The organism is Ruegeria alba (genome assembly GCF_022321465.1).
GTDB classification, from domain to species: Bacteria; Pseudomonadota; Alphaproteobacteria; order Rhodobacterales; family Rhodobacteraceae; genus Ruegeria_B; species Ruegeria_B alba.
Genome location: NZ_JAKOEM010000001.1, coordinates 111,149 through 335,905, shown reverse-complemented (window position 1 = coordinate 335,905; position 224,757 = coordinate 111,149). Strand labels below are relative to the sequence as shown.

Genomic DNA, 224,757 nt, shown 5'->3' with positions numbered 1-224,757 from the left:
CCGAGACCGACAGTTTTGGCCCGCTGGAGGTGCCAGTTGACAGGTACTGGGGGGCCCAGACCCAGCGCTCGATCCAAAACTTCCCCATCGGGTGGGAACGTCAACCCCTCGCCATCATCCACGCGCTGGGCGTGGTGAAAAAGGCCTGCGCCCTGCGCAACCGTGAAAACGGTGCGCTGGCCCCGGATCTGGCTGATGCGATTGTCGCCGCCGCCGACGAGGTGATTGCGGGCAAGCTGGACGACCATTTCCCGCTGGTGGTCTGGCAGACCGGTTCGGGCACCCAGTCGAACATGAATGCCAACGAGGTTATCGCTAACCGCGCCATCGAACTCTTGGGCGGGACGCTGGGCAGCAAGGACCCGGTACACCCGAACGACCATGTGAACATGGGGCAATCCTCGAACGACACCTTTCCCACCGCGATGCATGTGGCGGTGGCAATGACCGCGCGCGACGTACTGCTGCCGGGGCTGCGCGCCCTGCTGGCCGGGCTCGAGCAGAAGGCCGAGGAATTCAAGGGTATCATCAAGATCGGCCGCACCCATACGCAGGATGCGACGCCGCTGACCCTGGGACAGGAATTTTCGGGCTATGCCCACCAGATCTGCATGGGGCTGGCCCGGATCGAGAGCGCCTTGCCCGGCATCCATGAACTGGCCCAGGGCGGCACCGCCGTGGGCACCGGCCTGAATACAAGCGCGGGCTGGGCCGAGGCGGTGGCCGCCAACATGGCCGAGATCACCGGCCTGCCGCTGGTCACCGCGCCCAACAAGTTCGAGGCGCTGGCCGCCCATGACGCGATGGTCTTTCTATCCGGCGCGCTGGCGACGGTGGCGGGCAGTTGCTACAAGATCGCAAACGACATCCGCTTTCTGGGCTCCGGCCCCCGCTCGGGCCTGGGGGAATTGATCCTGCCCGAAAACGAACCGGGCAGCTCGATCATGCCGGGCAAGGTCAACCCGACCCAGGCCGAGGCGCTGACCCAGGTCGCCGCCCATGTGATGGGCAATGACGCGGCGATCAAGTTCGCAGGCTCGCAGGGGCATTTCGAACTGAATGTCTATAACCCAATGATGGCATATAACCTGTTGCAATCCATGCAACTTCTGGGGGATGCGGCGGACAGCTTCACACAGCGGATGCTGCTGGGCATCCGCGCCAACACCGCCCGGATCGACCAATTGATGCGCGAAAGCCTGATGCTGGTCACCGCGCTGGCCCCCACCATCGGCTATGACAACGCCACCACGGTCGCCAAGACCGCGCACAAGAACGGCACCACCCTGCGCGAAGAGGCGGTGCGGCTGGGCTTTGTCGACGGCGAGACCTTTGACCGGGTGGTGCGCCCCGACCAGATGATCGGGCCGCGCGACTGATGAGCAAGCCGGTCAACCTCAACCAGTTCCGCAAACAGAAGGCGCGCGCCGAGAAAAAGGCGCGTGCGGACGAGAATGCAGTGAAATTCGGCCGCAGCAAGGCCGACAAACAGCTGGACCGCGCCCGCGCCGACAAGGCCCGGCGCGATCACGACGGCCACGAGGTCGAGGAATGAGCGGCCGCCCCGTCAAACGCTCGCTGACGCTGCGGGGGCACCGCACCTCGGTCTCGCTCGAGGATGCGTTCTGGCGAGCCTTTCGCGAGATTGCAAAGGAAAAGGATATACCAATCAATGTTCTGGCGGGCGACATTGATGCGGCGCGCGACCCCAAGACCGGCCTTGCCTCGGCCATCCGCGTCTATGTGCTGACATGGTATCGCCGCAAGGGGTAAGGCGCACTCCACCACAGCAAAGGAGACAATATGAGCACCATCCCCGGCCCCGACGGACAGCCGCGCTGTCGCTGGTGCAATGCGGCGCCGGAATTCTTCGACTATCACGACCGCGAATGGGGCTATCCGGTAGGTGACGACCGCCGCCTGTTCGAAAAGCTCTGCCTTGAAAGCTTTCAGTCCGGCCTCAGCTGGCGCACCATCCTGGCCAAGCGCGAGAATTTCCGCACCGCGTTCGACGGGTTCGACTGGACCCGCATCGCCACCTATGACGACACGGATATCACCCGGCTGCTGGGCGATGCCGGCATCATCCGCCATCGCGGCAAGATCGAAGCGGTGATCAACAATGCCCGCCGGATGGGCGATCTGCTGGCTGAACATGGCAGTCTGGCGGCCTATGTCTGGTCCTATGAACCTGCGCCCTCCGACCTGCCCGAGCCGCAGACGGCCAGCATCATCCCCGCCTCGACCGCGATGTCGAAGGATTTGAAGAAACGCGGCTGGAAATATGTCGGCCCCACCACCGTGTTTGCCTTCATGCAGGCGATGGGGCTGGTCAACGATCACGCGCGCGGCTGCGTCATGCGGGACAAGGCGGCGCGGATGCGGGCCGAATTCACGCCGCCCAAATGAAAACGGGCCGCGATATCGCGGCCCGGTCTCTAAACAGCGCCGGATTTACAGCGAAGCGCGATAGATCTTGTCGATATTGCCGCCCAGGGCCGCGTTGAACTCGGCATCCGACTGCTGTTTCGACAGGCCTTCGGTCAGCGCGCGCGAGAAGGAGGCGATCATCTTGCCGTTCCGGCTCAGCAGGTCGCAGGCCTGATCGGTGGAATAGCCACCCGACAGCGCCACCACCCGCACCACGCGGGGGTGATCGGCCAACGCGTCATACAGGTTGGCCGTGCTGGGAATGGTCAGTTTCAGCATCACGTCCTGCCCCTCATCCAGGGTGTCGAGATGTTTCAGGATTTCCTCCTTCAGCATCTCTTCGGCTTGCGCCTTGGTGGTCGAGTGGATGTTCACCTCGGGCTCGACAATCGGCACCATTCCGGCGGCGATGACTTCGCGTGCCACGTCGAACTGCTGTGCCACCACCGCGGCGATGCCTTCGGCATTGGCCTCGTGAATGACCGAGCGTTCCTTGGTGCCGAATACGCCTGTCGCCCTGGCCAGGGTCGCGGCCAGACCCGGGATCGGCTTCATCATCTGCACGCCATTTGCCTCGTCTTCGAGACCCTTGTCGATCTTGAGGAAGGGCACGACACCTTTGACGTTCCACAGGTAATCGGCCACGCCGCGGCCCTCGATGCTCTCGCCCAGGGTGCGTTCGAACAGGATCGCGCCGATCACCTTCTTGCTGGTGAAATCGTCGGCCAGGATGATCCGGGCGCGCATGCGCTGGATCTCGGCGAACATCTCTTCCTCGGAGCCGTATTGCGCCGCGTCCACACCATAAAGCGCCAGCGCCTTGGGGGTCGAGCCGCCGCTCTGATCCAGGGCCGCAATAAAGCCCGCGCCATTTGCCATCTGTTCGCGCATTTGTGCCTTGGACATAAGTCTTTCCCGTCTAAATGATTCCGCTTGGCACCGCATACAGTATGGCAAACGCGGATGGTAGGATGTTAGCGCTCAACCACGCGCAGCCAGATGCCATCTGCCGCCCGGACGGTCAAATGCGCCACCGGAACCGGGTCGCGCCCCGCAACCCGCTCGAACCGGAACCGGCTGAGCAGCATCGACAGGATCAGCGGCCCCTCGACCATGGCAAACCCGGCCCCGGTGCAAACACGCGACCCGGCCGAAAACGGCATATAGGCAGTGCGCTGGCAGGTCTTGCCATTCTCGGTCTGCCAGCGAGTGGGGTCGAAGTCATCCGGCCGCTCCCACAGGCGCTCATGCCGGTGCAGGTGCCAGGGGCTGAGAACGATCTGCGCGCCCTTCGGTACATCCCGGTCGCGAAAGTGTTCGGGGCAGGTCGTCTCGCGCACCATCATCGGCACCGGGGGATACAGGCGCAGCGCCTCGCGGAACACATCGCGGCTGAGGCGCAGTTTCGACATCACGCTGAAATCCGGGGCACCGTCCAGCGCCCGCGCCTCCTCGGCCAGCTTGTCCTGCCAATCGGGGTAAAGCGCCATCAGGTACAGCGTCCAGGCGAGCGCCGAGGCGCTGGTTTCGTGCCCGGCCAGGAAAAAGATCGCCACCTGATCGACCATCTCGTCAGTGTCGAACCGGTCGCCCGTCTGCGGATCGGTGGTGGTCATGATCTTGGTGGCCAGGTCGTCGGGCGCGGTGCCGGCGCGGATTTCCTCCATCCGGGTGTCTGTCAGCTGCCGGATCAGCCCCCGGATCACCGCCGCATTGCGCCGCGTCTCGCGCGAATGGAACCGGGGCACCCAGCGCGGCACCGGCACGAATGCCGCAAGGTTCAACAGCGGCTGCGCCCGCTGATAGGCCCTGAACCGGGTGAACACCTGCGCCGCCACCTCATGCTCGATCGGGATCGAGAACAGGGTGCGGAAGATCACATCCGCTGCCGCGTGGCTGGTGACCTCTTCGATCTCGGTCTCCTGCCCGGCCTGTGCCGCCAGCCGGTTCACCGCCGCCTCGGACGCCGCCCACATGGCAGGAAAGGTATCGCGCAGGCGCCCGCCTTCGAAGGCTGGGTCGATGATGCGCCGCTGGCGTTTCCAGGTCGCGCCATTGGTCAGAAAGACCGAATTGCCCAACAGCGGCCGCAACCCCTCGCTGATGCGGTTCGACTTGGGGAAATCGTCGGGCCGTCCCTTCAGCACCGTGTCCACCAGGTCAGGCTGGTTCACCAGATACGAGCGAAAGAAGGGCGTGCGGAACTCGGCCATCCAGGCGCGGTACAGCCGCGCGGGCTGCGCCGACAACAGATCCTGGCGGAACAGCTTGAGATAGCGCCAGAGCGAGACCTTGTCCGGGCGCGCGGGGGGTTTGGGCGGGATCATGCGGCGCCCATGTCGGTATATTTGCTTACCGCCCGGTCGATCCGCGATTTCGACGGCGCCCGGTCGCGATAGCGCGCGGCCAGCGTCTGCGGCCCGGCAGTGATGCGGAAATAGTCGTAATCCCCCACCCGGTCAAAGGCGCAGAGATACTGAAAATGCAGACGGAAAAAGCGCCAGCGCAACTCGGCCCAGCGGGCCGCGCTCAGCGTCTGGGTAAAGGCCGCCGACAGCACCAGCGGCCAGCGCTTACCCGTCGCCGGGGCAACGCCGCTGACCGACACCGGATCGCACAGCGCAAAGGCACAGCCATCGCCCGGGGCCGAGACATCGACCCAGGCCAGCTCGTCCCGTGTGCAGAGAAAGTGCAGATCGGCGCGCAGCCGCTGCGCCTCGGGCAGGAACGACACCATCGGCACCACCTGCCCCAGGGTCAGAAACCCCAGCGCCGGACCGTCCGCGGGCACCCTGCCCGCGCGGATCAGATCGGCCAGCACCGATACGCCCACATGCGCGCCCGAGGAATGACCCACCACCAGCACCTCGTCAGCCTCCCCCGACAGGGCCTCGGCGATACGGTCGGCGAATTCACCGATCCGCGCCTCCAGCTCGGGCGGATTGGCGCCGCGCCAGCGCGCCGAATAGGCATAATCATGCATCAGGTAATAGGCAAAGAAGGTGCCATCCTTGGCGCGGAACCACCGCAGCAGATAGACCGCCGCGCCCGCGCCCGCTGCCATCCCGGCCAGCGCGACAAGCGGCCATCCGGTCAACCCGCCCAGCCGCCAACCCAGCCAGACCAGCAAGAGCGCCGCCAACAGCTGCGCCAACAGCATCCCCACCGGGTAAAGCGCGGCGATCACCGGCCCTTTCCTGAGCCGCATCAGCCGCCACAGCACACCCGAGGCGATATAGGTCCAGGCGGTGCGCGCCAGCTGCGCATAGGTGGCCGGGATCGTGTTCGACATGCTGCCGCGCACGATATCGGACCAGACCAGCACCTCCACATCCGCCGCGACCGCCTCCCCCTCCTGTTCGGAACTGACATGCCAGCCATAAGGGCCCTTGGTGGTCTTGGGCTTCAGCGTGACGGAATAGCCCGAGATCCGCGCCTGCTCGGCGCTTTCCTTGCGATAGAGCTCGCGATACCGGCGGGGATGAATCGGGTCGTAACCGGGGATATAGAACACCCGGCGTCGGCGCACCTGACCTGCGGATGGAACACTGCTCATGGCTCGACCTCTTTGACCCGAGCCTAGCCGATCACTGGGGCAAGATTAAGCCCAAGCAATGGCACCGCCTGCTTCTTTCTGGTTCGAAATACTCTCGGGGGGCGGCGGGCCAAGGGCCCGGCGGCGGGGGGCAGACAGCCCCCCGGCCCCGCTCAGCCCAGCACCGCCAGCGCCGGAAAGGTTTCCAGCAGCCACCAGCTGAACTGGGTGAAGAGGCCCGTGACCAGCATGATTCCGACAAACAGCAACAGCCCGCCCATCACCTTTTCGATCAGCCCCATATGCGGCTTGATCCGGTTCATCACCGCCATCGAGCGGCTGAGGAACATCGCCGCCAGCAGAAACGGCACCCCCAGCCCCGCCGCGTAGACACCCAGCAACAGCGTGCCGCGCGCCACCGAGGCCTCGGACGCCGCCAGCGACAGGATTGCACCCAGCTGCGGCCCGATACAGGGGGTCCAGCCAAAGGCAAAGGCCAGACCCAGCACATAGGCGCCAAAAACCGAACCGCCTGCATCGCCGGTCTGCATCCGCGCCTCGCGATCCAGCAGCGGAATGCGAAAGACACTCAGAAAGTGCAGGCCAAAGACGATGACCACCACGCCCGAGACCTTGGCGAAGAGTTCCTGATTCGACAGGACAAAGGCGCCAAAGGCCGAGGCGGTGAAGCCCAACAGCAGAAAGACGGTCGACAGGCCAAGCACAAAGAACAGTGCCGCCAGCGTCGCCTTGCGCCGGGCGGCGGCCTGGTCCTGGATCTCGCCCAGGCTGACCCCGCTCATATAGGCCAGATAGGGCGGCACGATGGGCAGCACACAGGGGCTGAGAAAACTGACGATCCCGCCAAGGAGCGCCACGAACATGGCGGGTAAAAGCCCCGCGTCGATGATCTCGATTCCAAACATGACCTGCACATAGGTGATCGCTGCGGCCGCGTCACGGGGCCATGCGGTCACATCCTCGTGGCCGTGTTGTAGCAATGTCGCGCCGGGCGCTGGACAGGCGCGCGGCCCGGGCGTATCTGCGAGGCATGACCGACGATTTCGAGACCCTCGACGCGCTGGGGCTGCTCTGCCCCCTGCCCGTGCTCAAGGCCCGCAAGCGGCTGAAATCCATGGCGCCCGGGGCGGTGCTGCGGCTGTTGGCCGACGATCCGGCGGCGGTGGTGGATGTGCCCCATTTCTGCGCCGAGGCCGGTCACGCGCTGATCGGCCAGGACGAGGCGCCGGGCCACCAGATTTACCTGATCCGCCGCGCGGAATGAAAAAGGCGGGTCCCTGAGGGGCCCGCCTTTTTGGTTACTGTCCCAGCGACCACCAGCCGCGCCGTTTCGGCTTTGGCGGGCTGTCGGGTTCTGCCTCGGCCTCGGCCACCGCCAGTTCGGGCGCCGCCTCTGCCTGCGCCACTTCCGGTTCGAGCGCCGCTTCCGGATCTGCCGGGGCCGCTACGGTATCCTCGGCAGGCTGCGCGACCGTCTCGGCCACGGCCTCGGGCGCTGCTGCCTCGACGACAGGAGCAGGCTCGGGTTCGGCCACAGGGGCCTCCGCCTCGGATGCGGCTGGCTCGGCTTCGACGCTTTCCGCTGCCGGGGCCTCGGCCTTTTTGCTGCGACTGCGCGGTTTGCGCGGCTTGGGCGTTTTCTTGACCGGCGCCGCCTCAGCCTCGGCATCCGCCTCGGCCGGGGTATCGCCAGCGTCGCTTTCAGCTGCGAGGACATCCGCGCTTGCCACCGCGTCGGTGGGCGCCTCGGCAGCCGCTTCGGCCTTGACCGGTTTCTTGCGCGTGCGCGTGCGCTTTCTCGGGGTCTTGGCCGGAGTCTCAGCCTCAGCCACGGCTTCAACCTCGGCTTCGCCGCCCTCGACCGCTGCAGGTTCCGCCTCGGCCTCGGTCACCGCTGCGGCTTTGGCTGCCTCGGGCGCGGCATCCGCCGCATCCTCGACCGCCTCGTCACCACTGTCGCCATTGTCGCCGTCGGCCGTGCTGTCCTCGCCACTATTGCCGCCGTTCTTGCGCCGACGCCGCCGACGCCGTTTCCGCTTGGGCTTGCCGTCGCCGTCCCCTTCGCCAGCTGTTTCGCTGCGGGGTTCGGTCCGGGCCTCTTCGGCCTCGTCCTCGTCCTCGGCGGCCTCGTCGGCGTCGATCTGGTCCATCAGCCGCGAGTCGACCGAGACCACGGGCGCCTGGGCCTGCGGCACCGCGCGGGTAGCGGTTTTGAACTTCTCAAGGCTGAAATCGGGGCTGACCAGATGCGCGTCGCCCTCGATCCGCACACTCAGACCATAGCGCGCCTCGATCTGCGCGATATGCTCTCGTTTCTGGTTCATCAGATAGTTGGCAATGCCCACCGGGCAGCGCACCAGCACCTCGCGCGAGCGGCGGCGGGTGCCTTCCTCCTCGATCTGGCGCAGGATGCTCAGCGCCATGTTGTCGTCCGAGCGGATCAGGCCAGTGCCGTGGCACGAGGGGCACGGCTGGGTCGTGGCCTCGATCATGCCGGGGCGCAGGCGCTGGCGGCTCATCTCGAGCAGGCCAAAACCCGAGATCCGGCCCACCTGGATGCGGGCACGGTCGGATTTCAGCTTGTCCTTCAGGCGCTTTTCGACGGCGGCGTTGTTCTTGCGCTCGTCCATGTCGATGAAGTCGATCACGATCAGACCGGCCAGGTCGCGCAGGCGCAACTGGCGGGCCACCTCTTCGGCGGCCTCGAGATTGGTCTTGAGCGCGGTTTCCTCGATCGAGCCTTCCTTGGTGGCGCGGCCAGAGTTCACGTCGATCGCCACCAGCGCCTCGGTCACGCCGATCACGATATAGCCGCCGGATTTCAACTGCACTGTCGGGTTGAACATCGAGTTCAGATAGCTTTCCACCTGGAAACGCGCGAACAGCGGCAACTGATCCTCGTACCGCTGCACGTTCTTGGCGTGGCTGGGCATGATCATCTTCATGAAGTCCTTGGCGATGCGGTAGCCGCCTTCGCCCTCGACCAGAACTTCGTCGATATCGCGGTTGTAGAGGTCGCGGATCGAGCGTTTGATCAGGTCGCCTTCTTCATAGATCTTGGCAGGCGCGATGGATTTCAGCGTCAGTTCGCGGATCTGCTCCCACATGCGCTGAAGGTATTCATAGTCGCGCTTGATCTCGGCCTTGGTGCGCTTGGCACCGGCGGTGCGCACGATCAGGCCCGCGCCCTGGGGCACGTCCATCTCGGCGGCGATCTCTTTCAGCTTCTTGCGGTCGACCGCGTTGGTGATCTTGCGGCTGATCCCTCCGCCACGCGCGGTGTTCGGCATCAGGACGCAATAGCGGCCCGCAAGGCTCAGATAGGTGGTAAGCGCCGCGCCCTTGTTGCCGCGCTCTTCCTTGACGACCTGCACCAGCATGACCTGGCGCACCTTGATCACTTCCTGGATCTTGTATTTGCGCGCGCGCGGCTTGCGGACCGGGCGCAGATCCTCGGTATCGTCCTCTTCGGCGATGGATTCGATGCTGTCATCCTTAGAGGCGGCATCGGCCTTGCCACGACGGGGGCGCGGCGTATCCTCGCCATCATCCGCGTCCTCATCCTCGTCATCGGCATCGTCAGCGCGATCCTCGGCATTGTCCTGCGTGGTGTCACCGTCGGCCTTGGCCGTATCGGTGTCATCGGTCGTATCAGCAGCCTCGCCCTCGGCCTGATCCGTGGCCTCATCGGCCCGGTCCTCGGGCTCTTCCACCGGGGTTTCGGCCACGCGTTCCATCGGCGAGCTGCCCTCGATCAGGTCGAGCTCGTCGCGATCATCACCCTCGTCGAGGTCGATCGTCTCCATGCCGCTGATCTCAGTCGCGCTCACGTCCTTGGTTTCGACCGGATCCGAGCTGCGCAGGCTTTCGGCCTTGCTGCGCGACCGGCTGCGGCTGCGCTTGGGCTTCGGGCGCGACTTGCCGCCCTCTTCATCCTCGTCGCGCGCCTTCTGCGCCTCGGCATAGGCGCGCTCTTCCTCCATCAGCGCCTGGCGGTCGGCGACGGGGATCTGGTAGTAATCGGGATGAATTTCCGAAAAGGCGAGGAACCCGTGACGGTTGCCGCCGTAATCGACAAACGCCGCCTGAAGCGAGGGTTCGACCCGCGTGACCTTTGCCAGATAGATATTGCCAGCTAGCTGGCGTTTGTTTTCGGACTCAAAATCGAATTCCTCGACCTTGTTGCCGTCGACCACCACGACGCGGGTTTCTTCCGCGTGGGTGGCATCAATGAGCATCTTCTTTGCCATGTTTCCTTGGTGCACCGCGCAATGCGCGCCCTCCCAGGCGGCAGAACCGTCCTAAGGGGGTTACGATTTGGCGGGTGTCTTGTCAGGGCGATATGAGACGCCGCGCGGCAGAGATCGGCGCTTGGCCCCTCTGCTCGTCCACTCAAAAGTTGCGCGCGCGTCATCGCGGTTCTTCTCCGACAGGTCGGGCGTTTCCCGGGCCTGCCCATTTATTCCTGTCACCCGGCAAGCGGGCGAAGGCATTGTATTGCCCCGGTCAGGGGCCAATCGGTCTGCTTTGTCTCCGGGATCTGTGCCAGCGGGGGCAGAGCAGCGAAACTCTATTGGGTGCGGGAGCAAGGAACCCTTGGGTCCGGCCCGTTCTGTCACAATAAAAGCAGAGCTGTGGAAAAGACAATGGGCAAAGTGCATGTTCACGAGGGTCAAGGGTTCGACAGGCCCGCGAACGCGCCAAAGTCCGTCCGGACGGCGGCGCGGCCAACGCCTTCCGGTCGCAGGCGGTGGCCCAGGTTCGGCCAGCCATGCCTCGGCCGCACCGGTCGCGCTTGCAAGAGCCGGTGCCGCCGGGCTGGATCAGAGGTAATCCGAGCGCTGAAGCCCATATTTCGCCATCTTCTCGTTCAGGGTCCGGCGCGGCAGGCACAGTTCGTCCATCACCGCTGCGATCGAGCCCTTGTGGCGCCGCATCGTGTTGTCGATCAGCATCCGCTCGAACGCCTCGACATATTCCTTGAGCGGCTTGCCCTCGGTGGTCATCACCGGCTGCATGTCCTCGTGATCAGACATCAGGAGAGAGGCGATGGTGCCCGAGCCGCGCCGCGCCTGCAAGACCGCGCGCTCGGCGATGTTGATCAGCTGGCGCACGTTGCCCGGCCAGGGCGCCTGCAACAGCTGCGCGGCCTCTTGCGCGCTGACCTGCGGCGCGTCACAGCCGTATTCCTCGGCGAACTGCTCGCTAAGACGGGTAAAGAGCGTCAGGATATCCTCGCCCCGCTGGCGCAGCGGCGGCATGGTCAGGCGCAGCGCGGCCAGACGATAGAACAGGTCCGGGCGCAACACGTCCTCGCTGGTCTTGCCTGCCTCTTGCAGGTTCGAAATGGCCACGATCCGGGTTTCGGCCGGCGTGCCCTGCTGGTTCATCACCGACAACAGCTTGGCCTGAAGCGCATCGCTGAGCGACTCGATATCCTCCAGCACCAAAGTGCCGCCGCGCGCTTCCTCGACTGCGGGCAATTGCGCATCCTCTGGGATCATCGGACCAAAGAGCCGCTTGGCCAGCGCCTCTTCCTCCAGCGCCGAACACGAGACCAGCACGAATTTCTTGCCCGCCCGGCTGCCCACCGCATGCAGCGCATGCGCCACCAGGGTCTTGCCGGTACCGGTCTCGCCGTCGATCAGCACATGGCCGTCGGCCTGGCCCAGGTCCAGAATGTCCTCGCGCAGCCGCTCCATGACCGGGCTGGTACCGATCAGCTTTTTCATAATCTGGCTGCCATCGCTCAGCTCACGCCGAAGCGCCCGGTTGTCCAGCGTCAGCCGGCGCGCATTGCTGGCGCGCTTGGCCAGATCGGACATCCGGTCGGGGTTGAACGGCTTTTCCAGAAAATCGAAGGCACCGACCCGCATCGCCTCGACCGCCATCGGCACATCGCCGTGACCGGTGATCATGATCACCGGCAGCGAGCTGTCGGCCCCCATCAACTTCTTGAGGAACTGCATGCCGTCCATGCCCGGCATCTTGATATCCGAAATGACGATGCCGGGATAATCCGAGCCCAGAACCTTCAGCGCCTCTTCGGCGCTGGCAAAGGTCTCGGTGTCATAGCCCGACAGGGCCAGCCACTGGCTGATCGACTGGCGCATGTCCTGTTCGTCATCGACAATCGCAATCTTCATCGCCTGTGCCATAGGGTATTCCCTCTTTATTCTGCGGCTTCCAGACCGTCTTCGAGGATCGGTAACTGCATCTCGAAAACGGCACCGCCATGTTGCCCATTGCGCGCCGTCAGGCGCCCTCCAAGGTCGTTGACGATCCCCGAAGAGATTGCAAGACCCAGACCCACCCCGTCGCCGGGCTGTTTGGTGGTGTAGAACGGCTCAAAGATATTATCGAAATCACTGATTCCATGGCCATTGTCGCGCACCGTCAATGTTGCGGTCTCGCCGGCAGCGAGGATGATCTCGACCTCGGGGTCACGTACCGATTTGGTGGCGTCCAGTGCATTGCGCAAGAGGTTGACCATGACCTGTTCGATCCGCATCCGGTCGCCCATCACCAGCACCGGGCGGTCGGGGAGGATCTGTGTTATCTGCACTTGCCGCTGTCGCAGCTGCGGCTCCATCATCGAAAGAGAGGCCGCAAGCGCATCGCCCATGTTTATTGGCGAAAGCGCCTCTTGCCCCTTGCGGGCATAGGATTTCAACTGCCGCGTGATCGCCCCCATCCGCTCGATCAGATCGTCGATGCGGCCAAAGCTCGACAACGCCTCTTCGGACCGGTTGCGGCGCAGCAGCAGGCGGGCACCAGCCAGATAGGTCTTCATCGCCGCCAGCGGCTGGTTCAACTCGTGGCTGACAGCGGCCGACATCTCGCCAAGCGCCGCCAGTTTCGAACTCTGCGCCAAGGTCTGCTCGGCTACTTCCAGCGTTTTTTGCACCCGTTCGCGTTCGGCGATTTCCCGCTGCAGCCGAGCGTTCAGCGCGCGAAGCTCCGCCGACTCGCGCTGAAACAGGGCCATGCGGAACGCCGTGCGCCGACTGAGCGCATAGAAGCTGAGCGCCAGAAGAATCGCGAATCCCATGATTTCCAGCGCCAGAACCCCGTTCACCCGCTCGCGGATCGAGGCATAGGTGGTGAATGAGGTCATCTGCCAACCCCGGAACGGAATGCGGCTGTCCATCCGCATCACCGCCTCGCCCCGCAGATAGGCATCGGCGGGCAGCGCGGTCCAATCGGCGGTTACCCGGATCGCCCGCTCGATCGCGTTCTCGGGTGTTTGGTGGCGCAACGCCTCAGCCTGGTTCATCCCGCGCCAGCGCGGTTCGGTGGCCAAGATGATGGTCCCCGCTGAATTGGTCACGTACACCGCGTCCGAAATTCCTGACCAGGCGCGTTCGAACTTTTGCAGATCGACCTCGACCACGATCACGCCCAGTACACCAGAACTGTCCTCCAGCCTGCGCGAATAGGTAAAGCTGTAGCCGCCAGCCTCGCGCTGGATGGTTGAGAACACGGTGGAATTGGATCGCACCGGATCAACGAAATAGGCGGCCGAGCGGTGCTGTTCGCCCAACCGGTTGCGGTCGGTCGCGGCGACGGTGCGCCCGTCGCGGTCGAGCAACATAAGCGAGGCCGCACCGATCTCTTCGACAAAGGAAATCAGCCGCTGGGTCGATTGTGAGAAATCGCTCGATTGCAACGCCGCGATAAGAGTCGGGTCGCGCGACAACAGCTGCGGTACAATGGCGTTGCGCCTGAGTTCGCTCAGCAGGTTGCCCGAGTAAAGCGCCAGCCGCAACTCGGCCCGATTGCGAGTGCTTTCAGTGAAGCGATCGGTCAGGAGCCTGTTGGTAACCCAGACAGTTGCTGTAGCGATCAACAACAGCGACACCAGCGCCACCCGCACCCGCCAGCTGAGCTGGCCGGAGCGGATCCAGTTCTGCGCCATAGGGTCCTTGCGAGCGGTACTCATGACACCACGCTACGCGCGCAGGGCGCGTTGCTCAAGTCACGCCGGGGTCAGCGCCCCCGCCAATGCGCGGAAGAGCGCCGCCCCGTCAGTACCGCCATGGCCCGCATCGGCGGCCCGTTCGGGATGCGGCATCATCCCCAGCACCCGCCGGTTGGCGCTGAGAATGCCGGCGATATCGTCGCGCGCGCCATTGGGGTTGTCAGTATAGGTAAAGGCGATCCGGTCCTCGGCCTTGAGCGCGGCCAGCGTCTCGTCATCGGCATAATAGTTGCCGTCGTGATGGGCGATCGGAATGCCGATCACGTCACCGGCATTATAGCCCTCGGTAAAGACGCTATTCGAGGTCTCGACCTTCAGCTCAACGGTCTTGCAGATGTATTTCAGACCGGCATTGCGCAGCAGGGCGCCGGGCAGGATGCCGGTTTCGGTCAGCACCTGGAACCCGTTGCACACGCCCAGGGCATAGCCGCCACGCTCGGTATGCTCGACCACTGCCTTGCAGATCGGCGATTGTGCGGCGATGGCACCACAGCGCAGATAGTCGCCATAGCTGAAGCCGCCGGGAATGCCGACAATGTCGATCCCCTTCGGCAGGCTGGCATCCTTGTGCCAGACCATCGAGACATCGAAGCCGGCCTGTTCAAAGGCCACGGCCAGGTCCCGGTCGCAATTCGATCCGGGGAAGACGACAACGGCTGCACGCATGGGCGAGACCTCCTAGCTAGCAAAATCGGTGATCACCGCCACGCCCGGCGGGGCGGGACGGTCAAAAGCGGCAAGCTCGTCGCTTGCCTGGGACAGGGCGATGGTGCGGGTCACCAGCGGCGACAGGTCCACATGGCCGCCGTCGATGAGAGAGAGAAGCGAAGGATAGCGCCAGGCGGGCATGCCGCGGGTGCCTTGCAGGGTCAGTTGCCCGGAATAGAGCACATCCATCGGCAGAGTCATGGCCGTATGCTCGCCCGCCGGCATGCCGATCATCACCAGCCGGCCCAGCTTGCGCAGGGCCCGCATGGCGCCGGTCATGGTGGCGGCGATCCCCAGCGCCTCGATGGCGACATGGGCGCCACCGCCGGTCAGCGCGCGCACCGCCTCGGCCGCGTCGGTTTCGGCGGCGTTGACCACCGCGTCGGCGCCAAGGCTTTTGGCATGGGTCAGTTTGTCTTCGACCACATCGACCACGACGACGCGTGCGCCAAGCGCGCGGCCCAGAAGCAGCGCCGACAATCCGACGCCGCCGCCGCCAAACACCGCCAGCCATTCGCCCGGTCGCAGCACGGCCCGTCCGACCAGCGCCTGCCAGGCGGTGGTGACCCGGCAGCCAAGGCCGGCGGCCACATGCGGCGGCAGGCTCTCGGGCAGCGCGGTCAGGTTGGTATCGGCAAAGGGCACCGCGATCAGCTCGGCAAAGGCGCCATCGCGGGTAAAGCCCGGCACCTGCTGGTTGGCGCAGATGGTCTGATGTCCGGCCGCGCAATCGCCGCAGCGCCCGCAGGCCAGGATAAAGGGCGCGATCACCCGATCGCCCGGCCGCCAGCGGCTGACACCGGTCCCCAGCGCCACCACCTCGCCGCAGAATTCGTGGCCCGGCACCATGGGCAAGACCACATCCGGGTCGGCCCCGGTCCAGGCATGCCAGTCAGACCGACACACCCCGCAGGCCAGCACGCGCAGCACCACCTCTCCCGGCCCCGGTGTCGGGTCCGGCAGGGTCGCCAGCGTCAGGGGCTGGCGCCAGGCGGTCAGCTGCGCGGCGCGCATGGCTCAGACCAGCTCGATCTCGTAGCGTTCGATGACCGTGTTGGCGAGCAGCTTTTCGCACATCTCGGCAACATCGGCCTCGGTGGCGCCTTCGACCAGATCGAGGTCGATCACCTTGCCCTGGCGGACACCGGTCACCTTGTCAAAGCCCATGGCGCCAAGCGCGTGGCGCACCGCCTCACCCTGCGGATCGAGTACCCCGTTCTTGAGCATCACATGCACGCGTGCCTTCATCTTTCCTTGTCCTTCATCCTGCTCCTGCCGGACCGCGCAGCGCCACCCCTCACAGGGCCGGTCGCGCGCCCGCATAGCTGTTTCGATCTGTTGCGCGCGGCGGTCGCCATCCGCCGACGCAATGTCCCGATTTCCTGCGCCGTCCCGACCTCAGTTGATCAGCGTCGGTTTCGTCACCTGGCTTTTCGGGATCACGCCCAGGCGGCGGGCCACCTCGGAATAGGCATCGGTCAGGCTGCCCAGGTCGCGGCGGAACACGTCCTTGTCCAGCTTCTGCCCGGTGGCGATATCCCACAGACGGCAGCTGTCGGGGCTGATCTCGTCGGCGATGATCAGGCGCGGATAGTCGTTCTCGTAGACCCGGCCGATCTCGATCTTGAAGTCGATCAGCTTGATGCCGACGCCATACATCAGCCCCGAGAGGTAATCGTTCACCCGCAGCGCCAGGCTCAGGATATCGTCCATGTCCTGCTGGCTGGCCCAGCCGAAGGCCGCGATATGCTCCTCGGTCACCAGCGGGTCGCCCAGCTCGTCATTCTTGAGGCAATATTCCACGATCGGGCGCGGCAGTTGCGTGCCCTCTTCGATGCCCAGCCGTTTCGACATGGTGCCGGCGGCAAAGTTGCGAACGATCACTTCCAGCGGCACGATCTCGCAGGCGCGCACCAGTTGTTCGCGCATGTTGAGACGGCGGATGAAATGGGTCGGCACGCCGATCTGGGCCAGACCGGTCATGAAATACTCGCTCAGGCGGTTGTTCAGCACCCCCTTGCCTTCGATCACGTCCTTTTTCTGGGCGTTGAAGGCAGTGGCGTCATCCTTGAAATACTGCACGATGGTGCCCGGTTCCGGGCCTTCGTACAGGATCTTGGCCTTGCCTTCGTAAATCTTGGTGCGACGCGCCATCTGCGACCTTTCCGACTGGGGCGGGGAAATGAGTCCCCCGTCATGGCGCTCTCATACGGCAAGCGCCGCAGTGTCGCAAGGTTACCGCTGCCTCTTGCGGTCCGCCCCCGCGAACGGCATATCAGAAGCAGAGCATAATTCACTGAGGGGACGCAACCCATGACCACCTTCGACGATCGCGAACACGCATTTGAAGCCAAGTTCGCCCATGACGAGGAAATGCAGTTCAAGGCGCAGGCCCGCTGCAACAAGATGCTGGGCCTGTGGGCTGCCGGCCTGATGGGCAAGACCGGAGACGAGGCCGCCGCCTATGCCAAGACCGTCGTGATCGCCGATTTCGAAGAGGCCGGCCACGAGGACGTGGTGCGCAAGGTCACCGCCGATCTGGACGGGCTGGCCGATGCCGACACGGTGCGCGCCAAGATGGCCGAACTGCTGCCCGAGGCCAAGGCGCAGATCATGGGCGAAGCGGGCTGAACCGCGCAATTTCTGATGCGCTTTCAATCGCATGGAGAACCCGCAAGCACCTGCTTGCGGGTTTACTTTTGGGAAAGGGATGCGCGGCTAGTCTTTGGCCAATTGCCAAAGGACCCCGCATGCATCGACCCGTCCCTTCGTTCCCCCGCCTGACCGGTCTGCTGCTGCGTCTTGGCGGCACGCTTGCGCTCACCCTTTGGCTGTTGTGGATGCTGGTCGAGCGTCTGGCGGCGATCGAGCCGGGCGCGGTGACCCAGGCCCTGTCCGGCCTGCCCGTCTGGCGGCTGGCGGTGGCGTTGCTGGCCGCTGCGGTCAGTTTCTGGGCGGTGGGCCGCTATGACGGGGTGGCACATCGGCATTTCCGCACCGGTCTGGCGCAGAAACAGGCCCGGCTCTGCGGTATGGCGGCAATCGGGTTTTCTCAGTTCTGCGGCTGCGGCGTACTGAGCGGCGCATTCGCCCGGTGGCGCCTGATCGGTGATCTGACCCCGGCGCTGGCGTTGCGCCTGACCGCCTTTGTCGCGGTCACCTTTCTGCTGGCGCTGGCCTTCTGGGCCTCGATCCTGTGCCTGATCGCGCCCCCGCTGCCGGGGTTGCGGCAAACCGGGTTTGCGGGGCTGGCGCTGCTGCTGCCGATCGGGGTGGTCCTGTTCCTGCTGCCACGGCTGCGGCTGGGTCGGCTTGAGCTACGCCTGCCCAGCCTGCGGGCGCTGGGGGCGATCCTGGGCTGGGCGGCGCTGGACCTGGCGGCGGCGGCGCTGGTGCTGGCGGTGCTGCTGCCCGGCCTGCCCTGGGCCGATCTGCCCTTGCTGCTCACGGCCTATGTGCTGGCACTGGCGGCGGGGCTTCTATCCGGGGCACCGGGCGGGCTGGGCGCGTTCGAACTGACGCTGCTGTCGCTGCTGACCGCTCTGCCCGAGGCCGAGTTGATGGCGGCGGTGCTGGCCTATCGGCTGATCTATGTGGCCCTGCCGGCGCTGGTGGCGGTACCGCTGCTGCTGTCACCGCCCGACCTTCGGCTGGGGCGGCAGAGCCGTCTGTCACGGTTGGGGCATTACCACCCGCCCGCACGCCCCCGCGCCGAAACCGCCGTGGTGACGCAATCGCACGGCTATGTGCTGAGCGGCGGGTTTGCCGACATGGCCGTGGTCGAGACCGATCAGAGCCTGATCATGCTGTTCGATCCGGTCTGTGGCGGTCGTCATCCCGACCTGTCCCTGCTGTCGCACCGGGCGGCGCAGCGTAATCTCTGCGCGCTGGTCTACAAATGCTCGGCCCGCGTCGCCGTCTCGGCCCGGCGCGCGGGCTGGCGCGTGCGGCATGTCTCGGACGAGGCGACGCTGGTGCCCGCGACCTTTACCACCGAAGGCGCGGGGCGGCGCCAGATCCGGCGCAAGCTGCGCCATGCGCTGCGCGCGGGCCTGCGAACCGATCGGGCCATTACTCTCCCGCTGGCCCAGATGGCCGAGGTCGACAGCCTGTGGCAAAGCGCGAACGGACGGGCATGGGGGCTGACCATGGGCCGCTTCGCGCCCGGTTACCTGGCCCGGCAGGCGGTATTCCTGGCCTGGCGCGGCCCCCGGCTCGAAGGGTTCGTCAGCTTTCACCGCAGCCGGGACGAATGGTGCCTGGACCTGATGCGGGTCCGCCCCGACGCACCCGAGGGCACCATGCATGCGCTGGTGGTCGAGGCGCTGACCGTCGCCGCCGCGGCACGGGTGCCCCGGCTGTCGCTGGCGGCGGTGCCATGCGGGCTATTGGGTCGCCGCTTTGACGGTCTGCGCCGGTTCAAGGACAGTTTCGCCCCCCGCTGGCAACCGCTTTACATGGCGGCCCCAGGCTGGACCGTGATGGCGGTGGCGGCGCTCGACCTGGCCCGCCATGTCCAGGCGCCACCACCGCTGGCCGGGCGCTACCCACAGTCGGCTCATGATCATGATGAAGAGTTTGAATTTGCCTCTCTCACGGGAACGTGACACATCTGCCGGTCAAGGCGGGCCCGCGCGGGCGCCGCGCAATCGGGGAGTCGCAAGACCATGACCAACGCTTTTGCCGAGATGCTGGCCAGCCATGACGTGCTGCTGGCCGATGGCGCCACCGGCACCAACCTGTTCGCCATGGGCCTGCAATCGGGCGATGCGCCCGAGCTGTGGAACACGGATGAGCCCGACAAGATCCGCGCGCTGTACCAAGGCTCGGTCGATGCGGGCAGCGACCTGTTCCTGACCAACACTTTTGGCGGCACCGCCGCGCGGCTGAAACTGCACGACGCCCAGGGCCGCGTACGCGAGCTGAACCGCGTCGGCGCCGAGCTGGGCCGCGAGGTCGCCGACCGCGCCGGGCGCAAGGTGATCGTCGCGGGCTCGGTCGGCCCCACCGGTGAGATCATGGAACCGGTGGGCGCGCTCAGCCATGCCGCCGCGGTCGAGATGTTCCACGAACAGGCCGAGGGCCTGAAAGAGGGTGGCGTCGACGTGTTGTGGCTGGAAACGATCAGCGCCCCCGAGGAGTTTCGCGCCGCCGCCGAGGCCTTTGCGCTGGCCGGCATGCCCTGGTGCGGCACCATGAGTTTCGACACCGCCGGGCGCACCATGATGGGCGTCACCTCGGCCGATATGGCGCAGCTGGTCGAGACGCTGCCCAACCCGCCGCTGGCCTTTGGCGCCAATTGCGGCACCGGCGCCTCGGACATCCTTCGCACGGTGCTGGGCTTTGTCGCCCAGGGCACCGAACGCCCGATCATCTCCAAGGGCAATGCCGGCATCCCGAAATATGTCGATGGTCACATCCATTACGACGGCACGCCCGAACTGATGGGCGTCTATGCCACCATGGCCCGCGACGCCGGCGCCAAGATCATCGGCGGCTGCTGCGGCACCATGCCCGCGCATCTGACCGCGATGCGGGCGGCGCTGGACAGCACCCCGCGTGGCGACCGCCCGACGCTGGAGGAGATCGTGGACAAGATCGGCCCCTTCACCTCGGCCTCGGACGGCACCGGCGACGATGCGGGGCCCGAGCGCCGCGCGCGCGGTGGCCGCCGCCGCCGCGCCTGAGCCTGACGCCTAGTCTGCGGGCGTGCTCAACAGCGCCCGCAGACGCGCCACCGGCACACCAAGGTTCGAGCCGCCGAAATCCGGCAGGATGGCGGTATTGACCGCCACCACCTGACCGCGCAGGTTCAGCACCGGCCCACCGCTGCCGCCATGGGTGGTTTCGGCATCATAGGTCACCAGCGCCGGGGTCACCTGCCCTACGATGCCCCGGCTGGCCAGCGGCCAGATCAGCCCCTCACCCGCCAGCCGCGCCGCCACCTCCCAGAACCCGGTGACACCGGCGCTGCGCAAGTCCTCGACGAATCCGGTGCCCGAACGCGCCAGCATCGACATCAACCCGGTCGGATAGCCCATCACCAGCACCTCGAGCCCCGGCGGCGGAGACACGTCTGCCAGCGGCAGACCCGGCGGCAAATCGACCGGCGCGACGGGCGCCACCAGCGCCAGATCGGCACTGTCGCTCAGGCCCCGCACCTCCAGGTCGATCGGATCGGACCGCGTGGGGAAATAGGCGATGAAGCGGGTAAAGACCGGCTCCATCGTGTCGCCGCCAAAGCCCATGGCGGCGGATTTCTCCCATGGGACGGCAACATGACGGTTGGTGGCGATCAGCCCCGTATTCGCCAGCACGAAACCGGTGCCGGTATATTGCACCTCGGCCACCGGTCCATCGCCCTCGAGCGAGAGCATCGGTTGCCCGTTCGGCAGCATCAGCCGGTTGCCGCCCGCATCCAGCACGTGGCGCAGCATCCGGCCACTGTCGCGGTGACGCAGCCCATAGCCGCCCTGGATGAAGGCCACCGATCCGGCGGCGGTCGAAATCACCCGGGTGCCGGCGCCCGAGCGCTCCTCGAGCGTGTCGAGCCGCTCGGCATTCAGTTGCAGGCGGAGGCCGATCTCGTCCTGAAGCGCGTCCAGATCGCCGGGCCGGATCGCCTCGCGCCGCGCCTCGGCCAGGGCCGAGGCCAGCGCCTCGACCTGAAAGCGACCGCTTTCATATTGCGCGCGCAGAGCACGGTCGGCACGGATCTGCCAGATCGCCAGCACCGCCAGGGCAACAAGGCCAAGCAGGACCAGCCCGCGAAACAGCAAGGCCCCGTTGCCCAGGAGCCGGGCCAGGAACATCCCCACCGCGCGCGGCAGACGCGCCAGCAGCGGGCGTCGGCTGGTACGCAGATAACTGAGCGCGTCCCCCAACATCTCGGCCAGGGTCGGATGCGGGCGGCGGCGCTCGTCATAGATGCGCAGGCGCGACAGCGGCCCCTGCTCGCCGAACTCGATCACATCGCCATGGGACAGGTCAGCGGCCTCGACCGGCTGACGATTGACCCAGACCCGTGCGCCCGGCGCGGTGATAAGATGATAGACCCCCTCTTGCCGTCGCACCCGCGCGATCAGCTCTCCGGGGATACCGACGTCTCCCGGTGCCAGCACCCGCAGCCACCCGTCGCGGTCAAGCAGCAGCTCGACCCGATCCGAAGTGATCCAGGAATAGAGCCCCCGGTTGCGCCCGGTCAGGTGTTCCAGGACGGCCGCGTCGGGGGTATGGCTGGGCACGCTCATGTCGCCATGATGCCCAGCCTACATGGTCGGTTGTCAATCCGGCCTTCGTTCACCGACCTTCAAACTTGGCGGCGCGCTTTTCCATGAAGGCGACGACGCCTTCCTGAAAATCGCGGCTGCGGCCGCATTCGCCCTGCAAATGCGCCTCGGTCGCCAGCTGGTCGGGCAGCGCGGTGCCGTAAGTACCCCGGATCGCCTTCTTGATATTGGCGAAAGCTGCGGTGGGACCATTGGCCAGATAGGCAGCGCGCTTGCGCCAATGGGCGTCGAATTCGGCGTCGGGGACCGCCTCCCAGATCATGCCCCAGGCCTCGGCCTGGCGGGCGTCGATCTTGTCGGCGAACAGGGCCGCGCCCATCGCCTTGGCCAGGCCCATCTGGCGCGGCAGGAACCAGGTGCCGCCGGCATCGGGCATCAGGCCGATGCGGGCAAAGGCCTGCAGGAAATAGGCGCTTTCGGTTGCGATCACCACATCGGCACAGAGTGCCAGATTGGCCCCTGCCCCCGCCGCCGGGCCATTGACCGCCGCAATGGTGGGCACCGGACAATCATAGATCGCCTCGAGCATGGGGTTGTATTCGTCGCGCAGGGTGCGTTCCAGGTCGATCTTGCCGGAACTGCCCGCATCGCCCAGATCCTGACCGGTGCAAAAGGCCCGCCCCGCACCGGTCAGCACGATGGCGCGCGCCTCGCGGGCGGCGGCCTTCATGGCATGGGTGATCTCGGCCCGCATCCGGCTGGTCAGCGCGTTCATCTTGTCGGGGCGGTTCAGGGTCAGAACCGCCAGACCGTCGGCGATGTCCAGAGAGATGGTGTCGTATTGCATGCGAGAGGCCCCCGGTTGGATGCTGTTGCGCCGCAAACTGGCGCAAGTTGACGTGCTGGGAAAGCGAAACCGCGCGTCACTCTTCCAGAATACGGCGCAGACGCTCCTGCTCGTCGGCACTCAGAGCGGCCTCTGTGGCGGGGGCCGCCGCCGCCCGCCCGCGCACAAAACCCCAGCCCATGCCCGCCGCCGCCAGCAGCATCAGGGGACCGGCCAGCCACAACAGCCAGTTGGCCCCGCTCGCGGTAGGTTTCAGCAGCACATATTCGCCGTAGCGGTCGACGATATAGGCCACCGCCTGTTCGTCGCTGTCCCCCGCCACCAGCCGTTCGCGCAACAGCAGGCGCAAATCGCGGGCCAGCTCGGCATTGGATTCGTCGATGCTCTCGTTGCGGCAGACAAGGCAGCGCAGCCCCTCGCTCAGGTCCCGCGCGCGGGATTCGAGCACGGGATCATCCAGCACCTCGTCAGGCTGCACCGCCCAGAGCGGCGCCGCGATCAGCGACAGGATCAGGATCAGGATCAGGCGTTTCATTCCGCAGGCACCCCGCTGGCCGGCGCCTTGCGCGCGCCTGCCGCCACCCGGAAGCGCCGGTCGCTGAGGCTGAGCGCGCCGCCAAGCGCCATCAGGATACAGCCGCCCCATATCCAGTTGGCAAAGGGCTTGATATAGGTCCGCATGGTCCAGCCGCCGTCATCCTGACGGTCGCCGATCACCACATAGACATCGCGCAGAATGCGATAGTCAATCGCCGCCTCGGTGGTGGGCATGCGCGCGACCGGATAGTCGCGCTTTTCAGGGTGCAGCGTGTCGATGGCGCGGCCCGCCTTTTCCAGCCGGACATTGCCCATGGTCGAGATATAGTTGGGTCCCTGTACCCGCTCGACCCCGTCGAGCGTCAGGGTAAACCCGCCCACCTCGAACGGTTCGCCAATACGCGCAACACGGATATCCTCGACCTCCCAAGCCATCAGCCCGGCAATGGCGAACATGGTGACACCCAGACCGGAATGAGCCACCGCCTTGCCCCAGTCGGCGCGCGGCAGACGGAACAGCCGCGCCACGCTGCCGCCGCGCCCGGTGCGGCTCCACAGATCGACGATGGCGCCGAAGGTGATCCACGCCCCCAGGAAAAGGCCCACCGGTCCCAGCGCGCTGCGCCCGGTCTGCATCACCCAGACCAGGATCGCCAGCGCCAGCGCCAGCACAAAGGCATAGCGCAGGCTGTGCGCCACCCGGCCCAGCTTGCCGCGTTTCCAGGGCAGCATGGCACCCAGCGGCAACACCACACCCAATGCCACCATGAACGGGGTGAAGGCGGCGTTGAAGAACGGCGCCCCGACCGAGAGTTTGCGGTCAAAGAACATCTCGGCCAGGATCGGCCAGAGCGTGCCAAAGAACACCACAAAGGCCGACACAGCCAGCAGGATATTGTTGAGCACCAGCGCGCTTTCGCGACTGACCATGGAAAAGACACCCTTGGCCTCCATCGCCTGGGCGCGCGCGGCAAAGAGCGTCAGCGCGCCACCGGTAAAGAGGCCCAGAATGATCAGGATGAACACGCCGCGCTCGGGGTCGTTGGCAAAGGCATGCACGCTGGTCAACAGGCCCGAACGCACGATGAAGGTGCCAATGAGCGAGAAGCCGAAGGCAAGGATCGCCAGCAGGATGGTCCAGCTTTTCAGCGCCTCGCGCTTTTCCACCACGATGGCCGAATGCAGCAAAGCGGCGGCAAGCAGCCAGGGCATGAAGCTGGCGTTTTCAACCGGGTCCCAGAACCAGAACCCGCCCCAGCCCAGCTCGTAATAGGCCCACCACGATCCCAGCGCGATCCCGATGGTCAGGAAAATCCACGCCGCCAGCGTCCAGGGACGCACCCAGCGGCCCCACGCGGCATCGACGCGCCCCTCGATCAGGGCGGCAACGGCAAAGGAAAACGCCATGCTCAGGCCGACATAGCCGAGATACAGGAACGGCGGATGGAACGCGAGGCCCGGATCCTGCAACAGCGGGTTCAGGTCCTGCCCGTCAAAGGGCGGCACCGCAAGGCGCAGAAACGGGTTCGAGGTGAACAGGATGAAGGCAAAAAACGCCACCGCGATCGCCGATTGCACCGCCAGCACGCGGGCCTTGAGCGTCGGCGGCAGCCCGCCGCCAAACCAGGCCGCCATGGCGCCAAACAGGGTGACGATCAGCACCCAGAGCAGCATGGATCCCTCGTGATTGCCCCATGTGCCGCTGATCTTGTACAGCATCGGTTTGGCCGAATGGCTGTTCAGCACCACCAGCCGCAGCGAGAAATCCGAGGTCACAAAGGCCCAGACCAGCGCGGCAAACGCAAAGGCGGTGAGCAGGAACTGCGCCCCCGCCGCCGGTTCGGCCAGGGCCATCCAGCCGGGCCAGCGTTTATGGGCTCCGATCATGGGCACGACCATCTGCACGATGGCGACCATGAAGGCGAGGATGAGGGCGAAGTGACCGAGTTCCGTAATCATGACCCGAGATATAGACCCCGGCCCCGGCACCGCCAATCCCTTTCGCCGGGATCGGCGGCGCATAGTGTCGCGCCGTCAGGCCCGTTTCAGGCGGCGCCACTCCTCCAGCGCGGGGTTGGCCTCGGGGGTTGCCGCCGCCAGCGCAAGGCGCGCATCGGGCCCGGCATCGGCCACGCCGGGGCTGTCATGGCGCAGGGCGCGCAGCGCGCGGATATTCTCGACCGCCTGCGGCACGCGCGCCATGGTGGCGGCCAGATCGCGCTGGAAATCCTGCGTCTTGGCCTGGTGGCGAGCACCGAAATAGAACGACACGATGACGCCCAACAGCCACCACAGCGGTTCGGGCACCAGCGCCAGGCCCTGCATCCGCTCGCCGAACCAGATCGGATCGGCCATCGCCGCAATGAACAGGCCCAGTGTCCCCAGCGCCAGCGCCGGGCGCGGCAGCCGATTCAGCCCGTCCATGAACCGGTCGAACGCGCCACGCCGGGGCACGGTGAATTCCGCCGCGAACTGGTCCAGCGCGCCCATCTGCACCTGGGTTGCGCGTGCCGCCCCGGCCTCGGCATTCTCGCGGAACACCTCGACCGTTTCGCGCACCGCGTTGCGGTCGCCGCCAAACAGCATTCCCAGCAGATCGCCGATCAGCCCCATGCCGAAACCCTCCGCTGAAACTCCGCCTCGCTCAGATGGTATTCGGGCGCCATGAATTCCTCGGCCCGCTTGATCCAGCCGCCTTTGCCGCCGGCGCGGGTGCGGGCGTATTTGCGGCTGGCCGGGCGCCGGTCGGCCAGACGGAAATAGTAGTTCCGCCGCGCCACCCCATAGGCATCGCGCAACGCCTCGGGGCGCGGCACCGCCGCATCCCGCGCCGCGCGCAGGGTCTGCGGCCCGATCGCCCCATCCACCGCCACCTCATAGCCCATGTCACGCAGCAGGTGTTGCAGGATTTTCACCGCGTTCCCGCCCGCATTCACATACATGTCAAAGAGCGAAGCCTGTACCGCCTCGGGCATCTCGCCGATGCGCGGGCGGGCAAAATAATGGGTCAGGAATATCTCGACCGCCTGCTCCCGGCTCAGCGCCCGCACATCGGCCACATCCACGGCGCCATCGCCGGTCACATCCAGCCCCAGCCGCCGCATCGTGTGGATCGTCACCCCGAAATTGGTCGCCCCGCCCGGATCGTCGGGATCGTTCACGAACCCGCCCTCTCGGGCCACGATCTCCAGGGCGATCTGTCGTACCGTCTGCATTGGTCTCGACCTCCATCAGAACCGCCCAGATGAGGCCGAAAAACAGTTAAACCCCGGCAAGTGCAAAGGGCGCTGCTTGCGCAACGCCCCTATCTTCAGTCCGCTTCAAATACTCCCGCCCAAGGCGCCTTTTCAGTTTTTGGTGTCAGCTCTCGGGCGCCTGATAGACGCCCTGCTCCTTGAGCGCGTCCATGACCTCTTTCGGCATATAGGTCTCGTCATGTTTGGCAAGGATTTCAGAAGCTTCAAAGACGCCATTCACGTAACGCCCGGTTCCGATCATGCCCTGGTTCTCGGCAAAGAGATCAGGCAGCACGCCGGTAAACACAACCGGCACGCTGGCGCCGCCATCTGTCACCGAAAAGCGCACGGTCTCGCCCTGACCCCGCACGAGGGTGCCGTCCTCGACCAGCCCGCCGATGCGAAAGGTCTCGCTGGGCTGCGGCGGTTCGGCGATGATGTCGCTGGGTGCCCGGAAGAAGTTGATGCCGTCGCGCATGGCATAGCCGATCAGCCCCGTCGCCAGAACCAGAGCGACAGTTGCCAGTATGATCACCTGGATACGTCGTTGTTTCTTCAGCGATTTCATCTCGTCCTCACGGGAATAGCGGGGCCATGGTCAGCCCGGTGGTCTCTGTTTCACCTAACATCAGGTTGGCGTTCTGCAAGGCCTGGCCACTGCTACCTTTTGTCAGGTTATCCAGCGCCGCGATCACGATGGCCCGGCCCGCGAGACGGTCGCCCGTCACCCCGATATGGCAATGGTTCGAGCCGCGCACATGATGGGTCGAGGGTGTCTCGCCAAAGGGCAGCACATGCAGGAACGGTTCGTCCGCATAGGCCGCGGCCAGCGTCTCAAACACGGTTTGCGCATCGCCGCGCACATAGGCGGTGGCCAGGATGCCCCGGTTGGCGGGGATCAGATGCGGGGTGAACTGCACCTGCACCGGACGCCCGGCCAGCGCCGAGAATTCCTGATCGAACTCGCCCAGATGCCGGTGGGTGCCGCCCACCGCATAGGCGTTATAGCCCTCGCTCAGCTCGGCATGCAGCAGGTTTTCCTTCAGGCTGCGCCCGGCGCCGGATACCGCGCATTTCAGGTCAAGGATGATCTCGTCCAGGTCGATGACACCGGCGGCGATCAGCGGTCGCAGCACATATTGTCCGGTGGCCGCGTTGCAGCCGGTTCCCGCCACCAGCCGTGCGGTGCGGATCTGGTCGCGGTAGAACTCGGTCAGGCCGTAAACCGCCTCGGCCTGCTGCTCCAGCGCCACATGGTCGTTGCCATACCATTTACGATAGGCCTCGGGATCGCGCAGCCGGAAATCGGCGCTCAGATCGACGATCCTGAGCGTTGAAGGCAGGGCGCGGATCACCTCCTGGCTGGTCTTGTGCGGCAGCGCGCAAAAGCACAGGTCGATCCCGGCAAAGTCGATCTCGTCGATCTTGCACAGCACCGGCAGGTCCAGATGGCGCAGATGCGGGAACACTTCGGCCATGCTCTGCCCGGCCTTGCGCTCGCCCGACAGGGCGACGATTTCCATGTTCGGGTGTTCGGCGATCAGCCGGATCAGTTCGGCCCCGGTGTAACCGCTGGCACCCAGAATAGCGATCTTGTGGGTCATGTCCGACCTCTTCTCAACTGTGGTTTCGTCGCATCGCGACCGCCCCGCATGGGGCATAAGACGGTGAGGCAGCGCGCGCCTTGACCGAAGTCAGGCGGCGGCAAAGGTGATCTGTCGTCGCAGGAACTGGGTCGCGCGATTGCTGACGGTGGCGGGCTTGCCGGTGGTGAGATACCCCGCCGCGCCGCTGCCGCGCATGTTCGGGTGACGCTCCAGGTAATCGGCCAGGCTGTCGGCCACCAGATTGCCCTGGCTGAACACCCGGACATCGGGGCCCAGTGCGTCCTGAAAGATCGGCTCCATCAGCGGGTAGTGCGTACAGCCCAGAATGGCCGCCTGCGGATAGGGCATCTTGCGTTTCAGCGCGTCCACATGGCTGCGCACCAATGCCTCGGCCAGGATCAGGTCGCCCTCTTCGATGGCATCGACCACACCACCGCAAGCCTGCGCCTCGACATCCACACCGATGGCGCGAAAGGCCAGTTCGCGCTGGAACGCGCGGCTGGCCACGGTGGCGGGCGTGGCGAACAGGGCGACGTTCTTGACCTCGACCTCGCGCGGGGGGCTGTTATCACCCCATTGCCGCTCGGTCAGCGCCTCGATCAACGGCACAAAGACGCCCAGCACCCGCTTGCCCGGCGGCACGCCCTCTTCCTGCATCCGGCGCAGCGCGGCGGCGCTGGCGGTGTTGCAGGCCAGGATCACCAGGTCACAGCCCCGGTTCCACAAATCATGAACCGCCGCGCGGGTCAGTTGAAAGATATCCTCGGGCGTGCGCACCCCATAAGGCGCATGGGCGCTGTCGGCGTAGTAGAGGAACTCTACCTCCGGCAACCGTTTCTGCGCGGCTTCCAGTACGGTCAGACCACCCAGGCCCGAATCGAATATCCCTACTGCCATCTTTCCCTTCAGGCGCGATGCCGTTCCTCGAATTCATAGCCGTAGTCATAGGACTTGAGCGGCGTCGGAGACAGCTCATACGTTGCCTTGCGCAGAAAATCCATCATCTTGCGCGTGTCCCGCGCCAAGGGGTCCAGAATGTCGCGCCCGATGGGCTGGCCCACCACCACCCGCACGGGCGTATCCACCCGTTTGCGGAATTCCTTGATCAACAGGCCCATGCGCAGGGTCGAATGCAGGTGGCTGGCGATCTGAAACAACCGGCTGGTATGGCCGTCAAAGAAGACCGGTACCACCACCGCGTTGGATTTCGCCACCATTCGCGCGGTAAAACCGCGCCAGCCCGGATCCATCGGATGCGAGAACGGATGCAGCCCGGTCGAGACGGTGCCGCCGGGAAAGATGCCGATCGCGCCACCCTGCCCCAGATAGTTCAACGCCTGTCGGCGGGTGTCGATGTTCAGCTGCATGGCCTCACGGGTGTCGTCGAACGAGATCGGCAGGATGATCCGGTTGATATCCTCGGCCTTGCGGAACACGCGGTTTGCAATGATGCGGAAATCTCCCCGTGTGTGAGACAGGATATGCCCCATCATCAGCCCGTCGAGGATGCCGTAGGGGTGATTGGCGATCAGGATCAGCGGGCCGTCCTGTGGAATATTCGCCAACTCTCCGCCCACCACATCCAGTGTCAGGCCATATCGCTCGGCCATCACCGCCCAGAAATCGCGGCCCCGCGCCACTTCGCGTTCGTATCCCTGCGCCCGGCGGATCAGGCCCAGACGACCGGTGGTGTTCTCCATCAGGCGGATCACCGCCCGTCCTCCCCTGGTCGCGGCGGAATGGGCATAGCTGATATCGCGGGCGATATGGCGCTGTGCGGTCATGAATAGCTCCGAAAAAAACTGCCCCTGAAATAGGGGCAGTCCTGGATTTTGCATAGAGCCTGTAACAGTCAAATGACGCGTTATTCCGCCGCTTTTGCCAGTTCCGGCCCGCCATGACGGATCACCGACAGCAACTCCTCGCGCCGCTTGGCGGCCTTGGCCTCGTTTGCCATCTTCACCGGACCAAAGCCGCGGATGTCCAACGGCAGCCGTGCCAGCGCCACGATGGCATCGCGGGTGCGGCTGTCGAGTTTCGGCAGCACCTCGCGCATGTCCTTTTCATATTGCCGGATCAGCGCCCTCTCCATCTTGCGCTCGGCGGTATAGCCGAACAGGTCGAGCGGCGTGCCGCGCAGTCCCTTCATCCGCGCCAGCAGCTTGAAGAGCCCCAGCCAGCGCTCGGAAAACTCGCGCTTTTTCGGGCGCCCATCCGCATCTTTACCGCCCAGGATCGGCGGCGACAGGTGCAGGGTCAGCTTCAGATCGCCATCAAACTCGGCCGCGGCCTTGTCGCGGCTGTCGAGCAGCAGGCGCGCCACCTCGTATTCATCCTTGTAGGACAACAGCTTGTGATAGCCCTCGGCCACCGCCGCGCGCAGATCGCCGTCCTCGATCCCGTCCACCAGCTTGCGATAGCGCTTGGCCAGTCGCGCGCCCTGATAGGCAGTCAGATGTTCGGCGCGATAGGCGATCTTGTCCTCGGGCGATTTCGGCAGCTCGACCACACCGGGCCGGATCAGGCGCGCGGCCTCGTCCGGGTGCAGAACCGCCCAGCGGCCGATGTCAAAGGCGCGCTTGTTGCGTTCGACCGCGGCGCCGTTCAGCTCGATCGCCTGCATGATGGCTTCGTGGGTGACCGGCAGCAGCCCGCGCTGCCAGGCGGCGCCGAACACCATCATGTTGGAATAGATCGAATCGCCCATCACCGCGCGCGCCAGCTCGGACGCATCGAACAGATCCAGCCGCTCTTTCAATCGCGCCTCAAGCGCCAGGCTCAGCCGGTCGGCGGGGATGGTGAAATCGGTGTTGCGGGTGAAATCACCGGTGATGATCTCGTGGCTGTTGACCACCGCGCCTGTGGTTCCGGTTCGGGTCAGGCCCAGCGTCTTGGCCCCAGCGCTTACCACAAGGTCGCCGCCGATCAGCGCATGCGCCTCGCCGGTGGCGACGCGGATGGCGCTGATATCCTCGGGCCGGTTGGCAATGCGGCAATGGATATGCACGGCGCCACCCTTTTGCGCCAGCCCCGCCATCTCCATCATGCCTGCGCCCTTGCCGTCGATCTGGGCGGCCTGCGCCAGTACCGCGCCGATGGTCACGACCCCGGTGCCACCGACGCCGGTGATCACCACGTTATGGGTGCCGGTGATAGCAGGCAGGTCCGGCATCGGCAGATGCGGCAGGTCGATCTCGGCGGTGGCCTCCTTACGGATCTTGGCGCCCTGCACCGTCACGAAGGACGGGCAGAACCCTTTGACGCAAGAGAAATCCTTGTTGCACGAGGATTGGTCGATCGCCCGCTTGCGGCCCAGTTCGGTTTCCTTGGGCACGATCGAGACACAGTTCGACTGCACCCCGCAATCGCCGCAGCCCTCGCAGATATCGGTGTTGATGAACACCCGCTTGTCCGGGTCGGGGAAGGTGCCGCGCTTGCGCCGGCGGCGCTTCTCGGCGGCGCACGTCTGGATATAGACGATGGCGCTGACGCCCTCGATCTCGCGGAAGCGCTTTTGCACCTGCATCAGCTCCGCCCGCTCGTGGAACGGCACCCCCGAGGGGAACTGCGACCGGTCCACATCTTCCTTCTCGTCATAGACAACGGCAAGTTCCTTGATCCCCATCGCCTTCAGCTCGGCCACGATGCGGGGCGCGGTCAGATCGCCTTCGTTCTCCTGTCCGCCGGTCATTGCGACCGCGTCGTTGAACAGGATCTTGTAGGTGATGTTGGTGCCAGCCGCCAAGGCGGCGCGAATCGCTTGCACGCCCGAATGGTTGTAAGTGCCATCGCCCAGGTTCTGGAACACGTGCTTGGTCTTGGAGAACGGCGCCTCGCCGATCCAGTTCGCCCCTTCACCGCCCATATGGGTGAACCCTTGGGTGTTCCGGTCCATCCACTGCACCATATAGTGACAGCCGATCCCGGCATAGGCGCGGCTGCCATCGGGCACCTTGGTCGAGCTGTTATGCGGGCAACCCGAGCAGAAATACGGCAGGCGCGACGCGATTTCCTGCGCGTTGTCGTTGCGCCGCGCATCGGCCAGCGCGTTCAGGCCGGCGCGGATCCCATCGGTCTCGCGCCCCTCTTCGATAAAGATCGCGCCCAGCTTCTCGGCGATCAGGATCGGGTCCAGCGCGCCCCGGGTCGGGAACAGTTCCTCTCGGTGCAGCGCCCCGGCACCGCCCTTGTACCAGCCATAGACGCGGCGGCCCTGACGGTCATCAAAGATCGCCTCCTTGACCTGCACCTCGATCAGCTTGCGTTTCTCTTCAACGATCACCACCAGGTCGAGTTCCTCGGCCCAGTCGTGAAAACTCTGCATGTCCAGCGGAAAGGTCTGGCCGACCTTGTAGGTGGTGATGCCCAGCCGCTCGGCCTCAGCCTCGTCGATGTTCAAGAGCGACATCGCATGCACCAAGTCGAGCCAGTTCTTGCCCGCCGCGACAATGCCGATCTTGGCGCCCGGCTTGCCCCAGACCCGCTTGTCCATCCGGTTGGCGCGGCTGAACGCCTCGGCGGCAAAGCGTTTGTAATCGATGATCCGCCCCTCTTGCAGGTGCGGCGTGTCACCCAGTCGGATGTTCAACCCGCCCTCGGGCATGTCGAATTCCGGGGTCACCAGTTGCATCCGGTCGGGACGGCCATCCACGACCGAGGTCACCTCGATCGTGTCCTTCATGGTCTTGAGACCCACCCAAAGGCCCGAGAACCGGCTGAGCGCATAGCCGTAGATACCGTAATCAAGGATTTCCTGCACACCTGCGGGGCTGACCACCGGCATATAGGCATCGACCAGCGCCCATTCCGACTGGTGCAGCACGGTCGAGCTTTCGCCGGTGTGGTCGTCGCCCATCGCCATCAGGACGCCACCATGTTTGGCGGTGCCGGCCATGTTGGCGTGGCGCATCACGTCGCCCGAACGGTCCACCCCCGGCCCCTTGCCGTACCACAGGCCAAATACGCCGTCATATTTGCCGTCACCGCGCAGCCCCGCCTGTTGACTGCCCCACAGCGCGGTGGCCGCCAGATCCTCGTTCAGCCCGAACTGAAACGTGACATCGGCCGCGTTCAGCTGCTTTTGCGCCCGGCTCATCTGCAAATCGACCGCGCCCAGCGGCGAACCACGATAGCCGGTGACCAGACCGGCGGTGTTCAAACCGGCGGCAGTATCGCGCGCCTTCTGCATCAACATCAGGCGAACCAGGGCCTGGGTGCCATTCAGCAGCACCGGGCTCTTCTCCAGATCGAACTTGTCGTTTAGCGTGAGTTTGGGTTGGCTCATCAGACGTCTCCCCTGCGCCGGATCGGCTTGTCAGTGATGCCCGAATATAGGTCACAATTGCTGACCTGCATAGGTGGTTTTTTCGCCTTCACGCGCAGTTATACATCGTTCCTTGTGGAATTTGTCATGTGTTTCATATAGGTCGTCGGGCGCATAAAGAAAGTTGCGGATATGGACTGGGACAAGCTTCGGATATTTCACGCGGTTGCCGATGCGGGCAGCCTGACCCACGCGGGCGACCGTCTGAACCTGTCGCAATCGGCGGTCAGCCGTCAGATCCGGGCGCTCGAGGAATCGTTGAACGCGACGCTCTTTCACCGCCATGCGCGCGGCCTGATTCTGACCGAGCAGGGTGAGCTGCTGTTTGACGCCACGAAATCCATGGCCAAGCGTCTGGATGCCGCCGCCGCCCGCATCCGCGACAGCGAGGAAGAGGTGTTCGGCGAATTGCGCGTCACCACCACCTTTGGCTTTGGCACGTTGTGGCTGGCGCCGCGCCTGACCGCGCTCTACCAGAAATATCCCGATCTCAAGGTCGACTTGATGCTCGAGGAACGGGTGCTGGACCTACCCATGCGCGAGGCCGACGTGGCCATCCGCATGAAAGAGCCCAGCCAGGCCGATCTGATCCGCAAACGGCTGATGACCGTCGAGATGAAGCTCTATGCCACCCGCGCCTATCTCGACTCGGCGGGCACGCCGCAGGATATCAGCGACATCAGCGAACACCGGCTGATCTGCCAGAACACCAACGCCGCCCAGGTGGGTGCCAGCGTGGTGCTGGCTCAGCACCTGCTGGCCTACAACCCCTCGTCGCTGCTGACGGTGAACAACTATTTCGGCGTGCTTCAGGGCGTGCTGCACAATCTGGGCATCGGCGTCCTGCCCGACTATGTGACACAGGATTTCCCCGACCTCATCCATGTCCTGCCCGATATCAAATCGGCGCAGGTCCCGGTTTATCTGGCCTATCCAGAGGAACTGCGCCATTCCCAGCGCGTCGCGGCATTCCGCGACTTCGTTCAGGAAGAGATCATCGCCCATCGCAAACAGCTGAAGGAGCTGGGGATTCTCTGATTTTGACCAGCCATGCAACAATTGCATAGCGGGAATGCTGCACCTGCGACATCAAAGTTCTTGAAGAAACGCCCCATGCCTCCTAAATCAGCACTCGAAGGCGATGATGCTTAGACGCTCGTCACCTTCATACCTCCCTGTTGGACTATGGCCGAGCTTAGTGCTCGGCCTTTTTTTTTCGTCTTTGGCCCGGAACCGCTCTCTTTCCGGTGAAACTGTTTGAGTTCACGCCAACGCGCGGTAGAAACGGAACATATAAAGAATACACGAGGGCAATTCATGAAACCGCTATTCAAGGTGCTGGCCCTGCTGGCCGCCCTGTTCTGTATATCCGTCCCGTTGGCGGCCCAGGTTCCGTTGCCCTCGGGCAGCGCGGCGGAAACCACACCCACAGTTCCCGATGACCTGACCCCCGACCAGGTCGACGATCTGGTCGCGCGCCTGTCCGACGATCAGGTCCGCGCCCTGCTCCTGGAGCGGCTGGATGCCGTAGCGCAGGCCAGCCAGGAACAACCCGAACCGCGCAAGGGGCCCATCGCCCGGGTCGGTGACGCCGCCAAGGCGCTGGTCGCCTCGTGGCTGGATGCCGTTCGCAAGGTGCCGCTGCTGGTGACAAAACAGGGCGAGGCGCTGTCGAATTTCGCAAACTCGCTGGGCAGCGCGGGCATGGCCACCCTGTTCGGCTACACCCTGTTGGCCCTTGCAATCGGCTTCGCCGCCGAAAAGCTGGCGGTCTATGTGACCCGCTCGTGGATCAAGGCCGACCCCGCTGCTGCTTCGGACGACTTGCGCGGCGCGGTCAGTTATCTGTTCCGGCGGTTCTGCCGCGAGGTTCTGGGGCTGGTCGTGTTCTACTATACCCTGGTCTTTGTCGGACGCCGCCTGCTGGAGCCCGAACAGATCGCCTATGCGGCGCCCTTCGTGCTCTACCTGATCTGGTTGCCGCGTCTGGGGGCGGCGATCTCGCGCTTTATCCTCGCGCCGAACCGGCCCGATCTGCGGCTGGTCAATGCCGATGACCGCTGGGCGCAGTATCTGCACCGCAACCAGATCGGCCTGTTCCTGCTGATCGGCTTTACCCTGTTCATCGTCACCTTCAATAATCTGAACGGCGTGGCGATGGGGGATATGCGGCTGGGATTCTGGCTGAACAGCTCGATCCATATCTATATCGCGCTGATCGCCTGGACCGCGCGCAGTGGCCTGACCGAGATGATGCGTGGCGATGATCCCGACCGTACCGCATTCGACGAGAAGGTCGCCAGCTACTACCCCTATTTTGCCATCGCGGTCTCGGCCGTTGTCTGGCTGATCGTCGAATATTTCGTGGCGATCCGCGACATGGCGGTTCTGGCCAATGTGGGCGCGGGCGCTCATTACGTGACCATGTTCTGGCTGCTGATGGCCCCGGCCATCGACACCCTGATCCGGGGGCTGGTACGGCATCTGCAACCGCCGATCATCGGCACCGGCGCCATTGCCGAACAGGCCTATCGCGCCACCAAACGCAGCTATATCCGCATTGGCCGGGTTCTGGCCGGGGTCTTTGTCGTTCTGATGATCGCCAATGCCTGGCAGATCGACCTGCGCAACGTGGCGGGTGCCGGGTCCGATGTTGGCGGGGCGGTCATCCAGTTCCTGATCATCATTGCCGTAGGTTACATTCTGGACGAGGTCATTTCGCTCTGGATCAACCGTCGCCTGGCAAAGGAGCAGACGGCGGTCGATCAAAGCCCGGACGAGGAAGCGGGCGAAGGCGGTGGCGCCGGAGGCTCGCGCCTGGTGACCGTTCTGCCCCTGATGCGAGTCACGGCGCAGGTTGCCATCGCGGTGATCTTCGGACTCTTGGCCCTGGGGGCGCTGGGGCTGGACATCACGCCGCTGCTGGCCGGTGCCGGGATCCTCGGCCTGGCCATCGGTTTCGGTGCCCAGAAACTGGTCGCCGACATCGTGGGCGGGGTGTTCTTCCTGATCGACGACGCGTTCCGCGTGGGTGAATATGTCGATGTAGGCGGCACCACCGGCACGGTCGAAAAGATCTCTATCCGCTCGATGCAGCTGCGCCACCATCGCGGCCCGGTGCACACGATCCCCTATGGCGAGATCGCCAAACTGACCAATTTCAGCCGCGACTGGGTAATCATGAAGCTGAAGTTCACCGTGCCTTTCGACACCGATCCGAACAAGGTCAAGAAGATCTTCAAGAAGATCGGCGCCGAGATGATGGCCGACCCGACCCATGCCGAAGGCTTCCTGCAACCCTTCAAATCGCAGGGCGTGTTCGATTTCGACGATGTCGGCATGATCATCCGGGGCAAGTTCATGGCCAAGCCCGGCAAGCAGTTCACCCTGCGCAAGGAGATCTTCAACAAGGTCAAAGCCGAGTTCAAGGCCAACGGCATCGACTTCGCCCGCCGCGAGGTGCGCGTGGCCATCCCCGGCCTCGACGACGCCGAACATATGACGCCCGAGCAGAAATCGGCGGTTGCCGCCGCCGCCAGCCAGGCCGTCAACGAACAGACCCAGGGCGAATAGGCCCATGAAACGGCCCGACGACAGGCGCGGCAAAGTGGGGCTTTGGCACCCGCTTTGCGCGCTTGTCGCCGGGCTGTTGCTGTGTCTCTGGTCGGCGCCGCAAGCGGCCGCCCAGGCGGGTAAGTCCACGCTGGAAACCGAAGTCGGCCGCTTCACCTCGGTCGAGAAGGAAGAGCTGCCCGGATTTCGTCGGGGCTCGTTTGTGGTGGCGCCGATCCCTTTTTCCAACCCGACCATTGGATCGGGGCTGGTGCTGGGGGCGGGATATCTCTTTACGCTGGACCCGGCCTCCAAACCCTCGATGATCGGCATCGGGGCGCTGAGATCGGACAATGGCAGCGAGGGCGTGGGGCTTGCGGGCAATTTCGCCTTTGACAACAATCGCTGGCAGATCGAAAGCCTCTATGCCCGCGCCAACCTGAACTATGACCTGCATACAGGGATCGGCCTGCTTCCGATCCACCAAAAAGGGGAACTGGCCCGGGTGAGCCTGTCCTACGGGTTCACCCCACAGTTTTCGGCGGGCCTGTCGCTGCGCTATCTCGACACCACGATCGACCTTGCCCGCACCGGCCTCCCACCGCTGCCGCCGCCGTTCAACCGGTTCACCTCGATGCGCATCGTCAGTCCCGGCCTCGTCGCCAGCCTCGATACACGCGACGACACCATCTATCCGACCCAGGGCGCGCTGATCGATTTCGAAGCCACGCGCGGTCTCACGCTCGAAGGAGTGACGGGCGACTATTCCCGCGCCTATCTGAACCTTGCGGTCTATCACAAGCCCTGGAAAGGGGCGGTGCTTGCCGCCGCCGCCTCGGTCTGCGGGGCCAGTTCCGACACGCCCTTTTTCGATCTCTGCTCGCTGGGCGGCACGGACGGGTTCCGGGGCTATTCCGTCACCGAATTTCTTGACCAGCGCTCGGCCTCGCTTCAGGTCGAGTTGCGCCAGCGCCTGGGAAACAGGCTGGGCGTCGTGGCCTTTGGCGGGGTCGGCACCACCGGGCGACGCTTTGCGGATTTCTCTCTCGACACCGTGCGCTCGGCCTGGGGGGTCGGCGCGCGCTACCGCCTATCGCGAAAGTTCCCGCTGGATTTCTCAGTCGATCTCAGCCGCAACAGCGTAGGCGAGGACCTGCTCTACATCTATGTCGGGCAACGTTTCTAGGCGCATCCTCCTTCGCGCCGTTTGCCTGACGGAGCCGACCGACTTCGCTCGATGTCCGAACTCGGTCCGCCGGAAAAGTATAATGACAAATCCGTGGGAAATCCGGGCCAACCCAGCGAGGCCCTTACACCGGCGCGGTCTTGGGAAAGCAGAGACTGATGGTACAGTTCGGCATCTCCACGATCTCGCTGATGTTCAGGCCGCCTCAGACCGAACGGAGCATATACGCTTTCTGTGCGCTTACCCTCCAGTGGCAGCGGAATCCAGGTCGGTCATGCTCCACACCGCGTCACGCGCCCACTGCATCAGGTCGGGGCCCGTTACCGGGTTCACACCTTGTCGAACGAGAGAGCGCCCGGAAGAAACCCGACCAAAACCGCTCCGGGCAGGCTGCCAAGGCAGTCTAAACGCAGGCACAAGGGTCTGAGCGCCGGACCACGCCCCAGATGCGGATCGACCGGTCCACGCCGCGTCATGGTGAAGACACAGACGATCCCCGCTGACGGCCCGGAAATCGTGAGCGCCATGGCAAAGGCCTGGTTTCGCGGATACCGCTCAGCCGCACCATCTCGAAATTCAGCGACGTCCGTATAGCCAGCCGCAGCACGGTGCGGTGTAAGGACTGCATCATGCAACGATCACTACAGTCGTGGTCAGCGCCTTCGAAAAGCTGCAGCGAGCAGGCCCGGATCGCGCCCAGACCGACAGGCCAGTCTACGAAAGAGAGAGGTCACCGTGGTCGGCCGGGGCGCGACGAGCAGCAGGATGCGCGGCTCAGACATCAGCGCGCGGCTAATCGCAAGCATCTGCGTTCACCGCCCGACGGAGTGCCCGCCTGCTGGTCGCACCGCGCCCCCAGGATCGGGAAGGTTTCAAACCAATGCGCGAGATCCGCTCGGCCTGCCCCTCGGGCCGCATGGCGGCGCCTAGCCGTAGGCTCTGGCTAACCGTCAAGTTGGCAATGAGACGCCACCTCTCGGGCGAGATTGCCAGCCCACGCCGCATCCGCGCTTCGGCCGGAAATCAGTCTTTGCCCGACCTCAAGGAGTCCGACCTGTTGCATGGCGCGTCGATTACCCGGCACAGCATCGGAGGATTGGGCTAAACCGCTGGCGGCAAAGTGACGTTCATCCGTCCGGTCATAATTGGGAACTCAGGATGAAGCTCCATCCGGTATCTCGTATTGTTCTCATCGCTTACGAGCGTCGATCAGTCTGGCTTCGAGAGAGCCTGCTGGCCGGCACATTTGCGCCGCGTTTCACCGGTTCAGGACCCTGGCCAAGACCGGTGCCCCGACAACTTCGGGCCGCCCTCCTATCGGATCGTGGATCTGGACACCAACTGTGTCACCAGGTTAATGCACGCGCGCACTGATCGGCTCGAGTGGCTCCCGCTTTGAGGGGCTAGCTGCCGAGCGCGCGCCAGATCAGGTTTGCGCCCAGCACCACGAAGAGCAGGATTAGAGCGCGGCGGAACAGGGCCGGGTCGGCACGGTGGCGCAGGCGCTCGCCCAAGGCAAAGCCCGCGAAGGTGGGCGCCAGTAGCACAGCGGAGAGACCCAGCCCGCGTGAATCGGCGTGTCCGGCTGCGAGATAGGAGAGCATCAGCGGCAGACTGCCAGCGGCGATGAGCAGACCGCTGGCCTGCACGAACTCGTCCCTCGGCGCGCGGCGGGCGCTGAGATACATCGCCATCGGCCCGCCCCAACCCGCGGTCAATCCGCCGATCACGCCTGTGAGTGCAGCCCAGATCACCTCGATCAAACCAACGTGGCGTTCGGGCAGCGGCGGCACCCGGCGCAGGCTGTCGAGCAGTGCGTAAAGCAGCAGGATCGCCCCCAGCGCCCCCATCAGCAGCCGGTCGCCCGCCGCGCGACTGAACCAGGCGGTCAGCCCCACCGACAGGCCCAGCACCAGCGCGAACCGGCCATACCGGTGCAGCAATATGCCTAACGGCCCGCCCCGCGCCATCTGCCAGAGATTGCTGAGCAGCATCGGCATCAGGATCAGCGTGATCGCCATGCGCGGATCGGTGCCAAGCGTCAGCAGCGCCAGCGACACGGTGGGCAGGCCCAAGCCGATGAAGCCCTTGATCGTCCCCGCCAGCAACAGCACCGCGCTGGCAAAGAGCATCAGGTCGAGCGTGGTCATGACGCCTCTCCGCCTGACCCCGGACAGGCGCGCGCCCGACCAGAGCCGCGCGCGTCGGGTCTGTCAAGGCGACAGCGTTCACGGTTGCCTGTGCGAGCGCCGCTCACCCTGCCAGCACCTCGCGCATCAGCATTCCCAGCCCCAGGCAGAGGCAGAGCAGCACCAGGAGGCGCTGGAACTGCGCGTCGGTGATGCGACGGAAGGCGAAGATCCCAGCCTGCGCCGCCAATACGCCGGCCGGCAGCACCACGGCGAAAGCGGTCCAGACCTGCGCCTCGTAGGCGCCGCGCAGGGCCAGCCCGGCAACGGTGATGAGCAGGATCGAAAAGTTGTAGCTTTGCAGCACCGCGCGTGTCTCGGCCCGGGGCCAGGCCCGCATCGACAGCCAGATGGTCGGCAGCACGCCCGACAGCGAGGCAAAGCCACCCAGAATGCCGCCGACGAACCCCAGGGCACGGTCGACCCAGCGATACTGTCCCTCTAGCCGGGGCAAGGACCGGCGCAGGCCGAAGTAACCACCGTATAGGACCAGCCCCGCCGCGATGATCCGGCGCAGCACCGCCGGATCGACCCAGTCGAGCAGCATCAGCCCAAGCGGAACGCCCAGAATACCCGGCAGGGTGAAGCGCAGCCAACGACGCGGATCCTCCCAAAGCACCGAACGCGAGATCCAGAGGCCCTGCACCCCCGCCAGAACCGCCAGAAGCGCGGTCAGCGCCACCGCCGAAACCGGGTCGAGCACCACCAGAAAGAACCCCAGCGCAAAAAGCGAGGTGCCCATGCCCGCAAGCCCGTTGACGAAACCGCCCGCCAGACCGCCAAGCAGCACATAGATGACGGTCTCGATCTGCATCCGGTCTGTCCCCCTGCCCTGCCCGTTGCCGTATCGTGGCATTGGGCAGGGGTCAACGACGCTCTACCCGGCCAATGTCGGCAGCCAGAGAACGATCTGGGGAAAGGCGACCAGCAGGCCGATGGTCACGGCATCGGCGACAAAGAACGGCATGACACCGCGGAACACGTCCTGCACGCTCAGGTCCGGGCGCACACCGGCCACCACGAAACAGTTGAGGCCGATGGGCGGGGTGATCAGGCAGAACTCGGCCATTTTCACCACCAGGATACCGAACCAGATCGCGCACATCGGACCCGACATGCCAAAGGCGCTGTCCGCCGCGCTGACCGCCTCGCCCCCGTTCAGCGCCATCACCGCCGGATAGACCACCGGCAGGGTCAAGAGCAGCATGCCGATCGCGTCCATGAACATGCCCAGCACCGCATAGGCCAACAGGATACAGATCAGGATCAGCATCGGCGACATCGCAAGCGAGGTGATCCAGTCGGAAAACGCCCCCGGCAGATCGGCAAAGCCCAGGAAGCGCACATAGATCAGCACCCCCCAGATGATGGTAAAGATCATCACCGTGAGCTTGGCGGTCTCCAACAGCGCGCTCTTGAACTCGGCCCATTTCATGCCGCGCAGCACGGCCATGCAGAACACCACAAAGGCCCCCAACGCGCCGCCCTCGGTGGGCGTGCCCCAGGCATCGCCGCCAAAGGGGTTGTAGACAAAGAAGATGATGATCACGACGACGAACACGATGGGCAGCGCGCCCGGAAGCGACGCGAACCGCTGGCGCCAGGTAAAGCCGGTCACCGGCGGGCCCACCGATTTGAACACCACCGCGATGCCCACGATCAGCGCCACATAGATCACCGCGCTGAACGCACCAGGCACGAAGCCCGCCAGCAACAGCTTGCCCACGTCCTGCTCGACGATGATGGCATAGATCACCAGGATCGCCGAGGGCGGGATCAGCGAGGCCAATGTCCCCGCCGCCGCCACCACGCCCGCCGCAAAACGCTTGTTATAGCCGATTGCCAGCATCTCGGGGATGGCGATGCGGGCGAACACGGCAGAGGTCGCGACCGACGCCCCGGACACCGCCGCAAAGCCCGCGGTGGCGAACACGGTCGATACCGCCAGCCCGCCCGGCACCCAGGCCATCCAGCGCTTGGCCGCCTCGAACAGCGCCCGCGTCAGCCCCGCATAATAGGCGAGGTAACCGATCAGGATGAAGGTCGGGATCAGGCTCAGCGCCTGGCTGGCCACCTTGGAATGGGGCACCTGCCCCGCCGTCTTGACCGCCACCGTCAGCGCCCAGCCGAAATCCTCGGGGTCATAGCCCTTCTTCGACCAGAAGATCCAGATGAGCCCCACCAGCCCCGCCAGCGCGGCGGCAAAGGCCACGCGCATGCCGACCAGAACCAGAACCAGCAGCCCGCCGGTGACCCAGAGGCCGATCTCGATACTATCCATTGTCATGCCCCGCCAGTTGCTCGGCCTCGGCCGCCGCCTGGGCGGCCACATCCTGGATCAGCGGCACCGCTACCGGCGCATCAAGCCCCAGCAGAAAGGCCCGGCCATACCCCCAGACCTGCAAAACCAACCGCAGGCACAGAACCGAAAACGCCACCGGCGCCAGCAATTTGGCGGGCCAGAGCGGAATGCCGATATCGATAGAGCTGTCGCGGCTCCAGAGCGGCGCGTTCATGTCGAAGGCGCGCAGGAAATGCGCCCAGCTGCCCCAGACCAGAAGTATCATCAAGCCCAGGATCAGCAGCACCGAGATCAGCTCGAACAGCCACAGCGCCCGGCCCTGAAGCCGCCCGATGAACAGGTCCATCCGGATATGGCCGCCCTCGCGCTGGACAAAGGCGATGCCCATGAAGGCGATCAGCGGCATCGCCTGTTCGATCCAGTCGACATAGCCCGGCAAGGGCGCGTTCATCGTGTTGCGCCCGCCGACCGAAACCACCGCCAGCAGCATCAGCGCAAACACCGCCAGCCCGCTGATCAGCGCCAGGACCCGCTCCAGCCGCAAGAGCGCCCGGTCCAGACGGCTCAGCGCGCTGCCGTCCTCCAATACTGATGCATGCCCTGCCATGGCAAAGCCCCCTTACGTCCGGTATTCTGAAAAGAGCGGACCGGGCACATATGCGCCCGGCCCCCGTTGCGGCCTCAGCTGCCGCGTGCCGATTTCAGCGTCGCATGGACCAGATCCAGCAGTTCCTGCCCCGGCAGGCCCTGCGCGGTCATGTCCTCGACCCATTTGGCGCTGATCGGTCCGGCAACCTTGGCGCGGAACTCTTCCAGCACCTCGTCCGAGATCATCACCTTTTCAACGCCCTTTTCGGCCAGCACGTCATCCCATTTCTTCAGCAGAGTGCCGTAGTTGGTCAGATAGTGGTCGATGGCCTCGTCGATCGAGCTGTCGAGCGCCGCGCGCTCGTCATCGCTCAGCGCCTCGTAGGCGTCGATATTCACCACCACGGGGCAGTTCACGGTGCCCGGGTTCAGGTTGGCGGTCCACCAGTCGGCCTTGTTGATGGTGCCAAAGCTCAGATGCGCGTGCTGGGCAAAGGCCACGGTATCCACAACGCCCGATTCCATCGCGTTATAGGCCTCGGTCGCAGGCACCGAGGTCGGCACCCCGCCCACCGCCGCGAATGCCGCGCCCAGACCGCCCGTCGCGCGCACCCGCATGCCCTCGAACTCGGCCAGCTCGTCACGCGGCGAACCGGTGCCCACCAGGTTGTATTGCGGCATCGGTGAGGTCATCAGCAGCTTGGCGTTCCACTGCGCCATTTCCTTTTGCGCCGCGGGATGGGCATAGACCGCGTTCGACACGGCAACCTCTTCGGCCAGCGTATTCACGCCCAGGAACGGCAGTTCCAGCACCGTGATCGCCCGGTTCTTGTCGGCATGATAGCCGGCACAGAACTGCGCCATCTCGAACGCGCCGATCGAGATCCCGTCCAGGTTCTCGCGGGGCTTGGACAGGCCGCCATAGCTGACATTCAGGGTGAACGACCCACCCGTCTTCTCGCTGACCAGTTCTGCCAGCTTCTCGACATGCTCGGTAAAGGCGCGGCGCTTGCCCCAGACCGACACGTTCCATTCGGTAGCACCTGCCTCGACGGCAAAAGACACGGTCAGGGCGGCCGCAACCGCGCCGCTCAACATCTTGTTCATGAAGTCTCTCCCTATGCCGCGGTCCTTCCGTCCGGACCGCTTGCGGTCAAGCTAGCGCCAACATGGCAGCATGCCAAGCCCGCAACCTGGCGAGTCGGCCATGCCGCTGCGCAGCATGATTGCCCGGACGAGACCGGCACCGAAACATTATGTCACACCCGAAATGCGGCTTTCGCGCCTTCCGGGAAACCCGGATGGGCCACGACCGCCTCCCGGTCGGGGAAAAATCCTTGACAGGAATAGAGATTGATTTTCATCGGTATTTCCCAGTTCGAGTTCACGTAATTTACAAATCACCCCTGAAATCATCAACAAATTTACAGTCAATCCCTTGTTTTACAGGTATTTATTTTCTTCTTTTCAGTTTTCGCTATGATTTGCGCAGGGTTGGAACGCAGATCGACAACACCCATGGGGATGGGTGAAAACGGTCGCAATGAAATCAGTGAGAGGGAGGAGCCTCATCCATGTCACCAGCAGCTCAGACCGAGACCAAGCTCTATGCACCGTCCGCCGACACCGTGGCGCGCGCGCATGTGAACGCGGAAACCTATGACCGGATGTATGCCGCCTCGATGGCCGATCCCGAAGGGTTCTGGGCCGAGCAAGGCAAGCGGGTCGACTGGATCAAGCCCTTTACCCAGGTCAAGGACGTCAACTACAATTTCGGCGAGGTTTCGATCAACTGGTATGCCGACGGCACGCTGAACGTCGCGGCCAACTGTATCGACCGCCACCTGGCGACCCGTGGCGACCAGACCGCGATCATCTGGGAGCCGGACTCGCCCACGGAACCCGCCAAGCACATCACCTACAAGGAGCTGCACGGCTCGGTCTGCCGGATGGCCAACATCCTCGAGAGCCTGGGCGTGCGCAAGGGCGACCGCGTGGTGATCTATCTGCCGATGATCCCCGAGGCCGCCTATGCCATGTTGGCCTGCGCCCGCATCGGCGCCATTCATTCCATCGTCTTTGCCGGTTTCTCGCCCGACGCGCTGGCAGCCCGCATCAACGGCTGCGACGCCAAGGTGGTGATCACCGCCGACGAAGCGCCGCGCGGTGGCCGCAAGACGCCGCTGAAATCCAATGCCGACGCGGCCCTGCTGCATTGCAAGGACAGCGTCAAATGCCTGGTGGTCAAGCGCACCGGTGGCCAGACCACCTGGATCGCCGACCGCGACTTTGACTATAACGAGATGGCGCTCGAGGCATCGGATTACTGCGCGCCTGCCGAGATGGGTGCCGAGGATCCGCTCTTCATCCTCTACACCTCCGGCTCGACCGGCCAGCCCAAGGGCGTGGTGCATACCACCGGCGGCTACCTGGTCTATGCGGCGATGACGCATGAGATCACCTTCGACTACCATGACGGCGACATCTACTGGTGCACCGCCGATGTGGGCTGGGTCACCGGCCACAGCTATATCGTCTATGGCCCGCTGGCCAATGGCGCCACCACGCTGATGTTCGAGGGCGTGCCGACCTATCCCGACGCGGGCCGCTTCTGGGAGGTCTGCGCCAAGCACAAGGTCAACCAATTCTACACCGCCCCCACCGCCATCCGCGCGCTGATGGGTCAGGGCACCAGCTTTGTGGAAAAGCACGACCTGAGCGACCTGCGCCTGTTGGGCACCGTGGGCGAGCCGATCAACCCCGAGGCCTGGAACTGGTACAATGACGTGGTGGGCAAGGGCAAATGCCCGATCGTCGACACCTGGTGGCAAACCGAAACCGGCGGCCACCTGATGACGCCGCTGCCGGGCGCCCATGCGACCAAGCCGGGGGCCGCGATGAAGCCCTTCTTTGGCGTGCAGCCGGTGGTGCTCGACCCGCAATCGGGCGTCGAGATCAGCGGCAATGGCGTCGAGGGCGTGCTCTGCATCAAGGACAGCTGGCCGGGCCAGATGCGCACCGTCTGGGGCGATCACGAGCGTTTCCAGAAGACCTATTTCGCCGATTACAAGGGTTACTACTTCACCGGCGACGGCTGCCGCCGCGATGCCGACGGCGACTATTGGATCACCGGCCGCGTCGATGACGTGATCAACGTCTCGGGCCACCGCATGGGCACCGCCGAGGTGGAAAGCGCGCTGGTGGCGCATGCCGCCGTGGCCGAGGCCGCCGTGGTCGGCTATCCGCACGAGATCAAGGGCCAGGGCATCTATTGCTATGTCACCCTGATGAACGACCGCGAGCCGTCGGACGAGCTGATGAAGGAGCTGCGCACCTGGGTGCGCACCGAGATCGGCCCGATTGCCAGCCCGGACGTGATCCAGTGGGCGCCGGGCCTGCCGAAGACCCGCTCGGGCAAGATCATGCGCCGCATCCTGCGCAAGATCGCCGAGAACGACTTTGGCTCGCTGGGCGATACCTCGACGCTGGCCGATCCCTCGGTGGTCGACGACCTGATCGCCAATCGCGCCGGCAAATAAGGGGATGACCATGGACGCTGCCACTCTGACCACCCCCGCCGTTCTGATCCTTCTCGGCCCTCCAGGCGCCGGGAAGGGCACCCAGGCCCGCATGCTGGAAGACAAGTTCGGGCTGGTGCAACTGTCGACCGGCGACCTGCTGCGCGCCGCCGTGGCCGCCGGCACCCCCGCCGGCAAGCAGGCCAAGGCGGTGATGGAGGCGGGCGACCTGGTCAGCGACGAGATCGTCATTGCCATCCTGCGCGACCGGCTGGCCGAGCCCGATTGCGCCAAGGGCGTGATCCTCGACGGCTTTCCCCGCACCACCGTGCAGGCCGAGGCGCTGGACACGCTGCTGTCCGAGAGCGGCCAGCGTATCAACGCCGCCATCAGCCTCGAGGTCGAGGATGCCGAGATGGTCACCCGCATCTCGGGCCGCTACACCTGTGGCGGCTGCGGCGAGGGGTATCACGACACGTTCAAGCAGCCGGCCGAGGCGGGCAAATGCGACAAGTGCGGCGGCACCGATATGAAGCGGCGCGCCGATGACAATGCCGCGACCGTCGCCAGCCGGCTCGAGGCCTATCACGCACAGACCGCGCCGCTGATCGCCTATTACGACGGGCACGGCGTGCTGCAACGGATCGACGCCATGGGCGGGATCGAAGAGATCGCTCAGGGCCTCGCCACCATCGTCAAGGGGGCGATGGCCTAGGCGGGAAAGACCGGGGCGCGGCACGCGCCGCCCCCACCCCCCGCAAGACAGTTCCGAAGGACCGCCCTGGCGGACCGGAGGAGTCATGCCCGCCGCCAACCGGCGGGATTCAGGAGTGAGACCGTCCGGGCCGCAGCCGGGCGCCTCAGGAGGAAGCAAGGAGGACCCGCGACATGGCGGACCATACCACCACCTCCGCACAGGTCAGCGATGCCCAAAAGGGCTATTGGCAGGCCAATGTGCGGATCATTCTCATCAGCCTCGTCATCTGGGCGCTGGTGTCTTTCGGGTTCGGCATCGTGCTGCGCCCCATGCTCAGCGGCATCGCCGTGGGCGGTACCGATCTGGGCTTCTGGTTTGCCCAGCAAGGCTCGATCCTGGTGTTCCTGGCGCTGATCTTTTTCTACGCCTGGCGCATGAACAAGCTCGACGCCGAATTCGGCGTGGACGAGGAGTAATCAGCCATGGATCAGTTTACCATCAACCTGCTGTTCGTGGGCGCCTCGTTTGCGCTCTATATCGGCATCGCGATCTGGGCCCGCGCGGGTTCCACGTCGGAATTCTACGCCGCCGGGCGCGGCGTGCACCCGGTCATGAACGGCATGGCCACCGCGGCCGACTGGATGTCGGCGGCCTCGTTCATCTCGATGGCCGGTCTCATCGCCTTTGTGGGCTATGACAACTCGACCTTCCTGATGGGCTGGACCGGCGGTTACGTGCTGCTCGCCCTGCTTCTGGCGCCCTATCTGCGCAAGTTCGGCAAGTTCACCGTGTCCGAGTTCATCGGCGACCGTTTCTACAGCTCGACCGCGCGCCTTGTGGCCGTGATCTGCCTGATCGTCGCATCGGTGACCTATGTGATCGGCCAGATGACAGGTGTGGGCGTGGCCTTCGGCCGCTTCCTCGAAGTGTCCAACACCGCCGGCCTGTTGATCGGCGCCTGCGTGGTGTTCGCCTATGCGGTGTTCGGCGGCATGAAGGGCGTGACCTATACCCAGGTTGCCCAATATGTCGTGCTGATCATGGCCTATACCATCCCGGCCGTGTTCATCTCGCTGCAACTGACCGGCAACCCGATCCCGGGCCTGGGCCTGTTCGGCGACCATGCCGCAAGCGGCGAGCCGCTGCTGGCCAAGCTGGACGCGATCCTGAAAGAGCTGGGTTTCGCCGAATACACCACCCATAACGGCGACACGTTCAACATGGTGCTGTTCACCCTGTCGCTGATGATCGGCACCGCCGGTCTGCCCCACGTCATCATGCGCTTCTTCACCGTTCCCAAGGTGTCGGACGCACGCTGGTCGGCGGGCTGGGCGCTGGTGTTCATCGCGCTGCTGTACCTGACCGCCCCCGCCGTGGGCGCCATGGCCCGCCTGAACATCACCGACATGTTCTGGCCCAACGGCACCAATGGCGAGGCCGTCTCGATCGAGCAGATCGAAACCGACCCGCGCTATGACTGGATGGCCAACTGGCAGAAAACCGGTCTGTTGGGCTGGGAAGACAAGAACGGCGACGGCAAGATCCAGTACTACAACGACAAGTCCGAGGCCATGCAGGCCAAGGCAGCGGAAAAGGGCTGGGCCGGCAACGAGCTGACCAACTTCAACCGCGACATCCTGGTTCTGGCCAACCCCGAGATTGCCAACCTGCCCGGTTGGGTGATCGGTCTGGTCGCTGCCGGTGGTCTGGCCGCCGCGCTGTCCACCGCCGCCGGTCTGCTGCTGGCGATCTCCTCGGCGGTCAGCCATGACCTGATCAAGGGCTCGATCAATCCGGGCATCTCGGAAAAGGGAGAGCTGTTGTCGGCGCGGATCGCGATGGCCGTGGCCATCGGGGTGGCGACCTATCTGGGTCTGAACCCGCCGGGCTTTGCCGCACAGACCGTGGCGCTGGCCTTTGGTCTCGCAGCGGCCTCGATCTTCCCGGCGCTGATGATGGGGATCTTCTCGAAGAAGATCAACAACAGCGGCGCGGTGGCCGGCATGCTGGCCGGTCTGATCGTGACCCTCCTCTACATCTTCCTGCACAAGGGCTGGTTCTTCATCCCCGGCACCAACTCCTTCACCGATGCCGACCCGCTTCTGGGCACGGTCAAGTCGACCTCGTTCGGCGCCATCGGTGCGGCGGTCAACTTCGGCGTCGCCTATCTGGTCGCCGGCATGACCAAGGAAACTCCGCAGGAAATCAAGGACCTGGTCGAAAGCGTGCGCATCCCCCGAGGCGCAGGCGCAGCTCAGGACCACTGAGATGCAGGGCGGCCCGCACTCCCTCCCGATTGTGGGCCGCCCTTACTGACCATGTCCCGCCTGGCCCTGTCCCGGCGGGACTTTTTCATTCAAGACCCGGTGTTGAGCCATGCCCCTTACCCCTGACCAGATCACCCGTTTCCTGAAATCGGTGCACCCCTATGATGCGCTGCCGCTGGAAGAACTGGAGCGGATCGCCACCCGGCTGGACGCCTGGGAGGTCGAGCGCGATTTCGCCGTCTATGATCTGGGCGAGAAGCTCCCGGGCCTGTTCATCGTCTACGAGGGCCAGATCGAGATCCGCGACGAGAACGGCGCGGTGGTCTCGCATCTTGGCCTGCGCAATTCTTTTGGCGAACGTGGCCTGTTGCGAGACGGGCACGCCGTCACCTCGGCCCGGGCCGATGCCCATTCGGTGCTGCTGGTGCTGCCGCCCGATCTGTTCTCGGACCTGATGGCCGCCCATCCGGTGGTGGCAAAGTTCTTCAACCGTGCCCGCGCACCGCGCCCGCAGGTGCAGAGCCTTGCGACCAGCCGGGTCGAAACCCTGATGGCCCGCGATCCGGCCACCTGCGCGCCCGGCGCCACGGTGCAGGCGGCGGCACAGGAGATGCGCGCGCGCGGCATCTCCTCGCTCTGCGTCTGCGAAGGTGACGCACTGGTCGGCATCCTCACCCAGCGCGATCTCTCGGGCAAGGTGGTGGCCGAGGCGCGCAGCCCCGACACACCCGTGGCCCAGGTGATGACCCCTGCCCCTCTGACCCTCGCCCCCTCGGCCATCGGATCGGACGTGCTGCACGCGATGATGGAGCGCCATATCGGCCATATCCCGATTGTCGAGGCCGGGCGGCTGGTGGGCATGGTCACCCAGACCGACCTGACCCGGTTCCAGGCGGTCAGTTCCGCCGAACTGGTCAGCCGCCTCGCCCGTGCCACAAGCGCCGGTGAGATGGCCGAGGTCACCGCCGAGATCCCGCGCCTGCTGGTGCAGCTGGTGGCTGGCGGCAACCGGCACGAGGTGGTCACCCGCCTGATCACCGATATCGCCGACACCGCGACCCGCCGCCTGCTGGCACTGGCCGAGGACAAGCTGGGACCGCCGCCGGTGCCCTATCTCTGGCTTGCCTGCGGCAGCCAGGGCCGCCAGGAACAGACCGGCGTGTCCGATCAGGACAATTGCCTGATGCTGGACGACGCGGTGACCGAGGCCCAGATGCCCTATTTCCGGGAACTGGCGCAGTTCGTCTGCGACGGGCTCAACACCTGCGGCTATGTCTATTGCCCGGGCGACATGATGGCCACCAACCCGCGCTGGTGCCAGCCGGTGCGGGTCTGGCGCGACTATTTCCGCGGTTGGATCGCCAAGCCGAACCCCGAGGCGCAGATGCTGGCCAGCGTGATGTTCGACCTGCGCCCGATTGGCGGGTATCAGGCGCTGTTCACCGATCTTCAGGCCGAAACCCTGCGGGCGGCGCGGGCCAATTCGATCTTTGTCGCGCATATGATCTCGAACTCGCTGAAACACACGCCGCCGCTCGGCCTGTTGCGCGGTTTCGCCACCATCCGCTCGGGCGAGCATCGCAACACGCTCGACCTGAAACACAATGGCGTGGTGCCGGTGGTCGACTTGGGCCGCATCTATGCGCTGCAAGGCGAGTTGACCGAGGTCGGCACCCGCGCCCGGCTCGAGGCCGCCGAGGCGGCGGGCGTGCTCAGCCCGTCCGGCGCGCGCGACCTCAAAGACGCCTATGACCTGATCGCCGAAACCCGGCTGGAGCATCAGGCCGCGCTGGTGCGGCGCGGCGAGGCGCCGGACAACTATCTGGCCCCCACATCTCTGTCGGACTTTGAGCGAAGTCATCTGCGCGACGCTTTTGTGGTGGTAAAGACGATGCAATCGGCCGTGGGCCATGGCAAAGGCATGCTGAGCTGACCGGCGCGCGGGGCAGAGATTTTTCGACGAAAAATCTTGCCCCTGCCGAACGGTTGGCGGCCTGGAAGGCTGGAGGAGAAAGGCGATGTTTCTGGAACTGATCGGAACGCTGGTGGCAGGTCTGGCCATGGCTGGCGTGGTCATGGCGCTGAACCGGCTGTTGGGCGGGCGCCTGCCGCGCTGGCTGGCACCGGTGGCCGCTGGCTGTGGCATGATCGGCGTGACCATCGCCAGCGAATATGGCTGGTACGGGCGCACCCGTGCCGCCCTGCCCGAGGGCATGGTGGTCGTCGAAACGGTGGAAAGTCGCGCCCTCTACCGCCCCTGGACTTATCTGGTGCCGTTTGTCGACCGTTTCGCCGCGCTGGATGCCACCAGCATCAAGACCCATCCGGGCCAGCCCGGTCAGCGCCTGATCGATCTCTATTTCTTTGGTCGCTGGGCCGCGGTGAACCGCGTGCCGGTGCTGATCGACTGCGACGGCCAGCGCCGCGCCAGCCTGGCCGATGGCGCCGAGTTTGCCGCCGATGGCAGTGTCGCTGGCGCCGACTGGCGCCGCCCGCCGCAGGGCGATCCGATCATCCAGGCCGCCTGCGAGGTGTGAGATGCTGACCGGATTGAGCCTGCGCCTGCGCATCTTTCTCTTTTTCTGCCTGCTGGCGGCGGGCGGGCTGGCGGTGGTGCTGGGCGCGCTTTGGCTGGCCTATTCCCGCGCCGGCAGCCCCGAATTGCTCGACGCCTTTATGCTGGCGGCACTGGCAGCCGGCTTTGGCATTCTGGCGCTGGTGGCGGGGGTCTGGCTGCTGTTCGACGAGAATGTCGCCAAGCCGATCGAGCGCCTGTCGGCCAGCATGCGCGCCCGCGCTCATGCGGGTGTGGCGGGCGAGCTGGACCTGCACGCGGCACGCTACCTGGGCGATCTGGCGCCTGCCGCCGCCGGGCTGGCGGGCCAACTCAGCAGCAACGCCATGGATACCGCCGCAGCCGTCGCGTCAGAGACCGCGCATCTGGCCGCCGAGACAGCCCGGCTGACCGCGCTGTTGACCGAGATCCCGGTGGCCATGCTGCTCGCCAACCCTGCCCATCAAATCGTGCTTTACGACGGTCAGGCGGCGGGCGTGCTGGCGCAAATCGCCCATCCCCGGCTCAACGCCTCGCTGTTCGACTATTTCCAGCGCAGCGGGCTGGAGCGTGCCTATGCGCGGCTGGTCAAGTCCGGGCTGGAACAAAACTGTACCCTGACCGGCACCGACGGCGCGCAAAGCTATCAGGCGCGGATGAAGCCCTTGGGGGACGCGCCGGGTTACATGCTGATCCTTGACGAGGCCAGCAGCCGCATCGCCCCCGAAGCGGCGCGGCCGCTGGTCTATGATTTCGACCTTCTCAGCCAGCCCGCCGAGGCGGCGCTGGAGGCGCGCGGTCTCGACAGCCTTGTCTTTGCCGTCTTCGACACCGAGACCACCGGGCTCCTTCCGCACAAGGACGAGATCGTGCAGATCGGCGCAGTCCGCGTGGTCAAGGGCCGCATCGTGCCGGGAGAGCGCATCGACCAGCTGGTCAACCCCGGTCGCCCGATCCCGCCCGCCTCGACCAAGGTGCATGGCGTGTCCGACGCGATGGTGGCCGATGCGCCCGATATCGTGACCGCTGCGCGGCAGTTCCACCACTTTGCCCGCGACGCGGTGATCGTTGCCCATAACGCGCCTTTCGACATGGCGTTTCTGCGTCGTCACGGTAAACGTTGCGGGTTGGAGTGGGATCACCCGATTCTCGACACGGTGCTGCTTTCGGCGGTGCTGTTCGGCGCCAGCGAGACCCACACTCTCGACGCGCTCTGCGACCGGCTGGGCGTCACCATCCCCGCACCGCTGCGTCACACCGCGCTGGGCGATGCCCAGGCCACCGCCGAGGTGCTGTGCCGGATGCTGCCGATGCTGCGGGCGCGCGGGCTTGAAACCTTTGGCGCGGTGATTGGCGAAACCCGCAAACACGGGCGATTGCTTGAGGATCTGAACTGAGCCGGTCGCGACCCGACCTTCATGTGGCACAATTCAAACATCAAAAACGCATATTTTGGTGTTTGGCTGCGGGAATGAACCGCAAACCCGATCTCTCGACCGCCGAAAGTCATGCGATCCCCGGCATGGACAATCCCGCCCCGCCATGGCACGTGGGGGCGCGATCCCGACCCGAGGCTGAGATGACCGAGACCACATTCACCCCCGGCCCCGACAGCGCCCGCGCCTTTCGCGACGCGCTGGGCTGTTACGGGACCGGTGTGACCGTGATCACCGCGCAATCCGCGCGGGGGCCCGCCGGGATCACCGCCAATTCCTTTGCCTCGGTCTCGCTGGAACCGGCGCTGGTGCTTTGGAGCCTGGCCAATGACTCGGCCCGTTTCAGAACTTTCGCCAATACCCGCCACTATGCGATCCATGTGATGGCCGAAGGTCAGCACGCTATCGCAAAGCGCTTTGCGCAGGACGGTCTCAACTTCGATGGCGTCGACTGGGAGCCGGGCCTGAACGGGGTGCCGACACTGGTTGGCGCATTGGCCCGGTTCGATTGCGAGATCCAGGCCCGCCACCCGGCGGGCGACCACCTGATCCTGGTCGGCCAGGTGCTGCGTGCCACCCAACGCCCCGGCAAGGGTCTGATGTTCAAGCGCGGTCAATATGGCGGCTTCACCGACCTGCTCTGAAAATCACTCCCCGCCGCCCCTTTCCTCTTGCCCCAAATATCCCGGAGCGCGAGGCAGCGCCTCGCATCCCGCGCCGCAAGGCGCGGCACCAAAGGCGTGCGCCGCAGGCGCTCCTTTTGACAACAAAGGGCGCTGCGCTCTATTCGTCGGGCGTGACATGCACCGCCAGCAGGTCCAGCTCGGCCTCTTGAGGCTGGATGGTGCGATAGGCCTCGCGCACACCGGCCTCGGACAGGTCCCGCGCCACCGTCAGCAGCGTATTGGGATCGTGATCCTCGCACAGATCGGCCATCTGCGCGATCTCGCCCCGCGCCACCTCTAGCGCCGCCTCGATCGAGGGGGCGCCGTAATGGCTGACGAAATGGCGCGCCAGGTTCTCGGCCAGCGCCGCGACCTCACCCTCCTCGATCCGGGTCACCGCCACAAAGGTCACCCGCCCGAAGGTCTCCAGCCCCAACCAGCCATTGGCAAAGGCCTGCCGCGCCTTGCCCTCCAGATCGGCCTCGGACCAGTTCGAAAACTCGAACCCGCCCGAGACGCACCATTCGCCGGTGCGCGCCGGGCTGTGAAAGACCCTCAGGTCGCTTTCGTCGAAATGAATGGCACGGGCCAGGTTCATGCGGGGTCCTCCAACAGATCGGTCAGCGGGATCAGGCGGGTTTCGGCATCGGTACGGATCAGCATGCCGAACCGCTCGTCGACACCCAGAAAGGTTCCCGTGTAGTCCGCGCGCGTGATCTCTTCGCCGACGCCGCGCGCCAGGCCCAGCCATTCGGCATGCAGCGGCGCGTTGCCCTCGTCCTCCCACCGGTGGATCCAGGTCATCACATGGCGGGCCCAGCTTTCCAACAGGGTGGTGGCGGCGACATCGGCGCAGCCTTCCTCGTACAGCGCGGTCTCGTCGGGCTGCGCGCCGGGCATGTCCGAGGTGGGCAGCAGCGCCAGATCGAGCCCGATCACCAGCCAATCGGGCTGCGCCTGCGGGTCGCGGGTCGAGGCCGCCACGCAAAGCCGTCCGCAGCGACCGCCATTGACATGGATGTCGCCCGCCCAGCCCAGATGAACCGCCACCTCGGGCGGGGCCAGCGCCCCCAGCGCGTTCTGGAACCCCACCGCACATAGCGGCAGCATCGCCATCGCCTCGGCCAGCGCCACCTCGGGCGCCAGCACCAGCGCCGCGCGCAGCCGGTCGGCCTGTACACTGTGCACCACCGTCCCGCCGTCACAGCCAAGCGCCGCCATGGCCTGCGCCCGCTCGAACGGGTCGTCGCCCCCCTGGGCGGCGACGCCCTGCATCAGCGGCGGAAAGGTGGGCGCAGTCATGCCTGGCCCTTGGCGATCAGGTCGCGGGCGATCCTGCGGAACGCCTCGGCCTGCGGGCTGTCGGGCTTGCTGACCACGATCGGCGCACCACCATCGGCGGCGACCCGGATATCCAGATGCAGCGGAATCTCACCCAAAAGCGGCACGCCCAGTTTCTCGGCCTCGGCCGCAACGCCGCCATGGCCGAACACATGTTCCTCATGCCCGCAATTGGAACAGATATGGGTCGACATGTTCTCGATCATGCCCAGGATCGGGGTCTTGAGCTGGCGGAACATGTCGATCCCCTTACGGGCATCGATCAGCGCCACGTCCTGCGGGGTCGAGACCACGATGGCGCCGTCAACCGCGAATTTCTGGCTCAGCGTCAGTTGCACGTCACCTGTGCCCGGCGGCAGGTCGACGATCAGCACATCCAGCCCGCCCCATTGCACCTGGTTCATCATCTGTTGCAGCGCGCCCATCAGCATCGGACCGCGCCAGACCACCGCCTGACCCTCGTTGGTCATCAGTCCCATCGACATCATGGTCACGCCATGATTGCGGAGCGGCAGGATGGTCTTGCCATCCGGGCTGGCCGGTCGGCCCGACACGCCCAACATGCGCGGCTGCGAGGGGCCATAGACATCGGCATCCAAGAGGCCCACGCGCCGCCCCTCGGCGGCCAGCGCACAGGCGAGGTTGGCCGAGACGGTGGACTTGCCCACGCCACCCTTGCCCGAGGCGACCGCCACGATGCGGTCGACACCGGCGACCGGCTGCGGCCCCTGCGGTGCCGCCTTGGGGCGCGGCTTCAGATCGGGCGGCGCCTTGTCGGAATGCGCCGTCATCATGGCCGAGACCTTGGCCACACCCTCGACCATCTGGGCGGCCTTCTCGGCGGCGGCGCGCACCGGCTCCATCCGCTCGGCCAGCTTGGGGTCGATCTCGATGACAAAGCGCACGGTGTCGCCCTCGACATTCAACGCGCGCACGATGCCGGCGCTTACGATGTCCTGTCCGGACACCGGGTCGGTGATCTTCTTGAGATTGGCCAGAACGGCCTCGCGCAGGCTCATGCGTCACCATCCTTGATCAGGCCGGTGACCTCGTGGCTGACATCCAGCCCCTCGATCGTCAGCACCACACGGGCGCGAAAGCTGCCGCCCTCGGGGCTGCCCGCCTTGCGCAACCCCTCTTCGATTGCCTGCTGGCCGGTAACGCCCACCTGCTTGAGGAACTTGCGCATCGACATGTTGTAATCGCCGCTCATGGCCCGGTCTCTCCTGTATCCCACGCGTCATTTGACGCAATGCCCGCGCCGCCGTTAGGCTGCGGGACATGCGACATGCCCTCTTGTGCCTCAGCCTGCTCGCCTTCGCCACCCCCTGCATCGCGCAGGAGGAGATTGGTCTGGCCAGCCCCGAGGCCGTGACACGGTCGGGTCTTCTGCAACATATTCTGCCGCGCTTCTCGCTCAAGACCGGAATCCGCGTTGTCGCGGATCCGGCAGGACCCATGCGGCTGGTTGTCGAAGGTGACGGCACCCGGGTGTTCCGACAGGGCGATACGGTCTATCTGCTCCAGATCGGCGCCGAGCCACGACAGGAGCGGTTCCGCGACTGGATGCAATCGGAGATCGGTCAGCGCACGATCGAGAGTTTTACCCCCGCCGACGGACCCGCATTCGTTGCGCTGCGGGACGAAACGGCGTCGGAAGAGACCGTCGACTTCGAGGGCGACGCTGCGCTTGGGGCCAAGCTTGCCCAGGGTAAATGCGGTCGCTGCCACGTGACAGGCGCCGAGAACCGGATGAAGGGGATCGGGTCGACCCCGTCCTTCGCGGTGTTGCGCAGCCTGCCTGACTGGGACGCGCGGTTTCAGCAATTCTATGTGTTGCGCCCGCATCCGGCCTTTACCCAGATTCCGGGCGTCACCGCGCCCTTTGACGCTGAACGTCCGCCGCCGATCCACCCGGTGACGGTGACGATCGAGGAGCTGGAGGCGATCCTGGCCTTCGTCGCGGCCACCGGTGCCGCCGATCTGGGTGCACCGCTGATCGTGAAGTGACAGGCGACAAGCGCCGCGGTCGCGACCGGGCGCCCAGCAGATTTTTCGCCGAAAAATCTGCGCCTCCGGCGGGAGTATTTTGGGCGAAATGAAGACAAGGGCGCCTATCAGTGATCCTTGCGTTTGGTGAAATAGTCCTCGGTCGTGACGGTTCTTGGTTTGGGCTTGGATGCGAAGGGATTGTTTTCCTGCTCGAAATGCGCGCCCACCCGACAATTGTCGCACATCTGGATCATGCGGGCCTGGGCGCTTTCAGCAAACATCGGATGCGTACCCGCCAGCTTCTCCATGATCCGCTCGACGGTGGAGCGTACCCCGAAGAGCGTCCCGCATTCGATACAGGCAAAGGGTTCTTCCTCGTTCAGCACCTTCTGCCCCAGCGCCGCATCCGACAGGTCGAGCCGGGGCACCAGCGTGATCGCCTGCTCCGGGCAGATGGTCCGGCAGATGCCGCATTGCAGGCAGGCGTCCTCCTGAAAGTTCAGCTGTGGCAGGTCAGGATTGTCGATCAGCGCCCCCGACGGGCAAAGTGACACGCAGCTGAGGCAGAGCGTGCAGGCATCTGTATCAACGGCCACCGCGCCATAGGGGGCGCCTTGCGGCAGATCCAGCACCGGCCCGCCGGGATTGAGGGCCTGCGCCGCCAGCCGGGTGATCTGGCGCCGGTTGCCAAGCGGCAGGACCGGGTCCGCAAGCGGTTCCGGCACCGGCGCGGCGTAAAGGTGATCCGAGAGCGCATCGGGATCGGCAATATCGAGCAGTTCCAGCCGGCCCGCCCCGGCAATCGCATCTGCCAGCGTGCGCTCGCGGGTCAGCGCGTCCTGCTCGGTGCGTGGACCCATCAGCACGGACAGGCTGGCAAACCCATGTGCCAGCGCCGCCAGCATCTCGGCATGGCCCAGGCCCGAGACGGTGGCCAGCTCCAGCGGGATCACATCGGCGGGCAAGCCGCGCCCGAACCGGGCCGCGAGGCGGATCATCTCGGCCCCATGGGCATCATGCACCAGCAAGCGCGGCGCCACCCCGCCTGCCCCGCGATAGGCCCGTGCCAGCCGCTGCATCCGCGCCAAGAGCGCCGCCACGGTCGGTGCCTCGTAGGTGATCGCGGTCGAGGGGCACAGCGCCGCGCAGGCGCCGCAGCCGGCACAGACCATCGGATCGATCGCCACATGGTCCCCCGCCGGGGTGATCGCACCGGTCGGGCAGATATCGAGGCAATTGGAACACCCCCGCTGTCCGGCCCGCGAATGGGCGCAGAGACTGTCATCGAGCCGCACATAAAGCGGTTTCTCGAATGTGCCGGTCAGTTGCACCGCCTCGAGCGCCAGCCGCGCCACTGCCAGCGGATCGCGCGGGTCGGCGCGCAGATAGCCCTCGCGCTTGTCGGGGGCCGGGACAAGGGGCATTCCTCCGGTCAGGTCGATCACGATATCGCAGGCCGACTGCGCGCCATCGCGCGCCGGGCCAAAGGCAAATCCGCCCCGCCCGCCCGGCATCAACTGACGGAACCCGTCGATCCGGACGCGAAAACCACCCAGCGCCCCCTCGATCCGCGTCAGCCGTCCCGCCACGACGTCATAGGCCCGGCTGAGTGGCGGTTCTTCGTCACTCAGCAGCACCGTGACCGCCAGCGTTCCGGTCAGCCGCTCTGCCAGATCGCAGGCCACACCCGCCGGTCCGGCAATCAGGCAGGTGCCCTCGCTGATCACGTCGACCGCGGGTGGGGCTGCAACGGGCATCAGCGCCTCGGCGGCCAGCGCTGCCATCTTGGGCGTGGCCTGTGCGCCCTGATCCGACCAGCCCGCGCGGTCGCGCAGATCGACAAAGCCGGGCGTTTCGACCCCAAGTTCAGCCGCCAGATCGGTGAACACCGCCTGTTCCTGGCCACAGGCGATCACCACATCGCCCGCCTGCATCAGCTCTGCCGCCTTGCCGATCTCGTCGGTGCAGAGCGCGCGAAAGACGCGCGAACAGGCAGCCCCGCAACCGCTGGCGATCCGTTCGCGGTCCAGGCTCTGGCTGCCGCCGCAATCGCACAAAATCAACGTCTCGGTCATGTCGCTCCCCTTTCGCCCGGGGCCGAGCTTGGCCCAGCCCGGCCCGCCGGTAAAGCCCCCGATCGCGCCATCCAACCGGCATCGCCTGTGCGGCACGAGCCATACTAAAGTCCTATTGCGCCTTGGCCCGATTTCACTCTGCGCATGAAACTGGTCAACTCTTCAGGCCAATCCGGGAAAAAGACTTGGCAGACCGGATATTCCGTCCCATAGTTTCCGGTACGGAAAGAAGGGGAGAGCTTTCCGGGGAGGAGCATGTGGCCCAGGCCGCCGGAATTCACATCGAGATGCCGCTGGGCGTTGTCGTCCGCAAAACACCGGGGGTGACCCGCTGGGCCCGGTGGTCGTGGCGCGCGGTTGCGGTGCTGCCCGGCGCGGGGCCCGCCGATTGGGCCGAGCTCCGGCGCGAGGGCGAGGCGGTCGAATATCACGCCGCCACCCTGCCGCTGACCCTCTGGGCCGCCGATGCCGAGGCCTACCGGATCAATCTGGCCGATGGCGTGCCCTCGATCTATCTGGTCCTGCGCGAAACCGACCAGGACGACCGTCCGCTCGACGCGGTGCTGGTCACCGCCTCGCCCTATGAGGGGCAGGACTATGCCGATACGGCGGACGATATCGTGGAAAAGATCCCGATGACGCCGGGCCTGGTGGCCTGGGTGCGCGATTTCACCTTGCAGCACCATCATGCCGAACCCTTTGTCAAACGGCGGCGCGACCGCAAGCGGGTGGACTTGGTCGAGGATGGACGCGGCGACGCGCGTATCCGGCAACAGGCCGATGTCTATCGCGCGCCAAGGCGGAAGGCGGTGCAATGAGCGCAAGGGGCGATTTCTGGAGCCGTCGCCGCGCCGGTGTCGCGGCCGAGGAGCGCGCCGAGGCGGCGGCGCTCGAACTGCGCGCCCGGGCCGAGGCGCAGGCCGCGCTGGAACAACAGGAAGATGCCGAGATCCTGGAGCGCCTCGACCTGCCCGATCCCGACCTGCTGCAACCGGGCGACGATGTCAGCCGCTTCATGAGCGAACTGGTGCCCGACCGTCTGCGCCGTCGGGCGCTGCGCCGTCTTTGGCGGCTGAACCCGGTGCTGGCCAATGTGGACGGGCTGGTGGATTACGGTGAGGACTTCACCGATGCGACCCGGGTGATCGAGGGGTTGCAGACCGCCTATCAGGTCGGCCGGGGCATGCTGCACCATGTCGAGGCGCTGGCGGCACAGGCCGAGGCCGAGACCGCCACGGATGCCAAAAAAGATACTTCGGACCCGCCCGCAGACGAGCCGCTGGCCATGGCCGCGACCGAGGCTGCGCCCGCAGCCGAGGCGGGCAACGAGGCGGTCCCCTTGCGGGACCCCGAGGCGCCCGCGCCCCCTGCCCCGGTCCTTGACGATGCCGCCGACACCGCCCCACCCGCGCCCCGGCGCATGCGCTTCACCTTCGAAGGATAAGGAATGACCCGGACCGAGACAGCCCCATCACCGATCAGCGACGAGGACCGCCTGCGCGCGGATTTCTACAACTTCCTCGGCTTGCTTCTGTCGGCCCCGCCCGACCAGCTGCTGCTCGACCAGATCGCGGGCCTCTCGGGGGACGAGACCGATCTGGGTCAGGCCATCGGCGCGCTGGCCCGGGTGGCGCGGGTGACCAAGCCCGCCGCGGCCGAACGCGAGTTCAACGCGCTCTTCATCGGGCTTGGGCGGGGCGAGCTTCTGCCCTATGCCAGCTATTACCTGACCGGCTTCCTGAACGAAAAGCCGCTGGCCCAGCTGCGCCAGGACATGGCCGCCCGCGCCATCACCCGCGCCCCGAACGTCTTCGAACCCGAGGACAATATCGCCTCGCTGATGGAGATGATGGCGGGCATGATCGTGGGCCGGTTCTCGGCCCCCGCCCCGCTGGCCGACCAGCGCCTGTTCTGGTCGCGCCATATCGGCCCATGGGCAGGGCATTTCTATTCGGATTTGGAAGGCGCCGAAGCGTCGGTCCTCTATGCCTCGGTCGGCTCCGCCGGCCGGGTGTTCATGGAGATCGAGCGCGAAGCCTTCCGGATGACGGCGGCCTGAGCCGCCTTTCGCCGGCATCCCCCGCCGGGGGTGCCAGACCCGCAAATGGAACAGGAGGTTTCCATGAGCAAGACCACCAGCGAAGACGGCGCCAGCCGCCGGGACTTCCTGAAACTGGCCGGAACGGCGGCTCCTGCGGCGGTGGCCGCGGCGGCCCTGGGGAGCGAGGCCGAGGCAGCGGCGCTGCCCACCGACGAGACCCGCCTTCAGGACACCGCGCATACCCGCGCCTATCTGGACAGCGCCCGTTTTTGACGAATGGACGCCGTCATCCCCCGGCAGACGGTTGCGTGAGGCCCTGACGCCGGTTCCAACAGGTACCAAGCCAGCCACATGATGTGGCCAGCACGGGAGGTAGAAGATGCTAAGGAAAAAGACCAACGGGGTTGCGCGACGCCCCCAGCGGAACTCGATCCTGTCCCAGGTCGGCGATAGCCATGTCGACCGCCGCGCGTTCCTGCGCGGTTCGGGTCTGGCGATCGGCGGCCTGGCCGCGATCAGCGCCACGGGCGGAACCGTGACGCAGGCCAGCGCCCAGACAGCCGCCGGATCGGCGGTTGAGACCGTGAAATCCGTCTGCACCCATTGTTCGGTGGGCTGCACCGTCGTCGCCGAAGTCAAGAACGGCGTCTGGATCGGGCAGGAGCCAGGCTGGGACAGCCCGTTCAACCTGGGCGCCCATTGCGCCAAGGGGGCCTCGGTCCGCGAGCACGCCCATGGCGAACGCCGCCTGAAATACCCGATGAAGAAAGAGGGCGGCGAGTGGAAGCAGATCAGCTGGGAACAGGCCATCGACGAGATCGGCGACGGCATGATGAAAATCCGCGCCGAAAGCGGCCCGGACAGCGTCTATTGGCTGGGTTCGGCCAAGCACAATAACGAACAGGCCTATCTGTTCCGCAAGTTCGCCGCCTATTGGGGCACGAACAACGTGGATCACCAGGCCCGTATCTGTCACTCGACGACCGTCGCAGGTGTTGCCAACACCTGGGGCTATGGCGCGATGACGAACAGCTATAACGACATCCACAATTCCAAGGCCATCTTCATCATCGGCGGCAACCCGGCCGAGGCGCATCCCGTCTCGCTGCTGCATGTGCTGAAGGCCAAGGAACAGAACAACGCGCCGCTCATCGTCTGCGATCCGCGCTTCACCCGCACGGCGGCCCATGCCGATGAATATGTGCGCTTCCGTCCCGGCACGGACGTGGCCCTGATCTGGGGTATCCTGTGGCACATCTTCGAGAACGGCTGGGAGGACAAGGAGTTCATCCGCACCCGTGTCTGGGGCATGGACCAGATCAAGGCCGAAGTGGCCAACTGGACACCCGAAGAGACCGAGCGCGTGACCGGCGTGCCCGGCAGCCAGTTGAAACGCGTCGCCCGTACCATGGCCAACAACCGTCCCGGCACCGTGATCTGGTGCATGGGCGGCACCCAGCACACCAATGGCAACAACAACACCCGCGCCTATTGCGTGCTCCAGCTGGCGCTGGGCAACATGGGTACCTCGGGTGGCGGCACCAACATCTTCCGCGGCCATGACAACGTGCAGGGTGCAACCGATCTGGGCGTGCTCAGCCACACCCTGCCCGGCTATTACGGCCTGACCGCAGGCGCCTGGGCCCATTGGGCGCGTGTCTGGGGCGAGGATCTGGACTGGCTCAAGGGACAGTTCGCATCGATCAAGGACAAGGATGGCAAGGACAAGCCGCTGATGAACGAAAGCGGCATCCCGGTCAGCCGCTGGATCGACGGCGTGCTGGAAGACCCCGCCAACATGGATCAGGACAACAATGTCCGTGCCATGGTGCTGTGGGGCCACGCGCCCAACAGCCAGACGCGCGGGCCGGAAATGAAGACGGCAATGGAAAAGCTCGACATGCTTGTCGTGATCGACCCCTATCCCACCGTCTCGGCCGTGATGCATGACCGCACCGACGGGGTCTATCTGCTGCCCGCGTGCACGCAGTTCGAAACCCGTGGCTCGGTCACCGCGTCCAACCGCTCGCTGCAATGGCGCGACAAGGTGGTCGATCCGCTGTTCGAAAGCCTGCCGGACGAGGTCATCATGGCCAAGTTCGCCAACAAGTTCGGCTGGGCCGACCGGCTGTTCCGCAATATCGAGATGGACGACCCGGAAACGCCCAATGTCGAGAGCATCACCCGCGAGTTCAACGCGGGGCTTTGGACGATCGGCTATACCGGCCAGTCGCCCGAGCGGATCAAGAGCCACATGGCCAATCAGCACACCTTCGACCGCACGACATTGCAGGCGGTGGGCGGACCCAACGATGGCGAATACTATGGTCTGCCATGGCCCTGCTGGGGCACGGCGGAGATGGGCCATCCCGGTACGCCGAACCTCTATGACATGTCCAAACCGGTGGCCGAGGGCGGGCTGTGCTTCCGCGCCCGGTTCGGGGTGGAACGCGACGGCGACAACCTGCTGGCCGAGGGCGTGTCGAACCCGGGCGCCGAAATTCAGGACGGATACCCTGAATTCACCATGCAGATGCTGATGGATCTGGGATGGGACGGCGATCTGACCGCCGAGGAACGTGCCGCCATCGACGCGGTGGCCGGACCCAAGACCAACTGGAAGACCGACCTTTCGGGCGGTATCCAGCGGGTGGCGATCAAGCATGGCTGCGCGCCCTTCGGCAATGCCAAGGCCCGCGCCGTGGTCTGGACCTTCCCCGACCCGATCCCGCTGCATCGCGAGCCGCTCTATACCAACCGGCGCGACCTTGTGGCGGATTATCCCACCTATGAGGACCGGCATGCCTATCGCCTGCCCACCCTCTATGCGTCGATCCAGAAGAACGACTTTTCAAAGGATTATCCGATAATCCTCACGTCGGGGCGTCTGGTCGAATACGAGGGCGGCGGGGAAGAGACCCGGTCGAACCCCTGGCTGGCCGAATTGCAGCAGGACATGTTCGTCGAGATCAACCCGCGCGATGCCAACAATCTGGGCATTCGTGACGGGCAACAGGTCTGGGTCGAAGGCCCCGAGGGCGGCAAGGTCAAGGTGATGGCGATGCTGACCGAACGGGTCGGCGCCGGCGTGGCCTTCATGCCGTTCCATTTCGGCGGTCACTTCCAGGGTGCCGATCTGCGCGAGAAATATCCAAAGGGCGCCGATCCCTATGTGTTGGGCGAGGCCTCGAACACCGCGCAGACCTATGGCTATGACTCTGTGACCCAGATGCAGGAGACCAAGGCCACTCTCTGCAAGATCTCGGCAGCGTAAGGAGGACTGAAAATGGCAAGAGCAAAGTTTCTCTGTGACGCCGAGCGCTGCATCGAGTGCAACGCCTGCGTGACCGCCTGCAAGAACGAGCACGAAGTGCCCTGGGGCATCAACCGCCGCAGGGTGGTGACGATCAATGACGGCAAACCGGGCGAACGCTCGATCTCGGTGGCCTGCATGCATTGTTCGGATGCCCCCTGTATGGCGGTCTGCCCGGTGGACTGCTTCTATCAGACCGAAGACGGTGTGGTGCTGCATTCCAAGGATCTGTGCATCGGCTGCGGCTATTGCTTCTACGCGTGCCCGTTTGGCGCGCCGCAATATCCGCAGGCGGGCAATTTCGGATCGCGCGGCAAGATGGACAAGTGCACTTTCTGCGCCGGTGGCCCGGAAGAGACCCATTCGACGGCCGAATTCGCCAAATACGGGCGCAATCGGATCGCCGAGGGCAAGCTGCCCATCTGCGCCGAGATGTGTTCCACCAAGGCGCTTCTGGCCGGTGACGGCGACGTGGTCTCGGCCATCTACCGCGAACGCGTTGTGGCGCGCGGTTTCGGCACCGGCGCCTGGGGCTGGGGCACGGCCTATGACCAGAAAGGCGGCTGACACCGTCAGACCCTGCGGCGCATGAACTTTGCGCCGCAGGACCAAGAATTTTCTGCGAAAATTCTCGCGCCGCCGCACTGTTTCGCGGTTTTCCGGCGGTGCGGATTGCACATGAGGTTCCGATGCCGGTTCTGCGACTTCTGATCTGTCTGCTCTGTCTTGCCCTGCCCGCCGTGGCGCAGGAGGCCACGCCGGATCGCTCCGCCACCGGCGGCGCCACCACGCTTGAGGACATTCTGGCCCGGCAACGTGGCGAGGTGGTTGATGATGCCTATCGCTCCACCAATACCGGCAGCCAGACAGCACCGCTCGAGGCGCAGTTGGGCGTACGCGGCGGCGCCTCGGACAGCGAGATTTACCGCGCCCTGCGCTATGGCGCGGCGGATGTCACCGTCTCGGCGCGCGGTCCCGCCGCCGATGTGATCATCCAGGACGATGGCATGTGGTGGCTGACCCTGCGCGAGGGCGCGCTGCGCGATTATGGCACCTATGCGCTGGGGGGCATGATCGTCGTGCTGGCCCTGTTCTATCTGCTGCGTGGCCGCATCCGCATCGACGGCGCCAAGACCGGGCGCAGCGTGACCCGCTTTGCCGCCTTTGAACGGTTCGGGCACTGGCTGTTTGCCGGGTCGTTCCTGGTGTTGGCAGCGTCGGGCCTGATCACGCTTTATGGCCGCGACGTACTGATCCCGCTCTTGGGCAAAGAGGCCTTTGCCACCCTCGCGCTGGCCTGCAAATGGGTGCATAACAACATCGCCTGGGCCTTCATGCTGGGACTGGCCATCGTGACGGTGAACTGGATCGCCCATAACATTCCCAACCGGCATGATCTGAAATGGCTGGCTGTGGGCGGTGGCCTGTTCAGCAAGGGGATGCATCCGCCCGCGAAGAAATTCAACGCGGGACAAAAGATCATCTTCTGGCTTTGCATCCTGCTGGGCCTGTCGATCTCTCTCTCGGGCCTTTCGCTGCTGTTTCCCTTTGAAATGCCGATGTTTGCCAAGACCTTTGCGCTGGCCAATGCCACCGGCCTGCCACAGGCCATGGGGCTGGCCCTGCCCGAGGTGATGACCCCGCATCAGGAAATGCAGTACGCTCAGCTCTGGCACCTGATCGTGGCCTTTGCGTTCATCACCATCATCATCGCCCATATCTATCTGGGCTCGCTGGGGATGGAGGGCGCGTTCGATGCCATGGGCTCGGGCGAGGTCGAGGAGCAATGGGCCCGCGAGCACCATTCGCTGTGGCTGGACGAGGTGAAATCGGCCGAGGCCAGCAAGGCCAGGCCCAGCCCGGCGGAATGATGCGGGCGCTGGCGCTCGTGCTGCTGCTCTGGCCCGCCTGCGCGGCGGCAGAGTTCTTTACCCTGAAGGGTCACGGTGGGCCGATCATGGGCATCGCCGTCGGCCCGGACGGGCAGATCGCCACCGCCAGTTTCGACAATTCCGTGGGGCTATGGACCGGGCGGGCGCCGCATTGGTTCGAAGGGCACGAGGCCGCCGTCAACACGGTAGCGTTTCAGGGCGGCGTGCTCTACTCGGCGGGCGACGATTTCACCCTGCGCCGCTGGCCCGAGGGCACCGTGCTGGGCCGCCACAAGGGCAAGATCACCGGTCTTGCCCTGTCGGACACCCATGCCGCCACCGCCAGCTGGGACGGCACCATCGGCCTCTGGCCGCTGGACGGCGCGGCGCCGCGCAGCCTCGATGCCGGCAGCGGCGTGAATGCGGTCGTCTTCTCTCCCGATGGCGCGCAGCTTTATTCCGCTGGCATGGATGGCGTGCTGCGGCTTTGGGATGTTGCGAGCGGCAGCGAGCTGCGCCAGATCACCCGCCACGGGTTCGGCATCAACGAGATCGTTCTGAATGCACCCGATGGCTGGCTGGCCTATGGCGCGGTCGATGGGGTGACGCGGGTCATCGACCTTGCCACCGGGGCCGAGCGCGACTTCACCCTCGACCGTCGCCCGGTTCTGGCGCTGGCACTCAGCCCTGACCGCAGCCAGCTCGCTGTGGGCGATGGCGAGGGCTATATCATGGTGATCGACACGGACAGCTGGCGCATCGCCCGCGATTTCCGCGCCACCCTGCGCGGCCCGGTCTGGGCGCTGGCCTTTTCGCCCGATGGCGCGAATATCCACGCCGGTGGGATCGACGATACGATGTACAGCTGGCCGGTGGCCTCGCTCTCGGAACATGGCAAGATGGCAAGCGGCGAGCGCAGCTTTCTGAAATCCCCCGAGGACATGGACAACGGCGAGCGGCAGTTTGCCCGCAAATGCTCGATCTGCCACGCGCTGACAGCGGATGGCGGACGCCGGGCCGGTCCCACTCTCTACCAGATATTCGGCCGCCGTGCGGGCACCCTGCCCGGCTATCTCTATTCCGACACTCTGGCGGGGTCGGAGATCGTCTGGACCGAAGACAGCATCAATTCGCTTTTCGATCTGGGCCCGGACCATTACATTCCGGGATCGAAGATGCCCATGCAACGGATCACCGGCGCCCAGGACCGCGCCGACCTGATCGCCTATCTGCGCCGGGCCACCCTGGCAAAGGAGCAGCCATGAAAGCCTTTCTCAGCGCCGTTGTCCTGATGGCCATCATCACCGTCGCCGCGCCGCAGATTCTGAACCGTGCGGGCTTTTCCGCCGCTGAACGCGGCACCGGCGCGGATGTGCGTCTCGACTGAATGGCCGAGTTCCTGACCACCCGCGAGCTGGCCGACCTGCTCAGGATCGGCGAGCGCAAGGCCTATGACCTCGCCGCCTCGGGCGAGGTGCCGCATGTGCGCGCCATGGGCAAGCTGCTGTTTCCCCGGGCCGAGGTACTGGCCTGGCTCAACGCCTCGCGCGCGGGGCCGCAGGTGGCCGAGCCGCCCCTGCCCCCGATCCTGGCGGGCAGCCATGACCCGCTGCTCGACTGGGCGCTAAGGGAAAGCGGCGCCGGGCTGGCCACCTATTACGACGGCTCCTTCGACGGCCTGATCCGGCTGAAAGAGCGCAGCGCTCAGGCCGCTGCGCTGCATATCCGCGAGGCAGACGGGTTCAACACCACATCCCTGAGGGACGCCGTCGGAGAGGCGCCGGTGGTGCTGATCGAGATCGCGCGGCGCCAGCGCGGATTGCTGCTGGCACCCGGGATCACCGGCATCAGAGGGATCGCCGATCTGCGCGGACGCAAGGTTGCAATGCGCCAGGCCAGCGCCGCCAGCCAGCACCTTTTCCTTGCCGAGCTGGAGAAACTGGGCCTCTCCCCCGCCGATCTCGCGCCAGACCCCACCTGCGCCCGCACCGAAGAGGACCTCGCCCAGCTGCTGCAATCGGGCAAGGCCGAGGCGGGATTTGGTCTGGGGGCCCTTGCGTCGCCCCACGGTCTTGGCTTCATCCCCACCCATGAAGAGCGGTTCGACCTGGCGATCTGGCGCCGCGCCGTATTCGATCCACCGATGACCCGGCTGATGGCCTTCCTGCGAAGCCCCGCCTTTGCCGCCCGCGCAGCCGAGATGGGGGGCTATGACCTCAGCGGCCTTGGCACCGTCCATCACAACGGCGCCAGCGGCTGACTGCATAATCCCCCTTCATTCCGCCCAAAATACTCCCGCCGGAGGCGAGATTTTTCGTCGAAAAATCTCTCCCTGCCGCAGCCGTGCCGGACTATTTCGCGTTGGGAAAGAACAGCTGCTGGCCGTCCAGCGTATAGCCCGCGATCGCCGCCTGCCCGTCCGCGCCGGTCAGCCAGTCGACGAACCGCTGCCCGGCTTCGGCCTTGACGCCGGGATGCTTCTCGGGGTTGACCAGGATCACCCCATACTGGTTGAACAGCCGCGCGTCGCCCTCGACCGCGATCACAAGGTCACCCTTGTTGGCAAAGGCGATCCAGGTGGCGCGATCGGTCAGCGCATAGGCGCCCATGCCGGCCGCCAGGTTCAGCGTCGCCCCCATGCCCGAACCGGTCTCTCGATACCAGCCGCCCGAGGCAGCAGACACGTCGATACCCGCGCTCTGCCAGTGGCGCAGCTCGGCCTTATGGGTGCCGCTGTCATCCCCGCGCGAGGCAAAGGGCGCCTCAACCTCTGCAATCGCGCTCAGCGCCGCCACGATATCGCTGCCACCGCGCACGCCCGCCGGGTCCGAGGCCGGGCCGACCAGCACGAAATCGTTGTACATCACATCGAGGCGTTCGACACCCCAGCCCTCGGCCACGAATTTCTCCTCGGCCGCCCTGGCATGCACCAGCAGCACATCGCCATCACCATTGGCGGCGTTCTTGATCGCCTGGCCGGTGCCCACCGCGACCACCCGCACCTCGATCCCGGTCTCGGCCTCGAACGCGGGCAGAATATGGTCCAGCAGGCCCGAATTCTGGGTAGAGGTAGTGGATTGCACCACGATGAACTCTCCCGCCTGCGCCAGAGTGCCTGCCATCAGGCCAAGCGCAAGCGCGCTCGCGCGGAAAACACTTCCGATCATGTCCAGTCTCCGTAAAGGTTCAGAAAATCAGCTCTCCGGCCAGGAACCGACGCACCGCGCCGCTGGCCGGGTCATCCAGCACCTGAGCGGCAGGTCCGTGTTCCACCACCTCCCCGCCCATCATCACCACCACATCCGCCGCCAGCCGCCGGGCCTGGCCGATGTCATGGGTTACCATCACGATCCGCACGCCACGGGCGCTGGCGCGCAGCACCAGCGATTCGACCGCCTGGGTCGCGCCCGGGTCCAGCGCGCTGGTGGGTTCGTCGAGGAACAGCACCTCGGGTTCGGTGGCCAGCGCACGCAGGATCGCCAACCGCTGCGCCTCGCCCACAGACAGCGAGCGGGCCCCCTGGCGTGCGCGCGACGGCAATCCGCCCTCGGCCAGCAACGCCGCGATCCGGGCCTGACGCTGCGCCCGGTTCAGACCCCGGCGGCGCAGGACGAAATCGAGATTGCCCGCCACCGAGCGGCGCAGCATCACGGGCCGCTGGAAGACCATGGCCTGGCTGGCCCGCTCCTCGGCGTCAAGCGCGCGCCCATTCTGCCGCACCGTCCCGGCATCGGCCTGGATCAACCCATGCAGGCAGCGCAACAGCAGGCTCTTGCCCGCCCCGTTCGGTCCCAGGATCACCGTAGGCCCCGGCCCGCCCAGCCTCAGATACGGCACATCCAGCAGGCTCTGGCCACGACGCGAAATGCGCAAGCCCTGCGTCTCGATCACCAGTCCGCTTTCCTCGACCAGATCACGCATGGGCCAGCGCCTCGGCACGGCTGCGCGCGCCCAGCAGGCTGACCAGCGCATTGACCGCGACGGCAATCCCGATCAGGACCGCCCCAAGCGCCAACGCCAGCGCCAGATTGCCCTTGGAGGTCTCAAGCGCGATCGCGGTGGTCATCACTCGGGTCACATGGTTGATATTGCCGCCAACGATGATCACCGCGCCCACCTCGGCAATGGCACGGCCAAAACCAGCCAGCAGCGCGGTCAGCAACGCCACCCGCCCGTCCCACAACAGCACCGGCACCGTGGCCAGCCGCGAGAGGCCCAGGCTGCGCATCTGTTCGGCATATTCGGCATCCAGCATCTCGACCACCTGACGGGTCAAGGCGGCGATGATCGGGGTAACCAGAACCACCTGCGCGATGATCATGGCTGTTGGCGTATAAAGCAGTTGCAGCACGCCAAGCGGGCCCGAGCGCGACAGCATGAGATAGACAATCAGCCCGACCACAACCGGTGGCAGCCCCATCAGCGCATTGACCAGCACCACCATCGCGCGGCGACCGGGAAACCGCCCGACGGCCAGCGCAGCCCCCAGCGGCATCCCGATCAGAGCCGCGCAGAGGACCGCAAAAAGCGACACGCGCAGCGACAGGCCCACGATCCCGAGCAACTCGGAATCACCAGCCAGGACTAGGGTAAACGCAGCCTGCATTTCTTGCGCAAAATTTTGCATTTTATTCCAACTTGGATGGACCTGCGATCATTGAGGTGCATTTTGCAACTCAATGCATATCACGCCCTCGTATCCCGTCCCAACCAAAACCGACATCCGCGCACGAAAAAGCGCGGCCCCAAACGGGACCGCGCCTGCCGAGGTCGCCCCGGCGTAGCTTTCCAGACGTTACTTCAGTGCCGCGTCGGTGATCTCGTGGGTCCAGGCGCCCTCGGGCGTCTTGGTGATCACAGGGTCCGAGCCGCCTGCCAGCAGCGTGGCAACCGTGCGGTCGAAGTCGGCCGGATCCAGCGCGCCGTTCGACCCGGCGGTCAGCTTGGCGATCTCACCCATCATGCGAACCTGATGCGCCTCGGTCTGGGCACCGGTGGCGTCATTGTCCAGAACGATGCCCGCGGCCTCGTCCGGGTTGGCCTCGGCATATTTCCAGCCTTTCATCGAGGCACGCACAAAGCGGGTCATCTTGTCCTTGAACGCGTCGTCCTTGAGGTTGTCCTCGAGCACATAGATGCCGTCCTCCAGCGTGGCGACACCCATGTCCTCGTATTTGAAGGTCACCAGTTCGTCCTCGCTGACACCGGCATCCAGCACCTGACCATATTCGTTATAGGTCATGGTCGAGATGCAATCGGCCTGACGTTGCAGCAGCGGATCGACGTTGAAACCCTGCTTCAGCACGGTCACACCGTCGGCACCGCCATCGGTGCTGATCCCCTCCTGGCTCATCCAGCTCAGGAACGGGTATTCATTGCCAAAGAACCAGACACCGATGGTCTTGCCCTTGAAATCCTGCGGTCCGGTGATGCCGGTATCCTTCCAGCAGGTCAGCATCAGGCCCGAGGATTTGAAGGGCTGCGCGATATTCACCACCGGCAGGCCCTTTTCCCGCGCCGCCAGTGCCGAGGGCATCCAGTTCAGCATCGCATCGGCGCCGCCACCGGCCAGCACCTGCGGCGGGGCGATGTCGGGGCCGCCGGGCAGGATGGTGACATCCAGACCCTCTTCGTCGTAATAGCCCTTGTCCAACGCCACGTAATAGCCGGCGAACTGCGCCTGGGTGACCCATTGCAGTTGCAGCTTGACCTCGTCCGCCGCCAGGGCCGGACCAGCCGCCAGGGCCAGGGCAAGCGCCGCGCCATTCAACAGTTTCTTCATGATTTCACTCCTTGTTGGTTGTTCAATTCTGTGCCCCGGTTCGGTCCGGGATCTTGTCGCATATCTGTCAGCCTAGCGTCTCTGCGAGGGGTGCCAAAAGGTGACATGATGTTCGATCAGCGCCACCAGCCCATAGAACAGCGTTCCCGCCAGCGCCGCCACCACGATTTCGGCCCAGACCATGTCCAGCGCCAGTTGTCCGACACTGGTCGAGATACGGAACCCCATGCCCAATGTCGGCGAGCCGAAGAACTCGGCCACGATCGCCCCGATCAGGGCCAGCGTGGTCGAGATTTTCAAACCGTTGAAGATGAAGGGCATTGCCGCCGGCAGCCGCAGCTTGAAGAAGCTCTGCCAATAGCTCGCCGCATAGGTCTCCATCAGGTCGCGCTGCATCGACGTGGTCTCGCGCAGGCCCGCCACGGTGTTGACCAGCATGGGAAAGAATACCATCACCACGACCACGGCGGCCTTCGACTGCCAGTCGAAGCCGAACCACATCACCAGGATCGGTGCAGTGCCAACGATGGGCAGGGCCGCCACGAAATTGCCCACCGGCAACAGGCCCAGCCGCAGGAACTCGGACCGGTCCACCGCAACCGCCATCAGGAACGCGGCACCGCAGCCGATCAGATAGCCGCTCAGTGCCCCCTTGACGAAGGTCTGTACGAAATCCGCCCAGAGGATCGGCAGGCTACCCGCGAACCGCGCCGCGATCAGCGAGGGCGCGGGCAGGATCACCAGCGGCACCTCCAGGCCCCGTACCACCAGTTCCCACACGATCAGGATCGTCGCGCCAAAAATCAGCGGCACCGCCAGTTGCACCGAACGGGTCTCGGCCTGCGGACCCTCGGCCAGCCGCGTGTTCAGCCACCAGGCCGCGCCCCAGACGAGCAAGGCCACCAGAACCAGCATCATCCGCGCATCCCCCCAATCTTCTTCTGTTCCAAAATACCTCGGGGGAGTCGCGCCTGCGCGACGGGGGCAGCGCCCCCCCTATGCCGTGCCATCCTCATGCCATCCCCATCCGCTTCAGAACCAGCCGCTCTATCACCCCCAGCAGCCCCACCAGACAGGCCGCCAGGATCGCCGCCCCGAACAGGGCCGACCAAATCTGTACGGTCTGACCATAATAGCTGCCCGCCAGCAGCCGCGCGCCCAGACCTGAAACCGCTCCGGTCGGCAACTCACCCACGATGGCCCCGACCAGCGAGGCCGCGATCCCGATCTTGAGCGAGGCAAAGAGATAAGGCATCGAGGCCGGCAGGCGCAGTTTCCAAAAGGTCTCGCCCTTCGAGGCATTGTAGGTTCTCAGCAAGTCAAGCTGCATCGCATCGGGGCTGCGCAACCCCTTGACCATACCGACCACGACCGGGAAAAAGCTCAGATAGGCCGAGATCACCGCCTTGGGGATGATCCCCTGAACACCCACCGAATAGAGCACCACGATGATCATCGGCGCCAGCGCGATGATCGGAATGGTCTGGCTGACGATGGCCCAGGGCATCACCGACATGTCCATGACACGCGAATGCACGATCCCCACCGCCAGCAACACACCCAGAACGGTGCCGATGCCGAACCCCAGCAATGTAGCGCTCAGCGTTACCCAGCCATGATAGACAAGGCTGCGTTTCGAGGTGATCTTCTTCATCACCGTGGTGTCCCACAGTTCGATCGCCACCTGATGGGGCGCCGGCAAGCGCGGACGCTCCTGCGCCCAGGTCTCGGGCACGGCAAACCCGTTCCTCAGCGCCAGCGAAACACCGCTCATCTCGCGCCGGGCGGCAGCATCGGACGGCTCCACCACCGCCCCGCCGCGTTCCGCCGTCACCAGCACACCGTGAATGTTCATCGGCACGCAGGCCGCATACCAGAGCCCAACGATCGCAGCGAGGACGGTCAGAACCGCAAGCAGAGATTTCATGCCGTCCCTCCCCACGCGCGCAACTCCGATTTCCTGCAAGGAAATCGGGCCGGAATTCGTGCCGAATTCCGGTTCCGCCCGGCCTCGTCGCCGCGCATCCAGAAACCCAGCTCAGTCATCGGCATGCCCCGCCCTGAGACCCTCGCGCACGCGATGCGCGACCTCTATGAACTCCTTGCTGTCCCGAATATCCAGCGGCCGCTCCCTGGGCAGCGGGCTTTCGATCACATCGGTGATCCGGCCCGGGCGCGGGCTCATCACCACGATCTTGGTCGACAGATAGACCGCCTCGGGAATCGAATGGGTGACGAACCCGATGGTCTTGCCGGTCCGCGCCCAAAGCGCCAGCAACTGCTCGTTCAGGTGATCGCGCACGATCTCGTCCAGCGCCCCGAACGGCTCGTCCATCAGCAGGATATCGGCGTCGAAGGCCAGTGCGCGGGCGATGCTGGCGCGCTGCTGCATTCCGCCCGACAGCTGCCAGGGAAACTTGCCGCCAAACCCAGCCAGATCAACGAGTTCCAGGACTTTTCTCACCCGTTCTTCCTGCTCTTGCCGGGAAAACCCCATGATCTCGAGCGGCAGCTTGATATTCTTGGCGATGGTCCGCCACGGGTACAGACCCGCCGCCTGAAACACATAGCCATAGGCGCGCTTGCGCCGCGCCTCGTCGGGCGTCATCCCGTTCACCGTCAGGCTGCCACCGGTCGGCGTTTCCAGCGCCGCGATACAGCGCAGGAAGGTGGTCTTGCCACAACCCGACGGCCCGATGAAACTGACGAAATCGCCCTTGTTGATTTCCAGGTTCACGTCCTTGAGCGCGTGAACCGGGCCGTCATTTGTCTGAAACGTCAGATCCAGCCCCTTGGCCGAAACCACGCTTGACAACGCCGGCTGCTGCCCTGTCCCATTCATAGTGTCATTGTCCTGTTGGAGACCCCCGAGCGATGCCCGATCAGATGCCAGAAACCTGCCAAAAACTCCGCCTTGGCGAAACCTATGCCGGCAAGCAGGGGTTCAATTATTTTCAAGGGATCGCACGCGAGACGACCGGAGCCCGATCCATTTGCATGCACATGTTGCGCATTCCGCCGGGTGGCAGGGCCAAGGCCCATCTGCACGCCGACCACGAGACCGCGATCTACGTGATCGAGGGCTCGGCGGTCATGTACTGGGGCCCTGCGCTGGAACACCGGATGGAGACCAATGCGGGCGATCTGATCTATATCCCCGCCGGTGTCCCGCACCTGCCGATCAACACCGGCCAGACCGAGGCCGTCGCAATCCTGGCCCGCACCGATCCGCACGAGCAGGAGAGTGTCGTTCTCCTGCCCGAACTGGATGCGCTTGTGCCCGAATAGGCGCATCAGACCCCCGTCGCCGGAATGCCCGACCGTTCCACCGGACGCGGTGCGGTCAGTTCTTTCCAGCTGCTCAGCGCCCGGTTCACGGGCGTGTTCGCCTCGCGCGCCACGAACTTGCCATGGCCCTCCTGGGTGCGGATCTCGCCATCATGCACCGCCACCTGGCCGCGCGTCAGGGTAAAGCGCGGCAGGCCTTTGACCTCCTTGCCTTCGAACACGTTATAGTCGATGGCCGATTGCTGGCTGCCTGCGCTGATCGTCTTGGATTTCTCCGGATCCCAGACCACCAGATCGGCGTCGGCACCGACCAGAACCGCACCTTTTTTCGGATAACAATTCAATATCTTGGCGATATTTGTTGATGTAACCGCCACAAATTCGTTCGGCGTCAGGCGACCGGTCGCCACCCCATGAGTCCACAGCATCGGCATCCGGTCCTCCAGCCCGCCGGTGCCATTGGGGATCTTGGAAAAATCACCCACGCCATAGCGTTTCTGCTCGGTGGTAAAGGCGCAGTGATCGGTAGCCACCACGCTCAGCGAACCCGATTGCAGCCCCGCCCACAGGCTGTCCTGATGCTGCTTGTTGCGGAAGGGCGGTGACATCACGCGCCGTGCCGCATGATCCCAGTCGGGGTGGAAATACTCGCTCTCGTCCAATGTCAGATGCTGGATCAGCGGCTCGCCCCAAACCCGCTTGCCTTGCATGCGGGCGCGCCGGATCGCCTCGTGGGATTCCTCGCACGAGGTATGCACCACATAAAGCGGCACACCGGCCATATCGGCGATCATGATGGCGCGGTTGGTCGCCTCGCCCTCGACCTGAGAGGGGCGCGAATAGGCATGCGCTTCGGGCCCGGTATTGCCCTCGGCCAAGAGGCGCGCGGTCATCTCGGCCACCACATCGCCGTTCTCGGCATGGACCATGGCAATGCCACCCAGTTCGGCCAGGCGGTTGAACGAGGCGAACAGCTCGTCATCGTTCACCATCAGCGCGCCCTTGTAGGCGAGGAAATGCTTGAACGTGTTGATCCCGCGCGTCTCGATCACGGTCTTCATGTCGTTGAAGACCTGCTCGCCCCACCAGGTCACCGCCATGTGGAAGGAATAATCGCAATTGGCCCGGGTCGATTTGTTGTCCCAGCGCTTGATCGCGTCCAGCAGGCTCTCGCCCTGATTGGGCAGGCAGAAATCCACCACCATCGTGGTTCCGCCCGCCAGCCCGGCGCGGGTGCCGCTCTCGAAATCGTCGCTGGAATAGGTGCCCATAAAGGGCATCTCCAGATGCACATGGGGATCGATGCCGCCGGGCATCACGTAACAGCCGGTGGCGTCCAACTCCTTGTCACCGCTCAGCCCCGGGCCGATTTCGGTGATCACGCCGTTCTCGATCCGCACATCCGCCTTATAGGTCAGATCGGCGGTGACAACGGTACCGTTCCTGATGACTGTGCTCATTTGCTTGAACTCCCTGTTTTCTTGTCAGACCGACCCGAAACAGCCGATCGCATTGCCATGCACCCCGATATCCAGCGGCCCGAACGGCCCCTCGACACAGAGCGAGAAACATCCCGCCTGCGGCAGGTAGACGACCAGGTAGGGGCCATTCGGCCGCGTGACCGCCCAACCCTGCCCCATCACGCCGCCGCTGAACTGCACTTCCACAACCTCCGGCTCTTGCCGCAAAGCCGCGAAATCGCGCAGCGTGGCCCGACCCACCGCATCCAATGGCGCGTTCGAAAGATCGGCCTCAACTGCCGCCCTCACCCGTTTGCGCATTATGGCCGTGTCCGGCACCATCCCCTGTCCTTCATTTCGCCGAAAATACTCCGGGGGGTTCGGGGGGCAGCGCCCCCCGCTGGTCCGGGGGCATCGCCCCCGGATCACTCCACGATTTCCGCCGTCTCCACCACCGCATGGAACAGCACATCCGTACCAGCAGCGGCCCAGTCCTTCGATATCTCCTCGGCCTCGTTATGGCTCAGCCCGTCGACGCAGGGACACATCACCATAGCCGTCGGCGCCACCCGGTTGATCCAGCAGGCATCGTGGCCAGCGCCCGAGATGATGTTCATATGGCTGTATCCCAGCCGCTCGGCCGCATTGCGGATGGCCGAGACACAGCCCTCGTCAAAGGCCACCGGGTCAAAGCCGCCCACCTTCTCAAAGGCGATCTCCAGCCCCATCGCATCGGCGATCCTCTGGCCCTCGACGCGCAGCCGCGCCTCCATATCCTCGATCACCGACAATTCGGGACTGCGGAAATCCACCGTGAACACCACCTTGCCCGGGATCACGTTGCGCGAGTTCGGGTAAACGTCGATGTGACCCGCCGCCCCCACCGCATGGGGCGCGTGGCTCAGCGCAATCTCGTCCACCTTTTCCAGCACCCGCGCCATGCCCAGCCCGGCATTGCGCCGCATCGGCATCGGGGTCGAGCCGGTATGGGCGTCCTTGCCGGTGATCGTGACCTGTGTCCAGCTAAGCCCCTGGCCATGGGTGACAACGCCGATATCCTTGCCCTCGGCCTCCAGGATCGGCCCCTGTTCGATATGCAGTTCGAAAAACGCGTGCATCTTGCGCGCGCCCACCTCTTCCTCGCCACACCATCCGATCCGCGACAGCTCGTCGCCAAAGCTCTTTCCTTCGGCATCGGTGCGCGCATAGGCCCAGTCCTGCGTATGCATACCGGCAAACACCCCCGAACTCAGCATCGCGGGGGCAAAGCGCGTACCCTCCTCGTTGGTCCAGTTGGTGGCGACGATGGGGTGTTTGGTGCGGATGCCCAGGTCGTTCAGGGTGCGGATCACCTCCAGCCCGGCCAGAACCCCCAGCACCCCGTCATATTTGCCGCCCGTCGGCTGGGTATCCAGATGCGAGCCCACATAGACCGGCAGCGCATCCGGGTCGGTTCCCGCCCGCATGGCGAACATGTTGCCCATCTGGTCAAGCCCCATGGAACATCCCGCCGCCTCGCACCATTGCTGAAACAGCGCGCGGCCTTCGCCATCTTCGTCCGTCAGGGTCTGGCGGTTGTTGCCGCCCGCCACGCCAGGGCCGATCTTGGCCATCTCCATCAGACTGTCCCACAACCTGTCGCCGTTGATTCTGAGATTCTGTGCCGGAGCCGCCATACCTGTTCCCCTGTTGCTTGCTTTGCGTTCTTGCTGGCCTAGCTATTTGACCAACTGGTCAAACTCACGCTATCACGGGTTTGACACCAGTCAAGAAATAGCCGAGTTCCCCTGCAAGATTCCGTCACTTCGACGGGCAAGCGAAGGAAAAATCAGCAGATCATGCCTCAGGACCGCGCGCCGACCCGTATCCAGAAGAAAAACCGTGCCGCCATCCTGGACGCCGCGCTGAACGTATTCTCGGCGCATGGGTTCCGGGGCGCGACGGTGGATCAGATCGCCGCCGAGGCAGGGTTGAGCAAGCCCAACCTGCTCTACTATTTCCCGTCGAAAGAAGCGATGCACGAGGCCCTGCTGGCCGAGTTGCTCGATACCTGGCTGGATCCGCTGCGCGCGCTCGACGATCAGGGCGAGCCCCTGACCGAGCTTTTGGCCTATGTCCACCGCAAACTGGAGATGAGCCGCGATTACCCCCGCGAAAGCCGCCTGTTCGCCAACGAGATCGTACAAGGCGCCCCGCGCATTTATCAGGCCCTGAGCGAAGACCTGAAGGCGCTGGTCGATGACAAGGTGGCGTTGCTCGAAGCCTGGATGGCGGCGGGCCGGATCGCCCGCGTTCATCCCTATCACCTGCTGTTCTCGATCTGGTCGCTGACCCAGCATTACGCGGATTTCGACGTGCAGGTGCGTGCGGTTCTGGGCAACGAGGATCCCTTCGATGGCGCCGATGTGTTTCTCGATACACTCTACCGGCGACTGCTCAGCCCGCGTCCGGAGTAATCTCTGTTTTCTCAGTCTCGACCTCATCGGACTCACCGCTTGCCAGCGCCGCGGTTTCAGGCGTGGTGGCGCGGGCGGCGGGCGCGGGCACAAAGCTCGATTTGTCGGCCTCGTCCACCGGGGCGCGCAACAGGATCCGCAGGCCCGAGAACAGGATCAGCAGCACATGCGCCGCCGCCGAGGTCATGAACAGACCGGTTCCGCCCAGGGTCTCCATTCCGACCCCTGCCAGCAAGGGCCCCAGGATCGATCCAACCCCGTAAAGCATCAACAGTCCGCCGCTGACCTGAATCGCCTGATCCGCGGCGGCGTGATCGTTGGCATGGGCAATGATGATCGGATACATGGCATAGATCGCGGCGCCGAACAGCGAGGCCAGCACCAGGTTCAGCATCCGGGTTTCCGGCGACAGAGCGATAAAGACCATATCGACCGCCAGTGCCAGGGCCGCGACAGCGATCAGCACCGCGCGCCGGTCCAGCCGGTCCGACAACCAGCCGATCGGGATTTGGGACACCGCGCCCGCCAGCACCGGCAGGCTGGCAAACAGCGCCACCGTCGTAAGCGCCAGCCCGATCCCATCGGCATAGACCGCCGACAGGGTGCCAAAGGCGCTGTTCGACACGCCGACACACAGCACCCCGATCACCGCCACGGGAGAGTTGCGCCAGAGCGCCATCAGGTCAAGCCGGACACTGACCAGCGGTTTTGGCACCGCCTTGGAGGACATCGCCGTCGGCATCAGCGCCAGGCAGTAAAAGATCGCGGGCAGGACAAAGAACAGAAAGCCCGACGTATCACCCATCGTCAGCACCAGTTGCCCGGCGGTCGAGGCACCGAGGTTCACCATCGTATAGAGTCCGAAGATGCGACCGCGCGTGCTCGGCTCGGCCCGTTCGCTCAGCCAGCTTTCGACGATCATCGCCGCCCCGGCAAAGCAGAAACCAGACATGGCGCGCAGCGGAATCCAGGTCCAGGGCGTCAGCAGCAACAAAGACATCAGCACGGCGACCGCGGCAAATCCGGACATTACGCTGAAGGCGCGCACATGGCCGACCTTCCCCACCAGCCGCGGCGTATAGAAACATCCCGCGACATAGCCAAAAGCCCACCCCGTCCCCAGAAGACCAAGCGCCGAAGCACTGAACCCTTCCTGCGCGCCCCGGATCGGCAGAATCAGGCTGTTCATGCCCCCCGCGAAAAGCAGCAAGGCAGAGCCAAGCAACAAGGCACTTACGGGAAGAAGCTGACGTACCATGGGGACCTGCAGACTGAACACACCCTTGTCCCGAAGTACCCGCGCGGCGGCCTGGAGACAAGGCAAGGCCTTGGGGTGAATTCAGCCTTTCTTTACCATAACCTGCTGAGATGAGGCATGCAGACCCTGCCTCACCCCGATCAGGCCCGCCGCTGGCTGGAACAGATTTTTGCCACACGCGCCGTTCAACGCGGCGCGGTCGTCCGCAGATCCATCGCCTGGGTTGACCGCGAAGTCGGCAAGGAGCGCTTCCTGACTGAAATGCGCCGCAGGAACTTCCACGTGATCGAAACGGCGGATCAGTTCGTCGTGGTCTGCCACAACGGACCGATCCGCCTTCTTTTCTGAGAAAATTCGACGAATTTTCTCAAGCAGAGATTTTTCGTCGAAAAATCTCGGTCCTCACTCTGCCGCGCGTGCCATCGGGTTGTTGGGATGCGTGGTCCAGTTGGCATAATCGGCCTGCACCACCTTGCCGGTGCGCGGGTCTGTTTCGCCCGGCTGCATCGGCACCATCGAGATGCACCCCTCGATCGGGCAAACATCGACGCAGAGGTTGCAGGCGACGCATTCGTCATCCATCACCTCGAACACCCGCTCCTCGGACATGGAAATCGCCTGATGCGAGGTATCCTCGCAGGCGGCATAGCAGCGGCCACATTTGATGCACTGATCCTGATCGATCTTGGCCTTGGCGATGTAGTTCAGGTTCAGATACTGCCAATCGGTCACATTGGGCACCGCGCGCCCGACGAAATCGCTGACGCTGGTGTATCCCTTCTCATCCATCCACTGGCTGAGGCCGGATTTCATCTCTTCCACCACGCGGAAGCCATAGGTCATCGCCGCGGTGCAGACCTGCACTGTTCCACAGCCGAGGCTCATGAACTCGGCCGCGTCACGCCAGGTGGTCACCCCGCCGATGCCGCTGATCGGCAGTCCCTGCGTTTCCGGGTCGCGCGAGATCTCTGCCACCATGTTCATCGCAATCGGTTTCACCGCCGGACCACAATAACCGCCATGGCTGCCCTTGCCGTCGATCGAGGGTTCGGGGCTGAAGTTATCCAGGTTGACCGACGTGATGGAACTGATTGTATTGATGAGAGAAACCGCATCCGCACCGCCGTTTTTCGCGGCCCGTGCCGGATAGCGTATATCGGTGATATTGGGTGTCAGCTTCACGATCACCGGCTTGTCGTAATGGGTCTTGCACCAGCGCGTTACCATCTCGATATATTCGGGAACCTGGCCCACCGCAGCACCCATGCCACGCTCGCTCATCCCATGCGGGCAGCCGAAATTGAGCTCGATTCCATCGGCCCCGGTTTCAGCCACCCGCGGGAGGATCGCTTTCCACGCCGCTTCCTCGCAGGGCACCATGATCGACACGATCACCGCCCGGTCGGGGTAATCCGCCTTGACCCGCGCGATCTCTTCCAGGTTGGTTTCCAGCGGGCGGTCGGTGATCAGCTCGATGTTGTTGAGGCCCAACAGCCGCCGGTCGGCACCATAAATGGCGCCGTAGCGCGGGCCGTTGACGTTCACCACCGGCGGCCCTTCGGAGCCGAGCGTCTTCCACACGACGCCACCCCATCCGGCCTCAAAGGCGCGGCGAACGTTATACTCCTTGTCAGTCGGCGGCGCCGAGGCCAGCCAGAACGGGTTCGGGCTTTCGATGCCCAGAAAGTTTGTCTTCAAATCAGCCATTTATACGGCCTCCCTGATGTGCTTTCGCATCCTTTTTCGGTGTCACGCGCTTAGTTGTGCGTGGATGTCCATGGCGGCATCGCGGCCTTCGGCCACGGCGGTCACGGTCAGGTCCTCGCCGCCGCTGGCACAGTCGCCGCCGGCCCAGACCCCGGGCACCGAGGTGCGGCCCGACCCGTCGACCTTGATCTTGCGCCCGTCCAGTTCCAGCCCCTCTGGCGCGCCTTGCAGCGTCTGACCGATGGCCTTGAACACCTGATCGGCAGCCAAACGGATGGTCTCGCCCGTTCCGGTCACCGAACCGCCCGCGCTGGTGGTGTATTCCAGTTCGATCTCGACCGCCGCGCCATTTCCATGCACCGCCACCGGCATCACGTTGAACATCAGCCTGACGCCCTTGGAAGCGGCCAGATCCTGTTCGAAGCCGCTCGCCCCCATCTCGGCCCGCGAACGGCGATAGGCGACGGTCACGTTCTCGGCGCCCAGCAGTTTCGACTGCACGGCGGCGTCGATCGCAGTCATGCCGCCGCCAATCACCACCACGTTGCGCCCCACCGGCAGTGCAGACAGGTCGCCCGCCTGGCGCAGTTCGGCGATGAAATCGACCGCGTCGCGGACGCCCTCCTTGTCCTCGCCCGCCGCGCGCAGGGCGTTCACCCCGGCAAGGCCAATGGACAGGAATACCGCGTCATAGTCGGCGCGCAGCGCATCGAGCGTGAGGCCCTGCCCCAGGGCCGAGCCCTGCTCAACCGTGATGCCGCCGATTTGCAGCAGCCAGTCCACCTCGGCCCCGGCAAAGCCACCGGTCGCCTTGTAGGCCGCGATACCGAATTCGTTCAGCCCGCCTGCCTTGGGCCGCGCCTCGTGGATGACCACGTCATGGCCCAGCATCGCCAGACGATGCGCGCAGGCCAGGCCCGCAGGCCCTGCTCCAACAACCGCCACGCGCTTGCCAGTGGACGCCGCGCGGGTAAAAGGATGCACGCCGCGCGCCATCAGCGTATCGGTGGCATAGCGTTGCAGCCGCCCGATCTCGACCGGCTTGCCCTCGGCCGCCTCGCGCACGCAGGCCTCTTCGCAGAGCGTCTCGGTGGGGCAGACGCGGGCACACATGCCGCCCAGGATATTCTGCTCCAGAATGGTGCGTGCCGCTGCCTCGGGGTGGCCGGTCTGGATCTGCCGGATGAACAGCGGAATGTCGATCTCGGTCGGACAGGCCGTCTGACACGGCGCGTCGTAGCAGAAATAGCAGCGATCCGCAGCCACCGCCGCCTCATGCGGCGCATAGGCCGGATGCAGATCGTCGAAATTCGCGGCAAGTTCGTCGCTGGAAAGCCGCCCGGCGACAATGCCGGGAGCCATCTGGCCCTGTGCCATCGTTCTTCTCCCTGAAGATATGTTCGTTATTGGGGTCAGCTTGCCACATCCAGAAATTTTATCAACTGGTAAAATTTATCTTTCGGTCAAAAATGAAGAACCCGGACGAATTCGCCCGGGTCCGCAAGGCTGGGTGCAAGAATTTTCGGCGAAAATTCTTGCCGCCTGCCGCAAGGATGTCAGACCATTCCGGCGAGGTGGCCGGATTTCACCCAGACACGCGCCCCCTCGGCGCCCACGGTCAGCTCCAGCCGCGCGCCCGGTGGCAGGCGCAGCCAGTCCCAGCGCGAAAAGGAGTCCCCACCCTCCTGAAACCCGCCCTCCAGCACGAAGACCTCGATCCCGCCGTGCAGATCGCGCATCACCTGCGCACCCGCCGCCCAGCTTTCCAGCCGCACCTCTTCATGCGCATCGGCAAAGAGCGTCTCGTCGCTCTTTCCGGTGATCGAACGGCGCACCTCGGTGCGGTCGGCTGGGTCGAACTGATGCAGCTTGACCAGGATGGTCGCCCCCGGTTCGGTCGCGGGCGTATGGGACGAGGTCGGCGGGTTGCGCACATAAGAGCCGGTCGGAAAGTCGCCCAGCTCATCCTGAAACACACCGTCCAGAACCAGGTATTCCTCGCCTCCGTCATGTGTATGGGCGGCAAAGGCGCTGCCCGGCGCAAAGCGGACGATGGTGGTGGCCCGTGCCACCTCGGCCCCGATCCGGTCCAGCATCTTGCGTTCGACCCCGGGCGCGGGCGACGGCACCCAGTCCGTCTGGTCGAAATGCACCGCCGCGCGCTGGCTGAAATCCGCATTGATCCGCATGGGTTGTCTCCTGCTTGCTCTGTCGCCCTTCGATCTGGCGCGCTGCGGGGGCCAAGAAAGCACGTTCACGCAGAGGTGATCAACCGCCCTGACCCTCGACCGCGGCCAAGACACTTGACAGGAGCCATTCCTTTAACCTTAAAATTTCATGCATGAAGGAAGTTCGTCAGCACCCCACGGTTCGCAAGGCCGGTTCCCGCGCTGCTATCGCGATTTTCGATAGCGGCATTCGGACAAATTCCTTGTCTTGCAACCCCGCCCGGCCCGACGCTGAAACAAGCCCGCAATGGCAAGCACCGGTAAGGAGAAACACGTGATGGCACGGCTGAGCGCCTTCAATTTCCAGAAATGGATCGACGAACACAAGCATCTGCTGAAACCGCCCGTCGGCAACCAGCAGGTCTGGGAGGATGCGGATCTGATGGTGACCGTGGTCGGCGGTCCCAACAAGCGCACCGATTATCATGACGACCCGGTCGAGGAGTTCTTCTACCAGCTCAAGGGCGACATGGTGCTGAAACTTTACGATGGCGGCGAGTTCTATGACGTGCCGATCCGCGAGGGCGACATCTTTCTGTTGCCGCCGCATGTGCGCCACTCGCCGCAGCGCCCGCAAGAGGGCTCGATCGGTCTCGTGATCGAACCCAAACGCCCCGAAGGCGCCCATGACGCCATCGAATGGTATTGTTTCGGCTGCGGCAGCCTGGTGCACCGGGCCGAGCTGTTGCTGGAAAGCATCGTGCGCGATCTGCCACCCGTCTATCAGGCCTTTTATGCCGACGAACAGGCGCGCACCTGCCCCAATTGCGGCGAGGTACATCCGGGCAAGGAACCACCAGAGGGTTGGGTGAAACTGTAAACCGCGTTTAGACTGACAAAAAACAACGAATCCAACAGGGAGAGAACCACATGACAATCAGCTTCAAGGGACTGGCCCGGGGGGTTGCCTGTGCCGCGCTGGTACTGGCGGCGCTGCCGGCGGCGGCCAAGGAATTTCGCCTGGGCCTGATCACCCCGCCACCGCATACCTGGACCAAGGCCGCCGAGGCCTTTGGCGCCGAACTGTCCGAGAAATCGGGCGGTGCGCATTCGGTCTCGGTCTTCCCCGCGCGGCAGCTGGGCAACGAGGCGCAGATGCTGCAACAGTTGCAGACCGGGGCGCTGGACATGGCCTTCATGACCGTGGCCGAAGTGTCGAACCGGGTGCCCAACATGGGGGCGTTCTATGCGCCCTATCTGGCCAAGGACATCAACCACGCCTCGGCCATCCTGCGCTCGGACACCGCGCGCGGCATGCTGGCGGTGCTGCCGCAAGAGGCGGGCGTGGTCGGTGTCGGCTATGGCAGCGCAGGCATGCGCCAGATCCTGAGCCGGGGCGCGGTGAATTCCGCCGCCGACCTGTCCGGTCTCAAGCTGCGGATCACGCCGTTCGATCCGATCCTCGATTTCTACAACGCGCTGGGGGCCGCACCCACGCCGATGCCGCTGCCGGCGGTCTATGACGCGCTGGCCAATGGCCAGGTGGATGCGATCGACATGGATGTCGAGCTGATCAACGTGTTGAAATATCATGAACATGCCGACACGCTCCTGATCTCGAACCACATGATGTTCCCGATGGTCGGGCTGATCTCGGCCCGCGTTTATGCCGGGCTGAGCGATGCGGACAAGGCGATGATTTCCGAGCTGATGGCCAAGCATGTGGACAGCACATTGGACGTTTACATGGCCAAAGAGCCGGAATGGACCGATGCGCTGACCAAGGTGGGCAAGACCTTCAAGCGGGTCGATCAGGACTTCTTCGGCGATGCCATCGCACAATGGGAGACGATCTGGGCGGACAAGGCCCCGTCCCTGCCCGAGCTGCGCAAGACCGCGGCGGACCTGCAATAACCCCGGAAAACCCCGCGTCGGGCCGGCCCTGTGCCGGCCCGTTTCGCGACATTTGAAGGCAGGCACATGCTGTATCGGGCATCGCATCTCTGGGCCAGGGTCGAACTGGTCTGCGCCGCTGCGCTGGCGGCCTCGGTCACCGGGCTCATACTTCTCAACGTGGTGACCCGCGCGGCGGGCAACGCCATCTATTGGGTGGACGAGGCGGCAATCTATGCCATGGTCTGGATGACCTTTCTGGCCGCATCCGCCGCGATCCATTTCCGCAGCGCCATTGCCGTCACCCTGGTGAACGAGATGCTGGACGGGCACGGCGCGCGCATGCTTGAACGGGTGGTCGATCTGGTTCTTTTCATCTTTGCCTGCCTGATGGTCTGGATCTGCCTGCGCTGGTTCATGCCGCTGGAACTGATGCGGGCGGGCTGGGACGTGAAGGCGTTTCAGGGCCAGACCTTCAACTTCATCTATGCCGAACCCACCAACACGCTGGGCCTGCCCAAGGTCTGGGTCTGGCTGGTGATGCCACTCTTTACCCTTGGGGCGCTGCTGCATTCGGCGGCCAATCTGTTCTATCCGGGCCGACACCCCGAGGCGGAGACCGCGCAATGACCCCGATCCTGTTCCTTGTGCTGCTCTTTGCCTCGGTCCCCATAGCGCTGGTGCTGGCGCTGACCGCGCTTTGGTACATCTATGACAGCGGTAATCTGGTGCTGTATGACAGTTTCGCGCAGCAGATGTTCGCCGGGGTCGAAAACTACGGGCTGCTTGCCATTCCCCTGTTCATCCTGACCGGAGAGCTGATGAACGAGGGCGGCATGACCCAGCGCCTGGTGCGCGCCGCGCGGGTCTTTGTCGGCGGGTTCCGGGGCGGGCTGGCCTATATCAACCTGCTTGCCAACATGTTCATGGCTGCGATCATCGGCTCGGCCGCCAGCCAGATCGCGGTGATGAGCCGGGCCATGGTGCCCGCGATGAAGGAAGAGGGTTACGACCCCGGTTTCGCCGCCGCCACCACCGCTGCTGGCGGGTTGCTGGCGCCGGTCATTCCGCCTTCGATGCTGTTCGTGATCTATGGCGTGCTGGCGCAATTGCCCATCGGCGATCTGTTCATCGCGGGCATCATCCCCGGCCTGATCATGGCGGGTTCGTTCTTTATCGTCGTGGCGCTGATCGGGCTCAGCCAGCAGTTTCCCAAGGGCGACTGGATGACCATGCCGCAGGCGCTGCGCGCCCTGCGCGACGCCCTGCCCGCCTTTCTGATCCCGCTGGCCATTGTCGGCGGCATCCTTTTCGGCATCGCCACCCCCACCGAAAGTGCCGCCGTCGCCTCGCTGATCGCCTTTGGCGTGGGCTGGCTGGTGTATCGCGAGATCCATATCCGCGATCTGGGCGCCATGTTCGCGCGCACCGCCACCAATTCCTCGCTGGTGATCTTCATGATCGCGGCGGCCAATGTGTTCGGCTGGGTGGTGATCTACGAGGAACTGCCGCAAAAACTGGCGGCGTTTCTGTCCACCGTCACCTCGGATCCGTTCACCTTTCTGCTGATCGTCAACCTGTGCCTGCTCTTTGTGGGCATGCTGATCGACGGCATCGCGGCGCTAATCCTGATCACGCCGATCCTGCTGCCGATCGCGATGAACAGCTATGGCATCAGCCCCTATCAGTTCGGCGTGGTGATCAGCCTGAACCTGGTGCTGGGCCTGCTGACGCCGCCGGTGGGGGTGGGCCTGTACATCGCCTCGGCCATGTCCGGGGTGCGCCCCTTTACCATCTTCACCGCCCTCTGGCCGTTCCTGCTGGCGGTGGCGGTGGTGCTGGTGATGCTGAGCTATTTCCCGATCCTGAGCACCGCGTTGATCTGACCCTCCCCGATAGCGGCAGCACCCGTCAGGGCATCAGCACCTGCGCGCGCGCGAAACTGGCATTGTCGGCGCTCAGATCGTCATAGATCAGTTCGACATCAATCTGCGCCACCGAGCCCGAAGGGAAACTGCGGAATGGCAGCCCGTCGCTGTCGATGATCGCATTGGGCGCGGCGGTTTCGGCATGGCAGGGCGGCAGGGGCCAGATCTCGGGCGCGGCCCCGTTGATCGAGACCGACATCTGCGCCAGCCCACAGCGCCAGGACCACAGATGCGTGACATAGAGCAGGTCCTGCCCGTTATAGTCGCGCAGCGCCACCCAGTTGCCGCGCGTGGCATTCAGGATCGGCTTCACCTCGGTCGCGGTGGTGAACTTGCCGCTGGGCACCTGCGGCTCGGCGACCAGTTGGGGCGCGGGCGTCAGAAAGGCCGGGGTCGCGGGAGCCTCGGCCTTGGGTTCGGGCGTCAGGAAGGCAGGGGCCGCCGGCGCCTCGGCCGGGGCCGTGACAGCGGCGCTTTCGGTTGGCGTCGGCGCCTTGCCCTCGCCCTGGGACGACTGCGCCGCGCCGGCGATGAGGAACAGCAGAATATCGAGCATCTGGAACGGGCCTTTCAAAATCAGTTGGCGGGAAATCCGGGCTTTTGGCGCCCGGCCCCTGCCCCTATACTACGTCAAAACAGGGGCGCCGCATCACCAAATCCGGCGGCGGGCAGAGATGGCAAAACAACAGGTCGCGAAAACGACGGGGCGCAGACCCTTCAATATCGTGGTGGTGGGTCAGAACAACCGCCTGCAATACGAGGCGGTGCTGTTTGCCGCCTCGCTGCGCCATTCGACACCCGATTTTGACGGCCGCCTGTTCGTCGCACACCCGCAGCCCGGCCCCAAATGGGACGAGGACCCAAGCATCCAGAGCGACGAGCTGCGCGCCGCGCTCGACATGCTGGGGGCCGAGCTTTTGCCGTTTGACAACAAGGTGTTCGGCCAGACCTATCCGCATGGCAACAAGATCGAGGCGCTGCTGGCCCTGCCCGAGGGCGAACCCTTTGTGTTTTTCGACACCGATACGCTGATCACCGGCGACCTGATGTCGGTGCCCTTCGATTTCAGCCGCCCGACCGCCTCTCTGAAACGCGAGGGCACCTGGCCCCAGCCCACTCTCTATGGTCCCGGCTATACCGAGATCTGGCGGGCGCTCTACACCCGGTTCGGGCTGGATTTCGAAAGCTCGCTGGATTTCGATCAGCCAGACGAATACTGGCGGCGCTATCTCTATTTCAACGCCGGTTTCTTCTATTACGAATGCCCCCACAAGTTCGGGCACCGGTTTCTGACCTATGCCCGCTCGATCCGCGATACCCCCCTGCCCGAACTGGTGTGCCAAAGCCTCAATCCCTGGCTCGACCAGGTGGCGCTGCCGCTGGTGATCCACTCGTTTGGCGGCGGGCGCGACAGCCTGCCCGAGGGGCTGTTGGACGGAACCGTCAGCTGCCACTATCGCCTGTTCCCGCTGCTCTACGCCCGTGAGGCGGACCACGTGGTCAAGGTGCTGGAAGAGGTCTGCGCACCCAACAAGATCAAGAAAGTGCTGAAGAATTACGAACCGCTGAAGAAGATGGTCTATCAGGGCAAGGGGGAGAAGATCCGCGAGATGTTCGACCGTGAGAACCTGCCGCACAAGGAACAGGCGATCCGCAACCGGATCAAATCCAAGGGACTGTGGCTGCGCTAGAATGCGGCCCCTGGCGGCGGATGGCGCGATGTCATGGTGCCGGGGAACCTGTTATGGTACCGCCTCCCTGGCTTGAACAGGGGACCTCTGGATCCACAATCCAGCGCTCTAACCAACTGAGCTAAGGCGGCACCGTGAGGGGCGATGTACCCAACCGGGTTGCGGATTGCAAGAGGGTCAGAGCGTAATTTTCCAGCTTTGTTCGACCAGGTCGACGCCAAAGGAATGGACCGGTTTGCTGTCGACCAACTGCCAGCCGGTGGCCGCGTAAAGGGCACAGGCGGCACGGTGGCTTTCATGTGTCCAGAGTTGCATTTCCAGATAGCCCTTGTCGCGCGCAAAGCCCATGCAGGTGTCGATCAGACGCCGGCCAAGGCCCCGCCCCCGTGCCTCGGGTACCAGCAGGAACAGTCGCAGCTTGGCGGTGGTCTCGTCCAGCCCGACGCAGAAGATGCTGCCCAGCCGCCGACCATCCGCCTCGGCGACCCAGCCTTGATCGCGATCGGGGTCGTGATTGGCGATGAAATCGTCGACGATACGCGCCACCAGCGGCGCGAAACTGTCGTCAAACCCCTCGTCCTGCGCATAGAGCGTGCCATGCCGCTCGACCAGCCAAGGGGCGTCTTCGGGACGAAAGGGGCGCAGGGTGATCGTGTCCATGGGGTATCAGACCCCGGAACCGGCTTGATTCTCAACCCGGCCCGGTCTAGTCCGGCAGCAGTTTTCCCGGAGGACGAGATGGGCATCAATACCGAACGCGATATCGAGGCGAATCTTCAGATCGGCCCGACCGATGCCGGGATGGTGCGGCTCTTTGTCGAGGCGCACGGGGTCGAGGTGCCTATGGATTTCGATCCCGAAGAGGCCGAGGAAATCGCGGACGAAATCCGCGCCGCCGCGCAGGCCGCCCGGCTGATGTCCAAACGCTGAGGCGGCGCCGGAAAACGACACGTTTTCCGGACCGTTTTCCGGTGCGGAAAACGGTGCTGGCCGCGCTCGACGCGCTTTATTCGAAAATGCCGTGGCCCTCGGGGTCGCGCAGCGCCTGCAGGCGCCGCGCCGCGTGGGTGGCGAATTTCTGGATCAGTACCTTGCGTCGGGCCGGGGCCAACTTTTGCTCCGGCGCCATGCGCACGATCTCGGCGTCATAGGCATCGGCGATCAGCAATCCGCTTTCTGACGGCAGCAATTCGGCCGGAAACTCCACATCCACCGCCCAGAAATAGCGGTCACACCACTCCAGATACCCCTGCCATTTCGAATCCGCCTGAAAATCGGCGCGGCTCGACTTGCATTCGACCACCCAGATCTCGCCCTTGGGGCCCAGCCCCATCACATCGACACGCAGCCCGCGGGCGGGCACGAACTCTTCGACCGAGACGAATCCATGCGCCCTGAGGTGTCGTGAAACGCCGCGCGCCAGCCGCTGTCCGGGTTGCAAATCCAGTGTCATGGCAACATGGTGAACAATAGGTGAACAAAATTCAAGCCCGTTCCCGTCATCTGCCCCCTTGCGGGCGGTAGCGGTGCGCCCTACCTATGGGAGCGGCGGGTTCTGCCCTTCTCGTGACAGGTAGCATTCCGGTGGCCTTAAACATTTCCGAGGGGGCTGGCTCTGTTCAGGTCCTGGCCTGATTACCTGGCGCCCACCTGTATATACAGGTCCTCGGGAATCGAACCGCACGGTCGACACTTGGTGGTTCCCGCCGCATACCACCCGATGACCCGGGATCAGCCCCGCTGTGCGGGCGCTTCCTGCCGGGCCGGCACCGGGCGCAGGTCGGACACCTTGCTGCCACCGCGCGGCGGCGCGTCGTCCTCGGCCAGGCTCATGATCTTCCAGGCGAATTGCACCCCGGCAAAGACGATCCCGTTCATGAACCACAACATGAACACGGCAAGCAGCGCCGAATCGGACCGGGCGATCAACCCCCGGAGCCCGGCGATATCGAGCCACAGAAGACCCGCGATGAACACCGCCGATATCGCGAAACCAACCAGAACCTGGGTGACGTAGAGACGGATCAGACGGGGCATGGTCTTACTCCTTGTTGTTTCTTCTCATCTTAGCGCAGAATGATCTGAAAGGCAGGGTATCCCAGCGGATCTGCGACAATATATGCCGGAGACGGAATGCGAAATCTCACCGAGTTTGCGCTCGATCTTTTGGAAAGCCTCTCGCACATCTTCGACGACGACGCCCGCTGGGAGCACACGGTCGCCCGTCTGAACGAGTTTGGCTTCAAGGCGCTGAACATGGGGCAGTTCACCCCCAAATCCGGAATCCTGCACTGGGCGCGCAGCTCGATGGCGCCAAACTGGCTCAAGATCTATTCCGAAGGGGGCTATTCGGATGCCGATCTGGTGCTGGCACAAGCCGTTCAGGGGCCCGAAAGTCTCTATATCGATTCGAACCGCCGTTTGCAGGAAAGCAACTCGGACACCGCCATGGCGCTCTATTCCGGGCTGCTCGAACATGGCTATCGCCATGTCTTCAGCCTGATCGTGCCCTGCCCCGGCAATCTGGCGACGCTGGTGGCTCTGTTCACCGATCACCCCGAAGCCGAGGCCTGGATGACCGAACAATCGGCCGGAATGCGTATTTTGGCAACAGTCATCGGCACCAATCTGGGGCCCGGAACCGAACATGGCCTGTCGCCGGGCCAGGATCTGGCCCCAATCCTGGGCACAACCACCCCCCTGTCGCGCCGCGAGCGCGAGGCGCTGCATCTGCTGGCAGACGGATTGCGCAATGAACAGATCGCCACTGCGATGGAGATCAGCGAAATCACCGTGCGGATGCACCTGAAATCGGCCCGCGACAAGCTGCGTGCGCCGACGCGCGAAGCAGCGCTGGTAAGAGCCGTCAAGATGGGGTTGCTCAGTGGCCAGACCTATCGGAACAGATAGGTTTCTTTGTTGATCGGCTTGCGCTAGCGTCCCGGAGCCGGGCTCCTGTCGTGAGTGGTGGCCCCGGTGAATTTCATCCAGATATTTCACTATGCGGCGGCGGTTTCGTCCCATGGACGGCCGCCGCCGGTTTCCCTATTTCGACCCAGACAGAAGCGGGGCTGCGAGAGCCTCAGAACGCGTCCGGGCGTGCCTCTCGGGCCATGTGATCCAGCACCGCGTTCACGAAACTGGTCTCACGCCCCTCGGGAAAAAACGCGCGCGCGATATCGACGAATTCGGTGATCACCACCTTGGGCGGGGTGTCGTTCTGGCTCAACTCGGCCCCAGCGGCGCGAAACAATGCACGCAGCGTCGGGTCGATCCGCGCGATCGGCCATTTCGCCACCAGCGCGCGGTCTGTCATCTGGTCGATCAGCGCCTGATTGTTGACCGCATCCCCCACCAGCGCGCGGAACAGTTTCGTATCCCCCTCGGCCAGTTCGTCGCCTTCGTAGACGGCGCCGAAACGGTGGTCGACAAACTCGGACACGACGGATTCGACCGTCTGCCCCGAATGCTCCATCTGGAACAGCGCCTGCACGGCATATAGCCGCGCGGCGGATTTCATCTGGCGTTTCCGGTTGACCGGTTTGGGGGTGTCGCTCTGGCTCATGCGGTGCGGGATCCGTTCTTGTCCTCGGCGAGAAGAATGTCCTCCGCATTGGGGCGGAAACCCACATCCTTTCTCGAAGCGCCCCACTTACGTCCGAGCGCGATCAGATGCAAGGCCGCAGCAGCCGCGCCGCCACCCTTGTTCATCGCGGCCGGATCGGCACGCACCTCGGCCTGGGGGCGGTTCTCGACCGTGAGGATGCCGTTGCCGATGCACAGGCCCTGAAGCCCCATCAGCTGGATCGCGCGGCTACTGTCGTTGCAGACGGTGTCGTAATGGGTGGTCTCGCCCCGGATCACGCAGCCAAGCGCCACGTAGCCGTCGAAACTGCTCTGCCGGTCGGCCATGGCGATGGCGGTGGGCACCTCAAGCGCGCCGGGCACCTCGACAAGGTCCCAGCTGCCGCCGACGGCCTCGATCTCGGCCCTGGCGCCGGCAACCAGGTTGTCGGCAATGTCCTTGTAATAGGGCGCCACCACGATCAGCAGTTTCACCGGCTTGTCGAATTCGGCGCGCGGCAGGGTGTAATGGGTCTCGTGTCCGGCCATGTCAGACGTCCTTCATGATGGGGCGGGTGCCGACGATGGAGAGGCCATAGGCATCAAGCCCGAGATACTTGGTTTGCGGCGAGTCGGTGAGCAGGATCAGCTCGTGCAGGCCCATCTTGGACAGGATCTGGGCGCCGAGACCGGTCTGCTTGATAGTGCGCACGCCGTCCTCGTCGCTGGCATAAAGCGCGTTGCGCGGCTGGCGGAACAGGCAGACGACGCCGCGCCCTTCGGCGGCGATCTTCTCCATCGCGCGGGGCAGTTCCTGCGTCGGCTTGGGGCCAAGGCCCAGCACATCGGACGCCTCGTGCAGCGCATGGGTGCGGGTCAGCACCGGCTCGGGGGTCGAGATGTCGCCCTTGACCAGCACCACATGTTCGATGCCGTGGGTCTGGTCGGTAAAGATGCGCATCTCCCACGCGCCACCATATTCCGAGGTGACGGTGCTGCGGGATGTTTCGTCCACCAGATTGTCGTTGCGGGCACGATAGGAGATCAGGTCGCTGATGGTGCCGATCTTCATCCCGTGATGCTCGGCGAAATCGACCAGGTCCGGCAGGCGGGCCATGGTCCCGTCTTCCTTCATGATCTCGCAGATCACGCCAGAGGGGTTCAGCCCGGCCAGACGCGAGATATCGACCGCCGCCTCGGTATGACCGGCGCGCACCAGCACCCCGCCCCGTTTGGCGCGCAGCGGAAAGATATGGCCGGGTGTGGCCAGGCTTGCCATGGTGTTCTGTTCGTTGATCGCGGTGGCGACCGTCAGCGCCCGGTCGGCGGCGGAAATGCCGGTCGACACCCCCTCGCGCGCCTCGATCGAGACGGTGAAGGCGGTTTCGTGGCGAGAAGAGTTGTTGACTGCCATCATCGGCAGGCCCAACCGGTCGATCCGGTCGGCGGTCATCGGCAAGCAGATCAGCCCGCGCCCGTGGGTGGCCATGAAATTGATCGCGGCGGCATCGGCAAACTCGGCGGCGATGCACAGGTCGCCCTCGTTCTCGCGGTCCTCGTGATCGACCAGGATATACATCCGGCCTTTGCGCGCCTCGTCGATGATCTCCTCGATCGGACTGATCGCGTCGCGCAGGCGGGCCTCGACGGGTCCGGGCGTCTCAAAGCTCATGGGGCGGCCTTTCAGCTGTCTTGTCTGCCTGCGCAGATAGACCACCGCGCGCGCGAATGCCAGTGCACAAACGGCAGGCAAGGTGCGGGACGCGGCGTTCAGGCCCGGCTGCGGGGGGTGGATTGGGGGCGCTGCCCCCGGCGCCTGTGGCGCCTCCCCCGGAGTATTTTGGGCGAAATGAAGGGGCGAAGGTCGGCGCTAACCCGCCTGATGGGCGAAATACTCGGCCGAGGGCAGGTATCCGGCCGCGCGCCCGGCGGCGGCCCAGTCGGCCTCGAGCGGGGCGTCACCGATGATCAGCACGCCCGAGGCGGGCAGGCGCTGACTGTGGATCAGACCCTGCACCCGGTCGCGCATCTGCGCCCAGCTGTCGGAAAGATGCGGTGCGCGGTCGGCGGCGGCCAGTACGTGGTTGACCGCCAGCACCGCCTGTGGCGTGGCGGGCGGATGCACCAGGGTCAGACGCGTGGCGCTTTTCACCTGTTCGATCTGACGCGCTTCGGGCGCGGCAATCTCGCCGCCCGAGCCAAAGATGCGCAGCGCGTTGGACGAGAACAGCAGGCCCAGGATATCCTGTCCCGAATACTGCCGCACCTTTGCATAGCTGCGGTAGGTCATGCCTAGCTCGGCGGCTCGGCGCATGCGCATCCGCAAAACCAGCATCGGGATTGCCTCAGGCATCAGCGCCTTTTGCGCCTGCCGCCAGGCATGGGTGCGCCAGAGACGTCCACTCTCCATCGACGGACCCCCATTATGCCCGATTCCGGCCATGGCTCAGAGCGCCTCGGCCAGCCGCGCCACGTAGCGCGCCAACATGTCGATTTCCAGGTTGACCCGGTCACCTACCGCCACGCTGCCCCAGGTGGTCGCCTCTTTGGTATGAGGGATGAAGTTGATGCCGAATTCGGCCCCCTCGACCGCATTCACGGTCAGCGAGGTTCCGTTCAGCGCCACAGACCCTTTGGGTGCGATGAAACGGGCCAGTTCAGCGGGTGCACGCAGGGTGACGCGGGTGCTGTCGCCCTCGTCGGCGATGGCCACAACCTCGGCCACACCGTCCACATGGCCCGACACGATATGGCCGCCCAGCTCGTCGCCCACCTTGAGCGCGCGTTCGAGGTTCAGCCGCTTGCCGACCGTCCAGCGGCCCAGATTGGTCTTGGACACGGTCTCGGCGCTGATCTCGACATCGTACCAGTCCTCTCCCAACGCGATCACGGTCAGGCAGACCCCGTCGCTGGCGATAGAGGCGCCGATGTCGATGCCCGAGGTGTCGTACCCGGTGCGAATGCGCGCGCGAAGATCGCCGCGCTGTTCCAGCTCGACCACGGTGCCGATATCTGTGACGATGCCCGTAAACATGGTTCTTACCTTTGCTGTGCCATTCCTGCACCGAGGTAACGCCCTGCCACGCGCGCGGCAAGCCCCCCGCTTGCCCGCCTGCCCCACCCGGGTCATAGTTTCGCCCGATTGGCCGGTCAGGATGGCGGTCACGCCCGAAAACCGGGCAGCGTTAACTAGGAAAGGCACAAGTATGCCAGAGCCGACCCAAACCAGGCGGGTCTTTCTGTTCCTCCAAGGGCCACATGGGCCCTTTTTCCATGCGCTCGGCCGTATGCTGCGCGCGGCGGGGGCCGAGGTCTGGCGGGTCGGGTTCAACGCAGGCGACCGGGCATTCTGGTTCCATCCGCCAAGCTTCATCCCCTACAAGGGCGCGCATGAGGACTGGCCTCAAGCGTTTGAGAACCTGCTTGAGCGCAAGGGCGTCACCGATATTGTCCTTTACGGTGATACAAGGCCCATACATGCCAGCGCAGTTGCGGCGGCCAAGGCGCGCGGACTGGGTGTGCATGTGTTCGAGGAAGGCTATCTGCGCCCCTATTGGGTTACTTACGAGCGCGAGGGCTCGAATGGCAACTCGCGCCTGATGGACATGACGCTGGAGGACATGCGCGCGGCACTGGCGCTGTCGGATCTGGAAACGCCGCTGCCGCCGTCCCATTGGGGCGACATGCGCCAGCATATCTTCTATGGCGCGCTGTATCACTGGTTCGTCATGTTCACCAATCAGGGCTATCGCCGGTTCAAGCCGCATCGCGATCTGCCGGTGACCAAGGAATTCCAGCTATATCTGCAACGGCTGCTGCTGATGCCTGTGCAGGCGGTCGAGCGGATGCTGGCCACCGCGCGTATCCGCAACGGCGGCTTCCCCTATCACCTGGCCCTGTTACAGCTGGAACATGACAGCTCGTTCCAGCAGCATTCGCCCTTTTCCACGATAACCGATTTCCTTGAGGAGATCTTTGTCGGCTTCGCCCGGGGGGCGCCGCAGCATCATCACCTTGTGGTCAAGGCGCATCCGCTGGAAAACGGCCGTGTGCCGCTCAGGCGCGAGTTGCGCCGGTTGGCCCGCCAGCACGGGCTGGAGGGGCGAGTGCACTATGTGCGCGGCGGCAAGCTGGCGCAGCTGTTGAACGATGCGCGCAGCGCGGTCACGGTGAATTCCACCGCCGGCCAGCAGGTGCTCTGGCGCGGCATTCCGCTCAAGGTGTTTGGCCGCGCGGTCTATGACAAGCCTGAATTTGTCTCGACCCAACCTGCGTCAGAGTTCTTTTCCGCCGCCAACCGACCCGATGCCCGCGCCTACAAGGAATACCGCCGGTATCTGCTAGAGACCAGCCAGCTGCCCGGCGGGTTCTATTCGCGCAAGGGACGCCGCCAGTTGCTGCGCCAAGTGGTCGACATGATGCTGTCGCCGGACGATCCCTATGATGCGCTGAAATCAGGCAAAGCGGCACCACGGCAACAGTTGCGTCTGGTGAACTGACAATGGGTACTGCCGGGACTGGATTTTTCATCCGGATTCCGATAGTTTGACAAAAAAACCGAGGCAGAAACATATAAGGTCGAGGAGACCGAGCAGTGAAACTGATCCCCGTCCGCTGGGCGAAGCCCGTTCTCGTGCTGGCTGCGATGTCTGTCGCGGCCTCTTGCTCGTTGCCCAAAGTGGGGCCGAACAAACGGCAAATCTTCGCCGGTTCCGTCCAGCAGGAAGGCGACGCCTTTATCGTTGCCGTGAACGATCGCGTCACCCGTGCCACCGCTGTGGTTCCGGCGCTGGGTTTCTCGGACTCGTTCAAGAACGCCTCCCCGTTGACGTCGGACACGATCCGACCCGGTGACGTGCTGGGGCTGACGGTTTGGGAAAACGTCGATGACGGCCTTTTGGCCAGCGAAGCAACCAACGCCACCATCCTGGAAGAGGTGCAGGTGGACAGCGCCGGCTTTATCTTTGTTCCTTATGCCGGTCGCCTGCGCGCCTCGGGCAACACGCCCGACCAGTTGCGCGAGGTGATCACCTCCAGGCTTGAAGAGCAGACCCCCGACCCGCAGGTGCAGGTGCGCCGTGTTGCCGGCGACGGCTCGACAGTCTCGCTGACAGGTGCGGTCGGCGGTCAGGGGATCTATCCGATCGAACGCCCCACCCGTACGCTGTCGACCATGCTGGCCCAGGCAGGTGGCGTAACCATCCAACCCGATATCGCCGAAGTCACCGTTATCCGCGGCAACCAGCAGGGCAAGGTCTGGTATCAGGACCTGTTCAATCACCCCGAACTGGACATCGCCCTGCGCGGCGGCGACCGCATCCTGGTCGAGGAAGACACCCGATCGTTCACCGCGTTGGGTGCCACGAACACCCAGGCCCGCGTGCCATTTGAGACACAGGACCTGTCGGCGCTCGAGGCAATTGCTCAAGTGGGTGGCCTGATTTCCGCCGCCTCGGACCCGACCGGCGTTTTCGTCTTCCGCAACGAACCGGCCGAGATCGCTGGCCAGGTGCTGGGCCGCGACGACCTGCAAGGCGCTCAGCGCATGGTTTATGTCCTAAACCTGACCGAGCCCAACGGGTTGTTCACCGCACGTGACTTCGTGATCCGGGACGAGGATACGCTCTATGTTACCGAGGCGCCGTATGCCCAGTGGACCAAGACGATCTCGCTCATTTCCGGCGGCCTAACCCCGCTTGCTAACCTGCAGACGATCACCGGCGGCTGACGCATGTCGCCCAATGGCATGAACCGGGCAGCCGGGGGCGAGCGCTCCCGGCTGTTCGTTTATAACGGCGGCTTTCTGACCCAGCGCCGCCTGCGCCGGATTCTGTCGTTAACAGGCTACGACATCCGGCTGGGACTGCCGTCCGAGGGCGATCTGGTCGGTATCTGGGGCAACAGCCCCACCGCCCATCGAGGCCTTACCGTGGCCGCGCGCCACGCGGCGCCTCTGTTGAGGGTCGAGGATGCCTTTCTGCGCTCGCTCTTTCCCGGTCGCGCGGGTGAGCCACCCTTGGGTCTGCTGCTGGACCGGGCGGGCGTGCACTTCGACTCCGCCGCGCCCTGCGACCTCGAACAACTGCTGGCCACCCACCCGCTGGACGATACCGCCCTGTTGAACCGGGCACGCGATGCCATGGCCCGTATCCGCGAAAACCACCTCAGCAAATATTCCGCCACCGATCCCGGCCTGACCCCACCCGAGCCGGGCTATGTGCTGGTGGTCGACCAGACGCACGGCGACGCCTCGGTCACCGCAAGCGGCGGCAATGACGCGCTGTTCCGCGAGATGCTGGTCTTTGCGCAAGAGGAACACCCCGGCGCCCGAGTGCTGATCAAGACCCATCCCGAAACCGCCGCCGGGTTCCGCCCCGGTTACTACGGCGACACGGATGTCAGCACGCGGGTCAGCCTCTACGACGCCCCGATCAGCCCCTGGACCCTGCTCGACGGCGCGGTGGGAGTCTACACCCTGTCCTCGCAACTGGGGTTCGAGGCGATCCTGGCCGGGCACAAACCGCGCGTCTTTGGCCAGCCCTTTTACGCGGGCTGGGGATTGAGCCTGGACGAACACCCGGTGCCCCGCCGCGAGCGCCGCCTGACGCGCGCGCAGCTCTTTGCCGCCGCGATGATCCTTTATCCCACCTGGTACGACCCGTTCGGCGACAAGCTTTGCGAGCTGGAAACCGTGCTCGACACGCTAGAGGCGCAGTCCCGCGCCTGGCGGCAGGATCGGGCGGGATGGACTGCCGGCGGCATGCGCCTGTGGAAACGCAAACCCCTGAAACGCATGTTCGGACGCTTTGGCCCGATCAGCTTTACCGACACGCCCGTTGACGGGGATCCGCGCCCGCATATGGTCTGGGCCGCGCGCGCCGCGACCAGGGACAGCGTCACACGGGTCGAAGACGGCTTTCTGCGCTCGCGCGGGCTGGGGGCGCAACTGGTGCCGCCGCTGTCCCTGGTCACCGATGACAGGGGCATCTATTACGACCCGACCCGCCCCAGCGCATTGGAGAGCCTGATCACCAACCGCGCCGAGCTGCGCGCCGACCAGCGCCAACGGGCCGAGGCGCTGATCCGTACGCTCACCACCGCGCGCATCAGCAAATACAACCTCGGCGGCACCCTGCCCGACCTGCCTCCCGGCCACCGCATCCTAGTACCCGGCCAGGTCGAGGATGATGCCTCGATCCTGACCGGCACCGGAGAGATATGCGGCAATCTGGACCTGTTGCGCAGCGTCCGCGCCGCCCATCCCCAGGCGGTGATCGTCTACAAGCCACACCCCGATGTCGAGGCAGGGCTGCGCGTCGGCGGCATCGACCCGGGCACGCTGGCCGATGTGGTCGCGACCCAAGCCGACCCGATGCAGCTTCTAGATCAGGTGAACGAGGTCTGGACGCTGACTTCGCTGTTGGGGTTCGAAGCACTCTTGCGTGGCCTGCCGGTGACTACTCTAGGTGCGCCATTCTACGCCGGCTGGGGTCTCACCCGTGACCTAGGCACCATCCCCGCCCGGCGCCGGGCCCGGCCGGACCTGGCCGGCCTCGTCCATGCCGCGCTGATCGACTATCCGCGCTACTGGGATCCGCGTACCGGCCAGCCTTGCCCGGTCGAGGTCGCCACCCAACGCCTCGCCTCTGGCACCATCCCCCACCCCGGGCCCGCCAATCGGCTGCTGTCAAAGCTGCAAGGCCTGTTGGCCACCCATGCACATCTGTGGCGCTGAAACCCGCATCCTTGCGAGCGTGACCGGTCGGAATTGAGTATTTACAACCAGAAAGAAGCAGCAGTCCCTTCACTTTGCTCCAAATACTCCCGCCGGAGGCATTCGTCCGCGCAACAGGATCCATCCCTCGAAAACCCGCGTTGCCGCGCCACAAAGCCCAGGATAAAGCGCGCCGAAGGCGCTCAATGGGATCAAGGCCCACCTATTGGCGTTGCCAGCGGTGCAGGATGTCGGCGCCGATGGCGCGGGCCTCGATCAGGTCGAACCGGGCCGCCTCTGACAGCTGCTCCAACCCCAGCACGCCCACGGCGGGCAGGCCCTCGGCCCCGATCGCGATACCCGCGGTAAAGCCCACCAGTTCATCGACCAGATCGGCCGCCAACAGAGAGGCGGCAAGCGAAGCGCCGCCTTCGCAGAACACACGCGTGAGCCCCTGCGCACCCAGTTGCCGCATCAGGTCGGTCGCGCTGATCTGGCCGGCCTCAACCGCGCAGGGGAGCAACCGGGCACCTGTGCCCTCCCAGGCACGGGCGCGGTCGCCATCCACGCCGGGCCCATGGCAGAGCCAGACCGGCACCTGCCGCGCGGTCCGGGCCAGTTGGCTCATCAGCGGCAGGTCGAGATAGCGCGACATCACCACCCGCACCGGCTGTTGCGCCACGCCCATGTCGCGCACGGTCAGCGAGGGGTCGTCTGATCGCGCCGTCCCGGCCCCCACCAGCACTGCATCGTGCCGGGCGCGCATGGCATGCACCGCGCGCCGCGCCTCGGGGCCGGTAATCCATTGGCTCTCGCCCGAGGCGGTGGCAATGCGACCGTCAAAACTACTTGCCAATTTCAGAGTGACCCAGGGTCGGCCGAGCTCGGTTTTCAGGAAGAAGCCCGCAAGATCGCGCGCCGCCTCGGCTTCGCCGATGCCGACCGATACTTCGATCCCGGCCTCGCGCAGCATCTCAAACCCGTTCCCCGCCACGCGGGGATCGCTGTCCTCGACCGCGGCAACCACCCGCGCCACGCCGGAGGCGATCAGTGCCTCGGCGCAGGGTGGCGTCTTGCCGTGATGGGCGCAGGGTTCAAGCGTGACATAGGCGGTGGCGCCACGTGCCGCCACGCCCGCCTGGGCCAAAGCCACCACCTCGGCATGGGGTCGCCCGCCAGGCTGGGTCCAGCCCCGCCCGACGATCCGGCCATCGTTGACGATGACACAGCCCACCGCCGGGTTGGGCCAGCAGACACCCTGCCCACGCCGGCCCAGCGACAGGGCCAGCGCCATGTAACGCGCGTCAGACATGCTCACTCTTCGGTTGGCGGGCTTGGCGGGCGCAACTCGTGGACGAAGTCCTCGAAATCATCTGCCGCCTGGAAGTTCTTGTAAACGCTGGCAAATCGCACATAGGCAACGGTGTCGATCCGGGCCAGAGCTTCCATCACGATCTCGCCGATCTTCTTCGACGGGATGTCGGTTTCCCCCATGCTTTCAAGCCGCCGCACGATGCCGGAAATCATCTGGTCGATCCGCTCGGGGTCGATCGGGCGTTTCTGCATCGAGATGCGGATCGAGCGTTCCAGCTTGTCGCGGTCGAAATCTTCGCGTTTACCGCTGGACTTGATCACCACCAAATCGCGCAGTTGAACCCGCTCGTAGGTCGTGAATCGGCCGCCGCAAGCGGGGCAAAACCGGCGTCGGCGGATCGAGACATGATCCTCTGCCGGGCGTGAATCCTTGACCTGAGTGTCGATATTTCCGCAAAACGGGCAGCGCATCCGCCGTCTCCTCGTCCGTTAATCCGCCTCTTTTGTGAACGCTTCGGCTCACTTATCCACAACTATAGGACCAACGCTAGGATTTGGGTAGAGGAGATTTGCAGCCCCAACATAATGGGCGGCAAGCGTCAGGCGAAATGGGCGGCGACCCGGCGGTCATGGGGCGCGTGGCGGTGTTCGACCAGATAGATACCCTGCCAGGTGCCCAGCATAGGCACCCCCGCCCGCACCGGAATGCCCAGCGATACCGGCATCAGCGCCGCCTTGATATGGGCAGGCATGTCATCGGGGCCTTCGTAAGTATGGCGCAGATAGGCCATCGACGGGTGATCCGCGGGCGGCACCAGCCGGTCGAAAAAGGCGGTCAGATCGCCCTGCACCTCGGGGTCGGCGTTTTCCTGGATCAGCAGCGAGCACGATGTATGCCGCACCAGGAGTGTCAACAGCCCGTCGCCCTGCCCGGCCAGCCAGCGGCTTACCTCGTCGGTAAACTCGTAAAGGCCCGCCCCCCGGGTCGCGATCGAAAACTCGGTCAGCACGGCACCTGCGCCCATGGCCTCAGGGCCGCACGGGGCCGAATTCGCAATAGCTGTTGCCCTGATTGACGGTCATGTTGTCGCCGACCTTGAGCCCGGTGCGGATGGTGGTCAGCTCGTTTTCCAGCGGTGTCACGCCCACCGCCTCGGGCGTCATCGAGAACTGCACCGCCGTCTTGCGCCCGGTGGTGACACTGGGCCCGCGCCCGCGCACCAGATAGATACGGTCATTCCAGCCCGCGCCCAACGCGCGCCGGGCATATTCCGAGGCCGCGCACCAGAAATCGCCGACCCGCTGCTTGCCGCGCGGAACAACCTCGAACACCGCGTCATTGACCGGCAGAACCCGGTGCCCCATTCGCGTGGTCAACGCCTGGGCCTGAGCGCCAGCCCCGAGAAACACCGCAAGGGCGAGAATCTTTGTCAGTCCGGTCATGGTCTCAATCCGTTTTGCCTATAAGCCCTATCTAGGGCGCATCCGCTGTCAGAGACAGGGGAGAGCACGCAAAAATTGCCCGATCGCATGGATTTGCCGCAGGCCGTCGAGACAGGCTCGGAGTTCCTGGCCCCACTGATGAAACAGGGGCGCTGCCCCTCTGGGGCCCTTGGCCCCATTCACCCCGGGATATTTCGGGCAAGAGGAAGGGGAATGCATGCTCTGTCGCAAAAGAGAGACACGTCCGACCAAGCGTTGCGACAGAGGCAACTGCACAGGATTGGCAGACGGCGTTGCGCTCTGTTCATGTCGTGCAAGCCGCGTCCCAAAAGAAAACGCCCCCTTGCGGGGGCGCCTTGATCACTGGTCCAGAAAGCTGCGCAGCTTGCGCGAGCGGCTGGGGTGTTTCAGTTTCCTGAGCGCCTTGGCCTCGATCTGGCGGATACGCTCGCGGGTGACGCTGAACTGCTGGCCGACCTCTTCCAGCGTGTGGTCGGTGTTCATGCCGATGCCGAACCGCATCCGCAGCACCCGTTCCTCGCGCGGGGTGAGCGAGGCCAGCACGCGGGTCGTGGTTTCCTTGAGGTTTTCCTGAATGGCGCTGTCCAGCGGCAGCACGGCATTCTTGTCCTCGATGAAATCGCCCAGCTGGCTGTCTTCCTCGTCGCCGATCGGGGTTTCGAGGCTGATCGGCTCCTTGGCGATCTTCATCACCTTGCGGACCTTTTCGAGCGGCATTTGCAGCTTTTCGGCCAGTTCCTCGGGCGTCGGTTCGCGACCGATCTCGTGCAGCATCTGGCGCCCGGTGCGCACCAGCTTGTTGATCGTTTCGATCATGTGCACCGGGATACGGATGGTGCGGGCCTGATCGGCGATGGAACGGGTGATCGCCTGCCGGATCCACCAGGTCGCATAGGTCGAGAACTTGTAGCCCCGGCGATACTCGAACTTGTCCACGGCCTTCATCAGGCCGATGTTGCCTTCCTGGATCAGGTCCAGGAACTGCAGGCCGCGGTTGGTGTATTTCTTGGCAATCGAGATCACCAGGCGCAGGTTGGCCTCAACCATTTCCTTTTTCGCCTGACGGGCCTCTTTCTCGCCCTTCTGGACCTGCTGCACGATGCGGCGGAATTCAGAGATATCCAGACCCACATACTGACCCACCTGGGCCATGTCGGCGCGCAGCTCCTCAACCTTGTCGGACGAGCGTTCGATGAACATCTGCCAACCGCGACCGGGCTTTTCGGCCATTTCCGCCAGCCAGTTCGGGTCCAGCTCACGCCCGCGATAGGCGTCGACGAACTCGCGCCGGTTGATGCGCGCCTGGTCGGCCAGCTTGACCATCGAACTGTCGATCGACATCACCCGCTTGTTGATGCCGTAGAGCTGGTCGATCAGCGCCTCGATCCGGTTGTTGTGCAGGTGCAGTTCGTTCACCAGCAGCACGATTTCCGAGCGCAGCGACTGATAGGTCGCCTCGTCCGTGGCGCTGAAGGAGCCGTCTTCGTTCAGCGTGGCCGAGATACGGCTGTCCTGCATCTCGCTCAGCTGTGCGTAATCCGACGAGATTCGCTCGAGCGTGATCAGCACCTTGTCCTTGAGCGCGGCCTCCATCGCGGCCAGCGACATGTTGGCCTGATCGTCCTCGTCATCGTCATCCTCGGTGACAATCGGGTTGCCGTCGGCGTCGTATTCCGGCGTTTCCTCGCGCTGCGGCTTGACCGCTTGCACCGCGCTGGTTGCGACCACCGGTTCGTCATCCTCGTCATCCAACTGGTTGCCGAAAGTGGCCTCCAGGTCGATCACGTCGCGCAGCAGGATGTCCTCGGACAGAAGTTCGTCATGCCAGATGGTGATCGCCTGAAAGGTCAGCGGGCTTTCGCACAGCCCGGCGATCATCGTATTCCGGCCGGCCTCGATCCGCTTGGCGATCGCAATCTCGCCCTCGCGGCTGAGCAGTTCGACCGAACCCATCTCGCGCAGATACATGCGCACCGGGTCATCGGTGCGGTCAAGCTTTTCAGTCTGGGCGCCGGCCAGCGCAACTTCGCGGTTGCTTTCGGTGGTGATGAGGTCGGTCGAGCCCTTCTGCTCTTCCTCTTCGGCCTCTTCATCCTCGATGATATTGATGCCCATCTCGGAGAGCATCGACATCACATCCTCGATCTGCTCGGAACTCACCTGATCAGGCGGCAGCACCTGGTTGAGCTGATCGTAGGTGATATAGCCCTTTTCGCGGGCCTCGGCGATCATCTTCTTGACTTGGGCCTGGCTCATGTCGAGCGAGACTTCGTCTTCCTGGTCTTCGGGCTTCTGGTCTTCGGCGGTGTCCTTGGCGGCCATTCAGTGCTCCTGCAGGGATGGGCGATTCGTGTGAGCCGAATCATTAGTGCTCAGAATTGATTCGGCCACCCGTTTACCGGTTTTATTTTGCCTTTTCCTTAGGAAAACGCGCTAGCGGCGTTTCCGGCGAAAATCGATTCCCGCCATGATCGCGTCAAAGGCCTCGCGTTCGTCGCGCTTGATTCGCGCGCCATTGTCGGCCACGTCGAACAGCGCCTTGTCCTCGTTCTGGCTGCGCGCGGCGCGCTGTTTCTCTTCGGCGGCCTGTGCAACGCGCCAGGTCAGCGACTCGTCGGCATCTTCGGCGATGTCCTCTCGGGCCTCCTCGATCTCGGCGTCATACCCCCTCAGCGCCTGGAGTTTTGCGAGTTCCTCGGCAAGCGTCATTTCCGCCAGCTCAACATCGCCCGGCCTGCGCACACAGGGGATAATCTGGACATGGCGCAGCGCGTAGAGGTTTTCAAGGGCCTCGGGGCCGAGATTGTCGTCAATCCGGTCGCGCAGCCCCTGCGGGTCGTCAATCCCGATGCGCAGTGCCAGATCGCGCAGCATCGCCAGGTCGGGATCGCGGCAGTCGAGCCGTTCCAGCGCGTGTTCGAACCGCACGATCACCTCAGGTGTGGCAATGGCGGCGGCGAGGATCACCGTCTCGCGCAGCCGGATCTGCGCCGCGTCGTCGGAGCTGGCCAAGAGCGAGGCCCGCGTGCCCGGCGTGGCCGCAACCGGCGCCGCCTTCCATGTACCGCGCGGCTGCCAGGGCTGTTTCGGGCCGCGCTGTGGCCGGAACAGCTGCCAGCGCAGGTCCTTGATCTCCTGCCCGTAATGGGCGCGGATCGAGGGGTCGCGGATCAGCTTGATCTTGTCGCGCAGTGCCTTGTCCAGCGCCGCCTTGCGCTCGGGGCTGTCGAACACGCGGCCTTCGGTCTCGCGCTGCCACAAGAGCTGCACCATGGGCCGGGCCTGATCCAGCACGTTTTGCATGGCTGCGGGTCCCTCGGCGCGAATCAGGTCGTCGGGGTCCTTCCCCTCGGGCATTATTGCAAAGCGAACCGATTTACCCGCCTCGAGCAGCGGCAATGCCAGATCGACCACCCGCAGCGCGGCACGCAGGCCCGCCGTGTCACCATCCAGCGCCACGATCGGTTCGTCCGCGATACGCCAGATCATCTGCAACTGGTGTTCGGTGACGGCCGTGCCCAGCGGCGCCACGGCGGCACCGAACCCGGCCTCGGCCAGCGCGATCACGTCCATATAGCCCTCGGCCACGATCAGCGGCTGGCCCTGCCCCGCCGCCGTACGGGCGGGGCCGTGGTTGAACAGGCTGCGGCCCTTGTCGAAAAGCGCGGTTTCGGGCGAGTTCAGGTATTTGGCATTGTCCTTGGGATCCATCGCCCGGCCGCCAAAGGCGATGCAGCGCCCGCGCGCGTCCCGGATCGGGAACATGATCCGGTTGCGGAAGGTGTCATAGGGCTTGCCACCCTTGGTCGAGGGTTTGGCCAGCCCTGCGCCGGTGATCAACTCCTCGCCCACGCCTTTGCCGCGCAGGTGGTCCCACAACCCCTGCCAGCCATCGGGGGCAAAGCCGATCTCCCAGCGCTCCAGCGCCTGTGCGCTGAGACCACGCCGGGCCAGATAGTCGCGCGCCGCCGCGCCGCCGCCGGCGCTCAGGTTCAGGCGGAAAAACCGTACCGCCTGTTCCATCACCTCGGCCAGCTGGCTGCGGTGGTCCTGTTTCTCCTGTGCCTTGGGGTCGCGCGCGGGCATGGTCATACCCGCCTCGCGGGCCAGGATCTCGACCGCTTCCATGAAGCCGACATTCTCGGTTTCCTGCACGAATTTCAGCGCGTCGCCCTTGGCCTGACAGCCGAAGCAGTAATAGAACCCCTTGCGGTCATCCACATGGAACGAGGCGGTCTTTTCGTGGTGGAACGGGCAAGGCGCCCACATGTCGCCCTTGCCCTGGTTCGACTTGCGCATGTCCCACATGACCTTGCGCCCGACAACCTGTGTCAGGCTCAGGCGGTTTCGCAGCTCGTCCAGAAATCCGGGGGGCAGTGACATGGGACCACGATGGCAGAAAGCGCAAGGCGCGCCAAGCGGGCGGCGCGCCTTTTCCACAGCGAAGACGGCCCGTCAGGGCCGGACAAGCGCGCCTATTGCTTCAGGCACAGTTCCAGCCAGGCCGCCGACAGGTCCTGTTCACGCACATCGCGCATCTTCTGCTGATAGACCCAGGGCGCGATCAGCGGGATGGCGGCATTATAGTTCGCGGGCCAGGTCGGGTTGGTGGCGGCCACGGCGGCGGGCACGTCGCGTTCCTTGACCCGGTCCAGCCGCGCCTGCTGGATCGCGGCCACCACATCGGCCTGATACTGGCAGCTTTCCTGCTTGGTTTCCGCCGCCGCCAGCGGCGAGGCCGCAAGCAGCGCAACAAGGGCGTAACGGTACATGGGTCGTCTCCCGGGATTCGAAGGTTCCCCGGACCTTACCCGCGCGCGGCCACCGCTTCCATCGCCGATTTCAGGTCATGCAGCAGGGTTTGCGCCATCGAGCGGAACACCATCAGCAGAAATCCGCCAGTCTCGAGCCGGGTGACCGAGCCTGCCATATGCCCGATCCGGCAACGTGCCGTGGCGCCCGGACCAAATCCGGGCGCGCGCAGATCGACCGGCACCAGCCGCGCCAGAACCGCCTCGGCGCCGGTGCCGTCAAGACGCACCACCGTCCAGGCATCCGACTGATCGACCAGCACACCCGGCCCGGCCAGCGCCGCATCCGGCGCGGCGCCGGTCAGCAGCACGCTGTCATGGCCGAACCAGATCGCGCGCGCATCGCCCGCCGCCGTGGCCCGGCCCGCGCCGGGCCAGTCCAGCCCATGCGCCGCGCCCAGCGCCCCGGCCAGTGCCGCCCCCTGCCCCTTGCGCGGCGACAGTGCTGTCATCGGACCCAGGTCCACCTCGCTCACCGTCATGCCGCCGATGCTCAGCGGCAATTGCCCCGCACAGGGCGTCTTTGCGAACAACCTATCCACGCATCCGCCCTCCCTCGGGGTCATAGAAGACCGGGCTGACCACCTCGCAATAGGTGGTCACTCCGCGCAGCCCGTCGACCATCTTGACGATCTCTCCGATCCGCTCGGGCCCATCGGCCAGAAAGCCCAACCCGATCATGCGGCCCTGAACCGGCGAATGGCAAACCGAGGTCACATAACCCTGATCATGCTCGCGCCGGGCGGCATCCTCTTGCCGATAGAGATGCGCGCCCGCCAGCAGCTTGCCCTCGGCGGCGATGGGTTTCAGCCCCACCAGACGCTCGCGCCCCGGCTCCTCCAGCCCCGGACGCTGCGCCATGGTCTTGCCGATACAATCCTTTTTGGCCGAAACCATGCCGCCCATGCCGATGTCATAAGCGGTGACGCGGCCATGGATCTCGGCATGGGTGATGAAGCCTTTCTCGATCCGCAGCACGTTCAGCGCCTCCATCCCGTAGGCACCGCCGCCCAGCGCCTCGGCGCGACGGACCAGCAAGTCGAAGAGGCTGGCGCCATAGCGCGCGGGCACGGCGATCTCGTATCCTTCCTCGCCCGAGAACGAGATCCGGAACAACCGCCCACCAACGCCCAGCAACGACACCGCACCGCAGGACATGAAGGGCCAGTCCGCCGGATCGACCGGCGTGTCGAGCAGCCCGTTCAGCAGCTCGCGCGCCCTGGGACCGGCAACGGCGAATTGCGCCCATTGCTCGGTCACCGAACACAACGACACGTCCCATTCGGGATGCAGGCCCTGGGTCACGAATTCCAGATGCGCCATCACCTGCCCGGCGGCGGCGGTGGTGGTGGTCATCAGGTAGTGATCCTCGCCCAGCCGCGCGGTGGTGCCGTCATCCATCACATGACCGTCCTCGCGCAGCATCAGCCCATAGCGCACGCGCCCGACCTTCAGTGTCGAGAACATGTTGGTATAGACGAAATCCAGCAACCGCGCCGCGTCCGCCCCCTGGATGTCGATCTTGCCCAGGGTCGAGACATCGGCCACCCCCACCGCGTTGCGCACGTAACCCACCTCGCGGTCGCAGCTCTGTTGCCAGTCGGTCTCGCCCGCCTGCGGGAAATAGCTGGGACGGTACCACAGACCGGCCTCGATCATCGGTGCGCCGCGTGACAGGGTGGCAGCATGCGAGGTGGTAAAGCGCTCGGGCTGGAACCCCTTGCCCTCGCCCCCTGCGCCCAGCGCCGCGATGGCAATCGGGCTGTAGGGCGGGCGAAAGGTGGTGGTGCCGGTCTCGGGGATGCCGCGCCCGGTGGCATCGGCCAGCACCGCCAGCGCCGCCACGTTCGAGTTCTTGCCCTGATCGGTCGCCATGCCCTGCGTCGTATAGCGCTTCATATGCTCGACCGAGCGGAAGTTCTCGACCGCCGCCTGTTTCACATCCTTGACGGTGACATCGTTCTGAAAATCGAGCCAGGCCCGCCCGCGCCCCGGCACCGCCCAGAGCGGCTCCAGAGCATAGGGCGTCTCTTCGGCCTTGGGCAGTGTACCCTGATCCGCCTTGAGCCCCAGCGCGTTCAGTGCCTCGGACGCCGCCTCGGCCCCTTCGCGCAGACAGGCCATGGTCGAAAAGGCACCGTTGCAGGCGCCTGCCGCGCGCAGGCCGGGCACCATGCCCGCCACCGGCACAAAGGCTGCAATGTCGCGGCGCCATTCGGGCCGCCCGTTCATATGGCAGGTCAGGTGCAGGCTGGGGTTCCAGCCGCCCGACATGGCCAGGCAGTCGGTGGCAATCCGTTCTTCGCCACCGGGATCGCGGATGGTGATCCGCTCCAGCCCCTGCCGCCCGCCGCTGCCGCAGACCTGACCGCCCCGGATCATCCGCACCCCATTGAGGCGCGGCGCGTCATGACGGCTGTCGATCAGGGCCGCCACATGTACCCCCGCCGCCAGCAGGTCGCGCACGGTGCGATGGGCATCGTCATTGTTGCCAAACACGGTGACGGCGCGGCCCGGGCTAACGCCCCAGCGGTTCAGATAAGCACGCACCGCGCCGGCGGTCATGATGCCGGGCCGGTCATTGTCGGCAAAGGCGATGGGGCGCTCCAGCGCGCCCGCTGCCAGCACCGCGCGCCGCGCCACGATACGCCAGAAACATTCCAGCGGTGCACCCGCGCCCCAGTCGGCGCGGTGATGCGAGACCCGCTCTAGCGCTGCATAGGTGCCCTGATCATAGGCCCCGGCAACGGTGGTGCGCGTCATCAGACGCACATTCTCCATCCCGCGCAGCTCGGCCAGCGCCTCTTCGGCCCAGACCGCCCCCGGCTTGCCGTCGATCTCATAGGTCTCGGCCAAAAGGCGCCCGCCCATGCGCGCGTCCTCGTCGGCCAGGATCACATCGGCCCCGGCGCGGCCCGCCACCAGCGCCGCCATCAGCCCCGCAGGCCCGGCGCCGATCACCAGCAGATCACAAAAGGCAAAGGCGCGCTCATAACGGTCGGAATTATCCTGCCCCGACAAGGCGCCCAGCCCGGCGGCGCGGCGGATCACCGGCTCATACAGCTTCTCCCAGAAGCTGCGCGGCCACATGAAGGTCTTGTAATAGAACCCCGCCCCCAGGAACGGCGCCGCCAGGTCGTTGACCGCCATCAGGTCAAAGCTCAGCGAAGGCCAGCGGTTCTGGCTCCGCGCCTCCATCCCCTCGTATATCTCCTGCACCGTGGCGCGCACATTGGGGTCCTGCCGCCTGTCGCGCCCCACCGTAACCAGCGCGTTGGGTTCCTCGCTGCCCGCCGTCAGAATGCCGCGCGGGCGGTGATACTTGAACGAACGCCCGACCAGCCGCACGTCATTGGCCAGCAAGGCCGAGGCCAGCGTGTCGCCCTGATACCCGCTGTAGCCCACCCCGTCGAAGGTGAACGAGACCGGCCTGTTCCGGTCGATCAGCCCCTTGCCCTGAACCCTCATCGCCGTGCCTCCGAGGCCAGTTCGCAGCCCAGCACCTCATGGGTCAGCGTGTTGCGGGTGACCACCAGCCAGGCGCCACAGCCAAAATGGTGATGCCACAGGTCGCGGGTCTCCCCGGCCGGGTTCTCGCGCAGATGCACATAATCGTCCCAGGCCTCGGCCCCTGCCTCGGGCACCGGACGCTCCAGCGCCAGCGCGTGGCCCTTATAGGAAAACTCGCGGCTGTCGCGGTCGCCGCAATGCGGACAGGTGATCCTCATCGCCGTCCCCCACTCTTCATTCCGCCAAAAATACTCATGTCCGGCCTCTCCCCCCTCAATGCAGGTTGTGTTGAGAGCCGGTGCCCTCTTCATCCAGGATCCCGCGCCCGGTGCGGAAGCGGTCCAGCCTGAACCGTGTTGCCGCCGGGTGGTACTGGTCCGTTGCCAAGAGATGCGCGAACACGTTGCCCGAGGCCGGCACCGCCTTGAACCCGCCATAGTTCCAGCCGCAATTGACATAGAGCCCGTCGATAGGCGTGCGGTCGATGATGGGAGAGCCATCGGGCGACATGTCCATGATGCCGCCCCAGCTGCGCAGCACGCGCGCCTTGCCGATCATCGGCATCAGCGCCATGCCCGCCTCCATCACGTGCTCGACCGTGGGCAGGTTGCCGCGCGCCGCGTAAGAGGCATAGAAATCCAGGTCACCGCCAAAGACCAGCCCACCCTTGTCGGACTGGCTGATATAGAAATGGCCCATGCCAAAGGTGATCACATGGTCGATCACCGGCTTTAGACCCTCGGTGACAAAGGCCTGGAGGATATGGCTCTCGATCGGCAGGCGCATGCCCGCCATCGCCGCCACCTGGCTGGAACGGCCCGCCGCCACCATCGCCACTTTCTTGGCCCGGATCGGGCCGCGCACCGTCTGCACGCCGGTGACCCGCCCGTTCTCGACGTCGATCCCCGTCACCTCGCAATTCTGGATCAGGTCGACGCCGCGACTGTCCGCCCCCCGCGCATAGCCCCAGGCCACCGCGTCATGACGCGCGGTGCCGCCGCGCGGGTGATAGAGCGCACCGTAAAGCGGAAAACGCTGGTCGTCGAAATTGAGGAAGGGCACCTTGGCGCGCAGTTCCTCGCGCCCCAGCAGGATGGCATCGTCGCCCTGGCTCAGCATCATGTTGCCACGCCGCGCCGCCGCATCGCGCTGGCCGTCGGAATGGAACAGGTTCAGGATGCCGCGCTGCGAATGCATCACGTTATAGTTCAGGTCCTCTTCCAGACCCTCCCACAGTTTCAGCGAGTGCGAGTAGAATTCGGAATTGCCCTGAAGGAAGTAATTGGCCCGCACGATGGTGGTGTTTCGGCCAATGTTGCCGCCGCCGATATAGCCGCGCTCCAGCACCGCCACATTGGTCAGCCCGTGATCGCGCGCCAGGTAATAGGCGGTGCTCAGCCCGTGGCCGCCGCCGCCGATGATGACCAGGTCATATTCCGGTTTGGGCGCCGGGTCGCGCCAATGCGGCCGCCAGCCCTTGTTGCCGGTCAGCCCCTCCTTCAACACCCGAAGGCCCGAAAACCGCATCGCCGTCTCTCCTTGCCGACCTGGTATCGCTGTCATAACGAGTAGCACCGATGAGCGCGGTCTCAAGACCGTAATCGACAGAGACTGGTCTGTCCGCGACTAATCCTGTCGCCGGCACGACATGAATTCAGACCCTGATCGCGCAAAAAAGGGGCGCCCGGTTGCCCGCACGCCCCGCGTCTTCGATGCCGCGCCCCGCCTCAGAGGCCCTTGGCGCGATAGCTCTTGGCCACCCGGTCGATCGAGACCAGATAGGCGGCGGTGCGCAGATCCTCGACATCGCTCCGCTCATGCCAGACATCGCGCATGGCCTGATAGGCGATGCGCATGGTGTCATCGAGACCCGAGCGCACCAGTTCCAGTTCATCGGCGCCGCGCAGGTATTTCTCCTTGAACTGCGGCGTCATCGACCAGGCATCGCCCAGATAACGGTCGAGCCGTTCCAGCTCGTCCACCACCAGCTGGTGGCGCGCCTCTTCCTGGCGGCGTTGCATGCGGCCGAACCGGATATGGCTAAGGTTCTTGACCCACTCGAAATAGGACACCGTCACACCGCCCGCGTTGGCATACATGTCGGGAATGATCACGCATCCCTTCTTGCGCAGGATCTCGTCGGCACCGGCGGTGACCGGGCCGTTGGCGGCCTCGATGATCAGCGGCGCCTTGATCCGGTCGGCATTGTTGAGGTTGATCACCCCCTCCAGCGCCGCCGGGATCAGGATGTCGCACTCCTCTTCCAGCACCTTGGGGCCATCGGTCACATGAGTGCCGTCCGGGAAACCGGTAACGCCACCGTGCTTGACGATCCAGTTATGCACCGCCTCGACATCCAGCCCCTCGTCGCTGACCAGGGCGCCGTCACGTTCGATGATGCCGGTGATCAGGCACCCATCCTCTTCACTAAGGAACTTGGCCGCGTGATAGCCCACATTGCCCAGGCCCTGTACGATCACTCGTTTACCATCAAGCTTGCCTGACAATCCCGACTTCCCGACGCCGATGCTGTCACGGAAGAACTCCTGCAAGGCGTATTGCACGCCGCGCCCGGTGGCCTCGACCCGGCCATGGATGCCGCCCGCATTCAGCGGCTTGCCGGTGACACAGGCGCGCGCGTTGATGTCGGTGGTGTTCATGCGCGCATACTGGTCGGCGATCCAGGCCATCTCGCGCTCGCCCGTGCCCATGTCGGGGGCAGGCACGTTCTGGGACGGGTTGATCAGGTCGCGCTTGGCAAGCTCATAGGCAAAGCGTCGGGTGATCTGTTCCAGCTCGTGCTCTTCGTATTGCCGCGGGTCGATACGCAACCCCCCTTTCGAACCGCCAAAGGGCGCCTCGACCAGGGCACATTTATAGGTCATCAGCGCCGCCAGCGCCTCGACCTCGTCCTGATTCACCGCCATCGCATAGCGGATACCACCCTTGACCGGTTCCATATGCTCGGAATGGACCGAGCGATAACCCACGAACGTCTGGATCTGGCCACGCAGGCGCACCCCGAACCGGACCGTGTATGTGGCGTTGCATACCCTGATCTTCTCTTCCAGTCCCGGTGGCAGGTCCATCAGGGCAACCGCCCTGTTGAACATCATATCCACGCTTTCTCGGAAACTGGGTTCGTTCTTGCGGGTCATTAAACCAAAATCCTCCATGACCTTCTCCGACTCGGATGATGACACCTTGTCGCAGGCAACATATGACGCCTCGTCACAGGAGTGCGACATTTTTAATCGCTTGAAGAATCTGAATTCAGGGGGAACGGCGATTCTGGGGGACAGTTCCAGGGCATTGTCGGCCACAGGGAAACAAAGTCCGAACATTTGACTGCGTTGTCTTTAACACGCGGTTAACATTCACCCTTTCGGGCGATTTACGCCCCAATCCTGCCATCTTCTCAAGGCAAAACAGTGAATTGGAACTGTATTCTCCGGCTGGGGTTCTGCCGGAAAGGTAGGTGGACAATGTTCAATACGCAGATCAGCATCGACACGGTGTCGCGTCGTATCCGCACCAGGCTCAAGGCGCATCTCGGGAACTTCGCTCGCGAAGAAGACGGTTTGATGACGGTCCTCGCATTGTTCCTGTTTCTTGCCTTGGTTGGTGCGACCGGCATCGGTGTGGACCTGATGCGCTATGAACAAAAGCGAGCGTCCCTGCAGTATACGATGGACCGCGCGGTTCTGGCCGCGGCCGACCTCGACCAACTGGTTGCACCCGAAACCGTGGTTCGCAGCTACCTGGAGAAAGCGGGCTTGCTGGAATACCTTTCCAGCATCACGGTTGAGGAAGGCCTTGGCTTCCGAAAGGTGTCCGCCACCGCAACCGCCGACTTGCCGACCCATTTCATGAAGCTCTCGGGCTACGACAGCCTGACGATCCCCGCGGCCAGCACCGCAGAGGAGAGCATCGGCAACGTGGAAATCTCGCTGGTGCTCGATGTTTCGGGCTCAATGAACAGCAACAGCCGGCTCTACAACCTCAAGATCGCGGCCAAGGAGTTTGTCGATCACATGCTGTCGGCGACCGAACCTGGAGCCGTGTCGATTTCGATCATCCCCTATGCATCTCAGGTCAACGCTGGCCCCGATATCCTGCCCTACTACAATGTCAGCGAGGAACATACCTACTCGCATTGCGTGAATTTCATCGATGACGAGTTCAGCCAGCCCGGCCTGTCGCGTGTAACGCCGCTGGAGCGGACGATGCATTTCGATCCGTTCACCTATTCCAAGGATCCGATTCAGACCCCGGTCTGCCCCGTGCGCAACAGCACCGCGATCTTGCCGTTCACCAACAACCAGACCGTTCTGAACACCTATATCGACGGGATGAGCGGTCGCGGAAACACCTCGATCGATATCGGGACCAAATGGGGTGTCGTAATGCTGGATCCGAACACGCAAAGCGTGATTAACGGATTGATCGCAGACGACAAGGTGCCCGCGATCTTCTCCGGCCGGCCCAGCGCTTATGACTCTGGCGATGTTCTCAAAGTGCTGATCGTGATGTCCGACGGCGAGAACACCGACCAGTACATGCTGAACCCGTCGCTGCGCACCGGCCTGTCGCCGGTCTGGTACAACGTAGCCGAAGACGTGATCAGCGGCTCGCCCGACAACAACAGTACCAATGCGTTCAGCGTCTACCACGACAATGGTGGTAACAACTATTACTGGCCGGACCAGAACCGCTGGTCGGATCATCCCTATGGCAACGGCCAGAGCGAGGCATGCGAATATACCTCAGGCGGCTATTACAGCTGCGCGATGAAGGACGAGCCCGGCGAAGCAGTCCAGCTGACCTATGCCGAGCTCTTCAATAAGGTATCGCTGGCCTACAACGCGTACTACAACTTTGAGTTCACAAGCAGTGCCTGGGGTGAATGGTACAGCGCAGCCTTTACCAAGAAGGAAGCATCGGCCAAGGACCAGCGGACCGACCACATCTGTGACGCGGCCAAGGACGAAGGTGTGATCGTCTATACGGTCGGTTTCGAGGCCCCATATAGCGGTCGCCGGGTGCTCAAGCGCTGCGCAAGCTCGGACAGCCACTACTATGACGCCGAAGGGCTGGAAATCAGTGACGCATTTACCTCGATCGCCTCGTCGATCCGCAAGCTGAGGCTGACACAATGATACGGCATTTGGGCAATTTCCTGCGCCGGTTCCGCAATCGCGAAGACGGCAACGCAACAGTCGAATTCGTTATCGTATTCCCTGCAGTCATCGGTGTGATGCTTGCCGGGGTCGAACTGACATTCATGACGCTGAACCACGCAATGCTGGAACGCGCTGTGGATGTGGTGGTACGTGACCTGCGTCTCAACACCGGGTCCAATCCCGGCCATAACGAGCTGAAGAACAGGATCTGCGACAAGGCGGTCTTTATCCGCCAGTGCAGCACCAACCTCAAGCTCGAGATGGTTCGTCAGGATCCCTATGCCGGCATCACCTTGCCTGCCGTTCCCGACTGTACCGACCTTTCCGAAGAGACGCGCCCCGTGCGACAATTCGAAAATGGCCAGGCAAACGAACTGATGGTCCTGCGGGCCTGCGCCAAGATCAACCCGATCTTCCCGACTTCAACCCTGGGAGCCGCCTTGGCCAATGACGAAGGCCAATACGCCCTGACGGCCATGTCCGTCTTTGTGCAGGAGCCGTTGTAAAGCCATGTCCATGTCTCGCATATTGAACTCGCTGCGTCTGTTCCGCCGGAACGAGGAAGGCTCGGTCGCGGTCGAAGCGTTGCTGACGGTACCGATCCTGTTCTGGACCATCATGATCGGCTACACTTACTTCGATGGCTACCGCGAGGCAGCTTCGAACGTGAAGGCCGCCTATACGATCGGCGACCTTATCTCGCGAGAGACGCGGACCATCGACGACGCCTACATCGATTCAATGGTCGAACTGTTTGAACGCATGGTGCAGGATACCGACGGCCTCCAAGTCCGTATCTCGCTGTTGCGTTACGAGAGAAAGCGTGATCGGCATCGGGTACGCTGGTCGGCCAATCGCGGTTTTCCCGAAAGGTTGAGCAACGCCAATGTTGGGTCCATCAGTTCCCGATTGCCGCCGATGTCGGACCAGGACACGCTGATCCTGGTCGAGACCAGAAACGTCTACAGATCGCCTTTCCGGGTCGGGCTGGATGACACCGACATGGAAACGTTTATCTTTACCCGGCCCCGTTTCACCAACGAGATCGCCGGCAGCGTCTGACGCTTAGCGCGGCAAGGTTCCATCGCGTTCCGCCATCATGGCCGAGAGCATCTCGGCCATGAATTTCGTCTGCGATCCGGGGGTGACGCCGCCGATGCCGATCCGGCGGCCCATCCGCCACCAGAGGCCCGGCTGCCAGGTGCGCCCGCCCGGCACCGAGGTACGCAGCAGGAACCCGTTCGACGGCTTGAAGGCAAAGACGCCCCGGTCCAGCGCCTCGATATCGGCGATGCGGGCGATCACGGTGCCGTCACTGCCGCGCAGCTCGGTCGCAGTCATTTCGACCCGACCCGCCGTCGCCTGGAACATGCGCTGCGCCAGCCACAGCGTCAGCGCCCCCAGCACGATCAGAAAGACCTGCCAAACCACCGCCGGCGGCGTTACGACCGCCACATAAATCAGCAGCCCGCCCAATACCGTCAGCACCACCAGCGCCATCCAGCGCCGGGGCGCCGATGCCTCGATCGTTGCCAAAACCTCGTCCTGCATCTGGTGTCGCCCTCTTGTTCGTTGCGCCTGCATAGCCGATTGCGCGGGCGCCGAACAGGCATCTTGCCCTACCCACAAACCCCGAGTTAGCGTGACGCCCATGAGCTATCCCGCCAACCGGCCCGACCGCACCCGTCCGACCGATGCCGCCGCCGGGATCGAAACCACCGAGGCGTTCGAGCGCTTTTCCCAGCGCAACGACGTGTTCACCCGCGCCATGTGGGATCCGTCGGTTCGGTCGAAACAGACGGATGCCTTCTTTGCCTCTTATCGGATGGAGGCGGCACCGCGCCGGGGCGATGGGTTCACACAGCGTGATTTCGCGCTGCGCAACGCCGCCTGGCTGATCTCGGATGTTGTCACCAACCGCTTTGCCGCCGAGGGGCGGCGCGAGGGGTTCCAGGCCCCGATCAGCTATGACACCCCGGTGGCGCCGCAACAGGTCGCGATCGACGATCCCGCCGCCATGAGCGCCGAGATCAAACGCGTCGCCCGCTTCTTTGGTGCCGATCTGTGCGGCGTGACCGAGCTGGACGAACGCTGGCACTATACCGCCCGCGTCGATACCCGCGACATGAGCGAGGCACCACTCGGCCTGCCCAATGGGCTGACCTCGGTCATCGTGCTGGGCCACGAGATGGAGCGCGACCTGGTGGCCACCTACCCCTCGGCCTTGGCCGGGGCCGCCACCGGGCGCGAATACAGCCACGAGGCGGCAGTGGTGATGCAGCTGGCCGCCTATATCCGCAATCTGGGATACGAGGCCGTGGCCTCGATGAACGACACCGGACTGGTGATCCCCTATGCGGTCAAGGCGGGCCTGGGCGAATATGCCCGCAACCAGATGGTGATCACGCCGGAATTCGGCCCCCGGCTGCGGTTCTCCAAGGTGTTCACCAACCTGCCACTGGCCCATGATGTGCCGCGCCCACGGGGTGTGCGCGCCTTTTGCGACATCTGCACGGCCTGCGCCGATGCCTGCCCGGTCAAGGCTCTGCCCTATGGGCCGCCTTCGGATGTGGCGCCGAATGTCTCGGCCATCCAGGGCGTGCGCAAATGGACCTCGGATGCCGAGAAATGTTTCGGCTTCTGGGCCAAGCTCGCCTCGGATTGCGCGATCTGCATGCGGGTCTGCCCGTTCAACCGCGACTATGCGCGGCGACGCAACCGGTTGTGGCTGCGGCTCGCGCTGTCGCCGCTGCGCCACCTGGCGCTGCGGCTGGCGCGTGGGCACGGCAAGCGGCGCAAACCTGCGGAATGGTGGGCCGGGACCTGAACCTGACACTCCGTCGGCTGTGCACCGCTGCACAAGCCCGGTGGCGCGACGCGGAATTGCCTTGGCAACGGCGCCCCCTATCTTAACACCAGCTTTCACAGCCCAAGCGAGACCCCACCATGTCCATTCGTCCCATCCTTGAAACCCGCCGCGCCACCCCAGCGCTCGAAGGCGCCGGGGTCAAGCTGCACCGCGCCTTTGGCTTTCAGGACCCGACCGAGCTGGACCCGTTCCTGCTGTTTGACGATTTCCGCAATGAGCATCCTCAGGATTATTTGCGCGGCTTTCCCTGGCATCCCCATCGTGGCATCGAGACCATCACCTATGTGCTGGCCGGCACGGTGGAGCACGGGGATTCGCTGGGCAATACCGGCACGCTGGGTGCGGGCGACGTGCAGTGGATGACCGCCGGGTCGGGCATCCTGCATCAGGAGATGCCCAAGGGCAATCCGCAGGGCCAGATGCATGGCTTTCAGCTTTGGGGCAACCTGCCCGCCAGCCAGAAGATGACGGCGCCGCGCTACCAGGATGTGCGCGGCAGCGAGATCCCCGAGGTGATCGACGATGACGGCACAAGGGTGCGGGTGATCGTTGGCAGCTTCTGGGGCAAGACCGGTCCGGTGGACGGCATCGCCGCCGATCCGCAATATCTCGATATCTTCGTCCCGGCGGGGGTGAAGAAGACGTTCCGGATCGACACCTATCGCCGCGCCTTTGCCTATGTGTTCGAAGGGGCCGGCGCCTTTGCCGATGCCTCGGCGCCAACCGGTGTGCTGCTGGAAAAGGAAGTGGCGGGCGAAGAGCTCAATATCCGCGACCTGTCGGGCGACCGCACCCTGATCCGCTTCGGCACCGGCGACGAGGTGACGGTGCAGGCCGGGCCGCAGGGGATACGCTTTCTGTTGATCTCGGGCGCGCCGATCGCCGAGCCGGTGGCCTGGCACGGGCCGATCGTGATGAACACGCAGGAAGAGCTGATGCAGGCCATGCGCGATCTGCGCAACGGCACCTTCATTCGCCCCGCGCATTGAGGCGCGCGGAATTCTGCAAGAATTCCGACCCGGAAAACATCTGTTTTCCGGGTCGTTTTCCGGATCGGAAAACGACTAGGCCGCCACCGCCTTGCGGACCATGTCCCAATAGATGCCTTCCACCTGGTCAAGCGACAGCCGCCCCTCGGCCCGGTACCAGGTATTGACCCCGTTCAGCATCGCGATCACCGCCAGGGTCGCGATCTTGGTATCGGGCACCGCAAAGGCACCTTCCTCCACCCCGGCGCGCAGGATCGCCTCGAGATCGTCCTCATACCGCCGCCGCAATCCTTCGATGGTTGCGAAATTCTCGGGCGTCAGGTTGCGCAGCTCCATATAGGCGATGAACACTTCGTCCGGCCGGTTCAGGTGGAAGCGGATGTGAAACCCCACGAAATCACGCAACCGGGTCAGCGCATCCCCGCGTACCCGGTGCTGGCGCGCCGACAGGAGTTCGTCCATATGCCGGTGCATCAGCCCGAACAGCAGGCTCTGCTTGTCCGGCGTGTAATTGTAGAGCGCGCCCGCCTGCACACCCACCTCTCCGGCGATCTGGCGCATCGACACGGCGGCGAAACCGTGCCGCGCAAACAGCCTGAGCGCCGCGTCCTGAATGCGCGGGCCGGTGATATCGGAATGGGAACCTTGGGTACGTGCCATATGGCCACGCTATCTGAACATATGTTCAGATAAAAGCCCCGCTTGCGCAGGTTCCGACAATTTACGACAAAAGGGACACCCTTCAACAGGTCCGGTGGCCGCATGCCTAGATCCGCATTTCTTTCTCTTTTGCTGCTGGCGGCGGCCTGCACACAGGTGCCCGAGTTGAACGAGCGGATCAGCCCTGATCTGCGCAAAGCGGGGTTTCCCAAACTGGTGCCACTGGACGAGGCTCTTGGCCCGCCCGCCGACCCCGAGGGAGAGGCCCTGGCGGTTCAGAAGTCCCTCGAAGCGCGTCGCGACGCATTGGCCCAGCGCGCCCGGCGCCTGCAAGAGGCGACCGACCAAGACACCTCGCAGAGCGAGACCGAATAACACGCCCGACGATTGCACGCCCGCCCCGAACGGGCTAAGGCACGCGGCAAGGGACCGGTCCGGCAGGACCGGTCCAGGCACGAGCAGAAAGGACGAACAGCATGAAACCGGCATTGCGGCTTGGGATCGCGGGATTGGGAACCGTGGGCGTCGGCGTTGTGCGCATCATCCGCCGTCAGGCCGATCTGCTTGAGGCGCGTACCGGACGCCGGATCCAGATCGTGGCCGTCTCGGCCCGCGATGCGGGCAAGGACCGGGGCATCAACCTGTCCTCTTACGCCTGGGAGACCGACCCGGTCGCCCTCGCCCGCCGCGACGATGTCGATGTGTTCGTCGAATTGATGGGGGGCGAGAACGGCCCCGCCAAGGCCTCGATCGAGGCCGCGCTGGCAACCGGCAAGGACGTGGTCACCGCCAACAAGGCACTGCTGGCCATCCATGGCCAGGCGCTGGCCGAGCAGGCCGAGACCGCAGGCCGTGTGATCCGGTTCGAGGCCGCCGTCGCCGGCGGCATCCCGGTGATCAAGGCCTTGACCGAAGGGCTGGCCGGCAACGAGATCACCCGCGTGATGGGGGTCATGAACGGCACCTGCAACTATATCCTGACCCGCATGGAATCGCAGCGCAAAGGCTATAACGCGCTGTTTCAGGAATGCGCCGAACTGGGCTATCTCGAGGCCGACCCGACGCTGGATGTGGGCGGGATCGACGCGGCGCACAAACTGGCGCTGCTGGCCGCCATCGCCTTTGGCACCAAACCGCATTTCGACGGGATCGACATCGAGGGGATCGAGCGGATCAACCTCGAAGACATCGCCTATGCCGCCGACATGGGCTATCGCATCAAGCTGTTGGGTGTGGCCCAGCGCAGCGGGCGCGGGCTGGAACAGCGGATGCGGCCCTGTCTGGTGCCGGCGGACTCGCCGCTTGGTCAGCTCGAAGGCGGCACCAACATGGTGGTGATCGAGGGCGACGCGGTCGAACAGATCGTATTGCGCGGCCCCGGCGCGGGCGAAGGCCCCACCGCCAGCGCCGTGCTGGGTGATATCTGCGATATCGCGCGCGGCTTCCGCCTGCCGGTATTCGGACAGCCCGCCCACACGCTGGCCGAGGCCGACAGCGCGCAATCGAACTCTCCGGCGCCCTATTACCTGCGTCTGCTGCTGCCCGATCGTCCGGGCGCGCTGGCCAAGGTGGCCGCCGCGCTGGGCGATGCCGGGGTCAGCATCAACCGGATGCGCCAGACCGGCCATGACAGCGCCGAGGCGCCGGTGGTGATCGTCACTCACAAGACCCAGCGCGCCGATCTGGACGCCGCGCTGGACGCCATGACGGCGACGGGTGTTCTGGCCGCCGAACCGGTGGCGCTGAGGATCGAGGCGGTCTGACCCGCCCGAACCGTTTTCGCAAACATGCTTGTGGACTCCCGCCGCGCTGCGTTAGAGGGTCAATAAGCCCATCTGCAAGGAACTATTCATGTCCGCCATGCCCGAATTTCATGACCGTATGCTTTCCCTGGGCCTTGCCCGCGTGGCTGAACAGGCAGCGCTGGCCTCGGCCTCGCTGATTGGACGCGGCGATGAGAAGGCCGCCGACCAGGCCGCGGTGAACGCCATGCGCGAACAGCTGAACCTGCTCGACATCGCCGGTGTGGTGGTGATCGGCGAAGGCGAACGCGACGAGGCGCCGATGCTGTATATCGGCGAGGAAGTGGGCACCGGCAACGGTCCGGGCGTCGATATCGCGCTCGACCCGCTGGAAGGCACCACGCTAACCGCCAAGGACATGCCCAACGCGCTGACCGTGATCGCCATGGGACCGCGCGGCTCGATGCTGCACGCGCCCGACGTCTATATGGACAAGCTGGCGATCGGTCCGGGCTATGCCGACGGCGTCGTGTCGCTCGACATGTCGCCGCGCGAACGGGTCGAGGCGCTGGCAGCGGCCAAGGGCTGCAAGCCGTCGGACATCACCGTCTGTATCCTGGAACGTCCGCGCCACGAGACGATGATTGCCGAGGTGCGCGAAACCGGCGCTTCGATCCGGCTGATCACCGATGGCGATGTGGCGGGCGTAATGCATTGCGCCGAGGCCGAGACCACCGGCATCGACATGTATATGGGCTCGGGCGGTGCGCCCGAGGGGGTTCTGGCCGCGGCAGCGCTGAAATGCATGGGAGGGCAGATCTTTGGCCGGCTCCTGTTCCGCAACGATGACGAGCGTGGCCGCGCCGCCAAGGCCGGCATCACCGATCTGGACCGCGTCTATACCCGCGACGAGATGGTGACGCAGGACGTGATCTTTGCCGCCACCGGCGTGACCGGCGGATCGCTGTTGCCGCGCATCAAGCGCGAGCCGGGTTGGGTCGAGACCACGACGCTGCTGATGCGGTCCAAGACCGGCTCGGTGCGGCGGATGAGCTATCGTTCCCCGGTCTGAGCCTTTGGCGGGGGATGCGGCTGGCGCCGCAGCCTCCGGCGGGAGTATTTGAGGCGAAATGAAGGGCCGGGTCCGGGGCGGGTCCGGCCTTTGCGCATGAGGTGAGTGGTGAGTTATCTGGGCATCGAACAGTCCCTGAGCGGGCGGCGCTGGGTCGGCCCCGATCTGGAGACCGAGCGGGCGGCGCAGATGATGCGGCAGCAGACCGACCTGCCGCAGGCGGTGTGCCAGGTGCTGGCCCGGCGCGGGGTCCCGGCGATCGAGGCGCGCGGCTTCCTTGACCCCAAGCTCAAGGAACTGCTGCCCGATCCGCGCAAGCTGAAGGATATGGAAATCGCGGCGACACGGTTCCTGGCCGCGGTTGCCGGGCGCCAGCGGATCGCGGTCTTTGCCGATTACGACGTGGATGGCGGCAGTTCAGCGGCGCTGCTGATCTGCTGGCTGCGCGAGATGGGGCAGACCGCGACGCTTTACGTGCCCGACCGCATCGACGAGGGCTATGGCCCCAACGAGGCGGCGATGGCGGATCTGGCCCGCAGCCATGACCTGATCGTCTGTGTCGATTGCGGCACGCTGAGCCATGGCCCGATCGCCGCCGCCAAAGGCGCCGATGTCATCGTGCTGGACCACCATCTGGGGGCTGAGACCCTGCCCGACTGCGTGGCGGTGGTGAACCCCAACCGACAGGACGAGAGCGGCGATCTGGGCTATTTCTGCGCCGCCGGCGTGGTGTTCCTGATGCTGGTCGAGGCGGGCCGCCAGCTGCGCACGCGTGGGCAACGCGGGCCCGACCTGATGGCGATGCTCGACCTGGTGGCACTGGCCACGGTGGCCGATGTGGCGCCGCTGGTCGAGGCGAACCGGGCGCTGGTGCGCCAGGGGCTGAAGGTGATGGCACAGAGGCAGCGGCCCGGTCTGGTGGCGCTGGCCGATATCGCCCGCATGGACGCCATGCCCAACACCTATCATCTGGGCTTTCTGCTGGGGCCGCGCGTCAATGCCGGGGGCCGGATCGGGCAGGCCGATCTGGGCGCCCGCCTGCTCGGCACCGACAGCATGAGCGAGGCGCAGGCGCTGGCCGAGCGGCTGGACCTGCTCAATACCGAGCGGCGCGATATCGAGGCCGCCGTACGCGCCGCCGCGCTGGATCAGGCCGAAACCCGCGGGCTGGAGGCGCCGCTGGTCTGGGCGGCGGGAGAGGGCTGGCATCCGGGCGTGGTGGGCATCGTCGCCTCGCGCCTCAAGGATGCCGCCAACCGGCCCGCCATCGTCATCGGTTTCGACGGCGACGAGGGCAAGGGCTCGGGCCGCTCGGTGGCGGGTGTCGATCTGGGCGCGGCGATCCAACGGCTGGCATCCGAGGGGCTGCTGGTCAAGGGCGGCGGGCACAAGATGGCGGCCGGGCTGACCGTGCTGCGCGACCGGCTGGAACCGGCGATGGAGCGGCTGTCGGAGCTGCTGGCCAAACAGGGCGCCGGACGGGGCGGACCGGCGGATATGCGGCTGGACGGCGTGCTGATGCCGGGCGCGGCCACGGTCGAGCTGCTGGAACAGATCGAACTGGCAGGCCCCTATGGCGCCGGCGCCCCTGCCCCGCGCTTTGCCCTGCCCGACCTGCAAATCCGCTTTGCCAAGCGCGTCGGCGCCTCGCATCTGAAACTGTCGCTGGCCGACGGAATGGGCGGCGGGCTGGACGCAATCTTGTTTGGCGCCTTCGATGGCGAGATCGGCCCGATACTGGAAAACCACGGCGGCGCCCGGTTCCATTTCGCCGGACGGCTCGAGATCAATTCCTGGGGCGGCAGGCAGAGCGTGCAAATGCGCATAGACGATGTTGCGCTTGTCTGACCTATTGAAATAAGGTTCCTTTTCTACCTTCTCAGAAAACTTTCGCGATTGGTGTTTTTTCCGCTTGCGGGGGCGATGGCGACACCATACAAGGCGCCCCACAAGCCAGCGTGGCCCGTTCGTCTATCGGTTAGGACGCCAGGTTTTCAACCTGGAAAGAGGGGTTCGATTCCCCTACGGGCTGCCACTTTCCCGACCCTGTCATGCCTAGGAGCCCTCTCGCCACCAGCGCGATCTCCTTCGAACCCAACAGGACCGTGATAGGGGCTGGCACTTTTGCATGTGATGGCTTACCTCCAAATCTCGGAAAGGAAGCCCGCGACATGCCTATCAAAATCCCCGCACATCTGCCCGCCTATGACATTCTGACCCGCGAGGGGGTCATGGTCATGTCCGAGGATCAGGCCGCGCGCCAGGACATCCGCCCGCTGCGGATCGGGCTTTTGAACCTGATGCCCAAGAAGATCCAGACCGAGACCCAGTTTGCCCGGCTGATCGGCGCCACGCCGCTCCAGATCGAACTGAGCCTGATCCGGATGACCGAGCATCAGACCAAAACCACCGCCACCGAGCATATGGAAGAGTTCTATCGCCCCTTTCAGGAGGTACGCGACGAGAAATTCGACGGGCTGATCATCACCGGTGCCCCGATCGAACATCTGGAGTTTTCGGACGTCACCTATTGGGATGAATTGCGCGAGGTGTTTGCCTGGACCCAGACCAACGTGCATTCCACATTCGGCGTCTGCTGGGGCGGGATGGCGATGATCAACCATTTCCACGGCATCCGCAAACATATGCTGGACCACAAGGCATTCGGTTGTTTCCGGCACCGCAATCTGGACCCGGCCTCGCCCTATCTGCGCGGTTTCTCGGATGATTTCGTGATCCCGGTCAGCCGCTGGACCGAGATGAAACAGGCCGAGATCGACGCGGTGCCCGAGTTGGTCACCCTGCTGGGCAGCGACGAGGTCGGCCCCTGCCTGGTGGCCGATCCGGGGCATCGCGCGCTCTATATCTTCAACCATTTCGAATATGACAGCGACACGCTGAAACAGGAATATGACCGTGACGTCGCGGGCGGCACCGCGATCAACGTGCCGATCAACTATTATCCCGACGACGATCCCTCGCGGCGGCCGCTCAACCGCTGGCGCAGCCATGCGCATCTGCTCTATGGCAACTGGATCAGCGAGATCTACGAGACAACGCCCTATGACATGGCGCGGATCGGGTTGGAATCCACCGACCTGCGGGGCTGAGTGGTCATGCGGGTGCTGCTGATCCTTTTGCTGTTGGCGGCGGGGTTCTGGGCGCTGACCCTGTGGCGCGCCGCCCGGCACGAGGCACGCGCTCAGGCCAGCCATCCCCCACAGGGCCAGTTTGTCACCGTGGACGGGACGCGCATCCATGCCGAGGTGATGGGCAGCGGCCCGGAACTGGTGATGATTCACGGCTCGAACGGCAATACCCGCGATCTGAGCTTTGTGCTGGCGCCGATCCTTGCCGGGCATTTCCGCGTCATCCTGCTGGACCGGCCCGGGCTGGGCTATTCCGATCCCGCCCCCGCCGGGTCCGAGGATATCGCCGGTCAGGCGCAACTGTTGATGCGGGCGGCGGTGCAGCTGGGCGCCGAACGCCCCATCGTGCTGGGCCACAGCTATGGCGGCGCGGTGGCACTGGCCTGGGCGGTGCATCACCCCGACCGGCTGGCGGCGCTGGTACCGGTGGCCGCCGCGTCGAACCCCTGGACCACGCCGCTGGACCTGCTCTACCGGATCACCTCGACCCGGCTGGGCGCGGCGGTGGCGGTGCCGCTGATCACCGCCTATGTGCCTGACAGCTATGTCGCCCGCGCGCTGGACGACGTGTTCGCGCCGCAACCGGCCCCCGCGGGCTATGACGCGCATTTCGGCCCCGGCCTGTCCCTGCGCCGCGGCTCGCTCAGGGCCAATGCGCGACACCGAGCCAGCCTGTTGGAGGAAATCAAGGCGCTGCATCCGCGATATCGCGACATCGCGGTGCCCACCGAGATCGTGCATGGAACCGAAGATGACACGGTGAATTTCAACCTGCATTCGCGCACCCTGTCGCGGCAAATCCCCGGCGCGGTGCTGACCGCCCTGCCCGGCATTGGCCACATGCCCCAGCATGTGGCGGCCGAGACAGTTGCCGAGGCGGTCCTGCGCGCCGCGACACGTGCGGGTTTGCGTTAATAGCCAACAGCTTCCATATTGAACCCAAACGGCAGCACAAGGGAGCGCGGGCAAATGACAGGCGCGGCAACAGGCGAGATTTCCCGCTATTTCAACGACAAGGCACCAAAGGACATCCGCCGCGCCATCGAGAAGGCGGACAAGGACGATATCCTGAGCGCCAGCTATCCCTATGACGCGGAGATGTCGTCGAAAGCCTACCGGTCCGAGATGGAGGCCCTGCAGGTCGAACTGGTCAAGCTTCAGGCCTGGATCAAGCAGAGCGGCGCCCGCGTCGCCATCCTGTTCGAGGGGCGCGACGCCGCCGGAAAGGGCGGCACCATCAAGCGGTTCCGCGAGAACCTGAACCCGCGCGGCGCACGTGTGGTGGCGCTGGCGAAACCAACCGAGGCCGAACGCAGCCAATGGTATTTCCAGCGCTACATCCAGCATCTGCCCTCGGCGGGGGAATTGGTGTTCTACGACCGCAGCTGGTACAATCGCGGCGTGGTCGAACATGTGTTCGGCTGGTGCAGCGAGGACGAGCGCGAACGCTTCTTTCGCCAGGTTCTGCCCTTTGAACATGACCTGACCGATGACGGCATCCACCTGTTCAAGTTCTGGCTGAACGTGGGCCGCGCCGAACAGCTACGCCGGTTCCACGACCGCGAACGCGACCCGCTGAAACAGTGGAAGCTAAGCCCGGTGGACATCGCCGGGCTGGACAAATGGGACGCCTATTCCGCCGCCATCTCGGAAACCCTGACCCGCAGCCACTCCGACAAGGCGCCCTGGACCGTGATCCGCTCGGACGACAAGAAACGCGCGCGGCTGGCGGCGATCCGCGCCGTGCTGGCGGGCATCGACTATGACAACAAGGACCGGGACGCGGTCGGCCAGCCCGATGCGGCCATCTGCGGAGGCCCCGACATCTGGAATGCGTAAGCAGGGCTATCATCACGGCAATCTGAAACAGGCGCTGATCGACGCGGCGCTGGAGTTGATTCGCGCCAAGGGCCCGACCGGCTTCACCCTGTCCGAGGCCGCCAAGACCGCCGGGGTCACCCCCGCCGCGGTCTATCGCCATTTCGACGGGCGCGAAGAGCTGATCGCCGAGGCCGCCCGCCAGGGGTTCGAGATCTTTGCCGACCTGATGCAATATGCCTATGACAAGGGCCAGCCCTCGGCGCTGGCCGCGTTCGAAGCGACAGGCCGCGCCTATCTGGCCTTTGCCCGCAAGCATCCGGGCCATTACATCGCCATGTTCGAAAGCGGCATCTCGGTCAATCGCAGCCCGGAACTGGCCGCCGCCGCCAATCGCGCCAAAGCCGTGCTGGAACAGGCCGCCGCCGATCTGAGCGACCACATTCCCCCCGAAAAACGCCCGCCCGCAGCCATGGTCTCGGCCCATATCTGGGCGATGAGCCATGGCGTGGTCGAGCTCTATGCCCGCAATGCCGGCGCCACCGCCCCCTTTGCGCCCGAGGATCTGCTGGAGTCCGGGGTCGGAATCTATCTGCGCGGGCTGGGTCTGATCGCGCCCGATTGACAAAGCCCCTTGCCTCGGTTGGGGTGTCCCGCTACCCAGACAGGGTGATTGCCGGAGTAAACTTGCCGTGAGCCATTCGATTTCCAACACCACACTTGTTCGCCGCGACCGCCTGCGCCAACTGCAACAACGGGAGAAAGCCTGGTTCGACCTGGAATTCCTCAAGGCGATGGCGCCCGAGGATCGCAGCCGCTGCATCGACCTGTTGGACCAATCGAAATCGCAACTGCGCCAGGACCTGTTCGCGCTGTGCCAGACCGGGTTCAAGGAGGGCGGTTTCTTTGTCGAATTCGGCGCCACCGACGGGATCGAGCTGAACAATTCCTACCTGCTGGAGACCGGCTTCGGCTGGAGCGGCATCCTCGCCGAACCGGCACGCGGCTGGCATGCCGCGCTCAAGGCCAACCGCACCGCCACCATCGAAACCCGCTGCGTCTGGCACACATCGGGCGAAACGCTGGGCTTTACCGAGGCGCCGCGCGGCGAGAACTCGGGCATCTCGACCTTCGTCAAATCCTCGCGCCGCATCCGCGGCCAGAACTACAAGGTCGAAACGATCTCGCTGATCGAGCTGCTGGAAACCCACAAGGCGCCCGCGCATATCGACTATATCTCGATCGACACCGAGGGCAGCGAGTTCGACATCCTCAATGCCTTCGACTTCGACCGCTGGACATTCGGGGTGATGACAGTGGAACACAACCACGCCCCCCAGCGCGAGGACATCCACACCCTGCTGACCTCGAAAGGCTATCGCCGGGTGCTGCCGGACATCTCGCGCTTTGACGACTGGTACCTGCGCGAGGGGTGAGACCACCCTTTTCCGATTAGGGCTGAGGGCGCGCAGGTTCTCGCGCGATCCTGCGTTTTTGGCAAAGCGTCGCGTTTCACGCGTCGTCAGCGTGGCTGCCAGGGACCGTGCGCCATCAGGCTGCTTCGAACAGGTGCACCTGGCGATGATCGGAAAACGGTCGTTCGCTGACTGCGCCTTATTCCAATGCCGAGCGGGACGAAGTCTCTGTTAAGCGTTTGTATATGACCGAAGCGTCAGATCAAATGACGACATCCTCACGGTTCTCGCTGATCCCCCCAGTTCAACCAGGCAGCGTCCTCGGGCGATAGGAGCGAAGCGCAACGTTCATAATAGCGTGCGAGTTCCTTGTCATTAAGGCGGCCTTCCCACTTGTTGGATGTGCCGGACGCAAAGAACTTCGCTTGGTCCACGAAGGGCGAATCTTTGTGAAAGCGTCTTTCGCTGTCTTCGGCGACCTTGCGCATATTGGCAAACGTATTCGCCTCTGTCAGCGCAGTCAGAGTTTCCGGTGTCAGAGCGATTTCCAGAATTCGGGCAAGCCGTGCAATCTGTCCGCGCAGGTCTTTGCTCAGATCAGCATAATGGAAGAAATGCACGTTTCCCTTCCCCTCACGCGCTTTGGCCTGCTGGTAGTGATGTATAATGGAGTGCACAGTCAGATCATCTGTGCCCGATCCGGTCAGTGGTCCCTCAACAAACCTGCTGAAACCTGCCGGGATATCGTCCGGGAACATCTCTAGAAGAGGGCCCCCATCTTTCATGTTCTCAACGTGGCTTCGAAATGAGAAATGGGCATCGACTGGGTGACGATACACAACGATATAGGTTGGCTCTGAAGCATATGAGATGCCGTCCATGGGCGTATGGCTTTTGAGGCAGCGCCGACGCGTCAGGCTGGCTTGTTTTGCGGCGATTGCTTTTCGGTCGCGAAATCCGCAATCGAGCCAAGGCGCTTCGTCTCTGTTGCCGGCATCCGGAACGACCCTGCCATGTATCAGCATCATGACGATATTCAACGTCCATGTCGTGCCGCATTTAGGGGGCGTACAAACAATCACATCGTTGGGCCGCAGCTGAAATTCATCCCATATGTCGGTATTCGTGACCGGGCCGAGATAATCGCGGAGACGTTCTGTTTGGACTGTCTGCATTTGGCTTTCCCCTCACCGGTAACTCCACGTTAGCTGACCATCATCCAACAACAAAGCAGTTTGACCGTCAGTGAGGCGAGGCAAGAAATGTCGGCTATTGGCTCAAACCAGACCTGTGCTGCACAGAGATCACATGACCGGTCTCGGCCGTTTCATGGTTCTGCAATGCCTCTCCCTGCACATCGCTTGTTGCCGAATGGCACCGACCAAGGCCTCGATCGGCTCAGCAATGCAAAGCCACTAACCCCCACATCCCACAACGAAAAAGGCCGCGCATTGCGCGGCCTTTTCCATGTTCTGGGTCCGAAGCTTAGCGCTTCGAGAACTGGAACGAACGGCGGGCTTTGCGCTTGCCGTATTTCTTACGCTCGACCACGCGGCTGTCGCGGGTCAGGAAGCCGGCGGCCTTGAGCGCGCCACGCAGCGAGGGATCGTAGAGTTGCAGCGCCTTCGAGATGCCGTGCTTGACCGCGCCGGCCTGACCGGTCAGGCCGCCGCCCTTGACGGTTGCCATCACGTCGAACTGGCCTTCGACACCGGCCACCTGGAACGGCTGGCGCAGGATCAGCTGCAGAACGGGACGCGCGAAATAGGCGTCCTGGTCCTTGCCATTGACGACGACCTTGCCCGAACCCGGCTTGATCCAGACACGGGCGACCGCATCTTTCCGCTTGCCGGTGGCATAGGAGCGGCCCAGCTCGTCGCGAACGGGTTCGCGCGGCTCGTCTGCGGCCACGGTTTCGAGGCCTGCGACGGCGCTCAGCTCTTCGAGAGTGTTGATCTGATCAGCCATCGGTTTCAGCTCCGGGTGTTTTTCTTGTTCATGGACTTGACGTCCAGAACTTCGGGGGCCTGGGCTTCATGCGGGTGCTCGGTCCCGGCATAGATGCGCAGGTTGGTCATCTGCTGACGCGACAGGCGGTTGCCCGGCAGCATGCGCTTGACGGCCTGATAGACCACGCGCTCGGGGTGTGCCCCCTCGAGGATCTGCTGCTTGGTGCGCGACTTGATGCCGCCCGGGTGGCCGGTGTGCCAGTAGAAGTGCTCTTCGCGCTTCTTGCCGGTGATCTGCACCTTGTCGGCATTGATGACGATGACGTTGTCGCCCATATCCATATGCGGAGTGAACGAGGCCTTGTGCTTGCCACGCAGGCGCATGGCGACGATCGAGGCGAGGCGGCCCAGAACGACACCCTCGGCGTCGATCAGGATCCACTTCTTGTCGATGTCTGCAGGAGTTGCAGAGAAGGTTTTCATGGCAGGATGGTCCTGTTTGATGTGAAAGACCGGCCGCAACGACCGGTCCTAATCCGATGGGCGGTTTCTAAGGAGATGTATGGGGCGGGTCAAGCGCATGTTGCGCGATTTAATAAAGCGAAAACAATCGTTTGCAAAATAGGTATTATTTTACCCCAATAAAATCAGACACTGATCTGCTCGGGCGGGTTATCCAGCAGCGCGCGCAACCGCATCATCGCGGCCTCGAACCGCTCCAGCGAGACATGGGCGTTCATCGCGATGCGCACCGCATTGGGCGCGCGCCCGTCGCGCAGGGCAAACTCGTCGGCCGAACGCACCTGCACCCCTGCCCGCTCGGCGGCGCGGGTAAAGGCGGCCGAGCGCCATCCCGATGGCAGCCGCAACCAGACAAAAGGCACCGCCGAATCCCAGACCAGGTCGAACCCGCCCAGCGTGTTGACCGTGACGCGCACATATTCAGCCATGCGTTGCTGGACCGCGCGGGCCAGATCGCGGGCGCGCGGGTCGCTCAGCATCAGCCGGGTCAGTTCCGCCAGCGGTTGGGCCAGGCCGAAATAGCCATATTCGGCCGAGCGGCGCAGCCCCGCGCTCTGCCCTTCGGGGGCAATGGCGAACCCCACCCGCAGCGCCGGGGTCAGTGTCTTTGAGATGGACGAGACATGCCAGCCCCGCTCGGGCGCCAAGGCGCGATAGCTGGGCGCCTGAGGCTCTCCCATCCGGTAACAATCGTCCTCGATGATTTGCAGGTCATGCTTGCGGGCGACCTCGACCACCTCCTTGCGGCGCTCCAGCGGCGAGCGGCAGCCGGTCGGGTTCTGCACCTCGGGTGAGACGCAGATCGCCTGCGCCGGGGTCTGGCGCGCGGCCAGGTCCAGCGACATCGGGTCAATGCCCCATTTGTCCATCCGCACCCCGATCACGTCGGCCCGCATCAGCTCTGCCGCGCGCCGGAACCCGGCATAGGACAGGTCCTCGACCAGAACCACCGGTTTGGGCCCCTTGAACACGGTCTGGAACACCACGCACAGCCCGCTTTGTCCGCCATGGGTCAACACGATATCATCCGCCGTCAGCGGCCCCAGAGGCAGATCGGACATCCAGTCCGCCACCGCCTGGCGCACCCCGGCATAGGCATCGCGGGTGGGATAGTTCAGGAACATCGCGGGATCACCCTGCGCCACCTTGTGCAGGCATTCCCGGATCAGCGCCACCTGCCCCATATCGGCCAGGCGCGGGCTGAACAGGCTGACATTGTTGTCGTTCCGCTCATCCAGAAGATAGAGCTGCCGCGACCAGACATCATCCAGCACCGGACGCTTCGGCGGCGCCACGAATGTGCCGCGCCCCACTTCGGCATTCAGCAACCCCTCGTCGGTCAGGATCGTATAGGCCCGCGCCACGGTTCCGGGGGTAATGCCCAGTTTATAGGCAAGCTCCCGCACCGGCGGCAGTTTCACCCCAACCTCCAGGTCCTTGGCATCAATCGCTTTTCGGATGACGTCGGCAACCAGCGTGTACTTGGCGCCTTTGGCCTGCGGCAAGGAGTCGGGCCAAATTGTACCCATTACAATCTTTCCTTTGATCTTGGGACAATTTCGAATGTATCAAGCACATGTACCAAGTAAATTCAACTTGTGTCAATACAATTTTTGAAAGGACCCATGTCATGACCCGCATGATGCATTCGCCCGCTCTGATGCTGCTGAACGCCAGCCCCCGGCTGCCGCTGATCGCCGCTCTTGCCGTGCGTTTCGCCGCGACCGTGACCACATGGGAACAACGTCGGCGAACCCGGCTCAATCTGGGCAAGCTCGACGATCACCTGCTGCGCGATGTGGGCCTGACCCGACAGGCCGCCCGCGACGAAGCCGCCCGCCGCTTCTGGCAGGGCTGAGACGGAATCCCCAGTCCCTTCATTGGGACCTCTTCACTGGCCGGGGCTTGCCCCGGCCTTTTTTCGTCTCACCCGAACTGCGCGGCAGCGGACCCCTGCGGCGGGATCGAATAGGTCATGCTGGCCCGCGCCACGGGCTTGTCGGAGCCTTCGGAGAACATAAGGATATCGCCCACCGCCAGTGACCGGCCCAGTTTCAGCAGGCGACATTGCGCGATCATCTGGGTATTGCCCTCGGGCTTGCGCATGAAATCCATCGAACAGCTGGTGGTCACTGCCAGCGCCTGCCGCCCCAGCCGCGCCAGCACCATCGCATAGACGCAGACATCGGCCAGCGCGAACATCGACGGCCCCGAGATGGTGCCGCCCGGACGCAAATGCCGCTCGGCGGTCAACAGCCGCATGGTGATCGTGTCCTCGGTCAGGTTGTCGATGGCGAAATCCTCGCGCACCTGCGGGAATACCTCGGTCAGGTATTGCGACAATTCCTCCCGGTTCAGTGCCAACGCCATGCTTTCCCTCCTCGTCTCCTGCGCCTAGAGTTGCCCCGAGTTTGGCAGGGAGGGCAAGATGGCAATTCTGGAACGTCGCGACACGGGGGCGGTTGCCCATCTGACCATGAACGCGCCCGAACGGCTGAACGCACTCAGCGACGAGATGCTGGCGGCGCTTCAGGCCGAGTTCGACGCGCTGCGCGACGACGCGGGCATCCGCGCGGTGATCCTGTCCGGCGCGGGCAAGGCGTTTTGCGCGGGCCACGACCTGAAACAGATGACCGCCGGGCGTCAGGCTGAGGATGGCGGCAAGGCCTATTTCAAGGATCTATTCGACCGCTGTGCCCGGATGATGATGACCATCCAGTCGCTGCCCCAGCCGGTGATCGCCCAGGCCCATGGCATCGCCACTGCTGCCGGCTGCCAGTTGGTCGCGACCTGCGACATGGCCGTCGCCGCCGAGGGCACCCGGTTCGGGGTCAATGGCGTCAATATCGGCCTGTTCTGCTCGACCCCGATGGTCGCACTCAGCCGCAATATCCCCCGCAAGCAGGCGTTCGAGATGTTGACCACCGGTCAATTCATCGAGGCCAGCCGGGCCGCAGACCTGGGGCTGGTCAACCGGGTGGTGCCCGCCGCCGATCTCGAGGCCGAAACCCGCGCCCTGGCCGATACCGTGGCGGGCAAGCTGGGCGCGGCAGTGCGGATCGGCAAGGAGGCATTTTATCGCCAGCAGCTTCTGCCGCTGGACCAGGCCTATGCCTATACCGGCGAGGTGATGGTGGAAAACATGCTCTATCGCGACACCGCCGAAGGAATCGCCGCCTTTATCGAGAAGCGCGACCCCGATTGGCGCCAGTAATCGGATCATCGCACCAATCCACGGGAATTGTTTCCAAATTTGCGCTTTCAATCGGGGCAACACTGTGGCAAAGCTGGGGCAAGGTAAATGCCTTGACGACTTTTGGGTCGCCGTGGGCGGAAGGTCCCTCCTAGCCGGCTCTCTCTCCGGCGTTGACATTCCCGCAGCGGCGACCCCAAAAATCTCCCCTCTCTGATCCGCCACAATTGCTGCGCTGGCCAAGCGTGTGACGTATTTTTCCGTTGACAGCGCCTTGGACAGGCGAAAGCGGGCCACACTCGATCATTGCACCGCGCCGCGCCCTGCCCTATGTGGCAGATCATGACAGACAGATTGCATATCGTGGGCGGCGGCATGGCCGGATCCGAGGCCGCCTGGCAGGCGGCACAGCAGGGTATCGACGTGGTGATCCACGAGATGCGCCCCACCGTCGGCACCTTCGCGCATCAGACCGGCAACCTGGCCGAGATGGTCTGTTCGAACTCGTTCCGCTCGGACGATGACGAGCAGAACGCCGTGGGCCTGCTCCACTGGGAGATGCGCGCGGCCGGTGGGCTGATCATGTCCGCCGCCGATGCCCACCGCCTGCCCGCAGGCGGTGCGCTGGCGGTGGATCGCGACCCGTTTGCAGAGACCGTGACCGCCCGGCTGCACGCCCATCCCCGCGTCTCGGTCACCGCCGAGGAAGTGACCGAACTGCCCCGTGACGGGCATTGGATCTTTGCCACCGGCCCGCTGACCTCGCCCGCGCTTGGCGCCGCCATCCAGGCCGAGACCGGGGCCGAGGCGCTGGCCTTTTTCGACGCCATCGCGCCCATCGTCTATGCCGAGACAATCGACATGTCGCGCGCCTGGATGCAGTCGCGCTACGACAAGGGCGAGACCGAGGAAGAGCGTACCGCCTATCTGAACTGCCCGATGGACCGCGACCAGTACGAGGCCTTCATCGATGCGTTGCTGGCCGCCGACAAGACCGAGTTTCACGAGGGCGAGACCGCGACCTATTTCGACGGCTGCCTGCCGATCGAGGTGATGGCCGAACGAGGCCGCGAAACCCTGCGCCACGGCCCGATGAAGCCGGTTGGCCTGACCAATCCGCACCAGCCCGACGTCAAACCCCATGCGGTGGTGCAGCTGCGCCGCGACAATGCGCTGGGTACGCTCTATAATATCGTGGGCTTTCAAACTAAGATGAAATACGGCGCCCAAACCGCTGTTTTCAAGACAATTCCCGGCCTCGAAGAAGCCAGCTTTGCGCGTCTGGGCGGCATCCATCGCAACACCTTCCTGAATTCGCCGACCCTGCTGGATGCGCAGATGCGGCTGAAATCACGCCCCAATATCCGCTTTGCCGGGCAGATCACCGGGGTCGAGGGCTATGTGGAAAGTGCGGCCATGGGCCTTTTGGCCGGGCGGCTGGCCGCGGCCGAGATCCAGGGCCGCACCCTGCCCGAGGTGCCGCAAGACAGCGCCATGGGCGCGCTGATCCACCACATCACCGGCGGCGCCGAAGCCAAGACCTTTCAGCCGATGAACGTCAATTTCGGCCTGTTCCGCCCGGTCGACGGGCTGAAAGGCGGCCGCAGGGGCCGCAAAGACCGCTACAAAGCCTATACCGACCGCGCCAAGGAGGCCTGGTCCGCTTGGCTAACCGAGGCTGAGAACAAGTAAACATCATGCGCTTTCGAATTGAAAAGACATGACTTTTACCACCCGCTTTGCACCATCCCCCACCGGCCCGCTGCATCTGGGTCATGCCTATTCGGCAATCCTGGCCCATGACATGGCGCGCGCCGCTGGTGGCCGGTTCCTGTTGCGGATGGAGGATACCGACCTGCAACGCAGCAAACCGGAATGGGATGCGCAGATCATTGACGACCTGACCTGGCTGGGCCTCACCTGGGACGGAGCCGTCCTGCGCCAGTCGGAGCAGCTTTCCTCATACGACTTTGCCCTGCGCGCGCTTGCCGATCTGAACCTGCTCTATCCCTGCTCGTGCAGCCGCAGCCAGATACAGGCCGCGCTGGCCGCCCCGCAAGAGGGCGTCACGCATGAGGTCTATCCCGGCCTCTGCAAACACCGCCCCATGGCAAGCCGACAGGACGGCGACGCGCTGCGCCTGCATCTGGACCGGGCCTTGGCATTGTTTGACGGCGCCTATCCGCAATTCACCGAAACCGGCCCCCGCCATGCCGGGAGCCATCGGATCGACCCGGAACAGGCCATGGCCCGGATCGGCGATGTCGTCCTGTCCCGCAAGGGCGAGGATATTGTCGCCTATTTCCTCGCCTCGGCGCTGGATGATGTGGCGCAAGGCATCACCCATGTGATCCGGGGCGAGGACCTGTTCGACTTCACCGCGATCCAGGTAATCCTGATGGCGCTTCTCGACCTGCCGATCCCGATCTACCACCACCATCGCCTGATCCGCGACGACAACGGCAAACGGCTGGCCAAGCGCGACGATGCCCGCGCCATCGCAAAGTACCGAGCCGAGGGCGCCAGCCCCGCCGAGATCCGCACCATGGTCGGGCTCTGAGCCTCAGACCATAGGCGTCATCAGTTCGACCTCTTCGCCCTCACGAACAGCGGTATAGAAACAGCTGCGCCGGTTGGTGTGACAGGCCGGGCCGGTCTGGCGCACCGTGACCAGCACGCAATCGCGATCGCAATCGACGCGGAAATCCACCAGTTCCTGCACATGGCCCGAGCTTTCGCCCTTGACCCAGAAGCTTTGCCGCGAGCGCGACCAATAGGTCACCCGCCCGCTTTCCAGCGTGCGCGCCACGGCCTGGGCATTCATCCACGCCATCATCAGAACCTCACCCGTGGCGGCATCCTGCGCGATGGCCGGAATCAGCCCAGCAGCGTCATACTTTAGTGTCGAAGGGTCGAAGGACATGGCCAAAAACCTTTTGCATCCGGATTTTCGCCCACTATGTATGGGGAACAGCCAACGAGGGAAAGCCATGTCCGGCGAGACCGATCTGATCAAGCTTTATTCCGGCCGCATCCTGGCACTGGCGGCGGATATCCCGCATCTCGAGCGGCTGGACAGCCCCGACGCCACCGTCAAGAAACGCTCGCCGCTTTGCGGGTCCACCGTGACGGTGGACGTGAAGCTGCGCGACGGGCGTATCGACCAGTTCGGCCAGGACGTGAAAGCCTGTGCGCTGGGTCAGGCCGCCGCCGCCGTGGTGGGCGCCGCCGTGATCGGCACCACTCGCGCCCAGATCGAGGCCGCGCGCGACCAGCTCAAGGCGATGTTGAAACAGGACGGGCCGGTGCCCGACGCCCCTTTTGACGGGCTCGAAGTGCTGATCCCTGCGCGCGATTACAAGAACCGCCACGCCTCGATCCTGCTGACGCTGGAGGCCACCGCCGAGGCTCTGGAGCAGGCCGAACGCGCCAACTGCGCCTGACCGGATCAGGGGGCGCTGCCCCCGTCGCCACAGGCGACTCCCCCGGAGTATTTCCGGCGGAATGAAGATACCGGTACTGCTGCTTCTTTCTGGTCCCAAATACTCCGGAGCGCGAGGCGGAGCCTCGCAAAAAAACCGCCGCTCCTCCCGGGCAGGAGGGCGGCGGCAGGTTGTGCGGGTCTCGTATGGGGTCCGGTCCGCGACGCCATAGGCCGAGGCGTGGCCCAGGAAGGGTCTTGGGATAGGCAGGTCACCCTTGCATCGAATGGGACAGGATGCGCGCGGAAACCGGGTACGAGATCGCAGGCAGAAACGGTCAGAACGTGCCGGGCAGCAGCAGAGCCGCAACCAGCATCACCACCAACGAGGCGGCCCCGGCGGCATCCTGCAACAGGGTATGCTGCGAGCGGCTCAGGACGGTCTTGATCTGGGTCAGCATCGGCTCTCTCCTCCGGGTGTCGGTTAATCCTTTGTTGACCTTTTGTTCTCATATCTCGCCGAGTCGGTAAAGAACTTTTTGAGAACATTTGTGAACTTTTAGGGGGAGGCGGGCTCAACCCACTGAAATCAAACGGATCGCCTGATCCTGCTTCATCAGCCACAGCAGGATGCGGGCGGCGCGGCCGCGCTCACCGCTCAGTTCCGGGTCCTGGGCCAAAAGCGCGCGGGCATCCGTCTGCGCCGTCGCCATCAGCGCGGTATGCCGTTCCAGGTCGGCGATGCGAAACTTCGGCAGGCCCGATTGCGCGGTGCCGATCAGGTCGCCGGCGCCGCGCATATCCAGATCGGTCTCGGCGATGCGGAACCCATCCTCGGTCTCGCGCAGCACCTCAAGCCGGCGGCGCCCGCCCTCGGTCAGAGGCGGCTGATACATCAGCAGGCAGGTCGAGGCCGCCTCGCCCCGCCCCACCCGGCCGCGCAGCTGGTGCAGCTGGGCAAGGCCGAATATCTCGGCCCGTTCGATCACCATGATGGTGGCATTGGGCACGTTCACCCCCACCTCGATCACCGTTGTGGCGACCAGAACCTGGGTCTCGCCCGCCTGGAACGCGGCCATGGCGGCGTCTTTTTCGGCGGGCGGCATCTGGCCATGGACCAGCCCGACCACGCCCTCGCCCAGAACGGCGCGCAGGCGTTTGAACCGGTCCTCGGCGGCGGTCAGATCGCTGACCTCGGATTCGTCCACCAGCGGGCAGACCCAGTAACATTGCCGCCCCTCGGCGATGGCGCGGCGCAGGTGGTCAATCACCTCGTCCATCCGCTCGGTGCTGATCACGGCTGTGCGGATCGGTTTGCGGCCGGGCGGTTTCTCGTCCAGCACCGAGACATCCATGTCGCCATATTGCGCCAGCGCCAGGCTGCGCGGGATCGGCGTGGCGGTCATCACCAGCACGTCGGCGCCCATCCCCTTTTCCGCCAGTTCCATCCGCTGGCGGACCCCGAACCGGTGCTGTTCATCGACGATGGCCAACCGCAGATCGGCAAATTCCACATCCGCCTGAAACACCGCATGGGTTCCGACCAGGATCGAGATATCGCCGCGTTTCAGCGCCGCAAGCTTGGCGCGCCTCTCGGCCCCCTTGTCGCGACCAGTGAGCAGTTCAAGCACCACGCCCGCCTCTTCGGCCAGCGGGCGCAACCCTTCGAGGTGCTGGCGGGCGAGGATCTCGGTGGGCGCCATCATCACCCCCTGCCCGCCCGCCTCGACCGCGACCAGCAGCGCCATGAAGGCCACCAGCGTCTTGCCCGCCCCCACATCGCCCTGCAACAGCCGGTTCATCCGCGCGGGCGCGGCCATGTCGGCGGCGATCTCCTCGATCGCGCGGGCCTGGGCGTTGGTGGGGCGATACGGCAGGCTGGCCAACACCCGCGATTGCAGCGCGCCGGTCGCCACGCTGGAGATACCGCGCGCCTTGCGCTCGCGCCGCCGCGCCAGCGCAAGGGTCATCTGATGGGCAAAGAGTTCATCATAAGCCAGCCGCATCCGCGCCGGAGAGGTCGCCGCCACATCGTCCAGACCCTGCGGTTCATGGGCGGCGCGCATGGCCTCGGCCCAACCCGACCAACCCTCGCGCGCGCGCAGGGCCGGGTCGATCCACTCGCCCAGATCGGGCAGACGCGCCAGTGCCGAACGCGCCGCCTTATAGGCGGTTTTCTGGCTGATCCCCTGGGTCAGCGGATAGACCGGTTCGAATTCCGGGATATCGCCCGCCTCGGCCACCGGCAGGATGTGGTCGGGATGAACCATGTTGGCCATACCATCGAACAGCTCGACCTTGCCCGACACGACGCGGCGCGCCCCTTCGGGCAGCACCTTTTTCAGGTAATCGCCGCGGGCGTGAAAGAAGACCAACTGGAAATCGGTCTGCGAATCCTCGACAAAGATACGATAGGCGCCGCCGCGCCCGCGGGCCGGACGATGGGCGCCAACCGTCACCTCGACCGTCAGCGTCGCGGGTAGATCGGCACCCCGGATCGTGTCGCGCCGGCGCCGGTCGACGACGGAATAAGGCAGCGAAAACAACAGGTCACGCGGGGTTTCCACATCCAGATGTGCAAACAGCTGCGCCGTCTTGGGCCCCACCCCTTCGAGCGTCTCCAGACCCGCGAACAGCGGGAAAAGCTGTTCTGGCCGCCCGCTCATAGCCCCTCGATCAGCGTCAGCCAGCCGTCCTCGTCCAGGGTTTCGATCCCAAGGCTCTGGGCGGTCTTGAGCTTGGAACCCGCGCCGGGCCCCGCCACCAGCAGATCGGTTTTCTTGCTGACCGAGCCGGCCACCTTTGCCCCCAGCGCCTCGGCCCGCGCCTTGGCCTCGGCCCTGGTCATCTTTTCCAGCGAGCCGGTAAAGACCACAGTCTTGCCCGCGACCGGGCTGTCGCGCGCGGGCGCATCGGGGGGGATCACCGTCAGATGCGCAGTCAGCCGGTCAAAGGCGGCGCGTTCGTCTGTATTGGCAAAGGCATCCGACAGCGAAAGGCCCAGCGTGGCGCCGATCCCGTCGACCCCGATCAGGTCGGCCCATGCGGCAGCGGCCTCTGGCGGCACCTCTTGCGCAGAAATCACGGCGGCGCGGGTGTCGCTGATGCGGGCGCGGCGCCCCTCGGCCTGTGCCTGCTGGCGCTCCTGCTCTTCGGCGGTATCGGCGGCGCGATGGGCCAGCGCGGCGGGCCGCGCGGTATCAAGGGCGGCGGCCATCGCCGCCCAATCGCGGTAATGCAGCGCCAGATCCTTGGCGCCCACCTCGCCCACATGACGGATGCCCAGGGCAAAGATCAGCCGGGCCAGCGGAATGCGGCGCTTGTCGTCGATGGCCTGAAACAGGTTGGTTGCCGATTTCTCACCCCAGCCCTCGCGGTTCTTCAGCTGTTGCAGCCCCTCGCCATAGCGGCTGCGCAGTTCGAAGATATCGGCGGGCTCACGGATCCAGCCATCGGCGTGAAACTGCTCTACCTGCTTGGCGCCCAGCCCCTCGATGTCAAAGGCAGCGCGGCTGACGAAATGCTTGAGCTTTTCCACCGCCTGCGCCGGGCAGATCACGCCCCCGGTACAGCGGCGCACGGCATCGCCTTCCTCGCGAATGGCGGGGCTGCCGCATTCGGGACATTGCGTCGGGAAATCAAAGGGCTGCGCATCCTCCGGCCGCTTGCTCAGATCGACATCGGCGATTTTCGGGATCACGTCACCGGCGCGATAGACCTGCACCCAGTCGCCGACGCGAATATCCTTGCCGTCGCGAATCTCCTGCCCCCGGCTGTCGCGCCCGGCGATGTAATCCTCGTTATGCAGGGTGGCGTTCGACACCACCACACCACCCACGGTGACCGGGGTGAGTCGCGCCACCGGGCTGAGCGCACCGGTGCGGCCCACCTGAATGTCGATCGCCTCAAGCCGGGTCCAGGCCAGTTCGGCGGGAAATTTATGCGCAATCGCCCAGCGTGGCGTGGTCGAGCGGAAGCCGAGCCGCGCCTGCAGCCCCAGATCGTCCAGCTTGTAGACCACACCGTCGATGTCATAACCCAGCGTCGCACGCTGTGCCTCGATATCGCGATAATGCGCGATCATGGCACCCAGATCGTCGCAACGGCGGGTCAGCGGATTGGTCTGAAAACCAAGGCTGGCCAGCCGCTCGATGGCCTGCATCTGCGTTTCCGCCAACGGTTCCGAGAGTTCGCCCCAGGAATAGGCGAAGAAACGCAAAGGCCGCGCCCGGGTGATCGCGGCGTCGAGTTGGCGCAGCGACCCGGCGGCGGCATTGCGGGGATTGGCAAAGAGCTTGCCGCCCTCGGCCTCTTGCCGTGTGTTGAGGGCAGCGAAATCCGCATGGCTCATATAGACCTCGCCGCGCACCTCCAGCACCTCGGGCGCGCCCTCGATCCGGGCCGGGATATCGGCGATGGTGCGGGCATTGGCGGTGACATTCTCGCCCACCTCGCCATCGCCTCGGGTCGCCGCCTGCACCAGCACGCCCTGCTCATAGCGCAGCGACAGGGACAAACCGTCGATCTTGGGCTCGGCGGTATAGGCCAGTGGCGCATCGGTATCGAGGCCCAGATATTTGCGGATCGAGCGATCAAAATCGGTGACGTCCTCATCGTCGAAGGCATTGCCCAGCGACATCATCCGCACCGCATGGGTGACCTTGGAGAAGCCCTCACCCGGACGGGCGCCCACCTGCTCGCTGGGGCTGTCGGCGCGTTTGAGATGGGGGAATTGCGCCTCGATCTTGGCATTGCGCTGTTTCAGCGCGTCATACTCCGCATCGGAAATCTCGGGCGTGTCCTGGGTGTGATACGCCAGATTGGCCTGCGCCAGCAAACCGGCCAGCCGTTCCAGCTCCTGCGCGGCTTCAGCCTCGGTCATTTTTTCGATGGGTTCTGAAACTGTCATGGCCCTGCCCGGTCTGTCTGGTCTTTGCGACCAGTGATAGGGCGAGGCCATGGTCAGGTCCAGATCAGTCTGCGTGAGTGGTGGTGCCGCGCTGGACTCGCGACTGGCTGTTCAGGCGTTGACCGCGATCCGGGGATCGGGCAACCCGTCGGCCTGAGGATCGCGCAGCACATAGCCCCGCCCCCAGACCGTTTCGATGTAATTCTCTCCTCCGGTTGCATTGCTCAACTTCTTGCGAAGCTTGCAAATGAACACGTCGATAATCTTCAATTCGGGTTCGTCCATGCCGCCATAGAGATGGTTCAGGAACATCTCCTTGGTCAGGGTCGTGCCCTTGCGCAGCGACAGCAGTTCGAGCATCTGATATTCCTTGCCGGTCAGATGCACCGGCTGGCCCTCGACCTCGACCGTCTTGGCATCAAGATTGACGGAGATCTTGCCGGTGCGGATCACCGACTGCGAATGACCCTTGGAGCGGCGGATGATCGCGTGAATGCGCGCGACCAGTTCCTCGCGATGGAAGGGTTTGGTCAGGTAGTCGTCGGCGCCAAAGCCGAAGCCCTTGATCTTGCTTTCTGTATCGTCGACGCCGGACAGGATCAGGATGGGGGTTTCGATCCGCGACATGCGCAACTGACGCAGTACCTCATGCCCGTTCATGTCGGGCAGATTGATGTCGAGCAGGATCAGGTCGTAGTCGTAAAGCTTCGCCAGGTCGATGCCTTCTTCGCCGAGATCGGTCGCATAGACGTTCAGATTGGCATGGGTCAGCATCAGCTCGATGCTTTTCGACGTCGTCGGATCATCCTCGACTAAAAGTATGCGCATCTCAGTTCTCCGCCTTAAACGCTATTCCGTACTGGAATTAACCGTGACGAATAAAGGTTAATCTGCCGTTACCGATATTCACATCATGCATTTTCAACCTACAGTTGTCGATACTTTTTTAGCGCAGTCACCTTCAATGCATCTTTCCCGTGTTCGGCCAGGGCCGAAACCCAGCTGTTGAATTCCTCATCACTCAGGCCATAGATCTGTTTGGCCTCTGTCAGCGTGATCAGCCCATAGATCACGCCCCGCACCACCGCGATCTTGCGCGATGCGACCCAGCGGCGCGTATTTGCCGGGGGCAAATCCGCGCGCGTCATGATAGAGCCATCCGGCAACGTGACAGATCGGGGGCCTTCAACCTTTCGCAAGAACATCACCTATCCCTTCTTGTGTCAGGGTAACCTTGGCGACAGCCTACTTAATGCCGGGTGAAACCGCCCCTTGAGAGTAGTTCGGATTTTCCTATATTCTGCCGGTCTTCCTTAATCGTCAGGAGCTGCCCCGATGGCGCTGGACACCGAAACGCCACTGAACACGCTTGGCTTTGCCAAACCGCCCTCTGAAACGCGGGTGGTCGTTGCCATGTCGGGCGGCGTAGACAGTTCGGTCGTGGCCGCCTATCTGGCCGACCAGGGTTATGACGTGGTGGGCGTCACCTTGCAGCTTTACGATCACGGCGCGGCCCTGGCCAAGAAAGGCGCCTGTTGCGCCGGGATCGACATCCATGACGCCCGCCGCGTCGCCGAAGAGCGCGGTTTTCCCCATTACGTGCTGGATTACGAGAACATCTTCAAGGATGCGGTAATCGACGAGTTTGCCGACAGCTATCTGGCCGGGGCCACACCGGTTCCCTGCATCCGCTGCAATGAACGGGTGAAGTTCAAGGACCTGCTGGAAACCGCCCGCGATCTCGAGGCCGACTGCATGGCCACCGGCCATTACATCCAGCGCAAGATGGGGCCGAACGGGCCAGAGCTGCATTGCGCCGAGGATGCCAACCGCGACCAGTCCTATTTCCTGTTCTCGACCACGCCGGAACAGCTCGACTATCTGCGCTTTCCGCTGGGCCACCTGCCGTCAAAGGACGCGACCCGCGAAATGGCGGCGCAATACGGTCTGGCCGTGGCCGACAAGCCCGACAGCCAGGACATCTGTTTCGTGCCCAACGGCAACTATGCCAGCGTGATCGAAAAACTGCGCCCCGGCGCTGCTGAGCCGGGCGAGATCGTGCATGCCGATGGCCGCGTGCTGGGCAGCCACGAGGGCGTCATCCACTACACGATCGGCCAGCGCCGCGGTCTGGGCATCGGTGGCCTCAGCGATCCGCTTTATGTGGTGCGTCTGGATGTGGACAAGAAACAGGTTGTCGTCGGACCCAAGGAGATGCTGGCCACCCGCACCATCCCGGTCCGCGAGATCAACTGGCTGGGGGATGAACCTTTCACATCGCGCCCCGAATGGCACCTGTCGGTCAAGGTCCGCTCGACCCGCCCGCCGCGCGAAGCGATCGTGCGCCCGATCAGCGAGACCGAGGCCGAGGTGGACCTGCTGACGCCCGAAGAAGGTGTGTCGCCCGGACAGGCCTGCGTGTTCTACGAAAGCGACGGCAGCCGCATCTTTGGCGGCGGCTGGATCTGGCGTGGGTATTGAGACGCTTCAGACCCCGCGCCTGACGCTCTGCCCGATGCGGGCAGAGCATGCCGCTGATCTGCATGCCTTTTTCTCCGACCCGCAGGCGATGCGGTTCTTTGGCGATCTCCACACCGATCTGGCACAGACCGAACGCTGGGTCGCCGGGACGCTGGCGGAACCGCCGGAAAGATGCCGCGAATACGTGCTGCTTCAGGGCGACGAGGCAATCGGCAAGGCGGGGCTGTGGGCCGTGCCCGAGCTTGGTTTCTTTCTGCGACGCGACCGCTGGGGCCAGGGGCTGATGCGCGAGGCCTTGAGCGCGCTGATACCGCATCTCTTCGACACCATGCCCCTCGACCATATCCGGGCCGATGTCGACCCGCGCAACGCGGCCTCGCTGGGGTTGTTGCACCACCTTGGATTTGTCGAAACCCACCGCGCCAGCCGGACGATCCAGATCGGCGGGGAGTGGGCCGACAGCGTCTATCTCAGGCTTTCCCGCCCGGATCAGACCAGATCGGTGCCGGTGTTGGACAGGACATAAACACCCGCGCCCAGCATGACCCAGGGCGCCAGTGACTCCAGCCGGGCGGCCCAGCGGCCCAGCCCCCGGCGCAGGCCGCCAGCGGCGAAGCCGCCCATGCCGAGGGCCAGCGCAGCGCCCGAGGCCCCCGTCAGCCCGGCCCGGCGAAAGGCCGGGGCCGAATCCGCCAAGAGCGGCGCCAGCACCGAGAAACTGTCGAGCGACAGGCCCAGAAACAGGACCGCGGTGGCCACAAGGCTGCGCTGCTCCAGAACCTGCTGTTCCACCTTGTCCTGTCCGCGCCATTGTGCGGCGATGCCGTGCAGGCCCAGTGCCAACGGCACCAGCCCCAGATAGCCGACCCAATCGAGTGGCAGACCACCCAACCCCAGCGCCACGGCAAGCGCCGCGCTCAGAACCACGGCCTGTGCCAGCAAATAGCCGCCTACGGCGGTGCGCGGCCCCGTGGCCACCACAAGCGCCAGCAGCAGCGCCAGATTATCCAGATTGGTCAGGATCTGCGCCAGTGCCGCCGACGCGGCAAAGCCCAAAAGCGCGCTCACCCCGGCAACCGGTCCAGCACCGCCTGCGCCGCGCGCAGCCCCGGTGGGGTGCCGCCCCGGCCCAGCCGCTCCATCGTCAGGCGCATCGCCGCATCCTGCGCGGCAGGGTCGGCATGCACCGCCGCCAGCCGTGCGGCGATGTTTTCGGGCGTGCAGGCGGGGCCCAGGCATTCCGGCACCACCCGTGTCTCGCTGACCAGATTGACCAGCGTCACCGTGTCGATGGTCACCATCCGCTCGGCGATCTTCTGGGTCAGCCAGTTCACCTTGTAGGCGATCACCATCGGTGTGCCCGCCGCCGCCAGTTCCAGCGACACGGTGCCCGATGCCGCCAGCGCCAGATCGGCGGCGGCAAAGGCCGCGCGCTTGCGCACAGCGGCCTGTGCAGGCGCCAGCCCGCGCGGATCGACCAGCACCGGCGCACCCGGCCAATCCGCCACATGCTGCGCCACCTGATCGGCCACATGCGGCACCACCGGCACCACCACCCGCATATCGGGATGCTCCGGCAAAAACCTTTTGAGTGCCGCGCCAAAGACGGGCGCCAGACGCTCCACCTCGCCCCGCCGCGATCCGGGCAGCGCCAGGAGCAGCGGCGCGTCGCCAAGCCCCAGTTCCTCGCGCAGCGCCGCGATCTCGGCGCCGCTCGCCTCGGGCTCTCCCACCACCGGGTGACCTACGAAATCGCATTCCATTCCGGCGCGCTCCATATAGGGCGGCTCAAACGGCAACAGCGCCAGCACGTGGTCGATCACCTTGGCCATCTTGTCCGCCCGCCCGGGCCGCCAGGCCCAGACGCTGGGCGCCACGTAATGCACGGTGCGGATGTCGCTGGCCTCTTTGACCAGCCGCGCCACCCGCAGGCTGAAATCGGGGCTGTCGATGGTGATCATCACATCGGGACGCATCTCCAGCGCCGCTTGTGCGGTCTCGGCGATGCGGCGTTTGAGATGGAAATACTTTGGCAGCACCTCGACAAGTCCCATGATCGAAAGCTCGGCCATGGGAAAGCGGCTGGTCAGCCCCTCCGCCTCCATCGCGGGCCCACCGACCCCGGCAAACTGCACATCGGGACAGAGCTGACGCAGGCCCGCCATCAGCGCCCCGCCCAGACGGTCGCCCGAAGGTTCACCCGCAAGGATGAAGACGCGCATCAGGCGTCCGGTCCCGCAACAAACAGGAAAAGCCCCAGCCGGTCACATTCCGCGATCACCCGGTCACGCTCCAGCACGATGACGCCGCCCGCCGCGATCACCAGCCCCGAGAGACCCGCCACCACGGCGGCGGTAACGGTATCGGGGCCGATCGTGGGCAGGTCCGCGCGCCGGTCCTGATCGGGTTTCGGTGCCTTGTAGAGGACGCCACCGCCCGCATCGGGACGCTGGCCAAGGGTTCCCAGCATCCAATTGGTGCCGAACACGCTTTCGACCGCCAGAGCCTGTCCGCGATGGACCACACAGGCCTGACCGATATCGGCGGCCGACATTGCGGCCACGATCTCGGCGCCGCGCTTGGCATCCGCCAAATCCGCAGGTTCAGGCTGCGCCTTGGTCGGGCATCCGGGGGGCATCAGCAGATCGGGAGCGATTTCATGGGCTGCGCGCACCGCCAATCCGGCGCTTTCGAATATCCCCATCACCGCCCTCAGCGCGCCATCGTCGCCCGAGGTCAGCGCCTGCTGGATCACCGGCACCAGCGGCAGCGTGGCCGCGTCGATCCGGGACGGATCGACCGCAGGCCGCCCCACCGCGCCCGCAAGGCAGATCTCGGTCACACCGCGTGCCTTGAGTTGCTCCACCAACGAGCCCAGATGCTCGATCGGGAACGGGATATCGACCGCGAGCCGTTCCGGTACAAAGCCCTCCATCGCGCAGATCAGCGGCGGCTCGGACAGGCGGGCAACCAGTTCCTCGGGCAGCGCCCCGGTCCCTGCGATCAACGCCAGCATGTCACTTGCCCGGCGTCAGGAAGGAACGGTCGGTCTGGCCCAGGATGAACTCGGCAATCTCGCGAACATAGGCGCTGTCGAACTCCTCGCCCATGCGGCGGGCGCGGTCCTGAAAGGTCCCCTCGCCCTGGGCCAGCATCTGAAAGGCGGCGCGCAGCTGGGTGATATCGGCCCGCGCCACGCCGCGCCGTTTCAGCCCGATCAGGTTCAGACCGTCCAGTTCACCACGCGGCGCCTGCACCAGGCCATAGGGGATCACGTCATTGGCCACCATGGTCAGCGCGCCGATGATGGCGCCGCGCCCGACCCGGACCCATTGATGCAGGCCCGAGATACCACCGATAATCACGTCGTCCGCGACGACACAATGGCCCGCCGCGCCGGCATGGTTGACCATGATCACCCGGTTACCCAGCTGACAATCATGCGCCACATGGCAGCCCGCCATCAACAGGCAGTCGTCCCCGATCCGGGTGACGCCGCCACCCCCGGCGGTGCCAGCGTTCACGGTCACATGTTCGCGAATGCGGTTGCGGGCGCCGATTACGACGCTGGTTTCCTCGCCGCCGAACTTCTTGTCCTGCGGGATCTCGCCGATCACCGCAAAGCTGAAGATCACCGTGTCCTCGCCCACGGTGGTGTCACCGGTGACAACCACATGGCTCTTCAACTCGACCCGGTCGCCCAGAACCACCTTTGGCCCCACGATGCAGAACGGACCGATCACGCAATCGGCGCCGATCTGCGCGCCCTCTTCGATGATGGCGCTGGGATGGATCTGGCTCATGTGCTTTTCTCTCCGGTCAGGTCCACATAGGCCGAGAATTCGGCCTGTGCCGCCACCTCTCCATCCACGGTGGCAGTGCCACGGAACTTGAAGATCTTGCCGCCCATCTTGCCGCGCAGGGTCTCAACATGCATCTTCATGACATCGCCCGGCACCACTTTGCGGCGGAATTTGCAGTTGTCGATATTCATGAAATAGATCAGCAACTCGCTGTCGACGATATCCATGCCGACCCCCAACATCACACCGGCGGTCTGGGCCATCGCCTCGACAATGGTGACGCCGGGCATGATCGGGGTGCCGGGGAAATGGCCCTGGAAATGCGGCTCGTTCATGGTGACGTTCTTGATCCCAACGGCCGAACTGTAACCGTCGATCTCGACAACCTTGTCCACCAGCAGAAACGGATAGCGGTGCGGCAGGATCCGCTGGATCAGCTGGATATCGGCGCTCTTGGTCTCGGTGGTCATGCTGCACTGTTCCTGTTCTTGTCGGTCTTGATCCGGGATTAGCAAGACTGGCCGCAATCGGCAAGCAAGCGCAAACAGGCGCTAATCCCGACGCAGGGCGCTGCCGTCGCCGATGGCCGCGTCGATGCGGCTGATCGCGATGGCCGTGATATCGGTGGTGTCGAGGCTGAGGAATACTGTCGAGCGCTCCAGGATCACGCTGGCGCCGGTGTCGCGCATCAGCGCCGCAAGGATCGGCCGGGCCAGTTCGACAAATGTGGCGCGGGCCTCTTCGCCGCGCGCCTCCAGCGCCTGCCGCTTTGCGGTCTGGTTCTCGCGATGGGCCTGCACCTTGACGTCAAAGGCTTCGGCCAGCACCCGGAACGCCTGCGGCTCCAGCTCGGTCCGGCGCTGGGTCAACTCCTGCTCCTCGCGGCTCAACTCGGCCACGATCCGCTCGTTCTCGGCCGCCAGCAGCGCGCCTTCGGCCTCGATCTCGTCGATGATGCGGCGGCCATAGGCGGATTTCACGAACAGGATCTCGCTCGAGATGGTCAGCACCTCGTGGCGCGGCAGGCCCAACTGTTGCGCGGAGGCATCCAAAGGCAGCGCCAGAAACAGCAGCAGGGCCCCCAAGAGGCCCCGCATTGCCTGCCCTGTGTGCCAAGGCCGCATGCCGTGATCAGAACCGCGCCTGAATGGTCAGGTCGAAGGACTGTTCCTTGTCAAAGGTCTCTTTCTTGAGCGCCTTGGAGAAGTTGAAGCGCAGCGGACCAAAGGCGGTGGTCCAGAGCAGCGAGAAGCCGATCACGTGTCGGAACGAGCCATCGGCGCCGACGATCGTACCTCCGGCGGTGTTGACATCACTCAGGTCCCAGACATTGCCGACGTCGTAGAACACGCCGCCACGCAGGCCCAGTTCCTCGGGCAAGCCCAGCGGGAATTCCGCCTCGAACCGGGCCACTGCATAATAGTTGCCGCCAATCGCGTCATCGACCCCGTTGGACAGGTCGCGCGGGCCGACACCCGCAGGCTCAAATCCGCGGAAGGTGTTCGGACCGATCACGAAACGGTCGACCGCACGGCTAAACCCGCTGCCCTGCCAGCTGAACGCACCCACGTCCAGCGAAGCGCGAAGGGTGATCTCTTCGTGCCATACCCGGGTCTGCGCGATGGCCTTGGCCGAAGTCTTGATATATTCGTTGTCGCCGCCCAGACCGGCCGCATCGACGCCGACCTCGAACAACACGCCCGCATTGGGGTTCAGGCCACCGATCCGGCTGTCATAGGTATAGGTCAGCCCCAACGCGCTGGATGATTTCTTGCCCTGCGCGATTTCGCTTGCGATCACCGCGCCGCTGACCGTGGTCGCGGTCCGCTGCACCATCTCGCTGGCCTCCCAGCGATAGCGCAGTTGCAGGGTCGACAACTCGCCCAAGCGGAAGGTCAGACCCGGCGCAAAGAAGGCTCGCTCGGTATCATAGCTGGCAAAGCTGGAATTGGTGTTCGCCACGCCGAGGTCGATGTCAAAGCGCAGGTCGCGCCCCAGCAATTGCGGCTCGGTGAACGAGAGCACATATTGCTCGGCATCCTGCGCGGTCGACAGGGTCAGGCCCAGCCGCTGGCCGCGACCCAGCCAGTTGTCCTCGGTCAGGCCGATGGCCACACCGAAACCGTCCGAGACCGAGTAGCTGCCGCCGAAGCTGAGCGAGCCGGTCGGCTTTTCCTCGACATCCACATCGACGATGACCTGCGCCGGGGTCGATCCCTCGCGGGTTTCCACGTTGGCATCGGCAAAGAAGCCCAGCGCACGGATGCGCTCGGCGCTTTCACGGATTTCGCGCGGGTTGAACGGGTCACCCTCGACGGTGCGGAACTGGCGGCGGATAACCCTGTCCAGTGTGGTTGTGTTGCCTTCGATGTCGATGCGCTCGACAAAGATGCGCGGGCCTTTGACCAGCGCAAATTCGATATCCAGAGTTTGGTCCCTGTCGTTTCGCGTTATGCGCGGTTCGACCCGCAGGAAATCGACCCCGTTCTTGAGGCCCAAACGCTCCATGCGGGCGATCGAGTTTTCCACCAGGCTGGGTGAATAGACCACGCCCGGCTTGATCTTGAGCACCTCCTGATAAGCCGGCGCCGCGACCCCCGGAATTTCGCTGACCGTAGTGATCTTGCCAAAGGAAAACTGCTGCCCTTCGGTTACATCCATAACCAGGAAGAAGGCGTCACGCTCGCGGGTGAATTCGACATTGGCGCTGTTGACGCGGAAATCCACATGGCCACGCGACAGGTAGAAATCGCGCAGCACCTGCTTATCGAATTCGATCCGGTCCGCAATGAATGTGTCCGACCGGATAAAGGTGCGCAGGATCCCGGCCTGCTTGGTCTCAAGCACCCGGCGCAGCCGCCGATCCGAGAAGGCGCGGTTGCCCACAAAGCTCACGCGCTCGATCTCGATCGTGTCGCCTTCGGAGATCTCAAAGACCAGATCGACGCGGTTGTCGCTGCGACGGATGATGCGCGGCACCACGGTGGCGGCGACGCGGCCCTGGGTCGAATAGATCTCGGCGATGGTGGCTGCGTCGCGCTCGGCCTGCTCGGGTGTGAAAACGCGGCGCGACTGCGAGCCGATGGCGCCTTCGAGCGTCTCGTCCTTTACCCGGCGGTTCCCCTCGAAATTGATCCGGTTGATGGTCGGATGCTCAACCACCTTGACCACCAGAGTATTGCCTTGCGGAATCAGCTCGACTGTCTCGAAAACGCCACTGTCAAGCAAACGCTGATAGGCATCGTTGAGCCCCCCGGCCGAGATCGTCTTGCCCCGTTCGATTCCCATCCGGGCGACGATGGTCGAGGTCTCGATACGCTGGTTTCCATCGACCTGAACGGTATTAAATCGGTAATCCTGCGCCTGCGCGTCCTGCGGCAGGGCAGAAAAGGTCATTGCTGTGACAAGAAAAATTGCGGAGACGGAGTTCAACAACATATGGCGGCTGGAAATGCCCGTACCGCAGTATGTACCTGCGCCTGTCCCGTTATGCATCTTTTTTCAACCCAGTTTGCAGCAGTCTTTCGTCTGTCAGTACCGGGATTGACCGGGGTTGTCAAAAGCCCAAAACGAAAGACGCGGCCTTGGCGGCCGCGTCTTGAACTCGAAGTCAGGAGTGCGCGTTAGAGGCTACCCAGAAACGCCCCCAGAAACAGCGCTGCCACGATTGCGCCCACAAACAGGATACGATCCCAGTTGAGCTGCATCACCAGGCCAAGACCACGATACGATTGTTGCAAGACATGCATCTTTCACGCTCCTGCTAGTTTCCCAAGTCCCGCTCAGGTTAGCCCCCGAATGTGGCGAGACTTGGGCGCATTCACGCTTTGTTGAGAATTGTCGTCTCGTCAGCAGAACAGATCGTTACTGAGCGAGAACAGCATCAGCGACAGGATGAGGGTGATCCCCAGCGCCATCAGCACCCGCAGCACATTGTCGCTGGGCGGTTTGCCGGCCACCGCCTCGTAGGCATAGAACACCAGATGGCCACCATCCAGCGCCGGGATCGGGAACAGGTTAAGCAGCCCCACCGCCGTCGACAACACCGCGATGAAAGCGATGAAGCTTTGCGCGCCCTGGCTGGCCACCGCGCCCGAGGCCTGGGCGATGCCCACCGGACCCGAGATGTTGCAGGTGGAAATCTGCCCCGCGATCATGTGCCAGAGCCCCGAGAGCGAGGAGTAGACGATATCGCCGGTACGGCTGACCCCGGTGGCCAGCGCCGCCAGCGGGCCGGGCGTTTCGGTCGCCGGGTCAAAGGCCTGACCGCTGGCCACACCGATCCGCCAGTTGGTCTCGTACCCACCTTCGGGCGTGGGGCTGTCGGTGCGGCGTGGCACCAGCAGCAGCTGGAGCATCTCGCCCTCGCGCCAGACATCCAGCAGCAGCGGCTTGCCGTCCGACCCCTCGACGATGTCCTTGAGTTGACGGAAGGCCACGATCGCTTCGCCGTCGATGGCCCGGATCACGTCGCCCGAGCGTAGCCCGGCATCCTGCGCCGCGCTGCGCGGCACCACAGAACCGACCAGCGCCGGGAAGAACTGCGGTCCGGTCGCCGTAACCTCTGCCCCGTCGCGCATCACGGAGTATTCAAGCTGCGCCGCCAGCGGCAGCGCGCCTTCGAAATCGCGCCAGGCGGCGCCTTCCTCGGCATCGCTGGCGAAATCCGGCTCCGGCAGCGGCACGCCGCCCACCGACAGGATGGTATCGCCGGGGCGCAGGCTGGTCTCGACACCGGGCAGATCGCGGATCTCGGCCACGGTCAGCGGCTCGACCGGGGCGCCGCGGGTCATGAAGATGACCGCGAACACCAGGATCGACATCACGAAATTGAACAGCGGTCCCGCCGCCACGGTCGCCGCCCGCGCCCAAAGCGGCGCGCCATGCATGGTGCGGCGCAGGTCATCGGGATTGCGGCGATAGATCTCGGCCATGCTCTCGCCATCCTTGCCCGAGGCGGCATTGGCATCGCCCATAAACTTGACGTAGCCACCAAAAGGCAGCAGCGCAATCTGCCAGCGGGTGCCGCGCCGGTCCACGCGGCTCCACAACACCGGGCCAAACCCGATCGAGAACACCTCGGCATGGATGCCGGACCAGCGCCCGACGATGTAATGGCCATATTCATGCACCGCGACGATGACCGACAAGGCCACCACAAAGGCCGCGATAGTATAGAGAAGGCTGCCGAATTGCGGGATCAGTCCAATAACGTCCAAAATCTTACCCTGCTCGTTTTGCCAATGCGGCGTCGACCCTTTGACGCGCCAGATGGTCTGTTTGGGTCACAGTATCAAGGGTCATTGGGGCATCAATGAGGCCAGGATCGGACTCAAACCGGTCCAGAACGACCTCGACCAGATGCGCCATGTCCAGAAAGCCGATGCGCCCGGCGATGAAATGATCCAGCGCGCGTTCCTTGGCGGCGTTGAACACCGCGCCCGACAGCCCACCCCGCGCCATCACCCTGCGCGCCAGCCGCAGGGCGGGATAGCGGGCATCGTCCGGGGCGCGGAAATTGAGCTGCCCCAGCGCCGCAAGATCAAGCCGCGCCACCGGCAGGTCGCGCCTTTCGGGCCAGTGCAGCGCATAGCCGATGGCATGCCGCATGTCAGGCGCGCCCAGATGCGCCATCAGCGCACCATCGCGAAAGCCAACCAGCGCATGCACCATGGATTCGGGATGTACGATGACCTCGATCCGTTCCGGGTCGATCCCGAAAAACTCCCGAGTTTCAATGACCTCCAGCGCCTTGTTGAACATGGACGCGCTATCGATGGTTATGCGCTGGCCCATGTCCCAGTTGGGGTGCTGGGCGGCTTCCTGGGCAGTGGCCCCGGCCAGCCGTTCCAGCGGCCAGTCGCGGAAGGCCCCGCCCGAGGCCGTGATGACGATCCGTTCGACCGCCGCCATGTCCTCGCCCACCAGCGCCTGGAACACCGCCGAATGCTCGCTGTCCACCGGCAGCAGCCGGGCGCCATGGCGACGCGCGGTTTCTAGCACCAAAGGCCCCGCGCAAACCAGCGTTTCCTTGTTGGCCAGCGCCAGCGTGGCACCCTGCTCCAGCGCCGCCAGACCGGGCGCCAGCCCCGCCGCGCCGACAATGGCCGACATCACCCAATCCGCCGGGCGCGCACCCGCCTCGATCAGGGCCGCCGGACCCGCCGCCGCCTCGACCCCGCTACCGGCCAGCGCGGCGCGCAGATCATGCAGACGCTCGGGAAAGGCGGTCACCGCCACATCGGCACGCAGCCGCCGGGCATCCTCGGCCAGTCGCCCGATATTGGCGCCACCGCTCAGCGCCACCACATCATAAGCGTCGGGATCGCGGGCGATCAGGTCAATGGTGTTCTGCCCGATGGAACCGGTGGCCCCGAAGATCGAGACCCTGCGCGCAGACCCCGCTTGCATCACAGGCCCCCAAGCGTGCGCAGCAGCCCGGCCAGCAGGACAAACACCGCCGCCCCCATCATCCCGTCAAACCGGTCGAGAAAGCCGCCATGACCGGGGATCAGGTTGGAGCTGTCCTTGACCCCCATTTTCCGTTTCAGCGCGCTTTCAGCGATATCACCCGCCTGGCTGGCCATCGAGGCCAGCACCGACAGCACCAGCAGGCTGGCGCCCAGCCCCGCATATATAGCGAAGCCACCGCCAATCAGCGCGGCAGCGGCCCAGCCGCCCGCGGTCCCCGACCAGGTCTTTTTCGGGCTGACGCGCGGCCAGAACTTCGGCCCGCCGATCATCTTGCCCACGAAGTACCCCGCCACGTCGGTGGCAACCACCACCAGCACCAGCCACAGCATCCAGTCGAGGCCCATGACCTCGCGGATCCAGATGAAACCAAGCCCGGCAAAGGCGATCCAGAGCGCGAAGACCGCGTAAAGCCCCTTGTATCGGGTCACCTGCCCGGCGCCCACCAGCGCCGGTGCCACCAGCACCGGCAGCCGGTAAAGCGGCGGAAGGTGATAGGCCAGCAGCACCGCAAATCCGGTCAGCAGCGCCATCTGCACCGCCGCCCCACCCCGTTCGGGCGCGATCATCCGCATCAGTTCCCACACCATCAGGCCCGTCACCACAGCGATGAAGCTTTCGAACCACAGACCGCCCAGCCACAGCTCGACCCCGGCCACGGCGGCCAGCACCACGGCGGACCCCACCCGGGCGGTCAGGTCGGACCAGCGCCCCTCGCTCATGCCTTGACCGCGCCGAACCTGCGGTCGCGGCTCCCATAGCTTTGGCAGAGCCGGGCCAGCTCCTCGGCGGTGAAATCGGGCCAGAGCGTGTCGATGAATTCGTATTCGGAATAGGCCGACTGCCAGAGCAGAAAGTTCGAAATCCGCGCCTCGCCGCTGGTGCGGATCACCAGGTCGGGATCGGGCAGCACGCGGGTGTCGAGGTAGCGCGGCAGCGTCTCCTCGTCCACATCCTCGGGTTTCAGCCGCCCCTCGGCCACATCGCGGGCCAGACGGCGGGTGGCGCGGGCCACCTCGTCACGGCCACCATAGTTGAGCGCGATGGTCAGATGCACGCTGTCATTCTCGCGGGTTTGCTCTTCGAGCGTGTCCATCAGCGCGATCAGCTTGGCATCCAGCCGCACCCGGTCGCCGATGAAGCGCACGCGGACCCCGCGCGCATGCAGCGCCCGGGTCTCCTTGGCGATGTAGCGACGAAAGAGGCTCATCAGCCCGGCCACCTCGACCTGGGTCCGTTTCCAGTTCTCGGTCGAAAAGGCGAATATGGTCAGATACTTGATGCCCAAGTCGGGACAGGCCTCGACCACCTCGCGCACGCGGCGGGCGCCGGCATGGTGGCCGAACAGGCGCGGACGGCCCCGTGCCTGGGCCCAGCGGCCATTGCCGTCCATGATGATGGCGACGTGACGCGGGCCGGGGCCGTGCGCGGGAGCGGGGTCATGGGCCATCTGGTGCGGCTCAGACCTGCATGATTTCGGCTTGCTTGGTCTCAAGCGCGCCGTCGACCGCCTTGATCATCTTGTCGGTCAGTTCCTGCACCTCGGCCTCCCAGAACTTCTGATCGTCCTCGGACATGCCGTCGGCCTTGGCCTTCTTGATCTGGTCCATGCCGTCGCGACGCACGTTGCGGATGGCGACGCGGGCATGTTCGGCATATTGGCCGGCGACCTTGGTCAGCTCGCGGCGGCGTTCCTCGTTCAGCTCGGGGATCGGCAGCATGATGATGGTACCGTTGAGCTGCGGGTTGATGCCCAGCCCGCTTTCGCGGATCGCCTTCTCGACCTTGCCCACCATCGACTTGTCCCAGACATTGATGGTGACCATGCGCGGCTCGGGTACGTTGACGGTGCCGATCTGGTTGATCGGGGTCATCTGTCCATAGGCCTCGACCTGGATCGGCTCCAGCATCGAGCCCGAGGCGCGACCGGTGCGCAGCGAGGCGAATTCGGTCTTGAGGTTGGCCATGGCGCCATCCATGCGGCGCTTGAGATCGTCGGTGTCGAGTTCGAAATCGTCAGACATGCTGCTCTCTCCTCTGCTTGAGGTCCTGTTTCTTGGGTCTTAAGCCATCCAGATTGGGTTGTATAGCAATCTTGGCCCGCCCCCTTTGGCCAGATGCCCGACCGCTGTGGTCAGCCCTGCACCTTGGTATAGGTGCCCTCGCCCGCCAGGATGCCGCGGAAACCGCCCGGCTCGTCCAGTGAAAAGACGATCAGCGGCAGGTTGTTGTCGCGCGCCAGCGCGATGGCCGAGGCATCCATCACCTTGAGCCGCTTGGCCAGCACCTCGTCATAGCTGATCTCGTCATAACGCTCTGCGTCATCATGCAGCGCGGGGTCCTTGTCATAAACTCCGTCGACTCCATTCTTGCCCATGAAGATCGCCTCGCAGGCCATTTCATTGGCGCGCAGGGTGGCGGCGGTGTCGGTGGTGAAATAGGGGTTGCCGGTGCCGGCGGCAAAGATGCAGACCCGCTTTTTCTCGAGGTGGCGCACGGCGCGGCGGCGGATATAGGGTTCGGCCACTTCGTCCATCCGAATGGCCGAGATCACCCGGGTAAATACGCCCAGCCCTTCGAGCGCGGCCTGCATTCCCAGCGCGTTCATCACCGTGGCGAGCATCCCCATATAGTCGGCGGTTGTGCGCTCCATCCCCTGGGCGGCGCCGCTGAGGCCGCGAAAGATGTTGCCGCCACCGATCACCATGCAGATCTCGACCCCCATGTCATGCACGGTTTTGACCTCTTCGGCGATCCGCTTGACGGTGGGCGGGTGCAGGCCGAATCCCTGATCCCCCATCAGCGCCTCGCCCGAGATCTTCAGCATCACGCGCTTGTACCTGGTTTGCGAGGGATCGGACGGGGTTTCGGGGGATGTGGACGAGGTCATGTTGCGCTCCGCTTTGGCACCGGTCTATTTTCCGGCGCAAAATGGAGGAAAACCCCGATGGGTTCAATGCGGCATGGCCCCTGTCGGGCAAATGAGATGAACCGGGGCGCGCGACCATGGCTGTAGGCCCCGCCCTGCCCCCGATCCCCGAGGGCGTACCGGTGCTGATCGCGGGGCCGACCGCCTCGGGCAAATCGGCGCTGGCGCTGGAGATTGCCGAGCGGTTCGGGGGCGTTATCGTCAACGCCGATGCCAGCCAGGTCTATAACTGCTGGCGCGCGATCAGCGCGCGGCCCTCGCCAGAGGAGGAGGCACGCGCGCCGCATCGCCTCTATGGGCATCTGCCCTATGATGCGCCCTATTCCGCCGGGCACTGGCTGCGCGAGGTGACACCGCTGCTGGACGGCCCGGACCGGCCGATCATCGTGGGCGGTACCGGGCTCTACTTTACCGCGCTGACCGAAGGCATGGCCGAGATCCCCGCCACCCCGCCCGATATCCGGGCCGAAGCGGATGCACTGCCCCTCGATACGCTGCTGGCGGGGATCGACCCGGCCACCGCCGCCGGGCTGGACCGGATGAACCGGGCGCGCGTTCAGCGCGCCTGGGAGGTCGAGCGCGCCACCGGGCGGGCGCTGCATCTGTGGCAGGCAGACACGCCACCACCCCCACTGCCGCTGGCGCGCACGGTGCCGCTGGTGCTTGAGGTGGACAAGCTGTGGCTGTGGGACCGCATCGCGCGCCGGTTCGACCAGATGCTGGACGAGGGCGCGCTGGCAGAGGTGGCCGCGATGGCCGACCGATACGACCCGGCCCTGCCCGCCTTCAAGGCGATCGGCGTGCCCGAGCTGATGGCGCATCTGCGCGGCGAGATCACGCTGGACGCGGCGCGCGAACGTGCCAGTATCGCCACACGCCAATATGCCAAGCGGCAACGCAGCTGGTTCCGCGCCCGCATGGGCAATTGGCATCGCCTGCCCGTAAACGGCTGAGCGGTTGGCATTGACCACAAGCGCTGGCAGGATCGCATGTCATGGCCCATGACCCCGCCGAGATAGCAGATATCCGCCTGTCGACCCTGGCGCAGCTGATGCCGCTGGGGCGCTGGCAGGTGCAGCTGGCGCATGACCGGGGCCACCACCTGCTGCTGTGGATCACCCGTGGTCAGGGCACCGGGCTGTTGGATGGCGGACGGATCGGGTTCGGCGCCCATAACGCGCTGTTCGTGCCGGCGCGCCACCTGATGGCGCTGGACATTGGGCGCGGCTGTCTGGGGCAGGCGCTGCTGATCCCAGGGACCAGCGCGATCCCGCTGCCGGCGCGACCGCTGCTGCTGCGCATCCGCGCGGCGGCGGATCAGGTCGAGCTGACCGGCCTGCTCGACGCGCTGGCGCGCGAGCAGAGCGGCACAAGGGCGCTCGGCGCAACCGCGATGGAAAGCTGGGCGCAGCTAGCGGCGATCTGGCTGCGCCGACAGAGCGATCACGACGACCTGCCCCGCCCCAGCGACCGCGCCCGCGACCTGACGCGCCGCTATGGCGCGCGTTTGGTTCAGGCCTTTGACAGTGGCGCCACCGTGGCCGAGCATGCCGCCGCTATCGACGTCTCGCCTGCCCATCTGACCCGCCTGTGCATGACCGCCACCGGGTTGGGCGCGGCCGAGCTGTTACACCAGAGGCTGGAGCACGCCGCGCGCGGGCTGATCTGCACCAGCCCGGCCAACCTAGGCGATATCGCACGGCACCTTGGATTCGCCAGCTCGGCGGTTTTTGGCCGCTTTATCCGTCGCCGCACCGGACTCACCCCGAGGGCGCTGCGCCGCAACAACCACCCCAAATAGACACTCCTGTCCATTTTTGCTGAATATATGAAGGTTTTCGACATACCGATGTCGCTTTTTGGCCAAGATGTGACGAAACCAATCATTGACGCAGGCGGGAATCTATTGCGGAATAGGCGCATGGGGACGCCAGAATTCCATCGGACGGCAACAGACCCGCAGCAGCGCAGCAGGCGCCACACGGGCCGCAGACCGACCGCTAATCGAAAAAAGTCACAGGGAGACTTTCATGACCACACACGAAACCCGCCAGCAGCCGGTACACTGGGCTGCCGAAATGCATGCGCAGGAGTTCCGCGACGGCAAGCTGAGCCGCCGTGAGTTCCTGACCCGCGCCACCGGTCTGGGTGTCAGCGCCGCCGCAGCCTATGGGCTGATCGGTCTGACCGCGCCGACCCCTGCTGTCGCCTCCGAAGCCAAGCAGGGCGGTACCCTGCGCGTGCAGATGAGCGTGCGCGAACTGAAGGATCCGCGTACCTACGACTGGTCCGAACTGGGCAACGAAACCCGTGGCACCATGGAATATCTGGTCGAGTACAACTCGGACGGGACCTTCCGCGGCATCCTGCTGGAAAGCTGGGAGATCAACGACGACGCCACCGTCTATACCCTGAACGTCCGCAAGGGCGTCACCTGGAACAACGGCGAAGACTTCACTGCCGATGACGTGGCGCGCAACATCGCCCGCTGGTGTGACAAGAGCTCGGAAACCAACTCGATGGCGGGCCGTTTCGCCACCCTGATCGACGCCGACAGCGGCCAGGCGATCGACGGCGCGATCGAAGTGGTCGACAGCCACACCGTGCGCCTGAACCTGCCCAATTCTGACATCTCGCTGATCGCGGGCATGTCGGACTATCCGGCGGCCATCGTGCACAGCAGCTTCAGCGAAAGCGACCTGACCAACAATGTGGGCACCGGCCCCTATGTGATCGAAGAGCTGGAAGTGGGCGTGAAATGCGTTCTGGCCCGCAACGAGAACCACACCTGGTGGGGCGAGGCGGTGTTTGGCCGCCCGGCGCTGGATCGGATCGAGTATATCGACTATGGCACCGACCCGTCGGCCTGGCTGTCGGCACTGGAATCCGACGAAGTGGACATGCTGCACGAATCCGTCGGTGAATTCATTGACGTGATGGATGGCCTGGGCTATGCCAAGTCCGAAGTGGTGACCATGAGCACCGTGGTGGTTCGGCCCAACCAGCTGGCCGAAATTGACGGCAAGAAACCCTATGCCGACAAGCGCGTGCGTCAGGCCATCTCGCTGGCCGTGGACAACGCGGTCTGCTTGGAACTGGGCTATGGCGGGCGCGGCGCTCCAGCCGAAAACCACCATGTCGGCCCGAGCCACCCGGAATATGCCGAGCTGCCCGCGCGCAAGCACGATCCGGCCGCGGCAAAGGCCCTGATGGAAGAAGCCGGGATGATGGATTTCGAACACGAGATCCATTCGATCGACGACGACTGGCGCCGCAACACCACCGATGCTGTGGCCGCGCAGCTCCGCGATGCGGGCTTCAAGGTCAAGCGGACGGTTCTGCCCGGCTCGACCTTCTGGAACGACTGGACCAAGTATCCGTTCAGCTCGACCAACTGGAACCACCGTCCGCTGGGCGTGCAAATCTGGGCACTGGCCTATCGTTCGGGCGAGGCCTGGAACGAGTTCGGCTGGGCCAACCCCGAGTTCGACGCCATCCTGGCCGAGGCGCTGGCGCTGGCCGATGCCGACAAGCGGCGCGAGGTGGTGGCCAGGGGCGAGGCCCTGATCCAGGAGGAAGGCGTGACCATCCAGCCCTATTGGCGCGCGCTCTACCGTCACATGAAAGAGGGTCTGGTGGGCACCGATATGCACATCGCCTTTGAACACCACCACTACAAGTGGGGCTGGGCGGCCTGATCGGCCACCGCCCGATATCGACCGGAGCGCGCCTTTGGGCGCGCTCCTCCAGCCGCAGCATTGCCCCGCGCCCCGTGCCGGGGTGAAGACGCCGACACCAAGGGCGCGAGAGCTGCGGACCAGCCTGACCAACAGGGGCTAACATGGGACTTTTCATTCTCCGGCGGTTCGGGGTGATGCTGCTGACGGCATTGTGCCTGACCTTCGTGGTCTTCTTCCTCACGAACCTCTATCCGAACCTCGAAAAACTGGCGAAAACCCAGGGCAACCAGCGGATGAGCGACGAGCAGGTGCAAACCTGGCTCGACAATCGCGGTTACAGCGACCCGCTGCTCACCAAATACGGCCGCTGGCTGGGCGTGATGCCGGGCTTTACCAAGACCCTGAATGACGGTCAGTTCGTCGGAACCTGCGTGCGCCCCGGGCAAACCCCGGAAGAGACGCCGCGGTTTTGCGGTATCGTTCAGGGCGACTGGGGGTATTCGACACGGTTCAAGGCCGATGTGGACGAGATCATCTGGAAACGGCTGGGCAACACGCTTTACCTGATGATGTGGGTCATGATCCTGATGGTGCCCTCTGCCCTGCTCGTGGGTGTGCTGGCAGGGATGCGCGAGGGGTCGCGCACCGACCGGTCACTGTCGACCTTCTCGATCCTCAGCACGGCAACGCCGGAATATGTCTCGGGCGTGATCTTCATCGCGGTCTTCACCTCGTCGACGGTGGGGCTGAAATGGTTCAAGGGCACCGCAACCCAGGCGATGGAGCAGCCGACGTTCGAAAATTTCTTCCTGCCGGTGTTGACTATCGCGCTCTATGGCATGGGCTATATCGCGCGGATGACGCGCGCCTCGATGACCGAGGTGATGACGGCGCAATACATCCGCACTGCGCGGCTCAAGGGCGTGTCCTTCCCCAATATCGTGATCAAGCACGCGCTGAGAAACGCGCTGATCGCTCCTTTTACAGTGATCATGCTGCAATTCCCCTGGCTGCTCAACGGTGTCGTCATCGTCGAGAGCCTGTTCAACTACAAGGGCTTCGGCTGGGTTCTGGTCGAGGCGGCGGGCAATAACGACATCCAGCTCTTGCTGGCGGTATCGGTGGTTTCGGTCTTCGTGGTTCTGATCACGCAGCTGATCTCGGATATCGGCTATGTCTACCTCAACCCGCGCATCCGCATTTCGTAAGGGAGGAACGGAACATGGAACCTCTCGGTATATTCGAAATCATCATCCGCGTGCTGTATCAGCTGTCATCGGTCTGGATCGCGCTCTTGTTGCTCTTTGCCCTGTCGATCGCCTTCAAGCGGCGGCTGGGCCTTTATGGCAAGCTGTTTGACAGTCCGATCGGCATGATCGGCTTTGGCCTGGTGATGTTCTGGGTCTTTGTCGGCATCTTTGGCGCCATGGACCTGATCATCACGCATGACCCGCTGAGCCAGGTCTCGGGCATGAAGAACAAGGTGCCCGGCACACCGCTGGCCGGCGCGGGTGAAGGTGACTATGCTTGGTATCTGCTGGGCGGCGACAATCTGGCGCGTGACGTGTTCAGCCGGGTGGTCAAGGGCGCCTGGATCGTGGTGCAGATCGCACCGCTGGCCACGCTCTTTGCCTTTATGGTCGGGATCACCCTGGGCCTGCCGGCCGGATATTACGGCGGTCGGCTGGACACGTTCCTGTCCTTCCTCGCCAACCTGATCCTGGCCTTTCCGGTCATCCTGCTGTTCTACCTGCTGGTCACACCCGAGATCGTGGCAACCGGCCTGCCCACCATGATGGCCATCGTGCTGTTCATGTTCCCGATCATCTTTCTGGGCGTGCTGCTGAACTCGCGCTACCGTACCCAGCCCGCGTTCCGCACGCCGCTGCTGATCGGGGTGCTGGGGTTCGCGCTGTGGCTCTATCTGGCGCTGATTTCGGAGAACGGCTATCTGGTGCGCAGCATTCCGGGCCTGCCCTCGGTGCTCGACCCGTTCGACATTCCGGGCGGCATCCTGGTGGTCTTTGTCTCGGTGGTCTTCGTCAACTCGCCCACGGTGTTCCGTATCGTGCGGGGCCTGGCGATGGACATCAAGACACGCGACTATGTCGCCGCCGCCCAGACCCGCGGCGAAGGCCCCTGGTACATCATGCTGTGGGAGATCCTGCCCAATGCGCGTGGGCCGCTGATCGTCGATTTCTGTCTGCGCATCGGCTATACCACCATCCTTTTGGGCACGCTGGGCTTCTTTGGCCTGGGTCTGCCGCCGGAAAGCCCGGACTGGGGCAGCACGATCAACGAGGGGCGCAAGCTGTTGTCGATCTACCTGCACCCGGCCCTGCCGCCGGCGCTGGCGCTGCTGTCGCTGGTTCTGGGTCTGAACCTCTTGGCGGACGGGTTGCGCGAAGAAAGCCTGAAGGACTGACGTGATCAAAGCCGGGGGGCCAGCCCCCCGGACCCCCCGGGATATTTGGAGCAAGAGGAAGAAGGCTTTCTTTCCGCTCCGACAGGGAGACAAGAACATGAGCAAGATGGCGGAATATGACGGTCCGATCCTGGAGATCGACAAACTGTCGATTTCTTTTTTCACCCGGCTGCGGGAAATTCCCGCGGTGATGGATTTCTCTGTCAGCGTGCAGCCCGGCGAGGCGGTGGGGCTGGTGGGCGAATCCGGCTGCGGCAAATCCACCGTGGCGCTGGGGGTGATGCAGGACCTGGGCAAGAACGGCCGCATCGTGGGCGGCACCATCAAGTTCAAGGGCCGCGACCTGGCCGAGATGAGCGCCGACGAATTGCGCGACATTCGCGGCAACGAGATCGCGATGATCTATCAGGAGCCGATGGCCAGCCTGAACCCGGCGATGAAGATCGGCAAACAGCTGATGGAAGTGCCGATGATCCACGAAGGCGTGTCCGCAGAAGAGGCGCGCAAACGGGCGCTGGAAGTGGTGACCGATGTGCGCCTGCCCGACCCCGAGCGGATGCTCAACAGCTATCCCCACCAGCTGTCGGGCGGCCAGCAGCAGCGCATCGTCATCGCCATGGCGCTGATGTCGAAACCGGCGCTGCTGATCCTGGACGAGCCCACCACCGCGCTTGATGTGACGGTCGAGGCCGCCGTGGTCGCGCTGGTCAAGGATCTGGGCAAGAAATACGGCACCTCGATGCTGTTCATCAGCCACAACCTGGGCCTGGTGCTGGAGACCTGCGACCGGCTTTGCGTCATGTATTCCGGCGAGGCGGTCGAGCGCGGCTCGATCAAGGATGTGTTCGACGAGATGCAGCACCCCTATACCCAGGCGCTGTTCCGTTCGATCCCGCTGCCCGGCGCCGACAAGAACAGCCGCCCGCTGGTGGCCATTCCCGGCAACTTCCCCCTGCCGCACGAGCGCCCGCCCGGCTGCAACTTCGGGCCGCGCTGCGACTATTTCGAGGCCGGGCGCTGCGATGCGCAGGACATACTGATGGAGGCGGTGCCGGGCAATGACCGTCATCACACCCGCTGTCTGAAGTTCCGCGAGATCGACTGGAACGCGCCGATTGCCCTGGGCGAACAGAAGGCAAAGGCGCAGGTTGGCGATGTGGTCCTGAAGATGGACAACCTCAAGAAATATTACGAGGTGGCCGCGAATGCCCTGTTCGGCGGCGGTGAAAAGAAGGTGGTCAAGGCCAACGAGACCCTGTCCTTCGAGGCGCGCGAATCCGAAACCCTGGCCATCGTCGGCGAATCGGGCTGCGGCAAGTCCACCTTTGCCAAGGTGCTGATGGGGTTGGAAACCGCCACCGACGGGCAAATCCTGCTCGATAATCGCAACATCGAACAGATCCCGATCGAGGCGCGCGACACCAAGACCGTGTCGGATGTGCAGATGGTGTTCCAGAACCCGTTCGACACGCTCAACCCCTCGATGACCGTGGGTCGCCAGATCATCCGCGCGCTGGAGATCTTTGGCATCGGCAAGAACGATGGCGAGCGGCAACAGCGGATGCTGGAACTGCTCGATCTGGTGAAACTGCCGCGCGCCTTTGCCGAGCGGATGCCGCGACAGCTGTCGGGCGGCCAGAAACAGCGCGTCGGCATCGCCCGCGCCTTTGCCGGCGGTGCCCGCATCGTGGTGGCGGACGAGCCGGTCTCGGCGCTGGACGTGTCGGTGCAGGCGGCGGTGACCGACCTGTTGATGGAGATCCAGCGCGAGCAGAAGACGACGCTGCTGTTCATCAGCCATGACTTGTCGATCGTGCGCTATCTCAGCGACCGGGTGATGGTAATGTATCTGGGCCATGTGGTCGAGCTGGGCACCACCGATCAGGTGTTCAGCCCGCCCTACCACCCCTATACCGAGGCACTGCTGAGCGCGGTGCCGATCGCCGACACCTCGGTGATCAAGGAACATATCGTGCTCGAAGGCGACATCCCCTCGGCGATGAACCCGCCGCCGGGCTGCCCGTTCCAAACCCGCTGCCGCTGGAAATCCGAAGTGCCGGGCGGCCTGTGCGACAAGGACGTGCCTCCAGTGCGCCAACTGGGCGACGGCCATCAGGTGAAATGCCACCTGAGCGACGATGTGCTGGCCAGAATGGGCCCCGTGATCAAGATCGCCGCAGAATAGGCAGAAACACGAAACCCGCAGCCTTCGGCCTGCGGGTTTTCTCGAATAGCGGGGCTGTGACGGCGCCCTGTACGAGACAGCGTGCCTCAGCTGCCCCAGATCACCTTAACGTAATTCTTGGTCTCTTCATAAGGCGGGACACCGCCGTATTTCTCCACCGCTTCGGGGCCGGCATTATAGGCCGCCAGCGCCAGGCGCCACGATTTGAACTTGCGGTATTGCCGCGACAGATAGCGCGCGCCGCCGTCAAGGTTCTGATAGGGAATACCCGGATCAACCCCCAATGCCCGTGCGGTCCCCGGCATCAGTTGGGCCAGGCCCATCGCACCCTTGTGCGATTTGGCATGCGGATTCCAGCCGCTTTCCTGCTGCACCAGTCGCAGAAACAGATCCTCGGGGATATTGTGGCGCCGGGCCGCGTCGCGGGCCATTTGCAGGTATTCGCCCTTGTACTTGCCAGCGTATCTGCGGGTCGAAGTGCGCTCGGCGCTCGGCGGTTGCAGGCGCGAGGAGCTTTCGTATTGGCTCGCAGCCCTGGTATCCAGTAGTCGCGCCTGTTTCTGGAACAGGTCGCGCCGGTTCTTGGTCGAAAACATATCGGCACTCGCAGGCAGGCCCGACAGGGCAACCGCGGCCACCATGAAACCGGAAAAGAGTCTGCGCATTGGAAATAACCTGTCCGTAACCCCTTGCCGGCAACTATAGCTGGTTTGGCGGTGAAGAAAACCCTGCCTGCACGCTGGCGCGGATCAGGCGAATAGAGCTACCGGTTTCCCTCTGCCTGCGCGCGCGTGTAGGGTCTGTCGGGACGGGTCGGCAAGATTCGGGCCGATCACAACACAAGATGTAACAAGAACAGGAGACGGGGAACCCATGGCTGGCTCGGTCAACAAAGTCATTCTGGTGGGAAATCTGGGCCGCGACCCCGAGGTGCGGACATTTCAGAACGGGGGCAAGGTGTGCAACCTGCGCATCGCCACTTCTGAAACCTGGAAGGATCGCAATACGGGCGAACGGCGCGAACGGACCGAATGGCATTCGGTCGCCATCTTCAACGAAGGTCTGGTCCGCGTCGCCGAACAATATCTGCGCAAGGGTTCCAAGGTCTATCTGGAGGGCCAGTTGCAGACGCGCAAATGGCAGGACCAGTCCGGCCAGGACCGCTACTCCACCGAGGTGGTGTTGCAGGGCTTCGGCTCGACGCTGGTGATGCTTGACGGGCGCAGCGAAGGCGGAAGCGGCGGCGGCGGCTATGGCGGTGGTCAGGGCGGCGGTTACGGCGGCGGCTATGACAGCGGGCCTGCGGGCGACCCCTATGGCGGCCCCTCGGGCGGCGGCAATCAGGGCGGCGGGCGTGGTCCGGCCTCGGGCGGCATCGACGACGACGAGATCCCGTTCTAGACCCGGAGGCATATCATGACATGGTCCTTCACCATCGGCCGTCTCTTTGGCTCGGAACTGAAGGTCCATGTCACCTTCTTTCTGCTCATCGCCTGGATCGGCATCTCGGCCTATCAGATGGGCGGCTGGCCCAGCGCCGTGGAAAACACCGGTTTTGTGCTGGCGCTGTTTGCCTGTGTGGTGGCGCATGAATATGGTCACGCCCTGACCGCGCGCCGCTATGGCATCCGCACCCCCGATATCACCTTGCTGCCCATCGGCGGGCTGGCCCGGCTGGACAAGATGCCCGAGAAGCCGGGGCAAGAGATCGTGGTGGCGCTGGCCGGTCCGGCGGTTAATGTGGCGATCTGGGCCGCCCTCACCCTTGTCGGTGTCGATACCCGGTTCGAAACGCTGACCGCCATCGACAGCGCCGAGCCCGATTTCCTGGGCCGGTTGGCGATGGTCAACCTGTTCCTGGCGGTGTTCAACCTGATCCCGGCCTTTCCGATGGATGGCGGGCGCGTCCTGCGCGCAGCGCTCAGCCTGACGATGGACCGGGTGCGCGCCACCCGCATCGCTGCCGCCGCCGGGCAGCTGGTGGCGCTGCTCTTTGGCTTTGCCGGGCTCAGCGGCGGCAACCCGGTACTGGTGCTGATCGCGGTCTTTGTCTTTATCGCCGCCAATGCCGAGGCGCAGGATGTCGCCATGCGCGCGGTGACCCGCCGCCTGCTGGCGCGCGACGCGATGATCACCCGCTTCGAGACGCTGGGCCCCGCCGACACGCTGGCCACCGCCGCGCAGGCGGTGCTGCACACCACCCAGCATGAATTTCCGGTGCTGGATGGGGACGGGCACCTTTTGGGATTTGTGACACGGGCACGGCTGTTCGCCGCGCTGGCCTCGGATCATCCACGTTCGGATTCGGCGGAAACCGTGATGGAGCGTGACATCCCGCAGGTGCCGCTCGCCAGCGGGTTGGAGACGGTGCTGGATGCCCTCTACCAGGGGGCGCCTGCGGTCGCCGTTACCACGACTGATGGGCGGATGCTGGGTTATGTCACCCGCGAGAACGTGGGCGAGCTGATGGTGATACAGGGGCGATAATCGCCCCCTTTTCAGCAGCTTGCCAGCGCATCCTCAAGCACGGACAGCACCGCCGCGCGCGGCACGTCCGAGGTGACGAAGGCCTGCCCGATGCCGCGCGCCAGGATAAAGCGCAACTGGCCATCCACCACCTTCTTGTCCTGTGCCATCAGGTCGACCAACGCCGCTGCACCCGGCAGATCGCCGGGGATATCGGACAGATCGGTCTTCATCCCCATCGCCTTGAGATGCGCGCGCACCCGGCTTGGGTCCTCTTGCGAGCAAAGCCCCAACCGCGCCGAGAGTTCGAACGCCAGCGCGCAGCCGATCGCCACCCCCTCGCCATGCAGCAGACGGTCGGAATAGCCGGTCGCCGCCTCGAGCGCATGGCAAAAGGTATGGCCGAGGTTCAACAGCGCCCGGTCGCCCTGTTCGGTCTCGTCGCGGGCGACGATATCGGCCTTCATCTGAACCGAGCGGGTCACCGCCTCGACCCGGGCGGCCATGTCACCAGCGGCCAGCGCCGGTCCCTGCCCTTCGAGCCAGTCAAAGAACGCCGCATCGCCCAGCAGCCCGTATTTCACCACCTCGCCATAGCCGGCAAGGAAATCGCGCGCCGTCAGTGTGCCCAGCACCGACGTATCGGCCAGCACCAGCGAGGGCTGGTGAAAGGCGCCGATCAGGTTCTTGCCGTGGGTGGCGTTGATACCGGTCTTGCCGCCCACCGAACTGTCCACCTGCGCCAGAAGCGAGGTCGGGATCTGCACGAACCGCACGCCCCGGCGCAGAATGGCGGCGGCAAAGCCCGCCAGATCGCCGATCACGCCACCGCCAAAGGCCACAACGATATCGTTGCGCTCGACCTTCTCGGCCAACAGCCAGTCGACCGCGCGTTCCAGATGCGGCCAGCTTTTGGTGGCCTCGCCCGGCGGCAGCGCCAGCGCCTGCATCGTGATCCCGCCGGCGGCCAGACCTTCGCGCAGCGCCTCCAGATGCAGGCTTGCCACCGTCTCGTCGGTCAGCACGCAGACCCGGCGCCGTTTCAGCAGAGGCGCAATGCGCGCGCCTGCCTCGGCCATCAGGCCCGGTCCGATTTCCACATCATAGCTGCGCGCCCCCAGCGCGACATGCACCGTGTTCATCATGTCAGCTCAGTTCCAATACATCCTTGCGCGTTGCCAGCGCCGCGATCACCCGGTCGACCATCTGCTCGATCGAGGTTTCACCATCCGAAATCACGCAGAGATCGGCCTCGGAGTAAAGCGGCACCCGCGCCTCATAAAGCGCGCGCAAGGTCGCACGCGGATCGGCGGTGCGCAGCAGCGGACGGGTGTCCTTATGCCGGACCCGATTCCACAGCACCGACAGATCGGCCTTGAGCCAGACCGACACGCCACGCTCGGAGATCATCCGGCGATTCGCCTCGGCCAGAAAGGCGCCGCCACCGGTGGACAGCACGCAGGGCGCCCCCTTCAGCAGCCGCCCGATGACCTGGCTCTCTCGGTCGCGAAAGAATGCCTCGCCATCACGCTCGAAAATCTCGGGGATCGACATGTTTGCGGCATTTTCGATCTCGGCGTCGCTGTCCAGAAAAGGCACTCCCAGCCGCTGTGCCAAGGCCCGGCCCACGGCGGTTTTACCCGCCCCCATCATGCCAACCATGACGACGGTCTTGTGCAGCGCGGCGGCGCGACCATCTTCTGTTTTGGCCGAGTTATGCTCAATTTTGCTCATTGTCCTCTGAATGACGTGATCTTGTGAAAAAGGCCAGTTATAACTTGGGCAAAAGAACGAAAGAGGCAGCGTCAAATCATGGGTCGTTTGGTCAAATTTCTGGTCTATGTCGTGTGTCTCGGTGCTGTCGCGCTGATCGGATATGCCTATCTGGGCCCGTTCTTCGGGGTTGATTTCTCGGCACCACAGACCGAACAGCGCCTGCCGGTGGTGTTGGATGCGGACTAGGGATGGGACTATCCCGAAACGCATCAGGCTGGCCGCGCTTCTGGCCTGTCTACCGATTGCGGGACTGGCCCAGCAAGAGCCGCTGTCAGTGATCGACTGGCTGGCCAACCCGGCCCCCGGCACCTTGCCTGGCACCGCTCTGCTGGAGCCGCCTGTAACCCAGAGCGGGCTGACACCGCAGATCGAGGTCACCCCGCTCGAGGCGTTGCCAATGCCGCTGGGGCTGGTCTCGACCAAGCTGACCGGCCTGCCGCTGGACCTGTGGCAGGGCAGCGACCCGGTGTTGCTGGCCGAGCGGCTGATGCGGGTGCCGGTGCGCGACAATCCGGCGATGCAGACCCTGCTTTATACCCTGCTGCTGTCCGAGACCCGCCCCCCCTATGCCAGCCCGCAGGCCGCGGAAACGATGCTGCTGGCGCGGGTCGACCGTCTGATGCAGCTCGGCGCGGTGGACCCGGCGCAGGCGCTGATCCAGCTGGCGGGTCCCACCGCCTCGCAAGAACGGTTTCGGCGCTGGTTCGACGCGACCCTGCTGACCGGGGACGAGGACAGCAGTTGCGCCGCGCTGGCCGCCAGCCCGCATCTGGCGACCGATTACGGCGCGCTGATCTTTTGCACCGCGCGTCGGGGAGACTGGACCTCGGCGGCGCTGACGCTGGAGACCGCGCATGCGCTGGAGCTGCTGCCGCCCGAAACGCTGTCGCTGCTCGACCGGTTCCTTAGCCCCGAGATTTTCGAGGACCTGCCGCCGCCCCCGGCCCCCGCGCGCCCCGACCCGCTGACCTTTCGCCTGTTCGAGGCGATCGGCGAGCCGCTGAACACGTCTGGCCTGCCACGTGCCTTTGCCAATGCCGACCTGCGCGATCTGGCCGGCTGGAAGGCCCAGCTGGAGGCCGCCGAACGTCTGACCCGCATCGGCGCGCTGACACCCAACCAGCTGTTGGGCCTCTATACCCAGCGCAGCCCGGCCGCTTCGGGCGGTATCTGGGACCGGGTCGAGGCGGTGCAGCAATTCGAAACAGCCTTGCAAAGCGGCAGCGCCGAAGCGGTGGCCAAGACCCTGCCCATCGCCTGGGCAGCGATGCGGCAGGCACGGCTCGAAGTGCCCTTTGCACAACTCTTTGCCGAAGCGCTCCCCGTGCTGGACGCACCCGAGGCCGCCGCACTCGCCTGGCGCATCCGGCTGTTGTCTCCGGGTTATGAAACGGCGGCGCATGACCCCGCTGATATCAGCGGCGACCGCGCCTTTCTTGCCGCGCTGGCGCGCGGCGTTCCCGGTTCGGTCGCCCCGCCCTCGCCCCAGGCCGGGGCCATCGCGGACGGGTTCGACAGTTCCACCGCCCTGCCCCCCGAAATGGAGGCGATGTTGAGCGACGGTCATCTGGGCGAAGCGATTCTCGAAGCGATGGACCGGTTCGGCAGCGGCGCCATGGGCAATCATGACGATCTGGGCGTCGCGCTGGCCCTGTTCCGCCGTGTCGGGCTGGAGGACACCGCGCGGCGCGCCGCGCTGCAACTGATGCTGCTGACGCGGAGTTGACCGATGTCCACAGCCCCTGCCCATCCGCATCAATGGATCTCGACCTTTCTCAACGCGCAGGCGGCCGAACTGGGGGCCGCAAACAACACGCTTCTGGCCTATGGCCGCGATCTCAAGGATTTCATCGAATGGCTGGAGCGGCGCGGCGCCACGCTGGGCGGGGCCGACCGCGATACGGTCGAGGCCTATCTGGTCGATTGCGACGCGCAAGGACTGGCCCGCGCGACCCGCGCGCGGCGGCTCTCGGCAATCAAGCAGCTTTACCGTTTCGCCTTTGACGAAGGTTGGCGCGCGGACAACCCCGCCATCCAGATCAAGGGACCCGGGCGGCTGAAATCGTTGCCCAAGACGCTTGAGGTGGTCGAGGTCGACCGCCTGCTGGAGGCCGCCCGCCAGACCGGCCGCACCAGCGCCGACCGGCTGCGCAATACCTGTCTGATGGAGCTTCTCTATGCCACTGGCATGCGGGTCAGCGAACTGGTCTCGCTGCCCGCGTCGGCCGCGCGGGGCGATCCGCGCATGCTGCTGGTGCGCGGCAAGGGCGGCAAGGAACGCATGGTGCCTTTGTCGCCGCCCGCCCGCGCGGCTCTGGCCGCCTGGCTGACCGTGCGCGACGCCGCCGAAGAGGACGGCGCCCGGCGCGGCAGCGCCCGCTCGCAGCATCTGTTTCCCTCGCGCGGGAAATCGGGGCATCTGACCCGGCACCGGTTTTACCTGCTGATCAAGGAACTGGCCGTCGCCGGCGGCGTCTCGCCCGACAAGGTCACCCCGCATACGCTGCGCCACGCCTTTGCCACCCATCTGCTGGCCAATGGCGCCGATCTGCGCACCATCCAGACACTGCTGGGCCATGCCGATGTCTCGACCACCGAGATTTACACCCATGTTCTGGACGCAAGGCTGGCCGAACTGGTGCTGGATCACCACCCGCTGGCCCGCGACGACAAGGACAAGAGCGACTGAACCCTTGATCGCGCCCCCCGCCGACCCCATAACGGATGACAGCGAAACAAGTTTTCAGGACCGATGGACCCCTCTGCCTCCGCGCTCGACAGCGCCTTCTGGATCACGACCGGCGCGATCCTGTTCCTGCTCATTCTCTCCGGCTTCTTCTCGGGGTCTGAAACCGCGCTGACCGCCGCCTCGCGCGGCAAGCTGCGCAGCCAGGCCGACCGGGGATCAAGCGGTGCCGAAAAGGCACTCAAGATCACCGAGAACAACGAAAAGCTGATCGGTTCGGTCCTGCTTGGCAACAATATCGTCAACATCCTGTCGGCCTCTCTGGCCACCGCGCTGTTCACGCGGATGTTCGGGGAAAGCGGCGTGGCCCTGGCCACCATCGTGATGACGATGCTGGTCCTGATCTTTGCCGAGGTGCTGCCCAAGACATACGCCATCACCAATGCCGAAAAGGCCGCCGCCGCCGTCGCCCCGATCATCGGCGTGGTGGTGATGCTGTTTTCACCGATCGTGGCCCTGGTCCGGGTTCTGGTGCGGGGGGTTCTGCGCCTCTTTGGCGTTCAGATCGACCCCGACAGCCATATCATGGCGGTGCGCGAGGAGATCGCCGGCGCGCTCTATCTCGGCCATTCCGAGGGCGTGGTCGAAAAAGAGGACCGCGACCGTATCCTGGGCGCGCTCGACCTGGCCGAGCGCACGGTCGAGGAAATCATGCTGCATCGCTCGAATATCGTGATGCTGGATGCCGATGCCGAGCCCGAAACCATTCTGGAACACTGCCTGCAAAGCCCCCATACCCGCCTGCCCGTCTATCGCGGCGAGCCCGAGAACATCATCGGCGTGGTGCATGCCAAGGACCTGTTCCGCGCCATGTATGCCCAGGTTGGCGGCAGCGAGGGTCACACCGCGCGGCTCAAGGATTTCGACATCACCCGGGTCGCCAACGCGCCCTATTTCGTGCCCGAGACCACAACACTCGATGACCAGATGCGCGCCTTCTTGCGCATCCGCAGCCATTTCGCGCTGGTGGTGGACGAATACGGCTCGTTGCGCGGGCTGATCACGCTCGAGGATATTCTCGAAGAGATCGTGGGCGAGATCACCGATGAATTCGACCCCGATGCCGAGATGCCGGTGACCCGTGGCGACGATGGCCAGTTCCTGGTCGAGGGCGCCATGACCATCCGCGACGTGAACCGGGCGATGGACTGGTCGCTGCCCGATGACGAGGCCAATACGGTCGCCGGACTGGTCATTCACGAGGCACAGATGATCCCGACCGTGGGTCAGGTCTTTGCCTTTCATGGCTTCCGCTTCGAGGTGACGGGCCGCGAGGGCAACCGGATCACCGGGCTCAAGATCCGCCCGCTATGACCCGCGCGGGCCGGATCCGGGGCTGGTTCGACGCTGTTGTCCTCGATCTGGGCCGGCAGATGCGCTGGTCGTTCCTGCCGCCGCTGATGGTCTATTTCGCGGCGGGCGCGCAGGGGCTGACCGCCGTTGTCGGCACGTTCTTCGTCAAGGAATACCTGGATGTCTCGGCGGCCTTCATCGCCGGGCTTGCCTTCTGGGCCGGGCTGCCCTGGGCGCTGAAGATGCCGCTGGGCCATCTGGTCGACCTGATCTGGCGCTGGAAGGCCTGGCTGATCTATCTGGGCGCGGCGCTGATCGCGGCCAGTTTCGCCATCATGTACGGGCTGGCAACCCGGGCCGACTGGATGCCGGTCATCATGTCAGTGACCGCCTGGTACGTGCTGGCGGTGATCCTGGCGCCCTGCGGCTATGTGGTGCAGGACGCGGTTGCCGATGCCATGTCGGTCGAGGCGGTGCCGCGCCACGATGCGCAAGGCGCCGAGTTGTCGCCCGAGGTGCAGCGTGCCCAGCACACCACCATGCAGACACTGGGACGCTTCGCCCTGATCGGCGGCGCCAGCGCGGTCGCCGCCCTGAACATCGTTCTGTTCGACGGGATCGAAACGCTGGCCCCGGCCGAGAAAGCCGCCCGCTATGGGCATATTTATGCGCTTGCCCTTCTGATCCCCTGTATCTCGATCTCGGGCGTGCTGCTGGCCGGCTGGCAGAAACGGAAGGCCATCGCGCGGCTGATCGCAGGCGGAATGGACCGGGTGCGCGCGCTGGCCGCATTCGACCCCGAGGGCGAGAAGGTGCGGCTGAACCACTGGTATTTCACCGGCGGCGCCATCTTTGTCGCGATGACGCTGACCGTCGGGCTGATGGACCTGCCGTTTTCGCAAGAGATCGTCTTTGCCGGATCGATGGCCATCGTGCTGACCCTGATGCGGCAACTGGTGCGCAATCTGGATCAGGCGCATGCACGCGCGCTGATCGGCACCGCGATCATCGTCTTCATGTTCCGCGCCATGCCGCTGAACGGTGCGGCCTCGACCTGGTTCGATATCGACGTGCTGGGCTTTGACCAGCAATTCCTGTCGCTCTTGTATCTCATCACCTCGGTTCTGACCCTGGTGGGCATGGTGGTGCTGCGGCCGATGATCGCCTCGCGCACCATCGCCGATATCGTGATCCTGCTGACGCTGGCGGCGGGGGTGCTGTCGCTGCCTGGTATCGGTCTTTACTACGGGGTGCATCACTGGACCGCCGCCATGACCGGCGGCATTGTCGACGCGCGGTTCATCGCAATCGTCAACACGGCGGTGGAATCGCCGCTGGGTCAGGTGGCGATGATCCCGATGCTGGCCTGGATCGCGCGCAATGCGCCCACCAACCTCAAGGCAACGTTCTTTGCGGTCATGGCCTCATTCACCAATCTGGCCTTGTCGGCCTCGAGCCTTGGGACCAAGTACCTCAACCAGATCTATACCGTCACCCGCGAGGTCCGCGCCGAGGACGGCACGGTGACGGTTCCGGCGGATTACACGCAGCTTGGCTATCTGCTGATGACCGTGGCCGCAATCACCGTGATTGTCCCCCTGCTCACCGTCTGGCTGGTGCAGCAGAGCCGGTTCAAGAGCCGCGACTAGCGCGTTCCAGCCGGTCACGGTCTTCGGCCGCGCTCAACCCAGCGAGCCCCCGCGCCAGGCTGCGCGCGGCAGAACGGCGGGCAGCTTGTTCCAGTTCACCCTCGCTGCGCATGCCTATCGCCGCCAGCGCCCGCTGCAGCGCAAGTTGCACCTCGATATTGGTGGCGCCGTCGCGGGCGATCCTGTCAAAGGTTTCGGCAAACAGGGCATCGGGCGGAAGCGGCCGCAACCAGACGCGGTCGCAAGCCGGGCTTTTGTCGTTCTGCTCGCCATTTGCCAGCAGCACCAGAGAGGACAGCCGGTCGATCACGGTGATCGCCGTCGATGGATCGTTGATCCCAGGCGACAGCGCCCGGCAGGCCATGTCGCCCAGTACCGACAGGCCGAACAGCGGGTCCTGCACGAATGTGCGCGCGCCCTCGATCGCAAAGGCGCGGCAGGCGTCCCCGGCGACCTCTGCGTCCAGATCGCTGCAAGCGAACCGGGCCAGTTCCTGCCCCTCCTGCACGTAATCGCCGACATAAACAGTGACATAGACCCGGGTTTCGGCCCTTTGGGCCAGCTCTTGCAGCATCTCGACAAAGATCTGCTGGACATATCCGGGCTGCGGCGCCCGCAGGACCTGCCCGTCCTCGGGCAGCTCCGTCTCCTCGGTGAGCGCGTGTGCCCCGTAACAAGGCGTCTTTGCCAGCGCCTGCAGCGACACCGCCGCACGACGTTCGACCTGGGCCAGGGTCTCGCCGAAACTGCCCAGATCCTCCAGATGCGCGATCCAGCGGATGATCGACACCACGATCAGGGCAATGACCAGCATCGTCATCGCAAACAGCGCCACGCTTTCCTGTTCGCCAAAGATCGGCGTGCGCCGCAGCACCATGCCCGACATGGCAAACAGATAGGCCCCGACAAAGACGGCAAGGATCGAATGGGTGGCGGTATCGTCCTTGAGGATCACATGGGTGCGCGGCCCCCATTGCGACCAGGCCGCGCGATGGGCGCCGGTCATCACCGTCAGTGAAAAGGTGGTCACCGCCAGCATGCTGGTCGCCAGCGTCGCCAGGATCGGGTCCACTGCTGCCGCCCCGATCCGGTCGGCCAGCCCCGGCGGGATCAGATCACCCAAAAGCGCCGCCAACGGGACCGACAACAGGCTGAGCGCGGCGATCAGGATGATCCGCACATAGAGCAGCCGCAGCATGCGCCGGGCAATATTCAGGAGTTTATCTCGCAAATCGCCCTCTCGAACCGGCTGCACATTTCATTTGCGACACATCCCGTCGCAGAGCGACAAGAACCCGCGCCATATCTGCCCTGACTGATAGGTCAGACCTGTCCCTAGACTAGCGGAGACTGAAATGAAAACCACCACCCGAGTGGCCGTCATCGGCGGCGGTGTTGTCGGCTGTTCCGTCCTTTATCACCTGACCAAGCTGGGCTGGTCTGACGTGATGCTGATCGAGCGGTCCGAACTGACCTCGGGCTCGACCTGGCATGCGGCGGGCGGCTTTCACACGCTGAACGGCGATACAAACATGGCCGCGCTTCAGGGCTATACCATCCGGCTCTACAAGGAGTTGGAAGAGATCACCGGCATGTCCTGCGGGCTGCACCATGTGGGCGGCATCACGCTGGCGGACAATCGCGACCGGTTCGACATGCTGCTGGCCGAACGGGCCAAACACCGGTTCATGGGGCTGGAAACCGAGATTGTCGGCCCCGAAGAGATCGCCAAGATCGCCCCCATCACAAATCTGGATGGCATCATCGGCGCGCTCTACGACCCACTCGACGGGCATCTGGACCCCTCCGGCACCACCCATGCCTATGCCAAGGCCGCCCGCATGGGCGGCGCCACCATCGAAACCCACTGCATGGTGCGCGAGACCAACCAGCGCCCGGACGGCACCTGGGACGTGGTAACCGACAAGGGCACCATCCACGCCGAACATGTGGTCAACGCAGGTGGCCTCTGGGCGCGCGAGGTCGGCGCGATGGCGGGCGTCTATTTCCCGCTGCACCCGATGGAACACCAATACATCGTCACCGACGACATTCCCGAAATCTATGAGCGCGGCAGCGAACACCCGCATGTGATGGACCCCGCCGGCGAAAGCTATCTGCGGCAAGAGGGGCGCGGGCTGTGCATCGGGTTCTATGAACAGCCCTGCAAGCCCTGGGCGGTGGACGGCACGCCCTGGACCTTCGGTCACGAATTGCTGCCCGACGACTTTGACAAGATCGAGGAAAGCATTGAATTCGCTTACAAACGCTTTCCTGTTCTGGCCAGTGCCGGGGTCAAGTCGGTCATTCACGGCCCCTTCACCTTTGCCCCCGATGGCAACCCGCTGGTGGGGCCGGTGCCGGGCATGCGCAACTATTGGTCGGCCTGCGGGGTGATGGCGGGGTTCAGCCAAGGCGGCGGTGTCGGCCTGACGCTGGCGCAATGGATGATCGAGGGCGAACCCGAGCGCGACGTGACCGCGCTGGACGTGGCCCGGTTCGGCCGCTGGATCAGCCCCGGCTATACCCGACCCAAGGTGATCGAGAACTATCAGAAACGGTTCAGCGTGTCATATCCGAACGAGGAACTGCCTGCTGCGCGTCCCAACCGCACCACGCCGATGTATGATATCTTTTCCGACATGGGCGCGGTCTGGGGCCAGCAATTCGGGCTGGAGGTTGCCAATTACTATGCCCAAGGCGACGAGCCGACCTATGAAACCCCCTCCTTCCGCCGCTCGGACGCGTTTGCGGCCACCGGCCGCGAGGTGCGCGGTGTGCGTCAAGGCGTGGGCATCAACGAGGTCCACAACTTCGGCAAATACATGGTGACAGGCCCGCGCGCGCGCGCCTGGCTCGACCGGATCATGGCGGGTCGCATCCCGGCGCCTGGGCGGCTGTCACTGACGCCGATGCTGAGCGCCAAGGGCAAGCTGATCGGGGATTTCACCGTTTCCTGCCTGAGCGAGACCGAGTTTCAGCTGACCGCCTCCTACGGGTCGCAGGATTATCACATGCGCTGGTTCCAGCAACATCAGGAGGACAGTGTAACCATCGAAAATATCAGCGATAAACGTAACGGATTCCAGATTGCCGGGCCAAAGGCACGGGCGGTTCTGGCCGCTTGCACCCGCGACGATGTTGACAGCCTGCGCTTCATGGATGTGCGGCGGATGGTGGTGGGCATGACCGACTGTATCGTGCAGCGGGTCAGCTATACCGGCGATCTGGGCTATGAGATCTATTGCGATCCAATGGCGCAGCGCCAGCTGTGGTGGACCCTTTGGCAGGCCGGTCAGGACCACGGCATGATCCCCTTTGGCATGCGCGCGATGATGAGCCTGCGGCTGGACAAGTTCTTTGGCTCGTGGCTGCGGGAGTTCTCTCCCGACTATACCGCCGCCGAAACCGGGCTGGACCGGTTCATCGCCTTCAAGAAAGAGGCGGATTTCATCGGCCGCGCGGCCGCCGAGGCGGAGCGCGCCGCAGGCCCTGCCCGCCGGCTCTGCGCCTTCGAAGTCGACGCCGACGGCGCCGATGTCAATGCCTACGAGCCGATCTGGCTGGAGGGCGCGGTGGTGGGCTTCTGCACATCGGGCGGCTATTCGCATCACGCGGGTAAATCGGTCGCACTGGGTTTTCTGCCGGTCGAGCGCATCGCCGATGGGCTTGAGGTCGAGATCGAGATCCTGGGCCAGATGCGCCCCGCGCGGGTGATCAGCCAGCCGCTTTTTGACGCGGATGGTGCGCGCATGCGCGGGTGACAACTCCCGCGCCAGCAGCCAGAGTTGCGGCATGAAGCCGATTCCCATCCTGTTGCTGGCCGCGGGCCGGTCCCGTCGCATGGGCGGGGCCGACAAGCTGATGCAAGAGATCGACGGCATGCCGCTGCTGCGCCGGACCGCCTTGCGGGCGCTGAAAGTGGCACCGGTGATCGTGGCCGTGCCGCCGGCACCGCATCCGCGCCATGACGCGCTGGCGGGGTTGCCCGTTGATATCGTCGAAGTACCCGATGCCGACGAGGGCATGAATGCCAGCCTGCGCCGCGCAGTTTCGGCGTTGCCGGACGAGACGCCCGCAGCCATGGTTCTGCTTGCCGACCTGCCCGACCTGACCAGTGACGACCTGACGCTGGTACTGGGCGCCATAGATTTTTCGACGAAAAATCTCATCTGGCGCGGGGCGACCGCATCGGGACATCCCGGCCATCCCGTTGTGTTTCAAAGGGCCTTGTTCCCCGCGCTTCTGGAACTGACCGGCGATACCGGGGCGCAATCGGTGGTACAGGCGCATCGCGACCGGCTGGTGCTGGTCCCGTTGCCGGGCGCGCATGCCCGCACCGATCTGGACACGCCCGAGGCCTGGGCCGACTGGCGCGCGAAACGGCAATAGGCGAGGCGCGAAAACCGCGCCCCGCCCTGCCCGCGCGCCCCGAGACCGCGCGGTTCAAGCTGCATATTCGGGGAGGCCGAAGCCCGCTGTTACATCAGCAGGCGGGCTTCGTGTTTCTTCAGCGACCGGCGCGCGGCGGCATAGGCCTCGACGCCCTCGCGGGTCTTCAGCTCGGGGAACAGCTCGAGCAGTTCGTCGCGCTGTGCATCGGCAAGACCGGCGAGCGACAGATCGCCCGGCTGGAAGCTCTCGGTCCAGGCCCCGTCCGACAGCACCACTTCGTGCTGGTCGAACATGAAGTGGATATAGGTCACTTCCGAGATCTCGACGATGTCGACCCCTTCGAGCCCGATCAGGTGCTTGGCCGCGACCAGAACCTCGCGCTCTTCGAAGTAGAGCGCCGTCTTGTCATTGGCCACCAGGATCCGGTGGTTCGGACTGACGATCATGTCCCGCTCGGGCAGGCCGCCACCCAGCGCGCCCTGACGGATCAGGACCGGGTTCAGATGACCGGCACGGGCCAGTTCTGCTCCGGTCAGCGTGCGGGCGCCGACCCAGCGGATTTCCTGGATACCGTTGTCGCGGGTGATCACCCGGTCGCCAACCTGCAACTCCTCGACCAGGCGCTCGCCCTTGGGGGTCGCGATCCTGGTGCCCGGCGTGAAGCAAGGCAGAATGACCGTCTCGATTTCGCTGAACGTGCTGGTTCCCGTCTCGGCGCCAGCCGCATCGAAATAGCGCACGGTGCCCGCCTCGGGGTCCCCTGCGTCATATTCGACGGTGACCGAGCCACCCGGAGCAGCCGCATTGGTCAGGTCGAGCACATCCTCGTCCAGCCCGTCGGCATCCTCACCGCCGATGATGATCTCGCCCTGACCGACATTGACGAACCGGTCGTCGCCAAAGCCACCGCCGAGGATATCGCCGCCATCGTCGGGGTTCTCGTTGCTGCCGGACAGGGTATCGTCGCCTTCGCCGCCGAACACGATGTCGCGCCCCGCGCCCCCGTCAAGCGAGTCGTTACCGGCACCGCCGTCGATGGCGTCGCCACCTTCTTCGCCGAACACGGTGTCGTTGCCGTCGCCAGCAAACACCACATCGGTGTCCAGACCGCTGTAGACGAGATCGTCACCGGCACCGGCCAGCACCACATCCTGCTCGTCAACCAGCGGCGGCACGGCGTCGTCGCCATCCACCAGGTCGCCATCCGGATCGCCGGTGTAGCCCAGATCGATGGTATCGTTACCTGCGGTGCCTTCGACCACACCGTCGATGCCTGCGATCGGGAAGGTCGGAGCACCACCCGGACCAACCGGCCCCTGCGGATCGCCGATCACCAGCACATTCTCGATCTCCGAGAACTCGGCAGTGCCTGCCACGGTCAGATCGGGGTTGTAATAGGTGATGGTGCCGGATTCGCCGGTCGGATCGGTTGGGTCATAGTTGACCACGGCCAGGCCCGTAGCGATCGCCACGTCCATGTCGTTGCCGCCTTCACCGCCTTCGATCGTGTCACCGATCCCGGCTCCGATGGTGTCGGCATCATCGCCGCCGAACAGACGGTCGGCTTCGGTGCCTCCCAGGATCACGTCATCGCCGCTGCCGCCGTGGATCTCGTCCTCGCCATGACGTCCCAGCAGGGTGTCATTGCCGTCGCCGCCTTCGATGCTGTCCTGGTCAATCCCGCCATCGACCAGGTCGTCGCCCGCACCACCCAGGATGGTGTCGTTGTCGTCCTGACCATAGAGCGTATCATTGCCGTCGCCGCCGTCGATGAAATCGAGCCCGTTGGTGGTCTCGGGATCGGCGGGGCCATCGGTGCCATCGTCGCGGATGTTGAGATTGTCCGGGAAGCGCGGGTCGAGACCGCCATAAACCACGTCGTCGCCGGTACCGGCCAGGATCGAGTCCGCGCCCTCGCCGCCCACGATCATGTCGGCGCCGTCGCCACCCTCGATGGTGTCGTCATCCAGGCCGCCGTCGATCGTGTCGTTGCCGCCACCGCCGGTGATCCGGTCGGTGTCGTCCCCGGTGAGGATCATGTCATTGCCTTCGCCGCCATCGACGGTGTCGCGGTCATCGTCGACAACCGGATCCGCCGGAACCGCGGGCAGGCCGTTATACGAGGGGAAGCCGCGATCGGGCAGATTGCCCGACAGGCTGCCCGAGGTGTCGATCACATCGTCACCATCGCCGCCCTCGACGCTGTCATTTCCGTCACCGCCGGTCAGCGTGTCGTCGCCCCCCTGACCGATCAGCGTATCGTCGCCGTCACCGCCGGTCAGGCTGTCATTGCCGTCCACGCCTGTATCAGTGTTCGGAACGTCGAAGTAAACGTCGGTAACACTGATCTCGCTAGGGTTCGGACCACTTTGGCCATGTTCGATCGTCAGGCGAGCAACCGGTCCCGGAATGGTGACCAAGATCGAGAAGTTCGAATTGTTGGGATCGGCATAACCGCCGTCGCCGGTCGCCGTTTCATTGCCGGCTACACTGTCTGTGTCGCTTTCAGTGACACGCAACCCACCGGCGATATTCACCGTGATCGGGTCGCCGTTGACGTCAAATGCCTGAACCGTCGCCTGGCCGTCACCGTCGATATCGTTGATCCGGAAGGACACGTTGGTCACGGCTTCCGAGAATTCCAGCTGATAGGTGCCGGTGTTCGCCTGGCCATTCAGTTCGGACTCCAGCGCGCTGTCGTCAGTGGCCGCCGGACCATTGGTGTCGATATTGCCGACAAACTGTTCCTGCGTGGCGAATTCGGTGGTGACACCCGTGTCAGCATTTAGCACCGAGAAAGTGACATCGACGCCGCCTGTGGTCTGGGTAAAGCCGCCGCTGAGATCGTCTTGATCATCAATCGCGCCTCCATCATCGGGATCAGGCGCACGGAACCATTCAAACACCTCCCGAGTGCTACCGCCAGCACCGCCTCCTGGCGCGTTGTCGTCGCCGATCAGCAGGTCGTCGCCGGCCTCACCATTGACCGTGTCGTTGCCGCTGCCGGCATAGACAGTGTCGTCGCCCTCACCCGCGTCGATGCTGTCATCGCCGGCACCGCCGTCGACCACATCGTCATCGGGACCATGGGTCGGGTCGATCGCGTCGCCGCCGTCGATCACGTCCCCCTCGGGGTCGCCGGTATAGCCCAGGTCGATGGTGTCGTTGCCCGGGGTGCCGTCGACGATCCCATTGGGTTGGCCGATCACCGGCGCATCCAGCACCGCCACATAGTCGATGCCGCCAAAAAAGTTCTGGTCGAATTCGCCATCGGTCGCCTCGCGGGCACCGATGGCAAAGCTCTGTTCGTCACCGGTCGTGACATCCAGCGTCATGCCGGTCTGGTCACTGGACACGGTGGTCTCGGTCCCCTGGGTCTCGTTCACCACGCGCATGTCCAGGCCGTTGTCGGACCAGGCGTAGGTGACGGTGACGATATCGCCGATGCTATAGAAATTGGCGCCGGTGCTGAGGATCTCTTCGACCCCGTTCGAGCGGTGCAGAACCTCAACCATGCCGTCGTTAGTGACGCGCACCTCGAAATATCCGCTGTCGGCCCCTGCGGTGGTGCCGGCGCCATCATCGACATTGCCGGAGTCCTCGACACCGCGGCTGACCACCGTGTAGGGGCCATCGCCCGGATGACCGAAGACGCGGAACGATGTGATCACCGACCCTTCCTCGAGGTCAAATTGGTCATCATCACCATCGTTTACGTCCATGCGCTCATCAGGATGGCCGGTATACATCCACCCCGCACTGAAATCGGGGCCATTCACGGGTGTACCATCCTGCGCGATACCGTCCCCAAGGCCGGTGTCGCTGGTTTCCGCGCCGGGGCGGAAATCCCACAGACCAATCAGGTTGGCCGAATACGGATTGTCAAAATTGTTCGCCATACCAATCTCCTTCCCGGCACACCTGCACCGATACGCGTCCCCACGCGAAATCCTACGTTAACGGGACGATGACTGGTCCAATCGCGACCACACCTCTTGCGAACCCGAGCGGGTGGAGAAAGCTGGCGCAAAGCAAGACTGCCTTGTTTCGGCACGCGATGGCGCACCGATTATTCCCTCGCCACAAACGACCAATGCAGCCGTTGCGCGAACGCGCATCCTTCTCACGTCTTCAAGACGCCAAGTTGTGCGGTCGCCCCCGTGACCAACAGACATCGCCCCCCCCAGTTGGGCTGCATTCATGATTAGCGGAGCCTTGGAGACGGACAAAGCGAAAAAGGGTCCAAAATTTGCCCCATTCCGCCAACGCGACCAACTCTGCCCCGACATAGCTGCAATCGAACTCTCTCCTGGGTTGATTGCTGTTTCCATTATAAAAACTTCTCCCTTCGCGAAGAATCGCGCCCTCCCCCATTTTCCTCAACTTTGAAAGAAAATCGTGCGATCGCGCTTCGGGCATTTGTTTCTGTTTTCAGAACAATCTGCCGTCATCCGCATACGGCTCTCTAGCCTTGGGAAGCGCCTTGATTTTGCCACAATTGACAGCGGCGAGGTGTCCAATACTAGCTCACGGCGTGGTTCTTTGAAAGAACGGGAACAATCCAAAGCCGGCAATGATCGAATCAAGTTCAAGTTGTTCAGACATTTCGCGCAAACATGTTTGTGGAGGATCAGTCTCAGGGGGGTACGAATTAACTTTTCTTAATCCCCGGCTCAGCCCGGCCTCAGAATGCGCCGCTATCTCTGTCTCGAACCCGGCCCGGACCGGACCAGAGACAGGAGACCAAGATGAGCATCCGCATGTCCCGCAAACTGACCCCCTCGCTGCCCGCCTGGGCTGCCGCCCCTGCCCTGGGTGCGCTGCTGCTGACCAGCGCGACCCTGCCCGTCAGCGCCGACGAGGCGCTGGCCGATCTGGTCGAACAGGTCGCCCCCAGCGTGGTCACCGTGCTGGCCAGCCAGGACGCCGCACCGCGCCCGACCGGCGCGCAGCCTTCGCCCTTCGAAGGCACCCCGTTCGAGGAGTTCTTTCACCAGTTCGGCGGCCCGCGCGGCATGCCGATGCCCGATAGCGGCCCGCGCCAGGGGCTCGGCTCGGGCTTCATCCTCGACACCGAGGGCTATATCGTCACCAACAATCACGTGGTGGACGGCGCCGACCGGGTCACTGTCCGCCTCAGCGATGACCGTGAGTTCACAGCCCAGGTGGTCGGCACCGACCCGCTGACCGATCTGGCGCTGCTGCGGATCGAGGCGGGCGAGGCGCTGCCCGCCGTCACGTTGGGTGACAGCGACGCGATCCGAGTGGGCGAGGATGTGGTGGCCGTGGGCAACCCCTTTGGCCTCAGCTCGACCGTGACCACCGGCATCGTCTCGGCCAAGGGGCGCAATATCTCGGACGGACCCTATGCCGAGTTCATCCAGACCGACGCCGCCATCAACAAGGGCAATTCGGGCGGACCGCTGTTCAACATGGCGGGCGAGGTCGTGGGCGTGAACTCGGTGATCTATTCGCCCTCGGGTGGGTCGGTCGGCCTGGGCTTTGCCGTCACCTCGAACATCGTTGATCACGTGATTTCGGACCTGCGCGAAGACGGTCGGGTCGATCGCGGCTGGCTGGGCGTGTCGATCCAGAACCTTGGCGCCGATATCGCCGCCGCGCTGGGCCTTGACGGGACCTCCGGTGCGCTGGTGTCCGAGGTCGTGGCCGATGGCCCCTCGGACGGCACCCTGCGCCCCGGTGACGTGATCGTCGCCTTCGAGGGCAAACCGGTGCGCAGCAGCGCCGACCTGCCCCGGCTGGTGGGCGCGACCGAATCCGGAACCCGCGCCAGTATCCGGGTGATGCGCGATGGCAAGGCGCAGGATATCACCGTCACCATCGGCACCCATCAGCCCAGCGCCGAGGTGATCCCCGCCAGCGCCGACGGCCCGGCCGACGCGCCCGGCCTCGGCCTGACCGTCTCGCCGTTGAGCGAAGAGGCCCGCAAGGGCGCCGGGCTGGACAGCGACACCGGCGGCGTGCTGATCACCGATATCGCGCCCGACGGCCCCGCCGCCCGCGCCGGCCTGCGACCCGGCGACGTGATCCTGCGGCTGGGCGGCGCCGACACCGCCAGCCCGGCGGCGCTGAAACAGGCGCTGGAAAGTGAAAAGACCGATCCGGCGCTGATGCTGATCAACCGCGGCGGCAACCAGATCTTTCTCGCGGTCAAGATCACCTGACCGACAGGTCGCTGACCCGGCCGTGCCCCCGCACGCCGGGTCTGGATCCGGGCCATGTTATGTGCCTTTCGGTCCCGGATCTGCCGGGCGCGTCCCATCCGCGCCCGGCACGTGCATTTGCCGCCTCGCCCCTGTATATCCATCGGAAAAGAGGACCATTGAGATGAGCCGACGTGTGCTGATCGTCGAGGATGACCCCGAAACGCGCGACTTCCTCGCAAAGGGTTTTGCCGAGGAGGGCTTTGCCGTGGAATGTGCCGCAGACGGGCGCGATGGCCTTTATCACGCCACCGATGGCGGCTTTGACGCGATGGTGCTGGACCGGATGTTGCCCGGGCTTGACGGGCTGGCGCTGATCAAGTCGGTCCGCGCCGCAGGGCTGAACACCCCGGTCATCATGCTGACGGCGATGAGCGCGGTGGACGAGCGCGTCAAGGGGCTGCGCGCGGGCGCCGACGACTATCTGGTCAAACCCTTCTCGTTTCAGGAGCTGCTGGCCCGGGTCGAGGCGCTGCTGCGCCGCCCGCAGGACACGCAAGAGGCCACGACGCTGACCTGTCGCGATCTGGAGATGGACCTGATGCGCCGCAAGGTGACCCGCGCCGGGCGCGAGATCACCCTGACCCCGCGCGAATTCCAGATCCTCGAATTCTTCCTGCGCCGCAAGAACCGGGTGATCACCCGCACAATGCTGCTGGAGGGGGTCTGGGATTACCATTTCGACCCCAACACCAATATCGTGGACGTGCATATCTCGAAGCTGCGGCGCCAGATCGACGAGGGCGCCGAGGTGCCGCTGATCACCACCGTACGCGGTGCGGGCTACATGATCTCCGATGGCTAAGCCGCTGGTCCTGATGCGAAATGCCCGCACCCGGCTGGTGCTGCTCAGCATGGTGCTGAGCACGGCGATGACGGTGGCGGTGCTGGCACTGGTCTATGTCACCGCCAACCGAACCATCGCGGGCGAGACCCGCTCGGTCGTGACTGCCGAACTGGCCGGGCTGGCGGATGAATATCAACGACTGGGTGTCATCGGCCTGCTGACCGCGATCGAGCGGCGCAGCCAGGACGCCAGCGAGCGCGATGCCCTCTACCTGCTGACCGATCGCGGAGGTGCGGTGCTGGCGGGCAATCTGGTGCGCTGGCCGCCCGGCGTGACGGCGGGCAGCGGCTGGATCGAACTGGATCTGATCCGCACCGAATCCGGTGAAAGCGTGCCGGTCTCGGCCGCCTCGATCCGCCTGCCCGGCGGCGAGGGGCTGCTGGTGGGGCGCGACGCCTCGGCCCGGCGGCAATTCGACCGGGTGCTGCTGCGCTCGGTCGGGCTGGCGTTGTTGGCGGCGCTAGCGCTCAGCCTGCTGACCGGCTGGCTGCTGACGCGGCTGGTGTTCTCGCGACTCAAGGACATCTCGCGCACCGCCGGAGAGATCGTCTCGGGCGATCTCGGCCGCCGCATCCCGCTGCGCGGCACCGGGGACGAGTTCGACCGCATGGCGGCAACCCTGAACGAGATGCTCGACCGGATCGAGGAACTGGTGGGCCATCTGCGCACCACCTCGAATTCCATCGCCCATGACCTGCGCTCCCCCCTGTCGCGGCTGCGCCAGCGGGTCGAGACGCTGACCGACCCCGACCGCGAGCCCGACGAGCGCGGCGCCGACGGCGCCCGCGCCCTGGCCGAGGTGGACCACCTGTTGCGGGTCTTTTCGCAACTGACCGAGATCTCGCGCGCCGAGGCGGGGCTGGGGCGCGAGGAATTCGAGCCGGTGGATCTGGCCGCGCTGGCCCGCAATCTGGGCGAGTTCTATGAACCGCTCGCCGCCGAGACCGGCGTGACCCTGACGGTCGAGGCCGGCGCGGCGACCCTGCCCGGCCACCCGGCCCTGCTGGCGCAGGCCCTGTCCAACCTGCTCGACAACGCGCTGCGTTATGCGCCCGCGGGCAGCACGGTCTCGCTGACCGTGACTGAAACCGGATCGAACATAGTGCTGGCTGTGCGCGACCAGGGTCCCGGCGTCCCCGAAGAGGACCTCTCCCGCCTGGCCGAACCCTTCGTCACGCTCGACCCGTCGCGCACGGGCGGTAATTCGGGCCTGGGCCTGGCGCTGGTCGCCGCCATTGCCCGCATGCATGGCGGCAGCTTCGAGGCCGAAAACCGCGCGCCGGGGCTGGAGGCACGTTTGATCCTGCCGCGCGGCGCCTGAGCCGACGCCACCCGCTTACAGGCGCGCGGGCAGCTCCGCATAGCCATGAAACCGGATGCGCCCGCCGGGCACACGGCCGTCCAGCAACTGGTAGTCGGGAAACCGCTCCAGCAGCCGGCCCAGTGCGATCCGCCCTTCGAGCCGCGCCAGCGTCAGCCCGACACAGACATGCGGCCCGCCTGCAAAGGCCAGATGCCGGTTCGGCTTGCGCGCGATGTCGAACCGGGTCGGATCGTCGAACACCGCCGGATCGCGATTGGCCGCCCCGATGCACAGATGCAGGTTGGTCCCCTTGGGCAGGCGAAGCCCGTCCAGCTCGATCTCGGCGGTGGTCTCGCGATTGCCCAACTGGTTGGGCGAACGGAAGCGCAGAATCTCTTCGACCGCCGAGGGCAGCAGCGCCGGATCGGCCAGCAGCCGGGCGCGTTCCTCGGGGTAGTCATGCAACAGCGCCAGTCCGTTGCCGATCAGGTTCGAGGTGGTCTCGTGACCGGCATTCAGGATGAAGATACAGTTTTGCAGCAGCTCGATTTCCGACAACTGCTGATCAGCGCCCTCGCCTCGAATGAGCCGGGTCAGCACATCGGTTTCCGGGTCACCCGGTTTTGCGCGGCGCCGCGCCACCAGATCCTCGAGATAGGTCTTGAACTCGGTCACAGCCCGCTGGCCCTGCGCCAGCTGCTCGGCGCTCAGCTTTGGTTCCAGCGCGCCCAGGATGATCAGCGACCAGTCGCGCAGCGGCCCGCGCTCGTTCATCGGCACATCCAGCAGGTTGCCGATGATCTGGATCGGAATGGTCGAGGCGAAATCGGCGATCAGGTCCACCCGGTCGCGCCCGGCCATTGCGTCCAGCAGGTGATCCACCGTCTCGATCAGCCCCGGTTCCATCCGCGCGATGGCGCGCGGTGTCAGCGCCGAGGTCATGATCTTGCGCACCCGCGTGTGCAGCGGCGGGTCGTTGAACACAAGCGAGGTGGTGTGATGTTCGAACAGCGGCGAGCCGACCCCGAACTTGGGACCAAAGGCCGCCTTCTTGTCCGAGGAATAGAGCGTGGTGTCACGATAGATGCGGTCCAGATCCGCATGCCGGCTGAGCAGCACCGACCCGTCCGGCTGCGCCAACACCGGCGCATGGGCCAAGAGCGCATCATAAAAGGGAAACGGATCCTCCAGAAACCCGGGAGGCGGCGCCGTCAAATCCAGGGTTTCGATCTCCGATACCGTCACAGCTTCGCTCATTCCGTGCCTCCCTGTGGCCCACCCGGCCACGCCCTGCTCCAGCCGGTCAGCGCCCGGGCACTATCCTCGTCCGATCGCTTCAACCGTCGGGGCGAAACCCGCTCGTCCCGGCGCAACTCCGCATCCGAAGCCAGCACCGGACGGTCGAGCTCCTGACGCGACAACAAGATACCCTGCGCTCCGGTCGACCCACGCACACGATAAAGATGCACCTGTTCCCAATCCAGATGCCCGCCTGCGGCGAGGGCGCGCAGGTCGGCCACGAAATTGTGGCATTGCACGTTTTCGACCAGCAACACATGGTCGCGCGCCTGCCGTACCATGTTGGCCAGCGCCACGAAGTGACTGACCGCTGTGTGGATATGCATGATCACTGCCTGGCTATAGACCAGGTCCGCACGCGGCCATTGGTGGGAGAACGGCATGGTGATATCCTGCACCCCAAGCCGGCCCGCCAGTTCCGGATGGCGCGATAGCGCCAAGCTTAGCTGAGTATGCCCCCGATCACCACCGGTCACCCTGATACCGGGAAAGAGCCGCGCCGCATGCGCCACATGATCGCCACCGCCGCAGCCCACCTCGTGAACCGACTCAGGCGCAAGCTGCCCGATGGTCTCAAGGATCAACTGCACATTGGGATGCAGCGCCTCTCCCTGCACCGCGACCTGCCCGCTCACGGCATCGAAACTCAGGTCCCCCTCGCCCGAAATCGCCTTGTACAGCGGTTCCACGTCGCCTTTCAGGCGCCGCTCGTAACTGTCGGCGGTATAGGACTCCCAATCGAAATCGTCGTCATAAAACCTGCGCGACTTGTAAAAAAGCCGTTTCAACATCCGCATATCTCCCCTCACGAAACCGTGAGTATCGCGCCGCCGCCCTCCGGACAAGTTTCGATGACAGGTCAGCGACCCAGAGCTATGGTGCCGCCATGACCGATCCCGTTTCCTCGATCCGCAATCTCGGCCCCGCCATGGACGAAGCCTGTGCCCGTGCCGGTATCCACTCGGCCGAAGAACTGCGCGCGCTGGGCGCCGATGCGGCCTATGCCCGGCTGTTGGCCGCTGGCAGCAAGCCGCATTTCATCGGCTACTATGTGCTGGTGATGGGACTGCAAGGCCGCCCCTGGAACGATTGCAAGGGCAAGGAAAAGGCCGAGCTGCGCGTCCGTTTCGACGCGATCAAGGCGGCGACCAAACCCGCCCCGGCCAGCAAACTGGTGGCAGAACTCGACGCACTGGGCGTCCGCGTCCGCCCCGAGGATCTGCGCCCGCAATCCTGACGCAGATCTGCTCTTTCCTCTTGCCGCAAATATCCCGGGGGAATCGCGCCCATGGCGCGATGGGGGCAGCGCCCCCTCCCCGCGTAATGAAAAAGCCGCCCTCGAAACCGGGGCGGCTTTTCCTGTTCGTTCAGGTCCGGTGACCGGTGGCTCAGCCGACCAGTTCGATACCCGAGAAGAAATAGGCGATCTCGACAGCGGCGGTTTCCGGCGCGTCCGAGCCGTGCACCGAGTTCTCGCCGACCGACTCGGCGAACTCGGCACGGATGGTGCCGGGGGCCGCGTCGGCGGGGTTGGTGGCGCCCATCACTTCGCGGTTCTTGGCAATGGCGTTCTCGCCTTCCAGCACCTGCACCACGACCGGAGCCGAGGACATGAATTCGCACAGTTCATCATAGAACGGGCGCGCTGCGTGCACTTCGTAGAACTTGCCAGCCTGTTCCTTGGTCATGTGGATGCGCTTCTGCGCGACGATGCGCAGGCCGGCGTCCTCGAACTTGGCGTTGATCTTGCCGGTCAGGTTGCGGCGGGTTGCATCGGGCTTGATGATCGAAAAGGTGCGTTCCAGTGCCATCGGGGCTCTCCTTGAATCTGGCGGCGCGCCTTTCGCGCCGGATGTATCGCGCGCCGCCTATCATGATGGAACGCACAAGGAAAGTGCCATGATGGCAAATCCGGACCCGGATACGGGGATTGTCGGGTCAGGTCTCGGTCAGAGGGTCACGCAGGTCGACCCAGCGTGTGTAGAGCGCGGCGACAAGGCTGAGCAGGCTGGCGGCCAGCATCAGCCCCAGAACGGCATAGGGCGCGTTCTGGGCATTCACGACCACACCCGTTGCCGTGGTCAGCGCCGCCCCCAGCGCCACGGTCAGCGCGCCAGACAGGCCCGAGGCGCTGCCAGCCAGATGCGGGCGCACCGACATCAGACCGGCATTGGCATTGGCCAGCGTCAGCCCGTTGCCAAAGCCCACGAAAATGGCCGAGGCAAAGAATACCCAGACCGATCCCAGACCGACAAGAAACAGCACCAGCCCCAACAGCGGCCCCAGGCTCGCCACCCAGCGCCCGGCCACGATCAGCGGCATCAGCCCCACACGCGGCGCGATGCGCCCGGTGACGAAGTTGCCTGCCATGAAACCCAGGGTGATGATACCGATCCCAAGGCCCAGCATCGCCGGGCTTAGGTCGAACGCAGCCGCCGCGACCATGGGCGCTCCGGTGATGAAGGCGTAAAAGCCCCCCACCGAGAAGGCGGCACACAGGCTGTAGCCCCAGAACCGGCGTGATCCGAACAGCTCGGGGTATTGCCGCATCTGTGCCCCGAAGGTGGCCGAGCGGTTCTGGTTGGTTTCGCCCATATCCGCCCAGACGAGCGCCAGCATCGCAAACCCCAAGGCGGCATAGAGAACGAACCCGGCCCGCCAGCCAAACAGGCTCTCCAGCACGCCGCCCAGCATCGGCCCCAGCATCGGCGCCAGCGCCATCGCCATCGACAATTGCCCCAGCCGCGCCGCCGCCTGTGACGGCGGGTAGAGATCGCGCAGCGCCGCCCGCGGCAGGACCTGCCCCGCGATCACCGCGCCCTGCACCATCCGGAACCCGAGAAAGACCCAGATATTCTCGGCCAGCGCGCATCCGACCGAGGCCAGCGCGAAAACACCCATCGACCACAACAGAACCGGACGCCGCCCATAGCGGTCGGACAAGGGGCCCATGATCAGCTGCAACACCCCGGTAACGATCAGGTATCCCGCGATCGACAGGTTCGCCAGCGCATAGTCCACCCCGAAATCCGAGGCGATATGCGCCAGCGAGGGCAGGAACATGTTCAATGTCAGGACCGCCAGCGCGGTGGCAAGAACAAGCGTGATCAGATGCGGCGGGTTGGTGGCGGGACGCATGGGCGGGATCCGGCGGATGGGGCGGTCTCTCTGCGCTATCACGGTCGCGTGCGCCTGACCATCCCGACAACGGGCCCAAGCCGCTGGCGGCCCCTTCACCTGTCTGTTATGAGCGCGCCCATGTTGAGGATCGATAACATCACTTACGCGGTCGAGGGCCGGCCGCTGTTCGACGGCGCCAGCGCCGTCATCCCCGATGGCCACAAGGTCGGACTGGTGGGCCGCAACGGCACCGGCAAGACCACGCTCTTTCGCCTGATCCGGGGCGAACTGGCGCTCGAGACCGGCGAGATTGCCCTGCCCCGCCGCGCCCGCATCGGCGGCGTCGCGCAAGAGGCGCCCGCCTCGGACGTGTCTTTGCTCGACACGGTTCTGGCCGCCGATACCGAACGGGGCGCGCTGATGGCCGAGGCCGAAACCGCCACCGACCCCACCCGCATCGCCGAGGTGCAGACCCGTCTGGCCGATATCGACGCCTGGAGCGCGCCGGCGCGCGCCGCCTCGATCCTCAAGGGGCTCGGGTTCGACGATGACGAACAGCTCAAACCCTGCTCCGATTTCTCGGGCGGCTGGCGGATGCGGGTGGCGCTGGCGGCGGTGCTGTTTTCACAGCCCGACCTGCTGCTGCTCGATGAACCGACCAACTATCTCGACCTCGAAGGGGCGCTGTGGCTGGAGAGCTATCTGGCGAAATACCCCCATACGGTGATCATCATCAGCCACGACCGCGGGCTGTTGAACCGTGCCGTCGGCGCGATCCTGCATCTCGAGGATCGCAAACTGACCCTCTATCAGGGGCCCTATGACCAGTTCGCCCGCCAGCGGGCCGAAAACCTCGCTCAGGCCCAGGCGATGGCCAAGAAGCAGGAGGCGCGCCGCGCGCATCTGCAATCTTATGTCGACCGCTTCCGGTACAAGGCGGACAAGGCCAAGCAGGCACAGTCGCGTCTGAAGGCGCTGGCCCGGATGCAGCCGATCAGCAGCCCGCAAGAGGCCGCGCTGCGTGCCTTCACCTTTCCCAAGCCCGAGGAAATGTCGCCCCCGATCATCCATCTCGAAGGCGGGGTTACGGGCTATGGCGAAACCGAGGTTCTGAAACGGCTGAACCTGCGCATCGATCAGGATGACCGGATTGCGCTGTTGGGCAAGAACGGTCAGGGCAAATCCACCCTGTCGAAACTGCTCTCGGACCGGCTGCCGCTGATGGCGGGGCGGATGACCCGCTCGCCCAAGCTGCGCATTGGCTATTTCGCCCAGCATCAGGTCGACGAGCTTTACGTTGATGAAACCCCGCTCGACCACCTGCGCCGCCTGCGCCCGGGCGAGGCCCCGGCTAAATGGCGGGCGCGGCTGGCGGGCTTCGGCCTTGGCCCCGAACAGGCGGAAACAGCGGTGGGGCGGCTTTCGGGCGGACAAAAGGCGCGACTGAGCCTGCTGATCGCCACGCTTGATGCGCCGCACATGCTGATCCTCGACGAGCCGACCAACCACCTCGATATCGAAAGCCGCGAGGCGCTGGTCGAGGCGCTGACCGATTATACCGGCGCGGTGATCCTGGTCAGCCACGACATGCACCTGCTCAGCCTTGTGGCCGACCGGCTGTGGCTGGTCTCGGACGGGTCGGTGAAACCCTTCGAGGGCGATCTTGAGGCCTATCGCGACTTCCTTCTGGCGCGCGACAAGCCGGAACCAGCCAAACCGGCCGAGGCCAAGCCCAAGCGCGCCAGTCGCGACACGGTTCTGGCACTGCGGGCCGAGCTGCGCAAATGCGAGGAACGGGTCGAGAAGCTGTCCGAGATGCACGACAAACTCGCCGCCAAGCTGGCCGATCCCGCGCTATACGCCGATGACAAGGTCGCTGATCTCGAAGTCTGGAACCGCAAATATGCGGAACTGAAAGACGCGATGGAGCGGGCCGAGACCCTGTGGATGGACGCGCAGGAGAAGCTCGACGCGGCGCAGGCGACATGATCGTCCGGCAGGCAGAGGCAGCGGATGCCGCCGCGATGAGCGCGGTATTGCAACCGATCCTGACCGGCTGGAACAGTGCCCGCCGGGGCGATGCGGCGACCGTTCTGGGCCATTACATCGCCCATCCCGACCGGCTGAGCTGTGCCGTGGCCTGCGAGGGCGCGCACATCCTGGGCTTTCAGTCGCTGAAAGTCGCGCGCGCCCGGAACGATTATGACCTGCCCGCCGGCTGGGGCATCATCGGCACCTATGTGGCGGGCGATGCGGGCCGCCGGGGCATCGGGCGGGCGCTGTTTGGTGAAACACTAGCCGCGGCACGCCGCGCCGGGCTGGCCCATATCGACGCCACCATCGGCGCCAGCAACCCACAGGGTTTGGCCTATTACACCGCTTTGGGTTTTCAGACCTGGCGCGCGCTTGACGGCGCCGTGGGCAAGCGGTTCGACCTGACCGCGCCCCAGCAGACGGAGGGGACATGATCGACACCGCCTTTCTGATCACCGCCTTCACCACGCTTTTCGTGGTGATCGACCCGCCGGGCCAGACGCCGATCTTCATGGCGCTGACCCAGGGCATGGACAGCCGCACCAAACGCGCCATCGCGCTGCGCGCCTGCCTGACGGCGGCGGGGATCCTCGCCATGTTCGCGGCCTTTGGCGAAGCGGTGCTGGGCTTTGTCGGCATCTCGATGCCCGCCTTTCGCGTCGCGGGCGGCGTTCTTCTGTTCCTCACCGCGCTCGACATGCTGTTCGAGCGGCGCACCAAGCGGCGCGAGGACCGGGCCGAGGCCGAGGAGCACGCCGACCCCTCGGTGTTCCCGCTGGGCATTCCGCTGATCGCCGGTCCCGGCTCGATCGCCACCATGATCCTCTTGGCGGGACAGCATCCGGGCGCCGAGGGGCTGGCCACGGTGATCGGGGTGATGCTGGCGGTGCTGGCGGTAGTGCTCTTCCTTTATCTGATCTCCGGCCTCCTGGGGCGACTTCTGGGCAAGACCGGGCTGAACGTGGTCACCCGCCTGTTGGGCATGCTGCTGGCGGCGCTGGCGGTGCAATTCATCCTCGACGGGCTCAGGGCCTTTGGCTTTGCCGGCTGACACCCCATATCGGGAGAATACCCACAGGAAAGGCCCGCCATGGTCGCTGACGATTTCGCCCGCCTGATCTATCTGATGCTGCTTGTCGCGGCGCTGTTGTTCTGGTTCATCAGCCAGCGACGCGCCAGCCTGGGCAAAGCGATGCAGATGGCGATGGCCTGGGTTTTCATCTTTGTCGGCGTGATCGCGATGGTGGGCCTGTGGGACGACATTCGCGGCACGGTAGCTGGCACGCCACGCATCTCGGTCAGCGACAACCGGGTCGAGATCCCGCGCAGCCCGGACGGCCACTATTATGCAACCCTTTTTGTCGAGGACAAACCGCTGCGCTTTCTGGTCGATACCGGCGCCAGCCAGGTGGTGCTGAGCCATGCGGATGCCGAACGGTTGGGCATCGACACATCCGCGCTCAACTATTTCGGGCGCGCCTATACCGCCAATGGCGAGGTGCGCACCGCGCCGGTGAAACTGGGCCAGGTGCAGCTGGGCGGGTTCACCGATCAGGGCGTCACCGCCTGGGTCAACGAGGGCGACATGGCCGAATCGCTGCTGGGCATGGACTATCTGCAACGGTTCAGCAGTATCCAGATCGCGGGTGGGACACTGGTTCTGAGCCGCTGAAACGCTGTGGGACGGTCTTAATCGTTGACCGCGCGGGGCCAGATGCCGCCAAATGGGTGATATCCATGAAGGGAGGCCACTCATGTCCAACCAGCAATGGCAGTTGAGCGGGTCGATGCCCGAACGCTACGAGGAATTTCTTGTTCCCGTCATTTTCACCCCCTGGGCGCAAGAGCTGCTGTCGCGCGCGGCGTTGTCCGAGGGCGCGGAACTGCTCGATCTGGCCTGTGGCACCGGCATCGTTGCCCGTATGGCGGCAACACGGGGGGTGCGGGTTTGCGGGGCGGACCATAATCCAGGAATGCTGGCGCAGGCCGAAACACAGTCCGCCGGGCAAAACATCACCTATCGCCAGGCCGATGCCGCCGGCCTGCCCTTTGACGCGGGGCGGTTCGATGCGGTGATCTGTCAGCAGGGGCTTCAGTTCTTTCCCGACAAGCCGGGTGCGGTGGCCGAATGTTTCAGGGTCCTGCGCCCCGGCGGCAAGGCGGTATTCTGCATGGCGCGCGGGCTTGAGGAAAACCCGCTTATGCGGGCACAGGTCAAGGCATTCGCCGTTCATTTGGACGCGGACGAGGCAAACGCGATCCGCGCGGTTTGCGGATTTGCCGACCCGGAGGAAACAGGTGCCTTGTTTACGGATGCCGGGTTCGACCCGGTCTCGGTCCAGGCGGTCACGCTCGAGCTGAATGCCAGGGACGCGGGCGCCTTTGTCAATGGGCTGATGGCCGCGACTCCCGCCAGCGAGCGGATCGCCGCCCTGTCACCAGAGGCGCGTGCAGCATTGCATTCCGATATCCTCGCCGGGTTCGGCTCTTGCCACCACGGCAAGGCCCTGCGCTTTCCGCATGTGCCCAACGTGGTGGTGGCGGCAAAACCCGCATGATACCGGCGCAGGTGTCGCGGGCGGACCATCCCGCGCCGCAACCGGTGCTGCAACCTGAGGCCGGACCGGCAAGGATCGCGCGCAGTGACCCGCCGGAGACAAACCACCATGGCTGAAACCTCGCTGATCTTTCCGGCCCAGGAATACCGGCGCCGTATCGGCGCCTTGCAGGCAGAAATGGAGCAGGGCGGCCATGACGCGCTGATCCTGACCTCGCCTGCGGATGTGTTCTATGTCACCGGATTCCTGACTCGGTTCTGGGAAAGCCCGGCGCGACCGTGGTTCCTGTTGATCCCCCGCGCGGGCGATCCGGTGGCGGTGATCCCGGCCATCGGCGCCGATCTGATGGGCCGCACCTGGATCACCGACATTCGCACCTGGGACGCGCCCGACCCTGTCGATGACGGGGTCAGTCTGCTGGCCGAGTCGCTGGCCACCATGGTGCCCGCAAACGGCGCCATCGGTCTGCCGATGGGGCTGGAAACCCATCTGCGGATGCCGCTGGGCGACTATCTGCGTCTGGCCGACCGGTTGGCGCCGCGCCGCATGACGAACGCCACCGCCGTGGTGCAGCGCGTGCGCGAGATCAAGTCCGAAGCCGAGATCGACAAGATCCGCGCGATCTGTTCCATCGCCTCGGACACGTTCGACAACGTGCACGACTTCGCGCGCGGCGGCGAGCCGCTGGACCGGGTGTTCCGCGCCTTTCAGGCGATGCTTCTGGACCATGGCGCCGACTGGGTCAGCTATGTGGCCGGTGGTGCCGGTCCGGGTGGTTATGGCGACGTGATCTCTCCCGCCGATGCCCGCCCGCTGGCCTCCGGCGATATCCTGATGCTGGATACCGGTGCGGTGAAGGACGGCTATTTCTGCGACTTCGACCGCAACTATGCCATCGGCCCTGCCCCGGATGACGCCCGCCGCGCCCATGCCGCCCTCCATGCCGCGACCGAGGACGCGCTGGCGCAGCTGCGCCCCGGCATGCTGGCCCGCGACGCCCATCGCATCCTGACCGAGGGCCTGCGCAAACGCGGCGCGCAGCCGGGCGGCGGTCGGCTGGGCCACGGGCTGGGTCTGACGCTGACGGAATGGCCCTCGTTCACACCCAAGGACACGACCGAGCTGCGCGCCGGCATGGTGCTGACGCTGGAACCGGGCGCCGAGATTGCACCGGGCCGCATTCTGGTACACGAGGAAAACATCGTCTTGCGCGACAGCGGGCCCGAATTGCTCAGCCGCCGCGCCCCCGCCGATCTGCCGGAGTTGCCCGCATGAGCCATTTTCCCTACCAATTGACCACCCCGATTGGCAGCGCCGCCACGCTGGGACTGATCGTGTTGCAGGCCGACGAGACGGTCGAGCAGGATTTCCAGCGCCTTTTCGCGGCCCCCGATCAGGCGCTCTATGTCACCCGCATCCCCTCGGGCGCGGACGTGACGCCCGAGACCCTGCGCCAGATGGAACGCGACCTGCCGCACGCGGCCAGCCTGCTGCCGCCCTCGGTGGCGTTCTCGACGGTGGGCTATGCCTGCACCTCGGGCGCCACGATGATCGGGCCGGACCGGGTGGCCGAGCTGATCCGGGGCGCCTGCGACACACAGGCCAGCACCGATCCGCTGACCGCGGCGCGCGCGGCGCTGCGTGCGTTGGGCATCACCCGTCTGGGCATCGTGTCGCCCTATGTCGCCTCGGTGGCCGAACCGGTGCGGCACGCCTTGGGCGCGGCCGGGGTCGAGACGCCAGAAACCCTCAGCTTCGGCGAGTCGAGCGAGGCGCGTGTGGCGCGGATCGACCCGGCCTCGATCCGGGCGGCGGCGCTGGAACTGGGGCGGCGCGGCGGTCTGGACGGGCTGTTCCTGAGCTGCACCAACCTGCGCACGCTGGATGTGATCGACGAGATCGAGGCAGAGCTGGGCATTCCGGTGGTCAGTTCCAACCTGGCGCTGGCCTGGCACATGGCGACGCAGGCCGGGCTGGCCCTGCCGCACGCGCCGGGGCGGCTGATGCGGCAGCTGGCGGGCTGAGGCCCCGCCTCAGGCCCGGTCGAACGCCGCCAGCATCGCCGCGCGCAGCCGCGCCACATCGGCATCGACCGGCGCGGTAGGGTCGCAGACAAAGGGCTCCAGCACCTCGACCCGGATCACCCCGCCTTGGGGCAGGAATCGGCCACGCGGCAACAGGCGGTCCGAGGCGTGGATGACGATGGGCCGGATGCTGCGGCCACTGTCGCGCGCCGCCAGAACCGCGCCCGCCTTGAACGGGCCAAGCGACTCGCCGCGCGCGCGGGTGCCCTCGGGGAACAGCACCACCGAGCGGCGGGCGGGCATTTCGCGCACCGCCGCGCCCAGCGTCTCCATCGCCAGGCTGCCGTTCTTGCGGTCGATCTCGACCAGACCGGCGCCGGTGAAACCGGTGCGCAGCAGCGGGTGGCGGCAGAGTTCCTTCTTGGCGGCAAAGGTGAACCATTTCGCATCCGGCACCGCGTCCATCAGCGCGAACCCGTCCAGATGGCTGCGATGGTTGATCACGATGATGCTGTCGCGATCCTGTGCTAGCGCGGCGCGCTCGGCCTCGGTGATCTCGACCCGGATGCCCAGCAACCACAACAGCCGCGAACAGGCGCGCTTGACCAGCCGCCAATACCAGCCGCGAAACCCGCGCCGCCGGGCGCAAAGCAGCGGCACGAAGGCGATGAACAGGAAATAGAACGGCCCGATCAGGACCAGCACCACACGCTTGATCAGCCGGACCGGCGCGGAGGCGGTCGCCGCGTTGCGGGAAACGGAGGTATCGGTCATCTGGCCCTGCCATCGGTTCAGGCCCCGGCGGGGCGATTGGGCCATGACAACAGATTGCTTGCGCACCGACGGGCCAGTGTCACAACCTGCACTGGGCGCCTTGGACCGCGACAGGCGCGACCCTGCCCCTATCGGTCAGTTCCCCGCAGATATCAATGAAAAACAGACCATGCGGTCCGGCAGGCTCAGCCGCCCGCCTCAGCCTTCTTCTCCCACCGGCCCGATTCCTCGGACCAGTATTGCGCCGCGCAGCCCGCCGATGTCAGCGCCCGCCACTGGCCGCGCGCGGCCTCGACCGCCTGCGGATCGGTGCCGTCGAACAGGATACAGACCCGCTCCAGCGTGGCGACCTCCTCTGCGGTGACCGAGGCGCCATCAATGCTCATCACGCAGCGCGCGCCATTGGGCGCATCCGCGCCGGTGGTCAGCAGCACCGGCTGGTCGGCGTCATGGGCGCCCCCCGCCAGCCCATGCGGCAGGAACCCGTCATCGGGCCCCAGCCACAGCTTTTCGTCCAGCCAACCCAGCCGCCCCGGATCGGTCCCCCTCACCGCCACCCGCCAGCCCGCGCCCAGTGCCTTGGTCAGCAGCACCGGCAAAGTCGCCTCGAGCGGATTGCGGGTCAGGTGATAGAAATAGGCGGCCCCCATCGGATCACTCTGCCAGCCGGTCCACCAGACGGTTCAGCGCCAGCACGCCCCAGCCTGTGGCACCCTTGGGCGCCATGTCGGTCTCGGCGGTGACCGAGGCGACCCCGGCGATGTCGAGATGGATCCAGGGCGTGCCCTCCTGCACGAAGCGGGCCAGGAACTGCGCCGCGGTGATCGAGCCCGCCGGGCGCCCGCCCACGTTCTTCATGTCGGCGATGCGCGATTTCAGCATATCGTCATAGGCCTGACCAAGCGGCATCCGCCAGGCGCCCTCGCCCTCTTCGCCCGCCGATTTCAGAAAGGCGTTGCACAGCGTGTCGTCGTTCGAGAAGACGCCGGCATTCTCGTGGCCCAGCCCGATGATGATCGCACCGGTCAGGGTGGCAAGGTCGATCATGCCGACGGGCTTGAACCGCTCCTGCGCGTACCACATCACGTCGCACAGCACGAGCCGCCCCTCGGCATCGGTGTTGATGATCTCGACCGTGTCGCCTTTCATGGATTTCACCACGTCGCCCGGCCGGGTGGCCCGGCCCGAGGGCATGTTTTCAACCAGGCCCACCAGGCCCACCACATTGGCCTTGGCCTTGCGCAGCGCCAGCGCCCGCATGGTGCCCGCGACCACACCGGCGCCGCCCATGTCCATGGTCATGTCTTCCATCCCGGCGGCGGGTTTCAGCGAGATGCCACCGGTGTCGAACACCACGCCCTTGCCCACCAGCGCCAGCGGGGCGGCCTCCTTGTGGCCGCCCTTCCAGTGCATCACCACCACCTTCGACGGGCTGTCCGAGCCCTGCCCGACGCTGAGCAGCGTGCGCATGCCCAGTTTGGCCAACTCGTCCTCCTCCAGCACCTCGACCTCCAGCCCCAGCGCCTCCATCTCCTTGAGGCGGTTGGCAAATTCCGTGGTGGTCAGCACGTTTGCCGGTTCGTTGACCAGATCGCGGGTCATGTGCACACCCTCGGCCAGGCCCGCCAGCGGCGCATAGGCGGTGGCGACCTCCTCGGCCTTGGTGTGGGCGATGGTGACCGAGGCATCAGCAGCCTCGGCAGCCTCATCCTCGGGTTTGGATTTATGAGCGGTGAAATCATAGGCGCGCAGGGCGATGCCCAGCGCCAGCTGCTCGGCCCGGACCTGACCGCCCGCCATCAGCAACAGCGGCTTGCCGCCCGCCAGCTTGGCCAGTGCCGCGCCCCCCTTGCGGGCGGTCAGCGCATCGGCGCGGCGCGGCAGCACCAGCACATCCAGCGCCTCGGCGGCCATGCCCGCAGGCCAGGCCAGCGACACCACCTGCCCCGGTTTCACCTTGGCGAACCGGTCGCTTTCGACCAGCCGCGCCAGCGCCCCGCGCGTCAGCCGGTTGGCCCGGCGAGCGCCCGGATCAAGTTTGCCCTCGGGCGGCACGATCACCGCAACGCGTCCGGTCGCGGTGGCCATCGCGTCCAGGTCGGGCATCTCGAAACGGATCGGGGTGGGGCTGGTCATTCGGTCTCTCCTCAACATCTGTCCGCCTAGAGGTAGCCTGCCCACCGCATCTTGGCCAGATAGCAGTTTTCCCCGCCGATCAATTGCATTAAGGTCCGGCCCAATCGACAGACCGTTCCGGGGGTATCGCAGTGTCACGATACGGCAGAGTGCCGCTGTTGCCGCTTCGCGCGCGCCTTGACGCGACACAGTCGAATTTCACTATGCGCCCGTTTCCTGACCGGGGTGCAGCATGATTCTGGACCGCTACTTCGCCCGCCGCTTCATCCAGAGTTTTCTGGTGATTGGGCTGGTGTTCCTAGGGCTGGTCCTTTTGATCGACCTGATCGAACAGCTCCGCCGCTTCGAGGGATTCGATGTCGGCATTGGCCAGCTTCTTGGGCTGACCCTGCTGAACGCCCCTGCCGCGATCAGCGAGATCCTGCCGCTGTTGATGATCCTGTCGACCATCGTGCTGTTTGTCGGACTGGCCCGCAGCTCCGAACTGGTGGTGACCCGCGCCATCGGGCGCTCGGGGATCCGGGCGCTGGTCGGGCCGGTGCTGGTGGCGATGGTGATCGGGGTGCTGGCGGTGACCACGCTGAACCCCATCGTGGCCGCGACCGCCGTTCGGTATCAGAGCCTTGCCGACACCTATCGCAACGGCGGCCCGTCGGTGCTATCGCTCAGCGAAGAAGGGTTGTGGCTGCGCCAGGGCGATAGCAGCGGCCAGTCGGTGATCCATGCCACCGGCTTTGGTGGCGACGGGGTGACCCTCTTTGACGTGACCATCCTCAGCTTTGGCCCCGAGGGCAGCGCCCAGCGGCGCACCATCGCCGAAAGCGCCCAGTTGCAGGAAGGCAAATGGCTGCTGAACAAGGCCAAGGTCTGGCCCCTGAAGGTGGGACAGAACCCCGAGGCCAACGCCGTCTATCACGACCGGATCGAGATGCCGACTTCGCTGACGCAAGAGCGTATCCGCGACAGTCTGGGCCGGCGCGAGACGGTGTCAATCTATGACCTGCCCCAGACCATCGAACAGCTGCAACAGGCGGGCTTTTCGACCAAGCGGCACAAGGTCTGGTTGCAGGTCGAGCTGGCCCGACCGCTGTTTCTGGTGTCGATGGTGCTGGTGGGCGCGGCCTTTACCATGCGCCATACGCGTTTCGGCGGCACCGGGCTGGCGGTTCTGTCGGCGGTGTTGCTGGGCTTTACCCTCTATTTCACCCGCAACTTCGCGCAGATACTGGGCGAGAACGGGCAAATCCCCGTGGCGCTGGCCGCCTGGGCGCCGCCGGTGGCGGCGATCCTGCTGACCTTTGGCCTCTTGCTGCATGCGGAGGACGGCTGATGCGGGCGCTGCTTTCCACCCTGTTGTCTGGCGTCGCCTGCCTGCATCTGGCGGGCGCCGCCACCGCCCAGACATTGCCCCCTGTGCCCGCGGAACAGACCGAGGTGCAGCCCGCGATCCTTGTGGCCGACAGCGTCTTCATCACGCCAGAGCGGCAATTGATCGCCGAGGGCAATGTCGAGGCGTTCCAGGGCGATATCCGCCTGCAGGCCCAAAAGATCACCTTTGACAGACAGTCGGGACAGCTGAGCATCGAGGGACCGATCCGCATCGACCAGGGCGGTCGGGCGACGGTGCTGGCGGATGCCGCCCAGCTGGACAAGACCCTGCAAGACGGCCTGTTGACCGGCGCGCGCATGGTATTCGATCAACAGCTGCAACTGGCCGCGCTGCAAATGACGCGCGTGGGCGGGCGCTATACCCAGCTTTACAAGACCTCGGTCACCTCGTGCCATGTCTGCGAGAACGGCAAGCCGCCGCTCTGGCAGATCCGGGCACAGAAAGTGGTCCACGACCAGCTTGAACAACAGCTCTATTTCGAGGGCGCGCAATTCCGGGTGCTGGATGTACCGGTGTTCTACTTTCCGGCCATGCGCTTGCCCGACCCGAACCTGAAACGCGCGACCGGGTTCCTGATCCCGTCGATCCGAACCACCTCGCAGCTGGGCACCGGGATCAAGGTACCGTATTTCTTTCGCCTGGGCGACCACCGCGACCTGACGGTTTCTCCCTATGTCTCGTCCAAGACAAAGACGCTCGACCTGCGCTATCGCCAGGCCTTTGCCCGCGGCCGGATCGAGATCGATGGCGCCTATACCCGCGACGACCTGATCCCGGGCGAGGATCGCGGCTATGTCTTTGCCACCGGCCAGTTCGACCTGCGCGACGATTACAAGCTGAAGCTTGGGGTACAGGCCGTCTCGGACAACGGCTATCTGGCCGATTACGGCCTGCCCGAATACGACCGACTGCGCAGCGAGATCTCGATCGAACGGTTCCGCCGCGACAGCGCCTTTCGCATCGGGCTGATCCATTACGAGACCCTGCGCGACAGCGAGATCGAGGACGAGATCCCCACGGAGATCTTCGACATCAATGCCGAGAAACGGTATTTCCCGACCGGCCTTGGCGGCGAGGTGCGTCTTGCCTTTGACGGCCATGCGCATCAGCGCCAATCCTCGGCCAATGTTGTCGGGCGCGATATCGCGCGGGCGACGCTGGATGCGGAATGGCTGCGCAGCTGGACCTTTGCCAGCGGGCTGCGCGCCGATTGGCGCATGGGTGTCGCGGTCGACGATTACCGGGTCTGGGACGATTCCAACTATGCCAGCGGCACCCTGCGCAGCGCCCCGCGCGCCGCGCTGACCCTGCGCTATCCGATGATCTATCGCGGCACCACCGGCACCCATTTCCTGGAACCCATTGCGCAACTGGGCTGGAGCGACGTGTCCGGCGCGCCACTCCCCAATGGCGAGAGCAATTTTGTCGAGTTCGATCAGGGCAACCTGCTGGCGCTGTCTCGTTTTCCCGCCAACGATCAGCGCGAGGAAGGCAAGCGCGCGGTGTTCGGCCTGAACTGGGCGCGCTTCTCGCCCTCGGGCTGGCAGGCCTTTGCGACCGTTGGCCAAGTGTTCCGCAGCACGTCGGATCCTCGGTTCTCCAAATCTTCGGGTTTGGGTGGCACCGCCTCGGACCTGCTATTGGCCGGCCAGATCACCCTGCCCCAGGGTCTGGGCCTGACCGCACGCGGCCTGCTTGACGGTTCGCTCAACTTCTCCAAGGTCGAGGTGCGCGGCAGCTGGACGGATGACCGCACCAGCGTCAGCGGCAGCTATCTGTGGCTGGGCCGGGATCTGGCCGAGAACCGGGCGCTGGCGGTGTCCGAGTTCTGGTTCGACGGCAGCTACAAGGTGAACCCCTATTGGACCGCCTCTGCCAATATCCGCTACGATATCGAGGATTCGCGTGCCACCCGTGCCGGCATCGGATTTGCCTATCAAAACGAATGTGTCACGGTTAACATTTCGGTCAATCGCCGCTACACCTCTTCGACAAGTGTTGAGCCGTCGACCGATTTCGGATTTACCATCGCCCTCAGCGGCTTTGCCGTGGAGAGCGCAAACAAAGAATACAGGCGATCATGCAGCAAAACCTGACCACCCTGTCCCGCTCCCTGGCCCGCATGCTGGGCGCCGCCGCGCTGACCCTGACGCTGGCCGGTGGCCCCGTTGCGGCGCAAAGCCTGTTCAGCCCGGCGATCCGCGTCAATCAGGGCGTGATCACCCATTTCGAGCTGGAACAGCGCATCCGCCTGATGGAGGTGCTGCGCATCCCGGGCGATCCGCAGAAAGATGCCCGCCGCTCGCTGATCGAGGAAGCGCTCAAGATGCAGGCGGTCGAAGAGGCCGGCATCGAGGTGGCCCCCGAGGACGTGCAACTGGGCATCGACGATTTCGCCGCCCGCGCGCGCCTGTCGACCGACGAGTTCCTGGCGGCGCTCGCGAACGAGGGCGTCTCGGCCGAAACCGTGCGCGATTTCGTCAGCAAGCAGATGGCCTGGCGCGACTATGTCAGCGCCCGCTTCCTGGCCCGCGCCCGCCCCACTCCGGACGAGATCGACCGGGCGCTGGGCCTGGGTGGCGGTGGCGGACTGCAGGTGCTGCTCTCCGAGATCATCATTCCGCTTACTCCCCAGACCGTGGATCAGGTCGACGAGGTAGCCCAGCAGATCGCCGCGCTGACCAGCTACGAGGCCTTCTCAAGCGCCGCGGCCCAGGTCTCGGCAGCCGAAACGCGCGAGAATGGCGGCCGCATGCCCTGGATCCCGCTGGCGCAACTGCCCCCGGCCTTGCAACCGGTGATACTGGAACTTGAACCAGGCGAGATTTCGTCTCCGATCACCCTGCCTAACGCAGTGGCGCTGTTCCAGATGCGCGGTCTACGCGAAGCGGCGGTAGGCACCCCCCGCTATGCCGTGATCGACTATGCCGCCTATCGGATGGCGGGTGGGCGCAGCCCCGAGACGCTGAAGGCAGCAACAGGGCTGCGCCAGCGCGTCGATACTTGCGACGACCTCTATGGCGTAGCCAAGGGCCAGCCGGTCGAGGTGCTGGACAGGATCAGTGCGAAACCGTCAGAGATACCGCAGGATATCGCGCTGGAACTGGCGAAGCTCGACCCGGGCGAAACTTCGATTGCGCTGACCCGCAACAATGGCCAGACCCTGTTGTTTCTGATGATGTGCAACCGCACCCGCGATCTGGGCGGCGATGCCTCGCGCGAGGATGTGGCCAACGCCCTGACACAGCAACGCCTGCAAACCCTGGCCGAGAGTCTCGTGGAACAGCTGCGCGCCGACGCCATCATCACCGAGGAATAGGGCCATGCGCCCGATTGCGCTCAGCTGCGGCGAACCGGCGGGGATCGGCCCGGAACTGGCCGCCGCCGCGTGGGCGGCGCTGCGCGCGGACTGTCCCTTTGCCTGGATCGGCGACCCGTCGCATCTGCCCGCCGAGACACCGGTGGCCCTGCTTGACGACCCGGCGCAGGCGGTAGCGGCCTCCGCCCATGCCCTGCCGGTGCTGCCGCTGCCCTTTGCCGCCCCAAGCCAGCCCGGACGCCCCGATCCGCGCAACGCCGCCGGTGTGATCGCAGCCATCGAACGCGCCGTGGCGCTTGTGCAATCGGGCGCCTGCTCGGCGCTCTGTACCGCCCCCATCCACAAGAAGGCACTGATCGACGGCGCAGCCTTTGCCCATCCCGGTCATACCGAATTCCTCGCCGCGCTCGCGGGGTGTGGCCGGGTGGTGATGATGCTGGCCAGCGATCAGCTGCGTGTGGTGCCCGCCACCATCCATATTGCCCTGTCCGAGGTCCCCCGCACGCTGACCCCGGCACTGCTGCGCGAAACGATCGAAATCACCGCCGCCGGGTTGCGTGAGCGGTTCGCCATCGCCCATCCCCGGATCGCTGTGGCCGGACTGAACCCGCACGCGGGCGAAGGCGGCGCCATGGGGCGCGAAGAAATCGACTGGATCGCCCCGCTGCTGCAAGAAATCACGGGCGATTTCACGCTCACCGGGCCGCATCCCGCCGACACCCTGTTCCACGCCGCCGCCCGCACCCGCTATGACGCGGCCGTGTGCATGTATCACGACCAGGCGTTGATCCCGATCAAAACGCTCGATTTCGACCGGGGTGTAAACGTGACGCTGGGCCTGCCCTTCATCCGCACCTCGCCCGATCACGGCACCGCCTTCGATATCGCCGGTAAAGGCATCGCCAACCCGACCAGCCTGATCGCGGCACTGAAACTGGCCCAGCGCATGGCCACAAGCGGCTAGCTTCTTCATTCCGCGCCAAATACTCCCGCCGGAGGCGGAAAACATCTGGCACTCCCCCCCTGGCTGCGACTAAACCCGACACATCATGAGCGCCATCGACACCCTGCCCCCGCTGCGCGAGGTCATCGCCAGCCACCAGCTCTCGGCCCGCAAGTCGCTGGGCCAGAACTTCCTGCTCGACCTCAACCTGACCGCCAAGATCGCGCGGCAGGCGGGGACTCTGTCCGAATGCGACGTGCTGGAGATCGGACCCGGTCCGGGCGGGCTGACCCGAGGCCTGCTGGCCGAGGGCGCACGTCGGGTACTGGCCATCGAAAAGGACCCGCGCTGCCTGCCCGCGCTGGCCGAAATCGCTGCCGCCTATCCGGGCCGGCTCGAGGTGATCAATGGCGATGCGCTCGAGATCGACCCGCTGGCGCATTTGCGCCCACCGATCCGCATCGCCGCCAACCTTCCCTACAATGTGGGCACCGAGTTACTGGTGCGCTGGCTGACCCCGCGCGACTGGCCGCCCTTCTGGCAAAGCCTGACACTGATGTTCCAGCGTGAGGTGGCCGAGCGGATCGTCGCGAAACCGGGGACCAAGGCCTATGGCAGGCTGGCCTTGCTGGCGCAATGGCGCGCCGAGGCGCGCATCGTGATGTCATTGCCGCCCGAGGCCTTCACCCCGCCCCCCAAGGTCTCCAGCGCCGTGGTCCATCTGACCGCCCTGCCGGAACCGCGCTTCCCCGCCGATGCCGCGATCCTCAGCCGCGTGGTCGCCGCCGCCTTCAACCAGCGCCGCAAGATGCTACGCGCGGCGCTCAAGGGACAGGCCCCCGACATAGAGGATCGTCTGATCAGCGCCGGGATCAAACCCACCGAGCGCGCCGAACAGGTCCCGCTCGAAGCCTTCTGCGCGCTGGCGCGGGAATTGGAACGCTGAAACACGCGACACAGAATTTCTCAGAAATTCTGTGTCAGAAAATGGGACATTTTCTGAGCGTTTTCCTTGCAGGAAAACGACTGTCGTGGCCTTTATGCGCATCGCGACAAAAAACGCCGCCTCCGGTCGAGAGACGACGTTTCAAAGTTTCGGCGAACAGGCCCCAGTTCCTATTCGGCGGCCTCGGCGGGGCCACCCGGTTGTGGATCGGGCGCATCGCCCTCGCCTGCGGCGGGTTTGCGGCTACGCGGGCGGCGCGGTGCTTTCTTCTTGGGTTGATCCGCGCCCTCATCGGACGCGGCCGCGGCCTCTTCCGACCGCGGGGCGCGGCGCTTGCGACCTTCGCCCTTGCTTTCCGGGGTTTCGACCAGGCCGCTGACATCATCAGAGCTTTCGTCTGAACCAAGGTCGAATACATCGGGCTGCGGAGCACTGGACGGATCGGCCACCGCCACGGCGGGCGCGTTGTCGCGCTCCTGACGTTCGGCGCGCTCACGGTCGCGTTCCGCCTGCCGTTCGCGGTTCTGGCGTTCCTGCTCTTCGCGGCGGGCGTCGATCTCGCGCTGTGCCTCGCTCAGCAGACGCAGGTAATGCTCGGCATGCTGCTGAAAGTTCTCGGCAGCCACCCGGTCATTGGCCAGCTGCGCATCGCGCGCCAACTGATTGTATTTCTCGATGATCTGCTGCGGGGTGCCACGCACCTTGCCCTCGGGGCCCGAGCTGTCGAATACGCGATTGACGACATTGCCGCCAGAGGGCCGGTTGCGGTTGTTCTTCGACCGCGAACGGGATTTGGACGATCTCATATGTTTAACGTCAGCCTTGTTGGTCTTTGCCGATGAACCCGTTCGACGCCGCTTGCGGTTGGTGTTGCCGGACATCGACTTTTTGGGCTTGCTGTCGGGGATGCGCCAAGAGGGGCATCAAGTGCCGCGACGCCCTTGAGTAAGCACGTCCCGGCCCGGCAGACAAGGGGTTATGAGTAAAAATATCGGGAATTTGAGGCAAACTGGCACATTTACGCCGCATCCCTGCGGATCATCGTGGCAGATGCGCGGCCACCACCCGGTCACGCCCATCCAGATCCGGAATCACCCTCAGCCCCGAAAGACCCGCAGCCTGAAAGAGGTCCGAGACCGCCCGCGCCTGGGTCGGGCCGATCTCGACCAGCAGCCGGCCGCCGGGCAACAGGTAATCGGGCGCACCCGCGGCGATATGGCGATAGGCGCCCAACCCGTCTCCACCATCGGTCAACGCCAGTTCCGGCTCGTGCTCGCGCACCTCGGGGGCCAGCGCATCCATCTCGCTCAGCGCGATATAGGGCGGGTTGGACACGATCAGATCGAACCGGCCCTCGACCGCCTCGAACCAGTCCGACCGGCGGATATCGGCGCGCGCGCCAACCCGGTGCAGCACCGCATTGGCGCTGGCCTGCAGACAGGCGGCCTCGCTCAGATCGACGCCCAGTCCGGTGGCGCTGGGACGTTCTCCCAGAAGGGTGACCAGGATCGCGCCCGACCCCACACCCAAGTCCAGAACCCGGTCGAACGGGGCACTCAGCGCCGCCTCGATCAGGGTCTCGGTCTCGGGGCGCGGGTCCAGGACCTCGCCCGAGACCTTGAACCGGCGGCCGTAGAAATCGCGCTCGCCCACCAGGTGCGAGACCGGCACCCGTACCGCGCGCAGCGAGATCAGCTGGTCATAGCGCTCGGCGATTTCGGGGGCGAGGTCCTCGGGCGCGATCAGGGTCACGCGGCTGGCCTCGATCCGGGCGGCATGGGCCAGCAGCAGCCGCGCATCGCGGGCCGGATCGGGCACACCGGCGGCGCGCAGCCGGGCGGTGGCGGCAACCATCGCCTTGGCGGCGGTCTGGCCGCTCATTGCCCCATCTCGGCCAACATGCGCGCCTGCCCGTCGGCGATCAGCGCGTCGATCACCTCGTCCAGATCACCCTGCATCACCGCGTCAAGCTTGTAGAGCGTCAGGTTGATGCGATGGTCGGTCATGCGGCCCTGGGGGAAATTATAGGTGCGGATGCGTTCCGACCGGTCCCCCGTCCCCACCTGCGCCGAGCGGCTGGCCGAGCGTTCGCTGTCCAGCCGCTGGCGTTCCAGATCGTAAAGCCGGGTCTTGAGCACCTGCATGGCGATCTCGCGGTTGCGGTGCTGCGATTTCTCGGAACTGGTGACCACGATGCCGCTGGGCAGATGGGTGATGCGGACGGCGGAATCGGTTGTATTCACGTGCTGCCCGCCCGCGCCCGAGGAGCGCATCGTGTCGATGCGGATGTCGCCCGGGTCGATCTGGATATCCACATCCTGCGCCTCGGGCAGCACCGCCACCGTCGCGGCCGAGGTATGGATGCGCCCACCGCTTTCGGTCTCGGGCACGCGTTGCACCCGGTGCACGCCACTCTCGTATTTCAGCCGGGCAAAGACATTCTCGCCGCTGACCCGCGCCACCACTTCCTTGATGCCGCCCAGCTCGGTCTCTTGCAGTTCGATCAGTTCCAGCTTCCAGCCGCGCGCCTCGGCATAGCGTTGATACATGCGCAGCAGGTCGCCCGCGAACAAAGCCGCCTCGTCACCGCCTGTTCCGGGCCGGATTTCCAGCATCGCGGGCCGCGCGTCGGCCTCGTCCTTGGGCAACAGCGCCAGTTGCAGCGCGCGTTCGGCCTCGGGCAGGCGCGCTTTCAGAACCGGCAACTCTTCTTCGGCGAGCGCTTTCATGTCGGGGTCCGACAGCATCTCTTGGGCGTCGGCCATATCGGCGCAGAGCTGTCGCCAGGCGGCAATCTGCTCGACCACCGGGCGCAGGTCGGAATATTCCTTGGCCAGACGCGCGATATCGCCGCCCGAGGCGCCATCGGCCATGGCCGCCTCCAGATACTGGAAGCGCTGGGTTATCTGGTCGAGGCGTTCTTCTGGGATCATTGCGGCGGTGTCCGATATCCGGGGGCTTTGGTCAAGGGGCTGGGCTGTGCTAGCTTAGGGGCATGACACGGATTCTCACCCTGATCCTGCTCATCGCGCCCCCCGCGCTGGCCGATGTCGTCGGCCCCGGCGGCAAGACCATCGACTGTTATTGCACCGACAGCTCCGGCGCGCGGATCGAGCTGGGTGAGACCATCTGCCTAATGGTCGACGGGCGCATGTTCATGGCGCAATGCCAGATGTCGCTGAACGTGCCGATGTGGCGCGAGGTGCAACCCGGCTGCCTGTCTTCGCGCCTTTTACCGCAAAGCCGCCAGCCATTGCTCGACACGCGCGCGGTTTACCCCAAGATCTGAGCGTCCGAACCGGTTGCGCGCATGGATCAGCAACAGGTCCCCCTGTTGCCTGGCGGTGGTGTAATCGGGAAAGCCAAAGACACGGGTGCGGGTGACATAGGTCACCATGCCCTCGGTCACCGAACCGGCCAGCACCCGCGTGCGCGGGGCCGTGCGCGCGATGGCGTCGAACCGGGCCAGACCGTCCGCCCCCGTTTCGACCCGGCGCAGGACGCCGCCCCGCATGTCGCGGTCCGCGGTGACCTGCGGTGCACGGTGCCAGCGCGCCGGGTCCGAAGGGGCCAGCCGGATCCAGGCCAGACCCAGCACCACCAGCGCGATCAGGAACCAGATCAGCATCCGCACCGCTCAGCGCGCCCGCACGCCGGGCAGCACGCAGAGCAGTTCATAAAGCAGGTTGGCCGCCGTCAACGCGGTATTACCCGACGGATCATAGGGCGGAGAGACCTCGACCAGATCGCAGCCGACGATCTTCAGCCCCCTGAGTGCCTGGATCAGTTCCAGCGCCTGCGGCGTGGTCAGCCCGCCAATCTCGGGCGTTCCGGTACCGGGCGCATAAGCGGGGTCCAGACTGTCGATATCATAGGTGACATAGACCGGCCGGTCGCCGATATCGCGGCGGATCTCGTCACCCAGCGGCTTCAGGCTGCGGTGCCACAACTCCCACGCCGGGAAGTGCTGAAACCCCCAGCCCTGCGCCTCGGTAAAGTCGGTGGCAGCATAGCCCGAGCCGCGAATGCCGATCTGATAGGTCTTGTCGGGTTGGATCAGTCCCTCTTCATAAGCGCGGCGGAACACGGTGCCGTGGGTTTCCCGCTCGCCGAACATCTCGTCGTTCACATCCGCATGGGCATCCACATGCACCAGCGCCACCGGGCCATGTCTGGCCGCAATCGCCCGCAGGATCGGCAGGGTGATCGAGTGATCTCCGCCCATCGCCACCGGGATCACGTCATGGGTCAGGATCGCGTCGTAACTTTCCTTGATGATGCGCAAACTGTCGGCCAGTGAAAACGTGTTGATCGCCAGATCGCCGATATCGGCAATCTGTAAGCTGTCAAAGGGCGCCGTCCCGGTCGCCATGTTATAGGGCCGGATCATCGCGCTTTCGGCGCGGATCTGTTTCGGCCCGAACCGCGTGCCCGAACGCCACGAGGTGCCGATATCCATCGGAATGCCCAGAATGGCCACGTCCAGCCCATCCAGCGCCTGCGCCTGCGGCAGCCGCATGAAGGTGTTGGGCCCCGAGAACCGGGCCAGATCGTTGCCGCCGATGGGCTGGTTGTACTCGCTCATGCGCGCCCTCCTGCTCTCCAGGTGCAAGCTTTCCCAGATTTCCGCACAACTGACAATTGCTGAAACAGGGCGGTGCCCGGCCCGCTATGCGCCCTCAAGGCCGATGGCACGGTTGAGCTCGGCCCCGAGATTTGCCGCGCGATAGACCGGGAACGGCACCCGCTGCGACAGGTCCAGATCACGCCGCAGCCATTCGTGATCCTCCAGCTGTTTCAGCGACACCGACAGCGCCCGGTCCGTGATCGGGGACAGGTCGGAGCGGATCGCCGAAAACCGCCTGGGCTGGCCGGTCAGCGCCAGAATCGGCACCGTCCAGCTGCGCCGCAACAAGGCGCCCTCGGCCGCGCCGGGCACGGTGCCAAGCAGCCGGGCCGCCAGCGCGGCGGCCTCCTGCCCGGATGCGGTCAGCCGAAACTCGGGCCGCAGCGGATGGCCATGACCGGGGTTCCGCTCCAGCAACCCAAGCTGCAACAGATGCGCAAGGCTTGCCGCAAAGGCGGTGCGCCCCGCGCCGGTCGCCGCCAGCAGCGGCGCCTGCCGTCCCGCTACGCCCTGATGCAGGTTCGCGAGGATCGGCAGCGACCAGGCCCGTGCGGTCAGCTTGACAAGCAGGTTTATGTCCATAAAGTATAGTTACTATATTTCATTCAAAGGATAAACCCCATGCCCCTCGTCACTTTGGACAGCACGATCACGCTGGCGCTGTCGGTCCGGGACCGCCACGCCAGCGCCGAATGGTATCGCGAGATATTGGGGTTCGAGCTGATCCACCACATCGACGAGGCGGGGTGGAGCGAGATGCGCACCCTGACACCGGGCGTGACCCTGGGCCTGGGCGAACAGGCGGAACCGGCGCCGGGCAACACGGTGCCAGTCTTCGGCGTGGCCGATATCGACACGGCCCGAACCGCAATGGAGGCGGCGGGCATCCGTTTTGACGGCCCGACCGAGACGATCGAGGGCATGGTGAGCACCGCCACCTTCTATGACCCGGACGGCAACGCGCTGATGCTGGCTCAGGACCTGACTGAGAGCGCCTGACCCGCCCCCGCAAACAGGTCGCAGGGGCGGACCGACCGTGTTTCAGCCCGCGGCCGCCCCACAGAGCTTGTTCCACCCAAGCAGGCAGATGATCTGGGTCGCCACATGCGCCCCTGCAATCGCGGTGGCCCCGGTGGTGTCAAAGGGCGGAGAGACCTCGACCACATCCCCGCCCTTGATGTTGATCCCACCCAGGTCGCGCAACATGATCGACGCCTGAAGCGAGGTCAGCCCGCCCCAGACCGGGGTGCCGGTGCCGGGCGCAAAAGCCGGGTCCAGCGCATCGATGTCGAATGTCAGATAGACCGGATTGTCGCCCACGATCTGTCTGACCTTTTTCGCCACCGCCGCCGGGCCGCTCTCCTCGACCTCGCGCGGGTCGATGATGTTGACGCCCAACGTGTCTTCGTTGGTGGTGCGAATCCCGATCTGGACCGAGCGCGCGGGGTCCACCAACCCCATCTTGACCGCCTTGTAGAACATGGTGCCGTGGTCGACGCGGTCCATGTTGTCATCGGGCCAGGTGTCTGTGTGGGCATCGAACTGCACCAACGACATCGGCCCGTATTTCTCGGCATAGGCCTTGAGGATCGGGAAGCTGATATAGTGATCGCCCCCCAGCACGACCGAGGGCACATCCGCCGCCAGAATGGTGCGGATATGCTCGGTCAAGAGGCCCGGAAAGCTTGGCACATCGGCATAATCAAAGGCCAGGTCGCCATAATCCACGATGGCCAGATCGCTCAGCGCCTTGAACGGCCAGCCATAGGGTTCGTCCATGGATTGCAGCGTGCTGGCCTCGCGGATGGCCCGCGGGCCAAGGCGTGTTCCGGGCCGGTTGGTCACCGCCTGGTCGAACGGCACGCCGGTCACCGCGACATCGACGCCGCGCAGGTCCTTGGTATACAGCCGTCGCAGGAAGGAGACCGCCCCCCCGAACGTATTTTCAAAGGACAACCCTTTGAGTTCCGGTACGGTGAACGCCTCGTCCACCGCTGATTTCGCATCTTCTAGAGCCACTTCTGCTTGCTCCTCCTTGGGTTCCCGGCGGGTTGGCGACGCGCGTGAACGTCAAGCCACCGGCTGTGCCTTCTCTACGATCCGTGCAAAGAAGGACGCCCCCACCGGCGCGATCTCGTCGTTGAAATTGTATTTCGGGTGGTGCAGCCCGGCGCTGTCGCCCTGACCGATGAACAGATAGGCGCCCGGCCGCTTTTCCAGCATATAGCTGAAATCCTCGGCCCCCATCTCGCGCCCGCCATCACCCACCACATTGGCCGCGCCCGACACCTCGCGCGCCACCTCGGCGGCAAACTCGGTCTTGGCGGCGTCGTTGACGGTGGCGGGATAGCCCACCACATAGTCCAGCTCTGCGGTCACCCCGTAAGAGGCCGCCTGCCCCGCCACGATCTCCTTCATCCGGCGCATCACCATTTTCTGCACCGCCGGGTCAAAGGTGCGCACAGTGCCGTTCAGATAGGCGGTATCGGGGATCACGTTGTTGACGGTGCCCGCATGGATCTGGGTGACCGAAACCACCAGGTCGTCCAGCGCATAGTGATTGCGGCTGACGATGGTCTGGATCGCCTGTGCGATACCACAGGCCGCCATCACCGGGTCGATGGTCTCATGCGGCATGGCGCCATGGCCACCCCGCCCCTGGATATGGATTTCGAACGTATCCACCGCCGCCATCAGTGGCCCCGGCGTGGTATAGAACGACCCTTCGGCATGACCCGGCGCATTGTGCAGCGCATAGACCTGGGCAATGTCGAACCGGTCGAGGATACCCTCGCGCACCATGATATCGGCGCCACCGCCCTCTTCCTCGGCGGGCTGGAAGATCAGCGCCACCCGACCGCTGAAGTTCCGCGTCTCGGACAGATAGCGCGCCGCGCCCAGCAGCATGGTCGTGTGCCCGTCATGGCCACAAGCATGCATCTTGCCCGGATGGGTCGAGGCATAGTCGGCCCCGGTCTCCTCAGAGATCGGCAGCGCGTCCATGTCTGCCCGCAACCCGATGGTCGGCCCATCGCCCTGCCCGTTGATGATCGCCACGATGCCGGTACTGGCGATACCCTCGTGCATCTCGTCGACACCGAATTCGCGCAACCGCTCGGCCACGAAGGCCGCCGTCTGATGGCAGTCGAATTCCAGTTCGGGGATGGTGTGCAGATGCTGGCGCCAGGCAGTCATGTCGGCGGCAAATTCGGCGATACGGTTGATGACGGGCATGGGGGTGGACTCCGGGGCCTTGCTGCGGGATGGATGCATCTGACACTGGAACGAGGAGCGCCGCAATGCCCGATGACACGCTGATCCACGACCAATCGGCCGGAATCGAGCGCCTGCTGGAGATCATGCGCCGCCTGCGCGATCCCGAAACCGGCTGTCCTTGGGATATCGAACAGGATTTCGCCACTGTCGCCCCCTATACGATCGAAGAGGCCTATGAAGTCGCCGACGCCATCGAGCGCGGCGCCTGGGACGAGTTGAAGGGCGAGTTGGGCGACCTTCTGTTCCAGTCGGTGTTTCACGCCCAGATGGCGGCCGAGGCCGGGCATTTCACCTTTCAGGACGTGGTGCGCACCATGTCCGACAAGATGGTCACCCGCCACCCGCATGTGTTCGGAGACGAGACCCGCGACAAGTCCGCCGAACAACAGACCCGCGACTGGGAGACGATCAAGGCCACTGAGCGGGCAGAGAAGGCGCAGCAAGGCGCGCTCGACGGCGTGGCACTCGGCCTGCCCGCCCTGCTGCGCGCCTTCAAGCTGCAAAAACGCGCCGCCCGTGTGGGATTCGACTGGGGCGATGTGGGTCCGGTGCTCGACAAGATCGCCGAAGAGACCCGCGAACTGGTCGAGGCGCGCGACAGTCTCGATGCGGATGCCATCGAGGACGAGTTCGGCGACCTCCTGTTTGTCCTCGTCAACCTCGGCCGTCACCTCGGCGTCGAGCCAGAGGCCGCCTTGCGCCGCACCAATGCCAAGTTCACCCGCCGTTTCGCCCAGATCGAGGCACGGCTGGCGACACAGGGCAAGACCCCCGAGGACAGCACGCTGGACGAGATGGACGCGCTCTGGAACCGGGTCAAGACCGAGGAAAAAGCCCGCCCCTGACCCTTCATTCCGCCGCAAGTACTCCGGGGGAGCGCCGTCAGGCGCGGGGGCAGCGCCCCCTGCCTGCCTCTGGACAGACGCTTGCGCACCTGTCACCACTGACCCCGACACGACCGGAGACGCCCATGCCCCCCCGCAAGATCATCATTGACACCGACCCCGGCCAGGACGACGCGGTTGCCATCCTGCTGGCATTGGCCAGCCCCGACGAGATCGAGGTGCTGGGCATCACCGCCGTGGCGGGCAACGTGCCGCTGCCCCTGACCGCGAAAAACGCCCGCATCGTCTGCGAACTGGCGGGGCGACCCGATGTGCCCGTCCATGCCGGGTGCGACGCGCCCATCGCGCGCAAGCTGGTCACCGCCGAGCACGTACATGGCAAGACCGGGCTTGATGGCCCCGACCTGCCTGAGCCAACCATGCCGCTGCAAGACGCCCATGCCGTCGATTTCATCATCGACACCCTGCGCGCCCATGCGCCGGGCACGGTGACGCTCTGCCCGCTGGGTCCGCTCACCAATATCGCCACTGCCTTGACCCGTGCCCCCGACATCGTCACCCGCGTGCAGGAAATCGTGCTGATGGGCGGCGCCTATTTCGAGGTGGGCAACATCACCCCCGCGGCCGAATTCAACATCTATGTCGACCCCGAAGCTGCTGATATCGTGTTCAAATCCGGCGCACCCATCGTGGCCATGCCGCTTGATGTCACCCACAAGGCGCTGGTCACCAAGGCGCGCAACGACGCCTTCCGCGCGCTCGACACTCCCGCCGGCATCGCCGTGGCCCAGATGACCGATTTCTTCGAGCGCTTCGACAAGGAGAAATACGGGTCCGAGGGCGCGCCGCTGCACGACCCTTGCGTCACCGCCTATCTTCTCAACCCCGATCTTTTCAGCGGTCGCCACGTCAATGTCACGGTCGAGACCACCTCGGACCTGACCCTCGGCATGACCGTCGCCGACTGGTGGCGGGTCACCGACCGCGCCCCCAACGCGCTTTTCATCGGCGACATAGACGCCGACGGCTTCTTCACGCTGCTGACCGACCGTCTGGCGCGCCTATGAGCGCCGCCCTGCACCTCGCCCGTGCCGAGGATCTCGACCGGCTGACCGCCATGGTCGGCGCCTTTCACGCCGAACAGGGTCTGCATGGGTCTGAGGAGGCCCGCCGCGACGCCCTGCAGCCGTTACTTGAGGGCATTCCGCATGGTTGCGTCTACCTGATCGGCCCCGCCCGCGCGCCGCTCGGCTATGTCATCGTCACCTTCGGCTGGTCGGTCGAATTCGGCGGGCTCGACGGGTTCATCGAAGAGATTTGGCTGCGCCCGGCCGTGCGCGGCCGCGGTATCGCCAGCGAAGTGCTCGGCCAGCTGCCCAAGGCGCTGGCCGCCGCCGGAATGAGGGCCCTCCATCTCGAAGTCGACCGCCGAAACGAAGCTGTCCAGCGGCTCTTCGCCCGTGCCCGTTTCGCCCCCCGCCCGGACGAAATGCTGATGAGCAAGCGCCTTTAAGCGCACAACCCGGGCGCCAGCCGTGGCAAAGACGCGACCCGATACACCGCCGGTCAGCGTTTCCGGCTTCGCGCAACCTGTTCTGCAAGGTCAAGGAAATCCCGCGCCACCAGATCCCAATCACTTTCCGGGCGCAGATCCCGCACCTGTCCCGGCCCATGCTCGCGCGGGCGTGGCACGAAACCGGTCCGCAGCCCCACCCGCCGCGCCGCAGCCAGATCGTCGTTATGCGCGGCGACCATCATCACAGCCTCCGGCGGCAGGCGCAGCGCAGCGCAGGCGGCCAGGTAGACCTCCGGCTGCGGCTTGTATCCTCGCGCGATATCCGCCCCCAGAATGCAATCCCAAGGCAGGTCGGCGTGGCGTGCCAGCCGGGTCATCAGGGCAATCGACCCGTTCGAGCACGGCGCGATGATCACCTCTCTCTTGAGCCGCTCCAGCCCGGCCACCACATCGGGCCAGGGGTCAAGCCGCTCCCAGGCCGCATTCAGGCGCAACCGGTCCGGAACCTCGACCGCAAAGGCATGTGCCACCCGGTCCAGATTCTCCAGATGCAGATCGTCCAGCGCAACATAGCCCCGCGCGCCATCGCGCACCCGCGCCATCGCCGGGTCGTATTCGGCGCGCCAGGCTGTCGCAAAGGCCTCCGCGTCGATATCCGGAAGGTCCGCCGCAACCGCGCGCGCCACCGATCCGCGCCAGTCCACGCAGGTTCCGAACACGTCGAAAATCAGGGCATCTACCATACCGCTTCCGTCACCTGCCACATTTCATGCTAGCATCGGCGCATAGCACATGGAGGATTTCAATGCCCAAAGCCTATATCGTCGCCCATATTCGCGTCCACGATCCCGAAACATTCGAGCGTTTCAAATCCATGTCGGCCCCGGCGATCAAGGACTTCGGCGGCCGGGTTCTTGTTCGCAACCCGAACATCGACCACCGCGAGGGCGCGGCCACCGGAACCTGCATCATCGTCGAATTCGACAGCCTCGAACAGGCCCGTGCCTTCTATGAGTCCGATGCCTATACGGCCGCGCGTCTGGTCCGCGAAGAGGCGGCCGAAACCGATCTGATCATTGCCGAAGGCATCTAGACAGATGGCCGCGCCCGGCAAGGTGCTCATTGGCAAGCACTCTCAAAACGGGTTTCTTTCTGGTCGAAATACTCCGGGGGAGCCGCCCAAAGGGCGGCGGGGGCAGCGCCCCCACCCATTTTTTCGCGAAAAAATGTCCTCAGAAAATCTGCGATTTTCTGGCCGCGCCGTCTCAGCCTCGCAGGATGGAACGACCGGCGTATTCGGCGACCTCGCCCAAGGCTTCCTCGATCCGGATCAGCTG

The 224,757-nt window shown here is 64.9% G+C and carries 219 protein-coding genes and 2 tRNA genes (2 of these 221 only partly in view); 103 read left to right on the top strand and 118 right to left on the bottom strand.

The features are described 5' to 3' along the window. The 4 genes in view from fumC to MB818_RS01620 are tightly spaced (at most 30 nt apart) and all read left to right on the top strand, a layout consistent with a single transcriptional unit that may run on beyond the window. Positions 1-1,379 carry the 3' portion of a class II fumarate hydratase gene (gene fumC / locus MB818_RS01635; RefSeq protein ID WP_234136599.1) on the top strand. Its footprint begins 16 nt before the window's first position, so only the last 1,379 of its 1,395 coding nucleotides appear in the window; the start codon falls outside the window, past its left edge; the stop codon is at positions 1,377-1,379. Further along, positions 1,379-1,555: a DUF4169 family protein gene (locus tag MB818_RS01630; protein ID WP_238903661.1), complete on the top strand. Its 177-nt coding sequence runs from the start codon at positions 1,379-1,381 to the stop codon at positions 1,553-1,555. The genes fumC and MB818_RS01630 overlap by 1 nt, the downstream gene beginning before the upstream one ends. Then, positions 1,552-1,773 carry a ribbon-helix-helix domain-containing protein gene (locus tag MB818_RS01625; RefSeq protein ID WP_238903659.1) on the top strand — a complete coding sequence of 74 codons (222 nt, stop codon included), beginning with the start codon at positions 1,552-1,554 and terminating at the stop codon, positions 1,771-1,773. The genes MB818_RS01630 and MB818_RS01625 overlap by 4 nt, the downstream gene beginning before the upstream one ends. 30 nt (positions 1,774-1,803) lie before the next feature. After that, entirely contained in the window at positions 1,804-2,409 is a 606-nt protein-coding gene (locus MB818_RS01620; protein ID WP_238903657.1) for a DNA-3-methyladenine glycosylase I, read from the top strand. A gap of 45 nt (positions 2,410-2,454) precedes the next feature. Here MB818_RS01620 and MB818_RS01615 read toward each other — a convergent pair whose 3' ends face one another. The 4 genes from MB818_RS01615 to MB818_RS01600 form a co-directional block, all read right to left on the bottom strand. Continuing rightward, on the bottom strand, positions 2,455-3,336 hold the full coding sequence (locus tag MB818_RS01615; RefSeq protein WP_238903656.1) for a fructose bisphosphate aldolase: 882 nt from the start codon (positions 3,334-3,336) through the stop codon (positions 2,455-2,457). 68 nt (positions 3,337-3,404) lie between these two features. Beyond that, positions 3,405-4,757 carry a cytochrome P450 gene (locus tag MB818_RS01610; RefSeq protein ID WP_234136594.1) on the bottom strand — a complete coding sequence of 451 codons (1,353 nt, stop codon included), beginning with the start codon at positions 4,755-4,757 and terminating at the stop codon, positions 3,405-3,407. Further along, the gene (locus MB818_RS01605) at positions 4,754-5,986 is read right to left on the bottom strand and encodes a hypothetical protein (RefSeq protein WP_238903654.1); all 1,233 of its coding nucleotides are present in this window, start codon (positions 5,984-5,986) and stop codon (positions 4,754-4,756) included. Before MB818_RS01605 ends, MB818_RS01610 begins: the two co-directional genes overlap by 4 nt. Before the next feature lie 152 nt (positions 5,987-6,138). After that, positions 6,139-6,891: a cytochrome c biogenesis CcdA family protein gene (locus MB818_RS01600; RefSeq protein ID WP_234136592.1), complete on the bottom strand. Its 753-nt coding sequence runs from the start codon at positions 6,889-6,891 to the stop codon at positions 6,139-6,141. Between the two features lie 125 nt (positions 6,892-7,016). Between MB818_RS01600 and MB818_RS01595 the strand changes: the two genes are divergently transcribed. Beyond that, complete coding sequence (locus MB818_RS01595) at positions 7,017-7,250, top strand: sulfurtransferase TusA family protein (protein WP_234166672.1); 234 nt, start codon at positions 7,017-7,019, stop codon at positions 7,248-7,250. Between the two features lie 34 nt (positions 7,251-7,284). Here the strand turns inward: MB818_RS01595 and MB818_RS01590 are convergent, their stop codons facing one another. The 7 genes from MB818_RS01590 to purC form a co-directional block, all read right to left on the bottom strand. Further along, the gene (locus tag MB818_RS01590; RefSeq protein WP_238903652.1) at positions 7,285-10,236 is read right to left on the bottom strand and encodes an Rne/Rng family ribonuclease; all 2,952 of its coding nucleotides are present in this window, start codon (positions 10,234-10,236) and stop codon (positions 7,285-7,287) included. 573 nt (positions 10,237-10,809) lie between these two features. Then, positions 10,810-12,144, bottom strand: coding sequence for a sigma-54-dependent transcriptional regulator (locus MB818_RS01585; RefSeq protein WP_234136589.1), 1,335 nt, complete (start codon positions 12,142-12,144; stop codon positions 10,810-10,812). A 14-nt stretch (positions 12,145-12,158) separates the two neighbouring features. Next, entirely contained in the window at positions 12,159-13,928 is a 1,770-nt protein-coding gene (locus tag MB818_RS01580) for a sensor histidine kinase (protein ID WP_234162479.1), read from the bottom strand. Positions 13,929-13,964: 36 nt separating this feature from the next. Then, positions 13,965-14,633 carry a phosphoribosylformylglycinamidine synthase subunit PurQ gene (gene purQ / locus MB818_RS01575; protein WP_234162478.1) on the bottom strand — a complete coding sequence of 223 codons (669 nt, stop codon included), beginning with the start codon at positions 14,631-14,633 and terminating at the stop codon, positions 13,965-13,967. A gap of 12 nt (positions 14,634-14,645) precedes the next feature. Next, positions 14,646-15,689 (bottom strand): zinc-dependent alcohol dehydrogenase family protein, encoded by a 1,044-nt coding sequence (locus MB818_RS01570; RefSeq protein ID WP_234162477.1) that lies wholly within the window; start codon positions 15,687-15,689, stop codon positions 14,646-14,648. A gap of 3 nt (positions 15,690-15,692) precedes the next feature. Beyond that, the gene (gene purS / locus MB818_RS01565; protein ID WP_011047621.1) at positions 15,693-15,923 is read right to left on the bottom strand and encodes a phosphoribosylformylglycinamidine synthase subunit PurS; all 231 of its coding nucleotides are present in this window, start codon (positions 15,921-15,923) and stop codon (positions 15,693-15,695) included. Between the two features lie 150 nt (positions 15,924-16,073). Further along, the gene (purC, locus tag MB818_RS01560) at positions 16,074-16,829 is read right to left on the bottom strand and encodes a phosphoribosylaminoimidazolesuccinocarboxamide synthase (RefSeq protein WP_234136584.1); all 756 of its coding nucleotides are present in this window, start codon (positions 16,827-16,829) and stop codon (positions 16,074-16,076) included. Between the two features lie 159 nt (positions 16,830-16,988). Here purC and MB818_RS01555 point away from each other — a divergent pair, with 159 nt between their 5' ends. From MB818_RS01555 to bmt, 3 genes are all read left to right on the top strand, one after another. Beyond that, entirely contained in the window at positions 16,989-17,306 is a 318-nt protein-coding gene (locus tag MB818_RS01555; protein ID WP_234144042.1) for a DUF1476 domain-containing protein, read from the top strand. A gap of 119 nt (positions 17,307-17,425) precedes the next feature. Continuing rightward, on the top strand, positions 17,426-19,282 hold the full coding sequence (locus MB818_RS01550) for a phosphatidylglycerol lysyltransferase domain-containing protein (protein ID WP_238903650.1): 1,857 nt from the start codon (positions 17,426-17,428) through the stop codon (positions 19,280-19,282). Positions 19,283-19,342: 60 nt separating this feature from the next. Next, positions 19,343-20,362, top strand: a complete 1,020-nt coding sequence (bmt, locus tag MB818_RS01545) for a betaine--homocysteine S-methyltransferase (protein ID WP_238903648.1) — start codon at positions 19,343-19,345, stop codon at positions 20,360-20,362. Between the two features lie 9 nt (positions 20,363-20,371). On the opposite strand, the gene MB818_RS01540 is transcribed toward bmt, so the two are convergent. The 11 genes from MB818_RS01540 to MB818_RS01490 form a co-directional block, all read right to left on the bottom strand. Next, entirely contained in the window at positions 20,372-21,925 is a 1,554-nt protein-coding gene (locus MB818_RS01540; protein WP_238903646.1) for a trypsin-like peptidase domain-containing protein, read from the bottom strand. A gap of 49 nt (positions 21,926-21,974) precedes the next feature. After that, entirely contained in the window at positions 21,975-22,751 is a 777-nt protein-coding gene (locus MB818_RS01535) for an enoyl-CoA hydratase-related protein (RefSeq protein WP_234136579.1), read from the bottom strand. Between the two features lie 76 nt (positions 22,752-22,827). After that, positions 22,828-23,286: a cytochrome c-type biogenesis protein gene (locus tag MB818_RS01530; protein WP_234175834.1), complete on the bottom strand. Its 459-nt coding sequence runs from the start codon at positions 23,284-23,286 to the stop codon at positions 22,828-22,830. Further along, the gene (locus tag MB818_RS01525; protein WP_234144030.1) at positions 23,283-25,247 is read right to left on the bottom strand and encodes a heme lyase CcmF/NrfE family subunit; all 1,965 of its coding nucleotides are present in this window, start codon (positions 25,245-25,247) and stop codon (positions 23,283-23,285) included. Before MB818_RS01525 ends, MB818_RS01530 begins: the two co-directional genes overlap by 4 nt. A gap of 75 nt (positions 25,248-25,322) precedes the next feature. Then, positions 25,323-25,901 (bottom strand): holin family protein, encoded by a 579-nt coding sequence (locus tag MB818_RS01520; RefSeq protein ID WP_238903644.1) that lies wholly within the window; start codon positions 25,899-25,901, stop codon positions 25,323-25,325. After that, positions 25,892-26,503: a holin-associated N-acetylmuramidase gene (locus MB818_RS01515; protein WP_234183392.1), complete on the bottom strand. Its 612-nt coding sequence runs from the start codon at positions 26,501-26,503 to the stop codon at positions 25,892-25,894. Before MB818_RS01515 ends, MB818_RS01520 begins: the two co-directional genes overlap by 10 nt. Positions 26,504-26,648: 145 nt before the next feature. Then, positions 26,649-27,092, bottom strand: a complete 444-nt coding sequence (gene ccmE / locus MB818_RS01510) for a cytochrome c maturation protein CcmE (protein WP_011047610.1) — start codon at positions 27,090-27,092, stop codon at positions 26,649-26,651. 7 nt (positions 27,093-27,099) lie between these two features. Next, entirely contained in the window at positions 27,100-28,128 is a 1,029-nt protein-coding gene (argC, locus tag MB818_RS01505; protein WP_238903642.1) for an N-acetyl-gamma-glutamyl-phosphate reductase, read from the bottom strand. Positions 28,129-28,218: 90 nt separating this feature from the next. Continuing rightward, positions 28,219-29,028, bottom strand: a complete 810-nt coding sequence (murI, locus tag MB818_RS01500) for a glutamate racemase (RefSeq protein WP_234136573.1) — start codon at positions 29,026-29,028, stop codon at positions 28,219-28,221. Between the two features lie 8 nt (positions 29,029-29,036). Further along, the gene (locus tag MB818_RS01495; RefSeq protein ID WP_234166685.1) at positions 29,037-29,915 is read right to left on the bottom strand and encodes a lysophospholipid acyltransferase family protein; all 879 of its coding nucleotides are present in this window, start codon (positions 29,913-29,915) and stop codon (positions 29,037-29,039) included. An 80-nt stretch (positions 29,916-29,995) separates the two neighbouring features. Further along, positions 29,996-33,415 (bottom strand): indolepyruvate ferredoxin oxidoreductase family protein, encoded by a 3,420-nt coding sequence (locus tag MB818_RS01490; protein ID WP_238903640.1) that lies wholly within the window; start codon positions 33,413-33,415, stop codon positions 29,996-29,998. Positions 33,416-33,586: 171 nt separating this feature from the next. On the opposite strand from MB818_RS01490, the gene MB818_RS01485 reads away from it, so the two are divergent. From MB818_RS01485 to MB818_RS01475, 3 genes are all read left to right on the top strand, one after another. Beyond that, positions 33,587-34,492 carry a LysR family transcriptional regulator gene (locus tag MB818_RS01485; RefSeq protein WP_234136570.1) on the top strand — a complete coding sequence of 302 codons (906 nt, stop codon included), beginning with the start codon at positions 33,587-33,589 and terminating at the stop codon, positions 34,490-34,492. Positions 34,493-34,771: 279 nt separating this feature from the next. After that, positions 34,772-37,027, top strand: a complete 2,256-nt coding sequence (locus tag MB818_RS01480; protein WP_238903638.1) for a mechanosensitive ion channel family protein — start codon at positions 34,772-34,774, stop codon at positions 37,025-37,027. 4 nt (positions 37,028-37,031) lie between these two features. Next, positions 37,032-38,192 (top strand): BamA/TamA family outer membrane protein, encoded by a 1,161-nt coding sequence (locus tag MB818_RS01475; protein WP_238903636.1) that lies wholly within the window; start codon positions 37,032-37,034, stop codon positions 38,190-38,192. Positions 38,193-38,521: 329 nt separating this feature from the next. Here MB818_RS01475 and MB818_RS01470 read toward each other — a convergent pair whose 3' ends face one another. After that, on the bottom strand, positions 38,522-38,719 hold the full coding sequence (locus MB818_RS01470; RefSeq protein WP_234136567.1) for a hypothetical protein: 198 nt from the start codon (positions 38,717-38,719) through the stop codon (positions 38,522-38,524). Positions 38,720-39,153: 434 nt separating this feature from the next. On the opposite strand from MB818_RS01470, the gene MB818_RS01465 reads away from it, so the two are divergent. Next, a complete protein-coding gene (locus MB818_RS01465) occupies positions 39,154-39,297 on the top strand; it encodes a hypothetical protein (protein ID WP_234136566.1) in 144 nt (47 codons plus the stop codon). Between the two features lie 298 nt (positions 39,298-39,595). Here MB818_RS01465 and MB818_RS01460 read toward each other — a convergent pair whose 3' ends face one another. The 5 genes from MB818_RS01460 to dctP form a co-directional block, all read right to left on the bottom strand. Further along, on the bottom strand, positions 39,596-40,342 hold the full coding sequence (locus tag MB818_RS01460; RefSeq protein WP_238903635.1) for a sulfite exporter TauE/SafE family protein: 747 nt from the start codon (positions 40,340-40,342) through the stop codon (positions 39,596-39,598). A 103-nt stretch (positions 40,343-40,445) separates the two neighbouring features. Beyond that, positions 40,446-41,195, bottom strand: coding sequence for a sulfite exporter TauE/SafE family protein (locus MB818_RS01455; protein WP_234145130.1), 750 nt, complete (start codon positions 41,193-41,195; stop codon positions 40,446-40,448). Positions 41,196-41,258: 63 nt separating this feature from the next. Beyond that, complete coding sequence (locus MB818_RS01450; RefSeq protein WP_234136563.1) at positions 41,259-42,662, bottom strand: TRAP transporter large permease; 1,404 nt, start codon at positions 42,660-42,662, stop codon at positions 41,259-41,261. Continuing rightward, entirely contained in the window at positions 42,655-43,290 is a 636-nt protein-coding gene (locus MB818_RS01445) for a TRAP transporter small permease subunit (protein WP_234215826.1), read from the bottom strand. Before MB818_RS01445 ends, MB818_RS01450 begins: the two co-directional genes overlap by 8 nt. Before the next feature lie 74 nt (positions 43,291-43,364). After that, positions 43,365-44,378: a TRAP transporter substrate-binding protein DctP gene (gene dctP / locus MB818_RS01440; protein ID WP_234136561.1), complete on the bottom strand. Its 1,014-nt coding sequence runs from the start codon at positions 44,376-44,378 to the stop codon at positions 43,365-43,367. Positions 44,379-44,845: 467 nt separating this feature from the next. On the opposite strand from dctP, the gene acs reads away from it, so the two are divergent. From acs to MB818_RS01400, 8 genes are all read left to right on the top strand, one after another. Then, entirely contained in the window at positions 44,846-46,810 is a 1,965-nt protein-coding gene (gene acs, locus MB818_RS01435; RefSeq protein WP_234136560.1) for an acetate--CoA ligase, read from the top strand. Between the two features lie 10 nt (positions 46,811-46,820). Further along, on the top strand, positions 46,821-47,504 hold the full coding sequence (locus MB818_RS01430; protein ID WP_234215827.1) for an adenylate kinase: 684 nt from the start codon (positions 46,821-46,823) through the stop codon (positions 47,502-47,504). 173 nt (positions 47,505-47,677) lie between these two features. After that, positions 47,678-47,962, top strand: a complete 285-nt coding sequence (locus MB818_RS01425; protein ID WP_234136558.1) for a DUF4212 domain-containing protein — start codon at positions 47,678-47,680, stop codon at positions 47,960-47,962. A gap of 6 nt (positions 47,963-47,968) precedes the next feature. Continuing rightward, the gene (locus MB818_RS01420; RefSeq protein ID WP_234136557.1) at positions 47,969-49,753 is read left to right on the top strand and encodes a sodium:solute symporter family protein; all 1,785 of its coding nucleotides are present in this window, start codon (positions 47,969-47,971) and stop codon (positions 49,751-49,753) included. Between the two features lie 109 nt (positions 49,754-49,862). Then, positions 49,863-51,686 carry a DUF294 nucleotidyltransferase-like domain-containing protein gene (locus MB818_RS01415; protein WP_238903633.1) on the top strand — a complete coding sequence of 608 codons (1,824 nt, stop codon included), beginning with the start codon at positions 49,863-49,865 and terminating at the stop codon, positions 51,684-51,686. 85 nt (positions 51,687-51,771) lie between these two features. Then, positions 51,772-52,290: a hypothetical protein gene (locus tag MB818_RS01410; protein WP_238903631.1), complete on the top strand. Its 519-nt coding sequence runs from the start codon at positions 51,772-51,774 to the stop codon at positions 52,288-52,290. Position 52,291: 1 nt separating this feature from the next. Continuing rightward, positions 52,292-53,704, top strand: coding sequence for a 3'-5' exonuclease (locus tag MB818_RS01405; protein ID WP_238903629.1), 1,413 nt, complete (start codon positions 52,292-52,294; stop codon positions 53,702-53,704). A gap of 182 nt (positions 53,705-53,886) precedes the next feature. After that, complete coding sequence (locus MB818_RS01400) at positions 53,887-54,387, top strand: flavin reductase family protein (RefSeq protein ID WP_234137016.1); 501 nt, start codon at positions 53,887-53,889, stop codon at positions 54,385-54,387. 139 nt (positions 54,388-54,526) lie between these two features. On the opposite strand, the gene MB818_RS01395 is transcribed toward MB818_RS01400, so the two are convergent. From MB818_RS01395 to MB818_RS01380, 4 genes are read right to left on the bottom strand one after another with little or no spacing between them, the layout of a single operon-like run. After that, positions 54,527-55,006 (bottom strand): DUF6505 family protein, encoded by a 480-nt coding sequence (locus MB818_RS01395; RefSeq protein WP_238903627.1) that lies wholly within the window; start codon positions 55,004-55,006, stop codon positions 54,527-54,529. Next, positions 55,003-55,710 (bottom strand): biotin/lipoate--protein ligase family protein, encoded by a 708-nt coding sequence (locus tag MB818_RS01390; protein ID WP_238903625.1) that lies wholly within the window; start codon positions 55,708-55,710, stop codon positions 55,003-55,005. The genes MB818_RS01395 and MB818_RS01390 overlap by 4 nt, the downstream gene beginning before the upstream one ends. After that, positions 55,707-56,768, bottom strand: coding sequence for an Mrp/NBP35 family ATP-binding protein (locus tag MB818_RS01385; RefSeq protein WP_234136551.1), 1,062 nt, complete (start codon positions 56,766-56,768; stop codon positions 55,707-55,709). The genes MB818_RS01390 and MB818_RS01385 overlap by 4 nt, the downstream gene beginning before the upstream one ends. Next, complete coding sequence (locus MB818_RS01380; protein ID WP_234136550.1) at positions 56,765-56,962, bottom strand: DUF6494 family protein; 198 nt, start codon at positions 56,960-56,962, stop codon at positions 56,765-56,767. The genes MB818_RS01385 and MB818_RS01380 overlap by 4 nt, the downstream gene beginning before the upstream one ends. A gap of 68 nt (positions 56,963-57,030) precedes the next feature. On the opposite strand from MB818_RS01380, the gene MB818_RS01375 reads away from it, so the two are divergent. Continuing rightward, a complete protein-coding gene (locus tag MB818_RS01375; protein WP_238903623.1) occupies positions 57,031-57,759 on the top strand; it encodes a cytochrome c family protein in 729 nt (242 codons plus the stop codon). A gap of 107 nt (positions 57,760-57,866) precedes the next feature. Here MB818_RS01375 and MB818_RS01370 read toward each other — a convergent pair whose 3' ends face one another. After that, positions 57,867-59,816 carry a 4Fe-4S binding protein gene (locus MB818_RS01370; RefSeq protein WP_238903621.1) on the bottom strand — a complete coding sequence of 650 codons (1,950 nt, stop codon included), beginning with the start codon at positions 59,814-59,816 and terminating at the stop codon, positions 57,867-57,869. 257 nt (positions 59,817-60,073) lie between these two features. On the opposite strand from MB818_RS01370, the gene MB818_RS01365 reads away from it, so the two are divergent. From MB818_RS01365 to MB818_RS01325, 10 genes are all read left to right on the top strand, one after another. Beyond that, on the top strand, positions 60,074-60,634 hold the full coding sequence (locus MB818_RS01365) for a DUF3305 domain-containing protein (RefSeq protein WP_234136547.1): 561 nt from the start codon (positions 60,074-60,076) through the stop codon (positions 60,632-60,634). Then, the gene (locus tag MB818_RS01360) at positions 60,631-61,260 is read left to right on the top strand and encodes a DUF3306 domain-containing protein (RefSeq protein WP_234136546.1); all 630 of its coding nucleotides are present in this window, start codon (positions 60,631-60,633) and stop codon (positions 61,258-61,260) included. The genes MB818_RS01365 and MB818_RS01360 overlap by 4 nt, the downstream gene beginning before the upstream one ends. A 3-nt stretch (positions 61,261-61,263) precedes the next feature. Further along, positions 61,264-61,875 carry a TorD/DmsD family molecular chaperone gene (locus tag MB818_RS01355; RefSeq protein ID WP_234136545.1) on the top strand — a complete coding sequence of 204 codons (612 nt, stop codon included), beginning with the start codon at positions 61,264-61,266 and terminating at the stop codon, positions 61,873-61,875. A gap of 63 nt (positions 61,876-61,938) precedes the next feature. Further along, on the top strand, positions 61,939-62,130 hold the full coding sequence (locus tag MB818_RS01350) for a ubiquinol-cytochrome c reductase iron-sulfur subunit N-terminal domain-containing protein (protein WP_234136544.1): 192 nt from the start codon (positions 61,939-61,941) through the stop codon (positions 62,128-62,130). Positions 62,131-62,236: 106 nt separating this feature from the next. After that, positions 62,237-65,131, top strand: coding sequence for a formate dehydrogenase subunit alpha (locus tag MB818_RS01345; RefSeq protein ID WP_234136543.1), 2,895 nt, complete (start codon positions 62,237-62,239; stop codon positions 65,129-65,131). Positions 65,132-65,143: 12 nt separating this feature from the next. Next, a complete protein-coding gene (fdh3B, locus tag MB818_RS01340) occupies positions 65,144-65,737 on the top strand; it encodes a formate dehydrogenase FDH3 subunit beta (RefSeq protein WP_011047528.1) in 594 nt (197 codons plus the stop codon). Positions 65,738-65,859: 122 nt separating this feature from the next. Next, on the top strand, positions 65,860-67,041 hold the full coding sequence (locus tag MB818_RS01335; RefSeq protein ID WP_234145112.1) for a formate dehydrogenase subunit gamma: 1,182 nt from the start codon (positions 65,860-65,862) through the stop codon (positions 67,039-67,041). After that, the gene (locus tag MB818_RS01330) at positions 67,041-68,306 is read left to right on the top strand and encodes a c-type cytochrome (protein ID WP_238904002.1); all 1,266 of its coding nucleotides are present in this window, start codon (positions 67,041-67,043) and stop codon (positions 68,304-68,306) included. The genes MB818_RS01335 and MB818_RS01330 overlap by 1 nt, the downstream gene beginning before the upstream one ends. Further along, positions 68,303-68,428, top strand: coding sequence for a hypothetical protein (locus MB818_RS21950; protein WP_255699818.1), 126 nt, complete (start codon positions 68,303-68,305; stop codon positions 68,426-68,428). The genes MB818_RS01330 and MB818_RS21950 overlap by 4 nt, the downstream gene beginning before the upstream one ends. Then, entirely contained in the window at positions 68,429-69,301 is an 873-nt protein-coding gene (locus tag MB818_RS01325) for a substrate-binding domain-containing protein (protein ID WP_234136541.1), read from the top strand. A gap of 91 nt (positions 69,302-69,392) precedes the next feature. Here MB818_RS01325 and MB818_RS01320 read toward each other — a convergent pair whose 3' ends face one another. The 7 genes from MB818_RS01320 to MB818_RS01290 all read right to left on the bottom strand — a co-directional run bounded on the left by MB818_RS01320 (position 69,393) and on the right by MB818_RS01290 (position 75,665). Then, positions 69,393-70,208, bottom strand: coding sequence for an ABC transporter substrate-binding protein (locus MB818_RS01320; RefSeq protein ID WP_234183656.1), 816 nt, complete (start codon positions 70,206-70,208; stop codon positions 69,393-69,395). Between the two features lie 19 nt (positions 70,209-70,227). After that, positions 70,228-70,962 (bottom strand): ATP-binding cassette domain-containing protein, encoded by a 735-nt coding sequence (locus tag MB818_RS01315; protein ID WP_238903619.1) that lies wholly within the window; start codon positions 70,960-70,962, stop codon positions 70,228-70,230. Continuing rightward, positions 70,955-71,668 (bottom strand): ABC transporter permease, encoded by a 714-nt coding sequence (locus tag MB818_RS01310; RefSeq protein WP_234136538.1) that lies wholly within the window; start codon positions 71,666-71,668, stop codon positions 70,955-70,957. Before MB818_RS01310 ends, MB818_RS01315 begins: the two co-directional genes overlap by 8 nt. 168 nt (positions 71,669-71,836) lie before the next feature. Then, the gene (locus MB818_RS01305) at positions 71,837-72,823 is read right to left on the bottom strand and encodes an ABC transporter substrate-binding protein (protein ID WP_234136537.1); all 987 of its coding nucleotides are present in this window, start codon (positions 72,821-72,823) and stop codon (positions 71,837-71,839) included. Between the two features lie 72 nt (positions 72,824-72,895). Continuing rightward, positions 72,896-73,741, bottom strand: a complete 846-nt coding sequence (locus MB818_RS01300; protein WP_234136536.1) for an ABC transporter permease — start codon at positions 73,739-73,741, stop codon at positions 72,896-72,898. Between the two features lie 94 nt (positions 73,742-73,835). After that, on the bottom strand, positions 73,836-74,750 hold the full coding sequence (locus tag MB818_RS01295) for an ABC transporter permease (RefSeq protein ID WP_234136535.1): 915 nt from the start codon (positions 74,748-74,750) through the stop codon (positions 73,836-73,838). A gap of 111 nt (positions 74,751-74,861) precedes the next feature. Beyond that, positions 74,862-75,665, bottom strand: coding sequence for an ABC transporter ATP-binding protein (locus MB818_RS01290; RefSeq protein WP_234175862.1), 804 nt, complete (start codon positions 75,663-75,665; stop codon positions 74,862-74,864). Positions 75,666-75,826: 161 nt separating this feature from the next. Here MB818_RS01290 and MB818_RS01285 point away from each other — a divergent pair, with 161 nt between their 5' ends. Then, positions 75,827-76,111, top strand: coding sequence for a cupin domain-containing protein (locus MB818_RS01285; RefSeq protein ID WP_234169948.1), 285 nt, complete (start codon positions 75,827-75,829; stop codon positions 76,109-76,111). 5 nt (positions 76,112-76,116) lie between these two features. On the opposite strand, the gene hydA is transcribed toward MB818_RS01285, so the two are convergent. From hydA to MB818_RS01270, 3 genes are all read right to left on the bottom strand, one after another. Next, entirely contained in the window at positions 76,117-77,571 is a 1,455-nt protein-coding gene (gene hydA, locus MB818_RS01280) for a dihydropyrimidinase (protein ID WP_234145105.1), read from the bottom strand. A 24-nt stretch (positions 77,572-77,595) separates the two neighbouring features. Further along, entirely contained in the window at positions 77,596-77,913 is a 318-nt protein-coding gene (locus MB818_RS01275; RefSeq protein ID WP_234136531.1) for a hypothetical protein, read from the bottom strand. A gap of 83 nt (positions 77,914-77,996) precedes the next feature. Beyond that, positions 77,997-79,247, bottom strand: coding sequence for a Zn-dependent hydrolase (locus MB818_RS01270; protein ID WP_238903616.1), 1,251 nt, complete (start codon positions 79,245-79,247; stop codon positions 77,997-77,999). 162 nt (positions 79,248-79,409) lie between these two features. Here MB818_RS01270 and MB818_RS01265 point away from each other — a divergent pair, with 162 nt between their 5' ends. Further along, positions 79,410-80,027 carry a TetR/AcrR family transcriptional regulator gene (locus tag MB818_RS01265; RefSeq protein ID WP_234136529.1) on the top strand — a complete coding sequence of 206 codons (618 nt, stop codon included), beginning with the start codon at positions 79,410-79,412 and terminating at the stop codon, positions 80,025-80,027. On the opposite strand, the gene MB818_RS01260 is transcribed toward MB818_RS01265, so the two are convergent. After that, the gene (locus MB818_RS01260) at positions 80,008-81,285 is read right to left on the bottom strand and encodes an MFS transporter (RefSeq protein WP_234136528.1); all 1,278 of its coding nucleotides are present in this window, start codon (positions 81,283-81,285) and stop codon (positions 80,008-80,010) included. The genes MB818_RS01265 and MB818_RS01260 overlap by 20 nt on opposite strands. Positions 81,286-81,402: 117 nt before the next feature. Between MB818_RS01260 and MB818_RS01255 the strand changes: the two genes are divergently transcribed. Further along, on the top strand, positions 81,403-81,633 hold the full coding sequence (locus MB818_RS01255; protein ID WP_011047511.1) for a hypothetical protein: 231 nt from the start codon (positions 81,403-81,405) through the stop codon (positions 81,631-81,633). 54 nt (positions 81,634-81,687) lie between these two features. Here the strand turns inward: MB818_RS01255 and preA are convergent, their stop codons facing one another. From preA to MB818_RS01240, 3 genes are all read right to left on the bottom strand, one after another. After that, positions 81,688-82,992 (bottom strand): NAD-dependent dihydropyrimidine dehydrogenase subunit PreA, encoded by a 1,305-nt coding sequence (preA, locus tag MB818_RS01250; protein ID WP_234136527.1) that lies wholly within the window; start codon positions 82,990-82,992, stop codon positions 81,688-81,690. A 42-nt stretch (positions 82,993-83,034) separates the two neighbouring features. Then, the gene (locus MB818_RS01245) at positions 83,035-84,369 is read right to left on the bottom strand and encodes an NAD(P)-dependent oxidoreductase (protein ID WP_238903614.1); all 1,335 of its coding nucleotides are present in this window, start codon (positions 84,367-84,369) and stop codon (positions 83,035-83,037) included. Between the two features lie 179 nt (positions 84,370-84,548). Beyond that, positions 84,549-85,181: a cupin domain-containing protein gene (locus MB818_RS01240; RefSeq protein ID WP_238903612.1), complete on the bottom strand. Its 633-nt coding sequence runs from the start codon at positions 85,179-85,181 to the stop codon at positions 84,549-84,551. 316 nt (positions 85,182-85,497) lie between these two features. On the opposite strand from MB818_RS01240, the gene nbaC reads away from it, so the two are divergent. The 4 genes from nbaC to MB818_RS01220 all read left to right on the top strand — a co-directional run bounded on the left by nbaC (position 85,498) and on the right by MB818_RS01220 (position 88,939). After that, positions 85,498-86,040, top strand: a complete 543-nt coding sequence (gene nbaC, locus MB818_RS01235) for a 3-hydroxyanthranilate 3,4-dioxygenase (protein WP_234136524.1) — start codon at positions 85,498-85,500, stop codon at positions 86,038-86,040. A 50-nt stretch (positions 86,041-86,090) separates the two neighbouring features. Next, positions 86,091-87,074: a TRAP transporter substrate-binding protein gene (locus tag MB818_RS01230; protein ID WP_234136523.1), complete on the top strand. Its 984-nt coding sequence runs from the start codon at positions 86,091-86,093 to the stop codon at positions 87,072-87,074. A gap of 66 nt (positions 87,075-87,140) precedes the next feature. Then, a complete protein-coding gene (locus MB818_RS01225) occupies positions 87,141-87,683 on the top strand; it encodes a TRAP transporter small permease (protein ID WP_234175874.1) in 543 nt (180 codons plus the stop codon). Further along, positions 87,680-88,939, top strand: a complete 1,260-nt coding sequence (locus tag MB818_RS01220; RefSeq protein ID WP_234145098.1) for a TRAP transporter large permease — start codon at positions 87,680-87,682, stop codon at positions 88,937-88,939. The genes MB818_RS01225 and MB818_RS01220 overlap by 4 nt, the downstream gene beginning before the upstream one ends. Before the next feature lie 25 nt (positions 88,940-88,964). On the opposite strand, the gene MB818_RS01215 is transcribed toward MB818_RS01220, so the two are convergent. Beyond that, positions 88,965-89,537, bottom strand: coding sequence for a hypothetical protein (locus MB818_RS01215; protein ID WP_238903610.1), 573 nt, complete (start codon positions 89,535-89,537; stop codon positions 88,965-88,967). A 118-nt stretch (positions 89,538-89,655) separates the two neighbouring features. On the opposite strand from MB818_RS01215, the gene MB818_RS01210 reads away from it, so the two are divergent. Continuing rightward, entirely contained in the window at positions 89,656-90,672 is a 1,017-nt protein-coding gene (locus tag MB818_RS01210) for a GT-B fold glycosyltransferase domain-containing protein (protein ID WP_238903608.1), read from the top strand. A 54-nt stretch (positions 90,673-90,726) separates the two neighbouring features. On the opposite strand, the gene MB818_RS01205 is transcribed toward MB818_RS01210, so the two are convergent. Next, a tRNA-His gene (locus tag MB818_RS01205) sits at positions 90,727-90,803 on the bottom strand. 46 nt (positions 90,804-90,849) lie between these two features. Continuing rightward, positions 90,850-91,332 carry a GNAT family N-acetyltransferase gene (locus MB818_RS01200; RefSeq protein ID WP_238903606.1) on the bottom strand — a complete coding sequence of 161 codons (483 nt, stop codon included), beginning with the start codon at positions 91,330-91,332 and terminating at the stop codon, positions 90,850-90,852. 78 nt (positions 91,333-91,410) lie between these two features. Between MB818_RS01200 and MB818_RS01195 the strand changes: the two genes are divergently transcribed. Continuing rightward, positions 91,411-91,602, top strand: a complete 192-nt coding sequence (locus MB818_RS01195) for a DUF6324 family protein (RefSeq protein WP_234136517.1) — start codon at positions 91,411-91,413, stop codon at positions 91,600-91,602. 76 nt (positions 91,603-91,678) lie between these two features. Here the strand turns inward: MB818_RS01195 and MB818_RS01190 are convergent, their stop codons facing one another. After that, entirely contained in the window at positions 91,679-92,125 is a 447-nt protein-coding gene (locus tag MB818_RS01190) for an MmcB family DNA repair protein (RefSeq protein WP_234136516.1), read from the bottom strand. Between the two features lie 278 nt (positions 92,126-92,403). Further along, the gene (locus MB818_RS01185) at positions 92,404-92,709 is read right to left on the bottom strand and encodes a hypothetical protein (protein ID WP_234136515.1); all 306 of its coding nucleotides are present in this window, start codon (positions 92,707-92,709) and stop codon (positions 92,404-92,406) included. 96 nt (positions 92,710-92,805) lie between these two features. On the opposite strand from MB818_RS01185, the gene MB818_RS01180 reads away from it, so the two are divergent. Further along, positions 92,806-93,582: a response regulator transcription factor gene (locus MB818_RS01180; RefSeq protein ID WP_234175879.1), complete on the top strand. Its 777-nt coding sequence runs from the start codon at positions 92,806-92,808 to the stop codon at positions 93,580-93,582. A gap of 172 nt (positions 93,583-93,754) precedes the next feature. Here the strand turns inward: MB818_RS01180 and nusB are convergent, their stop codons facing one another. The 5 genes from nusB to MB818_RS01155 all read right to left on the bottom strand — a co-directional run bounded on the left by nusB (position 93,755) and on the right by MB818_RS01155 (position 97,270). Then, positions 93,755-94,237 carry a transcription antitermination factor NusB gene (gene nusB / locus MB818_RS01175; RefSeq protein WP_234162447.1) on the bottom strand — a complete coding sequence of 161 codons (483 nt, stop codon included), beginning with the start codon at positions 94,235-94,237 and terminating at the stop codon, positions 93,755-93,757. Then, entirely contained in the window at positions 94,234-94,785 is a 552-nt protein-coding gene (locus MB818_RS01170; RefSeq protein ID WP_238903604.1) for a 6,7-dimethyl-8-ribityllumazine synthase, read from the bottom strand. Before MB818_RS01170 ends, nusB begins: the two co-directional genes overlap by 4 nt. Position 94,786: 1 nt before the next feature. Beyond that, positions 94,787-95,908, bottom strand: coding sequence for a 3,4-dihydroxy-2-butanone-4-phosphate synthase (gene ribB, locus MB818_RS01165; RefSeq protein ID WP_234145091.1), 1,122 nt, complete (start codon positions 95,906-95,908; stop codon positions 94,787-94,789). Positions 95,909-96,106: 198 nt separating this feature from the next. After that, on the bottom strand, positions 96,107-96,646 hold the full coding sequence (locus MB818_RS01160; protein WP_234136510.1) for a hypothetical protein: 540 nt from the start codon (positions 96,644-96,646) through the stop codon (positions 96,107-96,109). A 36-nt stretch (positions 96,647-96,682) separates the two neighbouring features. Beyond that, a complete protein-coding gene (locus MB818_RS01155) occupies positions 96,683-97,270 on the bottom strand; it encodes a riboflavin synthase (protein ID WP_234162445.1) in 588 nt (195 codons plus the stop codon). A gap of 172 nt (positions 97,271-97,442) precedes the next feature. Here MB818_RS01155 and MB818_RS01150 point away from each other — a divergent pair, with 172 nt between their 5' ends. The 3 genes from MB818_RS01150 (at position 97,443) to MB818_RS01140 (ending at position 101,971) form a co-directional block, all read left to right on the top strand. After that, entirely contained in the window at positions 97,443-98,735 is a 1,293-nt protein-coding gene (locus MB818_RS01150) for a capsule polysaccharide biogenesis protein (RefSeq protein WP_238903602.1), read from the top strand. A 95-nt stretch (positions 98,736-98,830) separates the two neighbouring features. Then, positions 98,831-99,964 carry a polysaccharide biosynthesis/export family protein gene (locus MB818_RS01145; protein WP_234136507.1) on the top strand — a complete coding sequence of 378 codons (1,134 nt, stop codon included), beginning with the start codon at positions 98,831-98,833 and terminating at the stop codon, positions 99,962-99,964. A gap of 3 nt (positions 99,965-99,967) precedes the next feature. Then, on the top strand, positions 99,968-101,971 hold the full coding sequence (locus MB818_RS01140) for a capsule polysaccharide biogenesis protein (protein ID WP_238903600.1): 2,004 nt from the start codon (positions 99,968-99,970) through the stop codon (positions 101,969-101,971). Between the two features lie 202 nt (positions 101,972-102,173). Here MB818_RS01140 and ribD read toward each other — a convergent pair whose 3' ends face one another. From ribD to MB818_RS01080, 12 genes are all read right to left on the bottom strand, one after another. Beyond that, the gene (gene ribD, locus MB818_RS01135) at positions 102,174-103,262 is read right to left on the bottom strand and encodes a bifunctional diaminohydroxyphosphoribosylaminopyrimidine deaminase/5-amino-6-(5-phosphoribosylamino)uracil reductase RibD (RefSeq protein ID WP_369426320.1); all 1,089 of its coding nucleotides are present in this window, start codon (positions 103,260-103,262) and stop codon (positions 102,174-102,176) included. 2 nt (positions 103,263-103,264) lie between these two features. Next, complete coding sequence (gene nrdR / locus MB818_RS01130; protein WP_234136505.1) at positions 103,265-103,735, bottom strand: transcriptional regulator NrdR; 471 nt, start codon at positions 103,733-103,735, stop codon at positions 103,265-103,267. Positions 103,736-103,863: 128 nt separating this feature from the next. Further along, positions 103,864-104,289 carry a secondary thiamine-phosphate synthase enzyme YjbQ gene (locus MB818_RS01125; RefSeq protein WP_255699816.1) on the bottom strand — a complete coding sequence of 142 codons (426 nt, stop codon included), beginning with the start codon at positions 104,287-104,289 and terminating at the stop codon, positions 103,864-103,866. 4 nt (positions 104,290-104,293) lie between these two features. Further along, positions 104,294-104,707: a hypothetical protein gene (locus tag MB818_RS01120; RefSeq protein ID WP_238903598.1), complete on the bottom strand. Its 414-nt coding sequence runs from the start codon at positions 104,705-104,707 to the stop codon at positions 104,294-104,296. A gap of 360 nt (positions 104,708-105,067) precedes the next feature. Continuing rightward, positions 105,068-107,050, bottom strand: a complete 1,983-nt coding sequence (gene rpoD, locus MB818_RS01115; protein WP_234162443.1) for an RNA polymerase sigma factor RpoD — start codon at positions 107,048-107,050, stop codon at positions 105,068-105,070. A gap of 111 nt (positions 107,051-107,161) precedes the next feature. Continuing rightward, positions 107,162-109,111 carry a DNA primase gene (gene dnaG / locus MB818_RS01110; RefSeq protein WP_238903596.1) on the bottom strand — a complete coding sequence of 650 codons (1,950 nt, stop codon included), beginning with the start codon at positions 109,109-109,111 and terminating at the stop codon, positions 107,162-107,164. A gap of 92 nt (positions 109,112-109,203) precedes the next feature. After that, positions 109,204-109,500 carry a hypothetical protein gene (locus tag MB818_RS01105; protein WP_234136502.1) on the bottom strand — a complete coding sequence of 99 codons (297 nt, stop codon included), beginning with the start codon at positions 109,498-109,500 and terminating at the stop codon, positions 109,204-109,206. Between the two features lie 35 nt (positions 109,501-109,535). Next, positions 109,536-110,081, bottom strand: a complete 546-nt coding sequence (locus MB818_RS01100) for a sarcosine oxidase subunit gamma (RefSeq protein WP_439653264.1) — start codon at positions 110,079-110,081, stop codon at positions 109,536-109,538. Beyond that, a complete protein-coding gene (locus MB818_RS01095; RefSeq protein WP_238903592.1) occupies positions 110,074-113,007 on the bottom strand; it encodes a sarcosine oxidase subunit alpha family protein in 2,934 nt (977 codons plus the stop codon). Before MB818_RS01095 ends, MB818_RS01100 begins: the two co-directional genes overlap by 8 nt. Continuing rightward, the gene (locus MB818_RS01090) at positions 113,004-113,267 is read right to left on the bottom strand and encodes a sarcosine oxidase subunit delta (RefSeq protein WP_234215851.1); all 264 of its coding nucleotides are present in this window, start codon (positions 113,265-113,267) and stop codon (positions 113,004-113,006) included. Before MB818_RS01090 ends, MB818_RS01095 begins: the two co-directional genes overlap by 4 nt. Positions 113,268-113,322: 55 nt before the next feature. Then, positions 113,323-114,576 carry a sarcosine oxidase subunit beta family protein gene (locus MB818_RS01085; RefSeq protein WP_234136498.1) on the bottom strand — a complete coding sequence of 418 codons (1,254 nt, stop codon included), beginning with the start codon at positions 114,574-114,576 and terminating at the stop codon, positions 113,323-113,325. Between the two features lie 200 nt (positions 114,577-114,776). Next, on the bottom strand, positions 114,777-116,207 hold the full coding sequence (locus tag MB818_RS01080; RefSeq protein ID WP_238903590.1) for a Glu/Leu/Phe/Val family dehydrogenase: 1,431 nt from the start codon (positions 116,205-116,207) through the stop codon (positions 114,777-114,779). 327 nt (positions 116,208-116,534) lie between these two features. On the opposite strand from MB818_RS01080, the gene MB818_RS01075 reads away from it, so the two are divergent. From MB818_RS01075 to MB818_RS01065, 3 genes are read left to right on the top strand one after another with little or no spacing between them, the layout of a single operon-like run. Next, on the top strand, positions 116,535-118,208 hold the full coding sequence (locus tag MB818_RS01075) for a pilus assembly protein TadG-related protein (protein WP_234175892.1): 1,674 nt from the start codon (positions 116,535-116,537) through the stop codon (positions 118,206-118,208). Further along, the gene (locus MB818_RS01070) at positions 118,205-118,738 is read left to right on the top strand and encodes a TadE/TadG family type IV pilus assembly protein (RefSeq protein WP_234136495.1); all 534 of its coding nucleotides are present in this window, start codon (positions 118,205-118,207) and stop codon (positions 118,736-118,738) included. Before MB818_RS01075 ends, MB818_RS01070 begins: the two co-directional genes overlap by 4 nt. 10 nt (positions 118,739-118,748) lie before the next feature. Beyond that, on the top strand, positions 118,749-119,294 hold the full coding sequence (locus MB818_RS01065) for a TadE/TadG family type IV pilus assembly protein (RefSeq protein ID WP_234136494.1): 546 nt from the start codon (positions 118,749-118,751) through the stop codon (positions 119,292-119,294). 3 nt (positions 119,295-119,297) lie between these two features. Here MB818_RS01065 and MB818_RS01060 read toward each other — a convergent pair whose 3' ends face one another. Next, positions 119,298-119,783: a hypothetical protein gene (locus tag MB818_RS01060; protein WP_234136493.1), complete on the bottom strand. Its 486-nt coding sequence runs from the start codon at positions 119,781-119,783 to the stop codon at positions 119,298-119,300. Positions 119,784-119,883: 100 nt separating this feature from the next. Between MB818_RS01060 and MB818_RS01055 the strand changes: the two genes are divergently transcribed. Together MB818_RS01055 and MB818_RS01050 are read left to right on the top strand one after the other, a co-directional pair. After that, a complete protein-coding gene (locus MB818_RS01055) occupies positions 119,884-121,059 on the top strand; it encodes a 4Fe-4S double cluster binding domain-containing protein (RefSeq protein ID WP_238903588.1) in 1,176 nt (391 codons plus the stop codon). Positions 121,060-121,178: 119 nt separating this feature from the next. After that, a complete protein-coding gene (locus MB818_RS01050; protein ID WP_234166734.1) occupies positions 121,179-122,090 on the top strand; it encodes a pirin family protein in 912 nt (303 codons plus the stop codon). 75 nt (positions 122,091-122,165) lie between these two features. Here MB818_RS01050 and MB818_RS01045 read toward each other — a convergent pair whose 3' ends face one another. Next, positions 122,166-122,750, bottom strand: a complete 585-nt coding sequence (locus MB818_RS01045; RefSeq protein ID WP_234136490.1) for a TetR/AcrR family transcriptional regulator — start codon at positions 122,748-122,750, stop codon at positions 122,166-122,168. Between the two features lie 102 nt (positions 122,751-122,852). On the opposite strand from MB818_RS01045, the gene MB818_RS01040 reads away from it, so the two are divergent. From MB818_RS01040 to MB818_RS00995, 10 genes are all read left to right on the top strand, one after another. Further along, the gene (locus MB818_RS01040; protein WP_234136489.1) at positions 122,853-123,125 is read left to right on the top strand and encodes a hypothetical protein; all 273 of its coding nucleotides are present in this window, start codon (positions 122,853-122,855) and stop codon (positions 123,123-123,125) included. A 101-nt stretch (positions 123,126-123,226) separates the two neighbouring features. After that, positions 123,227-124,513, top strand: coding sequence for a homoserine dehydrogenase (locus MB818_RS01035; RefSeq protein ID WP_238903586.1), 1,287 nt, complete (start codon positions 123,227-123,229; stop codon positions 124,511-124,513). Between the two features lie 97 nt (positions 124,514-124,610). Further along, complete coding sequence (gene glpX, locus MB818_RS01030; protein WP_234137012.1) at positions 124,611-125,564, top strand: class II fructose-bisphosphatase; 954 nt, start codon at positions 124,611-124,613, stop codon at positions 125,562-125,564. A gap of 108 nt (positions 125,565-125,672) precedes the next feature. Next, positions 125,673-127,412: a single-stranded-DNA-specific exonuclease RecJ gene (recJ, locus tag MB818_RS01025; protein ID WP_234136487.1), complete on the top strand. Its 1,740-nt coding sequence runs from the start codon at positions 125,673-125,675 to the stop codon at positions 127,410-127,412. 112 nt (positions 127,413-127,524) lie between these two features. Continuing rightward, positions 127,525-127,599 (top strand) — tRNA-Glu (locus MB818_RS01020). Between the two features lie 136 nt (positions 127,600-127,735). Continuing rightward, positions 127,736-128,674: a homoserine O-acetyltransferase MetA gene (gene metA, locus MB818_RS01015; protein ID WP_234162434.1), complete on the top strand. Its 939-nt coding sequence runs from the start codon at positions 127,736-127,738 to the stop codon at positions 128,672-128,674. Between the two features lie 6 nt (positions 128,675-128,680). Continuing rightward, positions 128,681-129,628: an alpha/beta fold hydrolase gene (locus MB818_RS01010; RefSeq protein ID WP_234136485.1), complete on the top strand. Its 948-nt coding sequence runs from the start codon at positions 128,681-128,683 to the stop codon at positions 129,626-129,628. 54 nt (positions 129,629-129,682) lie between these two features. Continuing rightward, positions 129,683-130,552, top strand: coding sequence for a polyphosphate kinase 2 (gene ppk2 / locus MB818_RS01005; RefSeq protein ID WP_238903583.1), 870 nt, complete (start codon positions 129,683-129,685; stop codon positions 130,550-130,552). Further along, positions 130,545-131,156 (top strand): TetR/AcrR family transcriptional regulator, encoded by a 612-nt coding sequence (locus tag MB818_RS01000; RefSeq protein WP_234136483.1) that lies wholly within the window; start codon positions 130,545-130,547, stop codon positions 131,154-131,156. Before ppk2 ends, MB818_RS01000 begins: the two co-directional genes overlap by 8 nt. 67 nt (positions 131,157-131,223) lie before the next feature. After that, entirely contained in the window at positions 131,224-131,967 is a 744-nt protein-coding gene (locus MB818_RS00995) for an FkbM family methyltransferase (protein ID WP_238903575.1), read from the top strand. 257 nt (positions 131,968-132,224) lie between these two features. Here MB818_RS00995 and MB818_RS00990 read toward each other — a convergent pair whose 3' ends face one another. The 4 genes from MB818_RS00990 to MB818_RS00975 form a co-directional block, all read right to left on the bottom strand. Beyond that, the gene (locus MB818_RS00990) at positions 132,225-133,121 is read right to left on the bottom strand and encodes a sulfotransferase domain-containing protein (RefSeq protein WP_238903573.1); all 897 of its coding nucleotides are present in this window, start codon (positions 133,119-133,121) and stop codon (positions 132,225-132,227) included. A 310-nt stretch (positions 133,122-133,431) separates the two neighbouring features. Continuing rightward, complete coding sequence (rpsI, locus tag MB818_RS00985; RefSeq protein WP_234136480.1) at positions 133,432-133,914, bottom strand: 30S ribosomal protein S9; 483 nt, start codon at positions 133,912-133,914, stop codon at positions 133,432-133,434. 5 nt (positions 133,915-133,919) lie between these two features. After that, positions 133,920-134,378, bottom strand: a complete 459-nt coding sequence (gene rplM / locus MB818_RS00980; protein ID WP_011047426.1) for a 50S ribosomal protein L13 — start codon at positions 134,376-134,378, stop codon at positions 133,920-133,922. Between the two features lie 164 nt (positions 134,379-134,542). Beyond that, the gene (locus MB818_RS00975; protein ID WP_234145063.1) at positions 134,543-135,946 is read right to left on the bottom strand and encodes an aminotransferase-like domain-containing protein; all 1,404 of its coding nucleotides are present in this window, start codon (positions 135,944-135,946) and stop codon (positions 134,543-134,545) included. A gap of 101 nt (positions 135,947-136,047) precedes the next feature. Here MB818_RS00975 and MB818_RS00970 point away from each other — a divergent pair, with 101 nt between their 5' ends. Beyond that, positions 136,048-136,275 carry a DUF1127 domain-containing protein gene (locus tag MB818_RS00970; RefSeq protein WP_234175904.1) on the top strand — a complete coding sequence of 76 codons (228 nt, stop codon included), beginning with the start codon at positions 136,048-136,050 and terminating at the stop codon, positions 136,273-136,275. 68 nt (positions 136,276-136,343) lie between these two features. Here MB818_RS00970 and MB818_RS00965 read toward each other — a convergent pair whose 3' ends face one another. After that, entirely contained in the window at positions 136,344-136,787 is a 444-nt protein-coding gene (locus tag MB818_RS00965) for a PaaI family thioesterase (RefSeq protein ID WP_238903571.1), read from the bottom strand. Between the two features lie 58 nt (positions 136,788-136,845). On the opposite strand from MB818_RS00965, the gene MB818_RS00960 reads away from it, so the two are divergent. From MB818_RS00960 to gluQRS, 3 genes are all read left to right on the top strand, one after another. Then, positions 136,846-137,631 (top strand): enoyl-CoA hydratase, encoded by a 786-nt coding sequence (locus tag MB818_RS00960; protein WP_234170926.1) that lies wholly within the window; start codon positions 136,846-136,848, stop codon positions 137,629-137,631. A 321-nt stretch (positions 137,632-137,952) separates the two neighbouring features. Next, the gene (trmFO, locus tag MB818_RS00955) at positions 137,953-139,302 is read left to right on the top strand and encodes a methylenetetrahydrofolate--tRNA-(uracil(54)-C(5))-methyltransferase (FADH(2)-oxidizing) TrmFO (RefSeq protein WP_234145061.1); all 1,350 of its coding nucleotides are present in this window, start codon (positions 137,953-137,955) and stop codon (positions 139,300-139,302) included. A gap of 28 nt (positions 139,303-139,330) precedes the next feature. Beyond that, positions 139,331-140,170, top strand: coding sequence for a tRNA glutamyl-Q(34) synthetase GluQRS (gene gluQRS / locus MB818_RS00950; protein WP_238903569.1), 840 nt, complete (start codon positions 139,331-139,333; stop codon positions 140,168-140,170). Between the two features lie 3 nt (positions 140,171-140,173). On the opposite strand, the gene hisI is transcribed toward gluQRS, so the two are convergent. Continuing rightward, positions 140,174-140,533, bottom strand: coding sequence for a phosphoribosyl-AMP cyclohydrolase (gene hisI / locus MB818_RS00945; RefSeq protein WP_234145059.1), 360 nt, complete (start codon positions 140,531-140,533; stop codon positions 140,174-140,176). Positions 140,534-140,600: 67 nt separating this feature from the next. Here hisI and MB818_RS00940 point away from each other — a divergent pair, with 67 nt between their 5' ends. Beyond that, on the top strand, positions 140,601-141,053 hold the full coding sequence (locus tag MB818_RS00940) for an iron-sulfur cluster assembly scaffold protein (protein WP_234136472.1): 453 nt from the start codon (positions 140,601-140,603) through the stop codon (positions 141,051-141,053). Between the two features lie 316 nt (positions 141,054-141,369). Here MB818_RS00940 and MB818_RS21945 read toward each other — a convergent pair whose 3' ends face one another. The 5 genes from MB818_RS21945 to sciP form a co-directional block, all read right to left on the bottom strand. After that, the gene (locus MB818_RS21945; RefSeq protein ID WP_011047417.1) at positions 141,370-141,492 is read right to left on the bottom strand and encodes a hypothetical protein; all 123 of its coding nucleotides are present in this window, start codon (positions 141,490-141,492) and stop codon (positions 141,370-141,372) included. A 114-nt stretch (positions 141,493-141,606) separates the two neighbouring features. Further along, positions 141,607-143,697 carry an ATP-dependent DNA helicase RecG gene (gene recG / locus MB818_RS00935; protein WP_238903566.1) on the bottom strand — a complete coding sequence of 697 codons (2,091 nt, stop codon included), beginning with the start codon at positions 143,695-143,697 and terminating at the stop codon, positions 141,607-141,609. Then, positions 143,694-145,913, bottom strand: a complete 2,220-nt coding sequence (gene ligA / locus MB818_RS00930; protein ID WP_238903564.1) for an NAD-dependent DNA ligase LigA — start codon at positions 145,911-145,913, stop codon at positions 143,694-143,696. The genes recG and ligA overlap by 4 nt, the downstream gene beginning before the upstream one ends. A gap of 138 nt (positions 145,914-146,051) precedes the next feature. Then, a complete protein-coding gene (gene ctrA / locus MB818_RS00925) occupies positions 146,052-146,768 on the bottom strand; it encodes a response regulator transcription factor CtrA (RefSeq protein WP_011047414.1) in 717 nt (238 codons plus the stop codon). 98 nt (positions 146,769-146,866) lie between these two features. After that, entirely contained in the window at positions 146,867-147,145 is a 279-nt protein-coding gene (sciP, locus tag MB818_RS00920; protein ID WP_234162430.1) for a CtrA inhibitor SciP, read from the bottom strand. A 130-nt stretch (positions 147,146-147,275) separates the two neighbouring features. On the opposite strand from sciP, the gene mnmA reads away from it, so the two are divergent. Then, on the top strand, positions 147,276-148,421 hold the full coding sequence (gene mnmA / locus MB818_RS00915) for a tRNA 2-thiouridine(34) synthase MnmA (protein WP_234136467.1): 1,146 nt from the start codon (positions 147,276-147,278) through the stop codon (positions 148,419-148,421). Then, positions 148,411-148,947 (top strand): GNAT family N-acetyltransferase, encoded by a 537-nt coding sequence (locus tag MB818_RS00910; RefSeq protein ID WP_238903556.1) that lies wholly within the window; start codon positions 148,411-148,413, stop codon positions 148,945-148,947. Before mnmA ends, MB818_RS00910 begins: the two co-directional genes overlap by 11 nt. Here MB818_RS00910 and MB818_RS00905 read toward each other — a convergent pair. The 14 genes from MB818_RS00905 to pyrH all read right to left on the bottom strand — a co-directional run bounded on the left by MB818_RS00905 (position 148,911) and on the right by pyrH (position 161,585). Further along, on the bottom strand, positions 148,911-149,489 hold the full coding sequence (locus MB818_RS00905; protein ID WP_234136465.1) for a hypothetical protein: 579 nt from the start codon (positions 149,487-149,489) through the stop codon (positions 148,911-148,913). The genes MB818_RS00910 and MB818_RS00905 overlap by 37 nt on opposite strands. Beyond that, positions 149,486-150,643, bottom strand: coding sequence for a lipid-A-disaccharide synthase (gene lpxB, locus MB818_RS00900; protein WP_238903554.1), 1,158 nt, complete (start codon positions 150,641-150,643; stop codon positions 149,486-149,488). Before lpxB ends, MB818_RS00905 begins: the two co-directional genes overlap by 4 nt. Then, positions 150,643-151,437: an LpxI family protein gene (locus MB818_RS00895; protein ID WP_234136463.1), complete on the bottom strand. Its 795-nt coding sequence runs from the start codon at positions 151,435-151,437 to the stop codon at positions 150,643-150,645. The genes lpxB and MB818_RS00895 overlap by 1 nt, the downstream gene beginning before the upstream one ends. 1 nt (position 151,438) lies before the next feature. Then, on the bottom strand, positions 151,439-152,224 hold the full coding sequence (gene lpxA, locus MB818_RS00890; RefSeq protein WP_238903545.1) for an acyl-ACP--UDP-N-acetylglucosamine O-acyltransferase: 786 nt from the start codon (positions 152,222-152,224) through the stop codon (positions 151,439-151,441). Then, positions 152,221-152,694: a 3-hydroxyacyl-ACP dehydratase FabZ gene (fabZ, locus tag MB818_RS00885; protein ID WP_234136461.1), complete on the bottom strand. Its 474-nt coding sequence runs from the start codon at positions 152,692-152,694 to the stop codon at positions 152,221-152,223. Before fabZ ends, lpxA begins: the two co-directional genes overlap by 4 nt. An 81-nt stretch (positions 152,695-152,775) precedes the next feature. After that, positions 152,776-153,321, bottom strand: coding sequence for an OmpH/Skp family outer membrane protein (locus MB818_RS00880; RefSeq protein WP_234136460.1), 546 nt, complete (start codon positions 153,319-153,321; stop codon positions 152,776-152,778). Between the two features lie 34 nt (positions 153,322-153,355). Beyond that, positions 153,356-155,719, bottom strand: a complete 2,364-nt coding sequence (gene bamA, locus MB818_RS00875; RefSeq protein ID WP_439653263.1) for an outer membrane protein assembly factor BamA — start codon at positions 155,717-155,719, stop codon at positions 153,356-153,358. Between the two features lie 128 nt (positions 155,720-155,847). Next, entirely contained in the window at positions 155,848-155,973 is a 126-nt protein-coding gene (locus MB818_RS21940) for a hypothetical protein (RefSeq protein ID WP_255699810.1), read from the bottom strand. A gap of 99 nt (positions 155,974-156,072) precedes the next feature. Beyond that, on the bottom strand, positions 156,073-157,443 hold the full coding sequence (gene rseP / locus MB818_RS00870; protein ID WP_234183717.1) for an RIP metalloprotease RseP: 1,371 nt from the start codon (positions 157,441-157,443) through the stop codon (positions 156,073-156,075). 4 nt (positions 157,444-157,447) lie between these two features. Next, a complete protein-coding gene (dxr, locus tag MB818_RS00865) occupies positions 157,448-158,635 on the bottom strand; it encodes a 1-deoxy-D-xylulose-5-phosphate reductoisomerase (RefSeq protein ID WP_234162425.1) in 1,188 nt (395 codons plus the stop codon). Beyond that, complete coding sequence (locus tag MB818_RS00860; protein WP_234162424.1) at positions 158,635-159,417, bottom strand: phosphatidate cytidylyltransferase; 783 nt, start codon at positions 159,415-159,417, stop codon at positions 158,635-158,637. The genes dxr and MB818_RS00860 overlap by 1 nt, the downstream gene beginning before the upstream one ends. Beyond that, the gene (uppS, locus tag MB818_RS00855) at positions 159,414-160,145 is read right to left on the bottom strand and encodes an undecaprenyl pyrophosphate synthase (protein WP_234136455.1); all 732 of its coding nucleotides are present in this window, start codon (positions 160,143-160,145) and stop codon (positions 159,414-159,416) included. Before uppS ends, MB818_RS00860 begins: the two co-directional genes overlap by 4 nt. A gap of 10 nt (positions 160,146-160,155) precedes the next feature. After that, positions 160,156-160,719: a ribosome recycling factor gene (gene frr / locus MB818_RS00850; RefSeq protein WP_234136454.1), complete on the bottom strand. Its 564-nt coding sequence runs from the start codon at positions 160,717-160,719 to the stop codon at positions 160,156-160,158. 110 nt (positions 160,720-160,829) lie between these two features. Next, positions 160,830-161,585, bottom strand: coding sequence for a UMP kinase (pyrH, locus tag MB818_RS00845; RefSeq protein WP_234145045.1), 756 nt, complete (start codon positions 161,583-161,585; stop codon positions 160,830-160,832). A gap of 116 nt (positions 161,586-161,701) precedes the next feature. On the opposite strand from pyrH, the gene miaA reads away from it, so the two are divergent. The 6 genes from miaA (at position 161,702) to MB818_RS00815 (ending at position 169,914) form a co-directional block, all read left to right on the top strand. Then, positions 161,702-162,577, top strand: a complete 876-nt coding sequence (gene miaA / locus MB818_RS00840) for a tRNA (adenosine(37)-N6)-dimethylallyltransferase MiaA (RefSeq protein WP_234175916.1) — start codon at positions 161,702-161,704, stop codon at positions 162,575-162,577. Positions 162,578-162,618: 41 nt separating this feature from the next. Beyond that, the gene (locus MB818_RS00835; protein WP_238903543.1) at positions 162,619-163,425 is read left to right on the top strand and encodes a helix-turn-helix transcriptional regulator; all 807 of its coding nucleotides are present in this window, start codon (positions 162,619-162,621) and stop codon (positions 163,423-163,425) included. Positions 163,426-163,654: 229 nt separating this feature from the next. Continuing rightward, positions 163,655-165,322, top strand: coding sequence for an ABC transporter substrate-binding protein (locus MB818_RS00830; protein ID WP_234136450.1), 1,668 nt, complete (start codon positions 163,655-163,657; stop codon positions 165,320-165,322). Positions 165,323-165,465: 143 nt separating this feature from the next. Beyond that, positions 165,466-166,512 carry an ABC transporter permease gene (locus MB818_RS00825; protein ID WP_234136449.1) on the top strand — a complete coding sequence of 349 codons (1,047 nt, stop codon included), beginning with the start codon at positions 165,466-165,468 and terminating at the stop codon, positions 166,510-166,512. A 14-nt stretch (positions 166,513-166,526) separates the two neighbouring features. Beyond that, complete coding sequence (locus MB818_RS00820; protein ID WP_234136448.1) at positions 166,527-167,729, top strand: ABC transporter permease; 1,203 nt, start codon at positions 166,527-166,529, stop codon at positions 167,727-167,729. A gap of 97 nt (positions 167,730-167,826) precedes the next feature. Then, complete coding sequence (locus tag MB818_RS00815; protein WP_234136447.1) at positions 167,827-169,914, top strand: dipeptide ABC transporter ATP-binding protein; 2,088 nt, start codon at positions 167,827-167,829, stop codon at positions 169,912-169,914. Between the two features lie 86 nt (positions 169,915-170,000). Here MB818_RS00815 and MB818_RS00810 read toward each other — a convergent pair whose 3' ends face one another. After that, positions 170,001-170,579, bottom strand: coding sequence for a lytic transglycosylase domain-containing protein (locus MB818_RS00810; protein ID WP_234136446.1), 579 nt, complete (start codon positions 170,577-170,579; stop codon positions 170,001-170,003). Between the two features lie 208 nt (positions 170,580-170,787). Between MB818_RS00810 and ssb the strand changes: the two genes are divergently transcribed. Further along, the gene (ssb, locus tag MB818_RS00805; RefSeq protein WP_234183727.1) at positions 170,788-171,315 is read left to right on the top strand and encodes a single-stranded DNA-binding protein; all 528 of its coding nucleotides are present in this window, start codon (positions 170,788-170,790) and stop codon (positions 171,313-171,315) included. A gap of 15 nt (positions 171,316-171,330) precedes the next feature. Next, positions 171,331-172,401: a site-2 protease family protein gene (locus tag MB818_RS00800; protein WP_238903541.1), complete on the top strand. Its 1,071-nt coding sequence runs from the start codon at positions 171,331-171,333 to the stop codon at positions 172,399-172,401. Positions 172,402-172,412: 11 nt separating this feature from the next. Here the strand turns inward: MB818_RS00800 and aroB are convergent, their stop codons facing one another. After that, the gene (gene aroB, locus MB818_RS00795; protein ID WP_238903533.1) at positions 172,413-173,525 is read right to left on the bottom strand and encodes a 3-dehydroquinate synthase; all 1,113 of its coding nucleotides are present in this window, start codon (positions 173,523-173,525) and stop codon (positions 172,413-172,415) included. Between the two features lies 1 nt (position 173,526). Continuing rightward, a complete protein-coding gene (locus tag MB818_RS00790) occupies positions 173,527-174,114 on the bottom strand; it encodes a shikimate kinase (RefSeq protein ID WP_238903531.1) in 588 nt (195 codons plus the stop codon). 78 nt (positions 174,115-174,192) lie between these two features. On the opposite strand from MB818_RS00790, the gene MB818_RS00785 reads away from it, so the two are divergent. The 5 genes from MB818_RS00785 (at position 174,193) to MB818_RS00765 (ending at position 179,844) form a co-directional block, all read left to right on the top strand. Beyond that, positions 174,193-174,342: a hypothetical protein gene (locus MB818_RS00785; RefSeq protein WP_234136441.1), complete on the top strand. Its 150-nt coding sequence runs from the start codon at positions 174,193-174,195 to the stop codon at positions 174,340-174,342. After that, positions 174,332-175,882, top strand: a complete 1,551-nt coding sequence (locus MB818_RS00780; RefSeq protein ID WP_238903518.1) for a hypothetical protein — start codon at positions 174,332-174,334, stop codon at positions 175,880-175,882. The genes MB818_RS00785 and MB818_RS00780 overlap by 11 nt, the downstream gene beginning before the upstream one ends. Positions 175,883-175,885: 3 nt before the next feature. After that, positions 175,886-176,845 carry a tyrosine recombinase gene (locus MB818_RS00775; protein ID WP_238903516.1) on the top strand — a complete coding sequence of 320 codons (960 nt, stop codon included), beginning with the start codon at positions 175,886-175,888 and terminating at the stop codon, positions 176,843-176,845. A gap of 63 nt (positions 176,846-176,908) precedes the next feature. Then, a complete protein-coding gene (locus MB818_RS00770; protein ID WP_234136438.1) occupies positions 176,909-178,216 on the top strand; it encodes an HlyC/CorC family transporter in 1,308 nt (435 codons plus the stop codon). Next, complete coding sequence (locus tag MB818_RS00765) at positions 178,213-179,844, top strand: MFS transporter (RefSeq protein WP_238903514.1); 1,632 nt, start codon at positions 178,213-178,215, stop codon at positions 179,842-179,844. The genes MB818_RS00770 and MB818_RS00765 overlap by 4 nt, the downstream gene beginning before the upstream one ends. On the opposite strand, the gene MB818_RS00760 is transcribed toward MB818_RS00765, so the two are convergent. Further along, a complete protein-coding gene (locus MB818_RS00760) occupies positions 179,828-181,042 on the bottom strand; it encodes a DUF2254 domain-containing protein (RefSeq protein ID WP_238903512.1) in 1,215 nt (404 codons plus the stop codon). The two genes, MB818_RS00765 and MB818_RS00760, sit on opposite strands and share 17 nt — an antisense overlap. Positions 181,043-181,199: 157 nt before the next feature. On the opposite strand from MB818_RS00760, the gene MB818_RS00755 reads away from it, so the two are divergent. Both MB818_RS00755 and MB818_RS00750 read left to right on the top strand, forming a co-directional pair. Beyond that, positions 181,200-183,608, top strand: coding sequence for a GcvT family protein (locus tag MB818_RS00755; protein WP_234136435.1), 2,409 nt, complete (start codon positions 181,200-181,202; stop codon positions 183,606-183,608). A gap of 31 nt (positions 183,609-183,639) precedes the next feature. Continuing rightward, entirely contained in the window at positions 183,640-184,236 is a 597-nt protein-coding gene (locus MB818_RS00750; RefSeq protein ID WP_234162416.1) for a nucleotidyltransferase family protein, read from the top strand. Between the two features lie 89 nt (positions 184,237-184,325). On the opposite strand, the gene MB818_RS00745 is transcribed toward MB818_RS00750, so the two are convergent. Further along, positions 184,326-188,138 (bottom strand): Hint domain-containing protein, encoded by a 3,813-nt coding sequence (locus MB818_RS00745; protein ID WP_238903510.1) that lies wholly within the window; start codon positions 188,136-188,138, stop codon positions 184,326-184,328. 849 nt (positions 188,139-188,987) lie between these two features. Between MB818_RS00745 and MB818_RS00740 the strand changes: the two genes are divergently transcribed. The 3 genes from MB818_RS00740 to MB818_RS00730 all read left to right on the top strand — a co-directional run bounded on the left by MB818_RS00740 (position 188,988) and on the right by MB818_RS00730 (position 192,631). After that, a complete protein-coding gene (locus tag MB818_RS00740) occupies positions 188,988-190,424 on the top strand; it encodes a DegQ family serine endoprotease (protein ID WP_234175931.1) in 1,437 nt (478 codons plus the stop codon). A 163-nt stretch (positions 190,425-190,587) separates the two neighbouring features. After that, positions 190,588-191,268, top strand: coding sequence for a response regulator transcription factor (locus MB818_RS00735; RefSeq protein ID WP_234166332.1), 681 nt, complete (start codon positions 190,588-190,590; stop codon positions 191,266-191,268). Continuing rightward, a complete protein-coding gene (locus MB818_RS00730; protein WP_234162414.1) occupies positions 191,261-192,631 on the top strand; it encodes a sensor histidine kinase in 1,371 nt (456 codons plus the stop codon). Before MB818_RS00735 ends, MB818_RS00730 begins: the two co-directional genes overlap by 8 nt. 15 nt (positions 192,632-192,646) lie before the next feature. On the opposite strand, the gene MB818_RS00725 is transcribed toward MB818_RS00730, so the two are convergent. Together MB818_RS00725 and MB818_RS00720 are read right to left on the bottom strand one after the other, a co-directional pair. Then, positions 192,647-193,870, bottom strand: a complete 1,224-nt coding sequence (locus tag MB818_RS00725; protein WP_238903508.1) for a cytochrome P450 — start codon at positions 193,868-193,870, stop codon at positions 192,647-192,649. Further along, positions 193,867-194,703, bottom strand: coding sequence for a class I SAM-dependent methyltransferase (locus MB818_RS00720; protein ID WP_234136428.1), 837 nt, complete (start codon positions 194,701-194,703; stop codon positions 193,867-193,869). Before MB818_RS00720 ends, MB818_RS00725 begins: the two co-directional genes overlap by 4 nt. A 95-nt stretch (positions 194,704-194,798) precedes the next feature. On the opposite strand from MB818_RS00720, the gene MB818_RS00715 reads away from it, so the two are divergent. Next, positions 194,799-195,149 carry a TfoX/Sxy family DNA transformation protein gene (locus MB818_RS00715; RefSeq protein ID WP_234136427.1) on the top strand — a complete coding sequence of 117 codons (351 nt, stop codon included), beginning with the start codon at positions 194,799-194,801 and terminating at the stop codon, positions 195,147-195,149. Positions 195,150-195,300: 151 nt separating this feature from the next. Here the strand turns inward: MB818_RS00715 and ndk are convergent, their stop codons facing one another. Beyond that, a complete protein-coding gene (ndk, locus tag MB818_RS00710) occupies positions 195,301-195,723 on the bottom strand; it encodes a nucleoside-diphosphate kinase (protein ID WP_238903506.1) in 423 nt (140 codons plus the stop codon). A 127-nt stretch (positions 195,724-195,850) separates the two neighbouring features. Continuing rightward, positions 195,851-197,050, bottom strand: coding sequence for a multidrug effflux MFS transporter (locus MB818_RS00705; protein ID WP_234162413.1), 1,200 nt, complete (start codon positions 197,048-197,050; stop codon positions 195,851-195,853). Between the two features lie 120 nt (positions 197,051-197,170). Between MB818_RS00705 and MB818_RS00700 the strand changes: the two genes are divergently transcribed. The 7 genes from MB818_RS00700 to MB818_RS00670 all read left to right on the top strand — a co-directional run bounded on the left by MB818_RS00700 (position 197,171) and on the right by MB818_RS00670 (position 203,648). After that, positions 197,171-199,021: an ABC-F family ATP-binding cassette domain-containing protein gene (locus tag MB818_RS00700; protein WP_238903504.1), complete on the top strand. Its 1,851-nt coding sequence runs from the start codon at positions 197,171-197,173 to the stop codon at positions 199,019-199,021. Next, complete coding sequence (locus MB818_RS00695) at positions 199,018-199,500, top strand: GNAT family N-acetyltransferase (RefSeq protein WP_238903502.1); 483 nt, start codon at positions 199,018-199,020, stop codon at positions 199,498-199,500. The genes MB818_RS00700 and MB818_RS00695 overlap by 4 nt, the downstream gene beginning before the upstream one ends. Then, positions 199,497-200,117 (top strand): MarC family protein, encoded by a 621-nt coding sequence (locus MB818_RS00690; protein ID WP_234145018.1) that lies wholly within the window; start codon positions 199,497-199,499, stop codon positions 200,115-200,117. The genes MB818_RS00695 and MB818_RS00690 overlap by 4 nt, the downstream gene beginning before the upstream one ends. 39 nt (positions 200,118-200,156) lie before the next feature. Beyond that, positions 200,157-200,738 carry a retropepsin-like aspartic protease family protein gene (locus MB818_RS00685; RefSeq protein WP_238903501.1) on the top strand — a complete coding sequence of 194 codons (582 nt, stop codon included), beginning with the start codon at positions 200,157-200,159 and terminating at the stop codon, positions 200,736-200,738. Between the two features lie 82 nt (positions 200,739-200,820). Then, positions 200,821-201,624, top strand: a complete 804-nt coding sequence (locus tag MB818_RS00680; protein WP_238903499.1) for a class I SAM-dependent methyltransferase — start codon at positions 200,821-200,823, stop codon at positions 201,622-201,624. A 108-nt stretch (positions 201,625-201,732) separates the two neighbouring features. Further along, positions 201,733-202,899 (top strand): M24 family metallopeptidase, encoded by a 1,167-nt coding sequence (locus MB818_RS00675; RefSeq protein WP_234215877.1) that lies wholly within the window; start codon positions 201,733-201,735, stop codon positions 202,897-202,899. After that, complete coding sequence (locus tag MB818_RS00670; protein ID WP_234183759.1) at positions 202,896-203,648, top strand: maleate cis-trans isomerase family protein; 753 nt, start codon at positions 202,896-202,898, stop codon at positions 203,646-203,648. The genes MB818_RS00675 and MB818_RS00670 overlap by 4 nt, the downstream gene beginning before the upstream one ends. 9 nt (positions 203,649-203,657) lie before the next feature. On the opposite strand, the gene MB818_RS00665 is transcribed toward MB818_RS00670, so the two are convergent. The 3 genes from MB818_RS00665 to MB818_RS00655 form a co-directional block, all read right to left on the bottom strand. Then, positions 203,658-204,467, bottom strand: a complete 810-nt coding sequence (locus MB818_RS00665; RefSeq protein ID WP_238903497.1) for a lysophospholipid acyltransferase family protein — start codon at positions 204,465-204,467, stop codon at positions 203,658-203,660. 140 nt (positions 204,468-204,607) lie between these two features. Continuing rightward, positions 204,608-205,072 carry a DNA polymerase III subunit chi gene (locus MB818_RS00660; protein WP_234136419.1) on the bottom strand — a complete coding sequence of 155 codons (465 nt, stop codon included), beginning with the start codon at positions 205,070-205,072 and terminating at the stop codon, positions 204,608-204,610. A gap of 4 nt (positions 205,073-205,076) precedes the next feature. Further along, complete coding sequence (locus tag MB818_RS00655) at positions 205,077-206,558, bottom strand: leucyl aminopeptidase (protein ID WP_238903495.1); 1,482 nt, start codon at positions 206,556-206,558, stop codon at positions 205,077-205,079. Positions 206,559-206,790: 232 nt separating this feature from the next. Between MB818_RS00655 and lptG the strand changes: the two genes are divergently transcribed. The 5 genes from lptG to rsmA all read left to right on the top strand — a co-directional run bounded on the left by lptG (position 206,791) and on the right by rsmA (position 213,156). After that, positions 206,791-207,888: an LPS export ABC transporter permease LptG gene (gene lptG / locus MB818_RS00650; RefSeq protein ID WP_234136417.1), complete on the top strand. Its 1,098-nt coding sequence runs from the start codon at positions 206,791-206,793 to the stop codon at positions 207,886-207,888. Further along, positions 207,888-210,044, top strand: coding sequence for an LPS-assembly protein LptD (locus MB818_RS00645; RefSeq protein ID WP_238903493.1), 2,157 nt, complete (start codon positions 207,888-207,890; stop codon positions 210,042-210,044). The genes lptG and MB818_RS00645 overlap by 1 nt, the downstream gene beginning before the upstream one ends. Beyond that, positions 210,029-211,267: a peptidylprolyl isomerase gene (locus tag MB818_RS00640; protein WP_234162410.1), complete on the top strand. Its 1,239-nt coding sequence runs from the start codon at positions 210,029-210,031 to the stop codon at positions 211,265-211,267. The genes MB818_RS00645 and MB818_RS00640 overlap by 16 nt, the downstream gene beginning before the upstream one ends. 4 nt (positions 211,268-211,271) lie before the next feature. Then, the gene (gene pdxA / locus MB818_RS00635; RefSeq protein ID WP_234237209.1) at positions 211,272-212,231 is read left to right on the top strand and encodes a 4-hydroxythreonine-4-phosphate dehydrogenase PdxA; all 960 of its coding nucleotides are present in this window, start codon (positions 211,272-211,274) and stop codon (positions 212,229-212,231) included. Between the two features lie 85 nt (positions 212,232-212,316). Continuing rightward, positions 212,317-213,156 carry a 16S rRNA (adenine(1518)-N(6)/adenine(1519)-N(6))-dimethyltransferase RsmA gene (gene rsmA, locus MB818_RS00630; protein WP_234136413.1) on the top strand — a complete coding sequence of 280 codons (840 nt, stop codon included), beginning with the start codon at positions 212,317-212,319 and terminating at the stop codon, positions 213,154-213,156. A gap of 170 nt (positions 213,157-213,326) precedes the next feature. Here rsmA and MB818_RS00625 read toward each other — a convergent pair whose 3' ends face one another. The 3 genes from MB818_RS00625 to prfA all read right to left on the bottom strand — a co-directional run bounded on the left by MB818_RS00625 (position 213,327) and on the right by prfA (position 216,089). Next, positions 213,327-213,962, bottom strand: a complete 636-nt coding sequence (locus tag MB818_RS00625) for a DUF4167 domain-containing protein (protein ID WP_238903486.1) — start codon at positions 213,960-213,962, stop codon at positions 213,327-213,329. 232 nt (positions 213,963-214,194) lie between these two features. Then, a complete protein-coding gene (gene prmC / locus MB818_RS00620) occupies positions 214,195-215,037 on the bottom strand; it encodes a peptide chain release factor N(5)-glutamine methyltransferase (protein WP_234175952.1) in 843 nt (280 codons plus the stop codon). Further along, positions 215,034-216,089, bottom strand: coding sequence for a peptide chain release factor 1 (gene prfA, locus MB818_RS00615; RefSeq protein ID WP_234136410.1), 1,056 nt, complete (start codon positions 216,087-216,089; stop codon positions 215,034-215,036). Before prfA ends, prmC begins: the two co-directional genes overlap by 4 nt. Before the next feature lie 62 nt (positions 216,090-216,151). Here prfA and MB818_RS00610 point away from each other — a divergent pair, with 62 nt between their 5' ends. Then, positions 216,152-216,445, top strand: a complete 294-nt coding sequence (locus MB818_RS00610; RefSeq protein WP_234136409.1) for a hypothetical protein — start codon at positions 216,152-216,154, stop codon at positions 216,443-216,445. Here the strand turns inward: MB818_RS00610 and MB818_RS00605 are convergent. The 3 genes from MB818_RS00605 to MB818_RS00595 form a co-directional block, all read right to left on the bottom strand. After that, positions 216,389-216,784 (bottom strand): DUF1499 domain-containing protein, encoded by a 396-nt coding sequence (locus tag MB818_RS00605; protein ID WP_234162409.1) that lies wholly within the window; start codon positions 216,782-216,784, stop codon positions 216,389-216,391. The genes MB818_RS00610 and MB818_RS00605 overlap by 57 nt on opposite strands. Positions 216,785-216,793: 9 nt before the next feature. Continuing rightward, entirely contained in the window at positions 216,794-217,741 is a 948-nt protein-coding gene (speB, locus tag MB818_RS00600) for an agmatinase (RefSeq protein WP_238903484.1), read from the bottom strand. Between the two features lie 84 nt (positions 217,742-217,825). Beyond that, complete coding sequence (locus tag MB818_RS00595) at positions 217,826-218,365, bottom strand: winged helix-turn-helix transcriptional regulator (protein WP_234144999.1); 540 nt, start codon at positions 218,363-218,365, stop codon at positions 217,826-217,828. A gap of 39 nt (positions 218,366-218,404) precedes the next feature. Between MB818_RS00595 and MB818_RS00590 the strand changes: the two genes are divergently transcribed. Next, positions 218,405-218,782 carry a VOC family protein gene (locus MB818_RS00590; RefSeq protein WP_238903482.1) on the top strand — a complete coding sequence of 126 codons (378 nt, stop codon included), beginning with the start codon at positions 218,405-218,407 and terminating at the stop codon, positions 218,780-218,782. A gap of 42 nt (positions 218,783-218,824) precedes the next feature. On the opposite strand, the gene speB (MB818_RS00585) is transcribed toward MB818_RS00590, so the two are convergent. Both speB (MB818_RS00585) and MB818_RS00580 read right to left on the bottom strand, forming a co-directional pair. Then, positions 218,825-219,802, bottom strand: coding sequence for an agmatinase (gene speB, locus MB818_RS00585; RefSeq protein ID WP_238903480.1), 978 nt, complete (start codon positions 219,800-219,802; stop codon positions 218,825-218,827). A gap of 51 nt (positions 219,803-219,853) precedes the next feature. Beyond that, the gene (locus MB818_RS00580; RefSeq protein WP_238903473.1) at positions 219,854-221,017 is read right to left on the bottom strand and encodes a M20 aminoacylase family protein; all 1,164 of its coding nucleotides are present in this window, start codon (positions 221,015-221,017) and stop codon (positions 219,854-219,856) included. A 65-nt stretch (positions 221,018-221,082) separates the two neighbouring features. Between MB818_RS00580 and mazG the strand changes: the two genes are divergently transcribed. The 3 genes from mazG to MB818_RS00565 all read left to right on the top strand — a co-directional run bounded on the left by mazG (position 221,083) and on the right by MB818_RS00565 (position 223,417). Next, positions 221,083-221,904 carry a nucleoside triphosphate pyrophosphohydrolase gene (gene mazG, locus MB818_RS00575; protein ID WP_238903471.1) on the top strand — a complete coding sequence of 274 codons (822 nt, stop codon included), beginning with the start codon at positions 221,083-221,085 and terminating at the stop codon, positions 221,902-221,904. Positions 221,905-222,029: 125 nt separating this feature from the next. Continuing rightward, entirely contained in the window at positions 222,030-222,971 is a 942-nt protein-coding gene (locus MB818_RS00570; RefSeq protein WP_238903469.1) for a nucleoside hydrolase, read from the top strand. After that, the gene (locus tag MB818_RS00565) at positions 222,968-223,417 is read left to right on the top strand and encodes a GNAT family N-acetyltransferase (RefSeq protein WP_238903467.1); all 450 of its coding nucleotides are present in this window, start codon (positions 222,968-222,970) and stop codon (positions 223,415-223,417) included. The genes MB818_RS00570 and MB818_RS00565 overlap by 4 nt, the downstream gene beginning before the upstream one ends. A gap of 53 nt (positions 223,418-223,470) precedes the next feature. Here MB818_RS00565 and MB818_RS00560 read toward each other — a convergent pair whose 3' ends face one another. Continuing rightward, positions 223,471-224,163: a haloacid dehalogenase type II gene (locus tag MB818_RS00560; RefSeq protein WP_234136399.1), complete on the bottom strand. Its 693-nt coding sequence runs from the start codon at positions 224,161-224,163 to the stop codon at positions 223,471-223,473. Between the two features lie 62 nt (positions 224,164-224,225). Between MB818_RS00560 and MB818_RS00555 the strand changes: the two genes are divergently transcribed. Next, positions 224,226-224,513: a DUF1330 domain-containing protein gene (locus tag MB818_RS00555; protein ID WP_234136398.1), complete on the top strand. Its 288-nt coding sequence runs from the start codon at positions 224,226-224,228 to the stop codon at positions 224,511-224,513. A gap of 172 nt (positions 224,514-224,685) precedes the next feature. Here the strand turns inward: MB818_RS00555 and eno are convergent, their stop codons facing one another. Further along, a protein-coding gene (eno, locus tag MB818_RS00550; RefSeq protein ID WP_234136397.1) for a phosphopyruvate hydratase crosses the window boundary here: on the bottom strand, positions 224,686-224,757 show its 3' end. It continues 1,206 nt past the right edge of the window; 72 of the gene's 1,278 nt are visible here — the last part of the coding sequence; its start codon lies beyond the right edge, outside the window; its stop codon occupies positions 224,686-224,688.

Coding starts and splice junctions, on each gene's coding strand:
- MB818_RS01520 (WP_238903644.1), bottom strand. CDS start 25,901: ATGGGGCTGATCGGCGATCTGCTGGGAATGCTGTTTGGCGGCGACCGC.
- MB818_RS01190 (WP_234136516.1), bottom strand. CDS start 92,125: ATGACACTGGATTTGCAACCCGGACAGCGGCTGGCGCGCGGCGTTTCA.
- MB818_RS01305 (WP_234136537.1), bottom strand. CDS start 72,823: ATGAAGAAACTGTTGAATGGCGCGGCGCTTGCCCTGGCCCTGGCGGCT.
- MB818_RS00580 (WP_238903473.1), bottom strand. CDS start 221,017: ATGCCCGTCATCAACCGTATCGCCGAATTTGCCGCCGACATGACTGCC.
- MB818_RS01230 (WP_234136523.1), top strand. CDS start 86,091: ATGACAATCAGCTTCAAGGGACTGGCCCGGGGGGTTGCCTGTGCCGCG.
- murI (WP_234136573.1), bottom strand. CDS start 29,028: ATGGCAGTAGGGATATTCGATTCGGGCCTGGGTGGTCTGACCGTACTG.
- MB818_RS01490 (WP_238903640.1), bottom strand. CDS start 33,415: ATGAGCCAACCCAAACTCACGCTAAACGACAAGTTCGATCTGGAGAAG.
- MB818_RS00625 (WP_238903486.1), bottom strand. CDS start 213,962: ATGAGATCGTCCAAATCCCGTTCGCGGTCGAAGAACAACCGCAACCGG.
- MB818_RS01405 (WP_238903629.1), top strand. CDS start 52,292: ATGCTGACCGGATTGAGCCTGCGCCTGCGCATCTTTCTCTTTTTCTGC.
- bmt (WP_238903648.1), top strand. CDS start 19,343: ATGACCAACGCTTTTGCCGAGATGCTGGCCAGCCATGACGTGCTGCTG.
- MB818_RS01065 (WP_234136494.1), top strand. CDS start 118,749: ATGTCTCGCATATTGAACTCGCTGCGTCTGTTCCGCCGGAACGAGGAA.
- MB818_RS01095 (WP_238903592.1), bottom strand. CDS start 113,007: ATGAGGGTTCAGGGCAAGGGGCTGATCGACCGGAACAGGCCGGTCTCG.
- MB818_RS01345 (WP_234136543.1), top strand. CDS start 62,237: ATGCTAAGGAAAAAGACCAACGGGGTTGCGCGACGCCCCCAGCGGAAC.
- purS (WP_011047621.1), bottom strand. CDS start 15,923: ATGAAGGCACGCGTGCATGTGATGCTCAAGAACGGGGTACTCGATCCG.
- MB818_RS01610 (WP_234136594.1), bottom strand. CDS start 4,757: ATGATCCCGCCCAAACCCCCCGCGCGCCCGGACAAGGTCTCGCTCTGG.
- MB818_RS00695 (WP_238903502.1), top strand. CDS start 199,018: ATGATCGTCCGGCAGGCAGAGGCAGCGGATGCCGCCGCGATGAGCGCG.
- MB818_RS01010 (WP_234136485.1), top strand. CDS start 128,681: ATGCGGGTGCTGCTGATCCTTTTGCTGTTGGCGGCGGGGTTCTGGGCG.
- dxr (WP_234162425.1), bottom strand. CDS start 158,635: ATGCAAGCGGGGTCTGCGCGCAGGGTCTCGATCTTCGGGGCCACCGGT.
- MB818_RS00655 (WP_238903495.1), bottom strand. CDS start 206,558: ATGACCAGCCCCACCCCGATCCGTTTCGAGATGCCCGACCTGGACGCG.
- MB818_RS00940 (WP_234136472.1), top strand. CDS start 140,601: ATGTCCGGCGAGACCGATCTGATCAAGCTTTATTCCGGCCGCATCCTG.
- MB818_RS01185 (WP_234136515.1), bottom strand. CDS start 92,709: ATGCCCCGTCTGATCCGTCTCTACGTCACCCAGGTTCTGGTTGGTTTC.
- MB818_RS01380 (WP_234136550.1), bottom strand. CDS start 56,962: ATGAGCGGCGATTACAACATGTCGATGCGCAAGTTCCTCAAGCAGGTG.
- miaA (WP_234175916.1), top strand. CDS start 161,702: ATGGCTGTAGGCCCCGCCCTGCCCCCGATCCCCGAGGGCGTACCGGTG.
- MB818_RS01155 (WP_234162445.1), bottom strand. CDS start 97,270: ATGTTTACGGGCATCGTCACAGATATCGGCACCGTGGTCGAGCTGGAA.
- MB818_RS01375 (WP_238903623.1), top strand. CDS start 57,031: ATGCGACATGCCCTCTTGTGCCTCAGCCTGCTCGCCTTCGCCACCCCC.
- MB818_RS01480 (WP_238903638.1), top strand. CDS start 34,772: ATGAAACCGCTATTCAAGGTGCTGGCCCTGCTGGCCGCCCTGTTCTGT.
- MB818_RS00555 (WP_234136398.1), top strand. CDS start 224,226: ATGCCCAAAGCCTATATCGTCGCCCATATTCGCGTCCACGATCCCGAA.
- MB818_RS01080 (WP_238903590.1), bottom strand. CDS start 116,207: ATGACCCGCAAGAACGAACCCAGTTTCCGAGAAAGCGTGGATATGATG.
- purC (WP_234136584.1), bottom strand. CDS start 16,829: ATGGCGCGTCGCACCAAGATTTACGAAGGCAAGGCCAAGATCCTGTAC.
- recG (WP_238903566.1), bottom strand. CDS start 143,697: ATGAGCGGGCGGCCAGAACAGCTTTTCCCGCTGTTCGCGGGTCTGGAG.
- MB818_RS01475 (WP_238903636.1), top strand. CDS start 37,032: ATGAAACGGCCCGACGACAGGCGCGGCAAAGTGGGGCTTTGGCACCCG.
- MB818_RS01450 (WP_234136563.1), bottom strand. CDS start 42,662: ATGGATAGTATCGAGATCGGCCTCTGGGTCACCGGCGGGCTGCTGGTT.
- MB818_RS21950 (WP_255699818.1), top strand. CDS start 68,303: ATGAAAGCCTTTCTCAGCGCCGTTGTCCTGATGGCCATCATCACCGTC.
- MB818_RS01295 (WP_234136535.1), bottom strand. CDS start 74,750: ATGAAATCTCTGCTTGCGGTTCTGACCGTCCTCGCTGCGATCGTTGGG.
- MB818_RS00660 (WP_234136419.1), bottom strand. CDS start 205,072: ATGGGGGCCGCCTATTTCTATCACCTGACCCGCAATCCGCTCGAGGCG.
- nbaC (WP_234136524.1), top strand. CDS start 85,498: ATGGCACGGCTGAGCGCCTTCAATTTCCAGAAATGGATCGACGAACAC.
- MB818_RS01045 (WP_234136490.1), bottom strand. CDS start 122,750: ATGGCACGTACCCAAGGTTCCCATTCCGATATCACCGGCCCGCGCATT.
- MB818_RS01515 (WP_234183392.1), bottom strand. CDS start 26,503: ATGCAGACGGTACGACAGATCGCCCTGGAGATCGTGGCCCGAGAGGGC.
- MB818_RS01370 (WP_238903621.1), bottom strand. CDS start 59,816: ATGACCGAGACGTTGATTTTGTGCGATTGCGGCGGCAGCCAGAGCCTG.
- MB818_RS00680 (WP_238903499.1), top strand. CDS start 200,821: ATGTCCAACCAGCAATGGCAGTTGAGCGGGTCGATGCCCGAACGCTAC.
- mazG (WP_238903471.1), top strand. CDS start 221,083: ATGCCCGATGACACGCTGATCCACGACCAATCGGCCGGAATCGAGCGC.
- MB818_RS00735 (WP_234166332.1), top strand. CDS start 190,588: ATGAGCCGACGTGTGCTGATCGTCGAGGATGACCCCGAAACGCGCGAC.
- MB818_RS01180 (WP_234175879.1), top strand. CDS start 92,806: ATGCGAAATCTCACCGAGTTTGCGCTCGATCTTTTGGAAAGCCTCTCG.
- rplM (WP_011047426.1), bottom strand. CDS start 134,378: ATGAAAACCTTCTCTGCAACTCCTGCAGACATCGACAAGAAGTGGATC.
- MB818_RS00700 (WP_238903504.1), top strand. CDS start 197,171: ATGTTGAGGATCGATAACATCACTTACGCGGTCGAGGGCCGGCCGCTG.
- MB818_RS01385 (WP_234136551.1), bottom strand. CDS start 56,768: ATGAGCCTGCGCGAGGCCGTTCTGGCCAATCTCAAGAAGATCACCGAC.
- purQ (WP_234162478.1), bottom strand. CDS start 14,633: ATGCGTGCAGCCGTTGTCGTCTTCCCCGGATCGAATTGCGACCGGGAC.
- MB818_RS01275 (WP_234136531.1), bottom strand. CDS start 77,913: ATGGTGCCGGACACGGCCATAATGCGCAAACGGGTGAGGGCGGCAGTT.
- nusB (WP_234162447.1), bottom strand. CDS start 94,237: ATGAGCCAGAGCGACACCCCCAAACCGGTCAACCGGAAACGCCAGATG.
- MB818_RS00740 (WP_234175931.1), top strand. CDS start 188,988: ATGAGCATCCGCATGTCCCGCAAACTGACCCCCTCGCTGCCCGCCTGG.
- MB818_RS01210 (WP_238903608.1), top strand. CDS start 89,656: ATGGCAAAACAACAGGTCGCGAAAACGACGGGGCGCAGACCCTTCAAT.
- MB818_RS00610 (WP_234136409.1), top strand. CDS start 216,152: ATGACACGGATTCTCACCCTGATCCTGCTCATCGCGCCCCCCGCGCTG.
- MB818_RS00590 (WP_238903482.1), top strand. CDS start 218,405: ATGCCCCTCGTCACTTTGGACAGCACGATCACGCTGGCGCTGTCGGTC.
- ribB (WP_234145091.1), bottom strand. CDS start 95,908: ATGAGCTTTGAGACGCCCGGACCCGTCGAGGCCCGCCTGCGCGACGCG.
- MB818_RS01150 (WP_238903602.1), top strand. CDS start 97,443: ATGCCAGAGCCGACCCAAACCAGGCGGGTCTTTCTGTTCCTCCAAGGG.
- MB818_RS01160 (WP_234136510.1), bottom strand. CDS start 96,646: ATGGAGAGTGGACGTCTCTGGCGCACCCATGCCTGGCGGCAGGCGCAA.
- MB818_RS01035 (WP_238903586.1), top strand. CDS start 123,227: ATGAAACCGGCATTGCGGCTTGGGATCGCGGGATTGGGAACCGTGGGC.
- MB818_RS00975 (WP_234145063.1), bottom strand. CDS start 135,946: ATGGGTACAATTTGGCCCGACTCCTTGCCGCAGGCCAAAGGCGCCAAG.
- MB818_RS00800 (WP_238903541.1), top strand. CDS start 171,331: ATGACATGGTCCTTCACCATCGGCCGTCTCTTTGGCTCGGAACTGAAG.
- MB818_RS01605 (WP_238903654.1), bottom strand. CDS start 5,986: ATGAGCAGTGTTCCATCCGCAGGTCAGGTGCGCCGACGCCGGGTGTTC.
- lpxA (WP_238903545.1), bottom strand. CDS start 152,224: ATGAGCCAGATCCATCCCAGCGCCATCATCGAAGAGGGCGCGCAGATC.
- MB818_RS01415 (WP_238903633.1), top strand. CDS start 49,863: ATGCCCCTTACCCCTGACCAGATCACCCGTTTCCTGAAATCGGTGCAC.
- MB818_RS01330 (WP_238904002.1), top strand. CDS start 67,041: ATGCGGGCGCTGGCGCTCGTGCTGCTGCTCTGGCCCGCCTGCGCGGCG.
- MB818_RS00785 (WP_234136441.1), top strand. CDS start 174,193: ATGGGTCGTTTGGTCAAATTTCTGGTCTATGTCGTGTGTCTCGGTGCT.
- MB818_RS00835 (WP_238903543.1), top strand. CDS start 162,619: ATGGCCCATGACCCCGCCGAGATAGCAGATATCCGCCTGTCGACCCTG.
- ribD (WP_369426320.1), bottom strand. CDS start 103,262: ATGTCTGACGCGCGTTACATGGCGCTGGCCCTGTCGCTGGGCCGGCGT.
- MB818_RS00565 (WP_238903467.1), top strand. CDS start 222,968: ATGAGCGCCGCCCTGCACCTCGCCCGTGCCGAGGATCTCGACCGGCTG.
- MB818_RS00665 (WP_238903497.1), bottom strand. CDS start 204,467: ATGGCCCAATCGCCCCGCCGGGGCCTGAACCGATGGCAGGGCCAGATG.
- MB818_RS01285 (WP_234169948.1), top strand. CDS start 75,827: ATGTTGCGCATTCCGCCGGGTGGCAGGGCCAAGGCCCATCTGCACGCC.
- rpsI (WP_234136480.1), bottom strand. CDS start 133,914: ATGGCTGATCAGATCAACACTCTCGAAGAGCTGAGCGCCGTCGCAGGC.
- ndk (WP_238903506.1), bottom strand. CDS start 195,723: ATGGCACTGGAACGCACCTTTTCGATCATCAAGCCCGATGCAACCCGC.
- MB818_RS00970 (WP_234175904.1), top strand. CDS start 136,048: ATGACCCGCATGATGCATTCGCCCGCTCTGATGCTGCTGAACGCCAGC.
- prfA (WP_234136410.1), bottom strand. CDS start 216,089: ATGATCCCAGAAGAACGCCTCGACCAGATAACCCAGCGCTTCCAGTAT.
- MB818_RS01255 (WP_011047511.1), top strand. CDS start 81,403: ATGCAGACCCTGCCTCACCCCGATCAGGCCCGCCGCTGGCTGGAACAG.
- MB818_RS01075 (WP_234175892.1), top strand. CDS start 116,535: ATGTTCAATACGCAGATCAGCATCGACACGGTGTCGCGTCGTATCCGC.
- MB818_RS01355 (WP_234136545.1), top strand. CDS start 61,264: ATGACCCGGACCGAGACAGCCCCATCACCGATCAGCGACGAGGACCGC.
- MB818_RS01220 (WP_234145098.1), top strand. CDS start 87,680: ATGACCCCGATCCTGTTCCTTGTGCTGCTCTTTGCCTCGGTCCCCATA.
- MB818_RS01420 (WP_234136557.1), top strand. CDS start 47,969: ATGGATCAGTTTACCATCAACCTGCTGTTCGTGGGCGCCTCGTTTGCG.
- MB818_RS00745 (WP_238903510.1), bottom strand. CDS start 188,138: ATGGCGAACAATTTTGACAATCCGTATTCGGCCAACCTGATTGGTCTG.
- MB818_RS00770 (WP_234136438.1), top strand. CDS start 176,909: ATGGACCCCTCTGCCTCCGCGCTCGACAGCGCCTTCTGGATCACGACC.
- pdxA (WP_234237209.1), top strand. CDS start 211,272: ATGCGCCCGATTGCGCTCAGCTGCGGCGAACCGGCGGGGATCGGCCCG.
- mnmA (WP_234136467.1), top strand. CDS start 147,276: ATGGCGCTGGACACCGAAACGCCACTGAACACGCTTGGCTTTGCCAAA.
- MB818_RS00560 (WP_234136399.1), bottom strand. CDS start 224,163: ATGGTAGATGCCCTGATTTTCGACGTGTTCGGAACCTGCGTGGACTGG.
- MB818_RS01140 (WP_238903600.1), top strand. CDS start 99,968: ATGTCGCCCAATGGCATGAACCGGGCAGCCGGGGGCGAGCGCTCCCGG.
- metA (WP_234162434.1), top strand. CDS start 127,736: ATGCCTATCAAAATCCCCGCACATCTGCCCGCCTATGACATTCTGACC.
- MB818_RS01395 (WP_238903627.1), bottom strand. CDS start 55,006: ATGAACCTGGCCCGTGCCATTCATTTCGACGAAAGCGACCTGAGGGTC.
- lpxB (WP_238903554.1), bottom strand. CDS start 150,643: ATGCGCGTCTTCATCCTTGCGGGTGAACCTTCGGGCGACCGTCTGGGC.
- gluQRS (WP_238903569.1), top strand. CDS start 139,331: ATGACTTTTACCACCCGCTTTGCACCATCCCCCACCGGCCCGCTGCAT.
- MB818_RS01050 (WP_234166734.1), top strand. CDS start 121,179: ATGTCCATTCGTCCCATCCTTGAAACCCGCCGCGCCACCCCAGCGCTC.
- MB818_RS01455 (WP_234145130.1), bottom strand. CDS start 41,195: ATGCAGATCGAGACCGTCATCTATGTGCTGCTTGGCGGTCTGGCGGGC.
- MB818_RS00730 (WP_234162414.1), top strand. CDS start 191,261: ATGGCTAAGCCGCTGGTCCTGATGCGAAATGCCCGCACCCGGCTGGTG.
- pyrH (WP_234145045.1), bottom strand. CDS start 161,585: ATGACCTCGTCCACATCCCCCGAAACCCCGTCCGATCCCTCGCAAACC.
- MB818_RS00705 (WP_234162413.1), bottom strand. CDS start 197,050: ATGCGTCCCGCCACCAACCCGCCGCATCTGATCACGCTTGTTCTTGCC.
- glpX (WP_234137012.1), top strand. CDS start 124,611: ATGCCCGAATTTCATGACCGTATGCTTTCCCTGGGCCTTGCCCGCGTG.
- MB818_RS01625 (WP_238903659.1), top strand. CDS start 1,552: ATGAGCGGCCGCCCCGTCAAACGCTCGCTGACGCTGCGGGGGCACCGC.
- MB818_RS01445 (WP_234215826.1), bottom strand. CDS start 43,290: ATGGCAGGGCATGCATCAGTATTGGAGGACGGCAGCGCGCTGAGCCGT.
- MB818_RS01325 (WP_234136541.1), top strand. CDS start 68,429: ATGGCCGAGTTCCTGACCACCCGCGAGCTGGCCGACCTGCTCAGGATC.
- MB818_RS21940 (WP_255699810.1), bottom strand. CDS start 155,973: ATGCATGTCTTGCAACAATCGTATCGTGGTCTTGGCCTGGTGATGCAG.
- MB818_RS01055 (WP_238903588.1), top strand. CDS start 119,884: ATGAGCTATCCCGCCAACCGGCCCGACCGCACCCGTCCGACCGATGCC.
- uppS (WP_234136455.1), bottom strand. CDS start 160,145: ATGGCCCATGACCCCGCTCCCGCGCACGGCCCCGGCCCGCGTCACGTC.
- nrdR (WP_234136505.1), bottom strand. CDS start 103,735: ATGCGCTGCCCGTTTTGCGGAAATATCGACACTCAGGTCAAGGATTCA.
- MB818_RS01125 (WP_255699816.1), bottom strand. CDS start 104,289: ATGGGCGCAGGTGCCGTGCTGACCGAGTTTTCGATCGCGACCCGGGGG.
- MB818_RS01120 (WP_238903598.1), bottom strand. CDS start 104,707: ATGACCGGACTGACAAAGATTCTCGCCCTTGCGGTGTTTCTCGGGGCT.
- dnaG (WP_238903596.1), bottom strand. CDS start 109,111: ATGTCACTGCCCCCCGGATTTCTGGACGAGCTGCGAAACCGCCTGAGC.
- preA (WP_234136527.1), bottom strand. CDS start 82,992: ATGGCTGATTTGAAGACAAACTTTCTGGGCATCGAAAGCCCGAACCCG.
- MB818_RS00640 (WP_234162410.1), top strand. CDS start 210,029: ATGCAGCAAAACCTGACCACCCTGTCCCGCTCCCTGGCCCGCATGCTG.
- MB818_RS01060 (WP_234136493.1), bottom strand. CDS start 119,783: ATGCAGGACGAGGTTTTGGCAACGATCGAGGCATCGGCGCCCCGGCGC.
- MB818_RS01200 (WP_238903606.1), bottom strand. CDS start 91,332: ATGGACACGATCACCCTGCGCCCCTTTCGTCCCGAAGACGCCCCTTGG.
- MB818_RS01240 (WP_238903612.1), bottom strand. CDS start 85,181: ATGCGGATCAATGCGGATTTCAGCCAGCGCGCGGCGGTGCATTTCGAC.
- MB818_RS01390 (WP_238903625.1), bottom strand. CDS start 55,710: ATGACTGCGCCCACCTTTCCGCCGCTGATGCAGGGCGTCGCCGCCCAG.
- MB818_RS01470 (WP_234136567.1), bottom strand. CDS start 38,719: ATGGCGCTCACGATTTCCGGGCCGTCAGCGGGGATCGTCTGTGTCTTC.
- MB818_RS00760 (WP_238903512.1), bottom strand. CDS start 181,042: ATGCTGCGGCTGCTCTATGTGCGGATCATCCTGATCGCCGCGCTCAGC.
- MB818_RS01320 (WP_234183656.1), bottom strand. CDS start 70,208: ATGATCGGAAGTGTTTTCCGCGCGAGCGCGCTTGCGCTTGGCCTGATG.
- MB818_RS01585 (WP_234136589.1), bottom strand. CDS start 12,144: ATGGCACAGGCGATGAAGATTGCGATTGTCGATGACGAACAGGACATG.
- MB818_RS00670 (WP_234183759.1), top strand. CDS start 202,896: ATGAGCCATTTTCCCTACCAATTGACCACCCCGATTGGCAGCGCCGCC.
- MB818_RS00965 (WP_238903571.1), bottom strand. CDS start 136,787: ATGGCGTTGGCACTGAACCGGGAGGAATTGTCGCAATACCTGACCGAG.
- acs (WP_234136560.1), top strand. CDS start 44,846: ATGTCACCAGCAGCTCAGACCGAGACCAAGCTCTATGCACCGTCCGCC.
- MB818_RS01260 (WP_234136528.1), bottom strand. CDS start 81,285: ATGGTACGTCAGCTTCTTCCCGTAAGTGCCTTGTTGCTTGGCTCTGCC.
- fdh3B (WP_011047528.1), top strand. CDS start 65,144: ATGGCAAGAGCAAAGTTTCTCTGTGACGCCGAGCGCTGCATCGAGTGC.
- MB818_RS01400 (WP_234137016.1), top strand. CDS start 53,887: ATGACCGAGACCACATTCACCCCCGGCCCCGACAGCGCCCGCGCCTTT.
- ligA (WP_238903564.1), bottom strand. CDS start 145,913: ATGACCGAGGCTGAAGCCGCGCAGGAGCTGGAACGGCTGGCCGGTTTG.
- MB818_RS01525 (WP_234144030.1), bottom strand. CDS start 25,247: ATGATTACGGAACTCGGTCACTTCGCCCTCATCCTCGCCTTCATGGTC.
- prmC (WP_234175952.1), bottom strand. CDS start 215,037: ATGAGCGGCCAGACCGCCGCCAAGGCGATGGTTGCCGCCACCGCCCGG.
- MB818_RS01550 (WP_238903650.1), top strand. CDS start 17,426: ATGCATCGACCCGTCCCTTCGTTCCCCCGCCTGACCGGTCTGCTGCTG.
- MB818_RS01425 (WP_234136558.1), top strand. CDS start 47,678: ATGGCGGACCATACCACCACCTCCGCACAGGTCAGCGATGCCCAAAAG.
- MB818_RS00880 (WP_234136460.1), bottom strand. CDS start 153,321: ATGCGGGGCCTCTTGGGGGCCCTGCTGCTGTTTCTGGCGCTGCCTTTG.
- fabZ (WP_234136461.1), bottom strand. CDS start 152,694: ATGACCACCGAGACCAAGAGCGCCGATATCCAGCTGATCCAGCGGATC.
- MB818_RS01070 (WP_234136495.1), top strand. CDS start 118,205: ATGATACGGCATTTGGGCAATTTCCTGCGCCGGTTCCGCAATCGCGAA.
- dctP (WP_234136561.1), bottom strand. CDS start 44,378: ATGAACAAGATGTTGAGCGGCGCGGTTGCGGCCGCCCTGACCGTGTCT.
- MB818_RS01090 (WP_234215851.1), bottom strand. CDS start 113,267: ATGAGGATCACCTGTCCGCATTGCGGCGACCGCGACAGCCGCGAGTTT.
- MB818_RS00725 (WP_238903508.1), bottom strand. CDS start 193,870: ATGAGCGAAGCTGTGACGGTATCGGAGATCGAAACCCTGGATTTGACG.
- MB818_RS01595 (WP_234166672.1), top strand. CDS start 7,017: ATGACCGACGATTTCGAGACCCTCGACGCGCTGGGGCTGCTCTGCCCC.
- MB818_RS00605 (WP_234162409.1), bottom strand. CDS start 216,784: ATGCTGATCTGGTTCCTGATCGCGCTGGTGGTGCTGGGTCTGGCCTGG.
- MB818_RS00690 (WP_234145018.1), top strand. CDS start 199,497: ATGATCGACACCGCCTTTCTGATCACCGCCTTCACCACGCTTTTCGTG.
- rsmA (WP_234136413.1), top strand. CDS start 212,317: ATGAGCGCCATCGACACCCTGCCCCCGCTGCGCGAGGTCATCGCCAGC.
- MB818_RS00895 (WP_234136463.1), bottom strand. CDS start 151,437: ATGCTGGCGTTGATCGCAGGGACCGGGGCGCTGCCCGAGGAACTGGTT.
- MB818_RS01485 (WP_234136570.1), top strand. CDS start 33,587: ATGGACTGGGACAAGCTTCGGATATTTCACGCGGTTGCCGATGCGGGC.
- MB818_RS00755 (WP_234136435.1), top strand. CDS start 181,200: ATGAAAACCACCACCCGAGTGGCCGTCATCGGCGGCGGTGTTGTCGGC.
- bamA (WP_439653263.1), bottom strand. CDS start 155,719: ATGCATAACGGGACAGGCGCAGGTACATACTGCGGTACGGGCATTTCC.
- hisI (WP_234145059.1), bottom strand. CDS start 140,533: ATGTCCTTCGACCCTTCGACACTAAAGTATGACGCTGCTGGGCTGATT.
- MB818_RS01000 (WP_234136483.1), top strand. CDS start 130,545: ATGCGTAAGCAGGGCTATCATCACGGCAATCTGAAACAGGCGCTGATC.
- MB818_RS01430 (WP_234215827.1), top strand. CDS start 46,821: ATGGACGCTGCCACTCTGACCACCCCCGCCGTTCTGATCCTTCTCGGC.
- MB818_RS00720 (WP_234136428.1), bottom strand. CDS start 194,703: ATGTTGAAACGGCTTTTTTACAAGTCGCGCAGGTTTTATGACGACGAT.
- MB818_RS00825 (WP_234136449.1), top strand. CDS start 165,466: ATGGGACTTTTCATTCTCCGGCGGTTCGGGGTGATGCTGCTGACGGCA.
- trmFO (WP_234145061.1), top strand. CDS start 137,953: ATGACAGACAGATTGCATATCGTGGGCGGCGGCATGGCCGGATCCGAG.
- MB818_RS00765 (WP_238903514.1), top strand. CDS start 178,213: ATGACCCGCGCGGGCCGGATCCGGGGCTGGTTCGACGCTGTTGTCCTC.
- MB818_RS00685 (WP_238903501.1), top strand. CDS start 200,157: ATGGTCGCTGACGATTTCGCCCGCCTGATCTATCTGATGCTGCTTGTC.
- MB818_RS00570 (WP_238903469.1), top strand. CDS start 222,030: ATGCCCCCCCGCAAGATCATCATTGACACCGACCCCGGCCAGGACGAC.
- MB818_RS01630 (WP_238903661.1), top strand. CDS start 1,379: ATGAGCAAGCCGGTCAACCTCAACCAGTTCCGCAAACAGAAGGCGCGC.
- MB818_RS01170 (WP_238903604.1), bottom strand. CDS start 94,785: ATGGCCGGACACGAGACCCATTACACCCTGCCGCGCGCCGAATTCGAC.
- frr (WP_234136454.1), bottom strand. CDS start 160,719: ATGTCTGACGATTTCGAACTCGACACCGACGATCTCAAGCGCCGCATG.
- MB818_RS01620 (WP_238903657.1), top strand. CDS start 1,804: ATGAGCACCATCCCCGGCCCCGACGGACAGCCGCGCTGTCGCTGGTGC.
- MB818_RS21945 (WP_011047417.1), bottom strand. CDS start 141,492: ATGCTGACCCAGATCAAGACCGTCCTGAGCCGCTCGCAGCATACCCTG.
- MB818_RS01310 (WP_234136538.1), bottom strand. CDS start 71,668: ATGCAAAATTTTGCGCAAGAAATGCAGGCTGCGTTTACCCTAGTCCTG.
- MB818_RS00830 (WP_234136450.1), top strand. CDS start 163,655: ATGACCACACACGAAACCCGCCAGCAGCCGGTACACTGGGCTGCCGAA.
- MB818_RS01085 (WP_234136498.1), bottom strand. CDS start 114,576: ATGCGGTTTTCGGGCCTTCGGGTGTTGAAGGAGGGGCTGACCGGCAAC.
- MB818_RS01315 (WP_238903619.1), bottom strand. CDS start 70,962: ATGCGTGATCTGGTCGAGGAAAGCGGACTGGTGATCGAGACGCAGGGC.
- MB818_RS01495 (WP_234166685.1), bottom strand. CDS start 29,915: ATGACCGCACAGCGCCATATCGCCCGCGATATCAGCTATGCCCATTCC.
- rpoD (WP_234162443.1), bottom strand. CDS start 107,050: ATGGCCGCCAAGGACACCGCCGAAGACCAGAAGCCCGAAGACCAGGAA.
- MB818_RS01360 (WP_234136546.1), top strand. CDS start 60,631: ATGAGCGCAAGGGGCGATTTCTGGAGCCGTCGCCGCGCCGGTGTCGCG.
- MB818_RS01215 (WP_238903610.1), bottom strand. CDS start 89,537: ATGCTCGATATTCTGCTGTTCCTCATCGCCGGCGCGGCGCAGTCGTCC.
- MB818_RS01335 (WP_234145112.1), top strand. CDS start 65,860: ATGCCGGTTCTGCGACTTCTGATCTGTCTGCTCTGTCTTGCCCTGCCC.
- speB (WP_238903484.1), bottom strand. CDS start 217,741: ATGAGCGAGTACAACCAGCCCATCGGCGGCAACGATCTGGCCCGGTTC.
- MB818_RS01460 (WP_238903635.1), bottom strand. CDS start 40,342: ATGACCACGCTCGACCTGATGCTCTTTGCCAGCGCGGTGCTGTTGCTG.
- MB818_RS00595 (WP_234144999.1), bottom strand. CDS start 218,365: ATGGACATAAACCTGCTTGTCAAGCTGACCGCACGGGCCTGGTCGCTG.
- MB818_RS01265 (WP_234136529.1), top strand. CDS start 79,410: ATGCCTCAGGACCGCGCGCCGACCCGTATCCAGAAGAAAAACCGTGCC.
- ssb (WP_234183727.1), top strand. CDS start 170,788: ATGGCTGGCTCGGTCAACAAAGTCATTCTGGTGGGAAATCTGGGCCGC.
- MB818_RS01350 (WP_234136544.1), top strand. CDS start 61,939: ATGAGCAAGACCACCAGCGAAGACGGCGCCAGCCGCCGGGACTTCCTG.
- MB818_RS00960 (WP_234170926.1), top strand. CDS start 136,846: ATGGCAATTCTGGAACGTCGCGACACGGGGGCGGTTGCCCATCTGACC.
- hydA (WP_234145105.1), bottom strand. CDS start 77,571: ATGAGCACAGTCATCAGGAACGGTACCGTTGTCACCGCCGATCTGACC.
- MB818_RS00815 (WP_234136447.1), top strand. CDS start 167,827: ATGAGCAAGATGGCGGAATATGACGGTCCGATCCTGGAGATCGACAAA.
- MB818_RS01245 (WP_238903614.1), bottom strand. CDS start 84,369: ATGGCACAGGGCCAGATGGCTCCCGGCATTGTCGCCGGGCGGCTTTCC.
- MB818_RS00860 (WP_234162424.1), bottom strand. CDS start 159,417: ATGAGCGAGGGGCGCTGGTCCGACCTGACCGCCCGGGTGGGGTCCGCC.
- MB818_RS01040 (WP_234136489.1), top strand. CDS start 122,853: ATGCCTAGATCCGCATTTCTTTCTCTTTTGCTGCTGGCGGCGGCCTGC.
- MB818_RS00780 (WP_238903518.1), top strand. CDS start 174,332: ATGCGGACTAGGGATGGGACTATCCCGAAACGCATCAGGCTGGCCGCG.
- MB818_RS01600 (WP_234136592.1), bottom strand. CDS start 6,891: ATGTTTGGAATCGAGATCATCGACGCGGGGCTTTTACCCGCCATGTTC.
- ppk2 (WP_238903583.1), top strand. CDS start 129,683: ATGACAGGCGCGGCAACAGGCGAGATTTCCCGCTATTTCAACGACAAG.
- MB818_RS01105 (WP_234136502.1), bottom strand. CDS start 109,500: ATGTACCGTTACGCCCTTGTTGCGCTGCTTGCGGCCTCGCCGCTGGCG.
- argC (WP_238903642.1), bottom strand. CDS start 28,128: ATGACCCACAAGATCGCTATTCTGGGTGCCAGCGGTTACACCGGGGCC.
- MB818_RS00790 (WP_238903531.1), bottom strand. CDS start 174,114: ATGAGCAAAATTGAGCATAACTCGGCCAAAACAGAAGATGGTCGCGCC.
- ccmE (WP_011047610.1), bottom strand. CDS start 27,092: ATGAAATCGCTGAAGAAACAACGACGTATCCAGGTGATCATACTGGCA.
- MB818_RS01580 (WP_234162479.1), bottom strand. CDS start 13,928: ATGAGTACCGCTCGCAAGGACCCTATGGCGCAGAACTGGATCCGCTCC.
- MB818_RS01195 (WP_234136517.1), top strand. CDS start 91,411: ATGGGCATCAATACCGAACGCGATATCGAGGCGAATCTTCAGATCGGC.
- MB818_RS01540 (WP_238903646.1), bottom strand. CDS start 21,925: ATGAGCGTGCCCAGCCATACCCCCGACGCGGCCGTCCTGGAACACCTG.
- lptG (WP_234136417.1), top strand. CDS start 206,791: ATGATTCTGGACCGCTACTTCGCCCGCCGCTTCATCCAGAGTTTTCTG.
- MB818_RS00810 (WP_234136446.1), bottom strand. CDS start 170,579: ATGCGCAGACTCTTTTCCGGTTTCATGGTGGCCGCGGTTGCCCTGTCG.
- MB818_RS00775 (WP_238903516.1), top strand. CDS start 175,886: ATGTCCACAGCCCCTGCCCATCCGCATCAATGGATCTCGACCTTTCTC.
- sciP (WP_234162430.1), bottom strand. CDS start 147,145: ATGTTCTTGCGAAAGGTTGAAGGCCCCCGATCTGTCACGTTGCCGGAT.
- MB818_RS01530 (WP_234175834.1), bottom strand. CDS start 23,286: ATGAAACGCCTGATCCTGATCCTGATCCTGTCGCTGATCGCGGCGCCG.
- MB818_RS01270 (WP_238903616.1), bottom strand. CDS start 79,247: ATGGCGGCTCCGGCACAGAATCTCAGAATCAACGGCGACAGGTTGTGG.
- MB818_RS01615 (WP_238903656.1), bottom strand. CDS start 3,336: ATGTCCAAGGCACAAATGCGCGAACAGATGGCAAATGGCGCGGGCTTT.
- MB818_RS01555 (WP_234144042.1), top strand. CDS start 16,989: ATGACCACCTTCGACGATCGCGAACACGCATTTGAAGCCAAGTTCGCC.
- MB818_RS01570 (WP_234162477.1), bottom strand. CDS start 15,689: ATGCGCGCCGCGCAGCTGACCGCCTGGCGCCAGCCCCTGACGCTGGCG.
- MB818_RS01465 (WP_234136566.1), top strand. CDS start 39,154: ATGAGACGCCACCTCTCGGGCGAGATTGCCAGCCCACGCCGCATCCGC.
- MB818_RS01590 (WP_238903652.1), bottom strand. CDS start 10,236: ATGGCAAAGAAGATGCTCATTGATGCCACCCACGCGGAAGAAACCCGC.
- MB818_RS01410 (WP_238903631.1), top strand. CDS start 51,772: ATGTTTCTGGAACTGATCGGAACGCTGGTGGCAGGTCTGGCCATGGCT.
- MB818_RS00645 (WP_238903493.1), top strand. CDS start 207,888: ATGCGGGCGCTGCTTTCCACCCTGTTGTCTGGCGTCGCCTGCCTGCAT.
- MB818_RS01290 (WP_234175862.1), bottom strand. CDS start 75,665: ATGAATGGGACAGGGCAGCAGCCGGCGTTGTCAAGCGTGGTTTCGGCC.
- MB818_RS01535 (WP_234136579.1), bottom strand. CDS start 22,751: ATGCAATACGACACCATCTCTCTGGACATCGCCGACGGTCTGGCGGTT.
- MB818_RS00675 (WP_234215877.1), top strand. CDS start 201,733: ATGGCTGAAACCTCGCTGATCTTTCCGGCCCAGGAATACCGGCGCCGT.
- aroB (WP_238903533.1), bottom strand. CDS start 173,525: ATGATGAACACGGTGCATGTCGCGCTGGGGGCGCGCAGCTATGATGTG.
- MB818_RS00750 (WP_234162416.1), top strand. CDS start 183,640: ATGAAGCCGATTCCCATCCTGTTGCTGGCCGCGGGCCGGTCCCGTCGC.
- MB818_RS01225 (WP_234175874.1), top strand. CDS start 87,141: ATGCTGTATCGGGCATCGCATCTCTGGGCCAGGGTCGAACTGGTCTGC.
- MB818_RS00990 (WP_238903573.1), bottom strand. CDS start 133,121: ATGCAGACAGTCCAAACAGAACGTCTCCGCGATTATCTCGGCCCGGTC.
- MB818_RS01300 (WP_234136536.1), bottom strand. CDS start 73,741: ATGATGCTGGTTCTGGTGGCCTTGCTCGTCTGGGGCGCGGCCTGGTGG.
- MB818_RS00715 (WP_234136427.1), top strand. CDS start 194,799: ATGACCGATCCCGTTTCCTCGATCCGCAATCTCGGCCCCGCCATGGAC.
- ctrA (WP_011047414.1), bottom strand. CDS start 146,768: ATGCGCATACTTTTAGTCGAGGATGATCCGACGACGTCGAAAAGCATC.
- MB818_RS00820 (WP_234136448.1), top strand. CDS start 166,527: ATGGAACCTCTCGGTATATTCGAAATCATCATCCGCGTGCTGTATCAG.